At 71.0% G+C, this 230,686-nt stretch carries 208 protein-coding genes, 4 tRNA genes, 3 rRNA genes and 1 other RNA gene (2 of these 216 only partly in view); 133 read left to right on the top strand and 83 right to left on the bottom strand.

The window, feature by feature from the left end:
* The 12 genes from ACGH48_RS12170 to ACGH48_RS12115 all read left to right on the top strand — a co-directional run.
* Nucleotides 1-317, top strand: a 16S ribosomal RNA gene (locus tag ACGH48_RS12170) (it extends 1,205 nt beyond the left edge of the window).
* Between the two features lie 419 nt (nt 318-736).
* A 23S ribosomal RNA gene (locus ACGH48_RS12165) occupies nt 737-3,864 on the top strand.
* Between the two features lie 147 nt (nt 3,865-4,011).
* Nucleotides 4,012-4,128: ribosomal RNA gene (gene rrf / locus ACGH48_RS12160) — 5S ribosomal RNA — on the top strand.
* Together the 16S, 23S and 5S rRNA genes form the textbook arrangement of a ribosomal RNA operon.
* A 102-nt stretch (nt 4,129-4,230) precedes the next feature.
* Nucleotides 4,231-5,718, top strand: a complete 1,488-nt coding sequence (gene gltX, locus ACGH48_RS12155; protein WP_396288799.1) for a glutamate--tRNA ligase — start codon at nt 4,231-4,233, stop codon at nt 5,716-5,718.
* A gap of 10 nt (nt 5,719-5,728) precedes the next feature.
* The gene (locus tag ACGH48_RS12150) at nt 5,729-6,757 is read left to right on the top strand and encodes an NAD(P)/FAD-dependent oxidoreductase (protein ID WP_396288798.1); all 1,029 of its coding nucleotides are present in this window, start codon (nt 5,729-5,731) and stop codon (nt 6,755-6,757) included.
* A gap of 45 nt (nt 6,758-6,802) precedes the next feature.
* Nucleotides 6,803-6,874, top strand: a tRNA-Gln gene (locus ACGH48_RS12145).
* 315 nt (nt 6,875-7,189) lie between these two features.
* Complete coding sequence (locus tag ACGH48_RS12140) at nt 7,190-10,066, top strand: alpha/beta fold hydrolase (protein ID WP_396288797.1); 2,877 nt, start codon at nt 7,190-7,192, stop codon at nt 10,064-10,066.
* Nucleotides 10,067-10,464: 398 nt separating this feature from the next.
* Nucleotides 10,465-11,394 (top strand): glycosyltransferase family 2 protein, encoded by a 930-nt coding sequence (locus tag ACGH48_RS12135; protein WP_396288795.1) that lies wholly within the window; start codon nt 10,465-10,467, stop codon nt 11,392-11,394.
* Entirely contained in the window at nt 11,391-12,353 is a 963-nt protein-coding gene (locus tag ACGH48_RS12130; RefSeq protein ID WP_396288794.1) for a glycosyltransferase family 2 protein, read from the top strand. The genes ACGH48_RS12135 and ACGH48_RS12130 overlap by 4 nt, the downstream gene beginning before the upstream one ends.
* A complete protein-coding gene (locus ACGH48_RS12125; RefSeq protein WP_396288792.1) occupies nt 12,350-15,904 on the top strand; it encodes a glycosyltransferase in 3,555 nt (1,184 codons plus the stop codon). Before ACGH48_RS12130 ends, ACGH48_RS12125 begins: the two co-directional genes overlap by 4 nt.
* On the top strand, nt 15,891-17,849 hold the full coding sequence (locus tag ACGH48_RS12120) for a PIG-L family deacetylase (RefSeq protein ID WP_396288790.1): 1,959 nt from the start codon (nt 15,891-15,893) through the stop codon (nt 17,847-17,849). The genes ACGH48_RS12125 and ACGH48_RS12120 overlap by 14 nt, the downstream gene beginning before the upstream one ends.
* The gene (locus tag ACGH48_RS12115) at nt 17,846-18,853 is read left to right on the top strand and encodes a glycoside hydrolase family 16 protein (protein ID WP_396288789.1); all 1,008 of its coding nucleotides are present in this window, start codon (nt 17,846-17,848) and stop codon (nt 18,851-18,853) included. The genes ACGH48_RS12120 and ACGH48_RS12115 overlap by 4 nt, the downstream gene beginning before the upstream one ends.
* A gap of 66 nt (nt 18,854-18,919) precedes the next feature.
* On the opposite strand, the gene ACGH48_RS12110 is transcribed toward ACGH48_RS12115, so the two are convergent.
* The 4 genes from ACGH48_RS12110 to ACGH48_RS12095 form a co-directional block, all read right to left on the bottom strand.
* A complete protein-coding gene (locus ACGH48_RS12110) occupies nt 18,920-20,101 on the bottom strand; it encodes a glycosyltransferase family 4 protein (RefSeq protein ID WP_396288787.1) in 1,182 nt (393 codons plus the stop codon).
* Complete coding sequence (locus ACGH48_RS12105) at nt 20,098-21,642, bottom strand: lipopolysaccharide biosynthesis protein (protein ID WP_182067069.1); 1,545 nt, start codon at nt 21,640-21,642, stop codon at nt 20,098-20,100. The genes ACGH48_RS12110 and ACGH48_RS12105 overlap by 4 nt, the downstream gene beginning before the upstream one ends.
* Entirely contained in the window at nt 21,639-22,553 is a 915-nt protein-coding gene (locus tag ACGH48_RS12100; RefSeq protein ID WP_396288785.1) for a beta-1,6-N-acetylglucosaminyltransferase, read from the bottom strand. The genes ACGH48_RS12105 and ACGH48_RS12100 overlap by 4 nt, the downstream gene beginning before the upstream one ends.
* Before the next feature lie 105 nt (nt 22,554-22,658).
* Complete coding sequence (locus ACGH48_RS12095) at nt 22,659-22,883, bottom strand: hypothetical protein (protein ID WP_123312254.1); 225 nt, start codon at nt 22,881-22,883, stop codon at nt 22,659-22,661.
* Nucleotides 22,884-23,065: 182 nt separating this feature from the next.
* Here ACGH48_RS12095 and ACGH48_RS12090 point away from each other — a divergent pair, with 182 nt between their 5' ends.
* Entirely contained in the window at nt 23,066-24,358 is a 1,293-nt protein-coding gene (locus ACGH48_RS12090) for a glycosyltransferase family 2 protein (RefSeq protein ID WP_396288784.1), read from the top strand.
* A gap of 435 nt (nt 24,359-24,793) precedes the next feature.
* Here ACGH48_RS12090 and ACGH48_RS12085 read toward each other — a convergent pair whose 3' ends face one another.
* The gene (locus tag ACGH48_RS12085; protein WP_396288783.1) at nt 24,794-26,113 is read right to left on the bottom strand and encodes a glycosyltransferase; all 1,320 of its coding nucleotides are present in this window, start codon (nt 26,111-26,113) and stop codon (nt 24,794-24,796) included.
* A 295-nt stretch (nt 26,114-26,408) separates the two neighbouring features.
* On the opposite strand from ACGH48_RS12085, the gene ACGH48_RS12080 reads away from it, so the two are divergent.
* From ACGH48_RS12080 to ACGH48_RS12025, 12 genes are all read left to right on the top strand, one after another.
* The gene (locus ACGH48_RS12080) at nt 26,409-27,692 is read left to right on the top strand and encodes an ABC transporter substrate-binding protein (RefSeq protein WP_396288782.1); all 1,284 of its coding nucleotides are present in this window, start codon (nt 26,409-26,411) and stop codon (nt 27,690-27,692) included.
* A 156-nt stretch (nt 27,693-27,848) separates the two neighbouring features.
* Entirely contained in the window at nt 27,849-28,826 is a 978-nt protein-coding gene (locus ACGH48_RS12075; RefSeq protein ID WP_396291127.1) for a carbohydrate ABC transporter permease, read from the top strand.
* The gene (locus tag ACGH48_RS12070; protein ID WP_123312259.1) at nt 28,823-29,734 is read left to right on the top strand and encodes a carbohydrate ABC transporter permease; all 912 of its coding nucleotides are present in this window, start codon (nt 28,823-28,825) and stop codon (nt 29,732-29,734) included. Before ACGH48_RS12075 ends, ACGH48_RS12070 begins: the two co-directional genes overlap by 4 nt.
* A 5-nt stretch (nt 29,735-29,739) precedes the next feature.
* On the top strand, nt 29,740-30,198 hold the full coding sequence (locus ACGH48_RS12065) for a hypothetical protein (RefSeq protein WP_396288780.1): 459 nt from the start codon (nt 29,740-29,742) through the stop codon (nt 30,196-30,198).
* Nucleotides 30,199-30,219: 21 nt separating this feature from the next.
* Nucleotides 30,220-31,254: a LacI family DNA-binding transcriptional regulator gene (locus ACGH48_RS12060; protein WP_396288779.1), complete on the top strand. Its 1,035-nt coding sequence runs from the start codon at nt 30,220-30,222 to the stop codon at nt 31,252-31,254.
* 126 nt (nt 31,255-31,380) lie between these two features.
* Nucleotides 31,381-32,016 (top strand): MBL fold metallo-hydrolase, encoded by a 636-nt coding sequence (locus ACGH48_RS12055; RefSeq protein WP_396288778.1) that lies wholly within the window; start codon nt 31,381-31,383, stop codon nt 32,014-32,016.
* Nucleotides 32,017-32,261: 245 nt separating this feature from the next.
* Nucleotides 32,262-32,337: transfer RNA gene (locus ACGH48_RS12050), tRNA-Glu, on the top strand.
* Between the two features lie 33 nt (nt 32,338-32,370).
* A tRNA-Glu gene (locus ACGH48_RS12045) sits at nt 32,371-32,446 on the top strand.
* 66 nt (nt 32,447-32,512) lie between these two features.
* The gene (locus tag ACGH48_RS12040; protein WP_123312262.1) at nt 32,513-32,920 is read left to right on the top strand and encodes a RidA family protein; all 408 of its coding nucleotides are present in this window, start codon (nt 32,513-32,515) and stop codon (nt 32,918-32,920) included.
* Nucleotides 32,921-33,056: 136 nt separating this feature from the next.
* Nucleotides 33,057-33,500: a fluoride efflux transporter FluC gene (locus ACGH48_RS12035; RefSeq protein WP_396288777.1), complete on the top strand. Its 444-nt coding sequence runs from the start codon at nt 33,057-33,059 to the stop codon at nt 33,498-33,500.
* A complete protein-coding gene (crcB, locus tag ACGH48_RS12030; protein WP_396288776.1) occupies nt 33,497-33,886 on the top strand; it encodes a fluoride efflux transporter CrcB in 390 nt (129 codons plus the stop codon). The genes ACGH48_RS12035 and crcB overlap by 4 nt, the downstream gene beginning before the upstream one ends.
* Complete coding sequence (locus ACGH48_RS12025; protein WP_123312265.1) at nt 33,883-34,488, top strand: histidine phosphatase family protein; 606 nt, start codon at nt 33,883-33,885, stop codon at nt 34,486-34,488. The genes crcB and ACGH48_RS12025 overlap by 4 nt, the downstream gene beginning before the upstream one ends.
* Nucleotides 34,489-34,788: 300 nt before the next feature.
* On the opposite strand, the gene ACGH48_RS12020 is transcribed toward ACGH48_RS12025, so the two are convergent.
* A complete protein-coding gene (locus tag ACGH48_RS12020) occupies nt 34,789-35,856 on the bottom strand; it encodes an FUSC family protein (protein ID WP_340196907.1) in 1,068 nt (355 codons plus the stop codon).
* 193 nt (nt 35,857-36,049) lie between these two features.
* Between ACGH48_RS12020 and leuC the strand changes: the two genes are divergently transcribed.
* The 6 genes from leuC (at nt 36,050) to ACGH48_RS11990 (ending at nt 42,589) form a co-directional block, all read left to right on the top strand.
* Entirely contained in the window at nt 36,050-37,519 is a 1,470-nt protein-coding gene (gene leuC / locus ACGH48_RS12015) for a 3-isopropylmalate dehydratase large subunit (protein ID WP_340196906.1), read from the top strand.
* Nucleotides 37,519-38,115 carry a 3-isopropylmalate dehydratase small subunit gene (gene leuD / locus ACGH48_RS12010; protein ID WP_123312268.1) on the top strand — a complete coding sequence of 199 codons (597 nt, stop codon included), beginning with the start codon at nt 37,519-37,521 and terminating at the stop codon, nt 38,113-38,115. The genes leuC and leuD overlap by 1 nt, the downstream gene beginning before the upstream one ends.
* The gene (gene murA, locus ACGH48_RS12005) at nt 38,115-39,482 is read left to right on the top strand and encodes a UDP-N-acetylglucosamine 1-carboxyvinyltransferase (RefSeq protein ID WP_123312269.1); all 1,368 of its coding nucleotides are present in this window, start codon (nt 38,115-38,117) and stop codon (nt 39,480-39,482) included. Before leuD ends, murA begins: the two co-directional genes overlap by 1 nt.
* 5 nt (nt 39,483-39,487) lie before the next feature.
* Entirely contained in the window at nt 39,488-40,354 is an 867-nt protein-coding gene (locus ACGH48_RS12000; protein WP_396288775.1) for a lysophospholipid acyltransferase family protein, read from the top strand.
* A gap of 79 nt (nt 40,355-40,433) precedes the next feature.
* Nucleotides 40,434-41,447, top strand: a complete 1,014-nt coding sequence (locus ACGH48_RS11995) for an NAD(P)H-dependent glycerol-3-phosphate dehydrogenase (RefSeq protein ID WP_111086095.1) — start codon at nt 40,434-40,436, stop codon at nt 41,445-41,447.
* A 32-nt stretch (nt 41,448-41,479) separates the two neighbouring features.
* On the top strand, nt 41,480-42,589 hold the full coding sequence (locus ACGH48_RS11990; RefSeq protein ID WP_396288774.1) for a D-alanine--D-alanine ligase family protein: 1,110 nt from the start codon (nt 41,480-41,482) through the stop codon (nt 42,587-42,589).
* Between the two features lie 75 nt (nt 42,590-42,664).
* On the opposite strand, the gene ACGH48_RS11985 is transcribed toward ACGH48_RS11990, so the two are convergent.
* The gene (locus ACGH48_RS11985; protein WP_340196903.1) at nt 42,665-43,150 is read right to left on the bottom strand and encodes a DUF3515 family protein; all 486 of its coding nucleotides are present in this window, start codon (nt 43,148-43,150) and stop codon (nt 42,665-42,667) included.
* Between the two features lie 24 nt (nt 43,151-43,174).
* Between ACGH48_RS11985 and thiL the strand changes: the two genes are divergently transcribed.
* Nucleotides 43,175-44,164 (top strand): thiamine-phosphate kinase, encoded by a 990-nt coding sequence (gene thiL, locus ACGH48_RS11980; RefSeq protein ID WP_396288773.1) that lies wholly within the window; start codon nt 43,175-43,177, stop codon nt 44,162-44,164.
* Between the two features lie 84 nt (nt 44,165-44,248).
* Here thiL and ACGH48_RS11975 read toward each other — a convergent pair whose 3' ends face one another.
* Nucleotides 44,249-44,812, bottom strand: coding sequence for an RsmD family RNA methyltransferase (locus ACGH48_RS11975; protein WP_123313067.1), 564 nt, complete (start codon nt 44,810-44,812; stop codon nt 44,249-44,251).
* 86 nt (nt 44,813-44,898) lie between these two features.
* Between ACGH48_RS11975 and ACGH48_RS11970 the strand changes: the two genes are divergently transcribed.
* From ACGH48_RS11970 to ACGH48_RS11940, 7 genes are all read left to right on the top strand, one after another.
* Entirely contained in the window at nt 44,899-47,127 is a 2,229-nt protein-coding gene (locus ACGH48_RS11970; RefSeq protein WP_396288772.1) for an ATP-dependent DNA helicase RecG, read from the top strand.
* A gap of 43 nt (nt 47,128-47,170) precedes the next feature.
* Complete coding sequence (gene coaD / locus ACGH48_RS11965; protein ID WP_123312272.1) at nt 47,171-47,656, top strand: pantetheine-phosphate adenylyltransferase; 486 nt, start codon at nt 47,171-47,173, stop codon at nt 47,654-47,656.
* A gap of 126 nt (nt 47,657-47,782) precedes the next feature.
* Complete coding sequence (locus ACGH48_RS11960; RefSeq protein ID WP_123312273.1) at nt 47,783-48,364, top strand: DUF177 domain-containing protein; 582 nt, start codon at nt 47,783-47,785, stop codon at nt 48,362-48,364.
* Between the two features lie 55 nt (nt 48,365-48,419).
* Complete coding sequence (gene rpmF / locus ACGH48_RS11955) at nt 48,420-48,623, top strand: 50S ribosomal protein L32 (RefSeq protein ID WP_017888273.1); 204 nt, start codon at nt 48,420-48,422, stop codon at nt 48,621-48,623.
* Nucleotides 48,624-48,636: 13 nt separating this feature from the next.
* Nucleotides 48,637-49,362 carry a ribonuclease III gene (rnc, locus tag ACGH48_RS11950; protein ID WP_396288771.1) on the top strand — a complete coding sequence of 242 codons (726 nt, stop codon included), beginning with the start codon at nt 48,637-48,639 and terminating at the stop codon, nt 49,360-49,362.
* A gap of 4 nt (nt 49,363-49,366) precedes the next feature.
* On the top strand, nt 49,367-50,338 hold the full coding sequence (gene mutM, locus ACGH48_RS11945; RefSeq protein ID WP_123312274.1) for a bifunctional DNA-formamidopyrimidine glycosylase/DNA-(apurinic or apyrimidinic site) lyase: 972 nt from the start codon (nt 49,367-49,369) through the stop codon (nt 50,336-50,338).
* Nucleotides 50,339-50,406: 68 nt separating this feature from the next.
* On the top strand, nt 50,407-54,195 hold the full coding sequence (locus tag ACGH48_RS11940) for an AAA family ATPase (RefSeq protein ID WP_396288770.1): 3,789 nt from the start codon (nt 50,407-50,409) through the stop codon (nt 54,193-54,195).
* 208 nt (nt 54,196-54,403) lie between these two features.
* On the opposite strand, the gene ACGH48_RS11935 is transcribed toward ACGH48_RS11940, so the two are convergent.
* The gene (locus tag ACGH48_RS11935; protein WP_396288769.1) at nt 54,404-55,432 is read right to left on the bottom strand and encodes a TerC family protein; all 1,029 of its coding nucleotides are present in this window, start codon (nt 55,430-55,432) and stop codon (nt 54,404-54,406) included.
* A 217-nt stretch (nt 55,433-55,649) separates the two neighbouring features.
* Here ACGH48_RS11935 and ftsY point away from each other — a divergent pair, with 217 nt between their 5' ends.
* Both ftsY and ACGH48_RS11925 read left to right on the top strand, forming a co-directional pair.
* On the top strand, nt 55,650-56,519 hold the full coding sequence (gene ftsY, locus ACGH48_RS11930) for a signal recognition particle-docking protein FtsY (RefSeq protein WP_222657936.1): 870 nt from the start codon (nt 55,650-55,652) through the stop codon (nt 56,517-56,519).
* A 59-nt stretch (nt 56,520-56,578) separates the two neighbouring features.
* Nucleotides 56,579-56,737, top strand: a complete 159-nt coding sequence (locus ACGH48_RS11925) for a DUF4175 domain-containing protein (protein ID WP_139199230.1) — start codon at nt 56,579-56,581, stop codon at nt 56,735-56,737.
* A gap of 162 nt (nt 56,738-56,899) precedes the next feature.
* On the opposite strand, the gene lipA is transcribed toward ACGH48_RS11925, so the two are convergent.
* Together lipA and lipB are read right to left on the bottom strand one after the other, a co-directional pair.
* The gene (lipA, locus tag ACGH48_RS11920; RefSeq protein WP_396288768.1) at nt 56,900-57,883 is read right to left on the bottom strand and encodes a lipoyl synthase; all 984 of its coding nucleotides are present in this window, start codon (nt 57,881-57,883) and stop codon (nt 56,900-56,902) included.
* The gene (lipB, locus tag ACGH48_RS11915; RefSeq protein WP_396288767.1) at nt 57,880-58,554 is read right to left on the bottom strand and encodes a lipoyl(octanoyl) transferase LipB; all 675 of its coding nucleotides are present in this window, start codon (nt 58,552-58,554) and stop codon (nt 57,880-57,882) included. The genes lipA and lipB overlap by 4 nt, the downstream gene beginning before the upstream one ends.
* A gap of 148 nt (nt 58,555-58,702) precedes the next feature.
* On the opposite strand from lipB, the gene ACGH48_RS11910 reads away from it, so the two are divergent.
* Nucleotides 58,703-59,167, top strand: a complete 465-nt coding sequence (locus ACGH48_RS11910; protein ID WP_396288766.1) for a hypothetical protein — start codon at nt 58,703-58,705, stop codon at nt 59,165-59,167.
* Between the two features lie 43 nt (nt 59,168-59,210).
* Nucleotides 59,211-60,764, top strand: coding sequence for a signal recognition particle protein (gene ffh / locus ACGH48_RS11905; protein ID WP_123312281.1), 1,554 nt, complete (start codon nt 59,211-59,213; stop codon nt 60,762-60,764).
* 104 nt (nt 60,765-60,868) lie between these two features.
* On the opposite strand, the gene ACGH48_RS11900 is transcribed toward ffh, so the two are convergent.
* Complete coding sequence (locus ACGH48_RS11900; protein ID WP_185021391.1) at nt 60,869-62,008, bottom strand: glutamate--cysteine ligase; 1,140 nt, start codon at nt 62,006-62,008, stop codon at nt 60,869-60,871.
* A gap of 118 nt (nt 62,009-62,126) precedes the next feature.
* Between ACGH48_RS11900 and aroA (ACGH48_RS11895) the strand changes: the two genes are divergently transcribed.
* The 8 genes from aroA (ACGH48_RS11895) to trmD all read left to right on the top strand — a co-directional run bounded on the left by aroA (ACGH48_RS11895) (nt 62,127) and on the right by trmD (nt 71,676).
* Complete coding sequence (gene aroA / locus ACGH48_RS11895) at nt 62,127-65,351, top strand: 3-phosphoshikimate 1-carboxyvinyltransferase (protein ID WP_396288765.1); 3,225 nt, start codon at nt 62,127-62,129, stop codon at nt 65,349-65,351.
* Nucleotides 65,348-66,526, top strand: a complete 1,179-nt coding sequence (locus tag ACGH48_RS11890; protein WP_396288764.1) for an acyl-CoA dehydrogenase family protein — start codon at nt 65,348-65,350, stop codon at nt 66,524-66,526. The genes aroA (ACGH48_RS11895) and ACGH48_RS11890 overlap by 4 nt, the downstream gene beginning before the upstream one ends.
* Nucleotides 66,527-66,609: 83 nt before the next feature.
* Entirely contained in the window at nt 66,610-67,455 is an 846-nt protein-coding gene (locus ACGH48_RS11885) for an SDR family oxidoreductase (RefSeq protein WP_123312285.1), read from the top strand.
* A 4-nt stretch (nt 67,456-67,459) separates the two neighbouring features.
* The gene (locus ACGH48_RS11880) at nt 67,460-69,595 is read left to right on the top strand and encodes an FAD-dependent oxidoreductase (protein WP_396288763.1); all 2,136 of its coding nucleotides are present in this window, start codon (nt 67,460-67,462) and stop codon (nt 69,593-69,595) included.
* Nucleotides 69,596-69,759: 164 nt separating this feature from the next.
* Nucleotides 69,760-70,173, top strand: a complete 414-nt coding sequence (gene rpsP, locus ACGH48_RS11875) for a 30S ribosomal protein S16 (protein WP_396288762.1) — start codon at nt 69,760-69,762, stop codon at nt 70,171-70,173.
* Nucleotides 70,174-70,176: 3 nt separating this feature from the next.
* Nucleotides 70,177-70,413, top strand: coding sequence for an RNA-binding protein (locus ACGH48_RS11870; protein ID WP_111086067.1), 237 nt, complete (start codon nt 70,177-70,179; stop codon nt 70,411-70,413).
* 19 nt (nt 70,414-70,432) lie between these two features.
* A complete protein-coding gene (rimM, locus tag ACGH48_RS11865; protein ID WP_396288761.1) occupies nt 70,433-70,978 on the top strand; it encodes a ribosome maturation factor RimM in 546 nt (181 codons plus the stop codon).
* Nucleotides 70,979-70,983: 5 nt separating this feature from the next.
* A complete protein-coding gene (gene trmD, locus ACGH48_RS11860; RefSeq protein ID WP_396288760.1) occupies nt 70,984-71,676 on the top strand; it encodes a tRNA (guanosine(37)-N1)-methyltransferase TrmD in 693 nt (230 codons plus the stop codon).
* 286 nt (nt 71,677-71,962) lie between these two features.
* Here trmD and map (ACGH48_RS11855) read toward each other — a convergent pair whose 3' ends face one another.
* On the bottom strand, nt 71,963-72,754 hold the full coding sequence (gene map, locus ACGH48_RS11855) for a type I methionyl aminopeptidase (RefSeq protein ID WP_396288759.1): 792 nt from the start codon (nt 72,752-72,754) through the stop codon (nt 71,963-71,965).
* 167 nt (nt 72,755-72,921) lie between these two features.
* On the opposite strand from map (ACGH48_RS11855), the gene rplS reads away from it, so the two are divergent.
* From rplS to ACGH48_RS11815, 8 genes are all read left to right on the top strand, one after another.
* Complete coding sequence (gene rplS, locus ACGH48_RS11850) at nt 72,922-73,278, top strand: 50S ribosomal protein L19 (RefSeq protein ID WP_123312290.1); 357 nt, start codon at nt 72,922-72,924, stop codon at nt 73,276-73,278.
* 133 nt (nt 73,279-73,411) lie between these two features.
* A complete protein-coding gene (gene lepB, locus ACGH48_RS11845; RefSeq protein WP_123312291.1) occupies nt 73,412-74,155 on the top strand; it encodes a signal peptidase I in 744 nt (247 codons plus the stop codon).
* Nucleotides 74,152-74,850: a ribonuclease HII gene (locus tag ACGH48_RS11840; protein ID WP_123312292.1), complete on the top strand. Its 699-nt coding sequence runs from the start codon at nt 74,152-74,154 to the stop codon at nt 74,848-74,850. Before lepB ends, ACGH48_RS11840 begins: the two co-directional genes overlap by 4 nt.
* A gap of 179 nt (nt 74,851-75,029) precedes the next feature.
* Complete coding sequence (locus tag ACGH48_RS11835) at nt 75,030-75,353, top strand: DUF2469 family protein (protein WP_111086072.1); 324 nt, start codon at nt 75,030-75,032, stop codon at nt 75,351-75,353.
* Between the two features lie 105 nt (nt 75,354-75,458).
* Nucleotides 75,459-75,806: an Lsr2 family protein gene (locus tag ACGH48_RS11830; RefSeq protein WP_123312293.1), complete on the top strand. Its 348-nt coding sequence runs from the start codon at nt 75,459-75,461 to the stop codon at nt 75,804-75,806.
* A 152-nt stretch (nt 75,807-75,958) separates the two neighbouring features.
* Complete coding sequence (locus ACGH48_RS11825) at nt 75,959-76,348, top strand: YraN family protein (protein WP_123312294.1); 390 nt, start codon at nt 75,959-75,961, stop codon at nt 76,346-76,348.
* Nucleotides 76,345-77,868 (top strand): YifB family Mg chelatase-like AAA ATPase, encoded by a 1,524-nt coding sequence (locus ACGH48_RS11820; protein WP_396288758.1) that lies wholly within the window; start codon nt 76,345-76,347, stop codon nt 77,866-77,868. Before ACGH48_RS11825 ends, ACGH48_RS11820 begins: the two co-directional genes overlap by 4 nt.
* Nucleotides 77,865-78,851, top strand: a complete 987-nt coding sequence (locus ACGH48_RS11815; RefSeq protein WP_396288756.1) for a DNA-processing protein DprA — start codon at nt 77,865-77,867, stop codon at nt 78,849-78,851. Before ACGH48_RS11820 ends, ACGH48_RS11815 begins: the two co-directional genes overlap by 4 nt.
* Nucleotides 78,852-79,259: 408 nt before the next feature.
* Here the strand turns inward: ACGH48_RS11815 and ACGH48_RS11810 are convergent, their stop codons facing one another.
* From ACGH48_RS11810 to ACGH48_RS11760, 11 genes are all read right to left on the bottom strand, one after another.
* Nucleotides 79,260-80,870: a hypothetical protein gene (locus tag ACGH48_RS11810; RefSeq protein ID WP_396288755.1), complete on the bottom strand. Its 1,611-nt coding sequence runs from the start codon at nt 80,868-80,870 to the stop codon at nt 79,260-79,262.
* A gap of 104 nt (nt 80,871-80,974) precedes the next feature.
* On the bottom strand, nt 80,975-81,241 hold the full coding sequence (locus ACGH48_RS11805; RefSeq protein ID WP_396288754.1) for a hypothetical protein: 267 nt from the start codon (nt 81,239-81,241) through the stop codon (nt 80,975-80,977).
* Nucleotides 81,223-81,588, bottom strand: coding sequence for a hypothetical protein (locus tag ACGH48_RS11800; protein ID WP_396288753.1), 366 nt, complete (start codon nt 81,586-81,588; stop codon nt 81,223-81,225). Before ACGH48_RS11800 ends, ACGH48_RS11805 begins: the two co-directional genes overlap by 19 nt.
* A 72-nt stretch (nt 81,589-81,660) precedes the next feature.
* Complete coding sequence (locus tag ACGH48_RS11795) at nt 81,661-81,999, bottom strand: hypothetical protein (protein ID WP_396288752.1); 339 nt, start codon at nt 81,997-81,999, stop codon at nt 81,661-81,663.
* Nucleotides 81,996-82,406 (bottom strand): hypothetical protein, encoded by a 411-nt coding sequence (locus tag ACGH48_RS11790; protein WP_396288751.1) that lies wholly within the window; start codon nt 82,404-82,406, stop codon nt 81,996-81,998. The genes ACGH48_RS11795 and ACGH48_RS11790 overlap by 4 nt, the downstream gene beginning before the upstream one ends.
* An 896-nt stretch (nt 82,407-83,302) precedes the next feature.
* A complete protein-coding gene (locus ACGH48_RS11785; RefSeq protein WP_396288750.1) occupies nt 83,303-83,569 on the bottom strand; it encodes a hypothetical protein in 267 nt (88 codons plus the stop codon).
* Nucleotides 83,566-84,243 carry a hypothetical protein gene (locus ACGH48_RS11780; RefSeq protein WP_396288749.1) on the bottom strand — a complete coding sequence of 226 codons (678 nt, stop codon included), beginning with the start codon at nt 84,241-84,243 and terminating at the stop codon, nt 83,566-83,568. The genes ACGH48_RS11785 and ACGH48_RS11780 overlap by 4 nt, the downstream gene beginning before the upstream one ends.
* A 695-nt stretch (nt 84,244-84,938) precedes the next feature.
* Nucleotides 84,939-85,169 carry a hypothetical protein gene (locus ACGH48_RS11775; protein ID WP_396288748.1) on the bottom strand — a complete coding sequence of 77 codons (231 nt, stop codon included), beginning with the start codon at nt 85,167-85,169 and terminating at the stop codon, nt 84,939-84,941.
* The gene (locus ACGH48_RS11770) at nt 85,166-85,813 is read right to left on the bottom strand and encodes a hypothetical protein (RefSeq protein WP_396288747.1); all 648 of its coding nucleotides are present in this window, start codon (nt 85,811-85,813) and stop codon (nt 85,166-85,168) included. Before ACGH48_RS11770 ends, ACGH48_RS11775 begins: the two co-directional genes overlap by 4 nt.
* The gene (locus ACGH48_RS11765; protein ID WP_396288746.1) at nt 85,810-85,944 is read right to left on the bottom strand and encodes a hypothetical protein; all 135 of its coding nucleotides are present in this window, start codon (nt 85,942-85,944) and stop codon (nt 85,810-85,812) included. Before ACGH48_RS11765 ends, ACGH48_RS11770 begins: the two co-directional genes overlap by 4 nt.
* Nucleotides 85,945-86,484: 540 nt before the next feature.
* A complete protein-coding gene (locus tag ACGH48_RS11760) occupies nt 86,485-87,135 on the bottom strand; it encodes a hypothetical protein (RefSeq protein ID WP_396288745.1) in 651 nt (216 codons plus the stop codon).
* A 137-nt stretch (nt 87,136-87,272) separates the two neighbouring features.
* Here ACGH48_RS11760 and ACGH48_RS11755 point away from each other — a divergent pair, with 137 nt between their 5' ends.
* On the top strand, nt 87,273-88,103 hold the full coding sequence (locus tag ACGH48_RS11755) for a TIR domain-containing protein (RefSeq protein ID WP_396288744.1): 831 nt from the start codon (nt 87,273-87,275) through the stop codon (nt 88,101-88,103).
* A gap of 23 nt (nt 88,104-88,126) precedes the next feature.
* On the opposite strand, the gene ACGH48_RS11750 is transcribed toward ACGH48_RS11755, so the two are convergent.
* Nucleotides 88,127-89,611: a recombinase family protein gene (locus ACGH48_RS11750; RefSeq protein ID WP_396288743.1), complete on the bottom strand. Its 1,485-nt coding sequence runs from the start codon at nt 89,609-89,611 to the stop codon at nt 88,127-88,129.
* A 46-nt stretch (nt 89,612-89,657) separates the two neighbouring features.
* Here ACGH48_RS11750 and ACGH48_RS11745 point away from each other — a divergent pair, with 46 nt between their 5' ends.
* Both ACGH48_RS11745 and ACGH48_RS11740 read left to right on the top strand, forming a co-directional pair.
* Complete coding sequence (locus ACGH48_RS11745) at nt 89,658-90,101, top strand: DNA-processing protein DprA (protein ID WP_396288742.1); 444 nt, start codon at nt 89,658-89,660, stop codon at nt 90,099-90,101.
* Between the two features lie 25 nt (nt 90,102-90,126).
* Nucleotides 90,127-91,065, top strand: a complete 939-nt coding sequence (locus ACGH48_RS11740; RefSeq protein WP_396288741.1) for a tyrosine recombinase XerC — start codon at nt 90,127-90,129, stop codon at nt 91,063-91,065.
* 174 nt (nt 91,066-91,239) lie between these two features.
* On the opposite strand, the gene ACGH48_RS11735 is transcribed toward ACGH48_RS11740, so the two are convergent.
* The gene (locus ACGH48_RS11735) at nt 91,240-91,905 is read right to left on the bottom strand and encodes a M23 family metallopeptidase (protein WP_396288740.1); all 666 of its coding nucleotides are present in this window, start codon (nt 91,903-91,905) and stop codon (nt 91,240-91,242) included.
* Between the two features lie 330 nt (nt 91,906-92,235).
* Between ACGH48_RS11735 and ACGH48_RS11730 the strand changes: the two genes are divergently transcribed.
* The 10 genes from ACGH48_RS11730 to ACGH48_RS11685 all read left to right on the top strand — a co-directional run bounded on the left by ACGH48_RS11730 (nt 92,236) and on the right by ACGH48_RS11685 (nt 101,058).
* Nucleotides 92,236-93,678 carry a sugar porter family MFS transporter gene (locus ACGH48_RS11730; protein WP_396288738.1) on the top strand — a complete coding sequence of 481 codons (1,443 nt, stop codon included), beginning with the start codon at nt 92,236-92,238 and terminating at the stop codon, nt 93,676-93,678.
* A 357-nt stretch (nt 93,679-94,035) separates the two neighbouring features.
* A complete protein-coding gene (rpsB, locus tag ACGH48_RS11725) occupies nt 94,036-94,962 on the top strand; it encodes a 30S ribosomal protein S2 (RefSeq protein WP_111086086.1) in 927 nt (308 codons plus the stop codon).
* Nucleotides 94,963-95,047: 85 nt separating this feature from the next.
* Nucleotides 95,048-95,875, top strand: a complete 828-nt coding sequence (tsf, locus tag ACGH48_RS11720; RefSeq protein ID WP_123312301.1) for a translation elongation factor Ts — start codon at nt 95,048-95,050, stop codon at nt 95,873-95,875.
* 126 nt (nt 95,876-96,001) lie between these two features.
* Nucleotides 96,002-96,721 (top strand): UMP kinase, encoded by a 720-nt coding sequence (gene pyrH, locus ACGH48_RS11715; protein ID WP_071406376.1) that lies wholly within the window; start codon nt 96,002-96,004, stop codon nt 96,719-96,721.
* Between the two features lie 47 nt (nt 96,722-96,768).
* Complete coding sequence (frr, locus tag ACGH48_RS11710; RefSeq protein WP_123312302.1) at nt 96,769-97,323, top strand: ribosome recycling factor; 555 nt, start codon at nt 96,769-96,771, stop codon at nt 97,321-97,323.
* A gap of 65 nt (nt 97,324-97,388) precedes the next feature.
* A complete protein-coding gene (locus ACGH48_RS11705; RefSeq protein ID WP_340196886.1) occupies nt 97,389-98,333 on the top strand; it encodes a CDP-archaeol synthase in 945 nt (314 codons plus the stop codon).
* Nucleotides 98,334-98,422: 89 nt separating this feature from the next.
* The gene (locus ACGH48_RS11700) at nt 98,423-98,971 is read left to right on the top strand and encodes a DivIVA domain-containing protein (RefSeq protein ID WP_123312303.1); all 549 of its coding nucleotides are present in this window, start codon (nt 98,423-98,425) and stop codon (nt 98,969-98,971) included.
* Nucleotides 98,972-99,031: 60 nt separating this feature from the next.
* Nucleotides 99,032-100,009 (top strand): transglycosylase SLT domain-containing protein, encoded by a 978-nt coding sequence (locus tag ACGH48_RS11695; RefSeq protein ID WP_396288736.1) that lies wholly within the window; start codon nt 99,032-99,034, stop codon nt 100,007-100,009.
* Between the two features lie 12 nt (nt 100,010-100,021).
* Nucleotides 100,022-100,324, top strand: a complete 303-nt coding sequence (locus tag ACGH48_RS11690; RefSeq protein WP_260233004.1) for a hypothetical protein — start codon at nt 100,022-100,024, stop codon at nt 100,322-100,324.
* Entirely contained in the window at nt 100,321-101,058 is a 738-nt protein-coding gene (locus tag ACGH48_RS11685) for an alpha/beta hydrolase (RefSeq protein WP_396288735.1), read from the top strand. Before ACGH48_RS11690 ends, ACGH48_RS11685 begins: the two co-directional genes overlap by 4 nt.
* A 4-nt stretch (nt 101,059-101,062) precedes the next feature.
* On the opposite strand, the gene ACGH48_RS11680 is transcribed toward ACGH48_RS11685, so the two are convergent.
* On the bottom strand, nt 101,063-102,898 hold the full coding sequence (locus tag ACGH48_RS11680) for a DivIVA domain-containing protein (protein WP_396288734.1): 1,836 nt from the start codon (nt 102,896-102,898) through the stop codon (nt 101,063-101,065).
* A gap of 184 nt (nt 102,899-103,082) precedes the next feature.
* Between ACGH48_RS11680 and ACGH48_RS11675 the strand changes: the two genes are divergently transcribed.
* Both ACGH48_RS11675 and ACGH48_RS11670 read left to right on the top strand, forming a co-directional pair.
* Nucleotides 103,083-104,825: a hypothetical protein gene (locus tag ACGH48_RS11675; RefSeq protein ID WP_396288733.1), complete on the top strand. Its 1,743-nt coding sequence runs from the start codon at nt 103,083-103,085 to the stop codon at nt 104,823-104,825.
* A complete protein-coding gene (locus ACGH48_RS11670; RefSeq protein WP_396288731.1) occupies nt 104,822-105,829 on the top strand; it encodes a tetratricopeptide repeat protein in 1,008 nt (335 codons plus the stop codon). The genes ACGH48_RS11675 and ACGH48_RS11670 overlap by 4 nt, the downstream gene beginning before the upstream one ends.
* Nucleotides 105,830-105,918: 89 nt before the next feature.
* On the opposite strand, the gene glgB is transcribed toward ACGH48_RS11670, so the two are convergent.
* From glgB to ACGH48_RS11655, 3 genes are all read right to left on the bottom strand, one after another.
* Nucleotides 105,919-108,456, bottom strand: coding sequence for a 1,4-alpha-glucan branching protein GlgB (gene glgB, locus ACGH48_RS11665; RefSeq protein WP_396288730.1), 2,538 nt, complete (start codon nt 108,454-108,456; stop codon nt 105,919-105,921).
* Nucleotides 108,453-110,453 carry a maltotransferase domain-containing protein gene (locus ACGH48_RS11660; protein ID WP_396288729.1) on the bottom strand — a complete coding sequence of 667 codons (2,001 nt, stop codon included), beginning with the start codon at nt 110,451-110,453 and terminating at the stop codon, nt 108,453-108,455. The genes glgB and ACGH48_RS11660 overlap by 4 nt, the downstream gene beginning before the upstream one ends.
* A 248-nt stretch (nt 110,454-110,701) precedes the next feature.
* Nucleotides 110,702-112,816, bottom strand: a complete 2,115-nt coding sequence (locus tag ACGH48_RS11655) for a glycogen debranching protein (RefSeq protein WP_396288728.1) — start codon at nt 112,814-112,816, stop codon at nt 110,702-110,704.
* Between the two features lie 59 nt (nt 112,817-112,875).
* On the opposite strand from ACGH48_RS11655, the gene ACGH48_RS11650 reads away from it, so the two are divergent.
* Nucleotides 112,876-114,057, top strand: a complete 1,182-nt coding sequence (locus ACGH48_RS11650) for a cysteine desulfurase family protein (protein ID WP_396288727.1) — start codon at nt 112,876-112,878, stop codon at nt 114,055-114,057.
* Nucleotides 114,058-114,068: 11 nt separating this feature from the next.
* Here ACGH48_RS11650 and ACGH48_RS11645 read toward each other — a convergent pair whose 3' ends face one another.
* Genes ACGH48_RS11645 through ACGH48_RS11635 form a run of 3 tightly spaced genes read right to left on the bottom strand, consistent with a single transcriptional unit; the run spans nt 114,069 to nt 116,853 of the window.
* Nucleotides 114,069-115,199 (bottom strand): zinc-dependent alcohol dehydrogenase, encoded by a 1,131-nt coding sequence (locus ACGH48_RS11645; protein ID WP_396288726.1) that lies wholly within the window; start codon nt 115,197-115,199, stop codon nt 114,069-114,071.
* A 35-nt stretch (nt 115,200-115,234) separates the two neighbouring features.
* Nucleotides 115,235-115,699 (bottom strand): hypothetical protein, encoded by a 465-nt coding sequence (locus ACGH48_RS11640; RefSeq protein WP_396288725.1) that lies wholly within the window; start codon nt 115,697-115,699, stop codon nt 115,235-115,237.
* Between the two features lie 2 nt (nt 115,700-115,701).
* Entirely contained in the window at nt 115,702-116,853 is a 1,152-nt protein-coding gene (locus tag ACGH48_RS11635) for a glutathione-independent formaldehyde dehydrogenase (RefSeq protein ID WP_396288724.1), read from the bottom strand.
* Between the two features lie 229 nt (nt 116,854-117,082).
* Here ACGH48_RS11635 and ACGH48_RS11630 point away from each other — a divergent pair, with 229 nt between their 5' ends.
* The 9 genes from ACGH48_RS11630 to ACGH48_RS11590 all read left to right on the top strand — a co-directional run bounded on the left by ACGH48_RS11630 (nt 117,083) and on the right by ACGH48_RS11590 (nt 125,104).
* On the top strand, nt 117,083-118,093 hold the full coding sequence (locus ACGH48_RS11630; protein WP_396288723.1) for a response regulator transcription factor: 1,011 nt from the start codon (nt 117,083-117,085) through the stop codon (nt 118,091-118,093).
* Nucleotides 118,094-118,162: 69 nt separating this feature from the next.
* Nucleotides 118,163-118,792, top strand: coding sequence for a DUF1345 domain-containing protein (locus ACGH48_RS11625; protein WP_396288722.1), 630 nt, complete (start codon nt 118,163-118,165; stop codon nt 118,790-118,792).
* A gap of 133 nt (nt 118,793-118,925) precedes the next feature.
* Nucleotides 118,926-120,035, top strand: a complete 1,110-nt coding sequence (gene prfB, locus ACGH48_RS11620; RefSeq protein WP_111086442.1) for a peptide chain release factor 2 — start codon at nt 118,926-118,928, stop codon at nt 120,033-120,035.
* Between the two features lie 61 nt (nt 120,036-120,096).
* The gene (gene ftsE, locus ACGH48_RS11615) at nt 120,097-120,852 is read left to right on the top strand and encodes a cell division ATP-binding protein FtsE (protein ID WP_111086441.1); all 756 of its coding nucleotides are present in this window, start codon (nt 120,097-120,099) and stop codon (nt 120,850-120,852) included.
* Nucleotides 120,849-121,763, top strand: coding sequence for a permease-like cell division protein FtsX (gene ftsX / locus ACGH48_RS11610; protein ID WP_123312315.1), 915 nt, complete (start codon nt 120,849-120,851; stop codon nt 121,761-121,763). The genes ftsE and ftsX overlap by 4 nt, the downstream gene beginning before the upstream one ends.
* A gap of 89 nt (nt 121,764-121,852) precedes the next feature.
* Nucleotides 121,853-122,329 carry an SsrA-binding protein SmpB gene (smpB, locus tag ACGH48_RS11605; RefSeq protein ID WP_123312316.1) on the top strand — a complete coding sequence of 159 codons (477 nt, stop codon included), beginning with the start codon at nt 121,853-121,855 and terminating at the stop codon, nt 122,327-122,329.
* 101 nt (nt 122,330-122,430) lie between these two features.
* Nucleotides 122,431-122,807: a transfer-messenger RNA gene (gene ssrA, locus ACGH48_RS11600) on the top strand.
* Nucleotides 122,808-123,013: 206 nt separating this feature from the next.
* A complete protein-coding gene (locus tag ACGH48_RS11595) occupies nt 123,014-123,808 on the top strand; it encodes a hypothetical protein (protein WP_396288721.1) in 795 nt (264 codons plus the stop codon).
* A gap of 111 nt (nt 123,809-123,919) precedes the next feature.
* A complete protein-coding gene (locus tag ACGH48_RS11590) occupies nt 123,920-125,104 on the top strand; it encodes an O-antigen ligase family protein (RefSeq protein WP_396288720.1) in 1,185 nt (394 codons plus the stop codon).
* 601 nt (nt 125,105-125,705) lie between these two features.
* Here ACGH48_RS11590 and ACGH48_RS11585 read toward each other — a convergent pair.
* Nucleotides 125,706-127,706: an acyltransferase family protein gene (locus ACGH48_RS11585; RefSeq protein ID WP_396288718.1), complete on the bottom strand. Its 2,001-nt coding sequence runs from the start codon at nt 127,704-127,706 to the stop codon at nt 125,706-125,708.
* A gap of 229 nt (nt 127,707-127,935) precedes the next feature.
* On the opposite strand from ACGH48_RS11585, the gene ACGH48_RS11580 reads away from it, so the two are divergent.
* Together ACGH48_RS11580 and ACGH48_RS11575 are read left to right on the top strand one after the other, a co-directional pair.
* On the top strand, nt 127,936-129,093 hold the full coding sequence (locus ACGH48_RS11580; protein WP_396288717.1) for a sensor histidine kinase: 1,158 nt from the start codon (nt 127,936-127,938) through the stop codon (nt 129,091-129,093).
* Nucleotides 129,094-129,101: 8 nt separating this feature from the next.
* Entirely contained in the window at nt 129,102-129,704 is a 603-nt protein-coding gene (locus ACGH48_RS11575) for a response regulator transcription factor (protein ID WP_260233007.1), read from the top strand.
* Between the two features lie 85 nt (nt 129,705-129,789).
* Here ACGH48_RS11575 and ACGH48_RS11570 read toward each other — a convergent pair whose 3' ends face one another.
* The 7 genes from ACGH48_RS11570 to ACGH48_RS11540 form a co-directional block, all read right to left on the bottom strand.
* Nucleotides 129,790-130,353 (bottom strand): heme-binding protein, encoded by a 564-nt coding sequence (locus ACGH48_RS11570; RefSeq protein ID WP_123312321.1) that lies wholly within the window; start codon nt 130,351-130,353, stop codon nt 129,790-129,792.
* A 101-nt stretch (nt 130,354-130,454) separates the two neighbouring features.
* Nucleotides 130,455-131,762: an LLM class flavin-dependent oxidoreductase gene (locus tag ACGH48_RS11565; RefSeq protein WP_396288716.1), complete on the bottom strand. Its 1,308-nt coding sequence runs from the start codon at nt 131,760-131,762 to the stop codon at nt 130,455-130,457.
* Nucleotides 131,763-131,765: 3 nt separating this feature from the next.
* Nucleotides 131,766-133,163 carry an O-acetylhomoserine aminocarboxypropyltransferase/cysteine synthase family protein gene (locus ACGH48_RS11560; RefSeq protein WP_123312323.1) on the bottom strand — a complete coding sequence of 466 codons (1,398 nt, stop codon included), beginning with the start codon at nt 133,161-133,163 and terminating at the stop codon, nt 131,766-131,768.
* Nucleotides 133,164-133,336: 173 nt separating this feature from the next.
* Nucleotides 133,337-134,050, bottom strand: a complete 714-nt coding sequence (locus tag ACGH48_RS11555) for a M50 family metallopeptidase (RefSeq protein ID WP_396288715.1) — start codon at nt 134,048-134,050, stop codon at nt 133,337-133,339.
* Nucleotides 134,051-134,200: 150 nt separating this feature from the next.
* Nucleotides 134,201-134,314: a Rax2 family protein gene (locus ACGH48_RS11550; protein ID WP_260233009.1), complete on the bottom strand. Its 114-nt coding sequence runs from the start codon at nt 134,312-134,314 to the stop codon at nt 134,201-134,203.
* Nucleotides 134,314-136,128 carry a glutamine--fructose-6-phosphate transaminase (isomerizing) gene (gene glmS / locus ACGH48_RS11545; RefSeq protein WP_396288713.1) on the bottom strand — a complete coding sequence of 605 codons (1,815 nt, stop codon included), beginning with the start codon at nt 136,126-136,128 and terminating at the stop codon, nt 134,314-134,316. Before glmS ends, ACGH48_RS11550 begins: the two co-directional genes overlap by 1 nt.
* Before the next feature lie 425 nt (nt 136,129-136,553).
* On the bottom strand, nt 136,554-139,250 hold the full coding sequence (locus tag ACGH48_RS11540) for a LuxR C-terminal-related transcriptional regulator (RefSeq protein WP_396288712.1): 2,697 nt from the start codon (nt 139,248-139,250) through the stop codon (nt 136,554-136,556).
* 487 nt (nt 139,251-139,737) lie between these two features.
* Here ACGH48_RS11540 and ACGH48_RS11535 point away from each other — a divergent pair, with 487 nt between their 5' ends.
* Nucleotides 139,738-141,225 (top strand): MFS transporter, encoded by a 1,488-nt coding sequence (locus tag ACGH48_RS11535; protein WP_396288711.1) that lies wholly within the window; start codon nt 139,738-139,740, stop codon nt 141,223-141,225.
* Between the two features lie 59 nt (nt 141,226-141,284).
* Here the strand turns inward: ACGH48_RS11535 and hisN are convergent, their stop codons facing one another.
* From hisN to aroA (ACGH48_RS11515), 4 genes are all read right to left on the bottom strand, one after another.
* The gene (hisN, locus tag ACGH48_RS11530; protein ID WP_123312329.1) at nt 141,285-142,067 is read right to left on the bottom strand and encodes a histidinol-phosphatase; all 783 of its coding nucleotides are present in this window, start codon (nt 142,065-142,067) and stop codon (nt 141,285-141,287) included.
* Between the two features lie 18 nt (nt 142,068-142,085).
* Nucleotides 142,086-143,258 carry a hypothetical protein gene (locus ACGH48_RS11525; RefSeq protein WP_148061746.1) on the bottom strand — a complete coding sequence of 391 codons (1,173 nt, stop codon included), beginning with the start codon at nt 143,256-143,258 and terminating at the stop codon, nt 142,086-142,088.
* Between the two features lie 275 nt (nt 143,259-143,533).
* Nucleotides 143,534-144,625, bottom strand: coding sequence for a ribosome small subunit-dependent GTPase A (rsgA, locus tag ACGH48_RS11520; protein WP_396288710.1), 1,092 nt, complete (start codon nt 144,623-144,625; stop codon nt 143,534-143,536).
* A gap of 4 nt (nt 144,626-144,629) precedes the next feature.
* Nucleotides 144,630-146,024 carry a 3-phosphoshikimate 1-carboxyvinyltransferase gene (gene aroA, locus ACGH48_RS11515; protein ID WP_396288709.1) on the bottom strand — a complete coding sequence of 465 codons (1,395 nt, stop codon included), beginning with the start codon at nt 146,022-146,024 and terminating at the stop codon, nt 144,630-144,632.
* A 111-nt stretch (nt 146,025-146,135) separates the two neighbouring features.
* Between aroA (ACGH48_RS11515) and ACGH48_RS11510 the strand changes: the two genes are divergently transcribed.
* Together ACGH48_RS11510 and ACGH48_RS11505 are read left to right on the top strand one after the other, a co-directional pair.
* A complete protein-coding gene (locus tag ACGH48_RS11510) occupies nt 146,136-146,897 on the top strand; it encodes a sigma-70 family RNA polymerase sigma factor (protein ID WP_396288708.1) in 762 nt (253 codons plus the stop codon).
* Nucleotides 146,894-147,136, top strand: coding sequence for a zf-HC2 domain-containing protein (locus ACGH48_RS11505; RefSeq protein WP_111086426.1), 243 nt, complete (start codon nt 146,894-146,896; stop codon nt 147,134-147,136). The genes ACGH48_RS11510 and ACGH48_RS11505 overlap by 4 nt, the downstream gene beginning before the upstream one ends.
* Before the next feature lie 13 nt (nt 147,137-147,149).
* On the opposite strand, the gene ACGH48_RS11500 is transcribed toward ACGH48_RS11505, so the two are convergent.
* Nucleotides 147,150-147,371, bottom strand: a complete 222-nt coding sequence (locus tag ACGH48_RS11500; RefSeq protein WP_396288707.1) for a hypothetical protein — start codon at nt 147,369-147,371, stop codon at nt 147,150-147,152.
* A 66-nt stretch (nt 147,372-147,437) separates the two neighbouring features.
* Here ACGH48_RS11500 and ACGH48_RS11495 point away from each other — a divergent pair, with 66 nt between their 5' ends.
* Nucleotides 147,438-147,878, top strand: a complete 441-nt coding sequence (locus ACGH48_RS11495; RefSeq protein ID WP_123294768.1) for a GNAT family N-acetyltransferase — start codon at nt 147,438-147,440, stop codon at nt 147,876-147,878.
* 18 nt (nt 147,879-147,896) lie between these two features.
* Here the strand turns inward: ACGH48_RS11495 and ACGH48_RS11490 are convergent, their stop codons facing one another.
* Nucleotides 147,897-151,622 (bottom strand): multifunctional oxoglutarate decarboxylase/oxoglutarate dehydrogenase thiamine pyrophosphate-binding subunit/dihydrolipoyllysine-residue succinyltransferase subunit, encoded by a 3,726-nt coding sequence (locus tag ACGH48_RS11490; RefSeq protein WP_396288706.1) that lies wholly within the window; start codon nt 151,620-151,622, stop codon nt 147,897-147,899.
* Between the two features lie 166 nt (nt 151,623-151,788).
* Here ACGH48_RS11490 and ACGH48_RS11485 point away from each other — a divergent pair, with 166 nt between their 5' ends.
* A complete protein-coding gene (locus ACGH48_RS11485) occupies nt 151,789-153,228 on the top strand; it encodes a GuaB1 family IMP dehydrogenase-related protein (protein ID WP_123312335.1) in 1,440 nt (479 codons plus the stop codon).
* A gap of 148 nt (nt 153,229-153,376) precedes the next feature.
* Here ACGH48_RS11485 and ACGH48_RS11480 read toward each other — a convergent pair whose 3' ends face one another.
* From ACGH48_RS11480 to ACGH48_RS11465, 4 genes are all read right to left on the bottom strand, one after another.
* Complete coding sequence (locus ACGH48_RS11480) at nt 153,377-154,414, bottom strand: hemolysin family protein (protein WP_396288704.1); 1,038 nt, start codon at nt 154,412-154,414, stop codon at nt 153,377-153,379.
* Nucleotides 154,411-155,781, bottom strand: a complete 1,371-nt coding sequence (locus ACGH48_RS11475) for a hemolysin family protein (protein WP_396288702.1) — start codon at nt 155,779-155,781, stop codon at nt 154,411-154,413. Before ACGH48_RS11475 ends, ACGH48_RS11480 begins: the two co-directional genes overlap by 4 nt.
* A gap of 156 nt (nt 155,782-155,937) precedes the next feature.
* A complete protein-coding gene (locus ACGH48_RS11470) occupies nt 155,938-157,020 on the bottom strand; it encodes an NADH:flavin oxidoreductase/NADH oxidase (protein WP_396288701.1) in 1,083 nt (360 codons plus the stop codon).
* Nucleotides 157,021-157,030: 10 nt separating this feature from the next.
* The gene (locus ACGH48_RS11465) at nt 157,031-157,663 is read right to left on the bottom strand and encodes an HAD family hydrolase (protein ID WP_396288699.1); all 633 of its coding nucleotides are present in this window, start codon (nt 157,661-157,663) and stop codon (nt 157,031-157,033) included.
* Between the two features lie 24 nt (nt 157,664-157,687).
* On the opposite strand from ACGH48_RS11465, the gene ACGH48_RS11460 reads away from it, so the two are divergent.
* A complete protein-coding gene (locus ACGH48_RS11460; RefSeq protein WP_396288697.1) occupies nt 157,688-158,548 on the top strand; it encodes an NAD(P)H-hydrate dehydratase in 861 nt (286 codons plus the stop codon).
* Between the two features lie 355 nt (nt 158,549-158,903).
* Here the strand turns inward: ACGH48_RS11460 and ACGH48_RS11455 are convergent, their stop codons facing one another.
* Nucleotides 158,904-159,614, bottom strand: coding sequence for a YceI family protein (locus ACGH48_RS11455; RefSeq protein ID WP_396288695.1), 711 nt, complete (start codon nt 159,612-159,614; stop codon nt 158,904-158,906).
* Between the two features lie 114 nt (nt 159,615-159,728).
* Between ACGH48_RS11455 and ACGH48_RS11450 the strand changes: the two genes are divergently transcribed.
* Nucleotides 159,729-160,985, top strand: coding sequence for a hypothetical protein (locus ACGH48_RS11450; RefSeq protein WP_396288693.1), 1,257 nt, complete (start codon nt 159,729-159,731; stop codon nt 160,983-160,985).
* Nucleotides 160,982-161,290: a thiamine-binding protein gene (locus ACGH48_RS11445; protein WP_123312342.1), complete on the top strand. Its 309-nt coding sequence runs from the start codon at nt 160,982-160,984 to the stop codon at nt 161,288-161,290. Before ACGH48_RS11450 ends, ACGH48_RS11445 begins: the two co-directional genes overlap by 4 nt.
* A 34-nt stretch (nt 161,291-161,324) precedes the next feature.
* Here ACGH48_RS11445 and ACGH48_RS11440 read toward each other — a convergent pair whose 3' ends face one another.
* Nucleotides 161,325-161,519 carry a hypothetical protein gene (locus ACGH48_RS11440; RefSeq protein WP_148061747.1) on the bottom strand — a complete coding sequence of 65 codons (195 nt, stop codon included), beginning with the start codon at nt 161,517-161,519 and terminating at the stop codon, nt 161,325-161,327.
* A gap of 124 nt (nt 161,520-161,643) precedes the next feature.
* On the opposite strand from ACGH48_RS11440, the gene ACGH48_RS11435 reads away from it, so the two are divergent.
* Nucleotides 161,644-161,829: a hypothetical protein gene (locus tag ACGH48_RS11435; protein WP_396288690.1), complete on the top strand. Its 186-nt coding sequence runs from the start codon at nt 161,644-161,646 to the stop codon at nt 161,827-161,829.
* A 289-nt stretch (nt 161,830-162,118) separates the two neighbouring features.
* A complete protein-coding gene (locus ACGH48_RS11430) occupies nt 162,119-163,384 on the top strand; it encodes an MFS transporter (protein WP_123312344.1) in 1,266 nt (421 codons plus the stop codon).
* A 261-nt stretch (nt 163,385-163,645) separates the two neighbouring features.
* Here the strand turns inward: ACGH48_RS11430 and ACGH48_RS11425 are convergent, their stop codons facing one another.
* The 6 genes from ACGH48_RS11425 to ACGH48_RS11400 form a co-directional block, all read right to left on the bottom strand.
* On the bottom strand, nt 163,646-164,317 hold the full coding sequence (locus ACGH48_RS11425; RefSeq protein WP_123312345.1) for a response regulator transcription factor: 672 nt from the start codon (nt 164,315-164,317) through the stop codon (nt 163,646-163,648).
* Nucleotides 164,318-164,404: 87 nt separating this feature from the next.
* On the bottom strand, nt 164,405-165,730 hold the full coding sequence (locus tag ACGH48_RS11420) for a hypothetical protein (protein ID WP_396288687.1): 1,326 nt from the start codon (nt 165,728-165,730) through the stop codon (nt 164,405-164,407).
* On the bottom strand, nt 165,727-166,884 hold the full coding sequence (locus ACGH48_RS11415; RefSeq protein ID WP_396288685.1) for a sensor histidine kinase: 1,158 nt from the start codon (nt 166,882-166,884) through the stop codon (nt 165,727-165,729). The genes ACGH48_RS11420 and ACGH48_RS11415 overlap by 4 nt, the downstream gene beginning before the upstream one ends.
* 139 nt (nt 166,885-167,023) lie before the next feature.
* Nucleotides 167,024-168,226 carry a homoserine O-acetyltransferase gene (locus tag ACGH48_RS11410; RefSeq protein ID WP_340196337.1) on the bottom strand — a complete coding sequence of 401 codons (1,203 nt, stop codon included), beginning with the start codon at nt 168,224-168,226 and terminating at the stop codon, nt 167,024-167,026.
* Nucleotides 168,227-168,455: 229 nt separating this feature from the next.
* Nucleotides 168,456-169,787 (bottom strand): bifunctional o-acetylhomoserine/o-acetylserine sulfhydrylase, encoded by a 1,332-nt coding sequence (locus tag ACGH48_RS11405; RefSeq protein ID WP_396288683.1) that lies wholly within the window; start codon nt 169,785-169,787, stop codon nt 168,456-168,458.
* A 231-nt stretch (nt 169,788-170,018) separates the two neighbouring features.
* Nucleotides 170,019-171,110, bottom strand: a complete 1,092-nt coding sequence (locus tag ACGH48_RS11400) for an acyltransferase family protein (RefSeq protein ID WP_396288681.1) — start codon at nt 171,108-171,110, stop codon at nt 170,019-170,021.
* Nucleotides 171,111-171,230: 120 nt separating this feature from the next.
* Here ACGH48_RS11400 and ACGH48_RS11395 point away from each other — a divergent pair, with 120 nt between their 5' ends.
* The 5 genes from ACGH48_RS11395 (at nt 171,231) to ACGH48_RS11375 (ending at nt 174,661) form a co-directional block, all read left to right on the top strand.
* Complete coding sequence (locus ACGH48_RS11395; protein WP_340196335.1) at nt 171,231-172,004, top strand: SDR family oxidoreductase; 774 nt, start codon at nt 171,231-171,233, stop codon at nt 172,002-172,004.
* A 106-nt stretch (nt 172,005-172,110) separates the two neighbouring features.
* Nucleotides 172,111-172,644: a phosphoribosyltransferase gene (locus ACGH48_RS11390; RefSeq protein WP_173168683.1), complete on the top strand. Its 534-nt coding sequence runs from the start codon at nt 172,111-172,113 to the stop codon at nt 172,642-172,644.
* Nucleotides 172,641-173,360, top strand: a complete 720-nt coding sequence (locus tag ACGH48_RS11385; protein ID WP_340196334.1) for a Type 1 glutamine amidotransferase-like domain-containing protein — start codon at nt 172,641-172,643, stop codon at nt 173,358-173,360. The genes ACGH48_RS11390 and ACGH48_RS11385 overlap by 4 nt, the downstream gene beginning before the upstream one ends.
* 5 nt (nt 173,361-173,365) lie before the next feature.
* Nucleotides 173,366-174,049 (top strand): uracil-DNA glycosylase, encoded by a 684-nt coding sequence (locus tag ACGH48_RS11380; protein WP_396288678.1) that lies wholly within the window; start codon nt 173,366-173,368, stop codon nt 174,047-174,049.
* A gap of 9 nt (nt 174,050-174,058) precedes the next feature.
* Nucleotides 174,059-174,661 carry a GNAT family N-acetyltransferase gene (locus ACGH48_RS11375; RefSeq protein ID WP_123312354.1) on the top strand — a complete coding sequence of 201 codons (603 nt, stop codon included), beginning with the start codon at nt 174,059-174,061 and terminating at the stop codon, nt 174,659-174,661.
* 184 nt (nt 174,662-174,845) lie between these two features.
* On the opposite strand, the gene ACGH48_RS11370 is transcribed toward ACGH48_RS11375, so the two are convergent.
* Entirely contained in the window at nt 174,846-175,544 is a 699-nt protein-coding gene (locus tag ACGH48_RS11370) for a FadR/GntR family transcriptional regulator (protein WP_396288676.1), read from the bottom strand.
* 205 nt (nt 175,545-175,749) lie between these two features.
* On the opposite strand from ACGH48_RS11370, the gene ACGH48_RS11365 reads away from it, so the two are divergent.
* Together ACGH48_RS11365 and ACGH48_RS11360 are read left to right on the top strand one after the other, a co-directional pair.
* A complete protein-coding gene (locus tag ACGH48_RS11365; RefSeq protein ID WP_340196382.1) occupies nt 175,750-177,300 on the top strand; it encodes an SLC13 family permease in 1,551 nt (516 codons plus the stop codon).
* The gene (locus ACGH48_RS11360; protein ID WP_396288674.1) at nt 177,297-177,824 is read left to right on the top strand and encodes a gluconokinase; all 528 of its coding nucleotides are present in this window, start codon (nt 177,297-177,299) and stop codon (nt 177,822-177,824) included. The genes ACGH48_RS11365 and ACGH48_RS11360 overlap by 4 nt, the downstream gene beginning before the upstream one ends.
* On the opposite strand, the gene ACGH48_RS11355 is transcribed toward ACGH48_RS11360, so the two are convergent.
* Nucleotides 177,821-178,735, bottom strand: coding sequence for a L,D-transpeptidase (locus ACGH48_RS11355; RefSeq protein WP_396288672.1), 915 nt, complete (start codon nt 178,733-178,735; stop codon nt 177,821-177,823). The genes ACGH48_RS11360 and ACGH48_RS11355 overlap by 4 nt on opposite strands.
* Before the next feature lie 65 nt (nt 178,736-178,800).
* Nucleotides 178,801-180,465 carry an ABC-F family ATP-binding cassette domain-containing protein gene (locus tag ACGH48_RS11350; protein ID WP_396288670.1) on the bottom strand — a complete coding sequence of 555 codons (1,665 nt, stop codon included), beginning with the start codon at nt 180,463-180,465 and terminating at the stop codon, nt 178,801-178,803.
* Nucleotides 180,466-180,546: 81 nt separating this feature from the next.
* On the opposite strand from ACGH48_RS11350, the gene ACGH48_RS11345 reads away from it, so the two are divergent.
* The gene (locus ACGH48_RS11345) at nt 180,547-180,963 is read left to right on the top strand and encodes an HIT family protein (RefSeq protein WP_123312360.1); all 417 of its coding nucleotides are present in this window, start codon (nt 180,547-180,549) and stop codon (nt 180,961-180,963) included.
* Between the two features lie 84 nt (nt 180,964-181,047).
* Nucleotides 181,048-181,353 (top strand): EthD family reductase, encoded by a 306-nt coding sequence (locus tag ACGH48_RS11340; RefSeq protein WP_123312361.1) that lies wholly within the window; start codon nt 181,048-181,050, stop codon nt 181,351-181,353.
* 69 nt (nt 181,354-181,422) lie between these two features.
* Here the strand turns inward: ACGH48_RS11340 and ACGH48_RS11335 are convergent, their stop codons facing one another.
* Nucleotides 181,423-181,737, bottom strand: a complete 315-nt coding sequence (locus ACGH48_RS11335) for a hypothetical protein (protein ID WP_340197138.1) — start codon at nt 181,735-181,737, stop codon at nt 181,423-181,425.
* 77 nt (nt 181,738-181,814) lie between these two features.
* On the opposite strand from ACGH48_RS11335, the gene ACGH48_RS11330 reads away from it, so the two are divergent.
* Nucleotides 181,815-182,714 (top strand): NmrA family NAD(P)-binding protein, encoded by a 900-nt coding sequence (locus ACGH48_RS11330; protein WP_396288667.1) that lies wholly within the window; start codon nt 181,815-181,817, stop codon nt 182,712-182,714.
* A gap of 78 nt (nt 182,715-182,792) precedes the next feature.
* Here ACGH48_RS11330 and ACGH48_RS11325 read toward each other — a convergent pair whose 3' ends face one another.
* Together ACGH48_RS11325 and ACGH48_RS11320 are read right to left on the bottom strand one after the other, a co-directional pair.
* Nucleotides 182,793-183,431, bottom strand: a complete 639-nt coding sequence (locus ACGH48_RS11325) for a TetR/AcrR family transcriptional regulator (protein ID WP_396288665.1) — start codon at nt 183,429-183,431, stop codon at nt 182,793-182,795.
* 9 nt (nt 183,432-183,440) lie between these two features.
* On the bottom strand, nt 183,441-184,205 hold the full coding sequence (locus ACGH48_RS11320; RefSeq protein WP_396288663.1) for an acetoacetate decarboxylase: 765 nt from the start codon (nt 184,203-184,205) through the stop codon (nt 183,441-183,443).
* 79 nt (nt 184,206-184,284) lie between these two features.
* Between ACGH48_RS11320 and ACGH48_RS11315 the strand changes: the two genes are divergently transcribed.
* Both ACGH48_RS11315 and ACGH48_RS11310 read left to right on the top strand, forming a co-directional pair.
* Complete coding sequence (locus tag ACGH48_RS11315) at nt 184,285-185,151, top strand: 3-hydroxyacyl-CoA dehydrogenase NAD-binding domain-containing protein (RefSeq protein ID WP_340197142.1); 867 nt, start codon at nt 184,285-184,287, stop codon at nt 185,149-185,151.
* A gap of 38 nt (nt 185,152-185,189) precedes the next feature.
* On the top strand, nt 185,190-186,635 hold the full coding sequence (locus tag ACGH48_RS11310) for an amidase (RefSeq protein WP_396288661.1): 1,446 nt from the start codon (nt 185,190-185,192) through the stop codon (nt 186,633-186,635).
* A gap of 17 nt (nt 186,636-186,652) precedes the next feature.
* Here the strand turns inward: ACGH48_RS11310 and ACGH48_RS11305 are convergent, their stop codons facing one another.
* From ACGH48_RS11305 to ACGH48_RS11280, 6 genes are read right to left on the bottom strand one after another with little or no spacing between them, the layout of a single operon-like run.
* Nucleotides 186,653-187,435, bottom strand: coding sequence for an ABC transporter ATP-binding protein (locus tag ACGH48_RS11305; RefSeq protein ID WP_340197144.1), 783 nt, complete (start codon nt 187,433-187,435; stop codon nt 186,653-186,655).
* Nucleotides 187,432-188,256: an ABC transporter ATP-binding protein gene (locus tag ACGH48_RS11300; RefSeq protein ID WP_396288658.1), complete on the bottom strand. Its 825-nt coding sequence runs from the start codon at nt 188,254-188,256 to the stop codon at nt 187,432-187,434. Before ACGH48_RS11300 ends, ACGH48_RS11305 begins: the two co-directional genes overlap by 4 nt.
* Nucleotides 188,253-189,140, bottom strand: coding sequence for an ABC transporter permease (locus ACGH48_RS11295; RefSeq protein ID WP_396288656.1), 888 nt, complete (start codon nt 189,138-189,140; stop codon nt 188,253-188,255). Before ACGH48_RS11295 ends, ACGH48_RS11300 begins: the two co-directional genes overlap by 4 nt.
* A complete protein-coding gene (locus ACGH48_RS11290; protein WP_123312371.1) occupies nt 189,137-190,090 on the bottom strand; it encodes an ABC transporter permease in 954 nt (317 codons plus the stop codon). The genes ACGH48_RS11295 and ACGH48_RS11290 overlap by 4 nt, the downstream gene beginning before the upstream one ends.
* A gap of 28 nt (nt 190,091-190,118) precedes the next feature.
* Nucleotides 190,119-191,672, bottom strand: coding sequence for an ABC transporter substrate-binding protein (locus ACGH48_RS11285; RefSeq protein ID WP_396288654.1), 1,554 nt, complete (start codon nt 191,670-191,672; stop codon nt 190,119-190,121).
* 57 nt (nt 191,673-191,729) lie between these two features.
* Nucleotides 191,730-192,671 (bottom strand): alpha/beta fold hydrolase, encoded by a 942-nt coding sequence (locus tag ACGH48_RS11280; protein ID WP_396288652.1) that lies wholly within the window; start codon nt 192,669-192,671, stop codon nt 191,730-191,732.
* Nucleotides 192,672-192,737: 66 nt separating this feature from the next.
* On the opposite strand from ACGH48_RS11280, the gene ACGH48_RS11275 reads away from it, so the two are divergent.
* Together ACGH48_RS11275 and ACGH48_RS11270 are read left to right on the top strand one after the other, a co-directional pair.
* Nucleotides 192,738-193,670: a siderophore-interacting protein gene (locus ACGH48_RS11275; RefSeq protein ID WP_396288650.1), complete on the top strand. Its 933-nt coding sequence runs from the start codon at nt 192,738-192,740 to the stop codon at nt 193,668-193,670.
* 29 nt (nt 193,671-193,699) lie between these two features.
* Nucleotides 193,700-194,476 carry an ABC transporter ATP-binding protein gene (locus ACGH48_RS11270; protein WP_395871593.1) on the top strand — a complete coding sequence of 259 codons (777 nt, stop codon included), beginning with the start codon at nt 193,700-193,702 and terminating at the stop codon, nt 194,474-194,476.
* A 180-nt stretch (nt 194,477-194,656) separates the two neighbouring features.
* Here the strand turns inward: ACGH48_RS11270 and ACGH48_RS11265 are convergent, their stop codons facing one another.
* The 5 genes from ACGH48_RS11265 to ACGH48_RS11245 form a co-directional block, all read right to left on the bottom strand.
* Complete coding sequence (locus tag ACGH48_RS11265; protein ID WP_123312375.1) at nt 194,657-195,013, bottom strand: Fe-S oxidoreductase; 357 nt, start codon at nt 195,011-195,013, stop codon at nt 194,657-194,659.
* Between the two features lie 2 nt (nt 195,014-195,015).
* Entirely contained in the window at nt 195,016-196,419 is a 1,404-nt protein-coding gene (locus ACGH48_RS11260) for a dihydrolipoyl dehydrogenase family protein (RefSeq protein ID WP_396288648.1), read from the bottom strand.
* Between the two features lie 55 nt (nt 196,420-196,474).
* A complete protein-coding gene (locus tag ACGH48_RS11255; protein ID WP_396288646.1) occupies nt 196,475-197,296 on the bottom strand; it encodes an arginase family protein in 822 nt (273 codons plus the stop codon).
* A 42-nt stretch (nt 197,297-197,338) separates the two neighbouring features.
* Nucleotides 197,339-198,064 carry a PspA/IM30 family protein gene (locus ACGH48_RS11250; protein WP_123312378.1) on the bottom strand — a complete coding sequence of 242 codons (726 nt, stop codon included), beginning with the start codon at nt 198,062-198,064 and terminating at the stop codon, nt 197,339-197,341.
* A gap of 80 nt (nt 198,065-198,144) precedes the next feature.
* A complete protein-coding gene (locus ACGH48_RS11245) occupies nt 198,145-200,052 on the bottom strand; it encodes a TPM domain-containing protein (RefSeq protein ID WP_396291126.1) in 1,908 nt (635 codons plus the stop codon).
* 302 nt (nt 200,053-200,354) lie between these two features.
* Between ACGH48_RS11245 and ACGH48_RS11240 the strand changes: the two genes are divergently transcribed.
* Both ACGH48_RS11240 and ACGH48_RS11235 read left to right on the top strand, forming a co-directional pair.
* Nucleotides 200,355-200,558, top strand: a complete 204-nt coding sequence (locus ACGH48_RS11240) for a hypothetical protein (protein ID WP_071255966.1) — start codon at nt 200,355-200,357, stop codon at nt 200,556-200,558.
* Between the two features lie 45 nt (nt 200,559-200,603).
* The gene (locus tag ACGH48_RS11235) at nt 200,604-201,188 is read left to right on the top strand and encodes a 4'-phosphopantetheinyl transferase family protein (protein ID WP_396288644.1); all 585 of its coding nucleotides are present in this window, start codon (nt 200,604-200,606) and stop codon (nt 201,186-201,188) included.
* Here the strand turns inward: ACGH48_RS11235 and map (ACGH48_RS11230) are convergent.
* The gene (map, locus tag ACGH48_RS11230) at nt 201,172-201,939 is read right to left on the bottom strand and encodes a type I methionyl aminopeptidase (RefSeq protein ID WP_396288642.1); all 768 of its coding nucleotides are present in this window, start codon (nt 201,937-201,939) and stop codon (nt 201,172-201,174) included. The genes ACGH48_RS11235 and map (ACGH48_RS11230) overlap by 17 nt on opposite strands.
* Nucleotides 201,940-201,971: 32 nt before the next feature.
* Between map (ACGH48_RS11230) and ACGH48_RS11225 the strand changes: the two genes are divergently transcribed.
* Nucleotides 201,972-202,241 (top strand): helix-turn-helix domain-containing protein, encoded by a 270-nt coding sequence (locus tag ACGH48_RS11225; protein WP_123312382.1) that lies wholly within the window; start codon nt 201,972-201,974, stop codon nt 202,239-202,241.
* 46 nt (nt 202,242-202,287) lie between these two features.
* Here the strand turns inward: ACGH48_RS11225 and ACGH48_RS11220 are convergent, their stop codons facing one another.
* Genes ACGH48_RS11220 through ACGH48_RS11210 form a run of 3 tightly spaced genes read right to left on the bottom strand, consistent with a single transcriptional unit; the run spans nt 202,288 to nt 208,631 of the window.
* Nucleotides 202,288-203,616, bottom strand: coding sequence for a M1 family metallopeptidase (locus tag ACGH48_RS11220; RefSeq protein ID WP_396288640.1), 1,329 nt, complete (start codon nt 203,614-203,616; stop codon nt 202,288-202,290).
* A gap of 26 nt (nt 203,617-203,642) precedes the next feature.
* On the bottom strand, nt 203,643-207,527 hold the full coding sequence (locus ACGH48_RS11215; RefSeq protein ID WP_396288638.1) for a Pls/PosA family non-ribosomal peptide synthetase: 3,885 nt from the start codon (nt 207,525-207,527) through the stop codon (nt 203,643-203,645).
* A 45-nt stretch (nt 207,528-207,572) separates the two neighbouring features.
* The gene (locus ACGH48_RS11210) at nt 207,573-208,631 is read right to left on the bottom strand and encodes a Gfo/Idh/MocA family protein (RefSeq protein WP_396288636.1); all 1,059 of its coding nucleotides are present in this window, start codon (nt 208,629-208,631) and stop codon (nt 207,573-207,575) included.
* 167 nt (nt 208,632-208,798) lie between these two features.
* On the opposite strand from ACGH48_RS11210, the gene ACGH48_RS11205 reads away from it, so the two are divergent.
* Together ACGH48_RS11205 and ACGH48_RS11200 are read left to right on the top strand one after the other, a co-directional pair.
* Entirely contained in the window at nt 208,799-208,951 is a 153-nt protein-coding gene (locus ACGH48_RS11205; protein WP_396288634.1) for a hypothetical protein, read from the top strand.
* A 51-nt stretch (nt 208,952-209,002) separates the two neighbouring features.
* A complete protein-coding gene (locus ACGH48_RS11200; RefSeq protein WP_340196392.1) occupies nt 209,003-209,383 on the top strand; it encodes a VOC family protein in 381 nt (126 codons plus the stop codon).
* Nucleotides 209,384-209,439: 56 nt separating this feature from the next.
* On the opposite strand, the gene ACGH48_RS11195 is transcribed toward ACGH48_RS11200, so the two are convergent.
* Nucleotides 209,440-209,514: transfer RNA gene (locus tag ACGH48_RS11195), tRNA-Arg, on the bottom strand.
* 430 nt (nt 209,515-209,944) lie between these two features.
* Complete coding sequence (locus tag ACGH48_RS11190) at nt 209,945-210,532, bottom strand: hypothetical protein (protein WP_396288632.1); 588 nt, start codon at nt 210,530-210,532, stop codon at nt 209,945-209,947.
* Nucleotides 210,533-210,591: 59 nt separating this feature from the next.
* Here ACGH48_RS11190 and argS point away from each other — a divergent pair, with 59 nt between their 5' ends.
* The 9 genes from argS to prmC all read left to right on the top strand — a co-directional run bounded on the left by argS (nt 210,592) and on the right by prmC (nt 222,608).
* Nucleotides 210,592-212,262 (top strand): arginine--tRNA ligase, encoded by a 1,671-nt coding sequence (argS, locus tag ACGH48_RS11185; protein WP_340196393.1) that lies wholly within the window; start codon nt 210,592-210,594, stop codon nt 212,260-212,262.
* A 139-nt stretch (nt 212,263-212,401) separates the two neighbouring features.
* A complete protein-coding gene (locus tag ACGH48_RS11180) occupies nt 212,402-213,157 on the top strand; it encodes an LmeA family phospholipid-binding protein (RefSeq protein ID WP_123312387.1) in 756 nt (251 codons plus the stop codon).
* A 58-nt stretch (nt 213,158-213,215) separates the two neighbouring features.
* On the top strand, nt 213,216-214,640 hold the full coding sequence (gene lysA / locus ACGH48_RS11175; RefSeq protein WP_396288630.1) for a diaminopimelate decarboxylase: 1,425 nt from the start codon (nt 213,216-213,218) through the stop codon (nt 214,638-214,640).
* Between the two features lie 43 nt (nt 214,641-214,683).
* A complete protein-coding gene (locus tag ACGH48_RS11170) occupies nt 214,684-215,991 on the top strand; it encodes a homoserine dehydrogenase (RefSeq protein ID WP_396288628.1) in 1,308 nt (435 codons plus the stop codon).
* A 70-nt stretch (nt 215,992-216,061) separates the two neighbouring features.
* Nucleotides 216,062-217,141 (top strand): threonine synthase, encoded by a 1,080-nt coding sequence (thrC, locus tag ACGH48_RS11165; RefSeq protein WP_222657846.1) that lies wholly within the window; start codon nt 216,062-216,064, stop codon nt 217,139-217,141.
* A 77-nt stretch (nt 217,142-217,218) separates the two neighbouring features.
* Entirely contained in the window at nt 217,219-218,157 is a 939-nt protein-coding gene (gene thrB, locus ACGH48_RS11160) for a homoserine kinase (RefSeq protein ID WP_111084152.1), read from the top strand.
* Nucleotides 218,158-218,350: 193 nt separating this feature from the next.
* Nucleotides 218,351-220,621 carry a transcription termination factor Rho gene (rho, locus tag ACGH48_RS11155; protein WP_396288625.1) on the top strand — a complete coding sequence of 757 codons (2,271 nt, stop codon included), beginning with the start codon at nt 218,351-218,353 and terminating at the stop codon, nt 220,619-220,621.
* 3 nt (nt 220,622-220,624) lie between these two features.
* Nucleotides 220,625-221,707, top strand: coding sequence for a peptide chain release factor 1 (gene prfA, locus ACGH48_RS11150; protein WP_111083862.1), 1,083 nt, complete (start codon nt 220,625-220,627; stop codon nt 221,705-221,707).
* Nucleotides 221,708-221,732: 25 nt separating this feature from the next.
* Nucleotides 221,733-222,608, top strand: a complete 876-nt coding sequence (prmC, locus tag ACGH48_RS11145) for a peptide chain release factor N(5)-glutamine methyltransferase (RefSeq protein ID WP_396291125.1) — start codon at nt 221,733-221,735, stop codon at nt 222,606-222,608.
* A gap of 36 nt (nt 222,609-222,644) precedes the next feature.
* On the opposite strand, the gene ACGH48_RS11140 is transcribed toward prmC, so the two are convergent.
* Nucleotides 222,645-223,295: an HAD family phosphatase gene (locus tag ACGH48_RS11140; RefSeq protein WP_185021334.1), complete on the bottom strand. Its 651-nt coding sequence runs from the start codon at nt 223,293-223,295 to the stop codon at nt 222,645-222,647.
* Between the two features lie 37 nt (nt 223,296-223,332).
* On the opposite strand from ACGH48_RS11140, the gene ACGH48_RS11135 reads away from it, so the two are divergent.
* The 9 genes from ACGH48_RS11135 to ACGH48_RS11095 all read left to right on the top strand — a co-directional run.
* Nucleotides 223,333-224,007 carry an L-threonylcarbamoyladenylate synthase gene (locus ACGH48_RS11135; protein WP_396288622.1) on the top strand — a complete coding sequence of 225 codons (675 nt, stop codon included), beginning with the start codon at nt 223,333-223,335 and terminating at the stop codon, nt 224,005-224,007.
* Entirely contained in the window at nt 224,004-225,230 is a 1,227-nt protein-coding gene (locus ACGH48_RS11130; protein WP_123312394.1) for an MraY family glycosyltransferase, read from the top strand. Before ACGH48_RS11135 ends, ACGH48_RS11130 begins: the two co-directional genes overlap by 4 nt.
* Complete coding sequence (locus ACGH48_RS11125; RefSeq protein ID WP_111083867.1) at nt 225,227-225,718, top strand: hypothetical protein; 492 nt, start codon at nt 225,227-225,229, stop codon at nt 225,716-225,718. The genes ACGH48_RS11130 and ACGH48_RS11125 overlap by 4 nt, the downstream gene beginning before the upstream one ends.
* 107 nt (nt 225,719-225,825) lie before the next feature.
* The gene (atpB, locus tag ACGH48_RS11120; protein WP_333925860.1) at nt 225,826-226,686 is read left to right on the top strand and encodes a F0F1 ATP synthase subunit A; all 861 of its coding nucleotides are present in this window, start codon (nt 225,826-225,828) and stop codon (nt 226,684-226,686) included.
* Between the two features lie 61 nt (nt 226,687-226,747).
* Complete coding sequence (atpE, locus tag ACGH48_RS11115; RefSeq protein WP_027465781.1) at nt 226,748-226,984, top strand: ATP synthase F0 subunit C; 237 nt, start codon at nt 226,748-226,750, stop codon at nt 226,982-226,984.
* A gap of 9 nt (nt 226,985-226,993) precedes the next feature.
* Complete coding sequence (locus tag ACGH48_RS11110; protein WP_123312395.1) at nt 226,994-227,548, top strand: F0F1 ATP synthase subunit B; 555 nt, start codon at nt 226,994-226,996, stop codon at nt 227,546-227,548.
* A gap of 2 nt (nt 227,549-227,550) precedes the next feature.
* Entirely contained in the window at nt 227,551-228,345 is a 795-nt protein-coding gene (locus ACGH48_RS11105) for a F0F1 ATP synthase subunit delta (protein WP_396288619.1), read from the top strand.
* 107 nt (nt 228,346-228,452) lie between these two features.
* Nucleotides 228,453-230,081 (top strand): F0F1 ATP synthase subunit alpha, encoded by a 1,629-nt coding sequence (gene atpA / locus ACGH48_RS11100; protein WP_123312397.1) that lies wholly within the window; start codon nt 228,453-228,455, stop codon nt 230,079-230,081.
* Nucleotides 230,082-230,686 carry the 5' portion of a F0F1 ATP synthase subunit gamma gene (locus ACGH48_RS11095; protein WP_123312398.1) on the top strand. 298 nt of this gene lie beyond the right edge of the window, so the window shows 605 of its 903 coding nt (coding positions 1-605); it begins with the start codon at nt 230,082-230,084; the stop codon falls past the right edge of the window.

Genomic DNA, 230,686 nt, shown 5'->3' with positions numbered 1-230,686 from the left:
CGCATGCTACAATGGCCGGTACAAAGGGCTGCGATACCGTAAGGTGGAGCGAATCCCAAAAAGCCGGTCTCAGTTCGGATTGAGGTCTGCAACTCGACCTCATGAAGTCGGAGTCGCTAGTAATCGCAGATCAGCAACGCTGCGGTGAATACGTTCCCGGGCCTTGTACACACCGCCCGTCAAGTCATGAAAGTCGGTAACACCCGAAGCCGGTGGCCTAACCCTTGTGGAAGGAGCCGTCGAAGGTGGGATCGGTGATTAGGACTAAGTCGTAACAAGGTAGCCGTACCGGAAGGTGCGGCTGGATCACCTCCTTTCTAAGGAGCATCTGGCACCACGTGTGGTGTCCAGGCGCCTGATTCGGACCGAACGTGTCCGACGGGTAGCTCATGGGTGGAACATTGACAGTGCAGCTGGTACCGATGGTGCTGGCCTCAGTACGCTCCGCTTGCGGGGTTGGAACGGGTTGGTGTCGCACGGGCTGGCTGGTGCACGTTGTTGGGTCCTGAGGGACCAGGCTTCCTGATCTGCTGTGAGGCGGGTTGGGGGTTGGGCCTTAAGGGTCCTTCGTTGGGCCGCATGAAGCACTGTCATTGGACGGTGGGGAGTGTGGTGCCGATCGTATGTTGAGAACTACACAGTGGACGCGAGCATCTTTGATTCGCGTCATCCAATCGATCTGAGGTCTTCGGGCTGATGGTTGTGGGTGATGACGGATCGCAATTTTAATCTTTGTGGTCAAGTTTCTAAGAGCAAACGGTGGATGCCTTGGCATCTGGAGCCGAAGAAGGACGTAGAAATCTGCGATAAGCCTCGGGGAGCTGATAATCGAGCCCTGATCCGAGGATTTCCGAATGGGGAAACCCCGCTGGGCGCTTTTGTGACCTGGTGACTCCCGCCTGAATATATAGGGCGGGTAGAGGGAACGTGGGGAAGTGAAACATCTCAGTACCCACAGGAAGAGAAAACAACATGTGATTCCGTGAGTAGTGGCGAGCGAAAGCGGATGAGGCTAAACCGATCATGTGTGATAGCCGGCGGGCGTTGCATGGTCGGGGTTGTGGGACACGTCACTCAGTTCTGCCGGACTGGGGCGGTTACAGCGCATCATAGTCGAACCGGTTTGAAAGCCGGGCCGTAGTGGGTGCCAGCCCCGTAGACGAAATGGTGTTATGGCCGGATGTGTATCCCAAGTAGCACGGGGCCCGAGAAATCCCGTGTGAATCTGTCAGGACCACCTGATAAGCCTAAATACTCCCAGATGACCGATAGCGGACAAGTACCGTGAGGGAAAGGTGAAAAGTACCCCGGGAGGGGAGTGAAATAGTACCTGAAACCGTTTGCTTACAAACCGTCGGAGCCTCCTTAGTAGGGGTGACGGCGTGCCTTTTGAAGAATGAGCCTGCGAGTTAGTGATATGTGGCGAGGTTAACCCGTGTGGGGCAGCCGTAGCGAAAGCGAGTCTGAATAGGGCGTTTGAGTCGCATGTTCTAGACCCGAAGCGAAGTGATCTATCCATGGCCAGGTTGAAGCGACGGTAAGACGTCGTGGAGGACCGAACCCACTTCAGTTGAAAATGGAGGGGATGAGCTGTGGATAGGGGTGAAAGGCCAATCAAACTTCGTGATAGCTGGTTCTCTCCGAAATGCATTTAGGTGCAGCGTTGCGTGTTTCTCGCCGGAGGTAGAGCTACTGGATGGCCGATGGGCCTCAACAGGTTACTGACGTCAGCCAAACTCCGAATGCCGGTGAGTGAGAGCGCAGCAGTGAGACGGTGGGGGATAAGCTTCATCGTCGAGAGGGAAACAACCCAGACTACCAACTAAGGTCCCTAAGCGTGTGCTAAGTGGGAAAGGATGTGGAGTTGCATAGACAACCAGGAGGTTGGCTTAGAAGCAGCCACCCTTGAAAGAGTGCGTAATAGCTCACTGGTCAAGTGATTCCGCGCCGACAATGTAACGGGGCTCAAGCACACCACCGAAGTTGTAGATTTCGCACATTGACAAGCCTTCGTGGTTCAGTCGTGCGGAGTGGTAGGAGAGCGTCGTGTGGCGAGTGAAGCGGCGGAGTGATCCAGCCGTGGACGCTACACGAGTGAGAATGCAGGCATGAGTAGCGAAAGACGGGTGAGAAACCCGTCCTCCGAAAGACCAAGGGTTCCAGGGCCAGGTTAATCCGCCCTGGGTAAGTCGGGACCTAAGGCGAGGCCGACAGGCGTAGTCGATGGACAACGGGTTGATATTCCCGTACCGGCGAACAACCGCCCAAGCTAATCCAGTGGTGCTAAGAGTCCTAACCCGGTACGACCGGATCCCTTCGGGGTGATGGTGGCCGGTCTAACGCTCGACCCCATGCTGGTGCGGTTAGCGTATGAACAGGTGTGACGCAGGAAGGTAGCTGAGCCAGGCGATGGTATCCGTAAGGTGAACCTGGTGTAAGGATGTAGGGCTGACGATAGGCAAATCCGTCGTCTGTGTGCCTGAGATCCGACGCGTACCCGTAAGGGGAAATCAGTGATCCTATGCTGCCGAGAAAAGCATCGACGCGAGGTTGCAGCCGCCCGTACCCGAAACCGACTCAGGTGGTCAGGTAGAGAATACCAAGGAGATCGAGAGAATCGTGGTTAAGGAACTCGGCAAAATGCCCCCGTAACTTCGGGAGAAGGGGGGCCGGACACGTGACCGGATTTACTCCGTGAGCGTTGAAGGCCGCAGAGACCAGTGGGAAGCGACTGTTTACTAAAAACACAGGTCCGTGCGAAGTCGCAAGACGATGTATACGGACTGACGCCTGCCCGGTGCTGGAAGGTTAAGAGGAAGGGTTAGCCTTTGGGCGAAGCTCTGAATTTAAGCCCCAGTAAACGGCGGTGGTAACTATAACCATCCTAAGGTAGCGAAATTCCTTGTCGGGTAAGTTCCGACCTGCACGAATGGCGTAACGACTTCCCAGCTGTCTCAACCGCGAACTCGGCGAAATTGCACTACGAGTAAAGATGCTCGTTACGCGCAGCAGGACGGAAAGACCCCGTGACCTTTACTACAGTTTGGTATTGGTGTTCGGTGTGGCTTGTGTAGGATAGGTGGGAGACTGTGAAGCGGGCACGCTAGTGTTCGTGGAGTCATTGTTGAAATACCACTCTGGTCACTCTGGATGTCTAACGTAGGACCCTGATCGGGTTCATGGACAGTGCCTGATGGGTAGTTTAACTGGGGCGGTTGCCTCCCAAAGAGTAACGGAGGCGCCCAAAGGTTCCCTCAACCTGGTTGGCAATCAGGTGGCGAGTGTAAGTGCACAAGGGAGCTTGACTGTGAGACTGACAGGTCGAGCAGGGACGAAAGTCGGGACTAGTGATCCGGCAGTGGCTTGTGGAAGCGCTGTCGCTCAACGGATAAAAGGTACCTCGGGGATAACAGGCTGATCTTGCCCAAGAGTCCATATCGACGGCATGGTTTGGCACCTCGATGTCGGCTCGTCGCATCCTGGGGCTGGAGTAGGTCCCAAGGGTTGGGCTGTTCGCCCATTAAAGCGGTACGCGAGCTGGGTTTAGAACGTCGTGAGACAGTTCGGTCCCTATCCGCTGCGCGCGTTGGAAATTTGAGAAGATCTATCCCTAGTACGAGAGGACCGGGATGGACGAACCTCTGGTGTGTCAGTTGTTCTGCCAAGGGCACCGCTGATTAGCTACGTTCGGACCGGATAACCGCTGAAAGCATCTAAGCGGGAAGCCGTCTTCGAGATGAGATTTCCATGCACCTTGAGTGTGAGAGGCTCCCAGCAGACTACTGGGTTGATAGGCCGGATGTGGAAGCGGGGACTAACGACCCGTGGAGCTGACCGGTACTAATAAGCCGAAGACTTGATAACACACTGATTTCCGTGCACTTGTTGCACGGGCTCGCGTCCACTTTGTGGTTCCCGACAGACGATCGGGAATCAAACTAAATACACCGCTCTGCCCATTCGTGGGTAGCAGCTGGGACATGTTTGAGACCAGATCATGGTCGACAGTGTTCCGGTGGTCATAGCGAGAGGGAAACGCCCGGTCACATTCCGAACCCGGAAGCTAAGCCTCTCAGCGCCGATGGTACTGCAAGGGGGACCTTGTGGGAGAGTAGGACGCCGCCGGACTTAACCTCAGCAACACCAGGGAACCCCTGACCAGCACTGGTCAGGGGTTTTCTGCGTTCACGACCGCTCCGGAGCGGGGCGTGACGGTAGCATTGGCGGGTCATGACTGCGCCATTCACCACTGCTTCCGGGTCCGAGATCCGTGTCCGTTTCTGCCCGAGCCCGACGGGGACCCCGCACGTGGGGCTCATCCGCACGGCGCTCTTCAACTGGGCGTACGCGCGCCACACCGGCGGCAAGCTCGTGTTCCGCATCGAGGACACCGACGCCGCCCGTGACAGCGAGGAGTCGTACGCGCAGATCCTCGACGCGCTGCGCTGGCTCCGGCTCGACTGGGACGAGGGTGTCGACGCCGGCGGGGAGCACGGTCCGTACCGGCAGTCGGAGCGCACGGCGATCTACGACGACGTCATCGCGAAGCTGAAGGCGTCCGGGCACGTCTACGAGTCCTTCGTCACCCCCGAGGAGATGGAGGCCCGCAACAAGGCCGCCGGACGCGATCCCAAGCAGGGGTACGACAACCACGAGCGGGACCTCACCGAGGCCGAGCGCCAGGCGTTCCGCGATCAGGGCCGCGAACCGGCGCTCCGGCTCCGGGTGCCGGACCGTGACCTGAGCTTCGACGACCTGGTGCGTGGCGAGATCACCTTCAAGCAGGGCACGTTCCCCGACTTCGTGGTCGTCCGGCCGAACGGCAAGCCGCTCTACACGTTCACGAACCCGGTGGACGACGCCCTGATGGGCATCACGCACGTGCTGCGCGGCGAGGACCTGCTGTCCTCGACCCCGCGGCAGATCGCCCTGTACGAGGCGCTGTACGAGATCGGGCTCGCTCCGTCGATCCCGGTGTTCGGTCACCTGCCGTACGTGATGGGCGAGGGCAACAAGAAGCTCTCCAAGCGTGACCCCGAGGCGAACCTGTTCCACCACCGGGACGCCGGCATGATCCCCGAGGGGCTCGTCAACTACCTGGCGCTGCTCGGCTGGTCGATCGGTGCCGACCGCGACGTCTTCTCGATCGACGAGATGGTGGCGGCGTTCGAGGTCGCCGACGTCAACCCGAACCCCGCACGCTTCGACCACAAGAAGGCCGAGGCGATCAACGGCGACCACATCCGGCTGCTCGACGCCGCGGACTTCCGCTCCCGCCTGCTGCCCTACCTGACCGACCTCGTCGCCGATCCGCCCACCGCGGAGCAGCTCGAGGTCCTGACGAAGGCGGCTCCGCTCGTCCAGGAGCGCATGCAGCTGCTCGGCGAGGCGCCGGCGATGCTCGGGTTCCTGTTCACCGCCGACGCCGACCTGGTGGTCGAGGACGACGCGCTGGCGTCGCTCAAGGGCGACACCGCCGCGGTGCTCACGGCCGGCATCGCTGCGCTCGAGCAGCTCGACGACTGGCGCACCGAGGCGATCGAGGCCGCGCTCCGCACCGCGCTCATCGACGACCTCGGGCTGAAGCCCCGTGTCGCCTTCGGGCCGCTGCGCGTGGGGGTGTCCGGTCGCCGGATCAGCCCGCCGCTGTTCGAGTCGATGGAGATCCTCGGCAAGGAGTCCACCCTGACGCGGCTCCGCGCCCTCGCGGCCCGCTGAGCGGGGCACGATGAGCACCGCGGGAAGCGCTGCAGGGAGCCCGGACGAGCCGAGCACGCCGGTCGTCCACGACGTGGCGGTCATCGGTGCCGGACCCGCCGGGTTGAGCGCTGCGCTCAACCTGGTGCGGGCGAAGCGGACGGTGCTCCTCGTGGACGCCAACCGGCCGCGCAACGCCGCGACCCTGCGCTCGCACGGCTTCCTGACGCGTGACGGGGTCTCGCCGCTCGAGCTCCGGAAGCTCGGTCGTGTCGAGGTCGAGGCGTACCCGGAGGCGACGGTCGTGCAGGCCGTGGTCGACCTCGTGACGCCCGACACCGACGGCTGGCGGCTGCACGGGACCTGGCGCGGTACCGAGGTGGATGCGCGGGCGAGGACCGTCGTCGTCGCCACGGGGCTGCGCGAGGAGTTCCCGGCGCTGCCGATGCTCCGCGCGTTCTACGGCACCGCGGTGCACAGCTGCGTCGAGTGCGATGCGTACGACAAGGCGGGGCAGCCGCTCGCGTTCATCTGCGAGACCGATGACGTCGTGGACCGTGCGCTGCTCATCGCGGCGTGGACGGACGACCTGATCGTCTACACGAACGGTGTCGCGCCGCTCGACGACGCCGGGCGTGCGCGCTTGGCTCGTGCCGGTGTCGTGATCGACGAGCGGGTGATCGAGGACCTCGAGGGGGACCGGACCGGGATGACCGGAGTCCGGCTCGTCGACGGCCACGTGGAGCCGCGGACGGGCGGTTTCGTCCGACCGACGTGGCACGCCGACCTCGACTGGCTGCACACGACCGGCGGCACCGGTACCGGCCCGGGCACCGACACGCCCGGCGTGCCGACCGCCCTCGAGCGCGATGCACAGGGGCTCCTCGTCGTCGACCGGGTCGGCCGCACGACGGTCCCCGGGCTGTACGCCGTGGGGGACGTGACCCCTCCCGGGCCGGAGCAGCTCATCGTGGCGGCCGGGCACGGAGCCGCGACGGCCGCTGCGGTGCACCGTGACCTCGTGGGTGGTCTTGCGGACCTCCGGGATGCTGTACAGTAGTTGATCGTGCCCCGGACAACGGGGCCGGAAGGCCAGCAGGCCTTTTGGGGTATGGTGTAATTGGCAACACAGCGGTTTCTGGTACCGTCGTTCTTGGTTCGAGTCCAGGTACCCCAGCACTCGAAGAACAGCCCCCGGGAGATCCCGGGGGCTGTTCTCGTTTCCACCGGAGATCCGAAGGCTCCGGACAGCGCGTTCCGAGGTTGCGCGGAACCGCACGATGCGTCGTGTCCACGCGGCCCGCTCCGGGCCCTGGACCGTCCCGGTTCGCGGGCCGAGCGCGCCGGCGGTGGCGAGCCGTGCCTCCTGGCCGGGTTGCGGGACCCCGCACCGCGCGTGACGCGGCTCGTGGGCGGCACCGCGCCGCACGTACGGTCGCAGGACCGACGCGGGACACGCGGCGGCCCGCCGACGATCATCCGAGGTGTCATCGTGACCTCCGCCGACCCGCTGACGACAGCCGACCACTGGACCCACCGCGCCGCGATCCCGCTGGCCGGCGACCACTCCGTCCTGGACCGCTGGGACCGGGTGGTCGCGCTCCACGGCGACGCAGCGGCACTCGCCGGGGACGGCCGCCCGTACACCTTCCGGCAGGCGGACGGTGCGTCGCGCTCGCTCGCTTCGGTGCTCGACGCCGAGCTCCGACCCGACGACCGCAGCGGCGCGGGAGTGGGCGCAGTCGCCGGCGGAGCGTCGAAGCCGGTCGGCGTCATGGCCGGCCAGACCACCGAGGCCGTCGTCGCGATCCTGGCGCTCGTCCGCGCGGGGCGCACCGTGGTGGTGCTCGACGAGCACCTGCCGGTGGTCCGGCTCGGACACGTCGCCCGGCTCGCCGGCGTCGACGAGATCGTGGCGGATCCCGCGCGCGCCGACCTCGCGGCCACCGTCGTCGCCGAGCGCGACGGACGCGTGCACGCACTCGCCGACCTGCTCGAACGACACGGCGAGTCGGTGAGCGACGAGCGGGCGACCGACGTGACGACGGCCGACACGACGGCCGACACGACGGCCGACACGACGGCCGTCACGACGGCCGACACGACGGTGGACACGACGGCCGACGCGACGGCCGACACGGCAGCGGACGCGGCCGCCGGCACCCGACCCGGCACCCGACCCGGCACCCGCCCCGGCGGCCGCGACCCGTTCGCGATCGTCTTCACCTCCGGCTCGACGGGCATGCCGAAGGGCGTCGTCCTGACGCACCGGCAGCAGCTCGCGAACGCCGAGCAGGACGCCGTCGCCCTCGGCACCGGTCCCGACGACCGGCTCGGCGTGGTCCTGCCGCTGTCGTTCGCGGCCGGGCTGCTGTTCTCGTTCGACACGCTGCTGAACGGGGGCGGCGTCGTGCTCCTCGAACCCCGTGAACTCGGGGTCGAGCGCCTGCTCGCACGGTTCGCCGACGACGGCGTGAACGTCCTCGTCTGCACCCCGCACCTGCTGCGCTCGATCGTCGGTTCGCAGACGGCACCCGGGGCGCAGGCGTCCGGCGCGGCACCCGCGCTCGGCGGCCTGCGCTTCCTGATGACCACGGGCGAGGCGGTGACCGGGGCGGACATCGCCGCCGCCCGCCCGCACCTCGACCCGACGACGCTGCTCCTCAACGCGTTCGGGTCGAGCGAGACCGGCTGCGTGGCGTACTGCCCCGTCGAGCCCGGGTCGCCGGTGCCCGAGGGCGTCGTCCCCGCCGGGTGGCCGTTGCCCGGCAAGCAGGTGCTCGTGCTGCGCGAGGACGGCAGCCGCGCCGACCCGGGGGAGACCGGCGAGCTCGTCATCGTCTCCGAGGGCCTGACCGCCGGGTACTGGGGTGCCCCGGAGAAGACCGCCGAACGGGCCGGACGCACCGACGACGGCACGCCGACCTGGCGCCAGGGCGACCTCGCCCGGATCGAGCCGGACGGTCGGCTCGTGCTGCTCGGACGGTCCGACGACGCCGTGAAGGTCCGCGGGTACCTCGTCGAGCCGAGCGAGGTCGAGGCGGCGCTCCGCGCGATCCCCGAGGTGCACGACGCCGTCGTCACGGCGCAGGTCGACCCGCCCGCAGTGACCCGCCTGGTCGCGTACGTCGTCGGCCGTCCGGGACAGCGGACCCCCGCGCCCGCGGCCCTGCGGCTGGCCCTGCGCGACCGCCTGCCTGAGTACATGGTGCCGGCGTCGATCGTGCCGATGACGGAGCTGCCGCGGAACGAGCGCGGCAAGGTCGACCGTGCCGAGCTGCCGGGTGCGCCGAGCATCGAGACCGAGATGGTCGAGGGCGAGTACGACCAGTGGGAGCTCGTGGTCGGGCAGATCTGGGCCGAGGTGCTGGGCCTCCGGGGTGTGCACCTCGACGAGGACTTCTCCGCGCTCGGCGGCGACTCGCTCTCCGCCGAGGAGATGCTCGCCCTCGTGCAGAGCCGCCTCGGCATCGACCTGCGGTCCTCGGACGTCCTGCAGCACCCCACGCTCCGGGCGTTCGCCCGACGGGTGCGCAGCGGCACGACGGCGCTGCCGAGCCACCCCGACGTGGTCAAGGTGTCCGGCGCGCGCGAGTCCGGACGTCCGCCCGTGTTCTGCTTCGCCGGCGGCGGAGCGCTCGCGCTGACGTTCCTGCCGTTGTCCCGCTACCTGCCCGAGCACGACGTGTACGCGTTCCAGCAGCACGGCCTCGAGCGTCGGGGGATGCCGGACTGGAGCATCCAGGCCAGCGCCCGCCGGTACGTCGCCCTGATGCGCATCGTGCAGCCACGCGGACCGTACCTGCTGGTCGGCCACTCGCTCGGCGGGCTCATCGCGCTCGAGATCGCCCGACTGCTCACCGAGAGCGGCGAGCAGGTCGAGCACGTCGCGCTGCTGGACACCTACCTGCCGCGGACGGGCGCCGAGGGGGTCCGTCAGCAGTTCGGCCGGCTCGAGCCGCGCGAGCACCGGAACCCCGCGGTCCGCGCCGCCGGCCAGCGCCTCGCCGGGGTCGTCCGGCGGGTCATGCCCACGGGCATGTCGTGGGGCGACCACGTCGCGAAGCGGATGCGCGCCTACAGCGCGGGTGTGCTGCGGCACGGCGGCCAGAAGGACTTCGACGCCTTCTTCGACCAGGCCGAGCTCGTCACCCGGCGGCACCACCCGACGCCGTTCCACGGACGGGCGACGTACGTGCTCGCCGACGCGAACCCGGACGCCGCCGGCTGGTCCGCGCTGCTGCGCGGCCGGACCGAGACCGTGCGGATCGCCGCCGAGCACAGCTCGTTGCTGCGGGAACCGCACGTGGCCGACCTCGCGACGGCGCTGCGTGCGGCGTTCGCGACGGAGGGCGCGGCCCGCGACTGAGCCGACCGACGGACGGGAGGCCCGGTGCCAGCTGGCACACCTCCCTCGCAGGCTCGGTCGGCGCGCCCCGCGCAACGCTTCGCGTTGCCGCTCTGCGGGGCGCGCCCGTCCGTTCGTCGGTGCGTCCACGGCACGTGGCCGCGCGGTGTTGCGGGTTTCCGTATCCACGGCCGAGTGTCCGCAATGGACCGCACCGCGCATTGACCGCCTGCCACCCCGCGACGATGGTTGGACACGCGGGGGAGAGTACCCACTCACCTGCGAAGCCGGCGGCGTCGTACCCGCGTCCCGCTGCTCGACCGACGACGGTCACCGTCGTCGATGCGTCATCCGAGGACGCGCCGCTCGTCACACGAGCCACAACCCGACAGCAACCCTGACCCGACAGGACCGCGCCCATGCCCGCACGTACCGTTCGCCCTGCAGACCCGAGGGTCTCCGTCGTCATCCCGGCGCGGAACGAGGCCCGAAACCTCGAGATCATCCTGCCGAAGCTCCCGCCGGTGTACGAGGTGATCCTGGTCGACGGCAACTCCGTCGACGACACCATCGCCGCCGCCCAGCGCGTGATGCCCGACATCCGCGTCGTCCACCAGACCCGCAAGGGCAAGGGCAACGCCCTCGCCTGCGGGTTCGAGGCCGTCACCGGCGACGTCGTCGTCATGTTCGACGCCGACTGCTCCGCCGACCCCGACGAGATCCCGCGCTTCGTGCAGGCACTCGTCGAGGGCGCCGACGTCGCGAAGGGCACCCGCTACTCGCTCGGCGGCGGCAGCGACGACATCACGATCGTCCGCAACCTCGGCAACCGCGGCCTGAACATGCTCTGCAACATCATCCTCGGCACCCGCTACAGCGACCTCTGCTACGGCTACAACGCCTTCTGGGCGGACGTCCTGCCGGAGATCGGCCTGCTGTCCTCCGAGCTGCCGAAGCCGACCGACGGCTCGATGCTGTGGGGCGACGGGTTCGAGATCGAGACCGTGCTCACCTGCCGCTGGTCGGCCGCCGAACTCGCGATCACCGAGGTCCCCAGCCACGAGAAGCTCCGCGTGCACGGCTCCAGCAACCTCAACGCCGTGACCGACGGCATCCGTGTGCTGAAGTCGATCATGCACGAGCGTCGCCGCGCTGCGATCGGCCGCTCCGAGGTCCGTCGTGCCGCCATGAGCGTTGTGCCGCCGGCCGAGCAGCTGGCCGCCGCGCCGCACGCCGCGGCGCCGCACGCAGCCCCGCCTGCAGCGCACGCGACGGTCCACGCCGCCGGACACGCCCCGGTCGGCGCACCCGTCGCCGCCGTCGCCAGCCTCGAGGAGGAAGTCGCGTGACGACCGTCGCGGTCGTCATCTGCGCGTACACCCAGCAGCGCTGGGGTGACCTGCAGGACAGCGTCGAGTCCGCCAAGCGCCAGCCGGAGGCCCCCGAGGTCGTCGTCGTGATCGACCACGAGCCCGAGCTCCTCGCCCGTGCCGCTGCACGCTGGCCCGAGCTCCGCGTCGTCCCGAACACCGAGGACCGCGGCCTGTCCGGCGCCCGCAACACCGGCGTCGCCCTCACCGACGCCGACGTCGTCGCGTTCCTGGACGACGACGCCACGGCCGACCCGGACTGGCTCGGCCACATGCTCACCGCACTCGAGGACCCCGACGTCGTCGGCGTCGGCGGTCGGGCCACCCCGTCCTGGCCCACCGCCACCGGTGCCGGCCCCTACGCGGACGAGCTCCTCTGGATCGTCGGCTGCTCGTACCGGGGCCTGCCCGAGACCCCCGGCGACGTGCGCAACGTCATCGGGTCGAGCATGGCCTTCCGCCGTGACGCGATCATGCTCGCCGGCGGCTTCCGCTCCGGCATCGGCCGTGTCGGCAACCAGCCGCTCGGCTGCGAGGAGACCGAACTCTGCATCCGCATCGCCCAGGCCCGTCCGGGTGCGCGCATCCGTCACGAACCCCGGTCGAACGTCTCGCACCGGGTGTCCCCGGACCGCGTGACGATGCGGTACCTGCGTCGTCGCAGCTACTACGAGGGCATCTCGAAGGCCGTCCTGAGCCGCCGCGTCGGCACGGGTGACTCGCTCGCCAGCGAGTCGACGTACCTGACCAAGGTCATCCCCGGAGCGGTGCTGCGCGAACTGCGGCACATCGGCCGCGGCGGCGCCCTGCGCGCCTTCGCGATCGTGCTCTCCGTCGCGTCGACCGTCACCGGCTACGCCGTCGGCCGTGTCCTCGGCGGCGTCGTCGTCCGCGCCCCGGCCACCGTGCCGGTCGCACAGCCGGTGGGCACGAGGTGACCCGCGCGACCCTGGCGATGGTCATCTCGCCGATCGTGACCGGCCCGCTGTCCCCGACGTGGGACGGCGCCCTGTGGGTCGGCGAGGTCGACCGGGCCGACGTGCACGCGTCCAGCCACCGTGACGTGGTCGCACTCGAGGGCGCCGCGGGCTACCGGCGCGCTCGACTGCTCGTCCGCGACCACGGCGAACCCCTCGGCTTCGTCGAGGCGGACATCACCGAACGTCGCCGCATCGGCGGCACCATCGACGTCCGGACCCTCCAGCGCGCGATCCGGCCGATGCCGGTGCCCGAGCGTCGGCCGGCAGCAGGTCTGGTGCTGCCGTCCGTCACCGTGGTGCTCTGCACGGACGGTGCCGCCGGCACCACCATGCGGTCGGTGCTCGCCAACGAGTACCCCGACTTCGACGTCGTCGTCGTCTCGCACGGCGCCGACGACAGCGGCGCCGCGACGGTCGCGATCGGCGGACGCCGCGTCACCACGATCGCCGCGCCGGCTGGTGGCCTCGCCGCCGCCCGCAACGCCGGACTCCTCGCAGCGAGCGGCGACGTCGTCGCGTTCGTCGCCGAGGGTGCCGTCGTGGACGGCGACTGGGTCGCCGCGCTCGCCGGAGCGTTCGCCGCGGACCCCGACGTCGCCTGCGTCACCGGACTCGTCCCGAGCGCCGAACTGCGCACCCCCGCGCAGCGCTGGCACGACGACCGCACCGCGGCCGGCCGGACCGTCCGCCGTCGGGTGTTCCGCCTCGACGACACCGACGACGCACCCCCGCACCACCCCTTCGCCGCCGCTGCCTACGGCACCGGTGACAACCTCGCCGTGCACCGTGCGACCGCGCTCCGGATCGGCGGCTTCGACACCGCCTTCGGACCGGGGACCCGCGTCGGCGCCGGCGACGACCTCGACCTCTTCACACGACTGTTGTTCGCCGGATCCGCGATCGCCGTCGAACCGGCCGCCATCGCGTGGCAGCGATCGGCGGACGACGTCGCGTCGCTCCGCGCCGCCGCTGCCGCGCACGGCCACGGACTCGGAGCCTGGATGACCAAGAACGCCATCGACCGCGAGTCGTTCACCGCATCGGTGGACGCAGCGCCCGAGGCGCTCAGCGCCTTCGCACGACTCGGCCTCGAGCAGGGCGACCGTGTGACGGACATCGCCGGCGACCAGCCCGGCACCGGCGAGGACCGCGTCCCGGACGCGGTCGACACCGAGTTCGCCGCCACCCGGCGGCGACTGCGCGGGGTCGAGCGTCGCTCGGTCCTGGCAGCGCCGTTCCTCGCACTCACCGAACGGCTGCGCGGCGGCGGCACCATCGACCGGAACGCCCGTGGCCGTCACGAGCTCCGGCACGGCCTGGCCTCGGCCGGTCCGGCCCGCCCGGTCGCGGCGGACGCCATGAGCCCGGTCGCGCGGCTCACCGCAGCGGCGATCGTCGTCCTGACGCTCCTCGTCGCCGGGGTCGCAGCGCTCGCCGGACTCCCGGTCCTGCGGGGGAGTGCGATCGGCGTGTACCTCTTCGCGCTGCTCGGCGTCGCCCCGCTGTTGCTCGTCCGCCCGATGCCGTTGGCCCGGTTCAGCGTCTTCGCGGTCACGGCGTCGCTCGTCGGGACGATCGGCATCGGCTACACGATGGCGACCTTCCAGCTCTGGAACCCCACCGCACCGTTCGTCGGTGTCGTCGTGCTCACCGCGGTCGCCCTCGCCGTCGCCGTGCCGCGGGACGTCGCCGAACTGCAGCGGGCACGCCTCGCGCCGGTCACCGAGGGGGCCACCGCTCGCCGCTGGACCACCACCCACACCGTCACGGCCGGCTCGGTCGTCGGGCTGCTCGTCATCGTCGTCGCCGCGCTCACGCACATCGGCGACCCGGTGCCGGACGGGCTGTTCGGCTCGCTCGGCCCCGGCCTGGTCGTCGGACTGGCGATCGTCGTCGCCGCTGCCGTCGTCGCCCTGGTGCGCGGCCGCGGACTCGCGATCCCGGTCGTCGTGCTCGGTGGGTCGATCCAGCTCGCGCAGGCCATCACCTACGGCATGCCCACGGTCATGGCGGCCGCCCGCCACATCGGCGTGCTCGAGTACATCCGCCGCTGGGGCTCGACGAACCCGGCCGCCGACATCTTCCAGACGTGGTCCGGGCTGTTCGCCGGCGGCGCCTGGGTCGCGGACGTCGGCGGGATCGACAACGCGATGACCATCGCCGCGTGGGTCCCCGTCCTGCTGGCCTTCAGCACGACGATCGCCGTCGGGGTCCTCGCCGCCAACTGGCTGCCGGGCAACCGCCGCCCCTGGATCGCGGCGTTCCTGACCGCGATGACCGGCTCGCTCAACACGACGTACTTCTCGCCGCAGTCGGTGGGCATCCTGATGTCCCTGGTGATCCTCGTGCTGGCCGTCGGCCCGCTGCGACGCACCGCCGCGACCGCTGCGGACGGCGTCCGCTCGACCGTCCTGCGGGCACGCCGCGTTGGCCTGTCCCGGATCATCGCCATCACCCTGATCGGCATCGTGCTGGTCGTCACCCACCAGATCTCGCCCTACCTGACGGTCGCCGCACTCGTGACGCTCATCGTGTTCCGGCTGCTCCGACCCTGGTGGCTCCCGATCGTGGTGCTCGTGCCGGCCGTCGGCTTCGCCCTGCTGAACGACGACATCCTGGGGAAGTTCCTGTCCCTCGGGGCCGTCGGCAAGGTGCTCGACAACGTGCAGCCGCCGTCGCACGACATGACCGTCCTGCCGAAGCCGCTCGTCACCCGGCTCGCGTTCGACATCCCCGCAGCAGCGCTCGTGGTGCTCGGTCTCGTCGCGGTGATCACGGTGCTGACGCGCCGGGACCGCGTGCACTGGGGGCTGCTGGCCACGGCCGCGAGCCCGATCTCGCTGCTCGTCGCGACGAACTACGGCCAGGAGGGCATCTTCCGCGTCGTGCTGTTCGCCACACCGTGGATCGCGATCCTGGCTGCGGGGCTCCCGATGCCCAGTGGCCGGTTGGCTCCCGTCGGGCGCCTCCTCACCCGCACGATGCGGCCCACGGCCGTCCAGGTGGTCGTCGCCGCAGCAGCGGTGGCCGCGATGGTCGGGGTCGGCGCCTTCGGCCAGACCGCCCTGGACTGGAACCGCGTCCCGACGCGCAGCCAGTCGGCGGCCACGCAGTTCTACGACTCCACCGCGCCGAAGGGTTCGATGATGCTGCTCACCGGGTCGGCCAACGCCGTCCCGAGCAACACCGGCGCCCGCTACTTCGACGTCGGGGCACTGTCCCGCGAGGTCCTCGGGGCGTACCCGGAGCCGCAGGGCTACGACGCCGAAGCCGACGTGTCCACGATGACCCGCCAGTTCGTCCTCGACTGGCCGGCGACGAAGTACTACGCCCTGGTCGCCGAGCCGTTCGGCGCCTACGACGAGCGCTACGGCTACCAGACCGACGCCGACTACCAGGAGCTCGCGGCCGCCATGGCCGACTCGCCCTACTGGAAGCGCGTCTTCGGCTCCGGCACCACCGCCGTCTACGAACTGACCCCGGAAGGGCTGGCACATGCCACGAACTGAGCACGACACGGTCCGGACCTCCCGGCGGACGCGGCGCATCGGCGCCGCGTCCGCCGCGGCGGTGCTCGGCCTCGTGGCGTTCGTCGTCCCGACGCTCACCGCGACCGGTGGAGCGGCGCTCGCCGACACCACGACCGGACAGTCGTCGGCGTCGGGGGCCGCCGCCGGTGCGGACTGCAGCGCCGGCCGGGTGCTCACGATGGTGGCCCACGCCGACGACGACCTGCTCTTCTCGGGCACCGAACTGCGCGCCGACGTCGACGCGGGCAAGTGCGTCCGCTCCGTCGTCGTGACGGCGGGCGACGCCGGCAAGCCCGCCTGGTACTGGCAGGCCCGTGAGGACGGCCTGATGGCCTCGTACGCCGAGATCGCCGGCGTCGACGCGGACTGGACCACCGGTCAGGTCGTCGTGGCCGGGAAGACCCTGCGCACGGAGACACTGGCGACGCACCCCGAGCTCAGCCTGGTGTTCCTCGAGCTGCCGGACGGGAACATCGACGGGTCGGGCTTCGCGGCCACCGACGACGAGAGCCTCGAGAAGCTCTACGGGGGCCACATCCCGACGATGCACACCGTGGACGGGGCGTCGCAGCCGACGTCGTACTCGCTGACGTCCCTGCGCGCGACCTTCGCCGGGCTCGTCACCGGGTACGCGCCCACCGAGATCCACACCCTCGACCACGGCGGCACGTACGGCGACGGCGACCACAGCGACCACCACACCGTCGCGTACCTCGCCGACGAGGCCCAGACGACGTACACCGCGGCCCACACCTTCACCGGGTACCTCGGGTACCCGATCGCGAACCGCCCCGCGAACCTCAGCGCCGCGCAGACCGCCGCGAAGGCGGCCGCGTTCTTCGCCTACGCCGCGTACGACGGTGAGACCTGCGGTTCCACGTCCGCCTGCGCGTCGCGCCCGGAGGGCTCCTGGCTGAGCCGGCAGTACGCCGTCGGCTCGTCGGCCGAGCCCCCGACCGACCCCACCGACCCGACCGACCCGCTGCCCGCGCAGGGCACCGACGTCACCGCCGGTGCGACCGTCACCGCGAGCGCCGAGAACCCGGCGGACGGCCAGACGGCCGACAAGGCCGTCGACGGTGTGGTGAGCGGGTACCCCGACGCCCCGACCGCCGAGTGGGCGGCTCCGTGGGGCGGCGTCGGCACCTGGATCCAGCTGGGCTGGGCAGCCGGCACGACCCTGCACGAGATCGACCTCGCCGACCGTCCGAACGGCGACGACCAGGTCACCGGCGGCACGCTGACGTTCTCCGACGGTTCGAGCGTCGCGGTCCCGTCGCTCGACAACGGCGGCGCCGTGCAACGCGTCACGTTCAGCGCCCGGCAGGTCAGCTGGGTGCGGTTCACGGTCGGTTCGGTCAGCGGCACGACCCGGAACGTCGGCCTCGCCGAGATCCGGGCCTTCCGGCCGGCGGACACGACGCCGACGCCGACGCCGACGCCGACGCCGACGCCGACCCCCACGCCGACCCCCACCCCGACGCCGACGCCGACGCCGACGCTGTCGGACGTCACCGGGTCGGCCACCCCGACCGCAGCGTGGGACGACCAGTCCACCGGGCAGACCGTCGCCAAGGCGGTGGACGGTGTGGTGTCGGGCTACCCCGACAACACGACGGCCGAGTGGGTCGCCCCGTGGGGCCGGACCGGGGTCTGGATCCAGCTCGACTGGGCCGCCTCGCAGCGGCTCGGCCGGATCGTGCTCCACGACCGCCCGAACGGCGCCGACCAGGTCACCAGCGGCACCCTGACGTTCTCGGACGGCAGCCAGGTCGCGGTCGGCACCCTGCCGAACGGCGGCGACGCCCTGACGGTCGACTTCACCCCGCGTGACGTCACCTGGGTGCGCTTCACGGTGACGGGTGTCTCGGACAGCACGGGCAACGTCGGACTCTCCGAGATCCGCGCCTGGACGACCGGGTGACCGACGAGCAGGGCGACGGCCAGGAGGCCCGCCCCACGTGGTCGGAACACGTCGCCGACGACGCGGCGTCGGCCCACGGCGCCCCACCGGCACACGGTCGTGGCCTGTCCCGGCACCGGCCGTCGCGGCGCGCCGGCACCCGCCGGACCGCGTTCGCGGCCGGCGCCCTGCTCGTGGCTGCCGGCATCGTCGCCGGCACCATGACCGCGACCACAACGGCGAACGGTGACGACGTGACCCTCGACGACCCGAGCGGCGTCTCGATGCCGAGCTCCGAGCCGGAGGGGTGGACCCGGGTGTTCGGCGAGGACTTCGCCGACGCCGCCACGAACCGGACCTTCGAGTCCCGGTACTCGGACCGGTTCGTCGCCTACCACGGGTTCGCCGACACCGCGGGGACGGGGCGCTACCAGGCGTCCACCCTGTCGACGCACGACGGCGTGCTCGACGTGCGGCTGCGCACCACCAGCGCCGGGGTGCCGCTGGCGGGCGGTGTCGTGCCGCTCGTCGACGGCCAGTGGGGCGGGCAGACCGCCGGCCGGTACAGCATCCGGATGCGGAGCGACGAGGTCGACGGCTACGGCGTGGCCGTGCTGCTCTGGAGCGACGAGAACCTGTGGTCGGACGGCGAGATCGACTTCCCCGAGGGAGCGCTCGGCGCGCCCGCGTGGCTCAACGTGCACTGCCTGGCGGACCCCGCCGAGAAGTGCATCCACCAGCAGACCGAGGCGTCGCTGAAGGACTGGCACACCTACACGATCGAGTGGACCGCCGACCGGATGTCGTTCCTGGTCGACGACGAGGTCGTCGGCACCACGACGGAGAACATCCCGACGGCTCGGATGCACCTGGTGGTGCAGGCCGGGTCGAACGCGGGGAACCCGCCGGCGGACGCCGCCGGGTCGCTCCTCATCGACTGGATGACGATCGACGTGCCGGCGGACGGTGCCGAGCCGAGCGCGTCGCTGCCGGACGACACCGCGGCGACGGCCCCGAACGACTGAACCGTCCCGAACGACCGAGCGGTGCCGACGTGGTCGTCGGCACCGCTCGGTCGTCGTCGTCGTTCGTCAGTGCTTCGCGTGCGCCTCGAGCGCCCGGAGCAGCGCCGCGACGTGCCGCTCCCGGCCGTACCGGTCCCGCACCCAGGCGCGGCACCGGTCCGCCAGGCCGGGTTCCGTCCCGGCCGCGTCCAGCGCCTCGATGACCGTGTCGGCCAGCGCGCCGGTCTCGGTGGGGTCGACGGTGAACCGCGCCCACTCGCCGCTCAGGATCTCGGCGGTGCCGCCCGACGCCGCTGCGACGACGGGGCGTCCGGTGGACATCGCCTCGACGACCACGCGGCCGAACCCCTCGGGTTCGATGGAGGGTGCCACCACGACGTCCGCGGCGTGCAGCAGCGGGACGACGTCGTCCCGCTCGGGCACCACGACGACGGAGCCGTCGGGCAGCGCGGCGATCGCACGGTGCACGGCGGGGGCGTCCTCCGGGTACAGCGCACCGGCCAGGACGAGCACCGGGGCCGGGGCGGGCGGTGTGCCGGGCCCGACGAGGACGCGGGCCGACGCGTGGACGCGCCCCCATGCCTCCAGGAGGGCGAGCACGCCCTTCGACCGCGTGAGCCGACCGTAGTACAGCACCACGGGGCGGTCCTGGTCGAGGCCGAGCGCAGCACGTGCGCGACGGGTGCTCGCCGCGGTGGCGGCGGGGAACGCCGCGGTGTCGACGCCGTTCGGGACCACGTCGACCCGGTCCGGCGGGGCGCCGACGGCGGTCCAGGCACGTGCCATCGCTGCGGAGACCGCGAGGTACCGGGTCCGGCCCCCCGCGAACGGGCCGAGGCGACGGTAGTTCGGGGCGTGGTGCAGGTGCACGGCCAGGGGGACGCCGGACACGAACGACACGACGCGGCCCCACGGCAGGAACTCCGGACGGTTCAGCCACAGGACGTCAGGACGCGACCGGCGGAGGCGCAGGCCCTCGCGGACGAAGCGGAGCACGTCCGTCGGGGCGGAGCGGATGCCGAAGCGGTAGTCGCGGGCATGACGCAGTCGGACGCCCAGCTGGTCGAACACCGCGCGGCCCGCGTCCGGGTCGCCGTCCGCGCCGGCTCGGTGCCACACCTCGACGTCGTGGCCGGCCGCGACGAGCTCGCCGACGTCCTCGACGACGCACCGTTCGACGCCGCCGGTGATGGCGAGTCCGTTGGTGGCGACGACGACACGCAGCGGACGGGTGGTGGGACGGGTCATGCGGATCCTCCGCGAGCGAGTTTCAGGCGACGGAAGAACCAGGGCAGGCACGCGGCGACGCCGACGACGCGGACGATGTTCCAGGCGAGGTCCTGCGGCGGGAGGAGCGAGGCCGCGGCGACGACGATCGCGATCGCGATGGCCAGCAGCACCCGGCGTCGGGGACCGCGCCACTCGCGGCGGTCCGGCAGGGAGGCCTGCTGCAGCGCGGCGAGGACGGCGTAGGCGATGACGGTGGCGATGCCCGCGCCGACGATGCCGGTCAGGGGCACCAGCACCAGGTTCGCCGCGATGTTCACGACGCCGGCGACGGCACCGATGACGCCGACCGTCACCCCGCGGCGCTCGACCAGCAGGAGCCGACCGGTCGCACCGCTCGCGACCACCGGGAACGCGGTCAGGGCGACCACGAAGACGACGACGGTGAGGGACTCGACCCGGTACGACGCCGGCGCCAGGATCGGCAGCGCCACCGGCGACACGAGCGTCACGGCGACGAGCACGGGGGCGAGCAGCATGTAGAGCTCGTCACGGGCGTGCATCGCGAGCCGGCGGCGGGCCACGGCGTCGCGGAGGGCGGCGAAGTGCGGCGCCCAGGCCTGGTTCGTGAAGGTCAGCAGCAGGATGACCGCGGAACCGACGACGTAGGCGATCTGGTAGCGGGCGACCTCGTCGGCACCGAGGAGGCGCTGCACGACGAGCCGGTCACCGGCGTTCAGGACGAAGTACGACAGGCTGCCGAGCGCGATCGGGACACCGAGCTTGAACGCCCGGACCGTGGTGCGGTGGTCGAACAGACCGCGGAACCGCGGCTTCGTGGCGACGATGCCGATCACCATCGCGGCGCCCTGCGCCACGACCCCGCCCCACGCGTACGTGGTGGCGTCGGCGTGCACGGCGGCGAGGAGCCCGAGGCCGATGATCGACCCGCCGACGGACGACAGCAGGCTCGTCACGGCGAACACGCGGATGCGGTCCTGGGCGACGAGCAGCGCGAGGGACAGCTGCACGATCGCGGCCGGCCCGGTCCAGAGCACGGCGACCAGCAACAGCGGGTGCTGGTCGACGAAGCCCGCGGCGTCGCCCCAGAGCGGGATCGACACCAGGGCGAACACGGTGACGGTGACCGCGGTGACCATGCCGACGAACACCAGACCGCGGGCACGCCGGTCGTCGCCGTCCTCGGCGCGCTGCAGCACCGACGCCTGGTCGATGCCGCAGACGGCCACGACCACCAGGGCCTGGTACAGCGCGATCGCCGACGCCAGCACGCCGAACTCGGCCGGCGGCATCAGGTGCGCGAGCACGGGGGAGATCAGCGAGCTCACGACGAGCTGCATCGACCAGACGACCACGTAGAGCAGGCCACGGCCGAACAGGACGGACGATCCGCGTGCGACGGCGATCGAGTCGGTGTCGGTGGACAGCGCGCCGGGGGCCGCCGGTTGCACGGACGCCTCGAGCTCGTCGTCGTCTGGCTGCGCCGCCAGCGCAGCCGCCTCGGCCGCACGCGCCTCGCGTCGGGTCTGGGGGACGGTCACTGTGCCACCACCACCGGCTGGTCGTCGGCGGACGTGCGGAGCCCGAAGGTCGCGTCGACCACGTCGAGCAGGTCGGTGCTCCGGGACGTCGAGAACTTCCGGGCGAACACGTACGGGGTCGACTGGTCAGCCGCGGTACGACGCTCCAGCACCCGGCCGGCGTCCTCGATCCCGAGCCACGGCGGGCTCTTCTGCTTCGTGCCGTCCCACCCGATCCACCAGAGCGGCTGCACCGCGTGGGTGTCCGCGAAGTCCGGGGTGAACGCCGGGGTCAGCAGGACCGACGGCACGAAGGTCTCGTCACCGATCCACACCCGCTCCCAGAACGCCACCAGGTCGGGGCGCCCGTCGAACACGTCGACGACCCCCTGCGCGTGGTGCCGGGCCAGGACCTTGAGCTGCGAGCCACCGCCGAACACGACGTCCCGCGGGACCCGACGGGGGACCGGCAGGCGCAGCATGTGCTTCCGCCACGCCCAGTGCCGGAACCGCACGCGCGACCGACCGCCGTCGCGACCCCACGCGGGGTGCGGGAGCGGCTTCGCCTCGACGAACGACCGCCCGGGGTTCGCGGTCAGGAGCGCCGAGATCTCGTCGGCGTCGGCCAACGGGTAGTCGCTGCCGGTCAGCAGCGCCACGTGCGTGGCGTCGGTCTGCGCCAGGGCAGCACGGTAGCCGGCGACCTCGGCCGCGACGTTCTCCCACTTCGCCCACCCGGTGCGCATCCGCGGCAGCACGTGCACCCGCTCGGGCAGGCCGGCGGTCATCGCCTCGAAGACGTCGTCGTCGGTGCTCGCGTCGCAGTGCAGGAACACCGGGAACGGGTCGAGCGCCGCCACGAGCCGACGGACGTGCGTCGGGTCCTCGTGGGCGAGGACGATGCACGCGAGTGGCGTGGGAGTGATGGCCATGTCCGCGACGCTAAGCGGGCCCGGCAGCACCGACAAGGGAGGTCGGGACCACCTGCGGGGGAACGGCGGTTTCCCGCAGGAGCCCCCCGATCGAGGGGGATCGGGTCAGCGGGCGCGGCGGAACTTCGGGCAGTCGCAGAGCGCGCAGTCCGTGCCCGGACGGTAGTGCTCGTGCGCCGCCTGGGCGTGCCCGCAGGTGCCGCACGCGGCGTCGTCGGCGTCGAGGTGCACCACGACGAGGTCGGACGCGTCGGGGTCCGGCACCAGTCGCAGCGTCGGGCGTGGACGCCTGGTCAGGCCGAGCCGGTCCATCGTGCGGGCCAGCGGCATGCGTCCTCCTCGTGTCCGGCGGGGACCGGGGTCGCACCGGCGGGTCGACCGGCGTCTCCCGCGAGTCTAGTGGCGGCAAACCGCAGCCTCCCCGCATCCTCCGAGCATCGCGGTTGACCCCCTGTCGACGCGCGCGGACCATTGCCACGTCCACCCGACCAGACCGGCCCGACGGGACGACCATGACCGACCAGACCACCACCGCGGAACGAGCCCTCACACTCGACCCGGCGATGCCCTCGCCCGACGCCCCCACCTGGGTCGGAGCTGCCTGGGTCGGCGCCGTCGACCGGTCCGCAGCGCTCGCCGCCGACACCGTGCACCTCGCCGGCGCCGGCGGCTTCCGCCGCGCCCGCCTCATGGTGCGCGACGGCCGCGACGTCGCCGGGTTCGTCGACGTGCGCGTCGACGACCGCGGGGCGGTGGACCCGGCCGAGCTGGGACCGGCCCTGCGTCGGTTGCCGGCCCCGGGCCTCCCGGTCGACGCCCCTGCGGACGGCGCACGCGTCTCCGTCGTCATCGGCACCCGTGAGCGGCCCGTGGCCCTCGCCCGCGCCGTGCGCTCCGTCCTCGACTCCGCGTACGACGACTTCGAGCTGTTCGTCGTCGACAACGCCCCCGTCACCAGCGGCACCCGCGACGTCGTGGCCGCCGTCGACGACCCGCGCGTGCACTACGTCCTCGAGGCACGTGCCGGCGTCTCCCGGGCCCGCAACGCCGGACTCGCCCGCGCCACCGGCGGCATCGTCGCGTTCATCGACGACGACGTCGTCGTCGACCGCCACTGGATGGCCGCCATCGCCGCCGCCTACGAGCGCGACGCCGACGTCTGGTGCGTCACCGGACTCGTCCCCAGCGGCGAGCTCCGCACCCCCACACAGCGTTTCTTCGACGAGCGGGTGACCTGGGCGCGGAACCTCGAGCGCCGGGTGTACCGCACGTCCGCCCCGCCCGTCGACGAGCCCCTGTTCCCCTTCACCGTCGGCGCGTTCGGCACCGGCGCGAACATGTCCGTGCGCCGCGACGCCGTCCGGCAGCTCGGCGGCTTCGACGTCGCCCTCGGACCCGGCACCCGTGCGCGAGCCGGTGAGGACCCCGACCTGTTCACCCGCGTCCTGCTCGCCGGTGGGGCGCTCGCCGTGGAACCCTCGGCCGTCGTCTGGCACGAGCACCGCAAGGACCGTGCCGCGTTGCGCTCGCAGGCGATCGGGTACGGCACCGGGCTCGGCGCCTGGGTGACGAAGCTCGTGCTGCGGCCCTCGACGGCGTTCGCGGTGCTGCGGCGTGCGGCCGGCGCGCTCCGCCGGCTCGGTGCGCTCGGGCAAGGTGCCGACGAGCGCCCCGTCGACGCGAGCGGCGGCTGGCCCGTCGACGCCGAGTTCACCGCCGCGACGCGCGGGCTCAAGCGCGCCGAGCTGACGGCCGCGCTGGGCGGGCCGTGGCGGTACGTGGCCGGGCGGCTCACCGCGCGCTGAGGCGCGGGCGGGCGCGCTCGCCGCACCCGGTTTGCGACAAGACGGACGTCGTGCGACGACGTGGTTGTCGCCTGTTGCGCGTGCAATGGTTGCGTGCGCGTGGGGGCGACGTCCTCGATGTCGTACGACAACGCGGGTGTCATTTGTTGCGCGTGCAATGGTTGCGGGCGCGTGGGTGCGACGTCCTCGACGTCGTACGACAGCGCGAGTGTCGTCTGTTGCGCGTGCAACGGTTGCGTGCGCGTGGGTGCGACATCGTCGATGTCGTACGACAGCGCGGGTGTCGCTTGTTGCGCGTGCAGTGGTTGCGTGCGCGTGGGGGCGACGTCCTCGACGTCGTACGACAACGCGAGTGTCGCCTGTTGCGTGCGCAACGGACGGACGGGAGGCCCGTGGCGACGCTGCCACGGGCCTCCCGTCCGTCGGGTGGTGCGTCTACGGCCGGAAGCGGCCGGCCTCGACGTCGCGCCAGCGGCGTCGGCTGCGGAACCAGGCGGCCGGGCCGGCGGGGAACCCGCGCAGCTCGTGGTACGCCAGGGTCTTCGGGATGCGCGTGGTCGAGGCGTCGTTGGTGACCTCGGTCGCGGCGTCCCGGCGCCCGGCCAGGCGGGACAGCATCTGCTTCGACTTGACCTTCGCGGCGAGCGGCATCAGGCGGGCCAGGACGGCGACGTGCCGCTTGTCCTTCGCGGCGAGCGCGAACATCAGCGCGGTGAACCCGACGCCGTTGCCGTGCAGCTGCTTGTGCAGGTCCTCGATGGTCTGGCGGTGCCGGTGGTGCACGACCGCGCGCGGCTCGAAGCCGATCTTCCCGCCGCGCCACAGCGTCTCGATGAACATCGCCAGGTCCTCGCCGCCGCGGGCGGGGGAGCCGGCACCGAGGGTGTGGTCGAAGCCGCCGACGGCCTCGATCAGGGTGCGGCGGTAGGCCATGTTCGCGCCGGCGCCGTACGCGCCGATGCCGTAGACGGCGAAGTGCTTGAGGACCTCGCCGGACGGGGTGACCGCGGTGACGCGGGCGTGCCGCATGGTGCCCTGGACGTCGTCGGGGACGATCGTGACGGGCGAGAAGGTGCGCTCGGCGCTGAACCCGCCGTAGTACGCCTCGTACCAGATCTGCGCGGGCGTGGTGAGTTCGCTCGGCAGGATGACACCGGTGACGGCGTCGAGGCCGGGCTCGCTGACGAACCGGGATCCGATGGCGCGGAGCCACTGCGGGTCGACGCGCACGTCGTCGTCGGTGAAGGCGATGACGTCCCCGGTCGCGGCGGCGACGCCGGCGTTCCGGCCGGCGGACAGGCCGGGGCGGCGCTCCTCGACCAGGCGGACGTTCCGTCCGGCGAGCATCGCGGGCAGGGCGTCGCCGGCGGGGACGCGGACGCGGTTGTCGACGAGGATGACCTCGTGCCGCGGGTAGTCGAGGTGCTCGAGGACGTCGAGCAGCTTGCCGAGGTCCTCGACGCGGTCGACGACGGTGGACACGACGACCGAGATGGTCGGCAGGTCGTCGTCCGACACCGCGGGGACGTCGGCCAGGACGGTCTCCTGCAGCGCCTCGAGGGCGCGGGCCGCGTCGGCCGGGTCGTCGGTGAGCAGTACGTCGAGGGTGCCGGTGGGGTGGCCGCCGCGGTAGCCGATCACCATGGCGGACTCGCCGGTCTCGTCGGCGACGAGGCGGGGGAGCGGGGCGTCGAGGTCGACGCCGATGACACGGCGCGGTGCGGGCACGGTGTCGGCGGTGTGGAGGGTGGCCATGTCGTGGACGCTACGTGGAGCCGTCGGCACGGACAACGGCGCGGGTCCCCAGTGGCGGGGTTCATGCGGAGTTCCGCAGTGGCGTGCAGGGGCCCCTCGAACAAGGGTGAGCGCTCACCCAGGAAGTCTCCGGGACTTCCAAGGTCACGCTCAGGTCACGGAACCGATGCAACCGGTTGCGGAACCCCGAGGGCGGGCGTAGCTTCCTCCACCAGCAGGCAGCGGCGCCTGCTCCAGGGCAGTGTCGTCGAACCCGATCGATGCCCCCTGGTGATCTCAATGAGGAGACAACGCTGTGAAGACAACACGCTCCAGGGTGCGGTTCGCATCCGTTGCCGGGGTCGCCGTCATCGGCCTCGTGCTCACCGGCTGCTCGAGCGGGAGCTCCGGCGCCGGCTCGGACGACGCCAAGAGCGGCCAGGACAGCCGCGGACCGATCACCTACGTGCAGGGCAAGGACAACTCGAACGTGGTCCGCCCGCTGATCGCGAAGTGGAACAAGGCCCACCCCGACGAGAAGGTCACCTTCAAGGAGCAGTCCGACCAGGCCGACCAGCAGCACGACGACCTCGTGCAGCACTTCCAGGCCAAGGACGCGAACTACGACGTCGTCGACGTGGACGTCGTCTGGACCGCCGAGTTCGCCGCGAAGCGCTGGCTGACGCCGCTGACCGGTGACATGGAGATCGACACCTCGAAGCTGCTGCCGGCCACGGTGAAGACCGCGACGTACAACGACACCCTCTACGCCGCCCCGCAGACCTCGGACGGCGCGCTGCTCTACTACCGCAAGGACCTCGTCAAGACGCCCCCGACGACGTGGAGCGACATGATGGACGACTGCCAGATCGCGAAGGACAAGGGCATCGGCTGCTATGCCGGGCAGTTCGCGAAGTACGAGGGCCTGACGGTGAACGCCTCCGAGGCCATCAACGGCTCCGGCGGTTCGGTGCTCGGCAAGAGCGGGGACCCGGACGTCGACACCGCCGACGCCAAGGCCGGCCTGCAGAACCTGGTCGACGCGTTCAAGGACGGGAACATCCCGGCCGAGGCGATCACGTACCAGGAGGAGCAGGGCCGCACCGCGTTCGAAGCCGGCAAGCTGCTGTTCCTGCGCAACTGGCCGTACGTCTACAACCTGGCGAAGACCGACGGTTCGAGCAAGGTCAAGGACACCTTCGGCGTCGCACCCATCCCGGGCGCGGACGGCGTCGGTGCCTCGACGCTCGGCGGGCACAACGCCGCGATCAGCGTGTACTCGAAGCACAAGGCGACGGCGCACGACTTCCTCGAGTTCCTCATCTCGAACGACACGCAGAAGTTCTTCGCGACGCAGGGGTCGCTCGCCCCGGTCGTCGGTGACCTCTACACCGACTCCGAGCTGACGGCGAAGCTGCCCTACCTGCCGACGCTGCTCAAGTCGATCGAGTCGGCGGAGCCGCGCCCGGTCACGCCGTTCTACCCGGCGGTGACGAAGGCGATCCAGGACAACACCTACGCGGCGCTCAAGGGATCGAAGTCGGTCGACGAAGCCCTGAAGGACATGCAGGACGCCCTCAAGTCGGCGACCAGCAGCTAGCGACACGCGGCGTACGCCGCATCGGACTGGAGGCACGGTGCCATCCCGGCACGTGCCTCCAGTCCGCCCCTACTTGCGTTCCGACACCCCCGGCAAGGAGGCCGACACGTGTCAGCAGCAACCGAGATCCCCGCAGCCATCCCCAACCCGACGGGCATGGAACCGAAGCGCCAACGGCGCAAGGGCGGACTCAACGCCGAGCACGGCCGGTGGGCCGTGTACCTCATCGGCCCGACGATCCTGCTCCTCGCGATCGTCATCGGCTACCCGGTCGTCAGCGCGATCATCCAGTCGTTCCAGCTCGACCAGGGCCTCGACAAGACCACGCAGCTGTTCGTGGAAGGCGGTTTCGCCGGCATCACGAACTACGCGCACTGGCTCGGCCAGCAGTGCGGCAACGTCACCTGCCCGCCCGGCAGCCTCGGCTCCCAGTTCTGGGTGTCGATGGGCAACACGTTCTTCTTCACGGTCGTCACCGTGGCCTTCGAGACGGCCATCGGCGTCTGGATGGCGATCATCATGAACCGCAACTTCAAGGGCCGCGCGCTCGTCCGTGCCGCGATCCTGGTGCCGTGGGCGATCCCCACCGCCGTCACCGCGAAGCTCTGGTACTTCATCTTCGACGCGAACGGTGTCCTGAACCACGTCCTCGGGCAGCAGATCCTGTGGACGAGCGGCGAGTGGGCGTCCCGGTGGGCGGTCATCATCGCCGACACCTGGAAGACCACGCCGTTCATGGCGCTGCTCATCCTGGCGGGGCTGCAGCTGATCCCGGAGGAGGTCTACGAGGCCGGCAAGATGGACGGCGCGTCGACGTTCCAGCGCTTCGTGCTCATCACGCTCCCGCTGATCAAGCCCGCGCTGATGGTCGCGATCCTGTTCCGCGTGCTCGACGCGCTGCGCATGTACGACCTGCCACAGATCCTGACCGGCGGCGGCGGTGGTTCCGGCAACGCCACCACGACCCTGTCGATCCTGGTCGTCGAACAGATCCGGCAGGGCTTCAACTCCGCGTCGGCACTGTCGACCATCACCTTCCTGGTGATCTTCATCGTGGCGTTCGTCTTCGTCCGGTTCCTCGGCGCCAACGTCGTGCAGACGCAGGCCGCCCAGCAGAAGGGTGAACTCAAGTGACCCTCGCAGCAGACCGACCCCGGTCCACCGCAGCAGCACGCGACCGCGCCGTCGACCGCGCCGACGTCCGGGTCCGCCGCGACACCGGCCCCCGCATCCGCACGGCCGTGCAGGCGATCGTCATCGCCGTGTGGTGCCTCCTGCCGTTCTACTGGATGGTGGTGACGAGCTTCCGCGACGTCGGGTTCACGTTCGACGCCACCCCGTGGCCGACGCACGTCACGCTCGACAACTACGCGACGGCGTTCTCCACGTCGCTCGGCAACCACCTCGGGCGGGCGCTCGCCAACAGCCTGCTCATCGGCGGCGTCGTGACGATCATCGCCCTGCTCGTCGGCACCACGGCGGCGTACGCGCTCGCCCGACTCGAGTTCGGCGGCAAGTCCCTGATCGCCGGCGCGATCCTGGCGGCGTCGATGTTCCCCGGCGTCGCGCTCATCTCCCCGCTGTTCCAGCTCTTCACGGACATCGGGTGGATGGGGTCGTACCAGGCGCTCATCCTGCCGAGCATCTCGTTCGTGCTGCCGCTGACGGTCTACACGCTCGCGTCGTTCTTCCGCGAGATGCCGTGGGACCTCGAGGAAGCAGCGCGCATCGACGGGTGCACCCGGGTGCAGGCGTTCCGGCGGATCATCCTGCCGCTCGCCGCCCCCGCGGTGTTCACGACGGCGATCCTGGCGTTCATCTCGAGCTGGAACGAGTACCTGATCTCCTCGCAGCTCTCGAGCGACGCGACGCAGCCGGTGACCGTGGCGATCGCCTCGTTCGCCGGGTCGCAGCCGCACCAGGAGCCGTACACGGCGGTCATGGCCGCAGGCACCATCGTCACGATCCCGCTCGTGGTCCTCGTGCTCATCTTCCAACGACGCATCGTGGCCGGCCTCACCGCCGGCGGCGTGAAGGGCTGACGACCATGGCACAGCGCGGACCCACCCGGCCCACGGCCCGGATCGAAGAGGCGATCGGCTTCGTCGGCATGTTCGGCATCCTGTTCCTCGGCGCCACGGTGTTCTGCGAGGTCACCGGTCGCCCGGCACTCGGCTGGGCGCTCACCCTGCTGGTGTGCGTGCTCGGGGTCGTGGCGCTCGACCGGTGGCGGGTGCGGGTGCTCCGCCGGCACGCCGAGGTCGACGGTGTCGGTGCCACGCCCGCCATCGCCCCCGTCCGCACCGCTCGCGGCGACGACACCCGTCGTCGGCCGCGGCCCTCCGCGGACGGGCGGGTGCACCAGCACAGCGGGTGGGACGAGCTCGCACCAGCGGGTCGTCGAGCGCCGCACGGCGCACGCCCGGCCGCAGCGGCCGTCGTGCACGCCACCCCCGGCACTGCAGCCGACCGTCCGGCGGGCGTTCCGCACCGTACGGACGGCTGACGGGCCTCCCGGGTCGCATCGATGGGGATCCAGGAGATCGCGACCGTCACGGGACTGTCGAAGTCCACGGTGTCGCGGGCGCTGCGCGGCATGGAGAACGTGGCGGAGACCACGATCGACGAGGTCCGTCGGGTCGCCGACGAGCTCGGGTACGTCCCGAGCTCGGCGGCGGCCGGCCTCGCCACCGGGCGGCAGCGCGCCGTGGGCGTCGTCGTCCCGGTGATCGACCGGTGGTTCTACGTCAAGGCACTCGGCGGCGTCGACGCAGAACTCCGGCGTGCCGGGTACGACCTCGTGCTCTACAACCTGGGCGGGCCGGGCGGCGACCGCGACCGGGCGTTCCGACGGTCGATGCTGCGGCACCGCGTCGACGCCCTCGTCCTGCTGTCCCTGGTGCTCGACGCGACCGAGCGCGCCGAGCTCGAACTCACCCGGCACCCGATGATCGTCATCGGTGGACCCGCACCGGGCCTGCGGAACATCGGGGTCGACGACCGAGCCGTCACCCGGATCGCGGTCGACCACCTGTGCGGCCTCGGGCACCGACGCGTCGCCTACGTCGGCGGGCAGGACGAGGCCGGCATGAACGTCGCGGTGCCGCACCTGCGGCGGGACGGCTTCGTGGACGCGATGCGGGCCGCCGGACACGCGGTGCCGGACCGGTGGCTGCTCGACGGACGGTTCTCGTTCGCCGGTGGACTGGCGGCGGGGAACGCGCTGTTCGGCGGGCACGCTGGTGCCGGTGCCGGTGCCGGTGCCGGGCTCGATCGCCCGACTGCCGTGGTGTGCGCCTCGGACGAGATGGCGCTCGGGGTGCTCCTCGCTGCGGCGCAGGCCGGACTCTCGGTGCCGGCCGACGTCTCCGTGATCGGGATCGACGGCCACGAGTACGGCGCGACCGTCGGGCTGACGACCGTGGCGCAGGACCCGGAGGCGCAGGGGCGGGCAGCGGCGCGGGCGGTGCTCGCCGAGGTCGAGGGCGGCGCTGCCGGAGCGATCGTCGCGGCGCCGGCGCACCTGGTGGTGCGGGGGACGACGGGGCCGCCGCCGGGGTGAGGCGTGGCGGGGCGTGGGCGGCGTCGACTCGGAACGACGTTCCCGATGTCGTACGACAACAGGAACGTCGTTCCGAGTCGACGCCGCCCCGAGCCCGCCCGGCCAGCCGCGGGTAGCGTCGCCCGCATGGAGGTCACGAAGCTCGAACACGCCTGCCAGGTCCTGTCGGACGGCGACGCCCGCCTGGTGCTCGACCCGGGCGACTTCACCCGCCCCGTCGACGCGACCGGGGTCCTCGCGATCGTCGTCACGCACGAGCACCCCGACCACGTCACGCCCGAGCAGCTGCACCGGATCCTCGACCGGAACCCCGACGCCGTCGTGTTCGGCCCCGAGGGTGTCCGCGCGGCGCTCGCCGACTCCGGCATCGCGGTCGAGGTCGTCACCGATGGGGACCACCGCACCGTCGGCCCGTTCGCGCTCGACTTCCACGGCACCCGGCACCAGATCATCCACTCCTCGGTGCCGATCGTCGACAACACCGGCGTGCTCGTGAACGGCAGGCTCTTCCACCCCGGCGACTCGTACACCGACCCGGGCGTGCCGGTCGAGGTCCTCGCGGCTCCGGTCGGCGCCCCGTGGCTCAAGGTCGCCGAGATGATGGACTACGTCGCCGCGCTCGCCCCGGCCCGCGCCTACCCGATCCACGAGGCCACGCTCTCCGACATCGGCTACGGCATGCACACCGGGCGGCTGCGCGAGGCGCTCGCCCCGCACGGTTCGCTCGAGATCCTGCGGCCGGGGGAGTCGCTCACCCTCTGACCGCGCCGGACGCGACGATTCCCGCGCACGGCGTGCGGCCCCGGACGTGCGCGCGTTCGGACGGGAGGCCCGTGGCGGGCCCGCCCCGCGCCTCCCGTCGGATGGGCGGCCGGGTCCACGACGTCGCGACCGACGAACCCGCACCGAGCGCCGTATGCCGGGCGCGGCATGGCGGCACACCCGGGCGACACGCCTCGTTTTGGTGCGATGCGCGGCTTGTGCAATACTTGTCGAGTTGTCGGAACGGCCCCATCGTATAGCGGCCTAGTACGCTGCCCTCTCACGGCGGTAACGCGGGTTCGAATCCCGCTGGGGTCACCACAGGTGACATGCTCCGAGTCCGACAACAGCCGCGGCCCCATCGTATAGCGGCCTAGTACGCTGCCCTCTCACGGCGGTAACGCGGGTTCGAATCCCGCTGGGGTCACCAGCACACGAAACCCCCGACGAGCTCCGGCTCGCCGGGGGTTTCGTCGTCGTGTGCCAGGCTGAGGCCGTGTCCAGCGCCGTCCAGCTCATCCGGTCCGCAGCCCTCAGCGACGTCGCGGAGTACGCCTACGCCGCAACCGTCCCCGCCGGTACACGGTTGGTGTTCCTGGCGGGGGCGTGTCCACTCGACGAGGACGGCGCGACGGTCGCCGTCGGGGACGTCGCCGGGCAGGCCGCGCAGTGCGTCGCGAACCTGCGGACCGCGCTCGCGGCCGCCGGCGCGGGCATCGACGACCTCGTGCAGACGCGGGTGCTCGTGGCCACGACCGAGCAGCAGGACCTCGTTGCTGCCTGGGACGTCGTCCGCGCCGCGATGGGGGACCACGACGTGCCGAGCACGCTGCTCGGCGTGACCGTCCTCGGCTACGACGACCAGCTCGTCGAGGTCGAGGCGATCGCCGCCGTCGCCGGCTGACGCGGTACGCTGATCGGGTCGTCAGACCCGGCAGTGGGGCCTGCCGGACCCAACCGCGCACCAGCCGCCAACGGTCCCTATCCCGAGAACACCGCACGCGCGGAGACGATCCGGCGTGCTCGGCGATAGGAGCACCATGACCGACGAACGACCACCGCACCTCCGCTGGGGCTTCCTCGGCCTCGTCGCGCTCGGTGGGGCGATCGGCACCGCCGTCCGGGCCGTGCTGGCCGACGCGTTCCCCGCCCACGACGGCATCAGCTGGGTGATCCTCGTGATCAACGTCGTCGGTGCCTGCTGCCTCGGGTTCCTGCTCGACGCCCTCGCGCACCGCGGCCCCGACGTCGGACGCCGCCGCTCGCTCCGGCTGTTCGTCGGCACGGGCGTCCTCGGCGGGTTCACGACGTACAGCACCCTCGCCGACGACACGGCGCAGCTGCTCGACGTCGGTCGATGGGGTGCGGGCAGCGGGTACGCACTGCTGTCGGTCGTCCTCGGGCTCGCCGCCGTCGCGCTCGGGATCTGGCTTGCCGGGCGGCTCCGACCACCGTCGACCGTCCGGGACGGGGGCGCGTCGTGAACCCGCTCGACCTGCTGCTCGTCGCCGTCGGCGGGGGAGTCGGTGCCGCGCTCCGTTTCCTGCTGGACGGACTCGTCAAGACCCGCACGTCCCGCTCGCGGGCTGCCGGGTTCCCGCTCGGGACCGTGCTCATCAACGTGTCCGGATCGCTCGTGCTCGGCCTGCTCACCGGCCTCGGGCAGGCCGGCACGATCCCGCTCCCGGCGGTCGCGGTGCTCGGGACGGGCATGATGGGTGGGTACACGACGTTCTCGACGGCGAGCGTCGAGACCGTCCAGCTCCTCCGATCCGGCAAGCCCCGGCTCGCCGTCCTGTACGGCCTCGGGATGCTCGTCGTCTCGGTCGGCGCAGCCGCGCTCGGCCTCTGGATCGGAAGGAACTCATGACCTCGGAACGCCCCGGCGAACTCGTCCTCGTCCGTCACGGAGAGACGGAGTGGTCGAAGAGCGGGCAGCACACCGGCCGCACCGACATCCCGCTGACGGAGAACGGTGTCGAGCAGGCGAAGCGCGCCGGCCGGTACCTCGCCGACCGTTCGTTCGCGCTGGCCCTGTCGAGTCCGCTGCAGCGTGCGCGTGACACCGCGCACCTGATCGGCGTCGACCCCGAGCTCGACGAGGACCTGTACGAGTGGGACTACGGCGCCTACGAGGGACTCACCACCCCGCAGATCAAGGTGCTGCGCCACGGGCCGTGGGACCTCTGGACCGACGGAGTGCCCGCCGGTGACACCCCCGGTGAGAACGCCGCCGAGGTCCGGGTCCGCGTCGAGCGCATCCTGAACCGCGCTCGTCCGGTGCTCGCCGAGGGGCAGGACGCCGTGTTCATCGCGCACGGTCACGTGCTGCGGGCCCTCGGCGCCGCGTGGATCCGGCTCGCGCCGCAGGACGGTGCCGTGCTGAAGCTCGGGACCGCATCGGTCAGCGTCCTCGGCTACGAACACGGGCGCCCGGTCATCGACGCCTGGAACATCCAGCCCCGCGACTGACGTCGCCGCTCGATCGGCCTCGCGAAAGCGACAGGTCCGCGGCACGCGGGTCCGTCCAGTCGACGAAAGCGGCAGAATTCCGCGGTTGTTCCGCAGCGATCTGTCGCTCTCGCAGGACGCGGTGGTTGCGACCACACGACGGACGGGAGGCCCGTGGCAGCCCCGCCACGGGCCTCCCGTCCGTCGTCCGCGCCCGTTCCTTCCCCTGTCGCGCGCGATGGCAGGCGGAATCGGGCGTTCCTGGTCGAAAGGAACGACCCGGTACGCCCGATTCGACCAGGTATGCCGGAACGACCCGCGTCAGACGGTCCGGATCGCGCTCGTCGCGCCGAGGGCCCGGCCGCGCCGCCGCTCGATCGCGCGCCCCACGACCAGCAGCCCGACGCTGACGAGCGCGCCGAGGGTGGTCTGCGCGACGCGGTCGAGCGCGAGCAGCTCCGGCGCCTCGGGCAGGCTGAGCCACGACACGGCGAGGGCGAGCGGGGTCAGGAACAGCAGGCAGACGGCGTAGTTCCGCGCCACGAAGATCTCCGCGAAGAACTGCCCCACGACGGCGATGACGACGATCCACCACGCCGACGGCTCGAGCAGCAGGACCCCGACGGCGATGACGGTGCCGCCGATCGTGCCGATGAAGCGCTGGAACGCCCGGACCACGGTGTGCCGCTGGCGGAGCGCGGGCAGGGTCGACACCACCGCGATGACGGCCCAGTACGGGTGCCCGAGCCACGGGATCGTCGACGCCACCGCTCCGGCGACGAGCGACCCCACGACGTTGAGCGCCACGGTCTCCCACAGCGCAGCCGTGCGGAGGATGCCGAGGTTGCGCTCCTTGCGGGGTGCGAGCGGTCGGAACCGGTGCGGGGCGCGCGGGTGCAGGACCCGCCGCAGGACGGACCCGGACATCGCGACGAGCCACGCCCAGACGACCGAGCAGACGATGATCGTCGCCACGAGGGGGACGTCGGCGGGGCGCAACGGCACGAGTGCGGAGACCACGAACGCGAACACCGGGAAGATCGGCTGCGCGGGGATCGTCCGGAGCGTCGACAGGGTGCAGACCGCGACGACGATCACCACGACGAGCCCCGTCGCCTGCAACCAGAGCGGGGAGCCGACCAGGGCGACGCCGATGCCGGCGAACATGCACAGCGTCTGCAGGGCACCCGCCACGCCGGTGGTCACGGCCCGTTGCCGGTACGGCTCGGTCGCCCCGAAGATCGCGGTGAAACCGGCGAACATCGCGAACGCGGCGTAGCCCGGCATCCCGAGGGCGATGAGCAGTGCCAAGGGGGCGCCACCTGCGATCGCTGCGCGTGCTGCGCCCTCGAGGTTGATCGTCCGGGTCGAGTGCGCAGGTGTCGTCATGTCCCGACCATCTTCCCACCGCGACGGGTGTCGGGGAGTCGCCACGGGCCTCCCGGTCGACCGCCGCACCACGTGACGACCGCGGCCCTCGTTGGTATACCAACCTGGTAGAGTCGGCGGATCGCGCCGCGTCAGCGGTGACCGCAGCGCCGCACCAGCGGCGCCGGACGACGAGAACGAGGGAGTCGAGCTCATGGGTAGGACGCTCGCCGAGAAGGTGTGGGACGACCACGTCGTGGTCAAGGGCGAGGACGGCAAGCCGGACCTCCTCTACATCGACCTCCACCTCGTGCACGAGGTCACGAGTCCGCAGGCGTTCGACGGTCTGCGCCAGGCCGGCCGCCCCGTGCGCCGCCTCGACCTGACGATCGCGACCGAGGACCACAACACCCCGACGCTCGCCATCGACCGGCCCATCGCGGACCCGACGAGCCGCACCCAGATCGAGACCCTGCGCCGCAACTGCGCGGAGTTCGGTGTCCGCCTGCACTCGCTCGGCGACAAGGAGCAGGGCATCGTGCACGTCGTCGGTCCGCAGCTCGGCCTGACGATGCCCGGCATCACCGTCGTCTGTGGCGACTCGCACACCAGCACCCACGGCGCGTTCGGGGCGATGGCGTTCGGCATCGGCACCTCCGAGGTCGAGCACGTCCTGGCCACGCAGACCCTGCCGCTGAAGCCCTTCAAGACGATGGCGATCACGGTCGAGGGAACGCTGCGCCCGGGCGTCACCGCGAAGGACATCATCCTGGCGGTCATCGCGAAGATCGGGACCGGCGGCGGACAGGGCTACGTGCTCGAGTACCGCGGCTCCGCGATCCGCGCGCTCTCGATGGAGGGCCGGATGACCATCTGCAACATGTCGATCGAGGCGGGTGCCCGCGCCGGCATGGTCGCGCCCGACCAGACCACCTACGACTACGTGCAGGGCCGCGACCACGCGCCGACCGGTCAGGACTGGGACGACGCCGTCGCGTACTGGGACACCCTGGCGACCGACGACGACGCAGTCTTCGACGCCGAGGTCTTCATCGACGCCGACGAGCTCGAGCCCTTCGTCACCTGGGGCACGAACCCCGGCCAGGGCGTCTCGCTGTCCGAGCGCGTGCCGGACCCCGCGAGCTACAGCGACCCGAACGACCAGGCCGCGGCGCAGCGGGCGCTGGAGTACATGGACATCGCCGCCGGCACCCCGATGAAGGACATCGCCGTCGACGCGGTGTTCATGGGTTCGTGCACGAACTCGCGGATCGAGGACCTGCGGGCCTTCGCGTCGATCATCGCCGGGCGCGAGAAGGCCCCCGGCGTCCGCGTCATGGTCGTGCCGGGGTCCGCACGCGTGCGGCTCGAGGCCGAGGCCGAGGGGCTCGACGTCGTGATCAAGGAGTTCGGGGCCGAGTGGCGGTTCGCCGGGTGCTCGATGTGCCTCGGCATGAACCCCGACCAGCTCGCGCCGGGGGAGCGCTGCGCCAGCACCTCGAACCGCAACTTCGAGGGGCGCCAGGGCAAGGGCGGCCGCACCCACCTGGTGTCGCCGCTCGTCGCCGCCGCCACCGCGATCCGCGGCACGCTGTCCAGCCCGTGGGACCTGGCGACGGACGACGAGATCGCCGCCGCGACGAGCGCCGCCACGACCAGCACGACCACCGAGGGGACCTTCTGATGGACAAGATCACCACCGTCACCGGCATCGCCGCCCCGCTCAAGCGGTCGAACGTCGACACCGACCAGATCATCCCCGCGGTCTACCTCAAGCGCGTCACGAAGACCGGCTTCGAGGACGCCCTGTTCTCCGGCTGGCGGCAGGACCCCGCGTTCGTGCTGAACCAGCCCGAGTTCCAGGGCGCGAAGGTGCTCGTGGCGGGCCCGGACTTCGGCACCGGTTCGTCGCGTGAGCACGCGGTCTGGGCGCTCCGCGACTTCGGATTCGCGGTCGTCGTCTCACCCCGCTTCGCCGACATCTTCAAGGGCAACGCGGGCAAGCAGGGCCTGGTCACCGCGATCGTGACCGAATCGGAAGTCGAGCGCCTGTGGGCCGCCATCGAGGCGAACCCGGGGATCGAGGCGACGGTCGACCTGGTGGCGCAGCGCGTGTCGCTCGGGGATGTGGACGTCCCCTTCGAGATCGACGCTTACACTCGTTGGCGGTTGATGGAAGGGCTCGACGACATCGGGCTCACCCTCCGTGACGAGACCTCGATCACGGAGTTCGAATCCCGCCGCTCCAGTTGGCGGCCGAAGACATTGCCGGTGAAGTAGTGAACTCTCTCGTACAGGACGCAGCAGCCGCAGGGGCGCGCGTGGGCCTCAAGTCGGACGAGATCGTCATCCGCGGGGGCAAGCCGCTCGTGGGGCGCATCGAGGTCCGTGGGGCGAAGAACCTCGCGACCAAGGCCATGGTGGCGTCGCTGCTCGGTGACACCCCGTCGATCCTCAAGGACGTCCCGGACATCTCCGACGTCAAGGTCGTCCGCGGCCTGCTCGAGGTGCACGGCGTGCGCATCACCGATCCTGCACGAGGCGAACTCATCCTCGACCCGTCCAACGTCGAGTCGGCGCACTTCGCCGAGATCGACGCCCACGCCGGCTCGAGCCGCATCCCGATCCTGTTCTGCGGCCCGCTGCTGCACAAGCTCGGCGAGGCGTTCATCCCCGACCTCGGTGGCTGCCGCATCGGCGACCGCCCGATCGACTTCCACCTCGACGCGCTCCGCGCCATGGGTGCGGTCGTCGACAAGCAGGTCAACGGCATCCACCTGACGGCCCCGGACGGGCTGAAGGGCGCGTCCATCGAGCTGCCGTACCCGAGCGTCGGCGCGACCGAGCAGGTCCTGCTGTCGTCCGTCCTGGCGACCGGCGTCACGGAGCTGCGGAACGCGGCGATCGAGCCCGAGATCATGGACCTCATCGCGATCCTGCAGAAGATGGGCGCGATCGTGTCCGTCGAGCCGAACCGCGTGATCTTCATCGAGGGTGTCGAGTCGCTCCGTGGCTACACGCACCGCGCGATCAACGACCGCAACGAGGCCGCCAGCTGGGCCTCCGCCGCGCTCGCCACCGACGGCGACATCTTCGTCGAGGGGGCGAACCAGCAGGAGCTCATGACGTTCCTCAACGTCTTCCGCAAGGTGGGCGGCGGCTTCGACGTGCAGGAGGACGGCATCCGGTTCTACCGGGAGCGCGACACCCTCAAGCCCGTCGTCATCGAGACCGACGTGCACCCCGGCTTCATGACCGACTGGCAGCAGCCGCTCGTCGTCGCACTGACCCAGGCCGAGGGGCAGAGCATCGTGCACGAGACCGTGTACGAGAACCGCTTCGGCTTCACCGACGCGCTGAACGAGATGGGCGCCGACATCGTCGTCCACAAGGAGGGGCTGCCCGGGCACGACCGCCGTGTCGCCCGCCGCCCGTTCGAGCAGGCCGCCGTCATCACCGGCCCCACCACGCTGCACGCGGCGAACGTCCGGGTCCCCGACCTGCGCGGTGGCTTCAGCCACCTGATCGCGGCGCTGACCGCCGACGGCGAGTCCCACATCACGAACGTCGGCATCATCAGCCGCGGCTACGAGCACTTCATCCCGAAGCTGCGGAAGCTGGGCGCCGACTTCGACTTCGCGGGTTAGTCGCGGTGTCGGTTCCGCAGCCGGGTGACGGTCCGTCGCGTCCGGATGACGGCCCGTCGCGTCCGACCGACGGTCTGGAGGCCCGGGGTGCGTCCGGTACGCAGGTCGCGACCGGCTTGCCGGTGCGTGGACGGCGGTGGAAGCGCGGGGAGCTCAACCCCGCGTTCCGCATCGTGGCCTCGATCGTCATCCCGACGTTCCGGTTCTCGTCGAACTACCACTGGTACGGCCCCAACCGGCTGCCGGCGGACGGTGCGTTCGTGCTCGCGCCGAACCACTTCACGAACATCGACCCGCTGGTCGTCGGCACCGCCGTGTACCTGAGCCGGCGTGCGCCGCGGTTCCTGGCGAAGGCGTCGTTGTTCAAGGTGCCCGTGTTCGGCAAGCTGATGTCCGGCATGGGGCAGATCCCGGTCGAGCGCTCCGGCCGCACCCGGTTGAGCGATCCGCTCGGCGGCGGTCGGTCGCTCATCGAACAGGGTGGGGCGATCATCGTCTACCCCGAGGGCACGCTCACCCGCGACCCCGACCTGTGGCCGATGCGCGGCAAGACCGGTGCCGTCCGCATCGCGCTCGAGAACGACGTGCCGCTGATCCCGATGGCCCACTGGGGCACGCAGGGCATCATGGCGCGGTACTCGAACAAGCTCCGCCTGTTCCCGCGCTCGCGCGTGGACGTCATCGTCGGCGACCCCGTCGACCTGTCCGCCTACCGCGGCCGGCCGATCGACCAGCAGATGCTCGTCGAGGCCACCGAGGTGCTCATGCAGCACATCACCGCCCTGCTCGAGCAGCTCCGCGGGGAGCAGGCCCCGACCACCCGCTGGGACCCGGCGGCGAACAACCAGAAGGAGACCGGCCGGTTTGAGTGACCTCCGCCCGCACGACGATCGTCCCGACCCCGTCGCAGCAGCGCCGGGGGCCTTCGACACCGCCGCGATCCGGGTGGTGATGCAGTCGACCGACAAGCCCCGTGTCGCCGTCATCGGCGCCGGCAGCTGGGGCACCACGTTCGCGAAGGTGCTCGCTGAGGGCGGCGCCTCCACCGTGGTGTGGGCCCGTCGGCCCGAGGTCGCCCGCGAGATCACCGAGACGAAGCGGAACTCCGACTACCTGCCCGGCATCAACCTGCCCCGCACCCTGACCGCGTCGACGTCGCTCGAGCAGGTCCTCGACGGCGCCACCCAGGTGTACGTGTCGGTGCCGTCGCAGACCCTGCGCTCGAACCTCGACGCGATCCGCGAGCTCCTGCCGGCCGGTGTGCCCGTGGTCAGCCTGATGAAGGGCGTCGAGAAGAGCACCGGCCTGCGGATGAGCGAGGTCCTCCTCCAGGGGCTCGGCATCGACCAGGACCGCATCGCCGTGGCGAGCGGGCCGAACCTGGCGCTCGAGATCGCCCGTCGGCAGCCGACCGCCGCCGTGGTGTCGTCGTCGAGCGTGGAGACCGCGACCGCCGTCGCCGCCGTCGCGACCAACCCGTACTTCCGGTCGTTCATCAACACCGACGTCATCGGCACCGAGTTCGGCGGCGTGCTGAAGAACCTCATCGCCGTGGCGATCGGCATCGTCGACGGCGTCGGCTACGGCGAGAACACCAAGGCGTCGATCATCACGCGCGGGCTCGCCGAGATGACCGAGTTCGCGGTGTCGCTCGGCGCGCAGCCGTCGACCCTGTCCGGCCTCGCGGGCCTCGGCGACCTCATCGCCACCTGTCAGTCGCCGCTGTCCCGGAACAACACCGCCGGGCGCCTGCTCGGGCAGGGGTACCGCTTCGACGAGGTCGTCCGGCAGATGAACCAGACCGCCGAGGGCCTGGCGTCCGTCGCGCCGATCCTCGAGCTCGCCGCCGCGAACGGCGTCGACATGCCCATCGTCAGCCAGGTCGGCGAGGTCCTCGCCGGTAGGCTCGATCCGCGCAACATCGCGCCGCACCTCACCGAGACCGACGAGCCGCAGGGCGAGTGACCGGTCCCGCACCGAGTCACGAAGGGACTCCCGTGCCCACGATCCCCGAGGGAACCGACGTTCCCACGACCACCGTCGCCGTCCTGTTCGGCGGACGCTCGAGCGAGCACGAGATCAGCTGCGTGACCGCCGGCGGCATCATGGACGTCGTCGACCGCACCGAGTACGAGATCGTGCCGATCGGCATCACGAAGGACGGCGCGTTCACGCTGCAGTCCGACGACCCCTCGCAGTGGGCGATCCGCGACGGCGCGCTGCCGACCGTTCCCGACAACGGCACGCGCGTGGCGTTCCCGACCTCGCCGGCGACGAACGAACTCGTCGTCTCGCACCCGGACGGCTCGGTCACGACCGTCGCCGTCGACGTGGTGTTCCCGATCCTGCACGGCCCGTTCGGCGAGGACGGCACGATCCAGGGCCTGCTCGAGATCGCCGGTCTGCCGTACGTCGGTGACGGCGTGCTCGCCAGCGCACTGGCGATGGACAAGCACGTCGCGAAGGCCGTCCTCGAGCACGCCGGTCTGCGGGTCGCTCCGTGGACGACGGTGCTCCGCCGTGAGTGGGCGGCCGACCCGGTCGACGTCGCCGAGGCGATCACGGCGCACGGCTGGCCGCTGTTCGTGAAGCCCGCCCGTGCCGGTTCGAGCATGGGCGTCTCGCGCGTCGACGGCCCCGAGGAGCTCGGTGCCGCGATGGACCTGGCGTTCGAGCACGACTCCAAGGTGATCGTCGAACCCCGTGTCATCGGTCGCGAGGTCGAGGTCGCCGTGCTCGAGGGCCGCGACGGCGTGCCGCGCACGAGTCTGCCGGGCGAGATCGTCGTGGCCGAGGACGGCTTCTACGACTTCGCGTCGAAGTACCTCGGTGGCGACGAGTCGCTGCTGTGCCCGGCGCCGCTCACCGAGGCGCAGACCGACGAGATCCGGTCGATCGGTGCCCGCGCGTTCGAGGCCATCGGCGGTTCGGGGCTGGCCCGTGTCGACTGCTTCCTGACCGACGACGGCTTCGTCGTCAACGAGGTCAACACCATGCCCGGGTTCACCCCGCTGTCGATGTACCCGCGCTGCTGGGCGGCGTCGGGCGTGTCCTACGGCGAGCTGGTCACCGAGCTCATCGAGCTGGGGCGGGCCGCCGTCCGCTGACCGTCGGCGGGCGTCAGCCCTGCACGTCGGACGGGTCGAGGCACCGGGTTGGTCGGCGCTGCGCCGGCCTTCGGCTCAGCCCTGCACGTCGGACGGGTCCAGGCACTTGTGGCCGTCCTCCGGCAGCGTCGAAACCGCGGTCGCGAGGTCCTGCAGCACCGCGCTGCCGGTCTTCGACGTGTCGACGACCACCTGCACGGCGGGGGACCGTCCGAACGTCGTGTAGACGATCTGCTTCCCGCGGTCGTCGCGGATCCAGTCGACCGAGCCGAGCGTGAAGCAGGGCAGGTCGGACACCGTCGGCACGGCCACGCCGCAGTGGTACAGCGCGGCCTCGGGGTCGCCCCAGGCAGCGGTGGACTGCGCGTTGGTGTTCCGCAGGTCGTAGGTGGAGTCGACGGTCGCCGGCAACCGCACCTGCGCCGCCGCGCAGGCTGCTGCGTTCGCGGACGGTGCCGCGCGCATGCCGACGGCGTTCGTGCACCCGGTCAGCCCGGCGGCGAGGGCGATCACGACCCCCGCGATCGCGAGGGTGCGAGGGGTGCGGCGCGCGGTGTCCATCGCGGTCCAGGCTACCGTTCTCGTGTGGACGCGACGTACGACGCCTGGGCCGGACCGACCGTGGGGGAGCTCGGTGAACTGGCCGTCCTCGACCGCATCACGAGCCGACTGCCGACCGGGTCGCCGCTCCTGGGGCCCGGCGACGACTGCGCGGTCGTGGCCGCTCCGGACGGCCGGTTCGTCGTGACGACGGACATGATGGTGCACGGCCCGGACTTCCGGTGGGCGTGGTCCTCGCCCGAGGACGTCGGTTGGAAGGCCGCCGCGACGAACCTCTCCGACGTCGCGGCGATGGGTGCGGCGCCGAGCGGTCTCGTGATCGCCCTCGCGGCGCCCCAGGAGACCCCGGTGGCGGTGCTCGAGGGCATCGCGGACGGCTTCCGCCTCGCGGTCGACGCCCTCGCACCCGGCTGCGGCGTGGTCGGCGGCGACCTGTCCACCTCGGCGACGTTCACGGTGGCGGTGACGGCGTTCGGCGACCTCGGCGGTCGCGCTCCGGTGCTCCGGTCGGGCGCCCGTGTGGGCGACGTCGTGGCGGTGTCCGGTGAGCTCGGTCGCGCCGCTCGCGGTCTCGCGCGGCTCTTCCGCGACGGCGTCGACCACCAGGGTGAGCCGGACCGTGCCGCGACGGTGGCGAGTGGTGCGGACGCCGATCCCGACGTCGACCGTCAGCGCCGTCCGGTGCCGCCGATCGCGGACGGACCCCGTGCCGCTGTGGCCGGGGCGACCGCGATGCTCGACCTGTCCGACGGCCTGGCGATCGACGCCGGGCGGCTCGCCCGAGCCAGCAGGGTGACCCTGTTGCTCGAGGTCGACCTCGACGAGGTCGCACTGCACGGCGGCGAGGACCACGGCCTGCTCGCGACCTTCCCCGCCGACGCTGCGCTGCCGGGTGGCTTCCGCCGCATCGGGGTCGTGCGGGAGCGCGGCGACGCCGACCTGCTCCGCGCCGGGTCCCAGGTGCCGACGACCGGTTGGGACCCCTACGCCGACTGGGACGGCGCCGCCGGCTGACTCGCCCGGCTCGGTTGTCGACCCGGAACGACAGGATCGTCGTCGTGCGACGTCGATGGTGTCGTTCCGAGTCGTCTGCGCAGCTCAGCCGGCGGGGGTCACTGCCTCCCACGCCACGGTCTCGCCGTAGCTGCGCTTGCTGAAGGGCTCGAGCCCCGCGGGCCACGTCGGCTCGGGGGAGCGCTTGCTCCGCTCGACGACCACCACGGCACCGGCGGTCAACCGCGGCACCAGGGTCTCGAGCACCTCGGCGATCTCGTGTTCGGTCACGTCGTACGGCGGGTCGATGAAGACCAGGTCGAACGTGCGCACCGTCCCGCGCAGGTACCCGAGCACGGGCTGCGGCTGCACGTCGATCCGCACCCCGGGGATCCGCTGCTGCACGGCCTTCGCGTTCGCCCGGCACGCCTGCGCCGCCGCCGACGCGCGGTCGACCAGCACGACCTCGACCGCACCGCGCGACGCCGCCTCGAGCCCGAGGGCACCGGTACCGGCGTAGAGGTCCGCGACGGACGTGTCGTCGACGAGCCCACGGGCCTCGAGCGACGAGAACAGCGCCTCGCGCACCCGGTCGCTCGTCGGCCGGGTGCCGGACTTCGGCACCCGGAGCGTCGTGTTGCCGGCGGCGCCGGCGATGATGCGGGTCATGCAGCCACCGTATCGGCCGGTGGCGCTGTCCACAGGCCGGACGGGAGGCACGTGGCACGTCGGTCGTGCCCGGTACCGTGGTGTCCGTGGTCACCACCGGAACCCCCGCTGCGCCGGCCGCGCCCGACCTCGGTCCGGCGCCCCTCGACGCGCGGCTCGCGAACGTGCTCGGTGGTCGGACCGCGTCCGCGATCGAGAAGGCCTTCGGCCACCGCACGGTGGGTGAGTTCCTCGAGCACGCACCCCGTCGCTACGCCGAGCGCGGGGCCCTGACGGCGCTCGACTCGCTGGCGATCGGCGAGCCGGTCACGATCGTCGCCGAGGTGGTCGACGTCCGCGAACGCACGATGCGTGCCCGGCGCGGATCGATCCTCGAAGCCAAGATCGGGGACGGCAAGGGGCTGCTCACCCTGACGTTCTTCAACCAGGGCTGGCGCACGAAGGACCTCGTGCCCGGTGCCCGCGGCATCTTCTCCGGCAAGGTCAGCGACTACCGCGGTGCCCGCCAGCTCGCCCACCCGGACTACGAGCTCTTCGACCCCGACGACCCCCGCGCCATGGCCGACCCCGGCTCGGACGAGGCGATCCGGTGGTCGCGCCAGCCGATCCCGATCTACCCGGCGACGGCGTCCCTCACCTCGTGGCAGATCGCGAAGTCGATGGGCATCGTCCTCGACACCCTGCCGGACCTGCCCGACCCGGTGCCGCCCTCGGCGCGCAGCCGGCTCGACCTCGTCCCGTTCCGCCGGGCGCTCGAGCTGCTCCACCGCCCCGAGAAGGTCGCCGACTTCAAGCGCGCGCAGGACGCCCTGCGCTACCGCGAGGCGTTCGTGCTGCAGACCGCCCTGGTGCAGCGCCGGATCCGCGCCCGACGCACCGCGGCGACCCCGCGGGTGGCGGCTCCCGGCGGCATCCTCGAGCGCTTCGACGCCACCCTGCCGTTCACCCTGACCGACGACCAGCGCGCCGTCGGTGCCGAGATCGACACCGACATCGCCCGCACGTGGCCGATGCACCGCCTGGTGCAGGGCGAGGTCGGTTCCGGCAAGACCCTCGTGGCCATCCGCGCGATGCTCACGGTGGCCGAGTCCGGTGGGCAGTCCGCCCTCATCGCCCCGACCGAGGTCCTGGCCGCGCAGCACCTCCGGTCCATCGTGAAGTTCCTCGGACCGGACCTCGCGGCCGAACTCCGTCCGGTGATCCTGACCGGGTCACAGTCCACCGACGAACGCCGGCGGGCACTGCTCGCCGCCGCATCGGGCAGTTCGCGCCTCGTGGTCGGCACCCACGCGTTGCTCGGCGACCGCGTCGACTTCGCCGAGCTCGGGCTCGTGGTGGTCGACGAGCAGCACCGCTTCGGCGTCGAGCAGCGCGAAGCGCTCCGGACCAAGGGCGCCACCCCGCCGCACGTCCTGGTGCTCACCGCCACCCCGATCCCACGCACCGTCGCGATGACGGTGTTCGGCGACCTCGACGTCTCGACGATCACGGGGCTGCCCTCGGGCCGGGCCGGCGTCGAGACCTTCACGGTCCCGCTCGCGGAGCACCCCGGGTGGGAGTCCCGCATCTGGTCGCGGATGGCCGAGGAACTCGACAAGGGACGCCAGGCCTTCGTGGTCTGCCCCGCCATCGACGACGCCCACGCCGAGGACGACGGCGAACCCGCGCCCGCCGAGTCCGAGGACGACGCCCCGAAGCGCGCACCGGCGACCGTGCTCGCCACCGCCGAGCGGATGCGCACGATGCCCGTGCTCGACGGCCGGCGGATCGCGGTGCTGCACGGCCGGATGACGGCGGAGGAGAAGGACCGCGTGATGACGTCCTTCGCTGCCGGCGACCTGGACGTCCTCGTCGCGACGACCGTCATCGAGGTCGGTGTCGACGTGCCGAACGCCGCGATGATGGCCGTGCTCGACGCCGATCGCTTCGGCGTCTCCCAGCTGCACCAGCTGCGCGGCCGCATCGGCCGTGGGCAGTGGGCGGGCGTCTGCCTGCTCGTCACCACCGCCGAGCTCGAGACGACCTCCCGCGAGCGCGTCGACGCGGTGTCCGCGTCCGACGACGGCTTCGAGCTGGCACGGGTCGACCTCGAGCTGCGGCGCGAGGGCGATGTGCTCGGCGAGCGACAGTCCGGTGGGCGGTCCTCGCTCAACCTGCTCCGGGTGGTCGAGCACGCCGACCTCATCGTGGACGCCCGGGGCGAAGCCGAACGGGTCCTCGAGCCCGATCCCGAGCTCGAGGGGTCCCCGGCCCTGCGCGAGGCCCTGGCGCGGCGTCTCGACGAGTCCGACGCGGCGTTCCTCGGCAAGAACTGACCCGGGCCCGGACGCCCCGGCCCGGACCGGTATCGTCGCTGCCATGGCACAGATCGCGGTGGTCCCCGGTTCCTTCGACCCCGTCACGCTCGGGCACCTCGACGTCATCGGCCGCGCTGCCGGGCTGTTCGACGAGGTGCACGTGCTCGTGGTGCACAACCCGGACAAGAAGCCCGCGATGTTCGAGGCGGTCGACCGCGTCCGCCTCATCGAGGAGTCCCTGGTCGAGGTCGGCACGCCGGGCACCGTCCGTGTCGGGGAGTGGACCTCCGGGCTCCTCGTCGACTACTGCCGGCAGGTCGGGGCGAAGGTGCTCGTCAAGGGCGTGCGGTCCGGCGAGGACGTCGCGTACGAGACCCCGATGGCCATCATGAACCGGCACCTCGCCGACGTCGAGACCGTGTTCCTGCTGCCCGACGCCTCGCGCTCCCACGTGTCGAGTTCGCTCATCCGCCAGGTCTCGTCGCTCGGCGGCGACGTCACCCCCTACGTCCCGAAGGCCGTGGCCACGGCCCTCGCCGCTCGCTGAGCCGAGCCGGAACCGCCGGAGCTGCGCGCCGAGCCGGATGCACGGTCGTCCGACGCGCGGACACACCCCCACCCGCCTCGACTCTCGGCCCCGTTCACGCTAGGGTTGACGATCGTGTCTTCCCACGTGAACAGCCCCTACGCCCTGCGCGTGCGCGACCTGGCGCACCGTCCGGGCGAGATGCGCGAGCACTCGCTCGACATCGTGGTGCCGGACGCGCTGGGTGCTGGTGTCATCGCGGTGCGCGAAGGTGCTCCGCTGCACATCGACCTGCGGCTCGAGGGCCTGCACGAGGGTGTCCTCGTGTCCGGTCACGCTTCGGCCGACGCGACGGGGGAGTGCTCGCGCTGCCTCATCGACATCAGCGAGCCCGTCGAGGTCGATTTCGCCGAGCTGTTCGCGTATGATGCCTCGGAGGATTTCGACTTCTTCGTTCGTGATGACCACGTGGACTGCGAACAGGTCGTTCGAGATGCGGTGGTGCTGGCGCTGCCGTTCCAGCCGGTCTGCCGACCGGACTGCCCAGGCCTCGACCCGGTGACGGGCGAGCGACTGGCCGACCTCGATGAGCAGCCCGTTCACGAGACCCTGGACCCGCGCTGGGCAGCCCTGACCGGCATCCAGCTCGAAGCAGCCGAGCGTGCCGCCCACGGCGACACCACCGACACGAAGACCACCGAGGGCGAGGAGCGGGCCGAGGCCGAGTAGGCCCCGACACCGCCAGCCCCCGTTCCGACCACCGACCAACCGAAAGAGATTCACCATGGCCGTTCCCAAGCGCAAGCAGTCCCGTGCGAACACGCACGCCCGTCGTTCGCAGTGGAAGGCCACGCCGATCCAGCTCGTCAAGACGATCGAGAACGGTCAGGTCACCTACAGCCTCCCGCACCGCGCGAAGGTCGTCGAGGACTCGGCCGGCACCCCCCTGTACATGGAGTACAAGGGCCGCAAGGTCGCCGACGTCTGATCGGACCGAACGCATGACGACGACGTCCGGCGCCACGGGGTCCCGCCCCGTGGGGCCGGACGTCGTTCGTCTGCAGGACCAACTCGGGGTCGACATCGACCTCGAGCTGCTCCAGCTCGCCCTGACCCACCGCTCGTACGCCTACGAGCACGGGGGCATCAAGCACAACGAGCGCCTCGAGTTCCTCGGCGACTCGATCCTCGGCCAGGCCGTGACCGTGAAGCTCTACCGGTCCTTCCCCGACCTCGACGAGGGTGACCTCGCGAAGCGTCGCGCCAGCCTCGTGTCGACGGTCGCGCTGGCCGAGATCGCCCGCATGATCGGGCTCGGCCAGTACCTGCGCCTCGGCAAGGGCGAGGAGCAGACCGGTGGCCGCGACAAGTCGTCGATCCTCGCCGACACCGTCGAGGCCGTCATCGGCGCCACCTACCTGTCCGCGGGCCCCGACCCGGCGACCGACCTGGTGCTCCGACTGGTCGAACCGCTGATGATCGACCCGGACCGCTTCGGCGCCGCCATGGACCCGAAGACGAGCCTGCAGGAGCTCGCGTCGAGCCTGTCGCTCGGCAACCCGGCGTACCGCGTCACCGAGACCGGCCCGGACCACGACAAGACCTTCAGCGCGACCGTCGTCCTGCAGGGCGAGGACATCGCCGTCGGGACCGGATCGAGCAAGAAGGCCGCGGAGATGTCCGCGGCGCTCGACGCCTGGACCCGGCTGTCCGGCCGAGCGGCCTGACGACGTGCCCGAACTCCCCGAGGTCGAGGTCGTCCGCGCCGGCCTCGAACCCGCGGTCAGTGGCGCGCGGGTGCTGCACGTCGACGTCGTGGACGAGCGGGCGCTCACGCGGCACGACGGCCCGGCCGAGGACTTCGCCGACCGCCTGACCGGCCGCACCATCGCCGCCGCGGTCCGTCGGGGCAAGTTCCTCTGGATGCCGTTGCAGCCGGAGCACGAGGGCGACCGGCCGGAGGCACTCGTCGCCCACCTCGGCATGAGCGGCCAGATCCTGCTCGGCCGTGGTCGACCGGCGGCGAAGCACCGACGGATCCGCATCGACGTGCAACCCGTCGGCACCGACCGCGACGGCACCGCCGAGCCCGCGGTGGAGCTCGAGTTCGTCGACCAGCGCACGTTCGGCTCGATGGCGATCGACGCGATGGTGCCGACGGTGGACGGCGCCCCGGCCGGGTTCGCCGGACACGTCGACGCGTCCGACCCCGATGCGGTGTGGCGCCGGAGCGTGCCGCAGCAGGTGTCGCACATCGCCCGCGACCCGCTCGACCCCGCGTTCGACGACGACCGTTTCACCGCCATCGCCCGGAAGCGCTCGAGCGGCATCAAGCGGGTCCTGCTCGACCAGGGCGTCGTGAGCGGCATCGGGAACATCTACGCCGACGAGTCCCTCTGGGCCGCGAAGCTGCACTACGACCGGTCGGCCGAGCGGTTGACCCGTGCCGACCTCGCACGCCTGCTGCACGAGGTGCGCAGTGTCCTCCGGCGCGCGCTCGAGGACGGCGGGACGAGCTTCGACGCCCAGTACGTCAACGTCAACGGGCAGTCCGGGTACTTCTCGCAGCGGCTGAACGTGTACGGCCAGCAGGGGAAGCCCTGCCCCCGCTGCGGCACGACGATCGTGCGCGAGGCCTTCATGAACCGGTCGAGCCACATCTGCCCCGTGTGCCAACCGCGCCCCCGTGCCCGGACGCGTTAGCCTGACGCCCAGCAGCACAGCCCAGCAGCGGCGCCGCCGCAGCACGCGTGAGCACACCCGGAGACCGCATGTACTTGAAGAGCCTGACCATCAAGGGGTTCAAGTCCTTCGCGCAGCCGACGACGTTCGCGTTCGAGCCGGGCGTCACGTGCATCGTCGGCCCGAACGGATCCGGCAAGTCCAACGTCGTCGACGCCCTGGCCTGGGTGATGGGGGAGCAGGGGGCGAAGACCCTGCGCGGCGGCAAGATGGAGGACGTCATCTTCGCGGGGACCTCGACCCGTGGTCCGCTCGGTCGCGCCCAGGTGCTGCTGACGATCGACAACAGCGACGGCCTGCTGCCGATCGAGTACTCCGAGGTGACGATCGCCCGCACGCTGTTCCGCAACGGCGGCAGTGAGTACGCCATCAACGGCGAGAACTGCCGACTGCTCGACGTGCAGGAGCTGCTGAGCGACACGGGCCTCGGCCGCGAGATGCACGTGATCGTCGGGCAGGGGCAGCTCGACAAGGTCCTGCACGCCACCCCGGAGGACCGCCGGGGCTTCATCGAGGAAGCCGCCGGCATCCTGAAGCACCGTCGCCGCAAGGAGAAGACCCTCCGCAAGCTCGACGCGATGCAGACGAACCTGACCCGCCTGTCCGACCTCGCCGGTGAGATCCGCCGCCAGCTGAAGCCGCTCGGACGCCAGGCCGAGGTCGCCCGCAAGGCGCAGTCCGTCGCCGCCGTCGCGCGGGACGCCAAGGCCCGCATCCTCGCCGACGACGTGGTCCGGCTGCGCCGCGAACTGCACGACCACCAGGAGGTCGAGGCGGGGCGCAAGTCCGAGCGCATCGTCCTGACCGAACGGCTCGACCAGACCCGGGTCCGCCAGCAGCACGTCGAGCAGAGCATGGTCGGCGACGACGTCGACCGCGCCCGGACGGTGGTGCACCGCCTGGAGAGCGTGCAGGAGCGGCTGCGCGGGCTGTCCAGCCTCGCGAACCAACGGCTGATGTTCCTCGCGCAGCAGGCCGACGCCCCGCAGCAGGGACCCTCGATCACCCCGGAGCGGGTGGCGGGTGTCCGCGCCGAGGCCGACCGGCTCGCTGCCCGCGCCGACCAGATGCAGGGCGGCTCCGCCGAGACCGCCCGCGCGGTGCAGGACGCCCGTGACGCGCTCGACGCCCTCGACGAACGCATCGCCGCGCAGGCCGCACGCGTGTCGCAGCACGACCTCGAGGCGCAGCGACTCGCGAACGCCGTCGACGTCGCCCGGTCGAAGCGCGGATCCACGGTGGCGGACCGCGAGCGTCGACAGCGAGCCCTCGCCGAGGCCGGCGACCGCGCCGAGCGTGCGACCGCAGCCCTCGCCGAGCTCGGCACCGATCCGTCCGAGGGCGTCGACGACGAAGCCCTCGCCACCACGCTCCAGGCGGCTCGTGAGCAGCTGGAGGCCGCGCAGGCAGTCCGCGACGAGCAGCGCGACCGCCTGCACGCCCTCGAGCGGGAGCGGGACGCCCTCGACGCCCGGGTCGCGGCGCTCGGCATGTCGATCGACGTCCGCGACGGTTCCCAGGCGCTCATCGACGCCGGACGCGCGGGCATCGTCGGTCGTCTCGCAGATGCGCTGACGGTGACGCCCGGGTTCGAGGGCGCCGTCGCGATCGCCCTCGACGGCCTCGCCGACGCCGTCCTCGCCGACGACCGGACCGTCGCGCTCGACGCGGTCGCGCACGCCAGGTCCGCGGACATCGGCCGCATCGACGTCGTCGTCGCGGACGCCCAGGACGGCCCCACCGACCTGCCGGAGCACTTGCCCGCGGGCGTCCGTCGAGCGGTCGACGTCGTGCAGGGCCCGCCCGCCCTCGCCGCGATCCTGCGGAACACCTTGATCGCGGACACCGCCGAGCGCGCCGACGAGGACCACGACGAGCGCGCGGACACGGTCGACCTGGAGGCCGTGCTCACCGCCGCCCCGCAGGCGACGGTGGTCACCCGGTCCGGTGACCTCGTCCGCGCCGTCCGCGTCACCGGCGGCGGGGAGCGCGTGACCTCGCGGATCGAGCTCGTCGCGGAGCGCGACGACGCCGTGACGCGACGCGACGCCATCGCGACGGACGCCGAGGACGCAGCCACGGGCCTCCAGGCCGCACGCACCGCCGTCGAGGACGCACGCCGCCGCGCGGACGAGGCCGACGCGGCGTCCCGCGCGCACGCCAAGGCGACGGCCGAGTACGACCGGGCCAGCGCCTCGACGCGGGCGAAGGCCGAGAACGCGGCGGCCGAGCTGGAGCGCCTGCGTGCCGCCCTCGCCGAGACCGACGGTGCGGTCGAGGCCGTCGACGCCGCCCTGGCGGAGGCCGAGGCGGCGCACCGGGCGTTCACCGAGCAGGAACGGCCCGTCGTCGACGCCTCCGAGCGTCCGGGGCTGCAGGACGCGCTCGAGGCCGCACGCGCCGCCGAGGTCGAGCAGCGCATCCAGGTGCAGACCGTGCGCGAGCGCGTCCGCGCCGAACGACACCGTGCCGACCAGCTCGAACGCCAGCTCGAGGCCGAGCGTGCGGCGGCGGAGGAGGCAGCTCGTCGTGCGGTCATCCGTCGCGGGCAGATCGAGACCGCCGAAGCCGTGCTCGCCGACCTGCCGGGTGTGCTCGGTGCCGTCGACCGTTCCCTGGCCGAGGCGCGCGTGCAGCTCGCGACCGAGGAGTCCGAGCGGTCCAAGCGCAACACCGAGCTGCAGGCGATCCGGAACGAGGAGCGCGAACTCCGCGACCGGTTGCAGACCATCACCGACGGCGTGCACTCGCTCGAGATGGAGATCTACGAGAAGAAGCTGCACGTGTCGGGTGTCCTCGACCGCGCCCTGAGCGACCTCGGGCTGACCGAGGCCGTGCTCGTCGCCGAGTACGGGCCGACCGTGCCGGTGCCGGTCGACGTGCTGGTGGACCCGCGGGTCCTCGCACGGAAGCACCGCGACGCCGAGCGCGCAGCGGCTGCTGCAGCGTCCGAGCAGCCCCTCGACGCACCCGGAGAGGACGTCGACGTCGATGCCGACGCCGACCTCGACACCAGCCCCGGGGACGACACCGTCGCGCTCGTCGACGCCGAATCGACGTTGCCCGGCGGCCCCGCCCTGCCCGAGTTCGACGTCACCGACGAGGTCGACCCCGACGACGTCGAGACCGTGCCCTACGTCCGCGCCGAGCAGGAGCGCCGCCTGCAGGCCGCCGAGCGCGACCTCGGCCGGCTCGGCAAGGTGAACCCGCTCGCCCTCGAGGAGTTCCAGGCCCTGGAGCAGCGGCACGCCTTCCTCGCCGAGCAGCTCGAGGACCTGCAGAAGACCCGCACCGACCTGATGACGATCATCGACGAGCTCGACACGAAGATGCAGACGATCTTCGAGTCGGCCTTCAACGACACGAAGGACGCCTTCGACGTCATCTTCCCGATCCTGTTCCCGGGCGGCTCGGGCTCCATCAACCTGACCGACCCGACCGACCTGCTCGGCACCGGGATCGAAGTGCAGGTGAAGCCCGCCGGCAAGAAGATCGATCGACTGACCCTGCTGTCGGGCGGCGAGCGGTCCCTGGCTGCGGTGGCGCTGCTCGTCGCGATCTTCACCGCGCGGCCGTCGCCGTTCTACATCATGGACGAGGTCGAGGCCGCCCTCGACGACGCGAACCTCGGTCGGCTGCTGACGGTGTTCGAGCGGCTCCGCGAGTCGTCGCAGCTCATCGTCATCACGCACCAGAAGCGCACGATGGAGATCGCGGACGCCCTGTACGGGGTGTCGATGCGGCAGGACGGCGTGTCCGCCGTCGTCGGCCAGCGGGTGCAGAAGCGCGAGCCCGCCGACGCGGTCGCGGTCGCGTAGCCGCGCTGGTCGCAGTCGCGCGCCGCGAAAGCGACAGATCTCCGCCAACAGTTCGCGGCAATCTGTCGCTTTCATGGAGAGGATCGTGGGTCCGCGACGAGATCTGTCGCTTTCGCGGCTCTGGTCGCGACCACGGACGGACGGGAGGCACGGTGCCAGCTGGCACCGTGCCTCCCGTCCGTGTTGCCGCCCGTCCAGGGCGTGACGCTTACTCCGCGTCGGCCGCGACCGACTCCTTCGGCTCGCCCGTCGGGGTGAGCCCGCGCTCCTGGCGCTTCTTCGAGACGACCAGCGAGGCGGTCGTCGCGACCGCGATGGTCAGCATGATGAAGCCCAGCGAGAACCAGATCGGGATCTCGGGCGCCCACTCGATGTGCTCGCCGCCGTTGATGAACGGCAGCTCGTTGACGTGCATGGCGTGGAAGACGAGCTTCACACCGATGAAGCCGAGGATGACCGCCAGGCCCTGGCCCAGGTAGATCAGACGCTCCAGCAGGCCGGCGATCAGGAAGTACAGCTGGCGCAGCCCGAGCAGCGAGAACGCGTTCGCGGTGAACACGATGAAGGCGTCCTGGGTGAGCCCGAAGATCGCGGGGATCGAATCGAGCGCGAAGAGGACGTCGGTCAGACCGATCGCGACCATGACGAGCAGCATCGGGGTGAACAGGCGCCTGCCGTCGACCTTGGTGGTCAGGCGGTCGCCGTCGTAGTGGTCCGAGGTCGGGATGATGCGCTTGAGGATGCGGATCAGGCGCGAGTCGCCCTCGTCGCCGCCGTGGTCGTTGCCGCTGCGGGCCTGCGACCAGGCGAGCCAGAACAGCAGCGCGCCGAACAGGTAGAACACCCACGAGAAGTTCTCGATGATCGTGACACCGAGGGCGATGAAGATGCCGCGCGCGACCAGGGCGATCGCGACACCGACCAGCAGGACCTTCTGCTGGAACTCCTTCGGCACCGCGAAGCTCGTCATGATGATGAGGAAGACGAACAGGTTGTCGACCGACAGTGCCTTCTCGGTCAGCCACCCGGCGAAGTACTCACCGCCGGCCTGTCCGCCGCCGAAGACCAGGATGCCGAACCCGAACAGGATCGCGAGCCCGATGTAGAACACGGACCAGAACGCGGATTCGCGGATGTGCGGCACGTGCGGGGTGCGCACGTGCGAGTAGAAGTCGAACACCAGCAGGGCGAGGATGCCTGCGATGGTGAGGAGCCAGACGAAGAGTGGGACGTCCACGGTTTCCTTCAGGTAGGGCGTGCCGCTGGTGTGCGGGTACGCCGAGGCCTGAAGGTCTCTTCCGCCGCACGGCACCGGAACCGGTACTGCACGACCGGCGCCCCGGGTCCGGATCGTTCCGGGCCGTACTGACGGGGTCACCGAGAGGGAATACTCCCCTTCGTGAGACCGAGCATACCGGGCACAGCGGACATGCGCCGCGCTCTAAGCTGGGAGCATGGCGAGTTCCTGGTCACTGTCCACACGGCTGCGCGGCCTCTTCCAGCGCAAGACGATCGACGAGACCACGTGGGAGGACCTCGAGACCGCGCTCATCGGCGCCGACTTCGGCCCGGACATCTCCGAGGCGATCATCGAGGACCTGCACGCGCGCGTCGACCGCTACGGCACGACCGACCCGGCCGACCTGCAGCGCATGCTGCGCGAGGTGCTCGAGGAACGGCTGTCGAAGCTCGACACCACGCTCAAGCTCAGCGCCCGACCGGCCGTCGTGCTCGTCGTCGGCGTGAACGGCGTCGGCAAGACCACGACGATCGGCAAGTTCGCCAAGTTCCTGAAGACCTACGACCGCACGGTCCTCGTCGGTGCGGCCGACACCTTCCGCGCCGCGGCGGTCGAGCAGGTCGCCACCTGGGCCGAGCGCGCCGGTGTCGACGTCGTCCGCCCCTCGCAGCCCGGGCAGGACCCGGCCTCGGTGGCGTACCAGACCGTCGAGAAGGCGATCCGCGACAACACCGAGATCGTGGTCATCGACACCGCCGGCCGCCTGCACACGAAGGCGGGCCTGATGGACGAGCTCACGAAGATCAAGCGCGTCGTCGAGAAGCAGACCGAGATCAGCGAGGTGCTGCTCGTCCTCGACGCCACGACCGGGCAGAACGGCCTGGCCCAGGCGCAGGCGTTCATCGAGGGCGCCGGGGTCACGGGCCTCGTCATCACCAAGCTCGACGGCTCCGCGAAGGCCGGGTTCGTCCTCAGCGTGCAGGAGAAGACGGGCATCCCGATCAAGCTCATCGGGCAGGGCGAGGGCATCAACGACCTGACCGGTTTCACCCCGCACGTGTTCGTGCAGAACCTCGTCGGCTGATTCCGGGTACTGTCTCCGCAGTACAGGGATCGTCCAGGTACACCGGAAGGAGCCCCTCAATGCCAGCACTCCTGATCATCGCGATCATCGTCGGCCTCGTCCTGCTCTTCAGCGGCATCTTCGTCGGTGCGCTGAAGTTCCTGCTGTGGGTCGGGATCGTCCTCATCATCCTGGCCGTCATCGGCTGGCTCCTCAGGAGCATCCGCGGGCGCGCATAGCGCACCGGACGCCCTGAACGGGCGGATGAACGGACGGGAGGCACGGTGCCAGCTGGCACTGTGCCTCCCGTCTGTCCGTGGTCGCGACCAGTGCCGCGAACGCGACAGATTGCCGCGAACGGTCAGCGGAGATCTGTCGCTTTCGCGAAGGGGTCAGCGGCTTCAGACCGCCTGGCGACCCGGTGCCGCGTCCAGCAGGTGCGACAGGTGCTCGGGAACCGAGCCGCCGCGCGCGACCGTGGCCCGTGCCCACAGGCGTCCGGCGCGGTACGAGGACCGGACGAGCGGGCCGGCGAGCACTCCCGCGAAGCCCATCTGCTCGGCGACCTCACGCAGGGCGACGAACTCCGCAGGGCTGACCCAGCGCGCCACCGGCAGGTGCCTCGGCGACGGGCGGAGGTACTGGGTGAGCGTGATGATGTCCGTGCCGGCGTCGTAGAGGCGCTGCAGGGCGTCCTCGATCTCGATGCGCTCCTCGCCCATGCCGAGGATGAGGTTCGACTTCGTGACGAGTCCGGCGTCGCGGCCCTGCGTGATGACGTCGAGGGATCGTTCGAACGTGAACGCCGGCCGGATGCGCTTGAAGATCCGCGGCACGGTCTCGACGTTGTGGGCGAAGACCTCGGGGCGGGCGTCGAACACCTGGCCGAGCTGGTCCGGGCGACCGTTGAAGTCCGGCACCAGGATCTCGACGCCGGTGCCGGGGGAGTGCTCGTGGATCTGGCGGATGGTCTCGGCGTAGAGCCAGGCGCCCCCGTCGGGCAGGTCGTCGCGAGCGACGCCGGTCACGGTGGCGTACTTCAGGCCCATCGACACGACCGAGTCGGCGACCCGACGGGGCTCGTCGCGGTCGAGCGGCTCGGGCTTGCCGGTGTCGATCTGGCAGAAGTCGCACCGGCGGGTGCACTGCGAGCCGCCGATGAGGAAGGTGGCCTCGCGGTCCTCCCAGCACTCGAAGATGTTCGGGCAGCCGGCCTCCTGGCAGACGGTGTGCAGCTGCTTGTCCTTGACCAGGGCGGACAGCTCGCGGAACTCCGGGCCCTGGGTGGCGCGGGTCTTGATCCACCCGGGCTTCGTCTCGATCGGGGTCTCGGCGTTGCGGGCCTCGACGCGGAGCATCCGGCGGCCTTCGGGGGCGAGGGTCATACGAGGGTCTCCTGTCGAGCGATGCGCTCGCCGCGGCGCATGCCGTCGACGGCGTCCTGGGTGCGGCGTGCGACCGCGGGGGCGAGTTCGTCGACGGTGACCGGTCGGCCCGCGGCGGCGCTCAGGGTGGTGACGCCGGCGTCGGCGATGCCGCACGGCACGATCGCGGCGTAGGCGTCGAGAGTGTTCGTGCAGTTGATCGCGATGCCGTGGGTCGTGACCCCGTCGGCGACGTGCAGGCCGATGGCGCCGACCTTGGCGGGTGGAGTACGGTCCGCTCCGCGGACCCAGGCGCCGCTCCGGCCGTCGACCCGCTCGGCGTGCACCCCCACGGAGGCCGCAGCGTCGATGATGACCTGCTCGAGGTCGCGCACCCACGCGACGACGTCGATCGGTGCGACCAGTCGGACGATCGGGTAGGCCACGAGCTGCCCGGGGCCGTGCCAGGTGATGCGCCCGCCGCGGTCCACGTCGACCACCGGGGCACCGTTCGTCGGCAGGTCGGACGGCTCGGTGCGGCGGCCGGCGGTGTACACGGACGGATGCTCACACAGCACGAGGGCCCCGGGGGAGCGGCCGGCGACGACGTCGGCGTGGAGGTCCCGCTGCAGAGCGATTCCCTCGGCGTAGTCGAGCAGCCCGGCAGGCCGCACGATCTCGAGTTCCGGCATGTGAGGGAGCCTACGACGGTTTCTGGACGGAGTACAACAACACGGACGACCTTGACCTGAACCGTGGTTGAGGGCTTCGGATGGCGGACATGGACATCCGCCAGGCACAGCTCGCCACCCGCTCGCTCGACGTGCCGGGATCGCGACGGTGCTGGTCGACGCCGACGGCCGTGACGAGTTCGAGGGCCCGCCGCACGGGAACTCGCGATCGGTGTACTTCGAGGGTCCGGGCCAGCAGCTGCTCGAGCTGATCGAGCGGCGGGACCTCGCCGCGTCCGCGCCCGCGGCGCCAGCGTCTGCACCCGCATCCGCCGCACCCGCACCCGCGTCCGCGTCCGCCGTTCCGCTCGTCTCGGTCAGCGAGGTCGGCATCGCCGTGCCCGACGTCCTCGGTGCCGTCGAGACGCTGCGCCGCGCCGGACTGAAGCCCTACGCCAACCCACCAGGCGAGGGCTTCGCCGCGGTCGGCGACGTCGACGGCCTCGTCATCCTGGTGTCGCCGAAGCGGCGCTGGTTCCCGACCGCTGACCGCCTGCCGTCGACCGCGCCGGTGCTCCTCGACGTCGGGCTGGACACCCCGGTCGAGCTCGCGCCCGGCGTGCTGCTGCGCTGACCGACCGGGACCCGCGCTCCGAGCCTTGTAGAATCGACGGATCATGGCGCAATTCGGTTCACTCTCCGATCGGCTGACCGAGACCTTCCGCAATCTGCGGAGCAAGGGTCGGCTGACTCCGTCCGACGTCGACGGCACCGTCCGCGAGATCCGGCGGGCGCTCCTCGACGCCGACGTCGCGCTCGAGGTCGTCAAGGCGTTCACCGCAGCAGTGCGCGAACGCGCCCTCTCCGACGAGGTCAACCGCGCGCTGAACCCGGCGCAGCAGGTCGTCCAGATCGTCAACGAGGAACTCGTCGGCATCCTGGGCGGTCAGCAGCGACGTCTCGAGTTCGCGAAGAAGCCGCCGACGGTCATCATGCTCGCGGGTCTGCAGGGTGCCGGTAAGACCACCCTCGCCGGCAAGCTCGGCAAGTGGCTCAAGAAGGACGGCCACACCCCGATGCTCGTCGCGGCGGACCTCCAGCGTCCGAACGCCGTCCAGCAGCTGCAGGTCGTCGGTGAACAGGCCGGCGTGCACGTCTTCGCACCGGAGCCCGGCAACGGCGTCGGCGACCCGGTCAAGGTCGCCAAGAACGCCATCAAGGCCGCCGTCGACCAGCAGTACGACACCGTCATCGTCGACACCGCCGGTCGTCTCGGTGTCGACGCCGAGCTGATGAAGCAGGCCGCGAACATCCGCAAGGCCGTCGACCCCGACGAGGTCCTGTTCGTCATCGACGCGATGATCGGTCAGGACGCCGTCGTCACGGCCCGCGCGTTCCAGGAAGGCGTCGACTTCACCGGTGTCGTCCTGTCGAAGCTCGACGGCGACGCCCGCGGTGGTGCGGCCCTGTCGGTGGCCAGTGTCACCGGCCGTCCGATCATGTTCGCGTCCACCGGCGAGGGCCTCGACGACTTCGAGCCGTTCCACCCGGACCGCATGGCGAGCCGCATCCTCGACCTCGGCGACATCATGTCGCTCATCGAGCAGGCCCAGTCGGCGTTCGACGAAGAAGAAGCCCGTGCGGTCGCCGAGAAGATCGCGTCCGACTCGTTCACGCTGAACGACTTCCTGCAGCAGATGCAGCAGCTCCGCAAGGCCGGCTCGATCAAGGGCATGCTCGGCATGCTCCCGGGTGCCAAGGGCATGCGCGAGGCGCTCGACAACTTCGACGAGCGCGAGATCGTCCGTACCGAAGCGATCATCCAGTCGATGACGCCGAAGGAGCGCGAACTGCCGAAGCTCCTGAACGGCTCGCGTCGTCTGCGGATCGCCAAGGGTGCCGGCTCCACGGTCACCGAGGTCAACGCCCTCGTGAACCGCTTCGAGCAGGCCGCCAAGATGATGAAGACGGTCGCCCGCGGTGGTGTGCCGCAGATGCCGGGCATGGGTCCGATCCCGGGCATGCACGGCGGCAAGAAGCAGCAGCAGGGCGGCAAGAAGAAGTCGAAGGTCGGCAACCCGGCCAAGCGCGCAGCGATCGCCGCCGGTGCGGCCGCTGCTCCGCAGCAGGCGCCGAAGGGCTCCGGCCTCGGCCTCGGCGGGGCCGCCAAGGGCGGCAAGGCGCCGACCGAGGAAGAGCTCGCGAGTCTGCAGAAGTTCCTGGGGCGCTAGTCCTTCCCATCGCACGCGCGGTGGAAAACGGAATCGGGCGTACCTGGTCGAAAGAACCGACCAGGTACGCCCGATTCGATCAGGTACGCGGCGAGGCCTCGAGGTCAGAGTGACTCGCGGAACTCCGTCACCAGGTGGCGGACGACCTCGCGCAGGTCCCCGCCGTGCTCCTGCGCGACCCGGAGCTGCCGCTGGTACGACGCCCCGTTCGCGATCATCGTGTCCAGGTGGTGCAACTCCTGCTGGCAACCGAGCCGCTCGGCCACCGGGTCGAGCCGCTGCACCAGGTCGTGCACCTCGTCGGTCACGAGCCGCTCGTCGCCGGCGGCGTTCGTGATGATCTCGGCCTCCATGCCGTAACGGGCGGCGCGCCACTTGTTCTCGCGGATGAACCAGGGCTGCATCGTCGGCAGGGTCTCACCGGCGTCGAGCCGGTCGGACATCGTGGTGACCAGGCACTGCACGAGTGCCGTCACGGCACCGACCTCGTGCAGGGTCGAGATGCCGTCCGACACCCGGTTCTCGAGCGTGCCCCACTTCGGCGACGGGCGGATGTCCCAGCGCAGGTCCTTCACGCTGTCGATGACGCCGGTGTGGGTGAGGTCACTCACCACCTCTTCGAAGTTCGCCCAGGCCCCGAGCGCCGGCGGCAGTCCACCGGTGGGGAGTTGCTGGAACATCAGCGCGCGGTTCGAGGCGTAGCCGGTGTCGATGCCGGCCCAGAACGGGCTGGACGCCGTGAAGGCCTGCAGGTGCGGGACGTACGCGAGCATCGCGCCGAGGATCGGCAGGGCCTTGTCGCGGTCGTCGATGCCGACGTGCACGTGGACGCCCCAGATGAGCATCTGCCGCCCCCACCAGCGCGTCCGGTCGATGAGGGTCGTGTAGTGCTCGCTGTCCGGGGTGATCTCCTGCTGGTCCCACACCGCGAACGGATGCGTCCCGGAGCACATGACCTGGGCGTCGAGCGGCTCGGCGGCGTCGATGACCTCGCCGATGATGCCCGACAGCTCGCTCGTGGCGTCGCCGACCCGGGAGTGCACGCTGGAGACGACCTCGACGGTGTTCGTCAGGAGTTCCTCGGTCACCCGCTCGCGGTCGCCGATCCGTTCGTGCACGGCCGCGATGACGGCAGGGGCACGGGGCGTGAGGTCGCCGGTCGACAGGTCGACCAGCGGGAGTTCCCACTCGACGCCGATGGTCGACGGAGGGGACTCGGTGAAGCGGATGTCCATGCTGTACATCCTGCCCGGAAGGTTGTCGGACACGCACAACGAAGCACCGTTCGGGTCGTGCGGATCCGATTCACAGTAGTTCCACACCGGGCGTACTTTGGAAGGGATCACCCAGGAAGAGGTACACATGCAGTTGGTCGTGCGCGGCACGTCCGCACCACTCGTCGGGGAGCTCGACGTCCCGGTCTCGAAGTACCACGCGCACCGCGCCCTGGTGCTCGCGTCGCTGGCGAAGGGCACGAGCATCGTCTCCGGCATCAGCGCCACCCGCCAGGTCGAGTGGACCGTCGGCACGCTCCGTGCCCTCGGCGTCGACGTCAAGCGTCGCGGGAACGAGTACCACGTCACCGGGCTCGGCGGCCGGTACGAGGCCACCGACGTCGTCGACCACGGGTCCCGCGGCGCCGACGGCATCCTGAACATGGGGTCGTCCGGCACCACGCTCTACTTCATGACGGGTCTGGCGTCACTCGCCGACAAGCCGATGACGCTCGCGGGCATGAAGTACTTCCAGCGGCGGCCCATCAAGGCGCTGCTGACGTCGCTGACCCAGATGGGCATCGAGCTCGAGGCGACGAACGACTGCCCGCCCGTCACCGTGCAGCCGAAGCGCCCCCGCGGCGGCGACGTCACGATCGCCGGCACCCTGTCGCAGTGGGTCTCCGGCCTGCTGCTGGTGGCCCCGTTCGCCGAGCAGGAGACCCGGATCCACATCACCGGCGGCCGGCTGAACGAGCAGCCCTACGTCGAGCTCACCGTGCGCATGATGCGGCAGTTCGGGCTGACCGTCGAGGTCTCCGACGACTGGCTCGAGTACCGGATCCCGGCGAACCAGCAGGCCTCTCCGCACGACTACGTCATCCCGCCGGACATCGGTTCCGCCGCGTTCGGCATCGCCGCTGCGGGCATCCGCGAGTCGAACCTGCTCCTGCGCGGCATGACGGCCTTCACCACCGCCGAGACCGACCACCCGGAGAGCGAGTTCCTCGACCTCGCGACGGCGATGGGCGTCCCGATGCGGATCGACGAGGAGACCGGGTTCGTGCGCATCGAGCACGACGGCTCCCCGCTCCGACCGCTCGACATCGACTGCCAGCCGATCCCCGACCTGCTGCCGGTCCTGTCGACGATGGCCACCTTCGCCGAGGGCACCACCCGGCTCTGGAACGTCGCGCACATCCGGTTGAAGGAGTCCGACCGCGTCGCGGCGATGCTGCAGCTCAACCGCATGGGTGGTCGGGCCGAGCAGGGTGCCGACGAGCTCCGCGTCACCGGTGTCGGCGCCGAGGGACTGCACGGCGCGCAGATGTCGTCGTTCAACGACCACCGCGTGCTCATGTCGCTCGCCGTCGCCGCCTCGAAGGCGCGCGGCACCTCGGGGCTGACCTACCCGCGGGCCTACCGGATCTCGTACCCGACGTTCCTCGAGGCGATGAACTCCGTCGGCCTCGACATGGAGGTCGGCGACGCCCTCGCCGCGCAGATCGCCCGCGACGACCGGGCCGACGCGGCCGAGGCCGCCGAGATGGCCGATGCACGCACCGACCTCGGCGAGCGCACCGATGGCGAACACGCCGACGGCGAGCGCACCGACCTCGGCGAGCAGCAGCCGGTCGCGCCCACGAGCCCGGAACCGCCCGCGCTCGCCGGCATCGACGCCGACCCCCTGGTGCTGAGCGAGAAGGTCCGTGCGCTCGCCACCAGTGACCCCGACGGCCTCGCCGTCATCGAGGTCGGGGGAGCAGCCCCCGTGAACACCACGTGGCGCGAGCTGCAGGACGAGGCCGACAAGGTCTCCGCGCTCCTGCTCGAACTTGGGGTCCGCACGGGCGAGTCGGTCGCCATGCAGCTGCCGAACTGGCGCGAGTTCGTGTCCATCACGCTCGGGGCGATCCAGATCGGCGCCGTCGCGACGCCGATCATGCCGGTGTTCGGCCCGCGCGAGACGACGATGACGCTCGCCCGGTCGCGTGCGCGGGTGGTGTTCCTGCCGAACGTCTTCCGCAAGCGCCGTCCGGCGCTCGAGCTCCTCGACGTCATCGACGAGGCGAAGGCCCAGCAGCGCCGGCTGTCGGTCGAGCACGTCATCGTGCTCCGGTCCGAGGCGCGCGGGCAGGTCGACGCCCCGACGAACCAGCCGCCGCTGCCCGCCGACGCCCTGGACCGGGTGGCGGCGAGCGACTGGCACTGGCGGTACTTCGACAACGCGCTCGACGCGGTGCACGTGGACGTCGACGAGATCACGTCGCGTGCGCCGGGCCCCGACGACGTCTGCCAGCTGCTGTTCACGAGCGGTACGACGGGGGAGCCGAAGGGCGTGCAGCACCCCCACCGCACCCTCGGTCTGGCCACGGCGATGCACGTCGCGCAGTCCGGCCTGACGAGCGCGGACCGGATCTACATCCCGTCGCCGCTCGCACACCAGACGGGGTTCCTGTACGGCATGCTGCTGGCGTTCCGGCTCGGTGCGCCGCAGGTCATCCAGCCCGTGTGGGACGGCACGGTCGCGCTCGAGCAGGCGTTCGGCGTCGCGAAGGCGTCGTTCGTGCAGTGCGCGACCCCGTTCCTGACCGACCTCGTCGACCTGGTCGAGGCCGGTGCCGCCCAGCCCGAGTCGCTGCGGATCTTCGTGCCGACCGGTGCCGCCGTGCCGCGGGCGCTCGCCCAGCGGGCCGCGACGGTGCTCGGCACGGCGATCCTCGGCGCGTTCGGCACGAGCGAGACCTGCCTCGGCGCCCTGTCCAGTCCGAGCGACGACCCGGCTGCCGCGTACGGGCACGACGGCCGTGCGTTGCCGGGCATCCGCATCCGGATCGTCGACGACGAGGGCCACGAGCTGCCCGCCGACACCGAGGGCGACTTCGAGCTGCACTCGCCGACCATGTTCGACGGGTACCTCGACCGCCAGGACCTGACCGACGACGTCTTCACCGAGGACGGCTGGTACCGGACCGGCGACCTGGCGAAGGTCGACGCGAACGGCTTCCTGTCGATCACCGGTCGGGTCAAGGACGTCATCAACCGCGGTGGCGAGAAGATCCCGGTCGTCGAGATCGAGAACCTGCTCTACCAGCACCCGCTGGTCACCGACGTGGCGATCGTCGCCATGCCGGACGCCCGACTCGGTGAGCGTGCCTGCGCGTTCGTCGTGCCGGCCGCCGGCGCCGAGCAGCTCGACTTCCGGTCGATGCAGCAGGCACTCGACAAGGCAGGCGTGAGCAAGTACTACTGGCCGGAGCGGCTCGAGTACATCGACGAACTGCCGCGCAACGCGGTCGGCAAGGTCCAGAAGAACATCCTGCGCGAGCAGGCGGCCGCGCTCGTCGCGACGAAGGAGAACGAGACACGATGACGATCGTCGAGCAGACGAGCACCGGCTTCGACGAAGCCGCCTTCCAGCAGCTCAAGGCCGAGGTCACCGAGTGGGTCCGAGGCCGTGGTGAGGAGTGGGCCGAGGAGATCGAGCGCACCGGCCAGGTCGCCCCCGAGCTGTTCCAGGAGCTCAAGGCGAACGGGTGGCTCAGCCTCGCCGCGCCGACCGAGCTCGGCGGACGGGCCATCCCGTTCTCGCGCTACCTGGAGATCATGGAGATCGTGTCGCGTTCGCACGCGTCGATCCGCATGCTCGTGCACGTCATCAACGGGACGTGGCGCGCGATGGCCCCCTACGCGACGCCGGAGCAGATCGAGCAGGTCGTCAAGCCGTCCGTCGCCGGCGACACGCTCGTCGCGTTCACCCTGACCGAGGCCACCGCGGGCACCGGCGCGGACATCCGGACCACCGTCCGCCGCGAGGGCGACACCTACGTGATGAACGGCGAGAAGCACCTCATCACGTTCGGCGTCAAGGCCGACTACTGGCTCATCGCCGCCCGCCTCGAGGGCACCACCGGTCAGGACGGCACGGTCGCGTTCCTCATGCCGAACAGCGGGCTGCAGGGCGCCGAGGTGATCGACGACTCCGACACCATGGGCATCCGCGGAACCGACCACGCGATCCTGCGCTTCACCGACGTGCCCGTGCCGGCCAGTGCGCTGCTCGGCGCCGAGGGCCAGGGGCTCGAGGTCGCGCTCGGCGGCTTCCTGCTGCCGAGCCGTGTGTCCGTCGCGATGAGCGCCGTCGGACTCGCCGAGCGGGCGAACGAGCTCGCCGTCGAGTACGCCAACAAGCGCGAGACCTTCGGCAAGCAGCTCTCCAGCCGCCAGGCGATCCAGTTCTACCTGGCCGAGAACTACGCCGACATCGCCGCCGCCCGCGCCCTGGTGCTCGAGGCCGCACGCGCCTACGAAGAGGACCGCCCCGACGCCGGCACGCTGTCCAGCGCCTCGAAGATGGTCGCCGTCGACATGCTCGCCCGCGTCACCGACAAGGCCCTGCAGGTGCACGGCGGCCAGGGCTACTGGAAGCGCAACGCGATCGAGCGCGTCTACCGCGACGCGCGCGCGCAGCGCTTCGAAGAGGGCACCAACGAGATCCAGAAGCTGGTCGTCGGCCGCGCCGTCGTCACCGGCACGGCCGGGTTCTAGACCACCACCACCCACCGGACGGGAGGCCCGTGGCGGGCCCGCCCCGCGCCTCCCGTCCTTCCCCACGCACGTAGAGGACCGCAGTGACCGACACCACCAACGCACCCATCGCACTGATCACGGGCGCTTCGCGCGGCATCGGCCGCCTGCTCGCGCAGAAGCTCGGCCAGCGCGGCGTCACCGTCGTGGTGACGTACAAGGGCAACGCCGACCTGGCCGAGGAGTCGCTGGCCGACGTCAAGGCCGCCGGCGGCGACGGCATCACCGCGCAGGTCGACATCGAGCAGCCGGAGTCGATCGACGCCCTGTTCGACCTGGTGCGCGACACCTACGGCCGCCTCGACCACTTCGTCGCGAACGCTGCCGCCAGCGCGTTCAAGCCGGTCAAGGAGCTCAAGCTGCACCACCTGGACCGCAGCTACGCCACCAACGCCCGCTCGTTCGTGCTCGGGGCGCAACGCGCTGCCGAGCTGATGGACCGGGGTGGCCGCATCGTCGTCGTGACCTCGTACGGATCGCTCCGCGCCTTCCCGACCTACGCCGCACTCGGTGCCGCCAAGGCGATGAGCGAGTCGTACATGAAGTACATGGCGGTCGAGTTCGGGCCGCGTCAGATCACCGTGAACGCGGTGAACGGCGGCCTCATCGACACCGACTCGCTCGAGTACTTCTACACGAAGGTCCCCGGGCAGGCGCCGATCGACTCCGTGTTCGAGAAGCTCCCGCTGCAGCGCCCCGGCACCGCCGACGACATGGCGGACGCCGTCGACTTCCTGCTGTCGGACAAGGCCGGGTACATCACCGGGCAGGTGCTGTCGGTCGACGGTGGGCTGACCGTGATCGCGCCGCCGTTCTGGGCGGACACGACGTCGCCGCTCCGCGACGCGGTGCTGCCGGCCGACGCCGCGGGCGCGGACACCGCAGAATAGGCGCATGAGCAGCGTCGCTTCCGCCCCCGTCGTGCCGGACTCCCTCCGGACCGTCGCGTCACCCTGGACCCTCGGCCCCCTGCACCTGGCCAACCGGGTGGTGATGGGGTCGATGCACACCGGCCTCGAGGTGCACGACGACGGCGGGGCCGGCATGGCGGCGTTCTACCGCGAACGGGCGGCCGGTGGCGCGGCGTGCATCATCACGGGCGGCATCGCGGTGAACGACGAGGCCCGGGGCGGCCCCGACTTCGCCGTGTTCGGCGTCGGGGGAGCGGACGAGCGGTTCCGTACGGCGGTCGACGCCGTGCACGAGGAGGGCTCCACGATCCTCGCCCAGCTCTTCCACGCCGGTCGCTACGCGCTCGCCGCGGGGATGGTCGACCGGCACGGGGAGCCCCAGCGGGTGGTGGCACCGACGGCCCTGCCGTGGGCGGCTGCCCGCGGCGTGGTACCGACGGCGCTGACCGCCGCCGAGGTCGAGCGCACCATCGAGGACTTCGCCGCCGCGGCCCGGTCCGCACGCGACATCGGGTTCGACGGCGTCGAGATCATGGCGTCCGAGGGGTACCTGATCAACCAGTTCCAGTCGCCGCTGACGAACCTGCGCGACGACGAGTGGGGCGGTGACGCCGTCCGCCGCCGGCGCTTCACGATCGAGGTGGTCCGCGCGGTGCGCACCGCGGTGCCCGGGCTCGCCGTGACGATCCGGCTCTCCGGCGCCGACCTGATGCCCGGGTCCTCGACCGATGACGACGTCGACGCCCTCGTGCACGACCTGCTGCCGCTCGGGCTCGACGGCATCTCGGTGGGGATCGGCTGGCACGAGTCCCGCACCCCGACCGTGCAGGCCGCGGTGCCGCACGGTGCCTGGCTCGACTACGCCGCGCGCATCGCCGGGGTCGTGCGCGCGTCGGCGTACCCCGACGTCCGCGTGATCGCCTCGAACCGGATGACCGACCTGCGCGACGGCGAGACCGTCCTCGCCGGCGGGACCATCGACGCCGTCGCCCTGGCCCGACCGTTCCTCGCCGACCCGGCGCTCGTGAACCGCTCGCTCGCGGGCCGGTTCGCCCTGGTGAACACCTGCATCGGCTGCAACCAGGCGTGCCTCGACCGCTCGATCATCGGCGCGCCGGTCTCCTGCCTGGTCAATCCCCGCGCCGCCCGCGAGGTCGCGTTCCCCGCGCGTCCGACCACCGACCCGAAGCGCGTCGACGTCGTCGGCGGAGGACCGGCCGGCCTCGCCGCCGCGGTCGACGCCGCCCGACGCGGCCACCACGTCACCGTGTGGGAAGCCGCCGACCGGCTCGGCGGCCAGTTCGGCCTCGCCGCCCTCGTCCCCGGCAAGGAGGACTACGCCGCGACGGTCCGGGCCGCCCGCACCGAGCTCGACGAGCGCGGTGCCACCGTGCACCTCGGGCGCCCGGCGACGGCCGCCGACCTCGCCGGTAGCGACGCCGTCGTCCTCGCAGCCGGGGTTGTCCCGCGGGACGTCGACGTCCCCGGCAGCGACCTGCCGCACGTCCTGTCGTACGAGCGGGCACTCCGCGAGGGCGTGCCCGCCGGTACCGTCGCGATCATCGGCGGCGGTGGCATCGGCGTCGACACCGCGGCGTTCCTGACCGAGTCGCCCGACGAGGCCGTCCGGGCCACCGAGTTCGCGGCCCGCTGGGACCTCGACGTCTCCGGTGCACTCGTCGGCGACGTGCCCCAGCGACTGCCCGCTGCGGCACGCACGATCCGGCCGGGCTCCGACGTCACCGTGCTCCGCCGCTCGGGCAAGTTCGGCCAGGGCGTCGGGATCACCTCGCGCTGGGTCGCCATCGGTCGCCTCCGTGACGCCGGGGTGCACATGCTCGGCGGCGTGCAGGAGTACCTGCGCATCGAGCCCGGCGCCCTCTGGATCCGCGACGAGCACGGCGAGGAGCGCGCGATCCCGGCGGACAGCGTCGTGGTCTGCGCCGGGCAGGAACGCGCGATCGAAACCGATGGCGACGTGCCTGGCGGACTCGTGACGGGCCTCCAGGCCGCCGGTGTGCCGTTCGCCGTCGTCGGCGGCGCTCGCGACGCACGGAGCGTGGACGCGGTCCGCGCGACGTCCGAGGCCCTCGAAGCGGTCCGGCGACTCTCGCCGTAGCGCGTCGGCTCGCATCGCGGCCGGGAATCTGTAAGAATGAACGGTCGAATCGCCGCAGCTCGACCCTCTATCCAGCTGTGAGCGATCTCTCTCGAGCTTTCACCGTGTGTGCCCCCACGCCCGCGGTTCCGGTTCAACCACAACGTAAGCAAACAGGAGCAATTGTGGCTGTCAAGATCCGTCTGAAGCGTCTCGGTAAGATCCGTGCGCCCTACTACCGCATCGTCGTCGCCGACTCGCGCACCAAGCGCGATGGTCGTGTCCTCGAGGAGATCGGTCAGTACCACCCGACCGAGGAGCCCTCGGTCATCAAGATCGAGTCCGAGCGTGCGCTCTACTGGCTCGGCGTCGGCGCGCAGCCGACCGAGCAGGTCGCGGCCCTCCTCAAGCTGACCGGCGACTGGGCCAAGTTCAAGGGCGACAAGGACACCGCGTCCAAGGTCAAGGTCGCCGAGCCGAAGCCGGCCTTCCAGGTCGACTCCTCGAAGAAGGCCGTCCTCAAGCCGAAGTCGGAGAAGACGGCTCCCGCCGCCAAGGCCGACGACGCCGAGACCGCCGACGAGACGACCGAGGCGTAGTCCTTGCTCGAATCCGCGCTGACGCACCTCGTCAAGGGGATCGTCGATCACCCTGACGACGTGCGCGTCGCCAGCTCCACCTCCCCGCGGGGCGAGGTCCTCGAGGTGCGCGTGCACCCCGAGGACCTCGGCCGCGTGATCGGACGTGCCGGGCGGACCGCCAAGGCACTCCGCACCCTCGTCTCGGCCCTGGCCGACGGCAAGCGGGTGCGGGTCGACGTGGTCGACACCGATTCCTAGGGAGACGACCCAGCTCCGGGTGGGTCGCATCACGAAGGCACACGGGCTCAAGGGCGGCATCAAGCTCGAGCTCTACACCGACGACCCGGATCGTCGGTTCACCCCCGGTGCCACGTTCACGCTCCAGGTCCCCGACGACTCACCGTGGTCGGGCAAGACCCTCGAGCTGGACGAACTCCGCTGGTACAACGGTCACCCCGTCGCGTTCTTCGCCGGGATCGACGACCGCACCGCGGCCGAGTCCCTGGCGCGCATCATCCTCTGGGTGGAGCAGGACGCCGACGCCGAGACCGGTGAGGACGACGCCTGGTACGATCACCAGCTCGTCGGGCTGAAGGTCCTGCGCGACGGCGTCGAGGTCGGCACCGTCGCCCGCGTGGACCACATGCCGGCGCAGGACCTGCTCGCGATCGACACCCCGTCCAGCGGCGAGGTCCTCGTGCCGTTCGTCGCGGCCATTGTGCCGGCGGTCGACATCGCGGCGGGCACCGTCACGGTCACACCGCCGCAGGGCCTGTTCGAGGACCCCGAGGACACCTCGCGGCCCGAGACGGTCACGGACTAGCTGCCGTGCGGATCGACATCGTCACGATCTTCCCGGAGTTCTTCTCCGTGCTGGACGTGTCCCTGCTCGGCAAGGCCCGGCAGCAGAACATCCTCGACCTGCACGTGCACGACCTGCGCTCGTGGACGACCGACCGGCACCGCACCGTCGACGACACCCCGTACGGCGGCGGCGCCGGCATGGTGATGAAGCCGGAGCCGTGGGCGCAGGCACTGGACGCGCTGCTCCGGCCGGACGGCTCGTCGACCCTGGTGGTCCCGACCCCCGCCGGCACGCCCTTCACGCAGTCCATCGCGCGCTCGCTCGCATCGACGTCCGGCCACCTCGTGTTCGCCTGCGGGCGCTACGAGGGCATCGACGCCCGCGTCTTCGAGTGGGCGGCGTCTCGCTGCTCGGTCGTCGAGCTCTCGCTCGGCGACTACGTGCTGAACGGCGGCGAGGTCGCGGCGATGGCCATGATCGAGGCCGTCGGCCGACTCGTCCCCGGCGTCGTCGGCAACCCCGAGTCCCTGGTCGAGGAGTCCCACGAGGACGGTCTGCTCGAGTACCCCTCGTACACGAAGCCCGCCTCGTGGCGCGGTTTCGACGTCCCCGACGTGCTGCTCAGCGGGCACCACGCGCGGGTCGGTGCCTGGCGGCACGAGCAGCAGGTGGAGCGGACGCGTCGCGTCCGGCCCGACCTGCTGCCCGACGCGTAGCGCCTTCCTGCCCCGGGCCGGTCGCCGGGCTTGCCGGTCGCCGGTTGTCGGTCGCCGGTTGTCGCTTTCGCGAGAGCGACAGTCTGCCGTGGAACATCCGCGGGCAACTGTCGCCGTCGCGCACATGACGGCGGGCGCAGCCGAGATCTGTCGCTTTGGGGTACTGGTCGCGACCCGTGACGGACTGGAGGCGCGGGGCGGGCCTGCACCGTCCTCCCTCGCAGGCTCGGTCGGCGCGGCCCGCGTGACGCTGGCGCGTCACCGCTGAGCGGGCCGCGCCAGTCCGTCAGGCGGTCGGGTCGGCGCGCTGGGCGCGACGCAGGGTCAGGACCTCGGGTCCGGCCTCGGTGACCGCCACCGTGTGCTCGACGTGCGCTGCACGTGAGCCGTCGACGCTCCGGAGTGTCCAGCCGTCGTCGTCCTGGTACAGCTCGTCGGTGCCCTGCATGAGCCACGGCTCGATGGCGACCACCAGGCCGGGCCGGAGCTTCAGGCCGCGGCCCGGACGTCCGTCGTTCGGCACGTGCGGGTCGCCGTGCATGGTCCGACCGACGCCGTGTCCGCCGAACTGCAGGTTGACGCCGTAGCCGGCCTGCTTCGCCACGTGTCCGATCGCGTGCGACACGTCGCCGAGCTTGTTGCCCGGCGCCGCCTGCGCGACACCGGCGGCCAGTGCGCGCTCGACGGTGGCGATGAGTGCCTGGTCCTCGTCGCGGGGCGTCCCGACCTGCACGGACACGGCGGAGTCCGCCACCCAGCCGTCGACGCTCGCCGCGAAGTCGAGGCTGACGAGGTCACCGTCCTGCAGCACGTGGTCGAAGGGCAGACCGTGCAGCGCGGCGTCGTTCACCGAGGTGCAGAGGTTCTTGCCGAACGGCGACCTGCCGAACGAGGGGTGGTAGTCGACGTAGCAGCTCTCGGCGCCCCGGTCGGCGATCATCCGCGCGGCGACGCGGTCGAGCTCGAGCAGGTTCACGCCGACGTCGACGGTGTCGAGCAGCTCGTCGAGGACGTCGGCCACGAACCGACCGGTGACCCGCAGGCCGTCGAGTTCGGTGGGGGTGCGCAGTTCGATCATGGGTCCATCCTCGCTGTTTTGCCCCCGGCGTTCCGTGTGGCAGTATGGATCGCTGTGCCCTGGCTGGACTCTGCCACGGGGGAGTCGCCGACACCGGGCACGCACCACCACTTCATCAGACATCGATCCGCGGCGACCCGTGTGCGTCCGCAGAGAGTAGAACAGCCATGAGCCAGCTCCTCGACAACGTCGACGCAGCATCGCTGCGGACCGACGTCCCGGACTTCCGCGCCGGAGACACCATCAAGGTGCACGTGAACATCGTCGAAGGCACGCGCTCGCGTATCCAGGTCTTCCAGGGTGTCGTCATCGGCCGTCAGGGCCACGGCGTCGGCGAGACCTTCAAGGTCCGCAAGGTGAGCTTCCAGGTCGGCGTCGAGCGCTGGTTCCCGGTGCACTCGCCGATCATCGACCACATCGAGATCGTCACCAAGGGTGACGTTCGTCGCGCGAAGCTCTACTACCTGCGCGAGCTCCGCGGCAAGGCGGCCCGCCGCAAGATCAAGGAGAAGCGCGACGCCTGATCGCCTTCACAGTGAGCGTCCGCGAGCCGGACGCCGCTGCTGGCCCCTCGCCGATGTACGGTTGTGCATCGACGGGGGGCTTTCCCTTTGCGCCCGCTGAACCCGGGCGGACGCGGTGTGAACGAGAGCGGAAATGACGGACACGACAGAGGAATCCGGGCGCAGACCCCGGCCCGAGAAACAGCGCAACGGGATCCTCACATTCCTCCGCGACCTCGTCATCATCTTCATCGCGGCACTGCTCGTGTCGTTCCTGGTCAAGACGTTCCTGATCCGTTCGTTCTACATCCCGTCGGCGTCGATGGAGAACACGCTGCAGATCAACGACCGCGTGATCGTCAACGAACTCGTCCCGGGTGCCGTGGCGCTCAAGCGCGGCGACGTCGTCGTGTTCAAGGACCCGGGCGGATGGCTCGCCGGGTCCGAGGTGCCGAGCGTGACGCCCGACACCCAGCCCGCCAAGGCCATCGACTGGGTGCTGACGCAGATCGGTCTCGGGACCGGCGACAGCGACGACCACCTCATCAAACGCGTGATCGGCCTGCCGGGTGACAAGGTCTCCTGCTGCAACGACCTCGGGCAGATGTCCGTGAACGGCGTCCCCATCAAGGAGCCGTACCTCAAGCTGCCGGCCGGCGCTCCCGCATCGGCGACCGACTTCTCCGTCACCGTGCCGAAGGGCACCATCTGGGTGATGGGCGACAACCGCAACGACTCCAAGGACTCCCGCTACAACGGGGACACCCCGTCGAAGGGGTTCGTGCCGCTGTCCGACGTGACCGGCCGCGCCTTCGTGATCTCCTGGCCGACGAGCCGCTGGACGTGGCTCGACGACCACCCCGAGGTGTTCGCCGGGGTGGAGGAGCGCGACCAGTGACCGCCGTCCGCCCGTCCCTGCGTGTCGAGAAGCGTCTGCTCGGCGCCGGCCGCGTCACGGTCATCGGGATGGACGAGGTCGGCCGTGGCGCGATCGCCGGCCCCGTGGGTGTGGGCGTCGCGGCCGTGACGATCGACGTCGGACGGGTCCCGCAGGGCCTGGCTGACTCGAAGCTCCTGTCGGCTGCCCGCCGGACGGACCTGGTCCCCGTCGTCACACGGTGGGCGCGCACCGCCGTCGGCATGGCGTCCGCCGAGTACGTCGACCGGCAGGGGATCGTCCCGGCGCTCGGTGCCGCGGGCGCGCAGGCACTCGAGTCGCTGGTCGCCGGAGGCCTGTCGCTCGACGGCGCCGTGGTCGTGCTGGACGGGTCCTTCGACTGGCTCACCCGAGCCGTCCCGGCGTCCCTCCGGCCACCCACGGACCCGCTCGAGGTCGTCGTGCAGGTCAAGGCCGACCGCGACTGCGCATCGGTCGCCGCGGCGTCGATCGTGGCGAAGGTCGCACGGGACGCCCTGATGATCGCGGCCCACGACGAGGCGCCCCACTACGCCTGGGCGTCGAACAAGGGCTACGGCTCGACCGCGCACTACGACGCCATCCGCACGGTCGGGGCGCACGCCCTGCACCGGAAGTCGTGGTTGCACCAGGCCTCGAGCGTCTCGCTGGACGGCTTCGACGCGCTCGTCGGCTGACGGCTGCTCCCGCCCGCACCCGTGAGGTTCCGAAATCTCGGCATCTCGGCGCACCTCCCGCTCGGACGTGAAACCTCGGTGGAACGCAGGCGGCGTGTTGTGGAACCTCGAAGAGCTCAGGTGGGGGCAAGTGTCGAGGTCGCGCGCTGCTGCGGCTGTCGCCGTAGACTGTGGGCGCAATGGATGAGGACGAATTCGACGACTACGACCGCGAGGTCGAGCTGGCCCTGTACCGCGAGTACCGCGACGTCGTGTCGCAGTTCCGCTACGTGGTCGAGACGGAGCGACGTTTCTACCTGGCGAACGAGGTCGAACTCGTGCGCCGGGACACCGAGCACGATTTCTACTTCGAACTGACGATGAACGACGTCTGGGTGTGGGACGTCTACCGTTCCGACCGGTTCGTGAAGGGCGTGCGCGTCCTCACGTTCAAGGACGTGAATGTCGAAGAACTGACGTCGCGAGAACTCGAACTCCCGAAGGAACTCGCACTCGACGAGTGATCTTCATTTCCGGTGCATTCGGTGAATCGCCGGTGATCGGTGACGTGCGGCAATTCCACGCGGTATTCTGATCGGGATTTCCCGTCCAATGAACAGGAGCCGCGCATGGCACAGAAGGTCACCGTCCAGCTCGTCGACGACCTCGACGATTCCCCCATCACCACCGGTGAAGGACGCACGGTCGAATTCGGTTTCGACGGATCGTCGTACGAGATCGACCTGACGAACGACAACGTCGACAAGTTCCGTGAAGCGATCTCCGACTACATCGCAGCAGCGCGCAAGGTCTCCGGTCGTCGTACCGGTGGCACGGCTCCGAAGTCGGCCCCGAAGCGCGGGAACTCGGAAGAGCTCGGCAAGATCCGCGAATGGGCGAAGGAGAACGGCTACGAGGTCTCGACCCGTGGTCGTATCTCGACCCAGGTGCAGGAAGCGTACGCAGCCGCACACTGATCCGCTGCTGATGAAGGACCCGGGTGATCGCGATCACCCGGGTCCTTCGTCATTCCTCCCCAAAGCGGATCGTCCGCACCTGATTCCACAGATCCACCGTCTGCGCTGTCCGCCGCGGCCGGCCGCGCGATCGTTGTCGCGGAGGCAACGACATGGAACAGAAGGTGCAGGGTCCGCCCGGACGAACACTCCGCAACGGTCGCTTGGGGCGGTTCGGTGAAGACCGGGCCGTGGCATGGTTGCAAAGCCGGGGATTCCGGGTCCTCGAACGGAACTGGCGGTGTGCCCGCGGCGAGATCGACATCGTCGCGTGGGATTCCTGCACGCTCGCGTTCATCGAGGTGAAGACACGATCCGGGACGGCGACGGGACATCCGTTCGAGGCGATCACGGTGACGAAGCGCGCCCGGATGCGGCGACTCGTCCCCGAGTGGTTCGACGCTCATCCCGAAGTGCATGCACGCGCCGTCCGCATCGACGTCGTCGCGGTGCACGTCGACGGGCCCCGGACCGCCGTGGAACACCTGGCGGGTGTGCTGTGACGGGCATCGGTCGTGCTGCGGCCGTCGCCCTGCTCGGGGTGACCGGCCGCCGGATCGAGGTCGAGGCCCACCTGACCAGCCAGCTGCCCGCGTTCAGCATCATCGGACTGCCCGACACCTCGCTCGGCGAGGCGCGCGAGCGGGTCCGAGCCGCTGCTGCGAACGCCGGGTGTCCACTGCCGGCACGCCGGATCACGGTGAACCTGACGCCCGCGGCGATCCCGAAGCGCGGTTCCGGGTTCGACCTGGCGATCGCCATGGCGGTGCTCGCCGGGGCCGGGCTCGCCCCCGACGTCAGCGAGCGCATCGTCTACATCGGTGAGCTCGGCCTGGACGGCCGGGTCCGACCGGTCGCCGGGGTCATCCCGATGCTGCTGGCCGCGCGAGACGCCGGAGCCGACCGGGTCGTGCTGCCGATCGGCAACCTGCCCGAAGCACGCGTGGTCGACGGCGTGCGCACCACCGGAGTCGACTCGCTCCGGGCGGCCGCGATCGACGCCGGAGCGCTGTTGCCGCCGGTCGAGGTCGACGCGGTGCTGCCGGTGCCGGTGCCGACGGTCGAACGCCCGGTGGCCGAGTTGTCGGACGTCGTCGGCAACCCGATCGGGGTGCGCGCCGTCATCGCCGCCGCGGCCGGCGGACACCACGCCCTCCTGCTCGGTCCGCCCGGTGCCGGCAAGACGATGCTCGCCGAGCGGCTCCCCGGACTCCTGCCCGACCTCGACGACGCGACCGCGCTGGAGGTCGCGGCCGTCCGGTCCGTCGCCGGACTCGGTTCGGCATCGTGGAGCACGAAGCCCCCGTGGGAGGCCCCGCACCACTCGGCGTCGGCGATCTCGCTGATCGGGGGAGGCTCCGGTGTGCTGCGACCGGGAGCGGTGTCGCGGGCGACCGGCGGCATCCTGTTCCTCGACGAAGCGCCGGAGTTCCCCCGGGCGGTGCTCGATGCGCTCCGGCAGCCGCTCGAGTCGGGGCGGATCACGATCCACCGCGCAGCGGGGGCCGCCGAGTTCCCGGCGCGGTGCCAGGTCGTGCTCGCCGCCAACCCCTGCCCGTGCGGGAACGCCGGTGGTCCGCACGGCCAGCCGTGCGAGTGTCCGCCGAGTGCGGTCCGGCGCTACCTCGGCCGCATGTCCGGACCGCTGCTCGACCGGATGGACATCCGGGTGCTCGTCCCCCGGGTGACGACGGGGAAGATGCGCGGTGCGGACGGGAACGCTCCGACGACGGCCGAGGCCCGCGCCGGGGTCGCTGCTGCCCGGGCACGGATGGCTGCACGCCTCCGAGGGACCGGATGGACGAAGAACGCCGAGGTCACCGGAGCGTGGCTGCGGGCGGACGATCGGATCGAACCGGGTTCGACCACCGAGCTCGACCGGGCGCTCGACCTCGGCACCCTGACCATGCGGGGCTGGGACCGGGTGATGCGGCTCGCCTGGACGCTCGCCGACCTCGATGCGGTCGACCGTCCGACCAGGACTCACGTCCGGGGCGCCCTCGCCCTGCGGAGCGCGCTGTGAACGGCGTGGGGTCCGGACACGGCGGCGAACTCCTCGTCGCGATCCGGCGGATTCTCGGAGCCGACGACACGTCGGATCCGGTGGAGACCGCAGCCCGGGTCGCGTGGTCCGTGATCGTGGAGCCGGGGGACTCCGTCGCGGGCGAGCTGATGGCTGCCTTCGGTCCGCAGCGTGCCCTGGGCTCGGTCCTGTCGGCGGCGGATGGTGCGTTCGACGAGCTGCTCGCCGACTGCGTCGAGGCCGGTGTTCCCGGGGCGGAGGACGCCGACGCCTTCGCCGGTGTCCTGCGCACGGCGATCGACCGATGGCGACCGCGGCTTGCCCGGTCCGACGTGGGCGACGTCGTCGCCGCGGCCGAGAGCGTCGGTGCCCGACTGCTCGTTCCCGGTGCTCCTGGATGGCCGACGGCGCTCGACGATCTCGGCCCGCACGCCCCGCTCGTGCTCTGGACGCGCAGCGCGACAGCGAGCGTCGCTGACGGTGCACCCGCACTGGCCGTGGTCGGATCGCGGGCGAACACCGTCGCCGGGGCCGAGGCCGCCGCCGAGATCACCTCGACCGCGGCGGACGCCGGTTGCACGATCACCAGCGGTGGCGCCTACGGCATCGACGCCGTCGCACACCGCGTCGCGATCGCCGCCGGCGCGCCGACGGTTGCGGTCCTCGCCGGGGGCATCGACCAGCTCTACCCCGCCGGCAACGTCCAGCTGCTCCGCAACGTCGCTCGGCAGGGGGTGCTGCTGGCCGAGTCGGCGCCGGGGACACGGCCGACCCGGTGGCGCTTCCTGGCCAGGAAACGCCGGTTAGACGGTTTGCCGCCGGCCTGCCTAAAAGAGGTACAGCTGCGAGCTGGCCGCAGCGCTCCGGAAGGCGTGCGAGCTTGCGCCGTTCAGGAGCGCGACACGCCCAACGTGAGGACTAATTTTGAGGCACTTTTTCGACATGCCCTGTGGCATGGAACAGCGCTCGGAATCAACCAGTAACGCCCAATGTGCTCGCATGGTGCTGTGCGGACGTTTTTCGTGCGGGGTGTGTGGGATCTGCCGCCGCGCAACTTTGACATGGGCATGTCTAAGCGGTCGCGGACGCTACTCACCCGGACCTAACGTAAGAGAGCCGAACCAACCGGTCCGGCTCTCATACAGGGACCACCGCCTGCCAGCATCAGGTCCCGCAAGCACTCCTGGAGAACGCTTGGGACGTCACGTTACCTCACCCGCACCCCGCTGGACCGTAGTGCTCGGCGCGGCTACCGCGCTGATGCGCCTGACCGCGTCCGTCGTTGCCCTCGTGGCAGTCCTGCTGCACTAGCGACTCAGCAACGACGAAAGGCCCCGGCTCGTCACCCGCACGGAGCGGAGGACGGCCGGGGCCTTTGAGGTGCGTGATGGTTACGAGTCCAACGGCCAGGACACGGCAAAGTTGGGGTTGCGCGAGGTGTTGGCTGCGAGCGTGCCGTCCGCGCCGACGGGGAAGTCCATCCACGTTCCAGACGAGCCGGTCCCGTTCGTCGCCGGCACACGGATGTTCTGCGACGGCGTGTACTGGGACGGGATCGTCGCGAACGTCGTGGCCGTCGCGTTGGCGCTGTTGAGGTAGCCCTGGAGGTAGAACACGCCTGCCTTAATGCGGTATCGCAGGCGTGTGCCGGACTGGTTCGCCCAGCCGTTCTGTACCGTCAAGTTCTTCCATCCCGTGTCCGAGCTGATCGAATTGCCGTCCGCGGTGCGGAAGTCGTCGGCGGTGACGACGACGCCGGAGGAAGTGCCGTCGATCACCAGGACGGGGAGAATGCTGGACGTGCGGGTGAATACCCGCGTCGCGAATACGTGAGTCGTGTTCAGGCCGTAGTCAAGCGTCATGTTATACGTGCACGACGGCCCACTAAGGGGCGTAAACGTCACCGCACCATGCATGTTCACGGCTGCCGTGGCGCTGGTCGAGTCGCGGGCAGTGAACTGAATTGCGCTTGTGTTGTTGTCGGCACCCGGAATGCCGACAATCGACGCGGCAACTGATGTGCCTGCGCCGTAGACGTCAAGTCGCGTGCCGCGCATTTCTAGGCGCTGCCCTGACGCCGCAGACTTGATAACGGCGCCGGTGATCGTCTTACCGTTAAGCGTGTCGAGGTTGATCTGCGTTGCGGTGATTGTGCCCGCGGCAATCTCGTTGGCCGTGATCGTACCGGCCTTGATCTCACCTGCGGTGATCGTGCCCGCGGCAATCTGACCCGCGGTGATCGTCTTCGCCGCAATGTTCCCGGCCGTAACAGTTGCCGCGGCAATCTTCGTACCGGTGATCTCAGCCGCTTTGATGTTGCGTGCGAGAATAGCGTCCGCGGCAACCTCGCGAGACGTGATCGTGTCGGCGGCGAGGACTGCGGCAGTCAGTGACGCTGCCGCGATGCGCTCCGCACTGAGGTAGCCGGACGTGATCGCGCCCGCCGAGAGGTTGCCGAGAACGGCATCTGTGATCTCGGTCTGCACCCACGCGGAAGTTGCGCCGTCGTACACGTAGTACGCGTTGATCTTGTAGTTGCTGTCCCACACGAACCACTGCTGTCCAGGCGTGCCAGGGGTGCCGGCCGCGGGAGCTACGCCGGAGTACGTTGCTCCGCCACCGGCTGCCTGTGCGGCGTCGAGCGCCTCTTGCGCTTTCTCTAGTGCGTCGTCAGCGGCAGCTGACGCCTCTTCACCCGCCGCGATGCCTGCGGCCTCGGCTGCGTTCGCAAGTTCCATCGCGACGTCGACTGCCTCGAGTGCGGCAGCAACAGCCTCGGCGTTCTCCTGGAGTCGCGCGGTGTTGAGGTCGAGCGCGGTTTGCAGTCCGGGGATCGTGACGTTGACGGCTTCGTCCGCCGCGGCCACGACGTCGGAGACGACCAGGGAATCGTCATCGCCAACGTCGATAGTCGAGCTGTCGAGCTGCGTGGCATTGCGTGCCCCGATGCGATCTTCGAGTGACTGGATCTTCTGCGCGAGGCGTTCAAGTTCGTTAGGCAAGGTGACTGACCTTTCAATGGCATGCAAAACGCCCCTGTGCGGCCCGTAAAGGGCTTTGCACAAGGGCGTTGAGGTGTTGGGTTAGGTGCGGTTCTGAAATGCCGTCAGGCGGCGTAATATGCGGCGTAGGAATCCGGCCAGGGCTCGCCGGTGCTGTCGTCGATCAGCATTGCGGCAATCTCGCGGACGGTTTTGTCGCCGGGCTCGGTCGCGAGGACAGCGCGGAGCTTGTCGCCGAGGACGGCGTAGAGGAATGTCTCCGGCGGGTGCCCTGCCTTTGCGAGCGGCAATGCGCGGGTGAGCGCGGCGGGGTCAACGTCGATTCGGCGACCCCTTACGAATAGGGTCGGCACTACGCGCCGCCATTCCATCGGGTGAGGGCAGCGTCGAGAATGCCCGCGGCCTCCTGCATCGCCGCGTGCTGACGGGCCATCGCCTTTTCGGCGGCCTTCACGGCCTCGCGGAGTGCGAGACGCGCGGGATCGGCAGCGGCGTCGAACGTGGGGTCGGACAGGCGCTGCGTTCGAATGGTGCTGGCGTCCTGTGCGCCGACGATCACCTCCGCGTCGGGGGTATCCGGCGAGATCGTGCGGGACCTCAACCACTGGGCATCGGCCGCGGAGCCGAGGAAGTAATGCAGGTTCATAACGAGGTTGGCCGACTGATGCAGCGTGGGGTTCGTGAGCTTGCCGGGTGCGGCCGTGGTGTCTGTAGTCAAGTCTGTTGGCTCTCTGATGTCTGTACGGTGATATATTGGCTGGCGCCGCAGAGAGAGTAGCCCAGCGGCCGGTTAGTGGGCCGCAATGCGCCGGTCAAGCGCGGACGGCTCGCCCTGCATGCGGGCGCGGAGATCGGCCAGGCCGATTCCGTACGTCGGGTGCTCGACCGGGCGACCGCCGATGAGGGCTGCGCCGTCGTACGCGACAAGCGTGCGGTAGGCGGCGCGGGCGGTGGCCTCCCACCGGGTCGGCGTCGGTGCGTGCTCGTCGGCGTAGGCGAGCGCGGCGGCGGCTGCCTCTTCGCCGGTGATCGGCTGACGAGCGAGCACGAGGTCCGGCAGCGGTCCCCGGTGGTCGAGGATGTGCAGAGTGATCGCGCGCTGCGGTAGAGGCCGCTCGTCGCGAATCATCGGTCGTCCTTCTGCGGGCCGCGGCGGAGGTTGGCCGTGCGACGTGCCTGTGCAGCGGCGGCGTTCGCCGGGTTGAGCTTGGCCAAGATGGCGGCAGCGGCGGTTCGGGCCAGGCGGGCCTCGGTGACGGCCGGGTGCACGGTCACCTGACCAGTGCTGCCGGTGCTGACGAGCCCCGCGGTGCGGGCTACATCGGCCAGGCCGTCGGCCAGGGTAATCAGCTCACCCGCCTGTTCGAGTGCGCCGACGTCGCCGCCGTCGAGGTCGGGACGTGCTTTCAAAACGTTGAACACAGCATCGCGTGCGGCGTCCGTATAGTGCTGAGGCAGCTCCCAGTCATCCGCGGTGAAAACGGTCTGCGGTGAGTTGCCGGTGACGAGTAGTGAATCCACGGGTCTTCCGTTCATGTGGGGTGGTTCGAGGGGCCGCGGGGCTAAAAACAGGCTGTGCTTCGGTGTGCGATCTCAGGCGCTATGCCGCTTCGAGGAAAAGCGACGGGGGTAGGGGGAGTCCGCCGGGTTGCCGCCGGTGCAGACGCACACAGCGACGACGAGCGTTGCGAACACGATCGAATGTTTCATCGAATGATGCATCGGCATCGCGTCGCGGTCGCATGGCCCGGCCCGATACCCTATGCCATGCCCACCCCACCCCGGCCCCTTTGCCTCGGCATGTGGCCGGAGCACGGGCACCACGTGGTGCCGGGCGGCGGGGGTGGTGGGTAGTGCCAGGCGTAGGGAGGTAGGGGGCGTGCACCTGTAGGCCAGGCCACGCACCCCGGCCCCGACCACCATGCCGCGGGATGCAGGTAGTCGGGGGCTGCGGGGTAGTGCCCGGGGTGTGGCAGGAGTACGCCCCGCCCGACAGGCGTGGGGCTGTCAGGCGGGGCAATGGGGCTGCTACTGCAGTTCGTACTCAGGCACGGGCTGGGGCTTCGGCTTGCGCTTACGCTTCCGCGGGCTGCGGTTGGGCCCACACGCCGCGCACCGCGGGTGGGTGATCGGCTTAGCCGATGGCGCGTCTGTCCACTCGCCACAACGTTCGCACCCGACTCGATACGGGCTGCGCATGTTGACCGCGCGGATCTGTCCCGCCGTGAGCGCCGGTGCCGGCTCGGGCTCGGGTGCGGGCTCGGGTGCCGGTGCCGGACGGGTGCTGCGCCCCAGAACGGATGCCAGCACGTCGGCGGGCATGGCGGGAGCGAGGCCATTCGGGACGACGTGCCGGATGCGCGGATCGGCGATGCGATCCTCGGCCGTGCGCTGTCGCTGGTTGAGCGGGCGGCCGCTGCGATCGGTACGGCTCACCGCTGGCCTCGAATCTTCGCGACGAGGGCTGCGGCGTCGTCGGCAGCGGTGGACTCTGCCACCGCGCGTTCGTGCTCGGCACGGGCCTCGGCGACCATCTCGGCGTAGTACGTGTCCACGCCCTTGTCTTGCGAGGCGGCATGTCCAGCGATGACCTGCTGTGCCCCGTAGCCGAGGGAAGTGAACGGCTTCGGCTCTGCGTACTCGGCCTGCGCGAGGACCGCGCGGGCGATGGCCGCAGCGCGGCTGTTGTCGGCGGTCACTTGCCAGCCTCCGCGGCGGTGCGTGCACGCCGGGCGTACGCGGTTACAAGGGCATCCTCGACCTTGGGAACGATGTCGGTGAGCGGCTGGAGCACGTTGGTACCTCCACCGAGCACGAAGTCGATGCCCTCGCCGAGAGCGCTGCTCAGCACCCTGAGACGCTCGGCTGCGGCGGCGGCTTCGGAGATACTGGCGAGGAACTCGGCGTGCGCGGCGTCGCGAGCTGCCTCGATGTCGGCTCGGGCCTCGGCAGCAGGCTTGGTGACGTTGCGCCGCTCCTGAAATGCCTTCCACGCGGCGTTGTGCGCGCTCGTTGCTCGCCGTGCGGCGTACTCGGCTGCCTTGTGCTCCTGGAGCGCCGTATCGAAGTCGAGCGGGTCAACCCCACTGCCTCGCAGCGGAACGGGAGGCCCGTCGCCGGAACGGTCAAACTGCGCCGGGGTGCCCTGGAGCGATCGGAGCTTGCCGAGGGCCTGCCGCTCGTCGGCGTTCGCGGCGGTGAGCGCGGCCTTCGCCTCGTCAACCTGCTTGCGGCTGTTGCCGCCGAGGTCTTCCAGCTCGATACTCGCCTCGGCCCGGGCGGCCGCAATGGCTTCTCGGTAGGCCTTCTTGTTCTGCGTGGCGATCTTGTCGAGGTCGGCCGGGGTGGGCTGGTTGTTGTTCTGAGAAGTCACGAGTGACCCCTTTCGGCTGGCGTCGGCATCGGTGTGCCGATTCGCCTCGGGCTGCATTGGGCGCGTGGAAGGCACGACGCGGCAGCGAGCGCGACGTGCGGGGATGGGAAGAGTTGGGGGCCGGTGCCCTCCGCGGACATTCCCCGTCGAAACGCGGAGGAACACCGGCCGGGCGGTTGTCACTACCGACGAGCGGTGACGACCGCGGGTGCTAACCCCTCGCGGCCAGTCAGACGAGGGGCTAGCAGGTCTTAGGACTTGCGACGGGACTGGGCGACGCTGGTGCAGGGCCTGCACTCGCTGCTACGCCCGTCGGGCATGCTCCGATTCGCGGCATACGCAGCCTTGGGCTTGTACTGTCCGCAGGCCCGACAGCGTTTCAGCCCGCCAGTCGGCGCGCGCAGGCGGTCGTAGTCCGCGTCAATCTGCGCGGTGGTGCGGCTGCGGTACGCGGCGCGTGCTGCGGGCACGGCTGCTGCGTTGCGGGCGCGATGGCAAGGGCGGCACGTGGTCGTGTAGCCGGTCGTCTCGCGGCGGGAGCGCACGAGGTCTTCCGGTGCGGTCTCGGTGCCGCACAGGCGGCATACCGCGCCGACGAACGTGCCGTCGGGCAGGTAGGCACGCCCGCGGGTGACCGTGGCATTGGGTGGAAAGGGCACTGGCACCTCCGGGGCGTGTGCGTGGGATTGGGTTGGCTAGGTGATGGCCTCGGCGAGGCGGTCGGCCAAGCGCTTGTCGCGCTTCGTGAGCCGCTTGTAACAGGTGGGACAGACCCACATCGGGCCATGCGCCACCTCGACGCCAGCGAGCCAGATGGAGCCGCTGTATGTACGGGTCGCGGTGTTGGCGGGCTGCCAGTCGCCGTCAGCGCGCTCGAAGCACGCCGCACAGTCGATGTACTGTTCGGCGATCGTTGGACGGCTCACCGGTCGGTCCCCCACACGACAAGGTGCATACCCGCTGCGCGACGTGAGCGCGAGCACCGCGGGGCGAGGTCGAGCGCGTCGCTCATGTCGCGGCGGGTCGGACGGACGCCGTAAGCGCGGTCGTAGGCGGTGGCGATCGTGTCGTACAGCGCCGATAGCAGGATGGGCCGGTCTTTCGGCTGCCGTGCGCGGTCGACGGTCGCGCGGACGAACTGTACGAGCGTGGGACGCTCCGGGTCGAGCGCGGGTGCCGCTGCGGCGTCGACCGGTGCGAGGCGGAGCCATCGGCAACCGTCACGCCAGAGCAGGCGATATTCGCGGTCGGGGTGCGACTCATGGTCGGTACCGTCGAGTGCTTCCAGGCGGCGGGTACGCTCGGCTGGCGAGTACGCCGCGCGGTGCCCGGCCTGCTGCGTGATGAGATCTTCACGAGGCAGTCGGTTGCGCGGCTGGTCGAGCATGTCGCTGACGAATGAGGGGTCGGACGCCCACGTGTGCCGCGGGCTACGAACGAACGCGGCGTTGAGGTCGGCTATCTTCACAACGATCTCCGGGTCATCCTCGAAGTAGTCGTCGATGAAGTCTTCGTAGACCTTGCGGCGGTCGGCCGCAGCGGTTGCGGCGGCGAGCGTCAGCGCGGTCATCGCGTAGCGCCGATGGTCGCAAGGCGGGACAGGTCTGCGGCAATGCGCTGGTCGAATGCGGCCAACCTGGCGTCGATAGCTGCCAGCCGTGCGTCGATGCTGTCGAAAGGGGTGGAGTTGTTGGGGTTCACGGTTACTGCTCTCTGGTGTGCGCTCTCCGGGAACGCCAAGTAGCCCCGGCTCGCGGATCAGTGCGAGGGGGCTACTTGGCTACGCGGGTTGCCGGAGAGCAGACGACAACCTGCGGTGTGGGCGGACGCGGCTCGAAGGCCGAATCGGAACACCCGGTGACAGGTGAAGCAACACGCATCACCTATCCACTGATATACTACACCGAGGGGGCCACCGCCCTGGGGCGGCAGCGGCATCCGAGATGGTCGCGCCAGGAGGTGCGGCCGTTGGCGGCGGTCCGGTGCGCTGGAGGTGTAGTTTTCCGGAGGAAGTAGGATCTATCCCCTACTCTTGAAACTTTTTCCTAGAAAGTGGAGACAGGTAGAAAGAGTTTTAGAATGCTCGGGATAGATGCTATGTGGGGGCCAAAACTACACTTCGCCAGGCTCACCCCGCGGATCGCAATCCGGCGCACCGGCCGGTGCACCCCGGCGCAACGCAACAAAGGCCCCCACGCTCAGTGACGAGCATGAGGGCCTTGTGCTAGCTGTTGTACTATTTTAGTCGTTGTAGTCGCAGGACGCGCTCGCGTACTCGCCGCTCGACGTATTGGTCGACACCTGCTCGCCGTCCACGGACACAGTGCAAGTGACGGTGCTTCCTGTCTGACCGTTGGTCACCGTGGCGGAACCGAAGGTGCTGCCCTTGACGGTGAACTCCTTAGAGAAAGGCAGCGTGGGGTTGGCCACCTCTTCCGACCCACCGTCAGTCGTGTAGCTCAGGTTCGCGTCGGTCGAATCACCCTCGATCTTGATAGTGACCGTGTGCTCCTTATCGAACGACTCGGCGGACGCTGACGAGAACGCTTCGCCCACGCCGTCGAGCATCGATGAGTACAGCGCCTGCGTCGACAGGCCGACCACCACGGACAGGACGCCGAGCACGAGTCCCGCAATCGCGAGCCCGCGACGGCGGTACTTGACGATCAGGCCAACGACGGCGAACACCACGGCGATGACGCCGAGGACGATCGACACATTGTTGACGATCGGGATTGCGCACCCAACGATCGCAACGATCCCGACGATGAGGGCGACGAGCCCGAAGGGGTTGCCGCGGCGGTGCTGGTCCGGGACGTGACCGGGCGGCGGCTGGTACGGGTTCGGCTGTCCGTTCTGGGGGTATTGGTAGTGATCCGGCGCGTTGGTCATGCCGACAAAATGTCAGAGATGCGTGAATCTGTGAATCCCCTAAGTAGGGGGCAACTCGGTTGTACCCCGTTGCTCCTGCTGTCCCGCCCGCGCCTCGTGAGCCGAATGCCGGTCATGCCTGAGCTAGAGTCCGTGACGTGCGAGTTTTCGTCAGTTGGTCCAAGAGTGCGAGCAAGACCGTCGCGGAGGTGTTCGCTGACTGGTTGCCGCGGGTGATCCAGGAGTGCGAGCCCTTCATCTCCAGTGACACGGAGAAGGGTGACGTATGGTTCGACGCCATCGAACGGAACCTCGCAGAAGCACGGGTTGGCGTACTGTTTCTCACGCCGCAGAATCAGAACTCTGCCTGGTTGAACTACGAGGCCGGTGCGCTTCGGACGCTGCGTCACGGCAACATGAAGAAGCTATGCGCCGTGTTCGTAGGCATGAAGACGGCCGACTATGACGGCCCGATCAAGAACTTCCAGATGACGAACTTCACTGATCAAGCTGACATGTTAAAGCTGTTGAAGGCTATCAACAGTGCGGCTGACAGGCCACTCGACGATCGCCGTCTAGAGGACGAGTTCAACGAGAAGTGGGAACGTCTTGCCACGGACACCGCCAAGGCGGTTGCGGCGGCAGAGTCCGGCGGCGAGCCGGCTGCCACCACTCCCAAGAAGACTCGCAGTGCTGACGCGAAGCTTGACGAAGTGCTCGACATGCTGCGAGAGATGCGTTTCGGACAGTCGGTCGTCTCATCTGGTCATCAGGAGAGGGCAGCACGAAACGTGGATCGTCCAAGCCCTATTTCAGAGCTGGAGACAGATTGGGTCGGGCAGTACTTCCTTGACGAGGGAGGCGTCCGTGGAGAGATAGTCGACGTTTCGCACGAGGGTGGGCGAATTTGGCTCACCACGAACACGGGATTTCGCGTAGTTGGAACGAGGTTGAGCCTGAAGGACTCGATCAGTCCTGCCCCGTTCTAGGCGCGATACTTGGTTCGAGTCAGTCAGTTGCCAGCAACCGCGTCGCTGGGATTGAACTGCTCGGCGAGCAGGTGCTGCACCCGCACTCGTCCCGTGCCGCGTCCGCGGTCGACCTGCACCGTCACGGCGGCACGCACAACCTCGCGTTGCTGATCTAGGTCGAGCGCATCGAAACGCTCCGCTACCTGCTGGCGGATATCCGCCCCCTGGCGGCCCAGCGCTGCGTACGCGGCCGGCAGCCCGTCGAGTAGTTCGGTCGCCAGTCCCACCAGGACCCCCGCGGCGGACTGCTCAGTGCGGAGGCGTTCCAGCGTCACCGTGAGGGCGTCGCGTTCCTCTCTTAATGCGATCAGCTCTTGGACGGCGACGGACTTGGACAGGAGGCCCATGCGCTCGCGTTCCTGCACCTCTGTCTGCCGGGCCTCGTTGTCGCGCCAAGCCGCAACGGCTTGGGTGAGGCCGGAGGCGTCCGCGGCGCCCTGCACGATGCCCGGGCCGCCGGCCGCCATCGCGTAGACGACCTCAGCCCGAACGAACGTTTCGAGCAGGGCGGCACGGATCGTAGGGTGCGCGGAGGCCACGGAGCACCGATAGTCCCCGTGGACCTGCTTGAGCCCCGCGCCGCATTCGCCACACACGGCGATGCCACTCAGTAGGTGCCGCCGCGCCGGTCCCGGCGTTGTCCTGCGCGTTGGGTCGCTCAGCACGGCCCGCGCCTGCTCAGCGGTCGTGTCGTCGACGAGTGCCGGCACGTTGCCCGCGATCCATGCGCTGGGGTCGCGCCGCTGCTGGACACGTTGCCAGCCTTTGAGATCCGCGGCCGTGCCGACGGGAGCGAACACCTGCCCGCTATAACGGCGGTTGAGGATCATGTCTCGGACGCGGGCGGGACGCCATGACTCGGCGCTGCCCGTTGTGAATGGCACGCCCTCGTCGCGGAGCGCCCTCGCGATGCCGTAGACGGATCGGCCCTCGGCGACGTGTTCGTAGACGCGACGCACGATGGCCGCCTCGGCATCGCGTGGGGTTGTGCCGTCGGTCTCATAGCCGAACAGTCGCCGCCCCGGCGTCAGCCTGCCTTTGAGCCGCCGGTCCTCGTTTGCGCGGCGAGTGCGCTCACCCTTGCGGCGCACCTCGAATCGCGCGAGTGACGCTCCCAGCGAGGCGCGGAACTCGCCGTCGGCCGTGGACAGGTCGATTTCACCGTCCACCGTGACAACGGCGAGTTTCAGTTCCATCAGCCGGATGAGGTCGGCCTGGGACCGCACGAGCCGGTCGAGGTCAACGGCGACGACGTGTGTAAACGCTCCGGCCTCGGCAGCGGCGAGCATGGCGGCCCAGCCAGACTTCGGACCGCGGGGCTTAGACGCGCTCACGTCGTTGTCGCTGTACTCCGCGGCGATCTGCCAATCGCGAGCCTCGGCTAGGGCACGGGTGCGACGGACCTGCCGGTCGATGCCCTCGTCGTTCTCCTTGGACTGACGGGCGTATAGCGCGGCGAGGGGCATGGGGTCAGCGTAGCCGTCTGTTCAAAGTTTCCGTGCACGGAACCGGTTGATCGCCGCCCTCGCGGACGCCACGGTCGTCGTGGAGGCCGGCGCGCGATCCGGCGCGCTCAACACCGCGCACCACGCCGGCCAACTCGGCCGCCCGGTGTTCGCCGTGCCGGGGGCGTTCGCGTCCTCGGCGTCGGTCGGGTGCCACCGGCTCGTGGCGCAGGGCCGGGCACAACTCGTCGTGCACCCCGGGGACCCGATCACCGCGCTGCGCCCGGCGACCGCGTCCGGTGCATCCGCGGTGCCGGACCAGCCCCTCGTGTCGGTCCAGCGTGATCCGGAGGTCGTCCGCGTCCTCGACGCGCTCGGCCGTCGTGCCCTGCCAGAGGTCGAGATCGCTCGTCGGTCCGGGCTGTCCGGAGCCGAGGTGGCGGATGCACTCGCGCTCGCGCAGCTGCAGGGGCTCGTGGCGCACAGCAGCGGCGGGTGGGGCCGCGCATGACGTCGGCCAGCCGTACGCTGACGACGTGGTGGACCGAGCGGAGCAGACGGACGGGCGACTCGTGGCAGCGGTCGACACGTTCCTCGGGAACGCTCGACACGCCAGGGGCCTCAGCGAACAGACGCTGCGCGCGTACGCGAACGACCTCGAGCAGTTCATCGAGTTCGCCGCGCGGCGTGGTGTCGTCGGCATCGACGGGGTCGACCTCGAACTCCTCCGTGACTGGTTGTGGGAAGCCGACCAGCGGGGGCTTGCCCGGTCGACGATCGCCCGCCGGTCGTCGTCGGTGCGGGCGTTCACCCGGTGGGCGAGCGAGACCGGAGTGACCGCGACGGACGCCGGTGTGCGGCTCCGTGCGCCGAAGGGTGGTTCGCACCTGCCGCGGGTGGTGTCGGCCGACCAGGTCCGCGGGATGCTCGACGGCCTCGCGGTCCGTGCGGCGACCGACGATCCGGGGGCGCTGCGGGACCTCGCGCTCGTGGAGTTGCTGTACGCCGCGGCGATCCGGGTGAGCGAACTCGTCGGCATCGACGTCGCGGACGTCGATCGCGGGCGGCTCACGGTCCGGGTGCTCGGGAAGGGCGGGAAGGAGCGGGTCGTCCCGTTCGGCGTCCCGGCTCGCGACGCGCTCGAGGCGTGGACGTCGCGAGGGCGTCCGACCCTCGCGGAGCGGGCCGATGTTCCGAGCACCGCTCTGTTCCTCGGCGACCAGGGCGGTCGGCTCGGGGTGCGCAGCGCGTACCGCGTGGTCGCTCGACTGCTTGACGACCTGCCCGGTGAGGGGCCGAGCGGACCACACACCTTCCGGCACACTGCGGCGACGCACCTGCTCGACGGGGGAGCGGACCTGCGTGCGGTGCAGGAACTGCTCGGGCACGCGAGCCTCGGGACGACGCAGATCTACACGCACGTGTCCTCGGCGCGGCTGCGCGAGGTCTACCGGACGGCCCACCCGCGCGCCTGACACGCGACCGGTGCGCTTGCAGGAACGCGACCGGCGCGACCGGCGCCACTGGCGCGATCGCCGCGCCTGCAGGAACGGGGCCGTCGCAAGCGGCGTGCCCGCCCGATCGGGTCACCACGCGCCCGTCGTACCCGCCCCGTCCGAGTCACATCGATCAGCGCTTCGCGCCGACGCTCACCCGGGCCAGGCAGACTCCGGCAGCAGGACGGGCCACTCCGCCGGCGGCAGGTACGGCACCGGGTCCATGTAGCGGCCGTCCACCCTCGCGCCGAGGTGCAGGCACGGGGCCGTGGCCGGGCAGTGCCCGACGGACACCCGCCCGACCGGATCGCCCTGTCGGACGTCGTCCCCTGCGGCGACGAGCGGCTGCACCGAGTCGAGGGTGCTGACGAGCCCACCGCCGTGGTCGATGGTCACGACGCTGCGGCCGCCGACGGGTCCGGCGAACGCCACCGTGCCGTCGTCGACCGCATCCGCCAGCGTGCCGATCGGCGCAGGGACGTCGATCCCGCGGTGACCGGCGGCGTAGTCGTCGGACGGGGGCTCCCACCCGCGCTCGACCACCCGTGTGCCGGTCGGCCAGACCCACGGTTCGGCAGCGCGAGTCGCCGCCGTACGGTCCCGCTGGTCGAGCAGGCCATCCGGCACCGGCGTCGGTGTGGCCGACGAAGCGGTGAGCACCCCGACCAGGCCGAGCGCCCCGAGCAGGCCGAGCAGCCCGAGCAGGCCGAGCAGACCGAGCAGGCCGAGCAGACCGAGCGCCCCGAGCATCCTGAACGCCTTCGCCACGACGCCCGCGACCGCGGGGAGTCGAGCACCGGAGCCGGGGAACACGAGCATGCCGCCACTCTGTCCGGCCCAGACCAGCCACACGACCGAGGTGGGCCGGCCCGTGGATGGTGGGGCGGGCCTCCCGGCCTGTGGAGGGACAGCACGACCGCAACGAACGACGTCCTCGATGTCGCACGACGTCGAGGGTGTCGTTCCGAGTCGAGCCGACACCACGACACCGCACCCGACACCGCACCCGCACCCGGTTATGACCACATCCCCCACGAGGAGTACAGTCGGGGCCGCTCCGGACCACGCAACGCCGCACGGACGGCGAACGAGCCGACCGCCGGGGCACCGTGCCCACAAGCAGCACGGCCGGCAGAACCCAGGAGCATCGTGTCCAACACAGCCACCGGGCACGGCGAGGACCGTGCGTTCAAGGGGAAGGTCACCGCGTTCGCCATCGCAGCAGCGGTGGGCGGTTTCCTCTTCGGTTTCGACTCGTCGGTCATCAACGGCGCCGTCGAGGCCATCAAGGGCGAGTTCGGCCTGTCTGAGGCGGCGAGCGGCTTCGCGGTCGCGTCCGCCCTCATCGGCTGTGCGTTCGGCGCCTACTTCGCCGGTCGCCTCGCGGACCGCTGGGGCCGCACCCGGGTGATGTTCTGGGCCGCTGTCCTGTTCCTGGTGAGCTCGATCGGCTCCGGCTTCGCGTTCGCCACGTGGGACTTCGTCCTGTGGCGCCTCGTCGGCGGTCTCGGCATCGGCACGGCATCGGTCATCGCGCCGGCGTACATCTCCGAGGTCTCCCCGAAGGCGATCCGCGGGCGGCTGGCCTCGTTCCAGCAGCTCGCCATCACGCTCGGTATCTTCGCCGCGCTGCTGTCCGACCAGTTCTTCGCCGTGACCGCCGGTGGCGCCTCCGAGGTCGTCCTCGGGCTGCCGGCCTGGCGCTGGATGTTCCTGGTCGGCGTGATCCCGTCGGTTGTGTACGGCATCCTGGCGATCACGCTGCCGGAGTCGCCGCGGTACCTGCTCGCCAAGGGCCGGACCGAGGACGCACGGGAGGTCATGACCAAAATCGTCCCGCGCGAGACCGTCAACACGAGCCTGGAGGAGATCCAGGACGGCATCAAGAAGGAAGCCAACGAGAAGAAGGGCTCCATCCGGGGCAACCGCTTCGGCCTGCAGCCCATCGTCTGGGTCGGCATCATCCTGGCCGTGCTGCAGCAGTTCGTCGGCATCAACGTGATCTTCTACTACTCGACGACGCTCTGGCAGGCCGTCGGGTTCAAGGAGAGCGACTCGTTCCTCATCTCGACGATCACCTCGGTGGTGAACGTCGCCGTGACCTTCATCGCGATCTTCCTGGTCGACAAGGTCGGGCGGAAGCCCCTCCTGGTGACCGGTTCCGCGGGCATGTTCATCTCGCTGGCGATGGTCGCGATCGCGTTCTCGCAGTCGACGATCGTGGACGGCAACCCGAGCCTGCCCGGCTCGTGGGGCGTCATCGCCCTCGTCTTCGCGAACCTGTTCGTCGTGTCGTTCGGTGCGACGTGGGGTCCGCTCATGTGGGTGCTGCTCGGCGAGATGTTCCCGAACCGCATCCGCGCCACGGCGCTCGGTATCGGTTCGGCCGCCAACTGGGTCGCGAACTTCATCGTCACCATCACGTTCCCGGTGCTGTCCGGCTTCAACCTGACGGTCACGTACGGCATCTACGCGCTGTTCGCGCTGATCTCGTTCTTCTTCGTCATCGCGAAGATCCCCGAGACGAAGGGCCGCTCGCTCGAGGAGATGGGCATCTCGGCCGAGGGCGACACGGTGAACGCGAAGTCCTGACGGACCCAGAACACCGGACAGGGCCCACGCCGCCGGTTCCGGACCGTCGCGCCAGCGACGGGCCGGCCGTGCCGGTGGGGAGAGGCCCGGATCACGTCAGCCGGTCGGCGCGCGTGATCCGGGCCTCCTGTCTGCTAGCATTTCTCCAGCAGTGCGCTGATGCGCGCTGACTTCGCGTGTCCACAGGGTCGACAACGGTTCGCCGTCTTCGACCGGCACCCGACCATCGGTCCCGCTCTCACGAGCGGGCGGTCGCGTGCCAGGACACCAGGGATCACGACCTCCGGTCGTGCTCGACACAACCGCAACAGGAGCACAGCGCAGCTGTGCGCCGAGAACACAGAAGGAGGACGGCACATGGCCGTCGTCACCATCCGCCAGCTGCTCGACAGCGGCGTCCACTTCGGACACCAGACCCGTCGGTGGAACCCGAAGGTGAAGCGCTTCATCCTCGCCGAGCGCTCGGGCATCCACATCATCGACCTGCAGCAGTCGCTGGCCTTCATCGACCGCGCGTACGACTTCGTCAAGGAGACGGTTGCGCACGGTGGCACGATCCTCTTCGTGGGCACCAAGAAGCAGGCGCAGGGCTCTATCGCCGAGCAGGCGACCCGCGTCGGCCAGCCGTACGTCAACCAGCGTTGGCTCGGCGGTCTGCTCACGAACTTCCAGACGGTCTCCAAGCGCCTCGCGCGCATGAAGGAGCTCGAGGAGATCGACTTCGACGACACGACGAAGGGCTTCACCAAGAAGGAGCTCCTCATCAAGAAGCGCGAGCTGGACAAGCTCCACAAGACCCTCGGTGGTATCCGCAACCTCACGCGGACCCCGAGCGCGCTCTGGATCGTCGACACCAAGAAGGAGCACCTCGCCGTCGACGAGGCGCAGAAGCTCGGGATCCCGATCATCGGCATCCTCGACACCAACTGCGACCCCGACGAGATCACGTACCCGATCCCGGGCAACGACGACGCGATCCGCTCCGTCGGTCTCCTCACCCGCATCGTCGCCGACGCCGCGGCCGAGGGCCTGAAGACCCGCCACAACGGTGGCGACGACGAAGAGGCCGCAGAGCCCCTCGCCGAGTGGGAGCAGGAGCTCCTCGGTGGCGACGCCGCGACGCCGTCCGCCGACGCCGCTCCCGAGGGTGCGACCGTCGAGGAGAACAACGCCGACGCGCAGGTCGCCGCGAAGGAGATCGGCGAGCCGATCGCCGACGACGCGAAGAACGCGGAGCCGACGGCCGAGGCCGAGGCAGCCGCGGAGACCACCCCCGCCGAGTGACCTGTCGCAGGCGCCGGGCCCGATCGGGTCCGGCGCCTGCGTCACCACTCTCCACACACGTACAGTCCAGAAAGGACTCCAGTCAATGGCAAACTTCACCGCTGCTGACGTGAAGAAGCTCCGCGAGGACCTCGGCGCCGGCATGATGGACGCGAAGAACGCGCTCGTCGAGGCCGACGGCGACTACGACAAGGCCGTCGAGCTGCTCCGCATCAAGGGTGCGAAGGCCGTCGCCAAGCGCGACGACCGTGCCACCTCCGAGGGCGTCGTCGTCGCGACCTCCGAGAACGGCGCCGCCACGGTCGTCGAGCTCGCGAGCGAGACCGACTTCGTCGCGAAGAACGAGAAGTTCACGACCCTCGCCGACAAGGTGCTCGGCGCCGTCGCGGCTGCCGGTGCAGCCGACGTCGCCGCCGCGAACGCCGCCCCGCTGGACGGCAAGACCGTCCTCGAGGTCGTCAACGAGTCGGCCGCCGCGCTGGGCGAGAAGCTCGAGGTCCGCACGGTCCGCCGTGTCGAGGGCTCGGCCTTCGAGATCTACCTGCACAAGACCAGCCAGGACCTGCCGCCGCAGATCGCCGTCGTCATCGCGTACGAAGGCGACAACGCTGCCGAGGCCCGCTCGATCGCCCAGCACGTCGCGTTCGCGAACCCGACGTACCTGACCCGCGACGAGGTGCCGGCCGACGAGATCGCCAAGGAGCGTGCAACCGTCGAGGCGATCACGCGCGAGGAGGGCAAGCCCGAGGCTGCGCTCCCGAAGATCGTCGAGGGCCGGGTGAACGCCTACATCAAGCAGGTGTCGCTCCTCGACCAGGACTACGCGAAGGACAACAAGATCTCCGTCGCGAAGGCCGCCGAGAACGCCGGCATCACGATCCAGGGCTTCGCCCGCGTCAAGGTCGGCGCGTAACGAACCCGTGACGGGGTCAGGAACCAACCAGGTTCCTGGCCCCGTTTTTCGCGCCTCCGGGCGCGACACACCCGCGACACATCCGCGAGTACATTTCCACGAGACCACGACGAAGGGTGCGACCAGATGACCGACGAGAAGACCGGACGACGCCGCGTACTGCTGAAGCTGTCAGGAGAGGCCTTCGGTGCCGGATCGCTCGGCGTGAACCCCGACGTGATCGGGACCATCGCCAAGGAGATCGCCGTCGCCGCGCGCGAGGTCGAGATCGCGATCGTCGTCGGTGGAGGCAACTTCTTCCGCGGCGCCGAGCTCTCGCAGCGCGGGATGGACCGCGGCCGTGCCGACTACATGGGCATGCTCGGCACCGTGATGAACGCGCTCGCGCTGCAGGACTTCCTCGAGCAGGCCGGTGCCGCGACGCGCGTGCAGTCCGCCATCGCGATGACCCAGGTCGCCGAGCCGTACATCCCGCGGCGCGCCGAGCGGCACCTCGAGAAGGGCCGTGTCGTCATCTTCGGCGCCGGGGCGGGCCTGCCCTACTTCTCGACCGACACGGTCGCGGCGCAGCGGGCACTCGAGATCAAGGCCGACGAGGTCCTCGTCGCCAAGAACGGTGTCGACGGCGTCTACACGGCGGACCCGAAGAAGGACGCCACCGCCGAGAAGCTGCACCACGTGACCTACCAGGACGCGCTCCTGAAGGGCCTCAAGGTGGTCGACGCCACCGCGTTCTCCCTCTGCATGGACAACGGCATGCCCATGCACGTCTTCGGCATGGAGGGCGACGGCAACGTCCAGGCCGCCATCCGCGGGGAGCGCATCGGCACCGTGGTCAGCAACTGACCCGCACCGCTGACTAGACTCGACGCCAGTACCGAAGGAGTAACACCGTGATCAGTGATGTCCTGACCGAAGCCACCGAGAAGATGGCGAAGGCTGTCGAGGTCGCCAAGGACGACTTCTCGACCGTCCGCACCGGCCGCATCAACGCGGCGCTCTTCCAGAAGATCCCGGTCGAGTACTACGGCACGCCGACGCCGCTCGCGCAGCTCGCGTCGCTGCAGACGCCCGAGGCGCGCACGCTCATCGTGACGCCGTACGACAAGACGGCGCTCAAGGAGATCGAGCGCGCCATCGCGACGTTCCCGAACCTCGGCGCCAGCCCGACGAACGACGGTGACATCGTCCGCGTGACGATCCCGGAGCTCACCAAGGACCGCCGCAAGGAGTTCGTGAAGCTCGTGCGGACGAAGGGTGAGGACCACAAGGTCGTCATCCGCAACATCCGCCGCAAGGCCAAGGACGACCTCGACGCACTCAAGGGCGAGATCTCCGACGACGAGATCTCGCGCGGCGACAAGGACCTCGAGGTCCTGACGAAGAAGCACGTCGACCAGATCGACGACTCGCTGAAGAAGAAGGAAGCCGAACTTCTCGAGGTCTGATGCGCCGCCCGGAACAGGGCGGTGAACGCCCCACAGCAGAGCACGGACCCGAGCAGAACGGGCCCGTGAAGAAGGGGCTCCGCCAGGACTTCGATGCGCGTGCCCGAGCGGCCCGCACCGACTTCGAGGCGCAGCTCCGGCAGCGCAAGGCGGACTTCGGTGCGCGCAACGAAGCCTTGACCGCACGGACCGGGCGCAACCTGCCGGCGGCGATCGGCATCGCGCTCGCGTTCGCCGTCGTCATGCTCGGCACGCTCCTCATCTGGACGCCGTCGTTCATGGTCGTGGCGGCGTTCCTGCTCGGCGTGGGCGTCTACGAGCTCACGAGCGCCATGCGCTTCGCGGGCCGTGACGTCCCGCGGATCCCGAGTGTCGCCGTCGCGATCGCGATCGTGCCGGCGGCGTTCCTGCTCGGCCAGATCGCGGCACTCTTCACGCTGCTCGGCGGCATCGTCCTGATCAGCCTGTGGCGGTTGGTCGAGGTCGCGGTGTCGCGGCAGAAGCCGTCGGCCGGCAACGTGTTCCGCGACCTCACCAACGGGCTGTTCGTGCAGGCGTACATCTCGCTGCTCGGCGCCTGCGTGGTGCTGCTCTCCGCACAGCCGCAGGGCAACCTCTGGGTGATCGGCTTCATCCTGGTCGTCGTCGCCGTCGACACCGGTGCCTACGCCACCGGGCTCAACCTCGGCAAGCACCCGATGGCGCCACGGATCAGCCCGAAGAAGACCTGGGAGGGCTTCGCCGGGTCGGTCGCGGCGAGCATCGTCGTCGGCATCCTGGTCGCCTGGCTCATGCTCGGACTGCCGTGGTGGACCGGCGTCGTGCTCGGGGTCCTCATCTCCGGATCGGCCACGTTGGGCGACCTCACCGAGTCGATGATCAAGCGCGACCTCGGCATCAAGGACATCTCGTCCTTCCTGCCCGGGCACGGCGGACTCCTCGACCGCATCGACAGCATCCTGCCGTCGGCTGCGGTCGCGTACGTGCTGTACCTGATCGTGAACCACTGACCGACATCGATCGACCCCGTCGGCCAGCCTGAGCGCCGCCCTCAGCGCGTCCAGGTTGTGCAACGGGTCGGGACTGGCAGAATGACGCCGTGGCCACCACCTTCCCGACCGCAGCCCGCTCCGCCCTCGGATACGACGTCGATGAAGTCGAGCGTTTCCTCGAGGACGCCCGTCGCGCGTACTCCGCGGACGACAGCGCCCCCGGCATCGAGGCCGCGAAGATCCGCGCCACCGCGTTCTCGATGCGGAAGGGCGGGTACTCCACCTCGCACGTCGACGCAGCGCTGGAGCGGCTCGAGGACGCCTTCGCCGCACGTGAACGCGAGCGGGAGATCGGCGACGCCGGCCAGAAGGCCTGGTACGCCGAGGCCCGCACGAAGGCCTCCGACGTCGTGGCCCGCCTCGAACGTCCGGACGGTCAGCGGTTCAACCGGGTGAGCATCCTCGGCACCGGCTACCACCCGAAGGACGTCGACGCCTTCGCCGCCCGACTCGGGGGATACTTCCGCGAGGGCAAGCCGCTGAGCCTCACCGAGGTGCGGTCCATCGTGTTCCGTCCGAAGCACGGCGGCTACCGCGAGGCCCAGGTCGACGCGCTGCTCGACGCCGTCGTCGAGGTCATGCTCGCCGTCCGCTGACGACGCGCTGTCCCCAGGTGCTTCGCTTTCCGTGATCGTTCCGTTACCCTGGTCCTACTCATGGGCAGGCACACGGCAGACCACAGCTCCGACCGCGATCTCCGCGAGCACCTGAGCCTCCAGGCTTCGGGTGAGCGCCGCGCGGCACTGAACCGAACCCGTACGGCGGACACGTCGGTGCTCCAGGCGAACCCGCAGGTCCTGCCGGAGACCGGTCCGGTCGCGACGCCGAAGTCGGTCGCAGCGAACCGCGTGTCCGACGAACGCATCGCCGCGTTCGTGCACGAGGCCCCCGCTGCTCGCGTCGACCCGCGCGCCGCGAAGCAGCGGACCGCGACCGCGCAGCAGCCGACCCGGGGCGCTGCCGCCGCCGTGAACGCCTTCGCACGGAAGCGTTCGTCCGTCCCGGCCTTCTCGTTCGTCGGGGTCTTCCTCTTCGTGGGGGCGTCGCTGTTCAACCCGCTCCAGGCCGACGTCGCACAGGCCGCGGTCGACACCCCGGTGCTCGTGAAGACGCCGCAGGCCCCGCAGCAGTACACCGCGCACGGCACCTACGGCGAAGCCGCCGCAGACCGCGACGGCTACGGCGTGACCGTCCCAGCCCCCAAGGTCGTCAAGCCCGTCGTCGAGGAAGAAGCCGACGACGCAACCACCGACGAGACGACCGACGCAGCGGCGACCGAAACCGAGAGCGTCTCCGCTGCGAACACCCTCGCAGCCGTGGCCGCGACGCCCGACGCGGGCAGCGCGCAGGCCATCGCCCTGCAGCTGGTCACCGCCCGCGGCTGGGGGACCGACCAGTACAACTGCCTCGTCTCGCTGTGGAACAAGGAGTCCGGCTGGCGGGTGAACGCCTACAACCCCAGCGGTGCGTACGGCATCCCGCAGGCGCTCCCGGGCAGCAAGATGGCAACCGCCGGCGCCGACTGGCAGACCAACCCCGCGACGCAGATCACGTGGGGTCTCAACTACATCTCCGGGGTCTACGGCACCCCGTGCGGCGCCTGGGGCCACAGCCAGGCGAACAACTGGTACTGATCGGCAACTGGGGTGCCGCGCAGCAACCGGCCGCGGCGTCCCCGCGGTCGCGACGTCGAGCCTGACGAGGACACCGGCCTCGACCGGCTGATGAGTGCGTGGAAGCGCACCGAGGTGCGTCGCGGGCGCGAGTACCTCGTCCAGCCGGTCTCCGCGGCCTCGGCGCAGAAGGAGTACGTCTGCCCCGGGTGCGGCGGCACCGTCCTGCCCGGTACCGCGCACGTGGTGGTCTGGCGCTCCGACGGGGTGCTCGGGGACGCCGCCGACCTGGCATCACGTCGACACTGGCACAACCACTGCTGGAGCATCGCATGACCGACGACGACGGCGAGATCCGTTCCGCCACGCAGCTGCCGGCCAGGCGTACCGACATCGAACTCGTCACCGATGACCACCTCACGCTGGTCGGTGAGCTCGCCGAACCCGAGACCGGACCGGCGCGGGGCACCATCGTGACGCTGCACCCGCTGCCGACCGCGCATGGCTTCATGGACTCACACGTGCTCAAGAAGGCCGCGGCACGCCTACCGGCCCTGGCCGACATCGCGGTCCTGCGCTTCAACTTCCGGTCGGTGACCTCGCCACGAGGCACGTCCGAGGGCGTGTTCGGCGAGGGTGTCTCCGAGGGGTTCGACCTGCGCGCCGCCGTCGCCGAGGTCGTCGGCCGCGGCCTGCCGACACCGTGGCTGGTGGGGTGGTCGTTCGGCACCGAGGTGATCCTCAAGCACGCGCTGGAACACGTCGGGGCCGGAACGGTCGCAGGTGTCGTGCTGCTCTCCCCGCCGCTGCACCGCACCACGGACGACGAGCTCGCACGATGGGCGGCCGTGGACGTCCCGGTGGTGGCCCTGGTGCCCGAGCACGACGACTTCCTGCAGCCCGACCAGGCGATCGCCCGGTTCGCCGTCGCCCCGAACGTCCGGGTCGTCCCGGTCGAGGGCGCGAAGCACCTGTGGGTGGGGGAGCGGTACGTCCGGATCGTGCTGGACGCGATCGCCGACCTCGTTGTCCCGGGCAGCGCGCCGTTGCCGACGCACTGGCCCGTCTGAGGGGTCAGCGCCCGGCGGCGTCCTCGTCGTCGGTGGTCTCGGACGCGCCGCCCGGAGCGGTCCCGAGCAGCCCGGTCGCGTGCGTCAGCACGCCGCGCAGGTTCTCGAGGTACCCCGCCACCGCTTCGCGCTCGGTGCGGATCGCCGACAGGCGGTCCTCGGCCTCGGCGGTGATGGCGGCGGTGCGCTCCTCGGCGTCCGAGACCATCCGATGCACGCGGTCCTGGGCGTCGGCGACGATGGTGCGGGCGTGCTCCTGCGCCTCGGCGGTGCTGGTGCGTTCGAGGTCGTCTGCTTCCTGCTGGAGCCGCTCGGCGCGCTCCCGTGCCTCGGTGGCACGGCGGGTGGCCTCAGCGAGCTGCAGGTTCGCCTCGTCGAGGTACTTCTGCGTCTCCGTGACGGTCTCGTGGTGCTTCTGCAGGTAGTCCTGCTCGGCGTCGTCCCGGCGCGAGGCGAGCTCGGACTCGAGGGTCGTGCGGGCCTCGTCGCGCTCGCGGGCGATCTCGGCGCGGGCGTCGTCGCGTTCCTTCGCCAGGTCGGCGCGGGCCGTGTCGATCTCCTGACGGAGGGCGGTGCGCTCCGCCTCGAGCGCGTCGAGTTCGGCGGAGCGACGGTCGGCGATCTCGGTGTCGACCTCGGCGTGCTCGCGTTCGCGGCGGGCGGCGAGGGCGTTCTCGTGCTCGCGGTCCGCGCGCTCGGCGGCGGCCTCGGCCTCGGCACGCTCCCGGGCGATGCGGGTGTCGTGCTCCTCGAGCTCGCGGGCGATCCGGTCGGCGGTCTCCTGCGCGAGCCGCTCGTTCTCGATGCGCGTCTGCTCCTCGTCGACACGCAACTGCGCTCGCACCGCCTCGGCTTCCTGCGCGAGGGCCGTGCGCGCCGAGGCGAGCTCCCGGTCCCACTCGGCGCGGGCGGCCGCGAGTTCCTCGTCCACGACGCGGCGGCGGTCTTCGAACTCACCGTCGATCTCGGCGCGGCGGCGGTCGACCTCGGCCTGCAGCTCGGCGCGACCGGTCTCGATCGCCAGGGCGTGCGCCTGCTGCTGCTCGTCGCGTTCGCGGCGCCACGCGGCGCGCCCCTCGGTGACCTCGCGCTCGAGTGCCTCGCGGCGGGTGGCCTCTTCGTGGTCGAGGTCCGCGACGCGGCGGGCGTGGTCGGCCTCGAACACCGAGCGGCGGTGCTCGGTCTCGCGGTCGAGGTCGGCCGCTGCCGTACGGGAGTCGGCCGACTCGCGCTGGGCGATCTCGCGCAGCTCGGCGACCTCGTGCTCGACCTGGGCGCGCAGGGCGTTCGTCTCGCGGATGGCGACGGAGCGGACCTCTGCGGCCTCGGTCACGGCGGCGCCGCGGATGGCAGCGGCCTCGTTGCGGGCGTCCTGGGTGAGCAGGCCGGCCTCGGCGCGGGCACGCTCGACGGTGTCGGCGGCCTCGGCACGCGCACGGGTGAGTTCGTTGGTGGAGCGGGTGCGGGCGTCCTCGAGGGTGTCGCGGGCTTCCTCCTGCGCCTCACGCACGGTGCGGTCGGCCTCGGCACGGCTCGACGCACGCAGGCGCTGCGCGTCGATGTCCGCCTGGCTGATTAGTCGGGTGGACTGCTCCTCCGCCACGCGCAGGGTGGACTCGAGCCGCGTGCCCAGCCCGCTGTAGGTGGGGGTACCGGCCTCGTCGAGCTCGCCCTGGAGCTCGGAGACGCGGGACTGCAGGAGGCGGATCTCCTTCGCCGCGTCGGCGCGGTCGGTGTTCGACTTGATGAGCTCGCGGCGCAGGTCGTTCAGTGCACGGTCGACGTCGTCGCGGCGGTACCCGCGCAGCTCGGTCCCGAACTCGGCCTCGTCGTTCGCCACGTGTCGCTCCTGGGTGCTCGGCGGAGGGCCCGATCCGGCCCGCGGTCGATTGTAGTGGTGGCCCGACGGGGTCGTCTGAGTCCCGCGACAGCCCGGATGGATGCGCTGCTCAGCCATGCTCGCTATCCTGAGTCGCTGATTCGCGCGCCGACATCCCCACCCCGGCGCGGTAGGGAGAGTGTTCGTGCGATTCGTCCTGGCGATCGTCAGTTTCGTCATCGGCCTGCTGCTCGTCGCGCTGGCGGTGGGACAGCGGACCGTGTTCGCTCCGCCGTCCTCGCTCGTCGCGGACAGCTCGACCACCAGCTCCGCTCCGGTCACGGTGATCCCCGGGTCCACGCTCAACGCGAACCCCGGCTACCAGCGCATCAACGTCTCCGGATCCGGCAAGGTCTTCGCGGCGTACGGCAAGACGGCCGACGTCGACGCGTGGGTCGGTGACGCCGAGCACACCACGCTCCGGTTCGACGCCGATAGCGCGAAGCTCGTCGGCAAGACGACCGGCTCCGAGGCGTCCGTCCCGTCGCCGAAGGGCAGCGACCTCTGGTACCAGGAGTACGACGGATCCGGACAGTTCACCGTCCGTCTGCCGCAGGACGTCTCCGTGCTCATCGTCAGCGACGGCACCGCCGCCGCGCCGAGCGACGTCTCGGTGACCTGGCCGCAGGACACCGCGACCCCGTCCGTCGGGCCGCTGCTGGTCGCCGGTGGCGTCTTCGCCCTCGGCGGCATCGTCCTGCTGGTCCTCGCGTTCCTGCACCAGCGCCGCGGGCGTGGGCCCCGTCGTCGCAGTGGCGGCACCCGGCCGCCACGCGTCCGGGCCTCGCGCCGGGCCGCTGCGGCCGGTGCCCAGGTCCCGACCCGGGGCCGTCGCGGGTCGCGTGCGTTCATCGCGGTCCCCGTGGTGCTCGTCGGGACGCTCGCCCTGGCCGGCTGCTCGTCCGACTACTGGCCGCAGGGCGGAGACCCCTCGCTCGCGACCCCGACCCCGACGGCCAGCGCGACCGGCGCGGCCGAGACGACCGAGCCGACGGCGGCGACCAAGCAGCAGATCACCCGGGTCGTCGAGCGGATCGCCGCGGTGGCGAAGCAGTCCGACGGTGCCCGCGACCGGGACCTGGCGAAGACCCGCTTCACCGGGGCGGCGCTCGACCTGCGCCTGGCGAACTACTCGATCCGCGGCAAGGACTCCGACGCCAAGGCGCCGCCGGCGATCTCGGCAGGTCAGGTCTGCGTCGCGTTGCCGCAGCAGGCCGACACCTGGCCGCGCACGGTCTTCGCGATCGTCGCCGAGGACTGCGACGCCAAGTCGGCACCGCAGGCCCTGACGCTCGTGCAGGACACCGCGCGCGACCCGTACAAGGTCGCGTACGACGTCTCGCTTGAGGCCGACGCGAAGATCCCGAGCCTCGCCCCGACGTCCATCGGCGCGGCGCTGCTGGCCCCGCAGTCGAAGCTGCTCGCGATCGCCCCGGACCAGGTCGCGACCGCCTACGGCGACATCCTGTCGAAGGACTCGAAGAGCGAGTACGCCGACCTGTTCGCCACTGAGGGGGACGGTCTCCGCACCACCATCGGCAAGGCGTATAAGGACAAGAAGGCGAAGTCCCTGCCGGATACGGCGAAGATCGAGTACTCGTCCGAGGCCCCGGCGGACTCCGCCGTCGCGATCGCGACCGACGACGCCGGCGCGCTCGTCTCGGCCGACCTCAACGAGATCGAGAAGGTGACCCCGACCGCCTCCGGCGCCGAGGTCAACACCGAGGGCGCCGTCAAGGCGCTGTCCGGGGTGGACACGAGCAAGAAGGGCATCAGCGCCACGTACGGCGTCCAGCTGCTCTTCTACGTGCCGCCGGTCGCCTCGGATGACAAAGTGGTCCTGCTCGGGTTCACGCAGGGCCTGACCGCAGCGAGTGAGGTGCAATGAGCAACATCCCCCCGACCCCGTCCGGGCTCCGCGGAGCCGTGGACCTGTCGTCCCTCGTCGACCGCGCACAGCGGCCGCCCCAGCCGCCCGCCGGTGCTCCGGCGCAGGCGGGCAGCCCGACCGGCGCCGCCGCCCCGGGCACCGAGTCCGGCGCCGACCTGACCGTCCCGTCGCTCGTGCTCGACGTCACCGACGACACGTTCCAGGACGTCCTGCAGCTGTCGTCCGTGGTGCCGGTGATCGTCGACATCTGGGCAGAGTGGTGCGGGCCGTGCAAGCAGCTTTCGCCGATCCTCGAGCAGCTCACCGCCGAGTACGGCGGCCGTGTGCTGCTCGCCAAGGTCGACGCCGACACGAACCCGCAGCTCGTGCAGGCGTTCCAGGCACAGTCGATCCCGACCGTCGCCGCGCTGATCGGCGGGCGCCCGCTCGGGCTCTTCGTCGGGGCGCTGCCCGAGGCGCAGGTCCGCGACGTCTACGAGCAGGTCCTCCAGGCAGCCGAGCAGAACGGCGTCTCCGGTCGCGTCACCGTGGACGGTGCCGGCGCGCCCGAGGACACCGCCGAGCAGGGTGAGCCGGAGCCGGAAGAGCTCCCGCCGCACCACCAGGCGGCCTACGACGCGATCGAGCAGGGCGACTACGCCACGGCGATCGCCGAGTACAAGACCGCGATCCTGCAGGACCCGCACGACCAGATGGCCGTCGCGGGGCTCGCACAGGTGTCGCTCCTGGATCGACTGAACGGCCACACGGCCGACGACATCCGAGCTGCTGCCGGCGCGGGTCCGCAGGACGTCCAGGCGCAACTCGCGGTCGCCGACCTCGACATCTCCGGTGGGCACGTCGAGGACGCCTTCGGGCGGCTGCTCGACCTGGTGCCGACGGTGTTCGGCGAGGACCGTGAGGCGCTGCGCGTCCGGCTCGTCGAGTACTTCGAGCTCATCGGGACCGACGACCCGCGCGTGGTCGCGGCGCGCCGTCGCCTGGCGAGCGCCCTGTACTAGACCCGGCACGAGACGGACGGGAGGCCCGGTGCCAGCTGGCACCGGGCCTCCCGTCCGTCTGTCGGTCGCGTCCAGGACGCGGGCCGCAGCTAGCGGGCGAGCTGCAGCCAGACCGCGCCGAGCGGCGGCACCACCAGGTGCGCCGAGGCGGGGCGGCCGGCCCACGGGGTGTCCTCGGCCGTGACGACCCCGAGGTTGCCGACACCGGAGCCGCCGTACTCGGCGGCGTCGGTGTTGAGCACCTCGTGCCACGCACCGGCCTGCGGCAGCCCGAAGCGGCGTTCGACGGGCACGCCCGAGAAGTTCACGAACACCGCCAGCCGGTCGTCGCCGTCCTTGCGCAGGAACCCGAGCGTCGAGTGCGGTGCGTCGCCACCCTCGATCCACTCGAAGCCGTCGGCTGTGCTGTCGTGCGTCCAGAGTGCGGGCGTGTCCTTGTAGACCCGGTTCAGCTCGGCGACGAGGTCCTGCACGCCGCGGTGCCCTGGCTGGTCGAGGAGCCACCAGTCGAGCCCCTTCGCCTCGGACCACTCCGCGGGCTGGGCGAACTCCTGGCCCATGAACAGCAGCTGCTTGCCGGGGTGTGCCCACATGAACGCCAGGTACGCGCGGACGTTCGCGAGCTTCTGCCACTCGTCGCCGGGCATCTTGCCGTACAGGGAGCCCTTGCCGTGCACGACCTCGTCGTGGCTGATCGGCAGGGTGAACTGCTCGCTGAAGGCGTACACGAGCGAGAACGTGATCTCGTCGTGGTGGTAGCTGCGGTACGCCGGGTCACGCTGCACGTACTCGAGCGAGTCGTGCATCCAGCCCATGTTCCACTTCTGGCCGAACCCGAGCCCCCCGGCGCTGGTCGGCTGGGTCACGCCGGGCCACGAGGTGCTCTCCTCGGCGATCATGACGATGCCCGGGTAGCGCTTGTACGCGGTGGCGTTCGTCTCCTGCAGGAACGCGACCGCGTCGAGGTTCTCCCGCCCGCCGTGGATGTTCGGCAGCCAGTCGGTGCGGGAGTAGTCGAGGTACAGGATCGAGGCCACGGCGTCGACGCGCAGGCCGTCGATGTGGAACTCCTCGAGCCAGTACAGGGCGTTCGCGACCAGGAAGTTCCGGACCTGCGGCTGCCCGAAGTCGAACACGTAGGTGCCCCAGTCGAGCTGCTCGCCGCGACGGGGGTCCGGGTGCTCGAACAGCGCATGGCCGTCGAAGCGTCCGAGTGCCCACTCGTCCTTCGGGAAGTGCCCGGGGACCCAGTCCATGATCACTCCGATGCCGGCGGAGTGCAGGCGGTCGATCAGGTACCGCAGGTCGTCGGGGGAGCCGTAGCGCGCGGTCGGGGCGTAGTAGCCGGTGACCTGGTAGCCCCACGAGCCGCCGAACGGGTGCTCGGCGAGTGGCAGGAACTCCACGTGCGTGAAGCCCGTGTACTGCACGTGCCCGATGAGCTGGTCGGCGACCTCGCGGTACGACAACCCGGGGCGCCACGAGCCGAGGTGCACCTCGTAGACGCTCATCGGCTGGTCGTGCGTGGTCGTCTCCGCGCGCCGCTCCATCCAGGCGCGGTCGCCGTCGGACCACGTGTAGCTCGACTCGGTGATGACCGAGGCCGTCGCCGGCGCGATCTCGGCTTCGCGGGCGAACGGGTCCGCGCGCTCGACCCAGCCGGAGTCGGTGAGGATCTGGAACTTGTACCGCTGCCCGGCGACCGCGCCGGGCCAGAACAGCTCCCAGACGCCGAGGTCGCTCAGGCGGCGCATCGCGGTGGTGCGGCCTTCCCAGCCCTCGAAGTCGCCGATCACGCGGACGGCGGTGGCGCGGGGCGCCCACACGGCGAACGCGACGCCGTCGACCCCGTCGATGGTGCGGACGTGCGCGCCGAGGTGGTGCCAGAGCTGCTCGTCGCGGCCCTCGCCGAACAGGTGCAGGTCGAGCTCGCCGAGCGTCGGGGCGAACCGGTACGCGTCGTCCGTGGTCCAGGTGGCGTCGTCGTCCTCGGAGGACTCGTCGAAGTCGTAGTCGGCCTCGACGCGGTAGCGGCCGAGCTCCTCGGCGGTGGCACCGGCCCAGAGACCGTCGCCCTCGTGCGTCAGTTCGACGTCGTCGCCGTCGAGTCGGACGAGTCGGACCGCCTGCGCCAGGTGGCGCACCACGCGGACGCTCGTGCCGCCGTCGACCGGGTGCGGGCCGAGGACGTCGTGCGGCTGGGACCAGCGGCCCTCGGCGACCTGCTGGCGGAGCCACTGGTCGAGCGGCGCCGGACGGGGGCCGGTCCCGTCGGCCGGGGCGGGCTCTGCGGCCGGCGGCGACGGCAGGGCACCCGACGGGGCGACGGTGGACGGGCCTCCCGGCTGCGGGGCGGCGTCGACGGACGGGACCCGCGGGTGCGTCGCGTCGGCGGGGTGTCCGGACAGCGTCGCGGACTCGTCGACCCCGCGGTCGGGTGCCTCGCGCGGCGCGGCGGGCGCGCCGGGCAGGTCCTCGTCGGGGGCTGAGACCCGCGGCTCGTAGCGCGGTTCGGGCGTCGCGTCGGACGGCGTCCGCGCCGGCACGGGTGGCGGCGGGGGCGGTACCGGCGGGACGGCGGGGCCCCGGCTGGGCGGCGGCTGGGGTGCGGTCGGGTCGTTCGTCATCGGTGCAGTCCTTCCACGACGAGCAGGTGCACGGGTTCCTGGAACGCGTCCAGGCGGACGTAGTTCGACGAGCCCCAGACCCAGCGCTGCCCGGTCACGACGTCGCGGACGTCGAACCGGCTGTCGGCCGGCAGGCCGAGCGCAGCGAGGTCCAGGTGCACGGTGGTCTCGCGCGCCGAGTGCGGGTCGACGTTCGCGACGACGATCACGGTGTCGGCGTGCCCGGAGCGGATGAACTCGCCGGACAGGTGCTTGGAGTACACGACGGTCGCGGGGTCGTCCGCGGCGTGGACGTGCAGGTTCCGCAGCTGGCGGAGCGCGGGGTGCGCGGCACGGAGCCGGTTGAGCATCGTCACGTACGGGGCGAGGGACGCGCCCTCGGCCTCGGCGAGCGCGAAGTCACGCGGCTTGTACTCGTACTTCTCGTTGTCGATGTTCTCTTCCGAGCCCGGTCGGGCGACGTCCTCGAACAGCTCGTACCCGGAGTACATGCCCCACGTCGGGGCACCGGTCGCGGCGAGCGCTGCACGCACCTTGTAGCCGGCGCGGCCGCCGAACTGCAGGTACTCGGTGAGGATGTCCGGCGTGTTCACGAACAGGTTCGGACGCAGGTAGTCGCTCGTCTCGTGCGACAGCTCCTCGAAGTAGGACTCGATCTCCTCCTTCGTGTTCCGCCACGTGAAGTACGAGTACGACTGCTGGAACCCGACCTCGGCGAGCGCGCGCATCATCGCCGGGCGGGTGAACGCCTCGGCCAGGAACACGGTGTCGGGGTGCTCGTCGCGGACCTCGCGGATGACGCGCTCCCAGAACCAGAGCGGCTTCGTGTGCGGGTTGTCGACGCGGAAGATCCGGATGCCGAAGTCGATCCAGTGCCGGAGCACGCGCAGGACCTCGGTGACCAGGCCCTCGGGGTCGGAGTCGAACTGGATCGGGTAGATGTCCTGGTAGCGCTTCGGCGGGTTCTCCGCCGTGGCGATCGAGCCGTCGGCGCGCTGCGTGAACCAGTCCGGGTGCTCGGTGACCCAGGGGTGGTCGGGGGAGCACTGCAGCGCGAAGTCGAGCGCGACCTCCATGCCGGTGTTCTTCGCGGTCTCGACGAAGTCGCGGAAGTCGTCCTCGGTGCCGAGGTCGGGGTGGATCGCGTCGTGCCCGCCCTCGGGGGAGCCGATCGCCCAGGGGCTGCCGGGGTCGTTCGGGCCGGGGGTGAGCGTGTTGTTCGGGCCCTTGCGCGCGGTGGTGCCGATCGGGTGGATCGGCGGCAGGTACACCACGTCGAAGCCCATCCGGGCGACGGCGGGCAGACGGCGGGCCGCGGTGCGGAAGTCGCCGCTCTTCCAGGAGCCGTCGGGGTTCTTCTTCGCGCCTTCGCTGCGGGGGAAGAACTCGTACCAGGCGCCGACGCCCGCGCGGGCGCGTTCGACGTCGAGCAGCTGCGTCGGGGAGTGCGTGCGGAGCGAGGTGAGCGGGGCCTCCTCGACCTCAGCCACGATGCGCGGGTCGTCGACGGCGGCGAGGCGCTCGGCCGGGTCGAGGTCGGTGTCGCGCACCTTCGCGGCTGCGCGGGTGGCGGCGGGCGAGTCGGTCTCGTCGGCCAGCCGGTCGAGCAGCAGGGCGCCGTCGAGCAGCGTCGCCTCGGTGTCCACCCCGGCGGCGATCTTCAGCCGTGCGGCGTGCAGCCACGTCGCCCAGTCGTCGGAGTACGACTCGACGTGCCAGGTCCAGACACCGACGTGGTCGACCTGGACGGTCGCCTCGTAGCGGTCGGTCCCGGGCGCGCCGAGGGCCAGCGGGACGGTCCTGGTGCCCCCGTCCGGGCGTTCGAGCACGAGGTCGGCGCCGATGATGCCGTGTCCTTCTCGGAAGACGGTCGCACCGAACGTGATCACCTCGCCGTCGAACGCCTTGCCGGGGAACCCGTTCGGCGTCCTCGGAGCGAGTTCGGTGATCGGGATGCGCCCGATCTTCGGTCGGCGGGGTCGGTCTGCGGTGGCCACGTGCCGAACCTACCCGGAAGCCGCCCGGACGTTCCCCGGAACGCGTGTCGTGTGGACAGCTCGTCGGTCGCTCGTGCCGGTGGAGGGACGGACGGGAGGCGCGGGACGGGGCCGCCACGGGCCTCCCGTCCGACCGTCGATCGGGACCACGCTGCGCCCCGCCGTGGTCATCGCGCCCCGACTCTCCGGGGCGCGATGACGTGGACGGGGCGCAGCGCGCGAGCGCGCGAGCGCCCGAACGCCCGGCGCTACGCCACCTCGAACAGGTGGATGCCGGGGCCGTAAGCGGTGAACACCTGACCGGCGGGGCGGAGCCGCTCGTGGTCGCGGTGCTTCTCGCTCGACCACGCGAGCCGGTAGCCGAGCACGTCATCGCGGACCGGCAGCGTCAGGTCGCGCGTGCGCCCGCTGCCGTGCACCACGACCAGGACGCGGTCGTACGGTTCGTGCTCCGGCGTCGACTCGACGAAGTACTGCAGCGCGCGGTGGACCGGCTGGTCCCAGCCCTCGAGCGTCATCGGGCCGCCGTCCGGCCCGTACCAGGACATCCGCGAGGCCCCGGGGGTCTCCTGGCCCTCGACGCCGAAGCGCGTCGGTCGGAGCGCCGGGTGCGCGGCGCGGAACCGCGCGAGCGCGGCGACGGCCTCGGTCATCGACTCGGCGTCCTCGTCGTCGGACCAGTCCACCGGGGTGAGGTCGTCGGAGACCACGTACGCGTTGTTGTTGCCGTGCTGCGTCCGGCTCCGTTCGTCGCCCGCGGTGAGCATCGGCACGCCGGCCGAGAGCATCAGGGTCGCCGCCAGGTTCCGCATCGACCGGCCGCGGGCCGCCCGGACGCCGCGGTCGGCCGTGTCGCCCTCGATGCCGTGGTTGAACGAACGGTTGTCGTTCGAGCCGTCGCGGTTCTCCTCACCGTTCGCCGCGTTGTGCTTGCCGTCGTACGACACCAGGTCGAGCAGGGTGAACCCGTCGTGGGCCGTCACGAAGTTGACGCTCGCCAGCGGGCCGCGCTCGGCACCGAAGACGTGACGCGACCCGGTCAGGGCGCCGGCGAGCGCACCGATGCCCGTGTGGGGCATGCCGTTGCGGCGTTCCTCGGCGATGTCGGTGAGCCAGAACTGCCGCACGGTGTTCCGGAACCCGTCGTTCCACTCGCTGGTCCGGGCGCCCGCCGCGCCGAACGAGCCGGTCTTCCAGCCGTCGGGTCCGACGTCCCACGGTTCGGCGATGACCAGGGTGTCCTGCAGGTCGGGGTGGTTCCGGATCCGTTCGAGCAGTGGGTGCTGCGGGTCGAACACGTGGTGGGCGTCGCGGGCAAGAGCCGCCATGAGGTCGAAGCGGAAGCCGTCGACCTGCACCTCGCGGGCCCAGTACACCAGGCTGTCGACGATCAGGTCGGCGGTGGCCTCGACCGAGGTGTCGAGGGTGTTCCCGCAGCCCGTGGTGTCGTAGTAGGTGTCCCGGAACGGCGGCTGCGCCTGGGTCCACCGGTACCGGTTCGCGCCGTCGATGCCGCGCAGGCTCGTGGTGGGTCCGCCGAGTCCTTCCTCCGCCGTGTGGTTGTAGACGACGTCGAGCACCACCTGGATGCCCGCCTCGTGCAACAGCCGGACCATGCCCTTGAACTCGCGCAGGACCGCGGACGCGCCCTCGGCCCGGGCCGGCGCCGAGGCGTGTGCGGCGTGCGGCGCGAAGAACCCGAGCGTGTTGTAGCCCCAGGCGTTCTCGCGGCCGGCGTCCCGCAGCCAGTTCTCGGTGTCGAAGGCCTGCACCGGCAGGAGCTCGAGCGTCGTGACACCGATCCGGTGCAGGTGCGCGATGGTGCTCTCGTGCGCCACCCCGGCGTACGTGCCGCGCAGGTGCTCCGGCAGGTGGGGGTTCGCGGCGGTCAGGGTGCGGACGTTCGCCTCGTAGACGACGGCACGGTCGAGCGGGACCAACGGCTTGACGACGCCGCCCCAGTCGAAGGCGTCGTCCACGACGACACTCGTCCAGCGGGACGTGCTGGTCCCGGTGGCGGGTCCGGGCCCGGCCCCGGCGTCGGGTCCGCTCTCGTGCGCGCCGGTCGGGGCGATGCCGCGGGCGTACGGATCGAGCAGGGGCCGTGTCGGGTCGAACTCGTTCCGCGGACCGACGGGGCCGTCGACGAGCAAGTGGTACCGGTCACCGGGGACGACGCCGGGCGTCTCGGCCGCCCACACGTCGGTCGCCGGCAGCCGCTCGAGCGGGTACCGGGCCGACTGCCCGTCCGCTCGCTCGACGACCACGACGACGGCCGTGGCGGTGGCGGACCGCAGGGAGAACCGCGGGACGTCGGCCCCGAGGTCGAACCCCGGGGTGTGGTCGATCGCTGTCTCGTGCACCCGACAAGGGTACGAGGACCGGCGCGTATCCTGGACATCGCTCGTTCCAGGGGGTGCAGATGCCGGTCTACCTCGACCACGCCGCGACGACGCCGATCCTGCCGGAGGCGCTCGCCGCGTTCACCGACGCGCTCGGAACCGTCGGCAACCCGTCCTCGATCCACAGCGCCGGGCAGCGCGCGAAGATGCTGCTCGAGGACGGTCGCGCCGCCGTCGCCCGGTCGCTCGACGCCGACCCCGTCGAGGTCGTCTTCACCTCCGGCGGCACCGAGAGCATCAACCTCGCCGTGAAGGGCCTCTTCTGGGCTCGTCAACGCGACCGCGCCCGCCCCCGCATCGTGGTGCCCGGTGGCGAGCACCACGCCACCGTCGACACCCTGACCTGGTTGGAGGCGCACGAGGGCGCCGTCGTCGACGTGGTCCCGTTGGACGCGCAGGGTCGCGTCGACCTCGTCGGACTGGAGGCACGACTCGCCTCCGCCGACGACGTCGCCCTGGTCACGTTCCTGTGGGCGAACAACGAGGTGGGCACCATCCAGCCCGTGTCCCGGATCGTGGAGCTGGCGCACGCCGCCGGCGTGCCCGTGCACAGCGACGCCGTCGCCGCCTACGGCCAGGTGCCGGTGTCGTTCGCCGCGTCCGGCCTCGACGCCCTGAGCGTCTCCGCGCACAAGGTCGGCGGACCGGTCGGCATCGGTGCGCTGGTGCTCGGGCGGAAGGCCACCGTCGAGCCGCTCATCCACGGCGGCGGGCAGCAGCGGCAGGTGCGGAGCGGCACGCAGGACGCCCCCGCTGCCGCAGCGTTCGGGGTCGCTGCCACGATGGTCGCCGCCGAGCCGATGCCGCACCCGTCGCTCGTCGCCCTGCGCGACCGGCTCGTCGCCGGCGTCCGAACGGCCGTGCCGTCCGCCGTGCTGATGGGGGACCCCGACGACCGCCTGCCGGGCAACGCGCACTTCACCTTCCCGGGCTGCGAGGGCGACTCGCTGCTGTTCCTGCTCGACGCTGCCGGGGTCGCCGTCTCGACCGGATCCGCGTGCCAGGCCGGTGTGCCCGAGGCGTCGCACGTGCTGCTCGCCATGGGGCTCTCCGAACAGGACGCCCGCGGCGCACTCCGGATCACGCTGGGGCACACCTCGACCGACGCGGACGTCGACGCGTTCCTGGCGGCGTTGCCGGACGCCGTCGCCCGAGCAGGGGCGGCGGGCATGGCGTCGCGGGAGCCCCTGCTCGGGCGGTAGGTCCTCGGCGGTCAGGGTCGGAAGACCGCCCGCACGCACCCGTCGGTCTTCTCCTTGAACATGGCGTAACCGGCGGGACCGTCCGCGAGTGGCATGACGTGCGTGGCCAGGTGCTCCGTGACGATCTCGTCCCGCGCCATGCGTTCGAGGAGCATCGGGATGTACCGCTGCCCGTGCTGCTGAGCGGATCGGAGCGTGAGGCCCTTGTTCATCACCGCACCGAGCGGGAACTTGTCGACGAAGCCCCCGAAGACTCCGAGCACGAAGAGGCTGCCGCCCTTGCGTGCGGCGAAGATCGCCTCGCGGACGGCCGTCGGTCGGTCCGTCTGCAGTCGCAGCTGCTGCTTCAGCTGGTCGTAGGCGAAGTCAGGACCGTCGCGGTGTGCCTCCATCCCGACCGCCTCGATGCAGACGTCCGGGCCACGCCCTCCGGTCAGTTCGCGGAGCTCGGCCGTCACCTCGCTGGTCTCGTAGTTCATGGTCTCGGCGCCGATGACCTGTTCGACCTGCGTCAGTCGCTCCTCGAAGCGGTCGATCACGATGACGCGTTCGGCGCCGAGCAGCAGCGACGCGCGCGCCGCCATCTGTCCGACGCCGCCGGCGCCCCAGACCGCGACGGTGTCGCCGGGCTGGACGCCCCCGAGGTCGGCTCCCATCCACCCCGTCGGAGCGGCGTCGGAAGCGAAGAGCGCCCGCTCGTCACTGACCCCGTCGGGAACCGTGAAGGCGCCCTGGTCCGCGTACGGCACCCGGATGTACTCGGCGTGACTGCCGGCCCAGCCGCCCAGTGCGTGCGAGTACCCGTAACAGCCGCCGGGGGCTTGACCCCAGAGCATCTCGGGGATGCCCGCGTTGGGGTTCCCGTTGTCACAGAGCGAGAAGAGCTCGTTTCGGCAGTACCAGCACTTCCCGCAGCTGATGAACGAGCAGACCACGACGCGGTCACCGACCGCGTGCTCGGTGACGGCCGACCCCACCTCGACGACCTCGCCGATGAACTCGTGTCCCAGCACGTCTCCTGCTCGCATGGTCGGGACGTAGCCACCGAGGAGGTGCAGGTCGGATCCGCAGGTCGTGCTCAGCGTCACCTTGACGATGGCGTCATGGGCGTTGAGGATCTCGGGATCGCCGACGTTCTCCACGGAGAGTTCGTTCACTCCGGTCCAGCACAGCGCCTTCACAGCACACCCTCGCCCTTCGCGTCGTCTTCTGCTTCGTCGACCGCGCCGCCGAGCAGTGTGCGCGGACGGTCTCCGTGCGGTCTCGGGGTCGCACGCAGCACCTCGCCCGTCTCGAAGACCTGCTTGGCGTCGCGCAGCGCTGCCCGCAACGCCGTGTCCGGATCGCCGTCCACCCCGGTGTCCGCCCCCGCCCGGACCCGAGCGTGCACCTCGAACCCCTTGTCCCCGGGCGCCGGATCGATCCGGATCTCGAGCGACTCGGACAGACGCTCCAACGGCTCGGGGTACCCGCCGCGCTCGAAGTCCTGGGCCGCTCCCAGGATCGTGACCGCCTTCCACCCGTCCGGGTGTGCGCCGTCGCCGTCCGAACCCCGTTCCTTCTTCACCAGGGAGCGGGCGACGAGGCCCGCCGCGATCCCCGCGACGCCGACGCCGACTGCTGCGGCCGCTCTGCCCGCCATGATCACACCGCCGTTCCGGGCTTGAGGACGACCTTGGTCCACCCGTCGTCCCGGTTGTCGAAGTGCTCGTAGGCATCTGGTGCCTGGTCGAGCGGCAACTCGTGACTGACGATGAACGACGGCGTCGCCTTGCCAGCGGCGATCAGGTCGCGGAGCCGTCGGTTGTACTTCTTGACGGGGGCCTGTCCGGTCCCCATGGTCTGGCCCTTGAACCAGTGCAGTCCCATGTCGAACGCGATCTGCCCCTGCTTCGCCAGTTCGTCGCCGGCGCCCGGGTCCTGCGGCACGAACACGCCGACCGTGCCGATCCGACCCGTGAACCGCACCGACTGCACCAGACGGTTGAGCGTGAGGTTCGGTTGCTCGTCCCCACCGGGGTCGTGCGCCTGGTAGCCGACGCACTCGCACCCGTTGTCGGCGCCGAGCCCCATCGTCTCCTCGAGGACGGCCTGCACCGGGTCGACCTTCGAGTCGTCGATGGCGATCGCACCGATCGACTCCGCCAGCCGGAGTCGGTCCGGATGCCGATCGACGACCATGACCTTGCTCGCGCCCCGGAGGGTGGCCGACAGGGCGGCCATCAGGCCGACCGGTCCGGCGCCGTAGACGACGGTCTGGTCGCCCGGTTGCACCCCCGCCATCTCGGTCGCGTGGTAGCCGGTCGGGAAGATGTCGGCCAGCATCACGTAGTCGGCGGACCGCTCCTCTGCGTCCTCTCCCAGTCGGAGACAGTTGAAGTCGCCCCACGGCACCCGCAGCAGTTCGGCCTGGCCGCCGGCCCACGGGCCCATGTCCGCGAACCCGTACGCCGCACCGGCCCACTCCGGGACGGGCTGCGCGGTCAGACAGTAGTTGGTCAGACCCCGCTCGCAGTTCTTGCAGTGCCCGCACGCCACGTTGAAGGGGAGGACGACGTGGTCCCCGACCGAGACCTTGTCGACGCCGTCGCCGACCTCGATCACCTCGCCCATGTTCTCGTGACCGAACCACCGTCCGGTCTCGAAGCTGGTGCGTCCTTCGTACATGTGGAGGTCCGACCCGCAGATGTTGGTCGTCGTGACGCGCACCAGCACGTCGGTGGGGCGTTCGATGCGCGCATCCGGTACGTCCTGCACCGTGACGCTGCGCGGCCCCTCGTAGACAACGGCTTTCATGTTCGTCTCCTCACGTGCGTGACGTGCCCTGGAACGCGTCGCGGGCCGGTTGACCACGCGGCACCCTCATGTCACGCCCCGCAGCACGGGAAGGCCATCGGCAGACATGCCCACGCGGCCTGCAGCGATCTGAGCGCCGCACCCCGCTCGGCGTGCTACACCGGGAACCGACGGTTTTCGGACAATCCTTCGATTCCCGCTGCCGATGGTCCTGAGGTGGTCGATCTCCGTGACACGCACTGCTGCACACCTGTTCGCCGAGATCGCGGCGCGCCCCGGACCTATCCACGACCGTGCCCAGGCACTGCTGGACGAACTGCACCACCACGTCCCCTTCGACGGCGCGTGGATGGCGCTGGCCGATCGTGGCGGCACGGGGTACAGCGCCGTCGCGAGCACCGACCTCGATGCGGCGAGCGTCCGCTACCTGAGCGGTTCCCAGATGGCGCACGACATCGAGATGACCGGTGCCGATCGCGAACGGCCGCCCACCAGCTTGTCGGATCTGCCCTACGCGTCGGCGGACCTGCGGTCGTGGGCGGAGTGCCTGCTCCCCGCGGGGTTCCGCGAGGCGCTGTCGGTCGCGTTGTTCGAGGACGGGGGCCGGCACGTGGGCTTCATGACGGTCCTGTTCCGGAGTCCCGCTCCGCCGTCGCAGACCCTCCGCCGGCGACTCGCTCGACTCGTGCCGGAGCTCGCGTCGAGTATCGACCCGGTCCGGTCGGTCGCTGCGTCGGCAGCCTTCGTCAGCGGGGTCAGATCGGGCGACGTGCTCCTCCCGGGCCACGGGGTCACCAGCATCCCCGGCCTGTCCGACGACGAACTCCTCACCACGGGTTCGGCGCTCGTCGCCGCGGCCAGGGACGCCATCGGCGACGGGCAGGACTACGCCTCGTTCCTGTGGCCGCGCGGACGACGGCAGTCGCCGGAGGGCTACGTCCGGGTGACGGTGCTCGCCTGCGAACGCGATCTCGAGGCGCTGGCCTGCGGGGTCGTCGTGCTCGCACCCGCCACCCACCTGCGGGGTCTCACGCCGCGGGAGCTCGAGGTGCTGGGCCACGTGATCGAGGGGTGCTCCAACCTCGAGATCGCCCGAGCGCTCGCCATCGCGCCCCGCACGGTGGCTGCGCACCTGGAGCACATCCTGTGCAAGCTCGACGCCACGTCGCGCACGCTCGCCGCCGTCCGCGCCGAGCGGGCCGGGCTCTACGTCCCCCTCGCGCGAGCCCGGCCCGGGTGAGCACCGCGGAGCGGTACCCGAGCACCTGCACGACAGCACGAGCAGAGCGTCGTCGAGAGAGGAACCGTCATGTCCCACTTGTCCGTGAAGGCCGGTGTCGCCGCGATCGTCGGCGGAGCAGCCGCGGTGATCGCCGCGCTCCTCGGTGTCCCCGACCTGTCGCCCCTGCTGGGCTGGGCGATCGCCTCCGGGGTGTTCCTCGTCTGGGCGTGGTCCGAGGCCTGGCAGGCCGATCCCGAGCGCACCCGTTCCCTCGCTCGCCACGAGGACCGATCGCGGAAGCTCGTCGACGTGCTGGTCATCGCCGCGACCTTCCTCAGCCTGGTGCTGGTGATCTTCGCGCTCGTCCGCAGCCAGCAGAAGGACCCCGTCGGGTCCGCTGCGGCGATCCTCGCGGTGGTCGGCGTCGTGGCGGCGTGGGCCGTCATGAACACCGTCTTCGCCTTCAAGTACGCGCGCATGTACTACCTCGACGACAGCCACCGCTTCGACTTCGACCAGGACGAGGACCCGTCCTACAGCGACTTCGCCTACACGGCGTTCTTGATCGGGATGGCGTACAGCGCGAGCAACATCACCCAGTCGTCCACGCCCTCGCGTCGCATCGCCCTGGGCCACGCGCTGCTGTCCTACTTCTTCGGCACCTTCGTGGTCGCGGTCGCCATCAACCTCATCACCGGCCTCACCCAGGGAGGCTGAGGCCAGGGTGCCGGCGACCGCCGTGGTGCTGCGGAACGGGCTGGTCTCGACTCCGGGCGGGTAGCTCGACGGACCCGCGCCGGGCCGCTGGTCGGTCCGACGAGGCGGCCTCGCGCCGGTAGGATCGGTGACCATGGTCGAACTGGACTTCACCGAGCAGCTCTCCGCCCTCCGCGAGACCTTCGGCAACATCCGCTCGGTGGTCGACGTCGACCGCCTGCAGCGCGAGATCGCCGACCTCAGCGAGCAGGCCGGGGCCCAGGACCTCTGGGACGACGTCGAGCACGCGCAGCAGGTGACGAGCGCGCTCTCGCACCGCCAGTCGGAGCTGAAGAAGATCACCGACACCGAGCGACGCATCGACGACCTCGAGGTGCTCGTCGAGATGGCGAACGAGGGCGACGACCAGGACTCGGCCGACGAAGCCGTCGCCGAGCTCAAGGCGATCCAGAAGACCATGGGCGACCTCGAGGTGCAGACGCTCCTCGACGGCGAGTACGACGACCGTCCCGCCGTGATCACCATCCGTGCCGGGGCCGGCGGTGTCGACGCCGCGGACTTCGCCGAGATGCTCATGCGCATGTACCTCCGGTACGCCGAGCAGCACGGCTTCAAGACCACCGTCATGGAGACCTCCTACGCCGAGGAAGCGGGCATCAAGTCCGCCACCTTCGAGGTCGACGCGCCCCACGCGTTCGGCACCCTGTCGATCGAGGCCGGCACGCACCGCCTCGTCCGCATGTCGCCGTTCGGTGCTGCGGGCAAGCGCCAGACCTCGTTCGCCGCGGTCGAGGTCATCCCGCTCATGCCGGAGACGATGGTCATCGACATCCCCGAGAACGACATCCGTGTCGACGTCTTCCGCTCGTCGGGCCCCGGTGGGCAGTCCGTCAACACGACCGACTCCGCGGTGCGCCTGACGCACATCCCGACCGGCACCGTCGTCTCGATGCAGAACGAGAAGTCGCAGATCCAGAACCGTGCGGCCGCCATGCGCGTGCTGCAGTCGCGCCTGCTCCTCCTGAAGAAGGAAGAGGAGAACGCGAAGAAGAAGGAGCTCGCCGGCAACATCACGGCGAGCTGGGGCGACCAGATCCGGTCGTACGTGCTGGCGCCGTACCAGATGGTCAAGGACCTGCGGAGCGAGCACGAGGTGAACAACCCCTCAGCCGTGTTCGACGGCGACCTGGACGGCTTCATCAACGCCGGCATCCGCTGGCGCAAGCAATCCGTCGACGCGTAGGGGTTCGTGAGCCGCGCGCCTCGCTTGCTTTCCAAGCGGGGCGACCTACCCTGATCCGGTCATGATCAAATTCGACCAGGTCACCAAGGTCTACTCGGGCAACCCGAGTCCGGCGCTCGACAACCTCACCCTCGAGATCCTCAAGGGCGAGTTCGTGTTCCTCGTGGGCGCATCGGGTTCCGGCAAGTCCAGCTTCCTGCGCCTCGTGCTCAAGGAGGAGAAGCCCTCCCGTGGCCAGATCCACGTGCTCGGGCAGCGCCTCGGCTCGCTGGCGTCGCGGAAGGTCCCGTACTTCCGACGGAACCTCGGCGTCGTCTTCCAGGACTTCCGACTCCTGCCGAACAAGAACGTGTTCGACAACGTCGCGTTCTCGCTGCAGGTGATCGGCAAGAGCAAGGGCTTCATCAGCGAGGCCGTGACCGACGTGCTGAAGCTCGTCGGTCTCGCCGGCAAGGCGACCCGCATGCCGCACGAGCTCTCCGGTGGTGAGCAGCAGCGCGTCGCGATCGCCCGCGCCGTCGTCAACAAGCCGGCGATCCTGCTGGCGGACGAGCCCACCGGCAACCTGGACCCCACCACGTCCGCCGGCATCATGGCGCTCCTCGAACGCATCAACCAGGGAGGCACCACCGTGCTCATGGCGACGCACGACGCCAGCATCGTGAACCAGATGCAGCGTCGGGTCATCGAGCTGTCGAACGGCACCGTCCTGCGCGACGAGCAGTCCGGCGGCTACCAGACCCAGGCGGTCCCGATCCAGCGCGGCACCGTGTCGAACACCACCGGCATCCAGACCATCCCGGGGCTCATCCGATGAGGCTCGGACTCGTCATGTCCGAGGTCGGCTCGGGCCTGCGGCGCAACGCGTCGATGGTCGTCTCCGTCGTCCTGGTGACCTTCATCTCGCTCACCTTCGTGGGCACCGCGATCCTGCTGCAGATGCAGATCAACCAGATGAAGGGGTACTGGTACGACCGGGCCCAGGTCGCCGTCTACCTGTGCACCGACACCGACACCACCGGCAACTGCACGGGCGCGAAGGCGACCGAGGACCAGCGGAAGCAGGTCCAGGCCCAGCTCGACTCGTCCACCCTCAAGCCGTACATCGAGAAGACGTACTACGAGGACCAGGACCAGGCGTTCACCCGCTTCAAGGAGCAGTTCAAGGACTCCGCGGCGACCGAGTTCGTCAAGCCCGAGTACCTCAACGAGACCTTCTGGGTGAACCTGAAGAACCCGTCGCAGGCCGACGTCCTCGTCGAGAGCCTGTCGAAGGTCGCCGGCGTGCAGAGCGTCGTCGACCAACGCGGCTACCTGCAACCCATCTTCAACCTGCTGAACGCGTCGTCGTACACGGCGATCGGCATCGCGGCGCTCATGCTCGTCGCCGCCGTGCTCCTCATCGCGACCACGATCCGGTTGTCCGCGTTCAGTCGCAGGCGAGAGCTCGGCATCATGCGACTCGTCGGTGCGTCGAACCGGTTCATCCAGACGCCGTTCGTGCTCGAGGGGGTGATCGCCGCCGCCATCGGAGCCGTCCTGGCTGGTGGTGCCATCACCGCAGTGGTGTGGTTCTTCGTCCGGAACTTCCTGGCCGAGCGCTTCACCGGCACGGCGTTCATCGGCATGGGGGACGCGGCCATCGTGGTGCCGTCGGTGATCGTCATCGGGGTGCTGCTCGCCGCGGTGTCGGCGTCGATCGCCATCCGCCGCTACCTCAAGGTCTGACCCGGCGCGCCGGGAAGGTGCGGAGGGCCTCCGCTGTTGGGTAGGCTGTAGGGCTGCGCAATGCAGTGCCCGGTACGAGAGGAGTCGTCATGGCGAAGGAACGCGGTGAGAAGATCGTCGCGACGAACCGTCGCGCCCGACACGACTACCTCATCGAGGACACGTACGAGGCCGGCATGGTCCTGTCCGGCACCGAGGTGAAGTCCCTGCGTATGGGTCGTGCCTCGCTTGTCGACGGCTACGCCTACATCGACCGCGGGGAAGCCTGGATCGATGCCGTGCACATCCCCGAGTACACCGAGGGCACCTGGAACAACCACGCACCCCGGCGCAAGCGCAAGCTGCTCCTCCACAAGCAGCAGATCGTGAAGATCTCGCACAAGACGGCCCAGGGTGGCTACACGCTGGTGCCGTTGCAGATCTACTTCCACGACGGCCGAGCGAAGATCGAGATCGCCGTCGCGAAGGGCAAGCGCGAGTTCGACAAGCGGCAGGCCCTGCGGGAGAAGACCGACAAGCGCGAGGCCGAGCGGGCCATGCGCACGAAGAACCGGGTCGGCGAGTAGCGGCCTCGCACCTCGGTCAGCTAGACTGAGGGACTGCTCCGATCGGAGCAGTGGCAACACAACTCAACAGCGTGACAGCGGCTCGCACGTCCGGCCCGCATGGGGATGATCGGTTTCGACATTGCCTGTGTGCCGACGGGAAGCGGGCCGAGGACCCACGGTTATCTCGTGAACGATCCGTGGAAAACAACAAGTGCCAATTCCAAGCGCACTGACTTCGCTCTCGCTGCGTAAGCAGCCCAGCACATGAAGTCCGTCGGCCAGGTGACCGTCCCCTAACCTGATCCCGGCGTCATCCAGAGGACTTGCTGCACGGTTGCGCCTCAGGGCCGTGCGGGACTTGCACTGAGACTGGGCCCGTCGTCCTAGAAGCCGGTAGCAAAGGACGGGGCCGAGTAGAACGAACTATCCGGATACGCCCGTAGAAGACGTCGAATTGCAGCGATGGACGGGGGTTCGATTCCCCCCATCTCCACCATTCGCCGGTCGTCGAGCCGCTGTCACCGTTGACCGAACGCCCCGTCACCGTCCCTGGACGATGCCGGGGCGTTCGCTGTTCGGCCACCTCACGGGACTACGATCCGGTGCAGGCGCAGGGACACGCCCGCGTCGACCCCGAACGGAAGGCCCCACGTGGTGCAGGAGATCGCGATCCGAGTCCATCTGCGCGAGCAGGAGCGAGTGGTGCTCGCCGACTATGAGCGGATCGTCGGGTCCGTCGCCACGGTCGCGGCCCTCGCCGCCTGGCTGCCCACACCCGACGCCCGCCTGGTCGTCCGTGGCCGGGGTGCCGAACCGGTTCGCCTCGAGACCGTCACGTACGGGTCGGTCGTCGAGATGCTCGTCGTGCTCGACCAGCGTTCGGCCGCCGTCGAGCGGGGTGCCGCCGCGATCGCCGCCCTGATCGAGTCCGTGCGGCACGAGCACGTCGCCGACGACGTCGCCGGAGTGGCCGGTGAGCTGGACCGCCTCGACCGCGCTGCACCGCGCGGCCGGTCGGTCGTCGAGCGCACCCTCCGCACGTTCCTCGAAGGGGCTCGGGCCGACGTGCTCGCCCGGAAGACGACGACGAGGGTCCGTACCGCACAGGCGCTGCTGCGACTCGCCGAGGACGACGCCGTGCTCACCGTGGAGCGGGTGACCGACCCGCTCGCGCCGGTGCTCGAGGAACACGCGGTCGACGTCGAGCTCGACACGGGCTCCGCCGTGGTCGTCGAGCCGATCGACGGGGTCGAGTCGCCGGAGCAGGCGCCGGTCCTGCCGTTGCCCTCGGCCCGGGTGCAGCCGGAGCAGCAGAAGGACGACGACAACGAGAAGTCGTCCAAGAAGAAGGACCAGAAGAAGTCGTCCAAGAAGAAGAAGGACGACGGCAAGAAGAAGTCGGACAAGAAGAAGTCGGACAAGAAGAAGTCGGACAAGAAGGACCACGACAAGAAGAAGCCGGGCAAGAAGAAGCGGAGCGACGAGCAGCGTCGATGAGGCGGACTCGATCCAACGGCGGCTGGGTTGCGGTGCCGTTCCGCATGTAGAATACTAGGTGTTATGACATCGCGAACGAGGCCGCCGTCGATCGAGCGATCGCCATCGCTCATGACGCGTCTCGCCGGCATCGGTGCGGCGGTCCTCGCCTTCGCGAGCGCCATCGAGCCGAACCTCGTTCTCCGGTACGGCCCGGTCGTCGCCATCGTGACGCTCATCCTGAGCAACCCGCGACGGCTCAGGCTCGGTTGGACCGAGGTGCTCCTCGGGCTCTTCGTCATCTGGATCGGGTACTCCCAGTTGTGGAGCGTTGCGCCGGAACGGTACCTGGTGAACGCACTCACGCTCGTGTCGTCTGCACTGATGTTCGTGGCCGTGCGGGCCGCGATCGATCGGGGGGTGAACCTCTTCGTCGTCTTCGTCGCGTACGTGGGCGGCAACTTCGTCGCGTTGGCGATGACTGCCTGGCAGCTCGTCGCGAACGGTGAGGCGGAGCTGGACGGGGACCGCGTGACGCAAGCCGGAGTCCTCAACGTCAATCACGTCGCGTACGGACTCGTCGCGTCGATCGCTCTCGTGGTGCTCCTGTGGCGTTCGTCTCTGGTTCAGCAACCGATCGTACGAGTCCTCACCATCACGCTTCTGGTGTTCCTCGTGTCGGGCGTCCTCGCAACGGGTACGCGGAGTGCTCTCCTCGCGATCCTGTGTCTGGCAGCTTGGCTCGTCATCCGGTGGCTCGGGGGCTCCCTCCGTGCGCTCACAGTGGTCGTCGTGGTCTGGTCGGTGTCCGTCAGTGCGGGCTGGCTCGACCGGGTGCTCGAACTCGTCGACTTCGGTGAGCGTGGGCGGGGCGGCTTGTCCGGCAGGCTCGACATCTGGCCTGTCGCACGCCAGCTGTGGGACCAGGACTGGATCCTCGGCTCCGGGCTCGGCGCCGTGCGGTCGGCCACACCGGATCAACTCGCTTCGCACAACACGATCCTCGAGACCGGATCCACCCTCGGGTTGGTGGGACTGGTCGTGTTCTTCGCTTTCCTCGTTCTCTCGCAACGCGACCGACTGGCAGAGCTCCCGGACAGTGCCCGGGACCTTCGTCTCGGAGTGGTCATCGCGACCCTGACGCCGATCGTCCTGTCGGGCATCTGGGAGTACGACGCCTCCGGATGGGTGGCCCTCGCGCTGCTCGGTCAGCCGTTCATCGAGCGATCCACGCAGCGGCCCGTCGTCGCCGATGGCGGCAGCGCGGTGCTGGCTTCAGGTGGGCCGCCGCTGCTGGTGGGCATCGCTGCGCGCTAGTACGGGATCGCCCATCGGGTCGTGAGCTCGCGCTCGATCGATGGGGCTCGCCTCGTCGACTTCGACGACCCCGAGGCGACACCTCCGATCCCGCCATGCGTCGGTGCTGCCCGCGGTCCCGACGTTGGAGGACGTGCGTGTGCCGGTCGGACTGGGACGGCCACGGACCCGCCCGGAGGCGTGGTGGCCGACAAGAGGTAACCGTCCAGAGCGAACCGCGCCTGGCTGCGGGCGCGGCGCGGGGTCGCGATGCGCTCAGACGAGACCGACCGCAACCACCACGCCGGACTCAGCCTCGCCGCAACGCCCCACCGTCTCGGCTGCAGGCCAAGGTCGGCTGCTCCCAGAACGGCGATCTGGCCGTGCCCTGATCCGCGCTCCTCCTTGCGTGCTTGAACCCGCACGCTCCCTCGGCACAGGAGCCGAGTCCTCCCGAGACCTGCTCGAAGCCGCCGAAGCACCGTCATGTGACCCGTTCGTCAACGTCCAGGTCGCAGTTGGCGTCCTGCTGCAGTCGCGGACCCGCCGATGGAGTTCGCACCACTGCACCACGCCCAGGAAGGCGCCGCCGTTGTGAGTTCGATGCGGCGCTGGCGGCTGGTCACTCGATCGCGAGTGCCGGCCGGAACAAGGGTGCCAGCATCCCGCTGTACTCCGGGGAGATGTGCAGGCCGTCGCGGTACAGCCAGGTTCCGTTCCGGAACGTGGAACAGACGCCATCGCGACAGATGTCCGCGAGCAGGTCGATCTGGCCTGCCCCGGTCGTCCGGATGGCCTCGGTCTCCGCGGTACGGATGGCGTGCTGGCGATCGCGCACCGATCTCTCACTGATGGTGATCCCGCACGCAGCCGGGTCCGTGAACGCCACGGCGTTCTGGCACTCGACCGGGTGCCACCAATCGCGTTGCGCACCCGGGAAGTGCGGCAGCGTCCTGATGAGGACGACGTCGAACCCTGAGCGCTGGAGATCCTCGATCCGCTGGGCCAGGCGTTCCGCCCAGACAGCCGACTTGGCCGCCGTCGTGCGCGCCACCGAGCCGTCGCCGGCCCGGAACGTGTCATCGGCGGCCAGCACCATCTCACTGGACGCGGCGATGAGGACCGTGCCGCGCGGCTGTGACCGCAACCACGATGTGGTGTCCTCGACGTAGCGTGCGCACTCGGCGCCCTTCGATGCGTCGGAGGCGCGCTGCAGTCCGATGTCGAGGAAGGGACATCCGCCCCAGGTCGCGACGACGAGCCGTCGGTCCTCGCCGACAGCTGCCGATCTCGCGGCCTCGGTGAACTGTTGGGCGTTCGAGTCGCCGAGCAGGTACACCGGTCGGCCGTCGGCGGGCCCCCAGGTGCACGGGCCGAGGTCACGCTGAGAGACCGGAGTGGTCGACAGACACTCGTTGTAGCTGATCGGTCGGGCCAGCAGCTGGTCAGCGGCGCTCGCGAGCTTCGGATCGCCCCACGACGTGAGTGCGCCCCCGAGGACGAGGACGCTCGCAGTGCTGCCGGCCACGACTGCGATCACCGGTGCGCGCAGCGAGCGGCGCGTCGACGTGACCGCGCGGCCACGGAACGGGGTCTCGACGAATCGGTGGGTGAGCGCAGCCAGTGCGAACGCGAGGACGATGGCGCCGAGGACTGCGCCCTGCTGCCCGGGCCAGAGGCGCCACGCGAAGACGAGCAGCGGCCAGTGCCAGAGGTAGAGCGAGTACGAGACGTCACCGAGCCACGCGAGCGGGCGTTGCGCGAGCAGTCCGGACACCGGATTGTGACGTGCTCCGCCGGCGAGCACGAGGGCAGTCCCTGTGACGGGCAGGAGTGCCGCGGTGCCGGGGTACGCGCCGCCCGGCTCGATCCAGACGGCCGAAGCCGCGATGAGGATCAGTCCGAGGGCGACGGCGACCGGGTGCACCGCGTGCCACCGCGCTCGTGCAGACCACAGCGCGAGCGCGGCGCCGACGGCGAACTCCCACGCTCGCGTCGGTGTCATGTAGAACGCGAACTGCGACGGGTTGGCGATGCCGGGCAGCACCGCCGAGAAGGAGAACACCAGCGAGACCGAGAACGAGACGACGGCGACCATTGTGATGCACCAGAACAGCGTGCTCCGTCGAGACCGCCCCACTCGCCACGCGACGCAGAGCAGGAGCGGGAACAGGACGTAGAACTGTTCCTCGACACCGAGGGACCAGGTGTGCAGGAAGGGGTTCGACTGCACGTGTTCGCTGAAGTAGTCCGCCGAGATGAAGTACAGCGCGATGTTGGACATCCCCAGTGCGGCCGCGACCCCCGTGCCGGCCGACTGCTGTTGTGTGCCGAAGGGCGAGAGCAGGAGGGCGGTGCCGATCGCGGTGACGGCGAGGACGACACCCGCGGCCGGCAGGAGGCGATTGGCTCGTCGGATGGAAAACCTGCGAAGTGAGAAGCCCGCATCACTGGCGAGGTCCCTGACGACCATCGAGGTGATGACGAAACCGGAGATGACGAAGAACACGTCGACCCCGACGAACCCACCGGGCAGGGCGAGTTTCGCGTGTTCGATGACCACCAACGCGACGGCCACACCGCGGAGTCCCTGGACGTCGAGGCGAAGACCCTTGTGCTGCATCACATCAGAATATCAGATGTGATGCAATGAACTCTCGTCCGGTGACTCCGCCAGAGGTCGAGCAGGTTTGCCCGGATGCCCCGGCGCCGTACGCCCGCCGCAGGAGTCCGCGGAGCCGGAGCACCGGCACGAGGTCGAGGAGACGAACGTGGGGGAGACGGCCCGCTCCCTGGCCTGCGCGGGGAGCGACCCCAGCAGACCAGCGGCCCGCGGTCTCTACCATGGTGCCGTGCCCCAGGTCCCACCCACCGAGCGCCGGCGAAGGCTGCTCCGTGCCGTCGAGCGTCACTCGGGCGCACTCGCCGCTGCCGCGCTCGCGATCGTCACTGCGATCGGGACCCTCCGGTACCACGCCGTCCACGCCGGCGACCCGGGCCACCTGAGCGTGGTCGTGCTCGGCGTGCTCCTGACGGCGGGTTCGGCGGCGACCGCGGTGCTGCCGCGGCGGGCACGGGTTCGCGAGCCGGCCGCGGTGACGCTCGCGCTCGTCGCCGTCGTCCTCGTCCTCGTCGCCCCGAGTGCCGCGTGGAGCGTGGTGCCGCTCGTGGTCCTGCTGCAGACGACCGTGCGCGTGGTGCCGGCGACCCTGGCGAGCGGCGCGGCCATCGTCGCTGCAGCGGCCTCGGTGCCGCGGCTGACCGGGAGCCAGGACCCCGGGCTCGTGGCCGGTTGCCTGCTCGCCGGGCTGGTCTTCCTGGCGGCGATCGTCCTGTCACGGTCGGCGCTCCGTGAGCGTTCCACGTCGGTCCGTCAGCTCGTCGCGACCCGGGCACGACTCGTGGACAGCGAGCGGCGGGCGAGTGCTCTCGGGGAACGGCAGCACGTCGCCGCCGAACTGCACGACACGGTCCTGCAGTCCGTCGCCGGGGTGCTCCTGCTCACCGAGGCCGCCGAACGGTCCGGGGATGCCGGGCTCGCTCGGGACGCCCGCCGTGCGCTGCGCTCCGCTGTCGCGCAGACCCGCACGCTGGTCGACGACCTGGGGTCCGGGTCGGACGACGAGGTCGACCTCGCGAGCGCTTCGGCGGAGGCTGCCGCACGGGTCGGTGCGAGCTGGTCGACGACGGGGGAACCGCGGCCGCTCTCACCGTTGCGGGCGCTCGCGCTGCTCCGGACGGCCCAGGGGGCACTCGGCAACGCCGAGCGGCACGCGGACGCGACGACGATCACACTCGAGCTCCGGTACGGGGCGGATTCCGTCGTGATCGTGGTCTCCGACGACGGAGTCGGCTTCGACGTGGGGGCCGAGGTCGTGGCGGGCCCGGACGGCGGGCACGGCCTCGCGATCATGCGACGTCGGCTCGCGGCCGTCGGGGGATCGCTCGACGTCCGATCGGACGACCGAGGAACCGTCCTGACCGCGACGGTGCCGGTGGCGGAACGATGATCCGCGTCGTGCTCGTCGACGACCACCCGATGCTCCGGACCGGTGTCGCGGCCGTCCTGGGGACCTACCCCGGCATCGAGGTCGTCGGCTCGACCGGCGATCCGGACGCCGTCGTGTCCCTGGTGGAGGCGACGTCGGCGGACGTCGTGGTGCTCGACCTGGGGCTCGGTTCGCGGAACGGCGGTGACCTGCTGCCCGAGCTCGTGCAGCGCACCCGCGTGCTGGTGTTCACCGCGACGGGCACCGACGTGGCGATCATGCGCGCACTCGATGCGGGCGCGACCGGGTACCTGCTCAAGGACGCCTCGGCTGACGAGCTGTCGGCGGGCATCACGGCCGCGGCGACCGGCACCGCGGTCTACGCCGCGGCGGTCGCAGAACGCATGCTCGACCGTGGACGTCGTCCGGACGAGACCCTGACGCCGCGGGAACTCGACGTGCTGGAGCTCCTCGGCGAGGGGCTGACGAACCGCGTCATCGCCGAGCGGCTGTTCATGAGCGAGTCGACCGTCAAGACCCACCTGATCCGGGTGTTCGCCAAACTCGGCGTGGACGGGCGAGCGGGTGCGGTGGCGGAGGCCACGCGCCGCGGGATCATTGCACTGACGTGATGTGACGCGACGCGACGGCAGCGGAGCGACCACGTGGTCGCTCCGCTGCCGATGCGGTCCGGACCCCGGGGTCAGCGAGCAGGCGTCACTTCGAGATCGCGTCGAGGCCGGCCTGCGCGTACTGCTCGTCCTGGTCACCGGACGGGGCGCCGCCGACGCCGATGCCGCCGATCGAGGCGTCGCCGTCCTTGACGGACACGCCACCGCCGAGGAACAGGGTGCCGGGCAGGTCCCTCAGGCCCGCGTTGTCGCCCGTGGCGCGCTTCGCGAGCTCCGAGGTGGCCGCACCGAACGCGGCGGCCGTGTACGCCTTCTCACGGGAGGCCTTGATCGTGTGCGACGCCGCGTTCTCACCGCGGACGAACGCCTGGAGCTGTCCGTTGCGGTCGACGACCGAGACGCTGACGAAGCCGGCGCCGTCCTCCTGCGCCGCCGCGAGCGCTGCCGAAGCGGCCTGCATCGCCTCGGTGGAGCCGAGACGCTTCGATTCGACGACGGCCTTGCCGCTGACGGACGCGGCGGTCTGCACCGAGGCGGTCTGCGCCGCGGCGGACGTCCGGTCACCGACGGTGATCGACGCGCCGGCGGTGACACCGGCGACGGCGAGTGCCGCGGCGGTCGTGGCGATGAGGGTGTGGGAGAGACGCATGGGGGCGACCTTTCGTTCGTCGTTGTGCTGCAAGCCTCCCTCCGGGGGAGATGTCGGCACATCGACCGTCTGGGCAGCGGATGCGCACCGAACGGTTGACGTCAGAAATCGAACAGGTTCGACCGGATGCCCCCGGCGCCGTACTCCCGCCGCAGGAGCCCACGGCGTCGGAGCACCGGCACCAGGTCGCCGAGCATCCGGTGGATCTGCGCCGGGTGCAGGTCACCCGAGAAGATGATGCCGTCGTTGTCGGCGTCCGACCCGAGCTCCTCGATGAAGTCCGCGAACTCGTCGGCGGTCCCGACGAAGCCCTCGCGCGAGGACACCCACCCCTTGCGGGCCTTGCGCTCCAGGAGCGAGCGCAGGGGAGCGTCCGGGGTGTCGCCGAGCAGTCCGCGGATCGTGCCGGCGGACACGTGGTCGCCGAAGGTACGGTCCGGCACGGGCGCGTCGAGGTCGAGCGCGAGCAGGTCGGTCTCGGAGTCGCTCGACCACGCGATCGCCGCGGTCCGGAGGTCGTCGTCGGACGGGTGCCGGGACGCCTCGACGATCCGATCGGCCTCGTCGGGCGACGACACGATCTCGGGCTTGAGGACGAACAGGATCCGCAGGTCGGCGGCCGTGCGTCCGGCGGCCTGCGCTGCGCTGATCACGCGATCGCGGTAGTCCGAGACCGCGGCGGCGGACAGCGGTGCGAGCGCGAGCTGCACGTCGGAGTGGGTGCCGGCGAACGCGAGGCCGCGACCGGAGCCTCCGGGGGAGACGACCACCGGCTCGGAGTCGAGCGGCAGGGCGTTGAGCGGGCCGTCGGCGGTGAAGTACGCGCCCTCGTGGTGGAAGGTGTCGAGTTCGTCGCCGTCGGCGAAGTGCCAGTCCGAGGGATCCCCGACGTGTCCGTCGGGCCCCCACGAGTGCCAGAGTCGGCGGAGCAACGTGAGCCACTCCTCGGCACGGTCGTACGCCTGGTCGTGCGGCAGCGGTGGCAGACCGGCGTGCCGGGCACTGCCGACGTCGGTCACGACGTTGATGCCGAGGCGTTCCGACGACAGGTGCGCCAACGTGGCGAACTGTCGCGCCGCCAGGTACGGCGGGGTGAACCCGGCGTTCACGGTCGGCGCGATGCCGATGTGCGAGGTCGCGGCGAACAGGTACGGCGCGAGCAGCAGCGGGTCGTGCTTCGGGCCGCCGTACGCCTGGCGGATGCGCAGGTCGAGCGTCGACGGGTTGCCGAGGGAGATGGCGTCCTCGGCGATGACCAGGTCCATGCCGGCCTGCTCGAGCGTGCGGACGGACTGCTGGTACAGGTCGGGCTTGGTCCAGTCGTGCCCCCAGTCCCAGTCCGAGCGCCCCCAGGCCTGCGGGCCGAATCCGCGCGAGAAGAAGTAGCCGAAGTGTTGCGGTCGTGTCATCGTCTAGAGCTCCTCGGAGATCACGTGCGTGCCCGGGACCGAGTGTTCCAGGGACGCACGCTCCGCGTCGGACGCGCCACGGGCCTCCAGGCCAACGCTGCCGTCTGCGGAACGCAACGCGGCGAACCCGCGTTCCAGGTCGCGGAGCAGGTCCGCGACGTCCTCGATGCCGACCGACAGTCGGATCAGGCCGTCGTCGATGCCCTGGTCGGCGCGCTCCGCGGCGGTCTTGCCGGCGTGCGTCGTCGTCGCGGGGTGCAGGATCAGCGAGCGGACGTCGCCCAGGTGGGTCATCCGGCTGAACAGCTGGACGCTGTCGATGAAGGTGTGCGCGGCGGCTTCGCCGCCCGCCAGCGTGAACGCGAAGACGGAGCCGGCACCACGCGGCAGGTAGCGCTGGGCGAGGTCGTGGAACGGACTGGAGGCCAGACCCGCGTGGTCGACGCTCGTCACCTCCGGCTGTGCTTCCAACCACTGCGCCACCGCCAGCGCGTTCGCGCTGTGGCGTTCCACGCGCAGGCTCAGCGTCTCGATGCCCTGGCGGATCAGGAACGCGTTGAACGGCGACGGGGTGGGGCCGATGCGCGAGGCGACGACGTCGCGCGCGAAGACGACGAACGCGCGGTTGCCGTAGCGCTCGACGTAGCTCTCGCCGCCGAGCGACCGCTCCGGGCTGGTGAGGTGCTGCCAGCGCTCGGGGGAGGCGGACCAGTCGAACGTGCCGCCGTCGACGACCACGCCGCCCAGTCCCGCGCCGTGACCGGAGAGGAACTTCGACGCCGAGTGGATGACGATGTCGGCGCCGTGCTCGACCGGCCGGACCAGGTACGGCGTCGCCAGGGTGTTGTCGACGATCAGGGGGACCCCGGCACGGTGGGCGGTGTCGGCGACGCCGGTGATGTCGAGGACGTCGTTCTTCGGGTTCGGGATCGTCTCGGCGAAGAACGCCTTGGTGTTCGGACGGACCAGGCGCGCCCACTCGTCGAGGTCGCGCTGGTCGGCGACGAAGTCGACCTCGATGCCGAGCCGGCCGAGGTTCTGCACGAGGAGCCCCTTGGTGCCCTCGTAGATGCTGCGGGCGGCGAGGACGTGGTCGCCGGCCTGCAGGAGCCCGAGGAACGCGATGGTGGCTGCCGCCTGTCCGCTGCCGACCAGGATCGCCTCGACGCCGCGCTCGAGCAGGGCGACGCGGCGCTCGACGTCGGCGTTCGTCGGGTTGCCGAGGCGGGTGTAGGTGTAGCCGTCCTCGGTGCCGGCGAAGCGGTCGCGCGCCTGGTCGAAGTCGTCGAAGAGGAAGCCGGAGGACATGTGGATGGCCGGGATCCGTGCGCCGTGCCCGGCATCGGGCACGAAGCCGCCGTGCACCTGTTCGGTCGAGAAACCGTGATCGTCGTTCGCCATGGGACACCTCCGGGAGTCGTCTGGCGCTAGCCTCGCAGCCTTCGCCGTGCGGACAGTCGTTTGCGGCGTTCCGTTACGCAGGGCGGGGGCGCGGCGCCGGTCCCGACGCGGAACGACGAGGTCGACGTCGTTCGACATCGAGGACGTCGTTCCGGGTCGACCAGCGCCCCTCGTCAGAAGAGTGCGCGCACGCCCGCAACCACAGTGTCCCAGACCTCGAGCAGTGGGACCCGTGCGAGCCACACCGCCAAGCCGTTCACCAGTACGAACAGCACGAACCAGACCCCGGCCGGCACCCGCATCTCGGCTGCGGCGATGTGGAAGTCCGTCTGCACGCGGGCACCGGTGAGCAGCCACCGTGCGACCTGCACGACGGACCGCAGTCCGTCGACGACGAAGAACGCCCCGACGGCGGCGACCACGAGCACCGTGGTCTCGGACGGACGCAGTGCCACCCACAGCGCCAGGACGTCGAACCCGAGCACGACGAGCAGCCCGAACCAGTTCCGCACGAACACCAGCGCCACGAGCCCGATCACACCGAGCACCGCGACGGGCAGCCACCGCGAGCCGTGCAGCACCCCGGTCACCAGGAGCACCCCGGCCCAGAGCGGCGCGCTGTACCCGGCGTAGAGGTTGAGGATCCGGACGAGCCAGCGGATGCCGCCGGGCACCCGGCCGAGCTGGACCCAGGCCTCGCCGGAGCCGTCCGGGTGCAGGTCGATGCGCTGGATGCGGCCACCGAACGGGACGACGACGACGCAGTGCCCGACCTCGTGGGCGATGGTCGCGGCGATCCGGGCGACGCGTCCGACGAGCGGCAGGAACGGCAGGAGCGCGCCGACGACGAGCGCGGCGAACACGAGGGGCGGGGCTGCGGTGGTCAAGGGACCAGCATCGCAGCCGTGTCCCGCGAACTGCCCGAGACCCGGCGGCGAGGACGATGTGGAACGACATCCTCGACGTCGTACGACATCGAGGGTGTCGTTCCGAGTCGTTCCGCTCCGGCGAGCCGGCACTCAGCCCAACCGTGCCCGTCAGCCCAGGGCGGTCGGCCCCGCCACCACGACGACGAGCACCGTCGTCATGGCGATCGCGAACGCGGTGAGCACGACCAGGAACGTCGTCAGGTGGTTCATCCGGCCGCGCATCACTCGACCGTCACCGACTTCGCCAGGTTGCGCGGCTTGTCGACGTCGCAGCCGAGCTGCAGCGCGAGTTCGCGGGCGAGCATCTGCAGCGGCACGACGGCCTCGAGCGGGCCCCACGGCGCGGCCATGGCGCCCCAGGCGAGTCCGCCGGTGCCGCGGCTGCCGAGCGCCGGGATGTCCGACCCCTCGCCGCCGATGGTGATGACGAAGCCGCCGCGGGCGCGGACCTCGGCGATCGCGGACTGGATCTTCGGCTCGCCGTGGTCGACCACGACGACGGGCGTGCCCTCGTCGACGAGTGCGAGCGGCCCGTGCTTCAGTTCCCCGGCGGGGTAGGCCTCGGCCCAGCGGTAGCTGAGCTCCTTGAGCTTGAGCGCGCCCTCGGCGGCGTACGGCAGGCCGGCACCGCGGCCGAGGAACAGGAAGCCGGTGGCCTCCTTCACGCTCGACACCAGGAGCGGCATCCGGTCGGCGGACACCTGGGTGGCGTGTTCGATGCGTGCCGGCAGGTCGAGGAGTTCGTCGACGAGTGCGTGGGCGCGTGCGACCTCGATGCGGCCGGACGCGACGAGCGCGGAGATCACCGCGGCGACGCCGACGACGACCTGCGCCGTGAACGTCTTCGTCGCGGCGACGCCGATCTCCGGGCCGGCGTGGCAGTCGAGCACGGCGTCGGCGCGACGGGCCAGCGAGGAGTGCATGTTGTTCGTCAGCGCCAGCACCGGGTGGCGGTCCTCGAACCGGTCGAGCGCACGGAGGACGTCGGCGGTCTCGCCGGACTGGCTGATCGCGACGACCAGGGTGTCCGGGCCGAGGACGGCCTGGTCGGCCTCGCTGGCGACGACGATGTCGGTCGGGACGCCGCCGATGCCGCGCAGGGCGGTGGCGATCACCTGGCCGGCGTTGAGCGAGGTCCCGCAGGCGACGATCGCCAGGCGTTCGAAGGCGGGCAGCCCGAGGCCGACCCACATGCTGCCGTCCGCGGTGCGCCGGGCGATGCGGTCCAGGATCGTGCTGACGACGTCGGCCTGCTCGCCGATCTCCTTCGCCATGTGGTCCGGGTGGTCGCCGAGGTCCAGCGCGGTCGCGGCGAACGGCGAGGGGGTGGGGAACGGCACGGGGACGGTGATCCCGTTCGACGACCAGGTCCAGGCCTCGCCGAGCTCGACGACGTCACCGTCGCGGAGTGCGACGAAGGTCTCGCACCACTCGGCGATCGCACCGATGTCGCTCGCCACGAAGTCGCCGCGGGCGGACCGGGCGACGACGAGCGGGGAGCGGTCCGCGGCCACGACCATCCGGCCGTCGCGGGCGTCGAGGACGACGATCGCCCACGACCCCTCGAGCTGCGCGGTCGCGATCTGCACGGCGAGCATCAGGTCCGGGTCGACGGCCAGGGCGCGCTCGACGAGGTGCGCGATGACCTCGGAGTCGACCTCGGAACGGAACCGGTGCCCCTGCGCCTCGAGCATGTCGCGCAGGCGGTCGGCGTTCTCGATGATGCCGTTGTGCACGATGCTGATGCGGCGGGAGCAGTCGGCGTGCGGGTGGGCGTTCGCCTCACGCACGGCACCGTGCGTCGCCCAGCGCGTGTGGCCGATGCCGACACCGGTCAGGGCGTCGCCGGACCGGGCGGCGACGAGCGTGCGCAGGTCGCCGACACGGGACACCGAACGGATCGTCTCGGTGCTCCCGGTGGCGGTCCGGACGGCGATGCCGGCGGAGTCGTAGCCGCGGTACTCGAGTCGCTCGAGTCCGTCGAGCAGGTAGGGCGTCGCGTCGTCAGACACGCGGGCCGCGATGATGCCGCACATCGGCTGTCCCTTCGGGGGAACGGGGTGGGGGAGTGGAGCGGGGTTCGGCACCGACCGCCGTCGGGTCTGCCGCGCGTCCGGGTCCTCGCGGTCCTGACCGGCGCCCGTCCTCGGATCAGGCGAGGACGGACGACGGAGTGGGTGGGCCACGAGGTTCGGGTACCGGACGGGGTACCGCGGTCTGGCCCCTGGGGAGGGGCACGGCGGTCGGTGCATGAGAAGCCTCACCCGGCGACGCCGCCACGGCAACAGTCGTCGACTGCTCTTGCGGTTCCCCGCGTGCGGGGGACGCCGCGGTGCGGTCGCGTGCGGACTCCCGCAACGTGCGCGCGCAACGCACGACGCGTTCTGGACAGGGAAAAGGCGGACGGGAGGCCCGGTACCAGCTGGTACCGGGCCTCCCGTCCGCCTTGTGGTCGCGTCGACTACGTGAGCAGCGCGACCAGGTGGGAGCGCGACCGCGCGCCCACCTTGCGGTAGATCTGCGTGAGCCGCAGCTCCACCGTGCGCTGCGACATGAACAGCGACGACGCGATCTCGCGGTTGCGGTAGCCCTCCGTCACCTTCTGCACCACGGCGCGTTCCTCGGCCGTGAGCGAGGTGAGCACCGCGGAGGCGTCCGGAGCGCTCCGGGGCGTCCCCGGCATCGACGCGGACAGCACCGGTGCGGACCGGAGCGACGACCCCGTGCCGAACGGCGGCATGGCCGCTGCCGGTGCGGGGGTGACGAGGGGACGGCGCATGCCGGCCGCCTCGTACGCCGCGGCCGCTGCTGCGCCGAGACGCGGACGCTCGGCGGGGTTGCCGACGACCGCGAGGGCCGCGAACGTCCGTGCCCGCTCGAACTGCGAGTCGTGCGGCTGGAACAGCTCCAGCGCGCGGCGACGGGCCGTGTCCCGGGTGGTGTCGTCGGCGACGAGCGCGAGGCTCCTCGCCAGCACGAGCGCACCCCAACGGCCCGGTCGGGCGTGGTGGTCCGCAGCGAGTCGCGCCGTGATGGTGCGGGCGTCGTCGATCCGTCCGAGGCGCGCGTACGCCTCGACCAGGTCGCCGAGGTGCCGGAGTACCGCGGGGTTCCGCAGGGACCGGCCGATGGCGTCCGCCGCTTCGAGTGCGGCGGCTGCCTCCTCCAGTCTGCCGTCGAGCAGCAGGACCCGACCACGGAGCGCGTGCAGCTTCGCCGTCGCACCCCACAGGCGGCTCGTCGAACGGTGCTCGAGGCACCGGTCCACGACCGCCAGGGCTTCGGCGGAACGCCCCTCGGCGAAGTGCCGCCAAGCGATCGCGATGGCCCGCGACGGCTCACGGAGCCGCTCGACCACCGAGGAACCGGCCTCCCACACGTCGATCGCGCGGAGCGCCTGCCGGAAGTTCCCGGAGCGCACCTCGTTCTCGGCGGTCAGGTAGCGAGCTGCCTCGGTCCACACCGGTGCCGTCTGCGGGCCCCGGGCGAGGACGAGTGCGAACACCCGACGCGCGCTTCGGTACCGCTCGGCGATGCTCAGCGCGTGGGCGAGGAGCAGCAGGGCCGGGTCGGACATCGCCAGCAGCACCGACGTCGCGAGTCCGTCGTGCAGGTCGGTGTCCGCCGGCAGGGTGCCGTCGATCGCGGCGATGAGCTCCCGCGCGGTCGTCGTGATCTCCAGCGTGTGCGGAGACGCCGACGCCTCGAGGGGCTCCACACGGTGCAGGAGGTCCCTCGCTTGGTCGAGCTCCCACGCCTCGGCACGGAAGCACGCCACCATGGCCATCAGCCCGGCGATCGCGTCCACGTCGGCCGGCTCGGTCGCGTCCACCGACACGAGGAGCTCGTCCGCGTGCACGGCGTCGCCACTGAGGTACTGCGCCGAGTACTGCAGGCGCAGCCGGCGGACCTCGTGCGCAGTCGTCCGGAACGGACGGAGCGCGGCGAGGTAGCGCGCGGCGTAACCGAGCATCCGGTTGCCGAGCAGGGCCTCGGCGACCCCGAGCAGCGCGACGAGCTCGTCCTCGGTGCCGCCACCGACGTGCAGGGCACGCTCGGTGAGGGCGATCGCGGCGTGCACGTTGCCGTCCACCACGTAGGACCGTGCGGCGCTGAGCAGCGCGACCACGTCGGGGACGTCGTCGACGAAGCTCCGGTGCCACGCGGCGGCCCGCGGGTCGGACTCGGCGCTCGCCGTGGCCAGCGCGGCGTGCGCCGCGCGGCGGTCACGGGCGGGCATCCGCCAGTACAGCGCGGACCGGACCAGGGGGTCGCGGACCGTCACGCTCTGACCCCGCACGGTGGCGAGGCCTGCTCCGACCAGGTCGTCCAGCTCGTCGCGGTCCCAGGCCGTGGTCTTCGCGACCGGCACCAGGGCGAGCTTCGCGAGGACGTCCAGATCTCGTCCCGCGGCGGACCCGAGTGCGAGCGCCGCGAGGGCCTCGGTCGTCGGAGTGGGTCGGAGCGGGAGCACGATCGGCTCCGCACCGGTGAGCTGCTCGCGGCTGAGCACCGCGAGCTGTTCGCGGAGTGCGCCGGGGTTGCCACCGGTCTCCGCGGCGAGGACGGCGAGGACGCCGTCGTTCGCCTCTTCCGGTGCCATCGACCGGGCGAGGATCAGTGCCTCGTCGGACGGCAGCGGCTCGATGCGGAGCGCCGGCAGGGCCGCGAGCGGACCGTCCGACGGCACCGAACGGACCGTCGCCACGACGCGCAGGGCGGTGCCCGCGAGTCGGCCGGCGAGGAACGCGATGAGCTCCTGGCTCTCGACGTCCATGCGGTCGAGGTCGTCGATCAGCACGAGCGTCGGCGGCAGGGTGAGCGCGTGCACGGCGTCGAGGAAGTCGTGCGCCGCCGCCAGTCCGGCGGTCACGGGGACCGCCGTCTCGCCCGTCTGCAGGAGATGGGCGATGTGGGCCGTCGCACGGGGGTCGTCGAGCGCGGTGAACAGGGAGGTCACGCCGGCCAGGGGCCACCGGGATTCACTCCCGTTGACACCGACCCGCACGACGGGGAGGGAAACGCGGTTCGAGACCGCGTCGAGGACGCTGCTGCGTCCGGAACCAGGGTCGCCGACCACGACCATCGCGGACTCCCGAGGGAGTACAGCGAGGGTCGCGATCCGGTCGACCTCGAGACGTCGACCGGTGAGTGCCATGACTCACCGGCCTCCGGGCCCGGAAGCGGATCCTGCGGAGAGGTCGTCGGCGAACGCTGCGTTCGCTGCGACGGGGCGCCGTGAGGCGGACCGGACTGCTGCACGGTGGGTGGCCGTGTCGGAGTGCGGACGGGAGGCGGCGACTGCGCGCGCGCCGGAGCTGTCGTGGATTGGATGCGGTCGACGAGTGAGGGTGCACTCGGTTCCGCTCGGGAACGATGATGTCATCGTCTGTATCACCCCTCGGGTTAGGGTCTTCGGACGAACACGGTCGGTCTGCGCTCATGTACTCGGATCTAGGGAATCCGGGTCAGCGCGTGACCTTCCGCATGAGCACGATAACTCAGGTACTGGCCATCTGAGCCGCCCCGCGCACCCCGTATCCGGCAACGGTGCCCCCAGTCCGGGGGGCCACGACGAGGGAGTGTCACCCGCCCGGGGGTGGGTCTCGCCCGCCCGGAGGCCGGTCGGTGTACGAACGATGGTGATGTCCAGCGCTGACCCGACCGACGCCCGCCTCGACGACCGCACGCGTTGGAGGGCCTTCGCCGTGTGCGTCGCCGTGGCGGCCCTGACCATCCTCGACCTGTCGAAGGTCAACGTCGGACTGCCGTCGATCGAGCAGTCCCTCCACGCCACCAGCTCGTCGCTCCAGCTCATCGTCGCGGGGTACGCCCTGGCGTTCGGTCTCGCCCTCGTGCCCGCCGGTCGGCTCGGCGACCTGAAGAGCCGCCGCGCCCTGTTCATCGTCGGGCTCGTCGCGTTCACCGTGTCGAGCCTGCTCTGTGCCGTGGCACCGACCATCGAGGTGCTCATGGTCACGCGGATCCTGCAGGGCTTCGCCGCGGGCACGCAGATGCCGCAGGTGATCGGGCTCGTGCAGCAGCTGTTCCGCGGGCCGGAACGCGGACGGGCCTTCGGGCTGTTCGGCGCCATGATCGGCATCTCCACCGCGCTCGGCCCGACCATCGGCGGTGGGCTCATCGCGATCGGCGGTGAGGAGAACGGGTGGCGTCTGCTGTTCTGGATGAACGTGCCGCTCGGGCTCGTCGCCCTGTTCTTCGCGGTGAAGCTCCTGCCCAAGGGAGCGCAGGGACAGGCGAAGGACCGCGAGCTGGACATCGTCGGCATCCTGCTGCTCGGCGCCGCGATCATCACGCTGATGCTGCCGTTCGTGCTCACCACGGGTGCTGGGGACTCCGGCGCGCGGTGGCTGTGGCTCGTCGGGTTCGTGGTGTTCCTCGGACTGTTCGTGCTCTGGGAGGTCCGGTACAAGCGGCAGGGCAAGTCGCCGGTGGTGCACTTCGAGCTGTTCCGGCTGTCGTCGTACCGCAACGGGCTGTCGATCGTCGCCGTCTACTTCGCGGCGATCCCGGCGTCCTTCCTGATGGTGACGCTCTTCCTGCAGGAAGGCCTCGGACTCTCCCCGCTGTTCGCCGGCATGGTGAGCATCCCGTTCGCGGCCACGAGTGCCGTCGGGTCGTACATCGGCGGTCGGATCGTCGACCGGGTCGGGCGGGCCCTGGTGGTCTTCGGGCTGTTCATGGTCGTGGTCGGCTTCGTGCTGCTCATGCTCGCCGCGGTCCTGACCCCGCCGGAGGTCACGCCGTGGGCGATGGCGGGGGCGTTCCTGGTCGGTGGGCTCGGCGGCGGGTTCGTGGTGTCGCCGAACCAGACGCTCACCCTGGCCGAGATCCCCGTCGAGCAGTCCGGCGTCGCCGGGTCCATGCAGCAGCTCGGGCAGCGCGTCGGGACCGCGATCGGCACCGCGGTGGCGACGAGCATCTTCTACGGGATCGTGCGGGGTTCCGCTGCCGGTGACGGGTCCGGGGGGAGTCGGCTCGACGCCTACCACGACGCGTTCCGGAGCGGCACGACGTTCACGGTGTCGCTGATGGCGCTCGCTCTCGTGCTGGCCGTCGGGGACCTGGTGGTGCGGCGGCGTGCGGCTCGGCGCGAGGCCGCGGCGGCCTGATCGACTCGGAACGACACCGTCGACGTCGTCCGACGTCGACGGTGTCGTTCTGCGTCGCGCTAGCGGCGGATGACCTCGACGACGGCATCGTGCACCAGGCCGTTCGTCGCGAGCGCGCTGCCGTGCCAGGCTCCGGGGTCGCCGTCGAGCGAGGTGAAACGTCCGCCCGCCTCCTCCACGATGGGGACGAGGGCGGCGATGTCCCACGGCTTCAGGTCGGGTTCGCCCGCGATGTCGATGACGCCCTCGGCGACCAGCATGTACGACCACATGTCGCCGTAGGCGCGCGTGCGCCAGACCCTGCGCGACAGGTCGACGAGCGCGTCGAGCCGGTCGTCGTCGTCCCACTGCTGGATGCTGTTGTAGCTCAGGCTCGCGTCGGACAGGTCCGCGACGCCGGACACGCGGAGCGCGCCGTCGAACGAGTGCGCGCCGAGCCCCTCCGCCGCCCACCAGCGCTTGCCGAGCGCGGGGGCGCTCACCACGCCCAGCACTGGGCGACCGTCGACCGCCAGGGCGATGAGCGTCGCCCACACCGGCACGCCGCGCAGGTAGTTCGCGGTGCCGTCGATCGGGTCGACGACCCACTGGCGGTGGCCCTCGCTCGTCGCCTCGGCGCCGGTGTCCGCCGTGGTCTCCTCGCCGAGGAACGCGTCGTCGGGCCGTTCCGTCGCGATCCGCTCGCGCAGGGCGTGCTCGACGGCCTGGTCGGCATCGGTGACGTGCGTGCTGTCGGCCTTCTTCGACACGTGCAGGTCGGCGGCGCGGAACCGCTCGAGGCTGATCGTGTCGGCGATGTCGGCGAGTGAGCGGGCGAAGTCCAGGTCGGCGCTGAGGTCCACGGGTCGAGCGTAGCGGGGCTACGCGGCGACGACCTCTTCCTCCTCGAGCCGGGTGACCTCGCGCTCGCGGGCGATGCGCGTGCGGCGGGCGACGAGCCCGTGCACGACCACGCAGAGCAGGACCGCCGCGGCGAGCCAGAGTGCGAGGACCAGGGACGACCGGCCGAGGGAGGCGTCCGGGAAGTACTGCAGGTCCTGCGCTGCCTGCAGCCACGCGGCGCCGCTCCAGAAGGAGTGGAGCGCGGAGAAGAACCCGGGCACGAACGACGCCTGGAAGATCCCGCCGGACGACGTGAAGTTGAGCATCACGAACAGCATCGTGAGCACCGGAGTGGTCCACCGCCCGAGCACCGGGTGCAGGCCCACGCCGATCGCGACGATGATCGCGTCGTACAGCCAGGCGAACAGGAACACCTGCCAGTGGTGCGTGGTGATGACGCCGTAGATCGGTCCGGCGACGATGATCCCGATGCCGGCGACGACCCCGGCGGTGGCGAGCCCGACCACCGCGGTCCACACCGCGCGGAGCTTCGTCGCGACGGACGCCACGGCGATGGCCGATGCGTAGCCGCCGACGCTCAGCGCGACGAGCAGGAAGAACAGCCCCTGCCCGGTGCTGTCCTGCTCGCCCGTCGGGACGACGTCGACCACCCGGAACGGCACGTGCTGCTCGTACGCGATCGGCAGGAAGACCTTCTGCGCGGCGGACGCGGTCGTCTCCGACGCAGCCGTCGAGACGTAGAGCGTCGCGCCCGTGGTGGTCGGGGCGTACACGGCGGCGAGGTCGCGGTCGCGGATCTGCCGCTCGGCGTCCTTGGTCGAGGCGACGACGTGGGCGACGAGCGCGCCGTCGGACTCGTCGGTGACGGTCTGGGCGAACACCTGGGTCGCGGCGGACTGCCCGACGATGCCGACCGGCAGCTCCTTCGGCGCGGGTGCGTGGAAGGCGCCGAGGTAGGCGAGTCCCATGCCGGCGGCCAGGAACAGCGGCACGAGGATGTGCGTGGCGAAGGTCAGGAGCACCCGTCCGAGGCCGGCGGGGCGCAGGACGCTGTCGGTGCGCTGCGGCTTCGGGGCCCTGGGGGACTTGTGCGTGGGGGAGTGGTGCGCGTGCGACGTCGTTGTCGTGCTCGAGGACGGGGCGTCGACGGCGGGGGTCGGCGCAAAGTTGTACTTTGCAACTTCAGACACGAGGGTCCACTGTACAACACTGCTGCACACGTGTCGACGCGGGGTCGGGCGGGCAGCGGGGCGGGGCGCGGTGGGGCGGGGCGCGGCGGGGCGCGGCGTGGTGGGGCGCGGTGATGCTGGCGACACGCCCGAGCTCACTCCGCCGAGGTTCCACAACACGCCGCGCGCTGTTCGCCGAGGTTCCACGAACGGCCCGTGACGCCGCCGAGGTGTGCAGATTTCGGAACCTCGACGGGACGGCACGGGCGCGGCGGGACGGCACGCGGCGGGACGGGCTACTCCAGGCCGGGGTCGGACGCGCCCATGCCGGTCAGCAGTGCGCGGAACGAGTCGAGCCGTTCGACGCCCGTCGGCCCGAGCTCGCCGTCCTGCACCCGGTCGACGATCTCCCAGTCGTGCGCCTGCGCCAACGGGATGCCGTCCCGCGCGGGCCGCACCGGGATCGCGTGCGAGGCGAACGCGCGGAAGACGTTCGCCGGGTCGACGTGCCCGAGGCCGAACGACCGCACGCCGGGGGTGTCGATGATCCAGCCGCCGTCCCGCACCCGCAGCGCGATCGACGACGACGAGGTGTGCCGCCCGCGACCCGTCACCGAGTTCACGACACCGATCGCCCGCGTCGACCCGGTCAGGGCGTTCACGAGCGTCGACTTGCCGACGCCCGAGTGCCCGACGGTCACGGTGACCTTGTCGTCGAGCAGGTCGTGCAGCGCCTCGAACGGGACGTCGTCCGATCGGCTCGTCACGATCCGGAGGTCGAGGCACGCGAAGTGCGCCAGGAACGGGGCAGGGTCGGCGAGGTCGGTCTTCGTGATGCAGAGGATCGGGTCGAGGCCGGCGTCGAACGCGGCCACCAGGTACCGGTCGATCAGGCGGGTGCGCGGCTCGGGGTCGGCGGCGGCCACCACGATGAGCATCTGGTCGGCGTTCGCCACGATGACGCGCTCGACCTCGTCGGAGTCGTCGGCGCTGCGGCGGAGCAAGGTGGTGCGCTCGGCGACCTTCACGATGCGTGCCAGCGATCCGGGGTCGCCGGAGACGTCGCCGACGAGCGACACGTGGTCGCCGGTGACGACGGACTTCTTGCCGAGCTCGCGGGCCTTGGTCGCCGTGATGACGTGCTCGTCGCCGGAGCCGGAGCCGGAGCCGGAGCCGGAGCCGGACCCCGTCCCCACCAGCACGCCGAACCGCCCGCGGTCGACGTTCGTCACCCAGCCGACAGGAGCGTCGTCGTAGGTCGGCCGCGTCTTCGTGCGGGGTCGGTTGCCCTTCGGGTTCGGACGCACCCGAACGCTCGACTCGTCGTACTGTCCGTACGGCTCGTCCGCGTCGGAATCGTCACCGTCGACGTCGTCCCACCAGCTCATGCGCTCAGACTCCCGGAACCGAGTCGAGCGAGCCGGAGGAGGCGACCATCGCCGCCCACAGCTCGGGGAACTGCGGCAGGGTCTTCGCCGTCGACCCGATGTCGTCGACGGCGACGCCGTCGACGACGAGCCCCACGATGGCGCCGGCCGTCGCCATCCGGTGGTCGTCGTACGCGGCCCAGTCGCCGCCGTGGAGCGCGGCAGGCTCGATCCGCAGGCCGTCGTCGAGTTCGTGCACCGAGCCTCCCGATCGGTTCACGTCCGCCGCGAGCGCGGCGAGGCGATCCGTCTCGTGCCCACGCAGGTGGCCGATCCCGGTGATCTCGGTCGGCTCGCCGGCCAGTGCCGCCAGCGCGACGAGCGCCGGTGCGAGCTCGCCGCCGCGGCTGAGGTCCAGGTCGACACCCGGCAAGGAGGCCCCGCCCCGGATCCCGACGCCGCCGTCGACGACCAGGTCGTCACCGTCTCGGGCCACGGTCGCGCCCCACAGGGGCAGGAGCGTCTCGAGGTCGGCGCCGACCTGCGTGGTCGCGCGCGGCCAGGTGCGGATGCGGACGGTGCCGCCCGCGACGAGCGCGGCGACCGCGAACGGTGCGGCGTTCGACAGGTCCGGCTCGATCGTGACGTCGCCCGCGCCGATCGGCCCGGGGTGGACGACCCACTCGCCGACCGCGGGCTCGTCGACGGTCACGCCGCGGGCACGGAGCGTGGCGACGGTCATCTCGATGTGCGGCAGGCTCGGCAGTCGTTCGCCCACGTGGGTGAGGTGCAGGCCCTCGTCGAAGCGCGGCGCGGAGAGCAGCAGGCCCGAGACGAACTGGGACGACGCCGACGCATCGATCGACAGGGCGCCACCCCGGACCGAGCCGGTGCCGGTGAACGCGAACGGCATCGAGCCGTCGCCGTCGTCGGTGACGTCGACGCCGAGGCCGACGAGCGCCCGGATGATCGCGTGCATCGGACGCTTGCGGGCGTAGGGGTCGCCGTCGATGACCACGGGGCCGACGGCCAGGGCGGCGAGGGGCGGCAGGAACCGCATCACGGTGCCGGCGAGCCCGCAGTCGACGCGCACGTCGCCGTGCATCGGCGCCGGGGTGATCCGGAGGTCCGGGCCGTACGGGTTCGGCTGCTCGCCCGGTGCCGGTTCGACCTCGTCGATCCCGACGCCGAGCTGCCGGAGCCCCGCGATCATGAGCGCCGAGTCGCGGGAGTGCAGCGGCAGGCGGATGACGGAGGGGCCGTCCGCGAGGGCGGCGAGCACGAGCTCGCGGTTCGTCAGCGACTTCGAGCCGGGCAGCGCGACGTCGCCGCGCAGGGGGCCGCGCGCGAGCGGGGCGATCCAGGGGGCCAGGTCCGCGGCGGGCTGTGCACCGCTCCGGGAATGCGTCGTGTCTGCCATCGGTTCACAAGACTACTGAAACGATCGGGAGGACCCTTGGCGACAGCACTCGCACCATCGCGGACGCGCCTGCCCGGCGTGTCCACGTCGCTCGCTCTAGACTGGCCCGCGATGACGACCGACGAGCCGCAGGCAGCACCGCACGACCTGGTCGAGGAGACCGAGGAGCAGCTCGACGCGGTCGAGGCGGAAGACGAGGCGTCGTTCGTCGACGCCAAGACGGTGCCGGCCGACGAGCTCCGCACCCTCTTCGAGACCCAGGCGCTGCCCTTCATGGACCAGCTGTACGGCGCGGCGATGCGGATGACCCGCAACCCGGCCGACGCCTCGGACCTCGTGCAGGAGACGTTCGTCAAGGCGTTCGCCGCGTTCCGTCAGTTCAAGCAAGGCACGAACCTGAAGGCCTGGCTGTACCGGATCCTGACGAACACGTTCATCAACACGTACCGCAAGAACCAGCGGAACCCGTACCAGGGCACCATCGACGAGCTCGAGGACTGGCAGCTGGGCGGCGCGGAGAGCGTCACCCAGTCGATCTCCGCACGGTCGGCCGAGGCCGACGCGATCGACCACCTGCCGTCCTCTGCGGTCAAGGACGCCCTGCAGGCCATCCCGGAGGACTTCCGGATGGCCGTGTACTTCGCTGATGTCGAGGGCTTCTCGTACCAGGAGATCGCCGACATCATGAAGACCCCCGTGGGGACGGTCATGAGCCGTCTGCACCGTGGTCGCCGGCTCCTCCGGGGGCTCCTGGCGGACCACGCCCGTGAGACCGGCATCGTCCCGGACGCAGCGTCGACGGCGACGATGCGCGGACGAGGCCGGAAGACTGCCGCGACCGAGGGTCGCGTCGATGGGAAGGAAGCACGATGAGCGGCTGCGACTGCTCCAAGGCGAAGGCCGAGCTCGAGGAGTTCCTGCACGGGGAGCTCTGCCGCGAGGACGCGGCGGACATCCGTGAGCACATGGACGACTGCGAGGACTGCACGACCGAACACCGCGTCGGCGTCGTCCTGATCGAGACCGTGCGCCGCGCGTGCAAGGAGACCGCTCCGGAAGAACTGCGTGGCGAGATCCTCGCGCGCATCCGGCTGGAGCAGTCCACCCACTGACGAAGCTGCGGGCTCAGCGTCCGGCGGCGTGGTGCGCTGCGATCGTCGAGGCGTCCAGCACGTCGTCGTACACGCGGACCGTGTCGACGTCGCCGGTGAACGCGTACCCACCGGCGTTCGGCCATCCGGCCAACGTCTGCCGGCCCGCTCGCCAGTGCAAGTCGTACTGTCGGAGTGACACGGCGTCGGTCCGGGCGTCCTGTTGCACCCCGTCGAGCCAGAGGGTCAGCAGCATATATGAATATCAGTTGTGATGACACTCCGTCGCAACACAGCGCGGCGCCCGGGTAGGGTCGCCAGCATGACCCTCCTCGTCGAGTCGATCACCACCTGGTCCGACACGGACGTCTCCGACGTCGCCGCCCTCGTCCGCCTGCTCGGCCACGAGGTCGACGACGCGGCGATGCGCGCGCGCCTCGAACGGCTCACACCCGAGGCCGGACACCGCACCTGGGTGGTGCGTGGCGACGATGGTCGCGCGGTCGCCGTCGCCGGCGCGCAGGTCACCTGGGCGTACGCGAGCGACGAACCGACGGCGCAGCTCCTGCTGCTGGTGGTCGACGACACGGCCAGGAGGCTCGGCACCGGTTCGGCGCTCATCGGCACCTTCGAAGCATGGGCGGTGGAGCAGGGCGCGCGTCGCCTGAGCGCCGTCAGCGCGGCCGCGACGGACAGCGCGCACCGGTTCTACCAGAAGCGCGGGTACCACGACGCCGGGGTGCGCTACACGAAGATCGCGTAGCGCACCCCGGCGTGGGGTCTAGCCGAGTGCCTTCTCGATGACCTCGGTGGCCTCCTGCGCGGAGCGCTTCGACGAACCGGTGGCCGGCGCGGCACTCGCGGCACGGGCGGCGACCGACAGCGGTCGACCGTCGAGGTGCGGTGACAGGTTCATGCAGACGAAGGGCCAGGCGCCCTGGTTCTCGGGCTCTTCCTGCGCCCACACGACGTCGGCGTCCGGGTAGCCCGCGAGCACCTCGAGGATGCGCTCGAGGGGGAGCGGCGCGAGCTGCTCCAGCCGGACGAGGGCGACGTCGGTGACCCCGCGCTTGTCGACCTCGGCGCGCAGGTCGTGGTGCACCTTGCCGGAGTGCAGCACCACGCGACGCACCGCGGCCTTGTCGGTCACCCGGTCGTCGTCGATGACCTCTTCGAAGGTGCCGTCGGTGAAGGCCTCGACCGCACTCGTCGCCTGCCGCAGCCGGAGCATGGCCTTCGGCGAGAAGACGATCAGCGGCTTCTGCGGACGCGCCCACGCCTGACGACGCAGCAGGTGGAAGTAGGACGCCGGGGTGGAGGGACGGGCGACGACCATGTTGTCCTCGGCGCACAGCTGCAGGTAGCGCTCGATGCGGGCGGAGGAGTGGTCCGGTCCCTGGCCCTCGTAACCGTGCGGCAGCAGCAGCACCAGGCCGGAGCGCTGACCCCACTTCTGCTCGGCGGACGAGATGAACTCGTCGATGACGGTCTGGGCGCCGTTCGCGAAGTCTCCGAACTGCGCTTCCCACAGCACGAGTGCCTCGGGGCGCTCCACCGAGTAGCCGTACTCGAACGCCATCGCCGCGTACTCGCTGAGGAGCGAGTCGTAGATGGTGAAGCGGGCCTGGCCCTCGGAGAGGTTCGACAGCGGCAGCCACTCTTGGCCGTTCGACCGGTCGTGGAACACCGCCTGGCGCTGGACGAAGGTGCCGCGCCGGGCGTCCTGGCCGGCGAACCGGACGGGCTTGCCCTCGACCAGCAGCGAACCGATCGCCATGAGCTCGGCCATCGCCCAGTCGACGCCGCCGTTGCGGGTCATCTCGGTGCGCTTCGACAGCAGCTGCTGCAGCTTCGGGTGGATCGAGAAGCCGGCGGGCGGGTTGCTGTGGGCGTCCCCGATGGAGCGGACGAGTTCTTCGGAGACCGCGGTGTCGCGGACCTCGACCTCGGAGTCGTCCTGCTGCGCCGCCGGACGTTCGAGCCCCTGCACGGCGCCGTCGTCGTCGACCTGGATGACCGGGATGGTGCCGGTCTGCGCCTCGTGCGTCTCGGCGAAGGCACGCTCCAGGCGGTCCTGGAAGTCGCGGTGCGCCTCGTCGTACTCCTCCTGGGTGATGTCACCGCGGCCGACGAGGGCCTCGGTGTACAGGGTGCGGACGGAGCGCTTCGCCTCGATGAGGTTGTACATGAGCGGCTGGGTCATCGAGGGGTCGTCGCCCTCGTTGTGCCCGCGGCGGCGGTAGCAGATGAGGTCGATGACGACATCGCGGTGGAACGCCTCGCGGTACTCGAACGCCAGGTCGGCGACGCGTGCGACGGCCTCGGGGTCGTCACCGTTGACGTGGAAGATCGGCGCCTGGATCGTCTTGGCGACGTCGGTGGAGTACACCGAGCTGCGTGCCGACTCCGGCGGGGTCGTGAAGCCGACCTGGTTGTTGATGACGAGGTGCACGGTGCCGCCGGTGCGGTAGCCGCGCAGCTGCGACATCTGCAGCGTCTCGACCACGACGCCCTGACCGGCCATCGCCGCATCGCCGTGGACGAGGACCGGCAGGACGTTCGTCGAACCGGGGCCCTGCTTGTCCTGCTTGGCGCGGACGATGCCCTCGAGCACGCCGTCGACGGCCTCGAGGTGGGACGGGTTCGCCGCGATCGTCACGGGGATGCTCGAGCCGTCCGAGGTGCGGAAGAGCCCCTCGGTGCCCACGTGGTACTTCACGTCGCCGGAGCCCTGGCCGGACACCGACCCCGGCAGGGACGACCCCTCGAACTCACGGAAGATCTGGCCGTACGTCTTGCCCGCGATGTTCGTCAGCACGTTCAGGCGACCGCGGTGCGCCATGCCGATCGCGACCTCGGCGAGGCCCACAGCAGCGGCGTGCTGGATGAGGGTGTCGAGGAACGCGATGGTGGACTCGCCGCCCTCGAGCGAGAAGCGCTTCTGTCCGACGTACTTCGTCTGCAGGAAGGTCTCGAACGCCTCGGCCTCGTTGAGCTTGCCGAGGACACGGAGCTGCTCGTCCTTCGACGGCTTGGAGTAGGGGACCTCGATGCGTTCCTGCACCCAGCGGCGCTGCTCCGGGTCCTGGATGTGCATGTACTCGATGCCGACCGTGCGGCAGTACGCGTCGCGCAGGATCCCGAGCACGTCGCGCAGCGGAGCGCTCGTCGTGCCGGCCAGCCCGCCGGTGACGAACTCGCGGTCGAGGTCCCAGAAGGTCAGCCCGTGGCTCTCGATCTCGAGGTCGGGGTGTGTGCGCTGGCGGTACTCGAGCGGGTCGATGTCGGCCATCAGGTGCCCGCGGACGCGGTAGCTGTTGATGAGCTCCTGCACGCGAGCGGTCTTGTTGACGCGGTGCGCCAGGTCGACGTTGATGTCGTTCGCCCACTGGATCGGCTTGTACGGGATCCGGAGCGCGGCGAAGATGCCGTCGTAGAAGCCGTGCTCGCCGATGAGGCGCTCGTGCACGTGCTTGAGGTACTCGCCCGACCCGGCGCCCTGGATGACCCGGTGGTCGTAGGTGCTCGTCAGGGTGATGGTCTTGCCGATGCCGAGCTCGACCAGGGTCTTCGACGCCGATCCCTGGAACTGCGCCGGGTACTCGAGGGCGCCGGCACCGATGATGGCGCCCTGCCCCTTGGTCAGGCGGGGGACCGAGTGCACGGTCCCGATGCCGCCCGGGTTCGTGAGCGAGATCGTCGTGCCCTGGAAGTCGGCCGGCGTCAGCTTGTTGTCGCGGGCCCGCTTCACCAGGTCCTCGTACGCCGACAGGAACTGGCCGAAGGTCAGGGTCTCCGCGCGCTTGATGCTCGGGACGAGCAGCGACCGGGTGCCGTCCTTCTTCGGGACGTCGATCGCGATGCCGAGGTTCACGTGCGCCGGGGCGACGACGAACGGCTTGCCGTCGCGCTCCTCGTAGAACACGTTCTGGCTCGGGAAGTCCTTGAGCGCCTGCACCATCGCCCACCCGATCAGGTGGGTGAAGGAGATCTTGCCGCCGCGGGCACGGCGCAGGTGGTTGTTGATGACGATCCGGTTGTCGATCATCAGCTTCGCCGGGATCGTCCGGACGCTCGTCGCGGTGGGGACGGTGAGCGAGGCGTCCATGTTCGACGCCAGGGTCTTCGCCATGCCCCGGAGCGGGGTCGCCACGTCCTCGTGGGTCTCCTCGTGGTCGTCGGCGGCGTCGTTCGCCTCGGCCGGGATCGGCGGTGGCGTCGGCTGGCGCGACGTGGTCTTCGCCTGGATCGGACCACCGGCCGGAGCGGGCGCTGCGGCGGACGGCTCCGTGGTGGTGGTCTCGGCCGCGGCGGGAGCGGCGGGGGCGGTGTCAGCTGCCGGAGCGCCGCCGACCTGCGTGCGGTGGTAGCTCTCGAGGACCGGCCACCAGGACTTGTCGACCGACTCCTTGTCCGCGACGAACTGCTCGTAGAGCTCGTCGACGAGCCACTCGTTCGCCCCGAATTCGCCCGCGGTCTCGTCCGTTCCGGTCAGATGGCTCGACACAGCCGATCGCCCACTCTCCGTCGATAGATGCTCGTGTGTGTCGTGCGGCGCAACCCTGCCCCGCACAGGTGCCAAGCCTAGCCGCTCGCACATGTCCGTTCCGTGTCAGCCTCGGCGCGAGTCGGGGCCCGGTCCGGCCCCCGGGCGGAGCCGTACAGTGGGGCCCATGAGGTTCTACGAGACGCGGCCGACGCACGACCTGACCTACTCCGACGTCTTCCTCGTCCCGAGCCGTTCCGGTGTGACGAGCCGCTTCGACGTCGACCTGGCGTCCAACGACGGCAGCGGTGCGACGATCCCGATCGTGAGCGCCAACATGAACTCGGTCACGGGTCCGCGCCTCGCCGCGACCCTGGCCCGGCGCGGTGGCCTCGGCGTCCTGCCGCAGGACATGCACCTGCAGGACCTCGACGCCGCGATCCGCTGGGTGAAGGACCAGCCGGTCGACTACGACACCGCCTACGACATGGGCTCGTCCACCACCGTCGCCGAGGCACTGGAGCAGCTGCTGCCCGTCGCCGGTCGTGGCGTGGTGGTCCGTGACGCCGCCGGGGAGTACCTCGGCTGCGTCCCCGCGAGCCGGCTCGGCGACGCCGGTCCCGACGCGACGCTCGGCGACCTGCTGCACGGCGCCTCGACCGCGATCGACGCCGAGGACGCCGGCACGCCCCGCCACGTCTACGACGTGCTGAGCGGCGCCGAGGTCGACTTCGCGCCCGTCGTCCGGCACGGCAAGGTGGTCGGCACCACGAGCCGGACGAGCGCCATCCGCTCCGACATCTACACCCCCGCCGTCGACGCCTCGGGTCGCCTGCGCGTCGCGGCCGCGATCGGCATCAACGGCGACGTCGCCGCCAAGGCGCAGGCCCTCGCCGCCGCCGGGGTCGACGTCCTGGTCCTCGACACGGCCCACGGACACCAGGAGGGCATGCTCCGCGCGCTCCGCACCGTCGCCGCACTGCGGCTCGGCATCCCGCTCGTCGCCGGCAACGTCGTCACCGCCGACGCCGTCGCCCACCTCGTCGACGCGGGTGCGGACATCATCAAGGTCGGTGTCGGACCCGGCGCCATGTGCACCACGCGCATGATGACCGCGGTCGGTCGGCCGCAGTTCTCCGCAGTCCTCGAGACCGCGGCGGCGGCGCGGTCACTCGGCGCGCACGTCTGGGCCGACGGCGGGGTGCGGTACCCGCGCGACGTCGCCCTCGCCCTCGCGGCCGGCGCCTCGGCCGTGATGATCGGCTCGTGGTTCGCCGGCACGCTCGAGGCGCCGGGCGTGCTCCGCCGCGACGCCGCCGGCAAGGCCTACAAGGAGAGCTGGGGGATGGCGTCCGCCAAGGCCGTCCGCGAGCGCTTCGAGCGGCTCGACCCGTACGAGCGAGCCCGCAAGGAGCTGTTCGCCGAGGGGATCTCGTCGTCGACGATCTACCTCGACCCGGAGCGCCCGAGCGTCGAGGACCTGCTCGACATGATCACCACGGGCGTCCGCAGCTCCGCCACCTACGCCGGTGCCGCGTCGCTCGCCGAGTTCTCGGAGCGTGCCCTGGTCGGCATCCAGTCCGCCGCCGGGTACGAGGAGGGCAAGCCGCTCCCCGTCAGCTGGTAGCGGCTGGCCGCCAGCGCCGCGAAAGCGACAGATCCCTGTGGAACGTTCGCAGGGATCTGTCGCTTTCGCGGCGGTGAACGTGGCCACACGATCGACGGGAGGCACGGTGCCAGCTGGCACCGTGCCTCCCGTCCGTCTGTTCCCGCGTCTACCGGCGTCGGGTCGCGTCCTCGACCTCGCCGACCAGTTCCTCGAGGATGTCCTCGAGGAAGAGCACACCGAGGGTCCGGCCGTCGGCGTCGAACGCGCGAGCCACGTGGCGGCCAGCAGCTCGCATGGTGGCCAGGGCGTCCTCGAGGTCCATCTCCGTGTAGAGCGAGATGAGCTGCCGGATGCGCTTCGGCGGCACCGGGTCGTCGAACTCGTCCGGCCGCAGGTCGATGACGTCCTTCACGTGCACGTAGCCCGTGGGGGAGCCGTCCTCGCCCACGAGCACGTACCGCGAGAACCCACGCTGCGCCACCGCACGCTCGACGTCCGCCGGGGTGGCGTCCTCGGGCAGGGCGACGAGCTCGGCCATCGGCACGGCGACGTCGCGGACCTTCTTCTCGGTGAACTCGAACGCCAACGCGAGCTTGCCGTCGTCGGTCAGGGTGCCCTCGCGGCGGGACTGCTCCACGATGGTCTGCACCTCTTCCACCGTGAACGCGCTGACGGCTTCGTCCTTGGGCTCGACGCGGAACAGCCGCAGCACGGCGTTCGCGACCTCGTTCAGGCCGACGATGACCCAGTGCAGGCCGTGGCCGATGTACCAGAGCGTCGGAACGAGCAGCAGGGCGGCGCGGTCGGGCATCGAGAACGAGATGTTCTTCGGGACCATCTCGCCGAACACCACGTGCAGGAACGAGACGAGCAGCAGCGTGATCACGAACGCCACGGTGCCGATGACCTCGACGCTCCAGCCCGTCAGGTGCAGCGGGACCTCGAGTAGGTGGTGGATCGCCGGCTCGGAGACGTTCAGGATGAGCAGCGAGCAGACCGTGATGCCGAGCTGCGTGGTCGCGAGCATGCGGGTGGCGTGCTCCATCGCCCACAGGGTCATCTGCGCGGCCTTCGAGCCCTCCTCCGCACGCGGTTCGATCTGCGAGCGGCGCGCGGAGATGACGGCGAACTCGGCGGCGACGAAGTACGCGTTGCCGAGCAGCAGCACGAAGAGCCAGAAGATACCCCACCAGTCGGAGCTCATCGGGTACTGCCCTTCGTGGTGGTCTTCGTGGCCGGGATGATGATGGCGGTCGCCGCGGTGTCCGTCGGCGGGGGCGTCGGGGTCCAGCGGATGCGGTCGATCCGCCGGCCGTCGAGGCGTTCGACGCGGAACACGCCGCCGTCGAGCGGGACCTCGTCACCGACGACGGGCAGGCGGCCGAGCGTCGACATGAGGAAGCCGCCGACGGTCTCGTACGGGCCGTCCTCCGGCACCTTCACGCCGGCGCGGTCCTCGAGCTCGTCGGGACGCAGGAGACCGGGGAAGGTCAACCAGTCGCGGGAGCGGACCACGTCGATGCGGGCGCGGTCGTGCTCGTCGGAGACCTCGCCGACGATCTCCTCGATCAGGTCCTCGAGCGTGACGACCCCGGCGGTGCCGCCGTACTCGTCGACCACGATGACCATCTGGTAGCCGCGGCCACGGACCTCGGCGAGCAGGGTGTCGCCCGGCATCGTCTCGGGCACGCGTTCGGCGTCGGTCATGAGGGCCCCGACGGGGACCTCCGCGCGCTTCTCGCGGGGGACGGCGACCGCCTGCTTGACGTGCACGATGCCGACGACGTCGTCCGCGTCCTCCTCGATGACGGGGAAGCGGCTGAAGCCGGTCTTGCGGGCGAGGGCGATGACGTCCTGCGCGGACTCGGACACCCGGATGGTGGAGAGCCGCGGGCGCGGGGTCATCACGTCGCTGGCGCTCAGCTCGGAGAACGAGATCGTCCGTTCGAGCAGGGTCGCGGTGTCCTGCTCGAGCGACCCCTCGGACGCCGACCGCCGGAGCAGCGAGGTGAGCTCCTCGGCGCTGCGAGCGCCGGACAGTTCCTCTTGCGGCTCGATCCCGATCGACCGGAGCACGGCGTTCGCGGTGCCGTTCAGCACCGCGACGGCCGGCTTGAACACGGTCGTGAAGGCGATCTGCAGGGGCACGACGAGCTTCGCGGTCTGCAGCGGCAGCGCGAGGGCGAAGTTCTTCGGCACGAGCTCACCGAGGATCATCGACAACAGGGTCGCGATGACGAGCGCGATGATCGAGCCGACCGTCTCGACGATGCCCTCCGGCAGGTTCATCGCCAGGAACGGCGCCTCGAGCAGCTTCGCGATCGACGGCTCGAGCAGGTACCCGGTGAGCAGCGTGGTCAGCGTGATGCCGAGCTGCGCACTGGACAGGTGCGTCGAGGTGACCTTCAACGCCCCGATGACGGGTGCCAGGCCCGGCTCACCGCGGTCGCGACGCGCTTCGACGTCTGCGCGGTCGAGGTTGACGAGCGCGAACTCGGACGCGACGAAGACGCCGGTGCCGAGCGTCAGCAGGATGCCGCCGACGAGCATGACGATGTCGATCGGACTCATGATTCACCCCCGTCCGCGCACGGGGATGACGTGCAGCTCACCGAGTGAGCGGCGGATGAGTGAGGCGAAGAACTATTCGGGGGATCGTCCACAGTGCTGCCAATCGTACTGCCTGCCGGGGCCCGGAGCCGTGAATCCGTACAGAACCGCCGGTCCCTACGCCGTGACGCGGGCGCGGTGGTACTGCTGCGGCTCGTAGTCGACGGTCACGCCGAGCTCGACGGCCACACGCAGCGGGAAGCCCGGGTCGCGCAGGAACTCGCGGCCGACCATCACGACGTCGGCCTGCCCGGTCGCGACGATCTGCTCGGCCTGGAAGCCCTCGGAGATCATGCCGACCGCGATGGTGCCGATGCCGGCGTCGCGCTTGATCGCCGCGGCGTGCGGCACCTGGTAGCCGGGGCCGACCGGGATCGGTGCGCTCGCGACGTTGCCGCCGGTCGAGACGTCGGCCAGGTCCGCGCCGTGCTCCGCAGCCCACCGGGCGACCTGCGTGGTCTCGTCGAGCGTGACCCCGCCGTCCACCCAGTCGGTCGCCGAGAACCGGACGACGATCGGGAAGCCCTCGCCGACCTCGGCACGGACGGCGTCGACGACCTCGAGCAGCGCCCGGGCACGGTTCTCGAGCGATCCGCCGTACTGGTCGGTGCGGTGGTTGCTGAGCGGCGAGAGGAACTGGTGCAGCAGGTACCCGTGGGCTGCGTGGATCTCGACCAGGTCGAACCCGGCCTCGACGGCACGGCGAGCGGACTGCGCGAACGCCAGGGCGACGACCCGGATGTCCTCGGTCTCGAGCTCGCGCGGCACGGCGTACCCGTCGAAGGCCACGGCGGACGGGCCGACGGTCGACCAGCCGCCCCGCTCGGCGGGGACCGACCCGTGCTCGGACTCCCACGGGCGGAACGTCGACGCCTTGCGGCCGGCGTGCGCGAGCTGGACACCGGCGGCGGCACCCTGCGCGTGCAGGAAGTCGACGATCGGCTTGAAGGCGTCGCGCTGCTGGTCGTTCCAGAGTCCGAGGTCCTGCGGGCTGATCCGGCCCTCCGGCACCACGCCGGTGGCCTCGACGACGACCGCGCCGGCCCCGCCCTTGGCGAAGCCGCCCAGGTGGACGAGGTGCCACGGGGTCGGCATTCCGTCCTGCTCCTCGGCCGAGTACTGGCACATCGGGGAGACCCAGATGCGGTTGCGGACCGTCAGGTCACGGATGGTGATCGGCTCGAACAGGGCGTGCGTCACGCGGGACTCCTCAGGGGACGGGCGCCGGCTCGGCCGCGAGTTCCGTCAGGAACGACCGCAGTGACGCCGACGACGTGTAGTGGTGGCCGACCGCCCCGATCGCTTCCGCGCCGGTGGCGTTCTCGGCCCTGTTGTCCACGAACACCATCTGCTGCGGCTCGATTCCCAGACGCGCGCAGGTGTCGCGGTAGATGGATGCGGCGGGCTTCAGGACGTGCTCCTCGGCGCTCACGACGACGGTCTCGAACAGCGAGCCCATCGGGGAGCGTCGGTACGGGTCGCCGAAGTCGAAGCCGGCGTTGGACAGCAGTGCCACCCGGGTACCCGCGTCGTGCAGCTCCTCGACGATCGCCAGGGTCTCCGGTTCGACCTCGAACCACCCGGTGAAGTCGACGGCCCAGAACCGGTGGATGTCCGTGATGCTCCAGCTGCGTCCGACGCGCTCGCCGATCGCCCGCCAGTACGCCACGACGGAGAGGTCCCCGCGGTCCAGGTCGTGGCGGAGCTCCTGGTAGACGGGGAACAGTTCGTCGGCCGGCACCCCCGTCACCTCCACGAGTGCGTCACGCGACGCGTGCGGCGTCCTGCTGATCACCTCGCCGTAGTCGAAGACCACCACGCGACCAGGCAGGAACAGGCTCATGTGCTCCACCGTAACGTGGGGCCGGTGAACGACTTCGTGCCCGTCCAGCCGTCCGATGCCGCCGCGTGGGTCACCTCGCCGACGGGGGAGTCCACCAAGTACCGCCGCGGGGTCCTCGGCATCGCGACCGGGTCCGATCAGTACCCGGGCGCCGCGGTGCTGGGCGTCGACGCCGCCGTGCACACCGGCGTCGGCATGGTCCGCTACGTCGGACCGTCGAGCGCCACCGACCACGTGCTCACCCGCCGCCCCGAGGCCGTGTCCGGCGTGGGACGCGTGCAGGCCTGGCTCGTCGGCTCGGGCATCTCGGCGTCGTCGCTCGGTGACTTGGACGACACGACCGCCTCGGGGTTCCGGCACGCTTCCGACGACGGTGTCCCGGTCGTGGTCGACGCGGGCGCGATCCCGCTCGTCGACCTCGGCCCGCTCGCCGTCCTCACCCCGCACGCGGGGGAGCTCGCGTCGTTGCTTGGCGTCTCTCGCGATTCGATCGAGCAGGATCCGCCCGCAGCAGCGCTCCGTGCCGCCGAGCAGACCGGCAGCGTCGTGCTGCTCAAGGGCGAGCGCACGCACGTGGTCACCCCGGACGGGTCGGTGCGGCTCGTGGCGTCATCGGCGACGCCGTGGCTCGCGGCGGCCGGTGCCGGGGACGTCCTCGGCGGGGTCCTCGGTGCGCTCGTGGCAGCGCGGCAGGGGTCCGTCGAGGCAGCCGGATCGTCGCTGACGCCGTCGGACCTCGCGCACCTGGCCGCGTCGGCTGCGGTCGTGCACGGCCTCGCGGCCCGGCGGGCGTCCGGCGGCGGGCCGTTCCCGATGGCCGGGCTGATCGCCGAGCTGCCGGGCGTCGTGCGGGACCTCGTCGTCGACGGCGACGCGCGCGGGTAGCGGTCGGTGCGACATCCTCGACGTCGTACGACGTCGGTGATGTCGCCTGTTGCAGACGCCGCGTGACGACGTCCTCGTTGTCGTGCGACGACGAGGACGTCGTTCCGTGCGTGCGCCGGGGGTTGCACGCGCGCGGTGGCGACAGCGTCGATGTCGTACGACATCGAGTTCGTCGTTCCTTGCCTACGTGCATGGTTGCGGGCGCGGGATGACGACACGGTCGACGTCGTGCGACATCGATCGTGTCGCCAGTTGCAGACGCGAGCGGGGACGGACGGGAGGCCCGGTGCCAGCTGGCACCGGGCCTCCCGTCCGCCTGTCGCGCACGTCACGGGCGTGACGCGCGTCGCGGACGTCAGCTCGCGGGTGTCGCGTGCACCAGGAACTCGACCGTGCCGGAGTCGTCGACCTTCACGAAGCCGAGGCTCGGTGCCTGCACGCCGTAGTCCGAGAACGTGACCGGGATCGAGCCGGAGATGTCGACGCCATCGCCGTTCAGGCCGACCTGCAGGTCGGCGGTGACGTCCTTCGTGACGCCGTGCAGCGTGAGCTTGCCGGTCGCGGTGACCGTCGTCGTGTCCGAGCCGCTCGGGACCGCGTCGGCGATCGGCTCGGTGAGTTCGAACGTGGCCTCGGGGAAGGCGGAGGTGTCCATCGCGGAGTCGCGGAAGTACGAGTCGCGCTGGTCGGAGTCGGTGGCGATGTCGGCGACCTGCACGGTGATGGTCGCCTTCGTGATGCTCGTGCCGTCGACGGTGGCGCTGCCGGAGACGCTGTCGGTGCGGCCCGTGACGGTGACGTCGGAGCCGTTCAGGACCTCGTGCAGGCGGTAGCCGGCCTCCGAGTCGCCACCGACCGTCCAGGCGCCGGACAGGTCGGCGTCGTCGAGGGTGGAGGCCTGCCGGCTGGCGGCCACGGACGGTGCCGCCGACGCCTTCGCGTTCTCGTTGCTCGTGTAGACGTTCGTCGCGACGATCGCCCCGATGACGCCGAGCACGACGACGGCGGCGATGACGGAGATCCAGATGACGGCCTTGCGGCGCTTGCGCGGGGTTTCGGAGGTCACGAGCAAGACGGTGACACGTCATGGTTGGGGGAGCCTGGGATTCTCAGCCGGTTCGGGTGTGCTCGCTGTCCGTGTGCTCGCTGCCGGTACGCCCGCTGCCGGTACGCTCGTTCGGTGCTGAGGACCGGGAACCCGTGGATCGAACGCGTCGGGTTCGCGGTGGCGTTCGCCGCCGTGCACGCGGCGCTGTGGTGGCTGACGGCCGTCTCGGCGAACCTGCCGCTCGGCGACGTCACCATCACGTACAGCCGGTGGATCGAGACCGGGCGGAGCGCGGACTTCTGGGTCGGCATCGACGGCGAGTGGGTCTACCCGATCCTGGCGATCGTGCCGATGGCCGCCGCGGCGCTCGGCGGCATCGCGTCGATCGGCTCCGGGTGGCTGCTGCTGATGGTCCTGCTCGACGCCGTGGCGTGCGCGTTCCTGTGGCGGTTCCGGGCGCGGGCCGTGCTCGGCTCGTCGGTGCGTGCGGGCGGCGTGCGCGTCGTGTGGTGGTGGCTCGTCTTCCTGCTCGCGCTCGGCCCGATCGCCCTCGGGCGCATCGACACCGTGGCGACCGTGTTCGCACTGGTCGGGGTGGCGTTCGTCGCCTCGCGGCCGGCGGTCGCCTCGGCGCTCTTCACCGCCGGTGCCTGGACGAAGGTCTGGCCGGCCGCCCTCGTCGGCGTGCTGCTGCTCCTGCGGAGGGGACACCGCCGCGGCGTGCTGTCGGGGGCGCTCGTGCTCAGCGCGCTCATCGTGCTCGTCGACGTGCTCTGGGGCGGAGCGCCGTACCTGCTGTCGTTCATCGGTGAGCAGACCGGGCGTGCGCTGCAGATCGAGTCGCCCCTCGCGACGCCGTTCATGTGGGCGGCGGCGTTCGGGGCTCCCGGCGCTGCCGTGTTCTACAACCAGCAGATCCTGACGTTCGAGGTCTCCGGCGCCGGCACGCACGCAGCGGCCGCGCTCTCGACGCCGCTGATGGCCCTCGTGGTCGTCGCCGGTGTCGTCCTCGCGCTGTGGGCCGCACGGCGCGGTGCCCGTCGTGCCGAGCTCGCGCCGGTCCTCGCGCTGCTGTTCGTCGCCGCGCTCATCGCCACCAACAAGGTCGGGTCGCCGCAGTACATCGGGTGGCTCGCCGTGCCGATCGTGTGGGGACTGGCCGCCGGGACGCCGAGTGTGCGCCGGTTCGTGCCGATCGCGATCGCCGCGCTGCCCACCGCTGTGCTGACCCAGCTGATCTACCCGGCGTACTACGACCAGGTGCTCACCCTGCAGCCGTGGATGCTCGTCGTGCTGACGGTGCGGAACGTGCTCGAGGTGGCGATCCTGGCGTGGACCGTGGTCGAGCTGGTGCGGATGGGGCGGGGCGCGGGCAGGATGGACGCATGATCGTCGCCTTCTCCGTTGCTCCGTCCGGTGGTCCCTCCGAACAGGCGGACGGCTCCGTGCACGACGCCGTCGCCGCAGCGGTGCGGGTGGTCCGCGAGAGCGGCCTGCCGAACCGCACGTCGTCGATGTTCACCGAGCTCGAGGGGGAGTGGGACGAGGTCATGGACGTCGTCAAGCGCGCCACCGAGGCGGTCGGCGCCTACGGCACGCGGGTGTCGCTCGTGCTCAAGGCCGACATCCGACCGGGGCACACCGGGGAGATCGACGGCAAGCTCGAGCGGCTCGAAGCGGCGCTCGGCGAGTAGCGCTCTCGCTCTCGCTCTCGCTCGGCGCTCGCGCTCAGCGCTTGTCGCGCCGCCGTGCCCGGGTCCGTCGGCGGGGGTCCGGCCCGAGCACCACGAGCACGGTGAGCAGCGCGATCCCGGCGAGCACCGCGATGAGCACGATGACCATGCCCATCGGGTCGGTGGCGTCCTCGCAGTTCACCGGCGCGCCGGCGGGGCACGAGGCGAGCACGGTGGCGGCGAGGGACATGTGCTCATTGAACAACGGGGGCCCGCGCGACACGCCGTCGCCCTCCCGGGGATGTCGGTGGTCGGGTGTCTCATGGCCCGTATCGAGCCACATCCGGTGGCCCCGAGACGACGAGGAGCGCGTGATGACCCACGACGGCTGGTGCCCTGACTGCGACCTGCGAACGGTCGTCATCGACACGGACGAACAGGGCGAGAACGCCTGGGCCACGTGCGCCGAGTGCGGCGTCGGCTGGACGCACCGTGACGAGCTGCCCGAACTCGCTCCCGCGTCGACGCGTCCCGCCCACACGGAGCGTCAGGCGGCCTGACCCGGTTCTCCTCGGTTACGGCCGGGCCAGCCCGGTGCGACCCGTGCCGGCCGCGCACGGCGACTTCCGTTCGGCCTTTGGAGCGGTCTACACTGCTCGGACCGGATGGTCGTCGCCACCCGGACCGTCCCGTTCGCTGCTGAACCCGGACCGGCACCCCGTTCGGGCGTGGCCGCGCTGCCGATCAGCACGTGGACCGCGACGATCGCGGGTCGCCCCCGCCGACACCGTCCAGCCGACACCCCGATCCGACGCCGCCCGTGCAGGACGTCGTCCGAGAACAGGCCCCATGTCACAGCTCACGCCTGCGCGTCGCACCGCCGCGCTCATCTCGCTCGCCCTCGGCGGCTTCGCCATCGGGTCGACCGAGTTCGTCGCGATGGGCCTGCTGCCGAACATCGCGCAGGCGCTGCTGCCGCAGCAGTACGGCCTCGACCCGGATGCCGGCATCGCGCACGCGGGCTGGCTCGTCAGCGCCTACGCGCTCGGCGTCGTGGTCGGTGCTCCCACCATCGCGGCGATGTCCGCGAAGTTCCCGCGCAAGGGCCTGATCCTCGTGCTGCTCGTCGGGTTCGTCCTCGCGACGATCGCGAGCGCGTTGCTGCCGTCGTTCGGCCTGGTGCTCGTCGCCCGCTTCGTGGCCGGCCTGCCGCACGGCGCCTACTTCGGCATCGCCTCGATCGTCGCCGGCGACATGATGGGCCCGGGCAAGCGCGGCAAGGGCATCGCGATGGTGCTGCTCGGTCTGTCGGTCGCGAACGTCGTCGGCGTCCCCGCGATTACCTGGGTCGGCCAGCTCGCCGGCTGGCGGATCGCCTACGGCGTGGTCGCCGCGCTCTTCGCGCTGACCTTCCTCGCCGTCGCGGCCTTCGTGCCGAAGAGCGCCCGTGACGAGCACGCGACGATCGGCCGGGAGCTCCGCGCCTTCCGTGTGCCGCAGGTCTGGATCGTGATGGGCCTCGGCGCGGTCGGGTTCGGTGGCTTCTTCGCCGTCTACTCGTACATCTCACCGCTCGTGCAGCACGTCACCGGCATGCCCGAGTCGTTCGTGCCGATCGTCCTGGTGGTCGTCGGCATCGGCATGGTGGTCGGTGGTGTGCTGGGCGGACACCTCGCCGACCACAGCGTGAAGCGCACGATCTACTTCGGCATGTTCTCGCTCATCGGCGCCCTGCTGCTCACGGTGCTGACCGCGCAGTGGCTCTGGGGCATGCTCCTCGGCGCGTTCCTGCTCGGGGCGACCTCGTCGGCGATCCCGCCGGCGGTGCAGTCCCGGTTGATGGACGTCGCCGGCGACGCCCGGACGATCGCCGCGGCGCTCAACCACTCGGCGTTCAACATCGGCAACTCGCTCGGCGCGGCACTCGGCGGCGCGGTCATCGCGGCCGGCTTCGGGTTCGTCGCACCGGGCTGGCTCGGCATCGTCCTCGCACTGCTCGGCGTCCTCGTCACGATGTTCAGCTACTCGGTCGAGCGTCGTACCACGCGCCGTGCCGCGCTGCGCTCCCCGTCGCCCAGTACCGGCCCGATCACCGCGCCCGTCCCCATCCACTGACCGCGCGCGGGCGACGCCAGAGCGGTTCGCGAAAGCGACAGTCTGCCGCGAACTGTTCACGGCAGACTGTCGCTTTGCCGGATGGGACCGTCGGCGTCGGCGGCACAGTGTCGCTGTGGCGGGACAGACCGCAGGTCGGCCCCGATCGCCGGACACGCGCGGTGGGCGTGCCCACGCACCGGACGGGAGGCCCGTGGCGACGCCGCCACGGGCCTCCCGTCCGATGTGGGGTGCGGTAGACCGCCGCACGTGCGCCGCGCGCTACAGGCCCAGCGGCCCGCCGTCCTGCACGATGATGCCGTCGGTGATCGCACGCTTCCGGAGCGCGACCTTCGTGCCGACGTCGAACCCGGCGACGCGGTACTTCTCGCGGATGCGCTTGAGGTAGCTCTTCGCGGTCTCCTCGGAGATGCCGAGCTGGTAAGCGACGCTCTTGACGGGCTCGCCACCGCCGTACAGCGCCATGACGCGACGCTCTTGGGCGCTGAGCTTCGGCACGCCGCCGACGTCACCGCTGTTGATGGCCAGGTCGAGCTCGGCGGAGACGTACTGTTCACCACGCTGGGCGGAGCGGATCGCCTCGACGATCATGTCGGCGTCCTCGCTCTTCACCAGGTAGCCGAGGGCTCCGGCCCCCAGGGCCTCGCGCACGACGTTCGGCTCCGAGTACGTGCTCATCACGACCGTCTTCACCCCGGCGGTCTTGAGCGTCGAGATCTTCAGCGACACCGGGATGGAGTCCTTGAGGTCCAGGTCGAGCAGCACCACGTCCACCGGGAACGCCGGGCTCGTCAGGAGCTCGGGCCAGGTCGTGACCGCGGCGACCAGGGTGATGTCGTCGGCGGCGTTCCGGATCCACTCCGTGAGCGCGCCGAGGAGCATCCTGTGGTCGTCGACGAGTGCGAGTCGGATGGGTTCCTCTGGAGTCGCCATGCGGGCGTCCTTTCTCGGGGGCAGGTCGTGCCCGATCCTAGGAGGGCGGGGCACGTGGCACGGGCAGGCTGTCCGGGTGTCCGGCAGCTACATCGACGGATGTCGGTCCACGACGCAGTGCGCGACGATGTGGAGCGCCCCGTCGCGGACCGTCTCGGTGTACGGACCGATGCGCTGCAGGGCGCTCCACGCGGTCGGGCCGAGGCTGCGGCGTTGGACACCGCGGGACTCGATGACCACCGGCACGTCCATCCGTTCGTCGGTGACGGGGTGGCCGTCGGACCCGACCGGGCCGAGCGTGACCGAGACGACCGGCAGGCCGGGGGTGGCGGCGCGGCCGTCGCCGACCATCTGCCACAGGGCCTGCAGCAGTCCGTCGCGCTGGGCGGGGGTGAGGTGTCCGGCGAGGGCGCCCGGATCGGCGACGCTCACCGAACGCCCGAGGTGGTCGGACTCCGTGATCGCGTGGTAGAGCCAGGTCTCGCGTCGGCCCTCGATGAGGTGCAGGCGGAGCTCGGTCGCGAGCGAGGCCGCGACGGAACTCGAGGCGTCCGACAGCGGCAGGGGATCGGTGCCGTTCGCGACGGCGTCGAGCAGCTTCTCGGCGGCCAGGTCGAGTCGGGCGAGCTCGTCCGAGGCGAGCATGCCGACGGCGAACTGCGGCGCCTGCACGTTGCTCTGCACGAGCACGCGGTCGAGTTCCCGCTGCACGAGCTGCCGGAACCGCTGCACGACGTACAGGGCGATCGACGGCGGCACGACGACCAGGGCGAGCAGGGACACGATGCCGGGCAGCGTGTCGTTCGTGATCGGGGTCGAGACGACGCTCATGCCGATGAACGCCAGGCCGAGCACCGCGATGGCGGCGGCGACTTCACGGGCGGGCCGGAGCGTGGCGATCGGCAGCAGCGCGAAGCCCGCGGCGATCGACGCCGACGCAGTGTGCGCGATGTCGTGCTCGGGCCAGATCCCGATGAAGTCGAGGGTCACCACGCACGCGAGCACGACGCAGATCAGCACGAACGCCAGTCCGGTCAACCGCTCGCCGTAGGTCAGCACGCTCAGGCCGACACCGACCGCGGCGACGAGGTAGAGCGCCCACGCCGCGGCGGGCAGCCACGGGTCGGAGAAGTCGGACCAGCGGACCAGGAAGTACACGATGCCGGACACGGCCTCGATCGCGGTGAGCACCGCGGCGCCGAGGCCCAGGTACCCGGCACCGAGCGAGGCGCCGGGCTTGGCGGCCTGGCGGAGCGACCGTGCGCCCGTCGAGGTCGAGGGGAGTCCACGGGCCTGCCGACGTTCGCTGGTGCGGTAGCGCTCGCGGGCCTCGCGGCGGGTGCGGGGCGGCTGCTGGCCGCTGGACTCACCGGGCAGGCCGCGGCTGATGGTGTCCTCGGGGACCCGGGTCATCGCGGTGCCTCCAGGACGACGGTGGTGCCGGAACCCGGCGCGGAGAAGAGCTTGGCGTCGCCGCCGACCTCGCGCAGACGGCTCACGACGCTCTCCTTGAAGCCGAGTCGTTCGGCGCTGACGGTGGTCAGGTCGAACCCGACCCCGGAGTCCGTGACCATGGCGCGCACCATGTCGTTGTCGTGGACGATCGTGACGTGCGCCTCGCCGACACCGGCGTGCCGGCGGACGTTCTCGAGGCACTCGCCGAGCGCCAGCAGGAAGGCGTCGAGCACGTGCGACGGCAGCAGTACCTGGCCGGTGCCGTGCCAACTGACCTCGAGGCCCATCCGGCCGAAGCGCTGCTTCACCGACTCGAGGGTCTGGCCGAGCGGCGACTCCTCTTCGCGGGTGAGCGAGTAGTCGCCGGACTGCGACGGCTGCGGGGTCGCGCCGAGTCGCAGGTGGCGCAGGAGCCGGGCGTCCTCGGCGGCCTGCTCGCGCATCGCCTGCTCGGAGACCCCGACGCCCGAGTGGGCGAGGAGCGTGAGCGTTGCGAGGACCGTGTCGTGCAGCAGCCGAGCGCCCTGCCGCCGCTGTGCCTCGGTCTCGCTCGCCTGGCGTTCGGCGCGGTGCGCGGTGCCGATGCTGTAGATCCGTCGCGCGACGCGGGGGATGCTGCGCGAGATCCAGACGGCCACCACCGCGATGAGCACCCAGCCGAGCAAGGCGCCGCTGACGGGCGTCGACAGGAACCCGCCGGTCGCCCAGACCATCACGACCACGACGACACCACCGGCGGCGATCGTGAGCCCGAGGCCGACCGGCTGCCCGCGCTGCGCCATCAACGGTGCGGACAGCGAACCGCCGGCGAGCGTCATGACGGCACTGGCGACGAGCGGGCGGACCGACTCGTCCGCCCCGGAGAACAGGATCGCGAGGGACGCGAGCCCCGTCACGAGGATCGCGGCGGTCCACCACACGGTGCCGGTGCGCCCGAAGAACACGAACGAGGCCACCATCGCGGCGATGCAGAGCAGGGCGCCCACGAGCGGCAGAACGGGGACCGCGGCGGCGGAGACCACGCCGACGACGCTGACGAGCGCGCAGACGATGCCCACGACACGGGTCGTCGCCCGCAGCAAGCGGTCGCGTTCCTGTGCGATGAAGTCCATCGATGTCCTGGTTGGTGACGAGCTGGTGTGACGGGTGGTGCGGGGAAACCGAGCCTCGTTCAGTCCGGGCTCGCAGCCATCCAACCACGGGCGACACCCGTTGGGGGGTGTTCGGCGCGCCGTGCCGCGCGCGCCGCGCTCAGTCGTCGAGCAACCGCCGCAGGTGCGCGCCGACCTGCTCGTGCTCGATGAGGAACCCGTCGTGCCCGAACTCGCTCTCGATCACGGCGGCCGTGTCCCCGTCGACCGTGTCCGGGACCCCGGCGGCGATCCGGTGCTGGTCCTCGATCGGGAACAGCCGGTCGCTCGAGATCCCCACGACGAGCGTGCGCGCCGTCACGAGTTCGAGCGCCGCCGCGACACCGCCCCGCCCCGCGCCGACGTCGTGCGAGTCCATCGCGTGCGTGAGTGTGATGTACGACGATGCGTCGAAACGCCGGGTGAACTTGTTGCCGTGGAAGTCGAGGTAGCTCTCCACCGAGAACCTCCCGTCGTCGCCGAGCGGTGAGACGTCGCTCTGCCAGGACCGGGCGAACCGGCCGTTCAGCTCGTCGGACGCCCGGTAGGTCATCAGCGCCATCCGCCGCGCGAGCGCCAGCCCGCGGTGCGGTCCCTCGCCGGCGTGGGCTTCGTAGTAGTCGCCGCCGGCGAACGCCGGGTCCATCTGGATCGCCGAGCGCTGCAGCGAGTTCGCCGCGATCTGGTCCGCCGTGGTCTGCGCCGTCGACGCCAGCACCGCCAACCGCTGGACCCGCGCGGGGTGCGACACCGCGAACTCGAGGGCGTGCATCCCGCCCATCGACCCGCCGACGACGGCCGCGAACACGTCAATGCCGAGTCGGTCGGCGAGCTGGCGCTGCACCTCGACCTGGTCGCGGACGGTGACGAACGGGAACCGCGAGCCCCACTCGACGCCGGTGGGCGACACCGACGACGGCCCGGTCGTGCCCTGGCACCCGCCGAGCATGTTCGGTGCGATCACGAACCACTCGTCGGTGTCGATCGCCAGGCCGGGACCGACGACGTCGCCCCACCAGCCGGCGGTGCGGTGCCCCGGACCGGGAGCGCCGGCGACGTGCGAGTCGCCGGTCAGGGCGTGGAAGAGCAGGACGGCGTTGTCGCGCGCCGGGTTGAGCGTGCCCCACGTCTCGTAGGCGACGCGCACGGCCGGCAGGCGCCCGCCGCGCACCCACTGCTCGCCGAGGGACACGAAGTGCCGCGCACCCGGGTGGTCGCCGGGGCGCCAGGCGCCCGTGACGGGCGGCTTGCCGAGGGTGCCGAGTTCGGCGCCGGGCACCAGGGTGGACGGCACGGAGTCCTCGGGGGTCGTCTGCCAGTCCATGGTGCGTCCAGTCTGCCGGGAGGCGCGGCTCGCCGCCGCCGTGTTACGTCACGTCCGCCCCGTGGCCGGGTCGTCGGCCGCGGGTGGGTGCGACAACATCGACGTCGTACGACATCGAGGAAGTCGCACCGCCGCGCCGGCAACTGTTGCACGCGCGTGCAGACGACAAGGTCGACGTCGTAGGACGTCGACCTTGTCGTTCGGAGTCGGGGTCCCGGGCGGGCGAACGCTACGCGCGCTGCCCCTCCTGCGACACTGCACGCGCCGCGGCGAGCCCGGCCTCGAGGTCGGCCTTCAGGTCCTCGATGTTCTCGATGCCGACGGACAGCCGCACCAGGCCCGGCGTGACCCCGGTGGTGAGCTGCTGCTCGGGCGTGAGCTGCGAGTGGGTGGTCGACGCCGGGTGGATCACGAGCGAGCGCACGTCACCGATGTTCGCCAGGTGCGAGAACAGCTGCAGGTTGTCGACGAACGCCTTGCCCGCCGGCACGCCGCCCTTGAGTTCGAACGACAGCACGGCGCCGACGCCCTTCGGCGCGTACCGTTTCGCCGCGGCGTACCAGGGCGACGTCGGCAGGCCGGCGTAGGCGACGGTGGCGACGTCCGGGTGGCGGTCGAGCCACTCGGCGATCTCCTGCGCGTTCGACACGTGGCGCTCGATGCGGAGCGACAGGGTCTCGATGCCCTGCAGCAGCGCGAACGCCGTGTCCGCCGAGTTCGACGCCCCCAGGTCGCGCAGCAGCTGCACGCGCGCCTTCACGATGTAGGCGAGCTCGTTGCCGACCGCCTCCGCGAAGACCGCACCGTGGTACGACGGGTCGGGCGTGTTGAACTCCGGGAACTTGTCCGGGTGCTGCGACCAGGCGAACTTCCCGCCGTCGACGATGATGCCGCCGATGACGGTGCCGTGGCCGCCGAGGAACTTCGTGGCCGAGTGCACGACGATGTCGGCCCCGTGCTCGAACGGACGGATCAGGTACGGCGTCGCGATGGTGTTGTCGACGATCAGCGGGACGCCGGACTCGTGTGCGATGTCGCTGACGCCGGTGATGTCGAGGACGTTGATCTTCGGGTTGCCGATGGTCTCGGCGAAGAACAGCTTCGTGTTCGGGCGGACGGCGCGTCGCCACTCCTCGAGGTCGTCCTGGTCCTCGACGAACGTCGTCTCGATGCCGAGCTTCGCCAGCGTGTACTTGAACAGGTTGTACGTGCCGCCGTAGATCGACGACGACGACACGATGTGGTCGCCCGCCCCCGCGATGTTCAGCACGGCGTACGTCTCCGCCGCCTGACCGGACGCCACGAGGAGTGCGCCGCTGCCGCCCTCGAGCGCCGCGATGCGCTGCTCCACGACGTCGTTCGTCGGGTTCATGATCCGGGAGTAGATGTTGCCCGGCTTGGCGAGGGCGAACAGGTCGCGGGCCTCGTCCGAGTTCGCGAAGACGTACGAGGTCGTCTTGTAGATCGGGGTGGCTCGGGCGCCCGTGGTCGGGTCCGGCTGTGCGCCGGCGTGGACCTGCGTGGTCTCGAACCGCCACTGCGCGGCGTCGTGCTCGGTCATCTTGGTGCTCCTGTCCGGTGCGGCTGGTCGTCGGGTCGCCTTGCGCTCGGCCTGGAGGCGCGGCGCTGCTGTGCGTCGGCACTCACGGTACGCAGGCGGGCGCGCTGGTACCAGCGCGCCCGCCTCGGGACGTAACGCGCACGCCGGACGCGCCACGGGCCTCCCGTCCGCGGGGCGCGACGCTGGGTCGCACCGTTCGCCGGCGGGCCTCGCACGGTGCGAGGGGGCCCGCTACGCCGGATCGCGGCGGAACAGCCAGCCGACGTTCGGTTCCAGCAGCCAGCGCATCCCGCGCCGCACGAAGGGCTGGGCCAGGAAGAGGCTGACCGCGCAGGCGATCGCGACCATCAGCAGCACGAACGGCCACGCGGAGTGCGGGCCGGCGAGCACGCCGGACTCGCGGATCGGGTAGAGGACGAACGTGTGCAGCAGGTAGACGTACATCGTCGCCGCACCGAACTGCGTGAGCCAGATGTTCCGGCGGGGGATGAGCACCAGGAACGACGCGGTCAGCAGCGACGCCAGCAGCATCAGGCCGAAGCGGACGGCTCCGGCCCACCAGGCGTCCTCGCCGAGACCCGAGTACGAGTCGTCGTAGAAGAACCAGTGGTGCAGGTCGAACTCCTTGAACTGCGGGATCCACACCGCGCACGACACCGCCCAGGCGGCGAACACCACGGCCGCGGCGACCCGGACCCGGACCACCACGCGACGCGAGGCCTCGTACCAGCGGTCGAAGAGCCCCCACTGCTTGACCTGCCACCCGAGCAGGAAGAACGGCAGCAGGCTGATGGCACGGGACAGCGAGAGCGTCGAGTCCACGTTGTCGAAGTAGCCGACGCCGATGCTGAACACGACGGCCCAGAACAACGGCCACCGCAGCTGCGCGAGGTACGGCAGGATCAGCTTGAAGATGCCGAGGGCCAGCAGGAACCACAGGGTCCAGGTCGGCTGGGTCGGGTTGAAGTCCTTGCCGCCCTCGACGATGCCCTGCACCACGGTCCAGATCGTCTGCATGATGATGTACGGCACGACGATGTCGGTGATCGTGCGGCGCATGCGCTTCGCCGTCGGGGTGTCCGCCGACGAGAAGTACCCACTGATCACACCGAACGCGGGCATGTGGAACGCGTAGATGAACGTGTAGAGCGCCAGGGCGTGCTCGCTCGCCGTCGTCTGGCGCTGGATCGCGTGACCGATCACCACGAGCGTCACGGCGACGAACCGCGCGGTGTCCCACATGGGGATACGGCGCGGTGCCCGGCCGGGTTCGAGCTGCGTCGCCGGGGCCGAGGGTGCGGGAGGGGCGGCATCCGTCGTCATCGTCGGCCACGTTACCGGATCGTGACCTGGGAGGGTCGGTACGGTTGGGGTCCTGGGCGAGCAGTCGTCCAGGAACCGGGGCGATCAGTCGCCCGGTCACCGACCCAGGAGGCAGATCACATGGCAGCACGGCGCGCAGTCGTCACCGGAGCGAGCTCGGGCATCGGGGCGGCCACCGTCCGGCTGTTCCGGTCGCGGGGCTGGGACGTGCTGGCCGTCGCCCGCCGAGCGGCGAAGCTCGAGGCGCTCGCCGCGGAGACCGGTGCCGAGGTCCTGGTGGCGGACATCACGAGCGCTGCCGACGTCGAGGCGCTCGCCGCCCGCGTCGCCGAGCTCGGCGGCGCCGACGTCCTGGTGAACAACGCGGGTGGCGCGTTCGGCTCGGCCAGCGTCGAGGAGTCGGACGTCGACGACTGGCGTGCCATGTTCGAGGTCAACGTGATCGGCACGAAGCGTGTCGTCGCCGCGCTGCTGCCGCACCTGCGGGACCGTGCCCGTGCGACGGGTGGAGCCGACATCGTCACGGTGACGAGCACGGCCGGGTTCGTGGCGTACGAGAACGGTGGCGGCTACAACGCCGCGAAGTTCGCCGAGCACGCCCTGGTCGGCGCGCTCCGGCTCGAGCTCAACGGCGAACCGATCCGCGTCGTCGAGATCGCCCCCGGACTGGTGAAGACCGACGAGTTCGCGCTCACCCGGTTCCGCGGCGACGAGCAGAAGGCCGCGGCGGTCTACGACGACGTTCCGGGCCCGCTCGTGGCCGACGACGTCGCCGAGGCGATCGTGCACGCGGTGGAGCTGCCGGCGCACGTGAACCTCGACCTGGTCACGATCCGGCCGGTCGCGCAGTCGGCGCAGCACAAGCTCGCGCGCGGAACGCTCACGCCGCGCTGACCCGCCGCGCTGATCCCCTGCCCAGCGCCCGCGCTGATCCGCTGCGCAGCGCCCGGGCGGTGACCACGGGTCGCGGGCGCGGGGTCCCTGCCGGTACCGTGGTCGGATGCCGATCAGCAGCGAACCCGAGCCCACGGCGCCGGCTCAGTCGACCGTGACCGTGACGAGCGGGCCCGAGGTGCTCGGATGGCTGGAGTTCGGTGACGCCGCACGCCTGCTCGCGAAGGACGTGCTGTCCTCCGGCTTCGAGCCCGAGGTCGTCGTCGCCGTCGCCCGTGGCGGGCTGATCATCGCCGGTGCCGTGGCGTACGCGCTCGGCACCAAGGAGTGCGGCTCGATCAACGTCGAGTTCTACACCGACGTCGAGCAGCGCCTGGACGAGCCCGTCGTGCTCGCACCCGCGCTCGACGCCCCGAGCCTGGCCGGCAAGCGCGTGCTCGTCGTCGACGACGTGTCGGACTCCGGTCGGACCCTGCGCCTGGTGGTCGACATCATCCGGAACGCCGGTGCCGACGTCCGCAGCGCGTGCCTGTACTCGAAGCCCGGCACCGTCCTCGAGCCCGACCACGTCTGGCGCCGCGTCGACGGCTGGATCACCTTCCCGTGGAGCGCCCTCGCACCGGTGACGGCCGAGTCGTGAGCATCCACCTCGTCGGCGGCGGACGCTTCGCCGCCTCGGACGCCGCAGCGCCCTTCCTCGCCGAGGCCACCGCACGGTCGGCTGCCGTCGGCCGGACGGTCCCGCGCATCGCCCTGCTCTCCGTCGCCGGCCCCGACGGCGGCAGCCCGTCGTCGACCGCCGACATCGCCGAGGTGCTCGGTGGGGCCCGCGCGGCCGAGGTCGTCGTGACCGAGGTCGCGGCCGGCCAGGTGTTCGACACGACCGTGCTGAGCGACGTCGACGCGCTCGTCGTCGGTGGCGGCGTCACGCCCGACTACCTCGGCGCGATCGCCCCGCTCGTCGACCAACTCCGGTTGCTCGTCGCCGACGGCCTGCCCTACCTGGGCTACTCCGCCGGCGCGATGATCGCCGCCGACCGCGCGCTCGTCGGCGGCTGGCGCATCGGCGGCGTCGAGATCTGCCCCGAGGAGGCCTCCGAGGGCCTCGACGAGGTCGAGCTCCGCGAGGGCCTCGGCCTGGTCGACCTGACCATCGACGTCCACGCGGTGCAGGCCGGCACGCTCGCCCGTCTCATCGCCAGCGCCGAGGCCGAGTTCGTCACCGCCGGCCTGGCGATCGACGAGGACACCGCACTCGTCGTCGGTGAGGGCGCGCTCGAGGTCCGGGGCACCGGCAGCGTCTGGCGCGTCATGGCCGGCGAGGAGTCCGTGGCCGTCGCCACGATGGGCGCGTAGCCGTCGTGGAACCACGACCGCTCGCCGACCTGGTCGACCCCGGCTGGGCGTCGGCGCTCGCTCCGGTCGAGGACGACGTGCACCGCATGGGTGCGTGGCTCCGCGACGAGACGGCAGCCGGCCGCCCGTACCTGCCCGCCGGCGCCGACGTGCTCCGGGCCTTTACCACGCCCTTCGACGCCGTGAAGGTGCTCGTCGTCGGGCAGGACCCCTACCCGACGCCCGGCCACCCGATCGGACTGTCGTTCGCCGTCGACCCCGCAGTCCGCCCGGTGCCGCGCAGTCTGGCGAACATCTACAAGGAGCTCAGCGCCGACGTCGGCGTGACCCCACCCGCGCACGGTGACCTGCGCGCGTGGTCGGACCAGGGCGTCCTGTTGCTCAACCGGGTGCTCACGGTCCGCGCGGGCGATGCCGGCAGCCACCGCGGCAAGGGATGGGAGGCCGTCACCGACCAGGCCGTCCGCGCACTGGTCGGCCGGGGGACCCCGCTCGTCGCAGTGCTTTGGGGCGCGCAGGCCGCGTCCGTGCGACCGCTGCTCGGTGACACCCCGGTGGTTGCGTCGGCCCACCCGAGCCCGTTGAGCGCCTCGCGGGGCTTCTTCGGCAGCCGTCCGTTCTCGCAGGTCAACGCGCTGCTCGAGGAGCAGGGCGCGACGCCGGTCGACTGGTCGCTGCCCGCTCAGTAGGCTCGGCACGTGCTCGAGGAGGAATACCAGCGACGGCGGGTCCTGCCGCGACACCTGCGTGCCCGTCCGGCGAGCGAGACCGCGTTCGAGTACCGGATCCGTGCCGCCGAGGTGAGCGACCTGCCCGACGTGCGTGAGATCCACACGCACTACGTCCGCAACTCGTCGGTGACCTTCGACCCGTCGGCGTTCACCTTCGCCCGCTGGAAGCAGCGCTACGACGACATCCGGAAGCGCAAGCTGCCCTTCCTGGTCGCGGAGAACCCCGCCGGGCAGATCCTCGGTTACGCGCTGGTCGACGCCTGGAACCCGCGCGACCGGTCGAACCGCGTGGTCGAGGACTCGATCTACCTGGGAGCGGCGTCCGGCGGCAAGGGGCTCGGGCGTGCACTCATGGAGGCGCTGCTCGACGAGTGCCGGTCCGCCGGGGTCCGCGAGGTCGTCGCGGTGATCGCCGACCGGCAGGCCGAGGCCTCGATCCGCCTGCACGAGCGGCTCGGCTTCGAGGAGGTCGGTCGGATGGGCAAGGTCGGCTACAAGTACGACCGATGGCTCGGCACGGTGACCATGCGCCTGCGGTTGCGCGGCCCGCGCCTCTTCGCCCGGAAGTAGTCGGGCGGTCGTCCGTCGTTCGGTCGCGGTGGGCCGCGCCGAGGTTCCGAGATCTGCGCATCTCGGCGTGCGATCGCGCGTGTTGCGGAACCTCGACGACCAGCGCACGGCGTGTTGTGGAACCTCGACGACCAGCGCACGGCGTGCCACCTCGTGCCGCCCCTCGCCCGACCCCGCACACCCGTCAGGGCCGCGGGGCCTCGGCGATGAACTCGTCGCGCGTGACACCGACGAGCGCCGTCGTCGCGGCCGCCGCGGCGGCTCCGTCGCCCGCGACCAGCGCGTGTCCGACGGCCTCGTGCCGGAGGGCGGCCTCGCGCGTCCAGCGCGTGATGGTGTCGCGCGACTCCGAGGTGCGGGTGCGCAGCAGCGCTTCGACGGTGCCCGCGAAGTGCGCGAAGACGGCGTTGCCGGACCCGCTGAGCAGGGCGCGGTGGAAGCGGACGTCGGCCTCGAGGTACGCGCGGCTGTCCTCGCGCGCGCAGGCGGCGAGCATGTCCTGCGCGGCGTCGAGGACGGCGGATGCCCCGGATCCGCCGGCGGTGAGCGACGCCGCGACGGGTTCGACGCCGAGCCGCAGCTCGAGCAGTTCCCGCTGCTGCACGAAGTAGGCGGGCGATGCGCCGCGCCACCGGATGACCGTCGGCGCGAGCAGCTCCCACGACCCGATGCCGAGCACCTGCGTGCCCACGCGCTGCCGGGGCTCGACGAGCCCGAGGGACTGCAGGACGCGGAGCGCCTCGCGGACGACCGACCGGGACACGCCGAACTCGTCCGCCACGAGTTCGGGGCGGACCACCGTGCCGGGCTCGAGTGCGCCGTCGACGATGCGCTGCCCGAGGGTGTCGAGCACGTGGGCGTGCAGTCCGCGTGCGGGGGGCATCGTTCCTCCATGCAGTACGTGTCGCGCGGTCGGCGTGACGTCGGTCCCATCGAAACGGCAGACTGCCTCCGAGGGCGGATGGCGCGCGGCGGATCGTCGTATAGTCTGATTAATCAGATTATTGAGGGTCGGCTCGTGCAGCGCCAGCCGCCCTCGACACGAAGGCGACGGAGCCGCGCGGCAGCGGCTCCAGGAAGGGGCACCGATGCCTCACGCTCCAGTCCACGCGCTCGCGCACCCCGTCGGCGCGGTCCTCGCCGCCGAGGGTGGCGGCACCGAGACGGTCGACCCGTCCGGTCCGATCCCGCAGCTGATCATCGCGGCCCTCGTCGGCATCGTCGTGATCATCGCGCTCATCACCTGGCTCAAGGTGCACCCGTTCATCGCGCTCGTGATCGGTGCCCTGGGCGTCGGCATCGGCGCGGGGCTCGCGCCCGACAAGGCGGTCACGAGCTTCGGCAACGGCTTCGGCGCGACGATGACGAGCGTCGGCATCCTGGTGGGCCTCGGGTCGATGTTCGGCAAGATGCTCGTCGACTCCGGTGCTGCCGACCGCGTGGTCGACACCCTCGTCCGCAGGTCGTCGAAGGCCGCGCTGCCGTGGACGATGGCCCTGATCGGTGCGCTGATCGGCCTGCCGATGTTCTTCGAGGTCGGCCTCGTGCTCCTCATCCCGATCATCGTGCTCGTCGCGAAGCGCAGTTCCGTGCCGATCATGAAGATCGCCGTGCCCGCCCTCGTCGGCCTGTCGACGATGCACGCGTTCGTCCCGCCGCACCCCGGCCCGCTCGTCGCCATCTCGACCGTCGGCGCGAACCTCGGCACCACGCTCGCCTTCGGCATCGTTCTGGCGATCCCGGTGATCGTGCTCGCCGGTCCGGTCTTCGCGCAGTTCGCGGCACGCTGGGTCGACATCCCGGCCCCCGACCTGTTCGGGTCGCGTGGTTCGGACTCCGGGTCGGCGTCCGGTCCGCAGGACCCCGCTTCGGGCGGACGGGAGGCCCGGCGCGGCCCCGCCACGCAGGACACCGCGTCCCTGCCCAACGGCAAGAGCGACTTCACGCGCGTCATCAGCGAGCCGCGCAGCCCGTCCTTCACCGTCGCACTCGTCGGCATCCTGCTGCCCGTCGTCCTCATGCTCGCCCAGGCCATCCGCGAGGCCACGATGCCCGACGCGGCCGGCTCGTGGGTGAGCCTGCTCGACTTCCTCGGGTCGCCGATGATCGCGATCGGCATCGCCGCGATCTACGCGATGGTCTTCTTCGCGATCGGCGGCGGCATGGACCGGTCCGCCGTGGCGAAGTCGCTCGAGAGCGCACTGCCCCCGGTCGCCGGCGTGCTGCTCATCGTCGGTGCCGGCGGTGGCTTCAAGCAGGTGCTCATCGACACGGGCATCGGCGGGGTGATCGCGGACGCCGTGAAGGACTCCGGCATCTCGGTGCTCCTCGTCGCCTGGGTCGTGTCGGCACTGGTGCGCGTCGCGACCGGGTCGGCCACGGTCGCCACCGTCACCGCGGCGGGCATCATGGCGCCGATCGCGGCGGACCTGTCCTCGCCGATGACCTCGCTGCTCGTGCTGGCGATCGGTGCCGGGTCGGTGTTCCTGTCGCACGTGAACGACGCCGGGTTCTGGCTCGTCAAGGGCTACCTCAACACCACCGTGGGGCAGACCTTCAAGACGTGGACGGTGCTCGAGTGCCTCATCTCGGTGCTCGGTCTGCTCGGGGTCCTGCTGGCCGGGGTGTTCATCCGATGAGCGGCGACTCCGCCCTGGATGCGCGCGTCCTGGTCGTCATGGGGGTCTCCGGGTCCGGCAAGTCGACGGTCGCCGCGATGGTCGCCGAGCAGCTCGGGTGGGACTTCGCCGAGGGCGATGCGATGCACCCGCAGGCGAACGTCGACAAGATGCACGCCGGCACACCGCTCACCGACGAGGACCGCTGGCCGTGGCTCGACGTCGTCGCCGGCTGGATCCGCGGGCACCTCGACGCCGAGACGCACGGTGTCGTCACGTGCTCGGCGCTGAAGCGGTCGTACCGCGACGTGCTGCGGGCGCCCGGCGTGGTGTTCGTGCACGTGGCCGGTGACGGCGCGTTGATCGAACAGCGCATGTCGCAGCGGTCTGGCCACTTCATGCCGACGTCGCTGCTGCAGTCCCAGCTCGCGACGCTCGAGCCGCCGCAGGACGACGAGGCGCACCTGACGATCGCGGCCGACCGGACTCCGGACGAGGAGAGCGCCGAGGTCGTCGTGCGGCTCGGGCTCGGCGGCGGCCGCTAGCTGAACCGGATCGGGGTGCCGACCGGCAGTGCGGCGAGGGTGCGGGTCATCTCCGCTGAGATCCGCACGCACCCGTGCGAGCTGCCGGTCGGGTCGGGGTAGTAGTGCAGCGCCGTCAGGGCCGCGTTGCCGCCGTACGACGGGATCCGTGACGAGTGCGCCCCGGTCAGGATGATCGGGTTGCCCTGCGTGTAGGTCACGCGGGTGTCCACGTACGCCGCCTCGACGTAGGTGGCGGTGTCGGACGGCGTGGGGTCCTCGGGGGTGCCGAGCCGGGCCGCCTCGGTCGCGGTGACGTCGCCGCTCCGGGTGACGACCGACACCGTGCTCCGGGCGACGTCGACGCGGATCATCCGGTCGGTGTCGGTGACCGTGAAGTCGGTGGCCCGCGCCCAGGCGAACGTGGCACTCGGCGCGTCCGGGTCACCGCCGTCGCCCGGGGTGCGGTTCCGGGCGGGGGTCGAGACGAGGAGCATGCCGCCGTCGACACCCGGAGACCGGCCCCAGACGGCGGTGGCGGCGGGCAGGTCGATCGTCGAGACCCGGTGCGAGAGCGTCGCCACCGGACGCGCGCGGCTCGACGGGCTGGCGTACAGGGCCACGAGGTCGTGCCGCGGGGTGGCGATCTGCCAGGTGTCCGTGGGGCGGACGTCCCCGCCGTCGAGGAGTTCCGGGACGACGCCGTCGTGGAACGCCAACGGCAGGGCGGCGAGGGTGGCGGCCGACGGGGCTCGGGGGACGGCCGCGAGCGTCGGGGTGGGGGTCGGCGTCGGCGTTGCGGTCGGGGTGGCCCGTGCGACGTGGGTCGGGTCGGCGTCCGGCCGGTCGGCGGTCACCCCCACGACGACGGCGGCCGCGACGGCGAGCGCCGCTGCACTCCCGACCACGGCGATCCAGCTCCTGCGTCGCATCGGCATCCCCCTGTGCTCCTGGTCCAGCGTGCGCTCGTCGTCTGGGTGTGTGCTCCTGGTGTCGGTCAGCGTTCGGTGACCCGGCCGGCGTCGACGTGCCACTGCCGGTCGAGGCGGACGGTCTCCAGCATGCGCCGGTCGTGCGTGACGAGCAGCAGGGTGCCGTCGTAGGACTCCAGTGCCTGTTCGAGCTGCTCGATGGCCACCAGGTCGAGGTGGTTTGTCGGTTCGTCGAGCACGAGCACGTTCACCCCCCGGGCCTGCAGCAGCGCGAGTCCGGCGCGGGTCCGTTCGCCGGGGGAGAGCGCCGACGCGGGCCGGCCGACGTGGTCGGCCTTCAACCCGAACTTCGCGAGCAGCGTCCGGACGTCGGCGGTCGTGTACTCCGGCACGATCGCCTCGAACGCGGCGGCGAGGGACTGGTCGCCGGTGAAGGCCGCACGGGCCTGGTCGACCTCGCCGACGGAGACGCTCGATCCGAGCGAGGCCGTGCCGGTCGTCGGCACCTGCTTGCCGAGCAGCGCACGCAGCAGCGTGGACTTGCCGGCGCCGTTCGGTCCGGTGATCCCGATGCGGTCGCCGCCGTCGACCTGCAGCGACACCGGACCGAGGGTGAAGTCGCCCTGCGTGAAGGTCGCGTCGGACAGCGTTGCCACGACCGCGGACGACCGCGGTGCGCTGCCGATCGTGAACTCGAGCTGCCACTCCTTGCGTGGTTCCTCGACCTCGTCGAGCCGCGCGATGCGGGACTCCATCTGCCGCACCTTCTGCGCCTGCTTCTCACTCGACTCCGAGGCGGCCTTCCGGCGGATCTTGTCGTTGTCGGGGGCCTTCTTCATCGCGTTGCGCACGCCCTGGCTCGACCACTCGCGCTGCGTCCGGGCACGGGAGACCAGGTCGGCCTTGGTCGCGGCGTAGTCGTCGTACGCGTCGCGCTTGTGCTGCCGGGCGATCTCGCGCTCCTCGAGGAACGAGTCGTACCCGCCGCCGAACAGCCGGTTGGACGACTGCGCCAGGTCGAGCTCGAGGACGCTCGTCACCGAGCGCGCCAGGAACTCCCGGTCGTGGCTGACGAGCACGACGCCGCCGCGCAGGCCCCGGACGAACCCCTCGAGCCGGTCCAGCCCGTCGAGGTCGAGGTCGTTCGTGGGCTCGTCGAGCAGGACGATGTCGAAGCGCGACAGCAGTAGCGCCGCCAGTCCGACCCGGGCGGCCTGCCCACCGGACAGCGCGGTCATGAGCGAGTCCGGTCCGACACCGTCGTCGTCGGCTCCGGTCTCGAGCCCGAGGTCGGCCAGGACGGCGGGGATGCGGTCCTCCAGGTCCGCGGCGCCCGCGGCGAGCCAGCGGTCGAGCGCCGTCGAGTAGCGGTCAGCGGCGGCGTCACCGGCGTCCGGGTCGCCGAGCGCCGCCGCCGCGGCGTCCATGACCTCGGTCGCCTCGGCCGAGCCGGTCCGGCGGGCGATGTACCCGGCGACGGTCTCACCGGCGATCCGCTCGTGCTCCTGGGGGAGCCAGCCGACGAACGCGTCGGTGGGTGCGAGTGACACCGTGCCGGCCAGGGGCTCGTCGACGCCGGCCAGCAGCCGGAGCAGCGTGGACTTGCCGGCGCCGTTCACGCCGACGACACCGATCACGTCGCCCGGCGCCACCGTGAGGTCGAGGGAGTCGAACAGTGTGCGTGCGGCGTACCCGCCGGACAGGCCCTTGGCGACGAGCGTGGCGGTCATGCGCCAATCGTCCCACGTGGCGGCGTCCGCACGGCACCGTGCTCAGAGTGCCCGGGGCTCCGGGTGCAGCACACTGGTCGGATGGAACCCTGCGTCTTCTGCGCGATCATCGCCGGCGACGAACCGGCCGTCTGGGTCGAGCGCGAGGAGCACGCCGTGGCGTTCGCGCCGCTGCCCGGGTCGGCGCTCGCACCCGGGCACACCCTGGTCGCGCCGGTCGAGCACGCCGACGACCTGCTCGGCGCCGCACCGGTGGCACTGGCCGCCACCGCCGCGCTCGTGCAGCGGGTCGCACGGGCGATGCGGGGTGCGCTCGGCGCCACCGGGACCGTCGTGCTGCAGGCCTCCGGCGCCGATGCCGGGCAGAGCGTGCGGCACCTGCACTTCCACGTCGTGCCGTGCTGGCCGGACGACGGCACGACGCACTGGCCGGAGCCGCCCTCGGCACACGTCGTCGACGGTGACCCGCACGCGCTCCTCGCTGAGATGTTCGAGTAGCCGATCCCGGGCAGCGGTGCGCAGAACGGAGTGGAGTGGGCGCTGCACCGTCAGCCCTCCCACCGACACCTCCAGGAGCACACCATGACCACGAAGATCACCCTGATCATCGACAACCCGGCCGACCCGTCCGCGTTCGAGCAGTCCTACGTGGAGCTCGAGTCCCTCGCCGCGAAGCTGCCGGGCCTGCAGCGCCTGGAGGCGGCGAAGGTCTGGCCGAAGGAGGACGGCACCCCGACCCCGGCCCACCGCACCCTCGACCTGTACTTCGCGTCGTACGGGGACGCGTCCGACGCGGTGGCGACCGCCGAGGCCGGCGCGTTCTTCGAGCGGCTCGGCGGGACGGGCGCCACGTTCACCGGCCTGTTCTCCGACATCGAGCACGAGTAGCACCGACGGCCGGGCCCGGGTCTCGGGCTCAGCGACACTCCTCGGGTCCCGCGCCGCGAGGAGTGTCGTTCAGCGCGAGTCTCGGCCCGGCACCGGCGTCAGCCTGCCCGCGCCGAGAGGGAACAGGCCAGCGTGGTACTCGAGCACGGCGGCGTCGCCGACGTGCAGCGTCGCGGCGCCGAAGCGCCACGCCCGGTTGAACAGGTACACGCCGATCACGGTGCGGCCGTCGTCCGCGACCGCCCACGTGCCCGTGCCCCACTGCGCCGGGTGCCCAACCCCGTCGATCGTGACGGTGGGGCGGGCGAACCAGGTGAGCAGGGGGCGAGCGAGCCGGAGCTCGATCCGGCGCTTCGTCGTGCCGGAGGGGAGAGTCGTGTCCACCTCCGCAGGATAGGGCCACCGCGCCGCCGCCACCGCACCTGTGCCCGCCGCACCCACGCACCCGTAGCGTGGCCGCCATGACCACCACCGTCCTCGTCGCCGGCGCCACCGGAGACCTCGGCGGACGCATCGTCCGCGAGCTCCTGCAGCACGACACCCGCGTCCGCGTCCTGACCCGCCCGAGCAGCGACGCAGCACAGCGCCGCTTCGCCGACGACGACCGCATCGACGTGGTCCCCGCCGCCTACACGGACCGACCGGCCCTGGTGGCGGCGCTCGCCGGGGTCGACGTCGTCGTCTCCGCGGTGAGCGGCACCCGCGCCGTGATCGTCGACGCGCAGCGCGCCCTGCTCGACGCCGCGGTCGAGGCCGGCGTCCCGCGGTTCATCCCCTCGGACTACGCCGCCGACTACCGGTCGATCACCCCCGGCTCGAACCGCAACTTCGAGCTCCGCCGCGAGTTCGCCGCCGCCCTCGACGCCGCTCCGATCCGTGCGACGTCCGTGCTGAACGGGGCGTTCACGGACATGCTCACCGGCCAGGCGCCGATGATCCTGTTCGACCGCCGGCGGGTCCTCTACTGGTCGTCGGCCGACCAGGTCCTCGACTTCACCACGAAGGACGACGTCGCGCGCGTGACGGCGCTCGTCGCACTCGACGCGGACGCACCCCGTGTGGTCGAGGTCGCGGGGGACCGCGTCACGGCACGCTCGATCGCCGACACGATGTCACGGCTGACCGGCACGCCGTTCCGGCTGCAGTGGGCGGGCACGACCGGCACGCTGTCGGCGATGGCCCGGGTCGGCCGGCGGCTGTCGAAGGACGACGCCGAACCGTTCCCGGCGTGGCAGGGCATGCAGTACTTCGTGAGCATGTTCAGCGGCGAGGCCGAACTGCACCACGTCGACGACGACCGTTACGGTCCGCACGGGTGGACGAGCGTCCGCGACGTGCTCGCCGCCCACCTGGGCGTCTGACCGTCCGCCGTCACGGTCCGGCCGGGAGGCCCGCCCCGCGTCGCGCGGGTCGACTGCCGGTCGGACTCGTGCCCGGGTTCAGGGCGTCGGCTCGCTGAGCCCGAGGAGCGCGCCCCGCACCGCCGCGACGCGGATGGTCGCCGCGTCGTCGTAGAGCACCGTCTGGCTGACCGCGCCGACGTGCGCGGCGACGACCGCACGGGTGAAGACGTCCGGCGCGACGGTGAGGCGTCGGCCCTGCGCCGTGACCGACTCGACGAGCAGCGGCTCGAGCGCGGTGTGGAAGGCATCGGTGTGCGTGCGGAGCAGCGTCTGGAGCTCGGGCTCGTGGCGTGCCCGCGACAGCAGGACCGAGCGGATCGCGTACCACTTGCCCTCGGGCGGCAGGCCGCCGAGGACCCCGGAGACGATCGCGTCGACGGATTGCTGGTCGGTCGCGTCGAGCGCTGCCCGGAAGCCGTCCTCGAGCCGCTCGACGACCACAGCCTCCTGCGCTTCGTACACCGCGAAGAAGAGCTCGTCGGTCGTCGCGAAGTTCGAGTAGAAGGCCCCGCGCGTGAAGCCCGCACGCGCGACGATCGCCTCGACGCTGGCCGACGCCGAGCCGGTCTCGTCGAACAGTGCCTCGGCGGCGCGGACGAGCTCCGCACGGGTGCTGCTGCGCCGCCGGACGGGTCGGGCGCGTGCGGCGGGGTCGTCGCTCACTCGTGGGGACACCGGTTCATCCTAGGAGGCGTCGTCCGACCGGCGCGGGTCCGCCAGGTAGTCGTGCACGGACCGTACCGGCGCGAGCGTCAGGTCGGTCAGGACGTGTGAGGCGCTGACGACCTCGAGCACCGGCAGGTCCGCCATCGGCGCGAGGGCGTGCTCGAACAGTTGCAGTCGGGCGGACCCGGTCCAGGCCCCCTTCACGACGATGTCGGTGATCTCGGTCCGCACGAGGTCGGCGGCCCGCAACCCCAGGGTCGTCACGTCGGGGACGAGCTTCACCATCCAGGTCGGCACCGTGATCTGCGCCGCGGCCTCGACCGGGTCCATCGGCTCCCACTGGTACGCCATGGTCGCCGTCGCCACCCGTTCGGCACCGCGGTCGAGCGTGCCGACGAGGGCGCCCTGGTCGACACGCAACCCCGGGGTCCCGAGCACCTTCGGGTAGGCGCTCAGTTCGCGACCGGCGAGCGTCGCGGCGGAGTTGTCGAGGTACATGGCGTGCAGGTACTCGCCGACCTCGCCGTCGAGGGTGACCTGGATCGCCTGACCGGACTCGACGTACGGGCCGTACCCGTCGACGTCGCCCATCTTCATGACCTCGAACCGGACCAGCGGTGCCTCGACCCGCAGCGGCTCCGGCACGACGGCACGGAGGGCGTCGGGGTCGGTCCGGTACACGACGTTGAAGTACTCGCGGTCGGTGAAGCGCGTCGGTCGCAGCGGGTACACCGGCGCGGTGAGGGGCGTGGTGGCGTGGCGGAGGACGTCCGAGGCCTGCATGGGAACTCCTTGTCGGTTGCAGTACGATCCGTACTGAGTACGTTGTGTATCGAACGTACACCCGAGAACGAAGGACACCATGGGCTTCCCCCTGCCGACCGACATCCGCAACCGACCCGTCACCGTGATCGGCGGTGGGACCCTCGGCCGGCGCATCGCGCTCATGTTCGCCAGCGCCGGCGGCGAGTCCCGCGTGTACGACCTCGCCGAACCGGTCCGCACGGCCGCCGTCGAGTACGTCGAGCGCGAGCTCCCCGCGCTCGCCGCTGCGCGGGACGGGGGCGCGGTCGGCACCGTCCGCGCGTTCGACGACCTGGACGAGGCCGTCGCCGGTGCGTGGCTCGTCGTCGAGGCGATCCCGGAGCGCATCGACCTCAAGACCACGGTGTTCGGTCAGCTCGACCGCGCCGTCGGGGCGGACACGATCCTGGCGAGCAATTCGTCGTCGTACGCGAGCCGACTGATGATCGACGAGGTCGAGCACCCGGAGCGTGTGCTGAACATGCACTTCTACATGCCGCCGGCGCAGAACGCCGTCGACCTGATGAGCGACGGCGAGACCGACCCCGCGGTCGTCGACCTGCTGCTCGAGGTCCTGCCGACCTACGGCGTCCGCCCGTTCGTCGCACGCAGGGAGTCGACCGGGTTCATCTTCAACCGCATCTGGGCGGCCGTCAAACGCGAGTCCCTGGCGGTCGTCGCCGACGGGGTCTCCACGCCCGAGGACGTCGACGCCATGTTCGCGGTGAACACCGGGTCGCCCGCCGGTCCGTTCCGGATGATGGACCAGGTGGGGCTCGACGTCGTCCTGGACATCGAGGAGCACTACGCGGCCGAGGACCCGCACCTGCCCGAGGGCCCGCGGCAGCTGCTCCGTCAGTACGTCGAGGCCGGCGACCTGGGCGTGAAGACCGGCCGCGGCTTCTACCGGTACGACCAGCACTGACGCACGACCAGCACCGACGCCGCCTAGGCTCGGGAACCGTGTTCGAACTCCACCACCTCGCCGCGCAGGAACTCTGGGACTGGATCCGCCGGGGGGAGGCGACCGCGCTCGAGGTGACCGGGCACTACCTCGCCCGCATCGAGCGCCTCGACCCCGCCCTCGGCGCGTTCGTGACGGTCACGGCCGATGCAGCGCGCACGAGAGCCGACCGTCTCGGCCACCTGGTGCCGACGTCCAGACCGTTGTGGGGCCTCCCGTCCGCCGACAAGGACCTGTACGACCGCGCCGGGGTCCCCACGCGCAGCGGCACCGCGAGCCTGCCGGAGCGCCCCGCCGGGGCCGACCACCCGCTGGTCGCCGCGCTCGACGCGGCCGGCACGGTGAGCCTCGGCAAGACGACCTCGCCCGAGTTCGGGATGTCCTCGTCGTCGGAGACCCGGTTCGGGGTGACGCGGAACCCGTACGACACGAGCCGTGCGCCCGGCGGGTCGTCGAGCGGCGCGGCGGTCGCCGTCGCGGCCGGACTGCTGCCGGCGGCCGTCGGGTCCGACGGCGGGGGATCGGTCCGGATCCCGGCCGCCGCGACGGGACTCGTCGGCCTCAAGCCGAGCCGTGGGCGGGTGCCGTCGATGCCCGGTCGCTCCGGCGTCGGTGGACTGTCCGTCGCCGGGCCGCTGACCCGGTCGGTCGCGGACGCCGGGATGCTGCTCGACGCGCTCGTGGCGCCCACCGGGCTGGCGGAACCGGCACCGTACGCGCTGGTCACGCCGGACGTGGGCGACGGCCCGTTCACCGCGGCGGCCGTCCGCGGCGAGGGGCGCTTCGTCGTCGGACTGCTCGACGGCTCGCCGTGGGACGACACCGTCGACGTGGTGGTCGACCCCGCGGCGCGCGCTGCCGTCGAGACCGCGGTGCGGGTGCTCGGCGAGGTGGGGCACGGCGTGGAGGACGTGCAGATGCCCCGGGCGCCGTACGCCGACGCGTTCCGGGTGGCCTGGGAGAGCTCCGCGGCGCGGCTGCCGATGGTCCCCGGCATCGACCTGACCGCGCTGACGCCCCTGGTGGCGCGGCTCGTGGAACGGGGACGGCGGCTCACCGGCACCCAGGTGCTCGACGCGATGACCACGCTCGACACGTTCTCGGCGACGCTGATCGGCGCGTTCGACCGGTTCGACGCCGTGCTGTCACCGACGCTCGCGCTGACCCCGCGGCCGCTCGGCTGGTACGGCGACGACCCGGACGAGGACTTCCGCCGCCAGTGCGCCTACTCGCCGTGGACCTCGATGGCGAACGTGGCGGGGCTGCCGGCGATCACCCTGCCCGTCGGGGTCACCGCCGACGACCACCCGGACGGTGGCGGCCTGCCGATGGGCGTCCAGTTGATCGGGCGGCCAGGGGGCGAACGGGTCCTGCTCGCGATCGGGGCCCAGCTCGAGCGTCGGCTGCGGTGGCAGCGGCGGCACCCGGCGGCCTGGACCGCCTGACCGCGCCGCCGCCCGCGCTACGGCAGGGTCGGCGCGGCCTCGACCAGCGCCCGCGTCACCGGGTGCACCGGCGCGTCGAGCAGCCCGACCGGCCCGTGCTCCACGATGCGCCCCGCCGACATCACCGCGACGGTGTCGCACAGCCGCTGCACCACGCCGATGTCGTGCGACACCAGCACCAGCGTCAGCCCGAGGTCGTCGGCGAGCGAGCGGAACAGGTCGATGACCCGTGCGCGCACCACCACGTCGAGCGCGCTCATCGGTTCGTCCCCGAACAGGATCCGCGGACCGTGCACCACCGCCCGCGCGATGGCGATGCGCTGCCGCTGCCCGCCGGAGAACTCGTGCGGGTAGCGGTCGACCGCGTCCGCCGGCAGGTCGACCCGTTCGAGGACGTCCCGGACGAGCGCGGCGTGCGAACCCTCCACCCGGAGCGCCCGCAACGGTTCGCGGATGATCGCGCCGACGCGCATCCGCGGGTCGAGCGACGCGTACGGGTCCTGGAACACCACCCCGGTCTCGCGACGGAACCAGCGCATCGCACCCGCGGACCCGGACGCCACCACCGGACGACCGGAGGCGGTCACGGAACCCGCGGAAGGTGCCTCCAGGCCGGCGAGCAGCCGCACCAGGGTCGACTTGCCGGATCCCGACTCGCCGACGATCCCGAGCCGCTGTCCGGGGGCGACCGTCAGGTCGACGCCGTCGACGGCGGTGCGCACGGGGCCGGGTTCGAAGGGCCCGCGGCGGGGGAGTCGGTAGGTGCGGTGCAGCCCGACTCCGTCGAGGACGGCGGTCATGCGGAGCCTCCGGACGGACGGGTACGACGGGCGGTCGCGCGCGCGGCATCGACGAGCGCGACGGTCGCAGGGTGCTGCGGCGCCGCGAGCAGCGACGCGACCGAGCCCTGCTCGACGACCCGGCCGGCGTCGAGCACGACGGCGGTGTCGGCGATCCGGGCGAGCACCGCCAGGTCGTGCGTGACGAAGACCATGCCGGCCGACAACCCTTCGAAGAGGTCGAGGATCCGTGCCTCGGTCGTGACGTCGAGCGCCGTCGTCGGTTCGTCGGCGACCAGGTACGCGGGCTGCCCGGCCATCGCCATCGCGATGCAGATCCGCTGGCGCTGCCCACCGGACAGCTGGTGCGGGTACTGGCGCAGCAGCGACTCCGGGTCCGGCAGTCCGACGTCCGCCGCCAGCGCAGTCGCCGCCGCACGTGCCGCCCGCCGGTCGAGTCCTCGGTGCAGCCGCAGGGGCTCGGCGATCTGCGTGCCGACGCGGCGCAGCGGGTCGAGGGCGGTGCCGGGCTCCTGGAAGACCATGCCGATGCCGGACCCGCGGTGCCGTGCGCGCTGCCGGTCGGGCAGGCCGACGAGTTCGGTGCCGTCCAGGCGGATGCTGCCGGTGACGGTCGCCCCGGTGGGCTCCAGCCCCATCAGGGCGAGCGAGGTCATCGACTTGCCGGATCCGGACGCGCCGATCACGCCGACGCGTTCGCCGGGAGGCACGGTGAACGTCACGTCGTCCAGGATCGTCCGCCCCGTGATGCGGACGGAGAGCCCCACCACCTCGAGCCCGCCGGTGCCGGTGTCGCTGCGGCTGTGGCTGCGGTCGGTCATGCGGTCACCCCGGGGGTGGTCGTGGCCGCGTCCGGGCGGCGGTCGCCGCCCGCTGCGCGGTCGTTCGTCGTCAGACGCGGGTCGGTGGCGTCGCGGATCGCGTCGCCGAGCAGGGAGAGCGCGGCGACGACCAGCGCGATCGCGGCTCCGGGCCAGGTGGCGCTCCACGGGTGCACCCCGATGTAGGTCTGCAGGTCGGACAGCAGGCTGCCCCACGACGCCGTGTCCGACCCGGCGCCGTAGCCCAGGTACGACAGCCCGGCCTCGGCGAGGACCGCGGTGGCCATCGCGAGCGAGAGCTGCACGGTGAACAGCGGCGCGGCGTTGGGCACCAGGTGGCGGAACAGCACCCCGGCACCACCGACACCGGAGGCGCGGGCCGCGGTGACGTAGTCGCTGCGGGCGATGCGGCGGATCTCGCCGCGGGCGACCCGGGCGATCGTCACCCCGAAGGACAGCCCGACGCTGACGATGACGACCCCGAGCGACCCGCCGAACACCGCGGTCAGGAGCATCGCGGTCAGCAGGGTCGGGAACGCCACCAGGATGTCGAGCAGGACGGCCGTGCCCTCGCGCACCCAGCGGGCGGTGAGCGACCCGATCGCGGTCAGGACGATGCCGACGACGCTGGCGATCACCCCGGCCCCGACGGCGACGAGCACGGTGGTGCGGGTGCCGGCGAGCAGGTAGCTCGCGATGTCGCGGCCGGCGGCGTCGGTGCCGAACCAGTGCGCGGCGCTCGGACCCTCCCACTGGTGGAACGGGTCGGCGCGGAACGGGTCCTGCGGCGTCCACACGAGCGACACCGCGGCGAGGACCACGAGCAGACCGAGCACGACGACGGCGAAGACCCCGGTGGGGCGGGACAGCAGGCGGCGGATCACCCGGACACCTCGCGTTGGCGCGGGTCGAGGGTGCGGTGCACGACGTCGACGGCGAACCCGACGAGCAGCACCAGTCCGGTGAGCACGAGGAGCTCGGACTGCACCTTGGTGATGTCGCGGCGGCCGACGTCGGTCACGAGCATGCGCCCGACACCGGGCAGAGAGAACAGCTGCTCGACGACGACGGCCCCGACCAGCAGTCCGGCGATCTGCACCCCGAGCACGGCGAGCACCGTGAGGGCGACCGACGGCAGCCCGTGCCGGAGCAGTGCCTGCGTGCGGGTGAGGCCGATCGCGGCAGCGGTGCGGACGTGGTCCGCGTCGAGCACCGACAGGGTCGCCGACCGGGTGAAGCGCAGGATGACGGCACCCTCGACCGCGCCGATGGTCAGGGCGGGGAGCACGAGCGAGGCGAACGCCCGGCCCGGCTCGGACCAGCCGTCGAGCGGGAAGCCCTGCGTCGGCAGCCAGTGCAGCGTGACGGCGAACAGGGCGACGAGCAGCATGCCGGCCCAGACGACCGGGACGGCGGCGACGGCCTGCGCGACGAACCCGATGACGGCGCCGCCCGGCCGACGGCGGAGCACCGCGGCGACGACCCCGAGGGGGACGCCGATCACGAGCGCGGTCGCGAGCGACATGCCCGCGAGCGGCAGGGTGATCGCCAGTTTCTGCGCGATCTCCGGCGCGACCTGCCCGTTCGTCACGAGGGACCGACCGAGGTCGCCGCGGAACACCCCGCCGATCCAGTCGAGGTACTGCACCACGACGGGCCGGTCGAGGCCGAGCTGCTGCCGGAGCTGCTCGACCTGCGCCGGGGTCGACTGGGTGCCGGCGACGACCTGCGCGACGTCGCCGGGCAGCACCCGCAGGGTCGCGAAGATGATGACGCTCGCGACGAGCAGCCCGACGACGAGCAGCAGCAGCCTGCCGACCAGGAACCGGGTCACGTGCTCGGAGCTCCGGCAGCGGGTCGGCTCACTTGACGGCGAGCTTCGACAGGTCGAGCCTCGAGTTGCCGCCGTCGACGGGGAAGCCCGTGACGCCGGTCCGCACCGCGGTGATCTCGGTGGCCGTGTAGAGCCACTCGCCGGCGGCGTCCTCGCTCACGATCTTCGCGGCCTTGCGCAGGGCCTCGGTCTTGGTGGCCTCGTCGGTCGCCGCGATCGACTCGGCGTAGAGCGACTGCACCTCGGCGTTGTCGTAGCCGAAGTAGTAGTCGGGGTTCGCCCAGTTGCCGAAGTCGCGGGCCTCGACGTGGTCGACCATCGACAGGTCGAAGTCACGCTCGCCCGACTTCGGTGCCTGGAACACCGAGGACAGCCAGGTCGCGAAGTCGACGCGCTTGACGGTCAGGGTGATCCCGACGTCGGCGAGCTGCGACTTCAGCACGTCGCCGATGGTCGCAGGGTAGACGTTCGCGTAGGTGAGCGTGAGCTCGAGGTCCTGTTGCCCGGCAGCGGCGAGGAGCCGCTTCGCGTTGTCGGGGTCGTACGCGTCGATGTCGGTCAGGTCCTCGTACCCGGGGTCGAGTTCCGGGATCGGACCGCCCTGCTCGACGCCCGTGCCGCCGATGGCCTTGATGAGCGCCTTCGGGTCGATCGCCTGCCGGATCGCCTGGCGCACCCGCTTGTCGGTGAACGGTTCCTTGCGGTCGTTGAACGCCAGCGTGTACTTGTCCGTCGTCTTGCCGCTGTGCAGCGCGATGTCGGCGTTCCCCTGGAGCTGGCTCTTCAGCGTGCCGTCGACCGGGTTGAGGACGTCGAGGTCCCCGTTCGCCATCGCGTTGACGGCCGTCGACGGGTCGGTGATGTACCGGAAGACGATCTTCGCGACCTTCGCCTTCGTGCCCCAGTAGTCGTCGTTGCGGTCGAAGGTGAGCGAGTCGCCCTGCTTCCAGCTCGCGACCTCGTAGGGGCCGGTGCCGTTGGCGGTGTCCGACAGGTCGTTCGTCGCGGCCTTCTCGAGCACCAGTCCGGAGCGGCCGGTCAGGTTCCAGAGCAGGTCCGAGTCGGGCTTCGCCAGCTCGAGCCGGACCACACCGGTCGACGGGGAGGTGATCGAGGTGACGCCGGCGAGCTTCGCGGAGTCCACGTAGGTCTCGTTCGACTTGACCTGCTCGAGCGACCACACGACGTCGGCCGCGGTGACGTCCTTGCCGTCCTGGAACGTGATGCCGTCGCGCAGCGTGAACGTGTAGGTCAGGCCGTCGTCGGAGACCTCGTGCTCGGAGGCCAGCACGTCGCGGATGTCGCCGTCGGCGGTCCGGCCGACGAGGCCCTGGTACACGTTGTCGATGAGCACCTGGTCGAGCGCTGCACCGGACTGCGTGCGGATGTCGAGGCTGGTCGGTTCGAGCACCAGGCCGACGCGCACGGTGGCGTCGGCGCCGCCGTTCTCGTTCGACGAGCCGGAGCAACCGGTCAGCGCGAGGGCGGAGACGACGGCGACCGCGGTGGCGGCGAGGGCAGCACGTCCGATGCGCGTGGTGCGTGCAGCCCGGACGGTACGGCGGTGCAGGAGCGGACTCATGGGGTGTGGGTTCCTTCCGGACGCGAGGCGATGGTCACAGCTCGCGCTCGCACGAGGTTACCGGGGGCCGGTACGGTCCCGCGACGGTTCATCGATCCCGTGCAACAAACCGTGACGTCCCGCCCATGCCCGGATCGCCGCAGCGAGTTCGAGGGGCGCCTGGTTCTGCACCGCGTGCCGCGCGGTGACCGTCACGATCTCGGCGTCCGGCAGGCGCTCGGCGAACGCGGCGTGCAGCTTCGGTGAGACGTACCCGCGGTCGCCGCGGACGAGCAGGATCGGCACCCGCAGGGCCTCGAGGTCGGGCCAGGCGTCGGCGAAGCGCCCCACCGACGACGTGCGGCCGGCGGGCAGGTGCGGGAAGTGGTGCCGCCGGACGAGCGCGCCGTCGTCGCCGAGCCGCGTGGTGTGGCGGGCCTCGCGCAGCAGCACGTGCCGGTCGTCGCCGACGCGTGCCTCGATCGCCCGGTCGACGACCTGGTCCAACGTGGCGAAGGGCTCCTCGGCCTCGAGCGCCCGGGCGATCCGGTCGACCGCCCGCTGTGCGAAGTCCGGCGACATGTCGACGAGCACGAGCCCGGTGACCCGCTCCGGTGCCGTGGCCGCGAGCCGTGCCGACAGGATCGCGCCGAGGGAGTGCCCGACGACGATCCCCGGCGGGACCTGCAGGGCGTCGAGCGCGGCGAGCACGGTCGGCGCCGTCACGGACGCCCCGTAGTCCGCGTCGTCCCGCCACGACGACCGGCCGTGTCCCGGCAGGTCCAGGGCGACCGCCGGCTCGCCGACGGCGAGCGCGGTCTGGTCGAAGCTGTGGGCGTCGATGCCGAGGCCGTGCAGGTAGGTGATCCGGGCCTCCCGGTCTCCCCACCGGATGGCGGACGTCTCCTGTCCGTCGTGGGTGCGGACCACCTGCCTGGAGGCGCGGAGCGGCTCCGTCACGCCGCTCGCGCGGGCGAGGGCGGCCAGGTCTGCGAATTCGTCGTCGGAGGCATCGGGCACGGAAGCGATCTTCGCACCGTCGGCGGGGTCTGGAGCTGTTAGGTAAGGCATGCCATACTCGGATCCGTGGCAACCCGGTACCGCGTCTTCTCCGTCCGTGTGGCAGCGGTCACGTCCCTCACCCCGCACTTCGTCCGGGTGACGCTGACGGGCGATGCCCTGGCGGACTTCTCCTCGGTCGGGCTCGACCAACGGATCAAGGTCGTGCTGCCGCTGGACGGCGTGGGCTTCTCCGAACTGCCGGAGGACGAGGACTGGTACACCGCCTGGCGTGCCCTGCCGGACGCGGAACGGAACCCGCTGCGCACGTACACGGTCCGCTCGTTCCGGCCCGACGCCCGTGAGCTCGACATCGACTTCGTCGCGCACGGCGACGCCGGACCCGCATCGCGGTGGGTGTCGTCCTGCCGCGTCGGTGACGAGCTCCGGATCGTCGGGCCCCGCGTGCCGGAGTCGCCCGAGGACCTGCCGACCGGTGCCGCCGAGTTCGCACCCGGGCACGCGAACCGCATCCTGCTCGCCGGGGACGAGACCGCCGCCCCGGCCATCTGCGCCATCCTCGAAGCGCTCGACGTCTCGACCGTCGGCCACGTCTTCATCGAGGTGCCGACCGACGCCGACCGGCTGCCCGTGACCGCGCCCGCCGGGGTCGAGGTCCGCTGGATCGCCCGGAACGGCGCGACGCACGGCGTCCGCATGACCGACCAGGTGCACGCCTGGGCGTCGACGGTCGTCGCCGGTTCCGCGTCCGTCGCCGGTCCTGCGTCCGTCGCCGGTCCCGCCTGCGGGGACGCCGTCGAGCTGACCGACGTCGACGTCGACGAGCAGGTGCTCTGGGACGTCCCCGCGCCGGTGGACGAGCGTCCGGTGTACGCGTGGATCGCGGGGGAGGCCGGCTGCGTCAAGGAGCTCCGTCGGCACCTGGTGCGCGGCGTCGGGATCGACCGGAAGCAGGTCGCGTTCATGGGGTACTGGCGGCACGGCAAGGCCGAGAACTGAACGCCGCAGCCGAGCTCCCCACGACCGCGTTGGGCGTGCGTGGGCTGACGCTCGCGTACGACGACCGCATCGTGGTGGACGCGCTCGACGTGGACGTCCCCGACGGCGAACTGACCGTCATCGTCGGCCCGAACGCGTGCGGCAAGTCGACGCTGCTGAAGTCGTTCGCTCGCACCCTCAAGCCGCGCGCCGGCACCGTGTACCTCGACGGCGCGCCGATCGACTCGTACCGACCGAAGGCCGTGGCCCGGCGGGTCGGCATGCTCCCGCAGACGCCGATCGCCCCCGACGGCATCACCGTCCGCGACCTGGTGTCCCGCGGGCGCTTCCCGCACCAGGACCTGCTGCACCCGTCCTCCGGGTCCGACCGGCGGGCCGTGCAGGCCGCCCTCGAGCAGACCGAGACCCTCGATCTGGCCGACCGCAGCGTCGACGAGCTCTCCGGCGGGCAGCGGCAACGGGTGTGGATCGCGATGGTCCTGGCGCAGGAGACCGACATCGTGCTCCTCGACGAGCCCACGACGTTCCTCGACATCGCCCACCAGTACGACGTGCTCGAACTGGCCTCCGCGCTGCACGCCGCCGGTCGGACGGTCGTCGCGGTGCTGCACGACCTGAACCAGGCGGCGCGCTACGCCACCCACGTCATCGCGATGCGCCAGGGGTCGATCGTGGCCGCGGGGCCGCCGTCGTCCGTGCTCACCGCCGACCTGGTGGAGGACGTCTTCGGTCTGCCGTGCGTGGTCGTCCCCGACCCCGAGACCGGCACGCCCCTCATCGTCCCGCGTCGCCCCGCCGCAGCCTGACGCCCGCCCGCCCGCGCGCCCGGCCCCGCCGCCGCCACGCCCGGGCCGGTTCCCCGAGGTTCCGAAATCTCGGCATCTCACCGCGCCCACGAGTCGCCCGTGGAACCTCGGCGGGACGCACGCGGCATGTCGTGGAACCTCGGCGGCAGGGGGAGCCATCGTCCTCGCCGACGCAGGGGCTCAGCGGTAGCCGCCGTCCTCCAGGCCGGCCTCGACCTCGAAGCGGTTCCGGAGCGGGTCACGGCCGGCGGCGGCGTACAGCACGGGCATGAGCATGCCGTACCGCCGCCACTGCGCGACGTGCACCCGCTCGTGCCGGAGCACCCTGGGCCCGTCGTTGTCGCGGGTCAGGTAGACCGAGCCCACGCAGGTGCCACCGCGGCGGAACACCCACCGCGGCAGCCCCGTGCAGACGATCAACCCGTCGACGACCCGGACGGGCCCGGTCGACAGCGGCAGGCCCACCGCGAGGCCGACCGCTGTCGCGAACAGCCAGCCCGCGCGGGACACCGGGGAGTCCAGGAGCGGGTTGCGCACCCCTACTCCGGTCGACCGTAGGTCTCGAGCAGGCGGAGCCAGATCTCGTTCATCGTCGGGTAGGCCGGCACCGCGTGCCAGAGGCGGTCGACCGGGACCTCGCCGACGACCGCGATCGTCGCCGCGTGCAGCATCTCGGCGACGTCCTGGCCGACGAAGGTGACCCCGACGACGACCCCGCGGTCCTCGTCGACGACCATCTTGGCTCGCCCGGTGTACCCGTCGGCCTGCAGTGCGGACCCCGCGACCCCGCCGAGGTCGTACTCCACGGCACGGACGTTCAGCCCCTGCTCGCGGGCGGCACGCTCGGTCAGGCCGACGCTCGCGACCTCGGGGTCGGTGAAGGTGACCTGGGGGACCGCGGTGTGGTCTGCCGTCGCGACGTGGGCGCCCCACGGCTCGGTGTGCAGCGGCGTGCCCTGGTACCGGGCCGCGATGGCCTCGCCGGCTGCGCGGGCCTGGTACTTGCCCTGGTGGGTGAGGAGCGCGCGGTGGTTGGCGTCGCCGACGGCGTACAGCCAGTCGGTGCCGTGCACGAGCATGGTGTCGTCGACCTCGAGCCAGTCACCGGCGGTGAGCCCGACGGACTCGAGCCCCAGGTCGGCGGTGTGCGGGGTGCGGCCGGTGGCGGCCAGGACCTCGCTCGTGATGACGGTGGTGTCGTCGTCGAGTGTGGTGGTGACGAGCCCGTGCTCGTCGCGGTCGACCCGCACGGGGCTGACACCGGTGCGGACGTCGACGCCGAGTTCGCGGAGCGCGTCGGTGACGAGCTCGCCGGCGAACGGCTCCATGCCGCCGAGCAGCCCGTGGCGGGCGACGAGGGTGACCTTCGCACCGAGCGACGCCCAGGCGGTGGCGAGCTCGGAGCCGGCGACGCCGCCGCCGATCACGAGCAGGCTCTCCGGCACCTGCTGGGCGCTGGTGCCCTCGCGCGTGCCCCACGGCTTCGCGTCGGCGAGTCCCGGCACGTCGGGGAGCGCGTGCAGCGACCCGGTCACGACCGCGACGGCGGCGCGGGCCGTGTGCGTCTCGCCGCCGACCTCGATCGTCTTCTCACCGGTGATGCGGGCGTGGCCGCGGATCAGGGCGATGTCGGCGGACTCGAGCCAGGACACCTGGCCGTCGTCCTTCCAGTCCGAGGTGAACGAGTTGCGGCGCGCGAGCACGTGGGCCGCGTCGAGTTCGCCGGTGACGGCCTGCTTCGCACCGTCCAGGCGCTTCGCCGCGGCCAGGGCGTGGCCGCTGCGCAACAGTGCCTTCGACGGCATGCACGCCCAGTAGGAGCACTCGCCGCCGACCAGTTCGGACTCCACGATCGCGACCGCCAGGCCGCGCTTGTGGGCGTAGTCCGCCACGTTCTCGCCGACTGCGCCGGCGCCGATCACGATGAGGTCGTAGTCCGTCATGGGCCCGAGCGTACGCGGACCGGCATGGGGTGCGCCCGGCGCGCCGGTTCGGTTCTCAGGCCACCCGGGAGGCGCTGGTCAACGCCCCGACGACGCGCAGGATCACGCCGAGGTCGTCCACTGCACGGTCCGGGTCGACGGGAGCGAATCCGGTGAGCGCGGCGCCGGCCAGGCGCCGGCCGCGGGTCGCGGCCTGGATCCGCTCGACCAGACCGGCGCCGTCGAGTCCGAACGGCACGGGTTCGAGCAGGCCGTCGACCTCGGACGGGTCGAGGACGTCGAGGTCGACGTGCACGAACACCGACGTGGCACCGGTGGCGTCGACGGCGGCGGCGAGGGCGTCCGGGGTGGCCGCGTCGACGTCGAGCCGGGCGATCCCGGCACGGTCGAGCGCTGCTTCCTCGGCGTCGTCGAGACCCCGGACCCCTGCGACCACGACCGACGAGGCGAGGAGCACGGGCAGGGCGGGGAAGAGCTCGTCGGCGCGGTCGACGAGGATCCGCAGGGCTGCGGTCTCCGCGGCGACGGGTTGCGCACGATTGAGTGGCCGGTACCCGCTGGACCCCGCGATCCGCACGAACGCGGTGTCGGGGCCGAGGCCCACGGTCGCGCCGAGGACGCTCGCACCGTCCCCGCCGACCACGAGGACCGGTTCGCTCGCGACGCCGGTCTCCTCTGCCACGCGGTCGGCGACGGCGAGCACGGAGGTGTAGCGGGCGACGGCCGTCTCGAGGCGGTCGCCGGCGCCGGTGGGGACGTCGACCACGGTGGTGGACGCTCGGGGGAGGTCGGCCGCGATCGCGGTCGCTCCGTCCCCGAGGCGCATCGCGCGCGACGACGCCGAACCCTGCCACTGACCGACCACGAGGAACTGCATCGTCTCAGTCTGTCAGGTGGGGTCCGGCGTCGTCCGGGAAGGTCAGAGGCTCGACGAGCCGCCGGACTTCAGCGCGGCGAGTCGTGCTTCGACCTCGGCGTCCTTGCCCACGTCCTCGAGGCTCTCGAACTGGGCGTCGAGGCTCGACGACTGCAGCTCCTGCTGCCCGAGGACCTTCGCTTCTTCACGACGGACCTTCTCCTCGAAGCGACCGAGGTCGCTCGTCGGGTCGAGCACGTCGATGTTGCCGAGCGCGTCGTTGACCTTGGACTGCGCTTCGGCCGTCTTGGAGCGGGCGACGAGGTTGTCGCGCTTCGCCCGGAGTTCCTCGAGCTTCTGCTCCATGCCGGCGAGCCCGGTCTTGAGCTTCTCCACCGCTTCGTTCTGCGAGGCGAGGTTCGGCTCGGCGTCCTTGACCTCCTGCTCGGCAGCGATCTGCTTGCCGATCGCGATCTTGGCGAGGTTGTCGAACTTGTCCGCCTCGGCCGTCTTGCCCTCGGCGCGGTACTTGTCCGCGGCGGAGGACGCGTTGGCCGCCTTCTGGCCCCACTCGGTCGAGGCCCGCTTGTCCTCTTCGTGGTCCTGCTCGAGCAGACGGACGTTGCCGATGGTCTGCGCGATCGCCGTCTTCGCGTCGGCGATGTTGTTCGTGTAGTCGCGCACGAGCTGGTCCAGCATCTTCTGCGGGTCCTCGGCGTCGTCGATGAGCTGGTTGATGTTTGCCCGCACGAGGGTGGAGATGCGGCCGAAGATCGTCTGCTTTGCCATTGCTGTTCCCTTTCCTGGAAGGTCTGACGTGGTGTGTCTGGTCTGTCGGGTGTGTGGTCTGTTCGTCGGCTGGGACGGGGTCAGAAGCGGCCGCCGCCGGAGAACCCGCCTCCGCCGCCTCCGCCGCCCCCACCACCGAAGCCGCCGCCCCCGCCGAAGCCCCCGCCGCCGCCCCCGAAGGAACCGCCGCCGAAGCTGCCGCCGCGGCCGCCGAGCAGGCCGCCGAGCACGATGCCGGTGACGAGGCCGCCGAGCTGTGCCCCGTTGCCGCCGCCACCGCCGAAGCCGCCGCCACCGCCGCCCCAGCCGCCCATGTCGCCGTTCGCGGCGTCCATCGCGGCGGCCGCGTACTGCTCTGCGGCGCGTGCGGCCTGCAGAGCCTGTCCGGGATCGGTCGTGGCGAGCTGCACGGCGTCGTCGAGGGCGCGCTCGGCCTCGGACAACCGGGTGCGGGCGGTCGGCCCGATGCCGCCGCGGTGCAGCGAGATGTACTCCCGCGCCTGGCTGATCCGGTTCCGGGCGTCGCGCAGGGCGTCGTCGAGCGCTCGGGACGCCCGGCGCTGCTGCTCCTCGGCACCGCGGGCTGCGGCGATGGCCTGGTCGATCTCGGTGTTCGCCTTGGTGAGGGCGTCGACCGCGGCGACCGGGTCCTTCGGGTCGAGGCCCTGTCGGAGCACGGTCTGCGCCCGTGTGACGGCGGCGGCGAGGTCGGGACCGCCGACGGTGAGCGTCCGGGCCGCCGCGACGTCGCCCTCGATGTCGATGCGCATCGCCTCGGCGCGCGCCGTTGCCTCGGCGAACGACCCCTCGGCGGCGATCGCGCTGTTCGTGAGCTGTTGCACCTGCGCCAGTGCGTGCTGGGCGTCACGCACGGCGACCACGGCCTCGCCCTTGTCGCCCGCGGCGATCGCCGCGGTGGCCGCGTTCGAGCGCTCGGTGGCGTAGGAGAGGACCTGGTGGGCCTGGTCGACGTTGTCGGACACGGTGGCGAGGGTTCGGCCGGTGTACCGCGACCGGACGCGGTCGAGGGCTGCTGCTGCCGCGCCGACCGAAGCCGGGGCGGCCGCCACTGCCTGGGCCAGTGCGACCGCAGCGTCGTCGACGCCGTCCTCGAGCGACCGGAGTTGGTCGAAGGCCTCGGTCTGCTCCTCGATCGAGGCGTGCGCCTGCTGGCAGATCGCGATGATCTGGTTCGCCCAGTCGGCCCGCTGCTGGGGGGAGTCGGGGATCTCGTCGTCGAGCTGCTGCCGGAACGTGAAGGCCTTGCGTACGGCCTGCTGTGCGGCGGCGACGGCGTCGGCGAAGGGCTTCGCGGCGTCGGGACCGAACTGCGCCGTGGCGAACCCGACCTCCTGCTCGGCGGTGCGGAGTTCGTCGTCGATGGTGACGAGCGCTCCGCCCGCGGTGCGTTCGAGGTCGGCGAGGGACTCCTGCTGCGCCTTGGTGGCCGCGGCGGTCCTGCGCTTGTTGCGGGTGCGGATGACGATCACGACGACCACCAGGCCGACGACGATGACGAGCAGCAGGACCCAGAGCCAGGTCAGGTCCGGCGGCGCCTGGGTGTCGGTCAGGCCGTTCGCGAACGCCACGGCCGCGCCGGACCAGTCGCCCTGCTTCAGCTCGGGGAGCAGTGCGTCGTTCACGGCGCTCTGCACGTCGGACTCGGAGATGGCGGTCTCGTTGGTCTGCTGGACGTCGTAGTTGCGCTCGTCGACCGCGACGGACAGGAGGATGCCGTCCGTGTCGATCTGGTTCCGGTCCATGACCGCGGAGCCCCATGCGGTGTGGTCCGTCGGATCGGTGAACGTCGGCACGAACACCACGTACAGCTGCGTCTGGGTCTCGGCGTACAGGTCCTGCACGGCCTGTTCGACCTGCGCCTGCTGCGACGAACTGAGGGCGTCGGCTTCGTCGAGGACGTACGCCCCACCCAGGTCGACGGGTGCCGTGGCCTGCGCGGTCGCTGCCGGAGCCAGGACGATCAGCATCGCCACGACCGCTGCCGTGACGCGACCCCAGAGCCGCGCTGTCCCCCGTTCCGTGCTCGACCCGCCTGTGCCCGATCCGTGCTGGACCGTTCGCATCCGTCCTCCGTCCGTCACCGGTCGGCGCCGTCGACACCGCACCGAACCGCGCCCTGTGTGCGCCGTCGCCCGGAGTCTATCCAGGCCCCGGAGCGCACGGACAGACTCCCGGTGAACCCTGTGGACAAGCCGATCCATGGGTGTCTTGTCCCCCGAGCCGGGGTATGCTGACGGCACTGTTCGACGACGAACGGAAGGGAACAGCAATGGAGCGAACCACGAGTACCGAGGTCGTCCCGCTCGAGGACGGCTACCACCGCGTGTCGACGCCGGCGACCGGCGTGATCGGCTTCGTGCGCGAGCACGACGGCCGCTACGAGGTGCTGCGCGGACGCGTCCGCCAGGCGACCCGATCCGAGGGTCTCTACAGCACCATGAACGTCGCACTCATCGCGCTCACGCACGCGTAGCGACACGGCTCTGGACCGGCCATCCGCGCACCGTAGGCTGCGTGCGTGGGTGAGTCGGGCCTCCAGACCGTCGTCGTGACGCTGTGCGCGCCCGGTCCGGACCGCGCTGCCGACCGGGAGGCCCTGATCGCCGCCGTCGCGTCGGCGTCCGGTTCCGAGGCGGCCGAGGTGCGCGCGGGGCGCGTCTGCCCGCACTGCGGCGGGACCGACCACGGTCGTCCGTGGGCCACGGTGCGCGGCACCGGCTACGGCGTCAGCGTGTCGCGCACGACCGGGGCAGTCGCCATCGCGGTCGCTCCCGGCTCGGTCGGCGTCGACGTCGAGCGCGTGTCCCGCGTCGCCGCGGCGCCGCTCGACGCCTTCACGTCCGGTGAACGCGATCGTTCGGCGGGTGAGGTCGGCCTGCTCGCGGCCTGCTGGGCGGCGAAGGAGGCCGTGCTGAAGCGCGACGGCCGGGGCCTGCGCGTCGACCCGAGCTCGGTGGACGTCGACGTCGCGGCCGGGTCCGCGCGCTTCGAGGGGGTCGACCACGCCGTCACGGTCTTCCGACCGGCAGCCGACCTGGTGCTCGTCGTCGCGGCCGGCGGGCTGCCCGTCGTGGTCGAGGGGACGGTCAGCGGGGGAGCGTGAGCACCGCTGCGCCGTCCTCGGTGATCGCGATGGTGTGCTCGGTGTGGGCCGTCCGGGCTCCGGTGGCGCTGCGCAGCGTCCATCCGTCGGGGTCGGTGACGAGCACGTCGGTGTCGGCCATCACCCACGGCTCGAGCGCGAGCAGGAGCCCCGGCCGGAGCGTGTAGCCGCGACCCGCGCGGCCGGTGTTCGACACGTGCGGGTCCTGGTGCATGGTCGAACCGATGCCGTGGCCGCCGAACTCGACGTTGACCGGGTATCCCGCGGCCTCGAGCACGGTGCCGATGGCGTGCGACAGGTCCCCGGTGCGCGCACCGGGTCCGGCGGCGGCGATCCCGGCGGCGAGGGCGCGCTCGGTGGCGTCGATGAGGGCGAGGTCCTCGTCGCGCGGGGTCCCGACGACGAAGCTGACGGCGGCGTCGGCGGCGATGCCGTCGAGGGACACCGCGAGGTCGAGGGTGAGCAGGTCGCCGTCGGCGAGGGCCCGGTCGTGCGGCAGCCCGTGCAGCACGGCGTCGTTCACGGCGGTGCAGATGTGGTGGCCGAACGGACCGCGGCCGAACGAGGGTGCGTAGTCGACGTAGCAGGAGTCGGCACCGGCGTCCTCGATCATCCGCTTCGCCCACCGGTCGATGTCGAGCAGGTTCGTGCCGACGCGGGTCCGTTCGCGCAGGGTCTGCAGGATGGTGCCCACGAGGGCTCCGGTGGCGCGGGCCTTGTCGACCTCGGCGGGCGTCAGGATCTCGATCACGCGGATGATCATACCGGTATTACTATGTGGGTATGGTCCGTCTCCCGCTCAGCCCCGACGAGGTCGCGCGCGGCCGCCGTCTCGGTGCGCTGCTCCGTCGTGCCCGTGGTCCACGGTCGATCGTCGACACCGCCCTCGCTGCCGGGATCTCGCCCGAGACGCTCCGCAAGATCGAGACCGGGCGCATCGCGACGCCGGCGTTCTCGACCATCGCATCCGTCGCCGGCGTGGTCGGACTGTCGCTCGACGCCGTGTGGTCCGAGGTCAGCTGCGACCCGGCCGACGGCGAACTGGCGGGCTAGCCGACCGGGCGGCGGAGCCCGATAGCCGACCGGGCAGCGGAGCCCGCTAGTCGACGCGCGGCGCGGGCAGCGCCGGAACCGACGCCTGGTCGATCCACGGGCCGGTGACCGCACGGACGTCCGCGACGGGACGGCCGGCGGCGTCCGCGAACGCCCCGAGCACGTCGGGCACCGTCACCGAACCGTGCCGGTGTCGTTCGGTGATGCTGCGCAGCCCGGTGAAGAACGCGTCGTCGCCGAACGTGCGGCGGACGGCGTGCAGGGCGAGGGCGCCGCGCTTGTAGACGCGGTCGTCGAACATGTCCTTCGCACCGGGGTCCCCGACGACGAGGTCCTCGGGCTGGTCGAGCAGGCCCTGCCGGTACTCCGCCGCGAGCGTGTCGGCGGTGTCGCCACCGCGTTCCTCGGACCAGAGCCACTCGGCGTAGCAGGCGAACCCCTCGTGCAGCCAGATGTCCTGCCAGCGCGCGACCGTCACCGAGTTGCCGAACCACTGGTGCGCGAGCTCGTGCGCGATGAGCCGGTCGGTGCCGTGCTCGCCGTCGACGTGGTTGCGGCCGAACACCGCCAGCCCGTGGGCTTCGAGCGGGATCTCGAGCTCGTCGTCGGTGACCACGACGCCGTACGCCGCGAACGGGTACGGGCCGAAGCGGTCGGAGAACAGCGCGAGCATCTCCGGCACCTGACCGAAGTCGGTCTTCGCGGCGGTCGCCAGGTCGGCGGGGTGGTGCAGGGTGACGGGGACGACGGCGCCGCGGAGCCTCGTCGTGCGGTACCGGCCGATCTGCACCGTCGCCAGGTACGTCGCCATCGGCTCGGTGGTGGCGTAGGTCCAGCGGGTGCCGATCCGGTCGCGTTCCTTGCCGAGCAGTTCGCCGTTCGCCAGGACGTCGTACGCGGCCTCGGCGGCGATCTCGAACCGGTAGGTCGCCTTGTCGTCCGGTCGGTCGTTGCACGGGAACCACGAGGGTGCCCCGGTCGGCTGGGCCGCGACGATGACGCCGTCGGTGAGCTCCTCCCACCCGACCTGACCCCAGGCGCTGCGCACGGGGCGCGGGTTGCCGCGGTACTTCAGGTGCACGGTGAACGTCGTGCCGGCCGCGATCGGGGACGCCGGGGTGACGGTGACCTTGTGCACGGCGTTCGACACCTTCTTCGCGCGGGCACCGTCGACGTCGGCGCGCTCGACGCTCAGGCCGTGCAGGTCGACCACGATCTTGTCCAGCGGCTCGAGGGCGCGCGCGGTGATCGTCGCGGTGCCGTCGAGGCGGTTCGTGGCGACGCGGTAGTCGAGGCGGAGGTCGTAGTGCTCGGCGCTCCAGCGTCGGTCGCCGCTGTGCGGGGTGTACGGGTCGGCAGCGGAGGTGTTCGGCACGGTCTCAGTCAACCCCATGGCGCCGGTCAGTCCGCCACGGTGGCCGGTTCGGCTGTCCACGGAGCGATGGGGTTGCCGGACCAACGCGACCCGGTGGGCACCTGCTCGCCGCGCATCACGAGCGAGGCCGGACCCACCGTCGCGCCCGTGCCGATGCCCGCGGCGGGCAGGACGACGCTGTGCGGGCCGAGGGTCGCCCCGGCGTCGAGCCGGACGGTGTCGAGCTGCATCACGCGGTCGTGGAACAGGTGGGTCTGCACGACGGTCCCGCGCGCCACCGAGGCGCCGGCGCCGATCGTCACGAGGTCGGCCTCGGGGAGCCAGTAGGTCTCGAGCCAGGTGCCGCGGCCGATCGTCGCACCGAGGCTCCGCAGCCACGCCGCCAGGGCCGGGGTGCCGGTGGCCTGCTCGGCGAACCACGGCCGGGCGACCGTCTCGACGAAGGTGTCCTGCACCTCGTTGCGCCAGACGAACGACGACCACAGCGGGTGCTCGCGGGCGGTGATCCGGCCGACGAAGACCCACTTCGCGATCGTCGACACCACCGCGGCGACGGCACCGGCGACGATCAGCACCGGCCCGGCGAGCAGCACCGTCCACCCGACACCGACCGCGGACCACAGGGCGAGCAGCGTGCCGGCCACGCCGAGGGCGACGCCCGCGGACACCATCGGTCCCACGAGCCGCAGCAGCTCCCAGCAGCCGCGGGCGACCTTGAGCCGCACCGGCGGACGGAAGGTGCGCTCCTCGTCGAACTGCGTCGCCGCACGGCGGAGCCGCACCGGGGGCGAGCCGAGCCACGACGACCCGCGCTTGGCCTTCTTCGGCACGGCGGACAGGACCGCCACCAGGGCCTCGCGCGGCACGGAGCGTCCGGCGCCCGTCATCCCGCTGTTGCCGAGGAAGGCCCGCCGGCCCACCTTCGACCGGCCGATCCGCACCCGGCCCCCGCCGAGCTCGTACGTCGCGACCATGGTGTCGTCGGCAAGGAACGCCCCGGACGCGATCTGCGTCAGCGCGGGGATGAGCAGGACCGTGGAGATCTCCGTGTTCCGGCCGACCTTCGCTCCGAGCAGCCGCAGCCACACCGGCGTCACGAGCGAGGCGTACAGCGGGAACAGCAGCGTACGGGCCGCGTCGAGCACCCGCTCCGTCGACCACGCCTGCCAGCCGATCCGCGAGCGCACGGGGTGGCGTCCCTCGTGCAGCCCGATGCCCAGGAGCCGCACCGACCCCACCACGAGCAGGGCGTACACGGCCCCGGCGACCACGGTCGCGAGCGGCACCGTCGCGAGCGCGCGCAGGACGGCGTCGCCGAGCGTCGGCGCGCGCCCGACCAGAACGGCGGCGACCAGCAGCCCGACCGCGACACCGATCACCGGCAACCCGGCCACGGCCACGGAGCCGGCCCCGTACGCCAGCAGCCAGCGCCGACGCGACGGGGGACGGGCCTCCCGGCCGTGCCTGGCCGAGCCGATGCGTTCGGCGGGCGAACCCGCCCAGCGTTCACCGGCGGGCACCCGGCCGGCGACGGCCGAACCGGCCTCGACCTCGGCGCCCGCGCCCACGTGCGCACCGGGCAGCAGCGTGGTGCGGCTGTGCACGACCGCGTCGTCCTCGACGCGGACCCGACCCAGGCGGAACACGTCGCCGTCCACCCAGTGCCCCGCGAGGTCGACCTCCGGCTCGATCGACGCACGCTTGCCGATCGTGAGCATCCCGGTGACCGGCGGGAGCGTGTGCAGGTCGACGTCGGCGCCGATCCGCGCCCCCAGCGCACGGGCGTAGTAGCTGATCCACGGCGCCCCGGCGGTCGAGGGGCCGTCGACCGCCTCGGCGATCCGCTCCGCCAGCCAGACCCGCAGGTGCACCGAACCGCCGCGGGGGTGGTCGCCCGGACGGACCCCGACGAGCAGCAGCCGGGCGAGCACGACCGTCACCGCCATCTTGCCGATCGGCGTCACGAACACCAGCAGCGCGACGACGAGTGCCGGCCAGGGGAGCACCGGCAGGAACGGCAGCGTGGTCGCGTGCAGCACCGCCGCGACCGACGCCGTCCACGTCAGGACCCGCAGCCCGCGCAGCACCTGCACCGGCAGCCCGAGCAACGTCATCGCGAGCCCCGTCGCCGGCGGGACCGGGGTCACGTCGCGCGACGCCGCCGCGACCGGACCGGACTCGTCCAGCGCGGCCGCCAGCGCACCGATGCGCGGGTGGTCGTACACGTCCGCCACCGTCGTCGTCGGGAACCGCTCGCGGATCGCCGAGACGAGCTGCGCCGCCGTCAAGGAACCGCCGCCGTGCGCGAAGAAGTCGTCGTCGACGCTCGACACCGGCACCCCGAGGATCGCCGCCCACCGCTCCGCGATCCAGGCGACGGTGTCCGGCAGCATCGCGGCGTCGGTCGCCCCGGGCAACGGCCACGGCAGGGCGGCACGGTCGACCTTGCCCGACGTCCGCGTCGGCAGCGCGTCCACCACCGCGACGAGCGGCACGAGGGCAGCGGGCAGCTCCTGCCGCAACCGGGCGTTCGCCGCAGCGACGTCGACCGTGGCACCCGCGACCGGCGCCACGTACCCGACCAGCACCTGGTTCCCCGCAGGGGTCCGCTGCACCACCGCAGCACCACCCGCCACGTCGTCGAGCGCCTGCAGGGCCGCGTCGATCTCACCGAGCTCGATCCGCCGGCCCCCGAGCTTCACCTGGTCGTCCGCACGTCCCTGGAACACGAGTCCCTCGGGGTCGTACCGCACCAGGTCACCGCTCCGGTACGCCCGCGCCCACCCGAGCTCCGGGAACGGCGCGTACTTCTCCGCGTCCTTCGCCGGGTCCAGGTACCGACCCAACCCGACACCACCGATCACGAGCTCACCGACCCCACCCGGCTCCACCCGCTGCCCGGCAGCGTCCACCACCGCCAGGTCCCACCCGTCCAGCGGCAGCCCGATCCGGATCGGCTGGCTCCCGTCGAGCAGGGACCCGCACGCCACCACCGTCGCCTCGGTCGGACCGTACGTGTTCCACACCTCACGGTCACGACTCGCGATGCGCGCCGCCAGCTCCGGCGGGCACGCCTCACCACCGAAGATCACCAACCGCACCTGCTCCAACGCGTCGTCCGGCCACAGCGCCGCGAGCGTCGGCACCGTCGACACCACCGTGATCGTGTGCGCGATGAGCCACGGCCCCAGGTCCACCCCCGTCCGCACCAACGACCGCGGCGCCGGCACCAACGCGGCACCGTGCCCCCACGCCAACCACATCTCCTCGCACGACGCGTCGAACGCCACACTCAGCCCCGCCAGCACCCGGTCGCCCGGACCGATCGGCGCCGACTGCAGGAACATCCGCGCCTCGGCGTCCACGAACGCCGCAGCACTGCGGTGGGTGACCGCCACGCCCTTCGGCACGCCCGTGGACCCGGACGTGAAGATGATCCACGCATCGTCGTCCTCGTGGGGGAGTGCGGCGCTCGCCGCAGGGTCCGTCACGGGCAGTTCGCCGCCGTCGCGGTCGCGCAGGACGCCGCCGGCTCCGATGACGCCCACGACGCCGGCCTCGCCGAACACCAGGGTCGCGCGTTCCTCGGGGTCGTCGGCGTCGACGGGCACGTACGCGGCTCCGGCGGCGAGGACGGCGAGGATCGACAGGTACAGGTCGCGTCCGCCGGAGGGGATCCGCACGCCGACCCGGTCGCCCCGTCGGACACCGCGACGGGCGAGGTCGTCGGCCTGTGCGCGCACCAGGTCGAGCAGGGCGGCGTAGTCGACGGTGCCGGCGGGGTCCTCGAGCGCGGTGGCGGTCGGGTGGGTGGCCGCGGTCGCCGCGAGGACGTCGAACAGGGTCCGTGGCGCGGGGGCGTCCCCGCCGCGGGCGAGTTCGAGCTGCGCGTTCCCGGTGCCGGTGGTCATCGGTTCCCTCTTCCCGGTCGCGTGCAGGACGACCGGCCCGTGATCCTAGGGGGTCGAGGTGTCGCGCTCGGAAACAGACGCCACGGCCCCTGTGCCGAGGTCCGCACGCGCCGCGTCGAGCGCCCGCGCGATCCCGATCGAGTCGTCGAGCGAGTGCACCGGCGACTCCGTCCGGCCGTCCGCCACGTACCGGGCGAGCGCCGCCGCCTGCCAGACGAGCCCCTGTCGACCCCGCAGCCCGGTCGGCTCCGACCAGCGGTCCTCCCCACCCCGGTGGTGCACCGCGAACGACGCCGGGAACACGAAGTGGTCGGTGTACCGCACGGTGGCCCGGCTGCCCGCGATGGCCGCCAGCCCCGGCGTCCACGCCGTCATCGACGTGGCCACCACGGCCTGTGCGCCACCGTCCGCCGTCGACACGGTGACGGACTGGAGGTCGACCCCGCGATCCGAGACCGCTCCCGTCGTGCTGCTGGTCACCGGGGCGCCGGTGGCGAACCGTGCGAACCAGTGCCCGTAGACACCGGCATCGAGGAGTGCGCCGCCGCCGGCGGCGGGGTCGAACATGCGGTCGGCCGGGTCCGGGTCGTGCGGCCAGCCGACGTCCACGGTCGCGAGCCGGACGTCGCCGAGGGCGCCGTCCGCGAGCAGACGGGCGATCACCGTGGAGCCGGGCAGGTACCGGGTCCACATCGCCTCCATCGCCAGGACGCCCTCGGCCCGTGCGGCCTCGGCGAGGGTGCGGGTGTCCGCGGCCGAGGTCGTCATCGGCTTCTCGACGAGGACGTGCTTGCCCGCGGCGATCGCGAGCAGCGCGTGCCCGAGGTGCTGCGGGTGCGGGGAGGCGACGTAGACGACGTCGACGGTGGGGTCCGCGACGAGGGCCTCGTACGAGCCGTGCACCCCGGCGACGCGGTGGCGGGCGGCGAAGGCGGCGGCACGCTCGGGGGAGCGGGACCCCACGGCGACGACGCGCTGGTCGGAGTTCGCGTGCATCGTGGCGGTGAAGTCGTTCGCGATCTCCCCGGGGCCGATCACGCCCCACCCGAGCGTCGGCCCGCCTCGGAGCGCGTGGACCTCGGGCTCGGGGAACGTCATCGTCATGCCGGCACGCTACCGGGAGGACCCGACCGTCGTCGCGCGGCCTGGCGCCCCGGATCCGACCCGCATCGAGTCATCTGACACAACCGTCCCGTGCCGCAGTCGATCACAATCGGATTCCGTCCCCCTGCCCGATCGGGCGTCGGGAGCTCGAGGAAGGTCGTCATCGGATGCCCGCACAAGAGCCGCCACGCACCGCGGTCGGCGTGCCGAGCACCCTGCAGCTGATCCCGGGTCTCCGGCACGCCGAGGGGTACACCGACCACGCCCTTCCCGGATCGCTCGCGTTCCTCGCGCAGGCGCTCGAGGTCGAGCACCGGTGAGCGGAGCGCCGACGCCATCGCCGCACCAGCCCACGACGAAGGAGAACCCGCATGCCTGACGACCCCGCAACCCCGCTCACGATCGGTCCCGTCGGCAACGTCTTCCTGTTCGTGGACGACCTCGACGCCGCGGTCGCCTGGTACTCGGCCAGGCTCCGCCGCGAACCGGTCGTCCGCGGTGGGGCGCTCGTCGCGTTCGACATCGGGAGCGTCCGCTTCACGCTGCACCGGGCCGACGAGCTGAACACACCGGGGCCCTCGGGCACGGTCCCGTACTGGACGGTGCCGGACGTCGACGCCGTCGTCGAGGACTGGGTCGCGAACGGTGCCGTCGCGCACCGGGGGCCGAAGACGGTGTTCACAGGGGAGCGGCTCTGCCAGCTGCTCGACCCGTTCGGGAACCTGTTCGCGGTGCGAGCGGAGCCCCGGTGACCACCCCGTCGGCGCCAAACGCGTGGTCTGCGTCACGCGGCCCTGCGGCGTTGTTCTGGTGCCCCCAGGAGGATTCGAACCTCCGCCCCTGCCTCCGGAGGGCAGTGCTCTATCCCCTGAGCTATGGGGGCCAAGGGGTGCAACAACCGTAGCAGGTCCGGCGCGCGGTCCCGGACAGCGCGTGTCGCGCAGGGGACGCGACTGCAGGGCGGACGGGAGGCGCGGTGCGGGCCCGCCGCGGGCCTCCCGTCCGCACGGTGCGCGCGTTGCGGGCTGGTGCGAGGTTGCGTGTTCCGTGCGGCGCTGTAAACGCGCACCATGCGTGCAACCTCGCACCGGATGGCGGACCCGGCGCCGTGCGTGGTCGCCGCTGGACGGGAGGCGCGGTGCGGGCCCGCCGCGGGCCTCCTGTCCGCACGGTGCGTCCGTTGCGGGCTGGTGCGAGGTTGCGTGTTCCGTGCGCCGCTGTAGACGCGCACCACGTGTGCAACCTCGCACCGGATGGCGGACCCGGCACCGTGTGTGGTCGCGTCAGCCCGCGGCCGCGTCAGCTCGTGGGCGTCAGCCAGCCGGCGTCGCCGTCGCCGTCGCCGTCGCCGACGCCGTCGGCTGCAGCGCGGCGCGGACCGCGTCGACGACCGGCTGTGCACCGCCGGGCTCGGTGAACAGCGTCGACTGCGTTGTGATCCAGTACGGGTCCGCGAAGGCGTCCGCGCGGCCGACGTCGTCGTTCAGCGCGAAGTAGCCCTCGACGCGGTAGGTGGGGACCGAGCCGCCCCGGTCGTACAGGGCGTCCTTCAGGTTGGTGAGCGACTTCTCAGGCAGGTGGGCGACGGCGAGGGTGATCGTCTCGGTGTCGTCGTCGGTGGCGACGAACTGGCAGACGCGGCCCCGCTGCTTCGCGATGGTGGCGGCGGGGGAGCCCTTCGCCGGGGTGAAGGAGTCGTCGAGCGCGAAGGTCGTGCCGTACACCGACAGGGCCTCGGTCGGCAGGAGCTCGGCGCACGTCTGGGCCACCGCCGTACCGACCGGGGTCGCACTGGGCGTCGGGTCGCTGTCGCCGCCGCTCGAGCAGGCCGACAGGGCGAGTGCTGCTGCGGCGGTGACGACGGCGACGGAGCACGCCCGGGCACGGCTTCGGGTGGTCATGCCGACATGATGGCCCATCGTCCGGCGTGCACCTGGGTGTCCCGGTAGACTCGTCCGCCGTGACTCCTGCCGAACTCTCCGCCGCGTACCTGTCGATCCTGACCGGGATCGTCGAGCGACGAGGCGCGTCCGAGACCGTGACGATCGGGGACTCCCACGTGGTGCTCGAGCGGCCGAAGAACCGCGCGCACGGCGACTGGGCCTCGAACGCCGCCATGCAGCTCGCGAAGCGCATCGGCACGAACCCGCGCGAGCTCGCGACGGAGATCGCCGGTGAGCTGACCGAGCTCGACGGCGTGGCCTCGGTCGACGTCGCCGGCCCGGGGTTCATCAACATCACGCTCGAGGCGGCGGCGGCCGGCGAGATCGCCCGCACGATCGTCGAGGGCGGCGAGTCCTTCGGGCGCGGCGACCTGTACGACGGCGTCCGGATCAACCTGGAGTTCGTGTCGGCGAACCCGACCGGCCCGATCCACATGGGCGGCGTGCGCTGGGCCGCGGTGGGCGACAGTCTGGCCCGCGTGTTCCAGGCGCAGGGCGGCCTCGTCACCCGCGAGTACTACTTCAACGACCACGGCGCGCAGATCGACCGCTTCGCCCGCTCGCTCGTCGCGTCGGCGCTCGGTGAGCCCACGCCGGAGGACGGCTACGGCGGCGCGTACATCTCCGAGATCGCTGCGCGTGTGATCGCGACGCTCGACCCGTCGACCGACGTCAAGGACCTGCCGCGCGACGAGGCGCAGGAGGTCTTCCGACGTGAGGGCGTGGACTTCATGTTCGCGGACATCAAGTCGTCGCTCCACGACTTCGGTGTGGACTTCGACGTCTACTTCCACGAGAACGCCCTGCACGAGTCGAAGGCCGTCGAGCGCGCCATCGCCCGTCTGCGTTCGGCCGGCGTGATGTACGAGGCCGAGGGCGCCGAGTGGCTCCGCACGACCGACTTCGGCGACGACCGCGACCGCGTGGTCATCAAGTCCGACGGCGAACCCGCGTACATCGCCGGCGACCTGGCGTACTACCTCGACAAGCGCGAGCGCGGCTTCGAGCGCAACCTGATCATGCTCGGCGCGGACCACCACGGCTACGTCGGCCGGATGATGGCGATGTGCGCGGCGTTCGGTGACGAGCCGGGCACGAACCTCGAGATCCTGATCGGGCAGATGGTCAACCTGCTCAAGGACGGCGAGCCGATGCGCATGTCGAAGCGCAACGGAACCATCGTCACGATGGAGGACCTCGTCGACGCCGTCGGGGTCGACGCCGGCCGGTACTCGCTCGTCCGGTTCGCCAGCGACACCGCGATCGACATCGACCTCGACCTGCTCACGAAGCGGACGAACGACAACCCCGTCTTCTACGTGCAGTACGCCCACGCGCGCACCCAGTCGGTGGCCCGCAACGCCGAGGCCGCCGGCGTCGACCGGTCCGCGTTCGATGCCTCGCTGTTGACGCACGACTCCGAGGGCGCGCTGCTCGGTGCCCTGGCCGAGTACCCGCGCGTGGTGCGCCACGCCGCAGAGCTCCGTGAGCCGCACCGCATCGCCCGGTACATCGAGCAGCTCGCGGGCCTGTACCACCGCTGGTACGACGCCTGCCGCGTGACCCCGCTCGGTGACGAGCCCGTCACCGACCTGCACCGCACGCGCCTGTGGCTGAACGACGCCACCGGCCAGGTCGTCCGCAACGGCCTCGGCCTGCTCGGCGTGAGCGCTCCGTCCCGCATGTAGCGGAGCGCCCGCCCCCCGGAACCAGGTTCCGGACACAGCACCGCAGAATCCCGCGGTGCTGTGTCCGTTCCACGGTGTGGAAGACCGCTGCACCGTGCCTCCAGGCGGGCTGACGGGACCACCTGGCAGGGTGGGAGGCATGTCCGCCGCCACCGAACGCCCCCGCAAGCGCCGCCGTTGGCCCGTCGTCCTGATCGTGGTCGTCGTCGTGCTCGCCGCCCTCGTCGTGATCGCCGAGTTCGTGCTCCGCGGGGTCGTCGACCGCATGATCGCGCAGCAGGTCGAGCAGTCGCTGCCCGACGGCACCACGGGCCAGGTCGAGGCGCACGCCGACGGCATCGTCATCCCGCAGCTCATCGGCGGCACGCTCGACCGGGTCGAGATCTCCTCATCGAAGCTCACCGTCGACGGCATCCCGCTCGCCGCCGACGTCACCGCGCGGGACGTCCCGGTGGACGGCAAGGGCGACGTGCGCGACGTGGACGGCACCGTCACGCTGGCGTCGTCGAGCGTGAAGGACCTGTCGAAGTACAGCCCGCTGTTCGACCGGCTCTCCCTGGTGGACGGCGGCGTCGAGCTGTCCGGCTCCACCGCGGTGCTCGGCTACGACATCACCTACGCGGCGAAGGGCGACGTGGTCGCGCAGGACGACGGCCGCGGCATCACGATCACCCCGAAGAGCGTGCGGATCACCAACTCGGACCTCGGCCTCAAGGTGGACTCGATCCCCGGCGTCACGAACGTGCCGGTGCAGGTCTGCACAGCGCAGTTCCTGCCCGAATCGCTCCGCGTGCGCTCGCTCGACGTCTCGAAGGCCGACGCGACGGTCCGCGTCACCGCGGACGCGCTGCCGCTCAACGAGGAGGGTCTGCAGACGGTCGGCAGCTGCGGCTGATCCCGTGGCTGCGTAACGCGGCCGGGAGGCCCGTCCAGCGTCGGTAGGATCGGGTCCCGTGAGCGAGAACCCCCTTGCACCGCCGCGACTGCGGTTCCCGACGGACGCCTCCGAGCTGGTGGACCGGATCTGGCCCGCGTCCGCGACGCGGACCGACGACGGCGACCTGGCCATCGGCGGTGTCACCGCGACGGACCTGGTCCGGCAGTACGGCACCCCGCTCTACGTCGTCGACGAGCGCGACGTGCAGTCCCGTGCGGTCCGCGTGCGCAACGCGTTCACCGAGGCGTTCGAGGGCATCGGCACCCGCGCCCACGTCTACTACGCCGGCAAGGCGTTCCTGACGACCCAGGTCGTGGCGTGGATGGCCGAGGCCGACCTGCGCGTCGACGTCTGCACCGGCGGGGAGCTCGCGGTCGCCCTGGCCGCCGGCATCGACCCGGCGATGCTCGGCTTCCACGGCAACGACAAGTCCGACGCCGAGATCGCCCGCGCGGTCGAGGTCGGCGTGGGCACGATCGTGCTCGACAGCCACGAAGAGGTCCAGCGTGTCGCCCGTGCCGCGGCGGACGCCGGGGTCGTGCAGCGCGTGCGCATCCGGATCAACAGCGGCGTGCACGCGTCCACCCACGAGTACCTGGCCACCGCGCGCGAGGACCAGAAGTTCGGCATCCCGCTCACCGAGGCCGTGGCCGCGGCCGAGGCGGTGCGCGCCGAGTCGTCGCTCGTGTTCGTCGGACTGCACTCGCACATCGGTTCGCAGATCTTCGACGAGTCCGGGTTCCGTGAGGCCGCCCGACGCCTGATGGACGTGCACGCGACCCTGGTCGAGACCGGTCCGGTGCCCGAGCTGAACCTCGGCGGCGGCTGGGGCATCGACTACACCGAGGCCGATTCCGCCTTCGCGCCCGAGGACGTTGCCGATGCCCTCGCCGCGATCATCGCCGAGGCCTGTGCCGAGCGGGACATCCCCGTGCCCGAGGTCGCGGTCGAGCCCGGTCGCTACATCGTCGGCCCGGCGGGCATCACGCTCTACCGCGTCGGGACGATCAAGCCCGTCACGCTCGAGACCGGCGACGACGCGGGTCACGCGACGCGCACGTACGTGTCCGTCGACGGCGGCATGAGCGACAACGCCCGCCCGGCCCTGTACGGCGCGGACTACACCGCCCGGCTCGCCCGGACGTCCGAGTCGCCGGCCGTGCTCACGCGCGTCGTCGGGAAGCACTGCGAGAGCGGGGACATCGTGGTCAACGACGAGTACCTGCCCGGAGACGTCCAGCGCGGTGACCTGCTCGCCGTCGCGGCCACCGGTGCGTACTGCTGGGCGCTGTCGAGCAACTACAACCACGTGGGCCGCCCGCCGGTCGTCGCCGTGGCGGACGGCGCAGCCCGTATCCTCGTGCGGGGCGAGTCGATCGACGACCTCCTCGCCCGTGACACCGGGGTCGTGCCCGTACCCCACGCCGGCACCGGCCACTGACCCGATGAACAGGGCTCACCCCCACCGACAGGAACCACACCAGATGATCGAATACCGCAACGTCCGCGTCGCGCTGCTCGGGGCCGGCTCGGTCGGGTCCCAGGTCGCTCGGCTCCTGCTCGAGCACGCCGACGAACTCGCCTCCCGCGCGGGTGCCGGCCTCGAACTCGTCGGGATCGCCGTGCGCGACGTCGACGCCCCGCGCGACGTCGACCTGCCCCGTGAGCTCTACACGACCGATGCCGGATCGCTCATCCTCGGTGCCGACATCGTCGTCGAGCTGATCGGTGGCATCGAGCCGGCGCGCACGCTCGTGCTGCAGGCGCTGCAGTCCGGCGCGGACGTCGTCACGGGCAACAAGGCGCTCCTGGCGACCCACGGTCCGGAGCTCTTCGCGGTGGCCGAGCAGGTCGGCGCGCAGCTGTACTACGAGGCCGCCGTCGCCGGTGCGATCCCGATCATCCGACCGCTGCACGACTCGCTCGCCGGTGACCGCATCGAGCGGATCATGGGCATCGTCAACGGCACCACGAACTTCATCCTCGACCTGATGGACCGGCAGGGGAGCACGTTCGAGGACGCCCTGGCCACCGCGACCGACCTCGGGTACGCCGAGGCCGACCCGACCGCCGACATCGAGGGCTACGACGCCGCGCAGAAGGCCGCGATCCTGGCCTCGCTGGCGTTCCACACCTCGGTGCCGCTGGCTGCGGTGCACCGCGAGGGCGTCACGTCGGTCACGATCGAGCAGGTCCGTGCCGCGCGCAAGGCCGGCTACGTCGTGAAGATCCTGGCGACCGCCGAGCGACTGACCGACGAGGACGGCCGCGAGGGCGTCAGCGCCCGGGTGTACCCGGCCCTCGTGCCGGAGTCGCACCCCCTGGCGAGCGTGCACGGTGCGAAGAACGCGGTGTTCGTCGAGGCCGAAGCAGCTGGCGACCTCATGTTCTACGGTGCCGGTGCCGGTGGCGTCGAGACGGCCTCCGCCGTGCTCGGTGACCTCGTGTCCGCCGCACGTCGGCACGTCATCGGCGGCCCGGGCGTCGCGGAGTCGACCCAGTCGGACCTGCCCGTCTTCCCGATCGGCACCGTCCGCACGCGCTACCAGATCACCTTGCACGTCACGGACGCCCCCGGCGTGCTGTCGACGGTCGCCGGCGTGCTCGCGAAGCACGGCGTGAGCGTCGAGACCGTCGAACAGACCACCGCGGGCGCCTCCGAGGGGACTGCCGCGCTCGTCATCGGCACGCACCTGGCGCGCGAAGCCGACCTGGCGGACACCGTCCGCACGCTCCGCGGCGAGGACGTGGTCCTGGACGTGACCAGCGTCCTGCGCTTCGTCGGCGCCTGACGCACCACGGGCCTCCAGGCCGACCCCGAACCGAAACCAGACCGACCCACCGGACAGAGAGAGAAGCCTGATGGCCCACCAGTGGCAGGGAGTCCTGCGCGAGTACGCCGACCGACTCGACGTGACCGAGGCGACGCCGATCGTCACGCTCGGTGAGGGCGGTACGCCCCTCATCCCGGCTCGTCGGCTCTCCGAGCGCACCGGCGCCGAGGTCTACGTCAAGTTCGAGGGCATGAACCCGACCGGGTCCTTCAAGGACCGCGGCATGACGATGGCGATCTCGAAGGCCGTCGAGCACGGTGCGAAGGCCGTCATCTGCGCCTCGACCGGCAACACGAGCGCCTCGGCCGCCGCGTACGCCACGCACGCCGGCATCACCGCCGCGGTGCTCGTGCCCGAGGGCAAGATCGCCATGGGCAAGCTCAGCCAGGCCGTCGCGCACGACGCGCAGCTGCTGCAGGTCCAGGGCAACTTCGACGACTGCCTCGACATCGCCCGCGACCTGGCGGCGAACTACCCGGTGCACCTCGTCAACTCGGTCAACAACGACCGCATCGAGGGCCAGAAGACCGCCGCGTTCGAGGTCGTCGACGTGCTCGGCGACGCCCCGGACTTCCACTTCCTGCCGGTCGGCAACGCGGGCAACTACACCGCGTACTCGCGCGGCTACCGCGAGGACGTGGCCGCGGGCCGCACGACGAAGCTCCCGCGCATGTTCGGCTTCCAGGCCGCCGGCTCCGCGCCGATCGTCCGCGGCGAGGTCGTCAAGAACCCGGACACCATCGCGTCGGCGATCCGCATCGGCAACCCGGCCTCGTGGCAGTTCGCCCTCGAGGCCCGCGACGAGACCGACGGCTACTTCGGCGCCATCTCGGACGAGGCCATCCTCGCCGCGCACCACATCCTGTCGGCTGAGGTCGGCGTCTTCGTCGAGCCCGCGTCGGCGATCGGTGTCGCCGGGCTGCTCGAGCGCGCCGACGCCGGCATCGTGCCGAAGGGCGCGAAGGTCGTCATCACCGTCACCGGCCACGGCCTGAAGGACCCGCAGTGGGCCCTGCGCACCGAGGACGGCAGCGAGGTCACCCCGACGAGCGTGCCGGTCGACACCAAGTCGATCGCGGACGTGCTCGGACTGGTCTCGGCGCAGTGAGCCTCGACCGCTCGTCCGGACCGGGGGAGGGCGTCACCGCCCACAGTGCTGTACCGGCCGGACGGGCGGTCCACGCTGTGCCCGCCGGACGGGCCGTGCGCGTCCGCGTGCCGGCGACGTCCGCGAACCTCGGCCCGGGGTTCGACTCGCTCGGCCTCGCGCTCTCGCTGTACGACGAGGTCGTCGTCCGGGTCCGCCCGGAACCCGGCGCCACCGTCACGGTGCAGGGCGTCGGTGCGGGCGAGGTCGCCACCGACGACACGAACCTGGTCGTGCGCGCCGTCCGCCGCGGTCTCGAGCACGCCGGCGTCGACCAGCCCGGCCTCGAACTGCACGCCACGAACGCGATCCCGCACGGCCGTGGGCTCGGTTCCTCGGCGGCCGCGATCGTTGCCGGCCTGATGGCGGCCCGCGGGCTGCTCGAGGGCGTCGTCGACCTGGACGCCTCGACGCTGCTCAGCCTGGCCACCGAGATGGAGGGGCATCCGGACAACGTCGCCCCCGCACTGTTCGGTGGGCTCACCATCGCGTGGATGACGGCCGAAGGACCCGCCTACAAGCGGCTCCTGGTGCACCGCGGTGTCGCACCGGTCGTGTTCGTGCCGACGTCCACGCTGTCGACGAAGCTGGCCCGCTCCCTGCAGCCCGAGAACGTCCCGCACGCCGACGCCGCGTTCAACGTCTCCCGCTCCGCACTGCTCGTCGCCGCGCTCATCCAGAGCCCCGAGCTCCTGCTCGCCGCGACCGAGGACCGTCTGCACCAGGCCTACCGGGCCAGCGCGATGCCGGAGACCGACGCACTGATCGGACTGCTCCGTCAGCACGGGCTCGCGGCCGTCGTGTCCGGGGCGGGACCGAGCCTGCTCGTGCTCGGCAGCGACCCGGCGCAACGGCTCACCGCCGCGGATCTCGTCGCCCGGCACGGGGAATCCGACTGGCGGGCGCTCATGCTGGCCGTCGATCTCGGTGGTGCTACAGTGGTGGCGCACTCGGCGCTCGAAGCCGAACCCGCGTAGTCGCCCGGACTGCTCGTGCCATGGGGTCCATCCCGTGGCCAGCTCCGACGCAGCGCAGGGTCCGGTGCGCGGGGGCACTCTCTTTCTGATCACCGAATCCCGGTCCGTCGTCTGAACGGCGGTCGATGCATACCCGTGCATCCGGGACGGTGGAAACTCTCCGCGTTCTGCGGTTCGAAAGGAAACACCGACCTTGACCGACAACAACTCCGCCCAGGTGGAGATCCCCAGCGACCTGCGCGCCCTCCGACTGCCGGAACTCCAGCGCATCGCCTCCTCGCTCGGAATCACCGGGCTCTCCAAGCTCCGCAAGGGCGACCTCATCGCCTCGATCGAGGACAAGCGCCCCGTGACGGACGACGCCCCCGCCGCGGCAGCGCCCGCCGCGACCCCCGTCACGGCCCCGGTGACCGAGCAGCCGACGCTGCCGGAACCCGCAGCCGAGGCGCCGACCGCTCCGGTCGCCGACCCCGAGGCCCCCGCCGTCGAGTCCGAGCCGGCCGCGCCGTCGCGTGCCCGCCGTTCGCGTCGTGCGTCGTCCGGGGGCACCGTGAACGCCGGCCCGACCTCGGCCGCCGAGCACACCAACGCCGGCCACACCGGCACCGAGGACCTGCTCGCGGGCCTCGACCAGGTGCGTGCCGAGAAGGACGCCCAGGAAGCCGCCCAGACGCAGACCGGTGGGCAGCGTCGCGGCCGTGGCCAGCGCGGTTCCGACCAGCAGGCCCAGCAGCCGAACGAGTCGGCCGACCAGCAGACGCCGACCTCGGCACCTGCGCAGGACGACCAGCAGGCGCGGAACGACCAGCAGAGCACCGAGGGTGCGTCGCAGGACCAGTCCGCTGCCGCCGACTCCGGCGAGCAGAACGACCAGAACGACCAGCAGGGCGAGAGCGGTTCGCGTCGCGGCCGTCGCAGCCGTGGTCGCGGTCGTGGCCGTGGGCAGAACGCCGAGAACGGCGAGCAGAACGCTGACCAGCAGCCGCAGCAGGACGGCCAGCAGCACCAGCAGGGCGGCCAGCAGAAGCAGAACGGCGGCGACCAGCAGAAGCAGGCCGACGCCAAGCAGGCCGAGGCCAAGCAGAACGACGCCAAGCAGCGCGACCAGAGGCAGGACGACCGCGCCGAGCAGAAGCAGCAGGCGGCCAACCAGCAGAAGCAGAACGGTCAGCAGAAGCAGGGCCAGCAGGCCCAGCAGAACGCCGACGACTCCGAGGGTGGCCGCAGCCGTCGCCAGCGGGACCGCAAGCGCGGCCGCGGTGGCCAGAACGACGACTTCGAGCCCGAGGTCACCGAGGACGACGTCCTGATCCCGATCGCGGGCATCCTCGACGTCCTCGACAACTACGCGTTCGTCCGCACCACGGGCTACCTGCCCGGACCGAACGACGTCTACGTCTCGCTCGGCCAGGTGAAGAAGTACCACCTGCGCAAGGGCGACGCCGTCGTCGGCTCGATCAAGCAGCCCCGTGACAACGAGCAGCAGAGCCGTCAGAAGTACAACGCGCTCGTGACCGTCGACTCGGTCAACGGCCAGACCGCCGAAGAGGCAGCGGCCCGCGTCGACTTCTCCGACCTCACGCCGCTGTACCCGAACGAGCGCCTGCGCCTCGAGACGGAGCCGGGCAAGCTGAGCACCCGCATCATCGACCTCGTGTCGCCGATCGGCAAGGGCCAGCGCGGCCTGATCGTCTCGCCGCCCAAGGCCGGCAAGACCGTCGTGCTGCAGGCCATCGCCAACGCGGTCGCGAAGAACAACCCCGAGGCGCACCTCATGGTCGTCCTGGTCGACGAGCGGCCCGAAGAGGTCACCGACATGCAGCGCACGGTGAAGGGCGAGGTCATCGCCTCGACCTTCGACCGTCCGGCAGAGGACCACACCACGGTCGCCGAGCTCGCCATCGAGCGCGCGAAGCGCCTGGTGGAGCTCGGCCACGACGTCGTGCTCCTGCTCGACTCGATCACCCGTCTGGGCCGTGCGTACAACCTGTCGACCCCGGCGTCGGGCCGCGTGCTCTCCGGCGGCGTCGACTCGGCGGCGCTCTACCCGCCGAAGCGCTTCTTCGGTGCGGCGCGCAACATCGAGGACGGCGGCTCGCTGACCATCCTCGCCACCGCGCTCGTCGAGACCGGTTCCAAGATGGACGAGGTCATCTTCGAGGAGTTCAAGGGCACCGGCAACATGGAGCTCCGCCTCAACCGTCACCTGGCGGACAAGCGGATCTTCCCGGCCGTCGACGTCAACGCCTCCGGCACCCGTCGCGAGGAGCAGCTGCTCTCCGCCGACGAGGTCAAGATCACCTGGCGTCTGCGTCGGGCCCTCGCCGGGCTCGACCCGCAGCAGGCCCTCGAGATCGTGCTGCGGAACCTCAAGGAGACGCAGTCGAACGTCGAGTTCCTGGTGCAGGTGCAGAAGTCGGTCCCGACGACCGGCGGCGCCCACCACAACGGTCACCAGGAGTAACGCGTGTTCGAGTCGGTGGCAGGGCTGCTGGCGGAACACGAGGACCTGACGCAGCAGCTGTCGGACCCCGCGCTCCACGCCGATGCGGCCCGGGCGAAGAAGGTGAACCGGCGCTACGCCGAGCTCAACCAGATCAAGTCCGCGTACGAGTCCTGGCAGGCGGCGGGGGACGACCTCGCCGCCGCTCAGGAGCTCGCGCGTGAGGACTCGGCGTTCGCGGACGAGGTCCCCGGGCTCGAGGAGCAGTTGGCGGAGCGTCAGGAGCGTCTCCGCCGGCTGCTCATCCCGCGCGACCCCGACGACGGGCGCGACGTGATCATGGAGATCAAGGGCGGCGAGGGCGGCGAGGAATCGGCGCTGTTCGCGGCCGACCTCCTGCGCATGTACTCGCACTACGCCGAGACCAAGGGCTGGAAGGTCGAGCTCCTCGAGCGCACCGAGTCCGACCTGGGCGGCTACAAGGACGTCCAGGTCGCGATCAAGTCGAACACCACCGACCCGTCGCAGGGCGTCTGGGCGCACCTGAAGTACGAGGGCGGCGTGCACCGCGTGCAGCGCGTGCCGCAGACCGAGTCGCAGGGGCGCATCCACACCTCGACGACCGGCGTGCTGGTGTTCCCCGAGGTCGACGAGCCGGAGGAGGTCGCGATCAACCAGAACGACCTCAAGATCGACGTCTACCGGTCGTCCGGTCCCGGCGGCCAGTCCGTCAACACGACGGACTCCGCGGTCCGCATCACCCACCTGCCCACGGGCATCACGGTGGCGATGCAGAACGAGAAGTCGCAGCTGCAGAACCGTGAGGCCGGCATGCGCGTGCTCCGCGCACGCATCCTCGCGCGGCAGCAGGAGGAGCTCGACGCGATCGCCTCGGACGCGCGCAAGTCGCAGATCCGCGGGATGGACCGTTCGGAGCGCATCCGGACGTACAACTTCCCGGAGAACCGGATCGCGGACCACCGCACCGGCTACAAGGCGTACGACCTCGACCGCGTCATGAACGGTGCGCTCGAGCCCGTCGTCCAGTCCGCCATCCAGGCGGACGAAGAGGCACGTCTGGCCGCCATCGGCGACCAGGACGCGTAACCGCAGACCCAGCCTGGAGGCCCGGATCACCGCCGACACGCCCCTCACGTACGCCGCGGATCGCCTGCTCGAGCAGGCGGCCGCGGCGCTCGTCGCGTCCGGCGTCCCGACACCCCAGGTCGACGCCGAGCTGCTGCTCGCATGGGCGACCGACACGTCGCGCGGCGCCGTGCAGGCCCGGGCGATGACCGGTGGCGCCATCGCGGCGGAGCACGTCGAGCGCTTCCGGCACGCGATCGCGCGTCGGAGCACCCGCGAACCCCTGCAGCACATCACCGGGCAGGCGTACTTCCGCGCGCTGACCCTGGCGGTCGGGCCCGGGGTCTTCGTGCCGCGGCCCGAGACCGAGGGCGTCGTGCAGTTCGGCATCGACGCGCTCCGGACGGTCGCGGTGCCGGCGCCGATCGCGGTCGACCTCGGTTCGGGCAGTGGTGCGATCGCCATCGCGATGGACACCGAGGTGCCGAACGCCGTGGTCTACGCGGTCGAGGCCTCGCCCGAGGCACTGCCCTGGACCCGTCGGAACGTCGATGCCCACGGCGGCACGGTGCGACTCGTCGAGGGTGACCTGGCCGACGCGCTGCCCGAACTCGACGGCACGGTGTCCGTCGTGGTGTCGAACCCGCCGTACGTGCCGGACGACGCGGTCCCGATCGATCCCGAGGTGCGCGACCACGACCCCGCGGTGGCGCTGTACGGCGGACCGGACGGCCTCGACGCCGTGCGTGCCCTGGCCGAGACGGCGTGGCGGCTGCTCGTGCCCGGCGGGGTGCTCGTCATCGAGCACGCCGAGCCGCAGGGCGCCGGCGTCCGCGACGTGCTCGCGCGCCGGGGGTTCCGGACCCCGGAGACGCACGTCGACCTGACGGGACGCGACCGCACGACCACCGCGACGCGGTAGCCGGACGCACCACGGGCCTCCCGGTCGGTGTGTCGGTCAGGCGACGGGGGAGGCCTCGCGCTGCTGCGCGACGAAGGCGCGGACGTGCTCGCGCAGGTCGGTGTCGCGCTCGACCAGGACGGCGTGGATGCCGACGCTCCGGGCGCCCGCGATGTTCTCGGGCATGTCGTCGGCGAAGAACGTGCGCTCGGCGGGCACGCCGTGGTGCTCGACCGCGCGGAGGAAGACCTCGGGCTCGGGCTTGCGGGCGCCGAAGTTGCTCGACGTGTCCAGGTGCTCGCCGAACAGCCCGGGCAGCGAGGGGGCCCACTGGTGGATCCACCGACCGGCGAGCGGCCCGTTGTTCGTGAGCAGGCCGACACGCCCGTGCTCGCTCGCGATGCGGACGGCCTCGATGCGCTCGGGCAGCTCGGTCATGGCAGCACCGCGGATCCGCGCCCACTCGGACTCGGGGACGTCGCACTCCATGGCCCGCTCGAACGCGGCGAGGTACTCGTCACCGTCGGCGAAGCCACCGGCCTCGGCACGCATCTCGTGGCCGCAGTCCCACCAGCGCCGGCGGAGCTCCGCGAACTCGTGTCCGGTGAACTCGGAGAGTGCGGCCATCCGCACCTGCCAGTCGTACCGGACCAGGACGTCGTCCATGTCGAAGAGGAACAGGAGGTGGGGCGCAGGGGTCTCGTTCACGATGTCCTCCATTGTGTCGCACTATCATCGTCGAGTCATGGCATCCCGATACGACTGCACCGACTCCGACGGGCTCCTGACCGGGATGCGGCTCGCACGTGCCGCCCTCGGGCGCGGAGACCTCGTCGTCGTCCCCACCGACACCGTCTACGGCCTCGCCGCGGACGCCTTCAACGCGGCCGCCGTCCAGCGGCTGCTCGACGCGAAGGGCCGGACGCGGCAGTCGCCGCCGCCGGTGCTCATCCCCGGCCCGCCGACGCTCGACGCGCTCGCGAGCGACGTGCCGCAGCAGGTGCGCGACCTCGTCGCCGAGTTCTGGCCCGGTGGGCTGACCGTGATCCTGCGTGCACAGCCGTCGCTCGACTGGGACCTCGGCGAGACGCGGGGCACGGTCGCCCTGCGGATGCCGGACTCGCGGATCGCGCTCGAGCTCCTGCAGGAGGTGGGTCCGCTCGCCGTCTCGTCCGCGAACTCGACCGGCGACCCGGCCGCGATGGACGTCGACGCCGCCGAGCGGATGCTCGGGGACAGCGTCGCCGTGTACCTCGACGGTGGCGCGATCGGCCAGCACGAGGGCTTCGAGGCCTCCACGGGGTCGACGATCGTCGACGCGACGGGGCTGTCGGACGGCGGGAAGTTCCGCATCGTCCGGCACGGGGTGATCTCCGACGACGAGATCACCCGGGTCGTCGGAGCCGACCTCGTCGGATGAAGTACTACCTGCTGGCGGGGGCGATCGCGGCGGTCGTGAGCTTCCTGGTCAGCGTGCTCGTGTGGAAGCTCGGGCTGAAGTACAAGTGGTACCCGCAGGTCCGCGAACGCGACGTGCACCGCACGCCGACACCGCGCCTCGGTGGGATCGCGATGTACATCGGCGTGATCGTCTCGCTGCTGGCGGCCTGGTTCCTGTTCCCGTCGATCGCGGGGACCGACTACTTCCGGCTGGTGTTCTCCGAGCCGGGCCGCGTGCTGGCGGTGCTCGGGGGCGCGACGATCATCGTGGTGCTGGGCGTCGCTGACGACATCTGGGACCTCGACTGGATGACGAAGCTCGCGGGGCAGATCATCGCCGCGGGCATCCTCGCCTGGCAGGGCGTGGCCATCGTGTCGCTGCCGATCGGGAACACCCTGGGGGTCGGCTCGTCGTACATGAGCCTGATCTTCACGGTGCTGGCGGTGGTGCTCGTGATGAACGCGGTGAACTTCATCGACGGACTCGACGGTTTGGTCGCGGGGGTCGCGATCATCGCCGGCGGGGTGTTCTTCCTCTACACGTTCTTCATCAACCGCGTGGTCGTGCAGACCGAGTTCTTCTTCAACCTGCCGTCCCTGCTGACGGCGGTGCTCGTCGGGTCCTGCTTCGGGTTCCTCATCCTCAACTGGCACCCCGCGAAGCTCTTCATGGGTGACGCCGGAGCCCTGCTCGTCGGCTTCCTGATGGCCACGAGCGCGGTGTCGGTCACGGGCAACATCGATCCGGCAGCGGTGCAGACACGCCAGGCACTGCTGCCGGCCTTCATCCCGATCCTGCTGCCCTTCGCGATCCTGATCGTGCCGATCCTCGACTTCGGCCTGGCGGTCACCAGGCGGCTCAGTGCCGGGAAGTCCCCGTTCTCGGCCGACCGCAAGCACCTGCACCACCGCCTGCTCGACATGGGGCACTCGCACTTCCACGCCGTGCTGATCTTCTACGCGTGGACCGCCACCGTCGCGGTCGGGTGCCTGCTGTTCCTGTTCGTCGACTGGTACTGGGTTGTCACCTTCGTCGCGGTCGGCTTCACCGTGTGCGCGGTCGCCACGTTCGCGCCGCTCGGCCGGAAGCGGACCGAGATCGCCGCCCAGACCGCCAACCGTTCCGCCGCCGTGGTGGACGCCAGCCTCGACCCGCTCGACCGGGCCGCCAACGACCGCACGATCCCAGGAGACATCACGTGACCGCACCGAACGCGCTCGACCACGTCCGGCCGGTGTTCCGCCGCATCATCACCTGGGGAGCGGTCCTCGCCGTCGCCCTGGCGATCGTCGGGGGAGTCGTGGGACTGCTCGTCGCCGACACTCCCGGGCTCGTCGGCGGCCTGCTCGGTGCCGTGCTCAGCGTCGTGTTCCTCGGGCTGACCGCCGTCAGTGTCCTCGTCGCGCTGCGCGTCTCCAAGGGACAGATGATCTCGGGTGCCTTCTTCGGCATCGTGATGGGCACCTGGCTGCTCAAGTTCATCGTCTTCATCGTGCTGCTCGTGGCGCTGAAGGACCGCACCTGGGTGGACTTCCCGGTGCTCGCGATCGTGATCATCGCGGGTGTCGTCGGGTCCCTGGTCATCGACGTCGTCGCGGTGGCGAAGGCCCGCATCCCGATCGGCGTGCAGCTGCCCGGCGACGGGGCCGATGGCTCCGCGGACGCTGAGAACCCGACCCCCCGCAACTGAGAAGCCGGGAAGCCTCTCGCACCTGATAGGCTTCTCGGAGTCCGCCACCGGAGCCTTTCGCTCGGAGCGGGCAAGCCTCCACAACGTCCACCATCGCGTGCCATGATGTGCGCGCGCCGACACAGGAGACAGCGCTGCTATCCCACGCTCTTCCCCTGTCCCTCTCTGCTGCGGTTGACACCGTTGCGGCGGGGAGCAGCAAGGCCGCCGAGTTCCATGGTCCGTCGATCAACGAGTTCTTCCCGGATGCGATCTTCTTCGCCGGGACGCCGTTCGAGATCGATCGGGTCGTCCTCATCCGCTTCTTCGCCGTCGCCGTGCTCCTGGTGTTCGCCTTCGTGGGAACGCGCGCGCTGAAGCTCGTCCCGAACCGCGGTCAGGCGTTCATCGAGTACGCGTTCGACGTCGTTCGTCGCAACACCTTCGACAACCTCGGAGAGAAGGACGGCAAGCGATTCCTGCCGCTCCTGGCGACGATCTTCTTCGGCGTGCTGTTCATGAACCTGACCGGTCTGATCCCGGGCATGAACCTCGCCGGCACCAGTCGCATCGCGATGCCGATGATCCTCGCGATCGTCGCCTACGTCGCGTTCATCTACGCCGGCCTCCGCAAGCACCCGGGCACGTTCCTCCGGAACTCGCTCTTCCCGCCCGGGGTGCCGTGGTTCCTCTACATCATCGTGACGCCGATCGAGCTCGTCTCGACCTTCGTGCTCCGTCCGGTCACGCTGACGCTGCGACTCCTGATGAACATGGTCGTCGGGCACCTGCTGCTCGTCCTGTTCTTCTCGGCCACGCAGTTCTTCTTCTTCGACGCATCGCTCGGCTTCAAGGCCTTCGGCGTCGGGACGCTCGCGTTCGGCATCGCGTTCAGCTTCTTCGAGATCCTCGTCGCGCTGCTGCAGGCCTACGTCTTCATGCTCCTCACCGCCGTCTACATCCAGCTGGCGCTGGCTGACGAGCACTGATTCCTCACTGACCCCCTACGGGACCGGCGACCGTCGGACCCGCACCTCGAAAGGAAAACACGTGGACGCAACGACCGTTCTCGCGGAGATCAACGGCAACATCGCGACGGTTGGCTACGGCCTCGCTGCGATCGGCCCGGCCATCGGTGTCGGCATCGTCGTCGGCAAGACGATCGAGTCCGTCGCTCGCCAGCCCGAGCTCCAGGGCCGCCTGACGACCCTCATGTACATCGGTATCGCCTTCACCGAGGCCCTGGCCTTCATCGGCATCGCCACGTACTTCATCTTCACCAACTAAGGTTCCTCGATGCACAACGCACTCATCATCGCGGCGGAGGAGACGCACAACCCCCTCATTCCGCCGGTGTACGACATCGTGTGGTCCGCGGTGGCCTTCCTCATCATCCTCGTGGTGATGTGGCGTGTCGTCACGCCGCGCATCACGAAGATGCTCGATGAGCGCACTGAGGCCATCGAGGGTGGCATCAAGAAGGCAGAGGCTGCTCAGGAGCAGGCCGCTGCTGCGCTCGACGAGTACAACAAGCAGCTCGCCGACGCCCGCTCCGAGGCGTCCCGCATCCGCGAGCAGGCCCGCGCCGACGCCACGGCGATCGGCAACGAGGTCCGCGAGCAGGCAGCGGCCGATGCAGCACGCATCACGGCCAACGCCCAGGCGCAGATCGAAGCCGAGCGCCAGAGCGCTGTCCAGTCCCTCCGGTCCGAGGTGGGCACCCTTGCCCTCGACCTCGCGTCCGGCGTGATCGGCGAATCGCTCAAGGACGACGCCAAGTCGTCGGCAGTCGTCGACCGCTTCCTCGCCGACCTCGAGGCCTCGCAGGCCACGAAGACGGGGGAGCACTGAGCATGCGCAGCGCTACCAGAGAAGCACTCGCGTCCACCAGGGCGGTGCTCTCGGACCTCGGTTCGAGCGCCGACCTGGCCGCGGGTGCCGAGATCCTCGCCTCCGGGCGTGCGATCGCCGGTGCGCCGCAGCTGCTCGGGCTGCTGTCCGACCCGACGGCCGACCCGGCCGGCAAGAAGGTCCTCATCGACCGCGTCTTCGCCGGTCAGTCGAATGCGACGCGCGCGGTCCTGACCGCGGTGGCCGGCTCGCGCTGGTCCTCGCAGCAGGATCTGCTCGCAGGCATCGAGGACGCGGGCATCCGCGCCGTCGCCGCCACCGCGGGTCCGGGCTCGCCGATCGAGTCCGAGTTGTTCGCCTTCGAGACCGCCGTCCGTTCGGACGCCGGCCTCGAGCTGGCACTCGGCACGAAGCTCGGCAGCCCGACGCAGAAGGGCGCGCTCGTCGAGCGGCTCCTCGGCCCGAAGGCGTCGCAGCAGACCGTGACCATCGTCTCCGCGCTCGTGCAGCAGCCTCGCGGCCGCCGCATCGGTGAACTCGTCCGCGATGCCTCGCGCATCGTGGCCGAGCAGGACGGCAAGCTCGTCGCGACCGTGGTCACCGCCACGGCACTCACGACCGCCCAGTCGGCACGCGTTGCACGCGGTCTGGCCGAGCGCTACGGCAAGGACATCAGCATCAACCAGGTCGTCGACCCCACGGTCGTCGGCGGGGTCCGGGTGCAGATCGGCGGCGACGTCATCGACGGCACCGTGTCCACGCGGCTCTCGGAGCTCCGGCTCCAGCTCGCCGGCTAGGCGTACGGTCGAAGCCGCTCCTCCCAAGTCCACAACGGGAACTGCCGAGTCCGGCAGCGTCACCCTCTCGGAGCCGAAGGGCCCCGGAAAACCACAAGGAAAATCCCATGGCAGACATCACCATCAGCCCCGATGAGATCCGTGATGCCCTGAAGGACTTCGTCTCGAACTACGAGCCGACGAAGGCCTCCACGGCCGAGGTCGGGCACGTCACCGACGCCGGTGACGGCATCGCGCACGTCGAGGGCCTCCCCGGCGTCATGGCCAACGAGCTCATCCGCTTCGCGGACGGCACGCTCGGCCTGGCCCAGAACCTCGACGAAGACGAGATCGGCGCGATCGTGCTCGGCGAGTTCGCCGGCATCGAAGAAGGCATGGAAGTCACGCGTACCGGTGAGGTCCTCTCGGCCCCCGTCGGTGACGGCTTCCTCGGCCGCGTCGTCGACCCCCTCGGCGCCCCGATCGACGGCCTCGGCGAGATCGCAGCCGAAGGACGTCGTGCCCTCGAGCTCCAGGCTCCCGGCGTCATGTCCCGCAAGTCGGTGCACGAGCCGCTGCAGACCGGCATCAAGGCCATCGACGCGATGATCCCCGTCGGCCGTGGTCAGCGTCAGCTGATCATCGGCGACCGCCAGACCGGCAAGACGGCCATCGCGATCGACACGATCATCAACCAGAAGGCCAACTGGGAGTCCGGCGACGAGGACAAGCAGGTCCGCTGCATCTACGTCGCCATCGGTCAGAAGGGCTCCACGATCGCCTCCGTGAAGGGCGCGCTCGAGGACGCCGGTGCGATGGAGTACACCACCATCGTCGCCGCTCCCGCGTCCGACCCGGCCGGCTTCAAGTACCTCGCCCCGTACACCGGTTCGGCCATCGGCCAGCACTGGATGTACTCCGGCAAGCACGTCCTCATCATCTTCGACGACCTGTCGAAGCAGGCCGAGGCCTACCGTGCCGTGTCGCTCCTCCTGCGTCGTCCGCCGGGGCGCGAGGCGTACCCGGGTGACGTCTTCTACCTGCACTCCCGTCTGCTGGAGCGTTGTGCGAAGCTGTCCGACGAGCTCGGCGCCGGTTCGATGACGGGTCTCCCGATCATCGAGACCAAGGCGAACGACGTCTCGGCGTACATCCCGACCAACGTCATCTCGATCACCGACGGCCAGATCTTCCTGCAGTCGGACCTCTTCAACGCGAACCAGCGTCCGGCCGTCGACGTGGGCATCTCGGTGTCCCGCGTCGGTGGTGACGCCCAGGTGAAGTCGATCAAGAAGGTCTCCGGCACGCTGAAGCTCGAGCTGGCGCAGTACCGCTCACTCGAGGCGTTCGCGATGTTCGCGTCCGACCTCGACCAGGCGTCGCGTCGTCAGCTGGATCGTGGTGCTCGCCTGACCGAGCTCCTCAAGCAGCCGCAGTACTCGCCGTACCCGGTCGAGGAGCAGGTCGTGTCCATCTGGGCCGGCACCAACGGCAAGCTCGACACCGTTCCGGTGCCGGACGTGCTGCGCTTCGAGTCCGAACTGCTCGACCACCTGCGTCGCAACTCCGAGGTCCTCACGACCCTGCGCGAGACGAACCAGCTCAGCGACGAGACCGTCGCCGAGATGTCGAAGCAGATCGACGAGTTCTCGAAGAGCTTCCAGACGAGCGACGGCAAGACCCTCGGCTCCGAGCAGTTCGACGCGGCAGACGCCGAGGACGTCGACCAGGAGCAGATCGTCAAGGGTCGTCGCTAGATGGCAGCGCAGGTCCGGGTCTACCGACAGCGAATCAAGTCCGCGAAGACCACGAAGAAGGTCACTCGCGCGATGGAACTGATCTCGGCGTCGCGGATCCAGAAGGCGCAGGCCCGCATGGCTGCGTCCGGCCCGTACTCGCGAGCCGTGACGCGTGCGGTGTCGGCCGTGGCGACGTTCTCGAACGTCGACCACGTGCTGACCACCGAGCCGGAGTCCTCGACCCGTGCGGCCGTGGTGCTCTTCACCTCGGACCGCGGCCTGAACGGTGCGTTCAGCACGAACGTCCTCAAGCAGGGCGAGGAGCTCGCCTCCCTGCTCCGCAGCGAGGGCAAGGACGTCGTCTACTACCTGGTCGGTCGCAAGTCCGTCGGGTACTTCGCGTTCCGTGAGCGCGCGTCGGAGCAGCAGTGGGTCGGCAACACCGACCAGCCGGAGTTCTCGACGGCCAAGGAGATCGGCGACGCCGTCGTGGCGAAGTTCCTCCAGGACACCGCAGAGGGCGGCGTGGACGAGATCCACATCGTGTTCAACCGGTTCCTCAGCCTGGCGACGCAGGAGCCGCAGGTCGTTCGCCTGCTGCCCCTCGAGGTCGTCGAAGGGGT

Origin of the sequence: Curtobacterium pomorum, assembly GCF_044497295.1 — a bacterium.
Lineage (GTDB): Bacteria > Actinomycetota > Actinomycetes > Actinomycetales > Microbacteriaceae > Curtobacterium.
This window is presented reverse-complemented; position numbering and strand designations above follow the sequence as displayed.

Coding starts and splice junctions, on each gene's coding strand:
- gltX (WP_396288799.1), top strand. CDS start 4,231: ATGACTGCGCCATTCACCACTGCTTCCGGGTCCGAGATCCGTGTCCGT.
- ACGH48_RS12150 (WP_396288798.1), top strand. CDS start 5,729: ATGAGCACCGCGGGAAGCGCTGCAGGGAGCCCGGACGAGCCGAGCACG.
- ACGH48_RS12135 (WP_396288795.1), top strand. CDS start 10,465: ATGCCCGCACGTACCGTTCGCCCTGCAGACCCGAGGGTCTCCGTCGTC.
- ACGH48_RS12120 (WP_396288790.1), top strand. CDS start 15,891: ATGCCACGAACTGAGCACGACACGGTCCGGACCTCCCGGCGGACGCGG.
- ACGH48_RS12110 (WP_396288787.1), bottom strand. CDS start 20,101: ATGACCCGTCCCACCACCCGTCCGCTGCGTGTCGTCGTCGCCACCAAC.
- ACGH48_RS12100 (WP_396288785.1), bottom strand. CDS start 22,553: ATGGCCATCACTCCCACGCCACTCGCGTGCATCGTCCTCGCCCACGAG.
- ACGH48_RS12095 (WP_123312254.1), bottom strand. CDS start 22,883: ATGCCGCTGGCCCGCACGATGGACCGGCTCGGCCTGACCAGGCGTCCA.
- ACGH48_RS12090 (WP_396288784.1), top strand. CDS start 23,066: ATGACCGACCAGACCACCACCGCGGAACGAGCCCTCACACTCGACCCG.
- ACGH48_RS12085 (WP_396288783.1), bottom strand. CDS start 26,113: ATGGCCACCCTCCACACCGCCGACACCGTGCCCGCACCGCGCCGTGTC.
- ACGH48_RS12075 (WP_396291127.1), top strand. CDS start 27,849: ATGGAACCGAAGCGCCAACGGCGCAAGGGCGGACTCAACGCCGAGCAC.
- ACGH48_RS12065 (WP_396288780.1), top strand. CDS start 29,740: ATGGCACAGCGCGGACCCACCCGGCCCACGGCCCGGATCGAAGAGGCG.
- ACGH48_RS12060 (WP_396288779.1), top strand. CDS start 30,220: ATGGGGATCCAGGAGATCGCGACCGTCACGGGACTGTCGAAGTCCACG.
- ACGH48_RS12055 (WP_396288778.1), top strand. CDS start 31,381: ATGGAGGTCACGAAGCTCGAACACGCCTGCCAGGTCCTGTCGGACGGC.
- ACGH48_RS12035 (WP_396288777.1), top strand. CDS start 33,057: ATGACCGACGAACGACCACCGCACCTCCGCTGGGGCTTCCTCGGCCTC.
- ACGH48_RS12025 (WP_123312265.1), top strand. CDS start 33,883: ATGACCTCGGAACGCCCCGGCGAACTCGTCCTCGTCCGTCACGGAGAG.
- ACGH48_RS12020 (WP_340196907.1), bottom strand. CDS start 35,856: ATGACGACACCTGCGCACTCGACCCGGACGATCAACCTCGAGGGCGCA.
- leuC (WP_340196906.1), top strand. CDS start 36,050: ATGGGTAGGACGCTCGCCGAGAAGGTGTGGGACGACCACGTCGTGGTC.
- leuD (WP_123312268.1), top strand. CDS start 37,519: ATGGACAAGATCACCACCGTCACCGGCATCGCCGCCCCGCTCAAGCGG.
- ACGH48_RS11995 (WP_111086095.1), top strand. CDS start 40,434: ATGCAGTCGACCGACAAGCCCCGTGTCGCCGTCATCGGCGCCGGCAGC.
- ACGH48_RS11985 (WP_340196903.1), bottom strand. CDS start 43,150: ATGGACACCGCGCGCCGCACCCCTCGCACCCTCGCGATCGCGGGGGTC.
- ACGH48_RS11975 (WP_123313067.1), bottom strand. CDS start 44,812: ATGACCCGCATCATCGCCGGCGCCGCCGGCAACACGACGCTCCGGGTG.
- coaD (WP_123312272.1), top strand. CDS start 47,171: ATGGCACAGATCGCGGTGGTCCCCGGTTCCTTCGACCCCGTCACGCTC.
- rpmF (WP_017888273.1), top strand. CDS start 48,420: ATGGCCGTTCCCAAGCGCAAGCAGTCCCGTGCGAACACGCACGCCCGT.
- rnc (WP_396288771.1), top strand. CDS start 48,637: ATGACGACGACGTCCGGCGCCACGGGGTCCCGCCCCGTGGGGCCGGAC.
- ACGH48_RS11940 (WP_396288770.1), top strand. CDS start 50,407: ATGTACTTGAAGAGCCTGACCATCAAGGGGTTCAAGTCCTTCGCGCAG.
- ftsY (WP_222657936.1), top strand. CDS start 55,650: ATGGCGAGTTCCTGGTCACTGTCCACACGGCTGCGCGGCCTCTTCCAG.
- ACGH48_RS11925 (WP_139199230.1), top strand. CDS start 56,579: ATGCCAGCACTCCTGATCATCGCGATCATCGTCGGCCTCGTCCTGCTC.
- lipA (WP_396288768.1), bottom strand. CDS start 57,883: ATGACCCTCGCCCCCGAAGGCCGCCGGATGCTCCGCGTCGAGGCCCGC.
- lipB (WP_396288767.1), bottom strand. CDS start 58,554: ATGCCGGAACTCGAGATCGTGCGGCCTGCCGGGCTGCTCGACTACGCC.
- ffh (WP_123312281.1), top strand. CDS start 59,211: ATGGCGCAATTCGGTTCACTCTCCGATCGGCTGACCGAGACCTTCCGC.
- ACGH48_RS11900 (WP_185021391.1), bottom strand. CDS start 62,008: ATGTACAGCATGGACATCCGCTTCACCGAGTCCCCTCCGTCGACCATC.
- aroA (WP_396288765.1), top strand. CDS start 62,127: ATGCAGTTGGTCGTGCGCGGCACGTCCGCACCACTCGTCGGGGAGCTC.
- ACGH48_RS11890 (WP_396288764.1), top strand. CDS start 65,348: ATGACGATCGTCGAGCAGACGAGCACCGGCTTCGACGAAGCCGCCTTC.
- ACGH48_RS11880 (WP_396288763.1), top strand. CDS start 67,460: ATGAGCAGCGTCGCTTCCGCCCCCGTCGTGCCGGACTCCCTCCGGACC.
- map (WP_396288759.1), bottom strand. CDS start 72,754: ATGATCGAACTGCGCACCCCCACCGAACTCGACGGCCTGCGGGTCACC.
- rplS (WP_123312290.1), top strand. CDS start 72,922: ATGAGCCAGCTCCTCGACAACGTCGACGCAGCATCGCTGCGGACCGAC.
- lepB (WP_123312291.1), top strand. CDS start 73,412: ATGACGGACACGACAGAGGAATCCGGGCGCAGACCCCGGCCCGAGAAA.
- ACGH48_RS11835 (WP_111086072.1), top strand. CDS start 75,030: ATGGATGAGGACGAATTCGACGACTACGACCGCGAGGTCGAGCTGGCC.
- ACGH48_RS11830 (WP_123312293.1), top strand. CDS start 75,459: ATGGCACAGAAGGTCACCGTCCAGCTCGTCGACGACCTCGACGATTCC.
- ACGH48_RS11825 (WP_123312294.1), top strand. CDS start 75,959: ATGGAACAGAAGGTGCAGGGTCCGCCCGGACGAACACTCCGCAACGGT.
- ACGH48_RS11805 (WP_396288754.1), bottom strand. CDS start 81,241: ATGGAATGGCGGCGCGTAGTGCCGACCCTATTCGTAAGGGGTCGCCGA.
- ACGH48_RS11795 (WP_396288752.1), bottom strand. CDS start 81,999: ATGATTCGCGACGAGCGGCCTCTACCGCAGCGCGCGATCACTCTGCAC.
- ACGH48_RS11790 (WP_396288751.1), bottom strand. CDS start 82,406: ATGAACGGAAGACCCGTGGATTCACTACTCGTCACCGGCAACTCACCG.
- ACGH48_RS11770 (WP_396288747.1), bottom strand. CDS start 85,813: ATGACCGCGCTGACGCTCGCCGCCGCAACCGCTGCGGCCGACCGCCGC.
- ACGH48_RS11760 (WP_396288745.1), bottom strand. CDS start 87,135: ATGACCAACGCGCCGGATCACTACCAATACCCCCAGAACGGACAGCCG.
- ACGH48_RS11750 (WP_396288743.1), bottom strand. CDS start 89,611: ATGCCCCTCGCCGCGCTATACGCCCGTCAGTCCAAGGAGAACGACGAG.
- ACGH48_RS11735 (WP_396288740.1), bottom strand. CDS start 91,905: ATGCTCGTGTTCCCCGGCTCCGGTGCTCGACTCCCCGCGGTCGCGGGC.
- rpsB (WP_111086086.1), top strand. CDS start 94,036: ATGGCCGTCGTCACCATCCGCCAGCTGCTCGACAGCGGCGTCCACTTC.
- tsf (WP_123312301.1), top strand. CDS start 95,048: ATGGCAAACTTCACCGCTGCTGACGTGAAGAAGCTCCGCGAGGACCTC.
- pyrH (WP_071406376.1), top strand. CDS start 96,002: ATGACCGACGAGAAGACCGGACGACGCCGCGTACTGCTGAAGCTGTCA.
- ACGH48_RS11695 (WP_396288736.1), top strand. CDS start 99,032: ATGGGCAGGCACACGGCAGACCACAGCTCCGACCGCGATCTCCGCGAG.
- ACGH48_RS11685 (WP_396288735.1), top strand. CDS start 100,321: ATGACCGACGACGACGGCGAGATCCGTTCCGCCACGCAGCTGCCGGCC.
- ACGH48_RS11670 (WP_396288731.1), top strand. CDS start 104,822: ATGAGCAACATCCCCCCGACCCCGTCCGGGCTCCGCGGAGCCGTGGAC.
- glgB (WP_396288730.1), bottom strand. CDS start 108,456: ATGACGAACGACCCGACCGCACCCCAGCCGCCGCCCAGCCGGGGCCCC.
- ACGH48_RS11650 (WP_396288727.1), top strand. CDS start 112,876: ATGCCGGTCTACCTCGACCACGCCGCGACGACGCCGATCCTGCCGGAG.
- ACGH48_RS11640 (WP_396288725.1), bottom strand. CDS start 115,699: ATGGCGGGCAGAGCGGCCGCAGCAGTCGGCGTCGGCGTCGCGGGGATC.
- ACGH48_RS11635 (WP_396288724.1), bottom strand. CDS start 116,853: ATGAAAGCCGTTGTCTACGAGGGGCCGCGCAGCGTCACGGTGCAGGAC.
- ACGH48_RS11625 (WP_396288722.1), top strand. CDS start 118,163: ATGTCCCACTTGTCCGTGAAGGCCGGTGTCGCCGCGATCGTCGGCGGA.
- prfB (WP_111086442.1), top strand. CDS start 118,926: ATGGTCGAACTGGACTTCACCGAGCAGCTCTCCGCCCTCCGCGAGACC.
- ftsE (WP_111086441.1), top strand. CDS start 120,097: ATGATCAAATTCGACCAGGTCACCAAGGTCTACTCGGGCAACCCGAGT.
- ftsX (WP_123312315.1), top strand. CDS start 120,849: ATGAGGCTCGGACTCGTCATGTCCGAGGTCGGCTCGGGCCTGCGGCGC.
- smpB (WP_123312316.1), top strand. CDS start 121,853: ATGGCGAAGGAACGCGGTGAGAAGATCGTCGCGACGAACCGTCGCGCC.
- ACGH48_RS11590 (WP_396288720.1), top strand. CDS start 123,920: ATGACGCGTCTCGCCGGCATCGGTGCGGCGGTCCTCGCCTTCGCGAGC.
- ACGH48_RS11585 (WP_396288718.1), bottom strand. CDS start 127,706: ATGCAGCACAAGGGTCTTCGCCTCGACGTCCAGGGACTCCGCGGTGTG.
- ACGH48_RS11570 (WP_123312321.1), bottom strand. CDS start 130,353: ATGCGTCTCTCCCACACCCTCATCGCCACGACCGCCGCGGCACTCGCC.
- ACGH48_RS11565 (WP_396288716.1), bottom strand. CDS start 131,762: ATGACACGACCGCAACACTTCGGCTACTTCTTCTCGCGCGGATTCGGC.
- ACGH48_RS11560 (WP_123312323.1), bottom strand. CDS start 133,163: ATGGCGAACGACGATCACGGTTTCTCGACCGAACAGGTGCACGGCGGC.
- ACGH48_RS11550 (WP_260233009.1), bottom strand. CDS start 134,314: ATGCGCGGCCGGATGAACCACCTGACGACGTTCCTGGTCGTGCTCACC.
- glmS (WP_396288713.1), bottom strand. CDS start 136,128: ATGTGCGGCATCATCGCGGCCCGCGTGTCTGACGACGCGACGCCCTAC.
- ACGH48_RS11540 (WP_396288712.1), bottom strand. CDS start 139,250: ATGGCACTCACCGGTCGACGTCTCGAGGTCGACCGGATCGCGACCCTC.
- ACGH48_RS11535 (WP_396288711.1), top strand. CDS start 139,738: ATGTCCAGCGCTGACCCGACCGACGCCCGCCTCGACGACCGCACGCGT.
- rsgA (WP_396288710.1), bottom strand. CDS start 144,625: ATGAGCTGGTGGGACGACGTCGACGGTGACGATTCCGACGCGGACGAG.
- aroA (WP_396288709.1), bottom strand. CDS start 146,024: ATGGCAGACACGACGCATTCCCGGAGCGGTGCACAGCCCGCCGCGGAC.
- ACGH48_RS11510 (WP_396288708.1), top strand. CDS start 146,136: ATGACGACCGACGAGCCGCAGGCAGCACCGCACGACCTGGTCGAGGAG.
- ACGH48_RS11505 (WP_111086426.1), top strand. CDS start 146,894: ATGAGCGGCTGCGACTGCTCCAAGGCGAAGGCCGAGCTCGAGGAGTTC.
- ACGH48_RS11500 (WP_396288707.1), bottom strand. CDS start 147,371: ATGCTGCTGACCCTCTGGCTCGACGGGGTGCAACAGGACGCCCGGACC.
- ACGH48_RS11495 (WP_123294768.1), top strand. CDS start 147,438: ATGACCCTCCTCGTCGAGTCGATCACCACCTGGTCCGACACGGACGTC.
- ACGH48_RS11485 (WP_123312335.1), top strand. CDS start 151,789: ATGAGGTTCTACGAGACGCGGCCGACGCACGACCTGACCTACTCCGAC.
- ACGH48_RS11480 (WP_396288704.1), bottom strand. CDS start 154,414: ATGAGCTCCGACTGGTGGGGTATCTTCTGGCTCTTCGTGCTGCTGCTC.
- ACGH48_RS11475 (WP_396288702.1), bottom strand. CDS start 155,781: ATGAGTCCGATCGACATCGTCATGCTCGTCGGCGGCATCCTGCTGACG.
- ACGH48_RS11465 (WP_396288699.1), bottom strand. CDS start 157,663: ATGAGCCTGTTCCTGCCTGGTCGCGTGGTGGTCTTCGACTACGGCGAG.
- ACGH48_RS11445 (WP_123312342.1), top strand. CDS start 160,982: ATGATCGTCGCCTTCTCCGTTGCTCCGTCCGGTGGTCCCTCCGAACAG.
- ACGH48_RS11440 (WP_148061747.1), bottom strand. CDS start 161,519: ATGTCCCTCGCCGCCACCGTGCTCGCCTCGTGCCCCGCCGGCGCGCCG.
- ACGH48_RS11435 (WP_396288690.1), top strand. CDS start 161,644: ATGACCCACGACGGCTGGTGCCCTGACTGCGACCTGCGAACGGTCGTC.
- ACGH48_RS11430 (WP_123312344.1), top strand. CDS start 162,119: ATGTCACAGCTCACGCCTGCGCGTCGCACCGCCGCGCTCATCTCGCTC.
- ACGH48_RS11425 (WP_123312345.1), bottom strand. CDS start 164,317: ATGGCGACTCCAGAGGAACCCATCCGACTCGCACTCGTCGACGACCAC.
- ACGH48_RS11420 (WP_396288687.1), bottom strand. CDS start 165,730: ATGACCCGGGTCCCCGAGGACACCATCAGCCGCGGCCTGCCCGGTGAG.
- ACGH48_RS11415 (WP_396288685.1), bottom strand. CDS start 166,884: ATGGACTTCATCGCACAGGAACGCGACCGCTTGCTGCGGGCGACGACC.
- ACGH48_RS11410 (WP_340196337.1), bottom strand. CDS start 168,226: ATGGACTGGCAGACGACCCCCGAGGACTCCGTGCCGTCCACCCTGGTG.
- ACGH48_RS11405 (WP_396288683.1), bottom strand. CDS start 169,787: ATGACCGAGCACGACGCCGCGCAGTGGCGGTTCGAGACCACGCAGGTC.
- ACGH48_RS11400 (WP_396288681.1), bottom strand. CDS start 171,110: ATGACGACGGATGCCGCCCCTCCCGCACCCTCGGCCCCGGCGACGCAG.
- ACGH48_RS11395 (WP_340196335.1), top strand. CDS start 171,231: ATGGCAGCACGGCGCGCAGTCGTCACCGGAGCGAGCTCGGGCATCGGG.
- ACGH48_RS11390 (WP_173168683.1), top strand. CDS start 172,111: ATGCCGATCAGCAGCGAACCCGAGCCCACGGCGCCGGCTCAGTCGACC.
- ACGH48_RS11370 (WP_396288676.1), bottom strand. CDS start 175,544: ATGCCCCCCGCACGCGGACTGCACGCCCACGTGCTCGACACCCTCGGG.
- ACGH48_RS11365 (WP_340196382.1), top strand. CDS start 175,750: ATGCCTCACGCTCCAGTCCACGCGCTCGCGCACCCCGTCGGCGCGGTC.
- ACGH48_RS11360 (WP_396288674.1), top strand. CDS start 177,297: ATGAGCGGCGACTCCGCCCTGGATGCGCGCGTCCTGGTCGTCATGGGG.
- ACGH48_RS11355 (WP_396288672.1), bottom strand. CDS start 178,735: ATGCGACGCAGGAGCTGGATCGCCGTGGTCGGGAGTGCAGCGGCGCTC.
- ACGH48_RS11350 (WP_396288670.1), bottom strand. CDS start 180,465: ATGACCGCCACGCTCGTCGCCAAGGGCCTGTCCGGCGGGTACGCCGCA.
- ACGH48_RS11345 (WP_123312360.1), top strand. CDS start 180,547: ATGGAACCCTGCGTCTTCTGCGCGATCATCGCCGGCGACGAACCGGCC.
- ACGH48_RS11340 (WP_123312361.1), top strand. CDS start 181,048: ATGACCACGAAGATCACCCTGATCATCGACAACCCGGCCGACCCGTCC.
- ACGH48_RS11330 (WP_396288667.1), top strand. CDS start 181,815: ATGACCACCACCGTCCTCGTCGCCGGCGCCACCGGAGACCTCGGCGGA.
- ACGH48_RS11320 (WP_396288663.1), bottom strand. CDS start 184,205: ATGCAGGCCTCGGACGTCCTCCGCCACGCCACCACGCCCCTCACCGCG.
- ACGH48_RS11315 (WP_340197142.1), top strand. CDS start 184,285: ATGGGCTTCCCCCTGCCGACCGACATCCGCAACCGACCCGTCACCGTG.
- ACGH48_RS11305 (WP_340197144.1), bottom strand. CDS start 187,435: ATGACCGCCGTCCTCGACGGAGTCGGGCTGCACCGCACCTACCGACTC.
- ACGH48_RS11300 (WP_396288658.1), bottom strand. CDS start 188,256: ATGACCGACCGCAGCCACAGCCGCAGCGACACCGGCACCGGCGGGCTC.
- ACGH48_RS11285 (WP_396288654.1), bottom strand. CDS start 191,672: ATGAGTCCGCTCCTGCACCGCCGTACCGTCCGGGCTGCACGCACCACG.
- ACGH48_RS11260 (WP_396288648.1), bottom strand. CDS start 196,419: ATGACGGACTACGACCTCATCGTGATCGGCGCCGGCGCAGTCGGCGAG.
- ACGH48_RS11255 (WP_396288646.1), bottom strand. CDS start 197,296: ATGCAGTTCCTCGTGGTCGGTCAGTGGCAGGGTTCGGCGTCGTCGCGC.
- ACGH48_RS11250 (WP_123312378.1), bottom strand. CDS start 198,064: ATGGCAAAGCAGACGATCTTCGGCCGCATCTCCACCCTCGTGCGGGCA.
- ACGH48_RS11245 (WP_396291126.1), bottom strand. CDS start 200,052: ATGCTGATCGTCCTGGCTCCGGCAGCGACCGCGCAGGCCACGGCACCC.
- ACGH48_RS11240 (WP_071255966.1), top strand. CDS start 200,355: ATGGAGCGAACCACGAGTACCGAGGTCGTCCCGCTCGAGGACGGCTAC.
- ACGH48_RS11225 (WP_123312382.1), top strand. CDS start 201,972: ATGGTCCGTCTCCCGCTCAGCCCCGACGAGGTCGCGCGCGGCCGCCGT.
- ACGH48_RS11215 (WP_396288638.1), bottom strand. CDS start 207,527: ATGACCACCGGCACCGGGAACGCGCAGCTCGAACTCGCCCGCGGCGGG.
- ACGH48_RS11210 (WP_396288636.1), bottom strand. CDS start 208,631: ATGACGATGACGTTCCCCGAGCCCGAGGTCCACGCGCTCCGAGGCGGG.
- ACGH48_RS11205 (WP_396288634.1), top strand. CDS start 208,799: ATGCCCGCACAAGAGCCGCCACGCACCGCGGTCGGCGTGCCGAGCACC.
- ACGH48_RS11200 (WP_340196392.1), top strand. CDS start 209,003: ATGCCTGACGACCCCGCAACCCCGCTCACGATCGGTCCCGTCGGCAAC.
- ACGH48_RS11190 (WP_396288632.1), bottom strand. CDS start 210,532: ATGACCACCCGAAGCCGTGCCCGGGCGTGCTCCGTCGCCGTCGTCACC.
- ACGH48_RS11180 (WP_123312387.1), top strand. CDS start 212,402: ATGTCCGCCGCCACCGAACGCCCCCGCAAGCGCCGCCGTTGGCCCGTC.
- ACGH48_RS11170 (WP_396288628.1), top strand. CDS start 214,684: ATGATCGAATACCGCAACGTCCGCGTCGCGCTGCTCGGGGCCGGCTCG.
- thrC (WP_222657846.1), top strand. CDS start 216,062: ATGGCCCACCAGTGGCAGGGAGTCCTGCGCGAGTACGCCGACCGACTC.
- ACGH48_RS11135 (WP_396288622.1), top strand. CDS start 223,333: ATGGCATCCCGATACGACTGCACCGACTCCGACGGGCTCCTGACCGGG.
- ACGH48_RS11130 (WP_123312394.1), top strand. CDS start 224,004: ATGAAGTACTACCTGCTGGCGGGGGCGATCGCGGCGGTCGTGAGCTTC.
- ACGH48_RS11110 (WP_123312395.1), top strand. CDS start 226,994: ATGCACAACGCACTCATCATCGCGGCGGAGGAGACGCACAACCCCCTC.
- ACGH48_RS11105 (WP_396288619.1), top strand. CDS start 227,551: ATGCGCAGCGCTACCAGAGAAGCACTCGCGTCCACCAGGGCGGTGCTC.
- atpA (WP_123312397.1), top strand. CDS start 228,453: ATGGCAGACATCACCATCAGCCCCGATGAGATCCGTGATGCCCTGAAG.